Raw genomic sequence first — 222,852 nt, 5'->3', positions numbered from 1 at the left:
TCTGGAAATGCTTGAGGCCACCGGTGTCTGCAACGGGATCGAGAACTATTCGCGCTATCTGACCGGCCGTGCACCGGGCGAGCCGCCCCCGACCCTGTTCGAATTCATCCCCGATAACGCGATTGTCTTTGCCGACGAAAGCCATGTCAGCGTGCCACAAATCGGCGGCATGTACCGGGGCGACTATCGGCGCAAATTCACGCTGGCCGAACACGGGTTCCGCTTGCCCTCCTGCATGGACAACCGACCCCTCAAGTTCGAGGAATGGGACGCCATGCGCCCGCAATCCGTCTTTGTCTCGGCCACACCAGCTAAATGGGAGATCGAACAGACCGGCGGCGTCTTCACCGAACAGGTGATCCGCCCCACCGGCCTGCTGGATCCTGAGGTCGAAATCCGCCCTGTATCCATGCAGGTGGACGATTTGCTGGACGAGGTGCGCAAGGTCACAGCGAACGGTTACCGCACGCTGGTCACGACCCTGACCAAACGTATGGCCGAAGACCTGACCGAATATCTGCATGAACAGGGCATCAAGGTCCGCTACATGCATTCCGACATCGACACGCTGGAACGCATCGAAATCCTGCGCGACCTGCGGTTGGGGGCGTTTGACGTGCTGGTGGGGATTAACCTACTGCGCGAAGGGCTCGACATTCCCGAATGCGGGCTGGTCGCCATTCTGGACGCGGATAAAGAGGGCTTCCTGCGGTCAGAAACCTCACTGGTCCAGACCATCGGCCGCGCCGCGCGGAATGCCGACGGGCGGGTGATCATGTATGCCGACAAAGTCACCGGTTCCATGGAACGCGCCCTGAACGAGACCAACCGCCGCCGCGCCAAACAGCTCGCCTATAACGAGGAACACGGCATCACGCCTGAGACGGTGAAAAAGAATGTCGAGGACGTTCTGGCCGGTCTCTACGAAGGCGATGTCGACATGAACCGCGTCACCGCCACCATCGACAAACCGATGCACGGCGCAAACCTTGAGGCCCATCTGGACGGGTTGCGCGACCAAATGCGCAAAGCCGCCGAGAACCTGGAATTCGAAGAGGCTGCCAACATCCGGGATGAGATCAAACGTCTGGAAGCGGTCGACCTGGCCGTCGCCGACGACCCCATGGCGCGGCAATGGGCAGTCGAGAAAGCCTCGGAAGACGCGGTGAAATCGCGCGGACGCTCAACGGCCGGCAGGCCGGGGCAGCGGGGTGGGAATGTGAAGAGGAGGAAGCGGTAGGTTGACACGCAACTGATGGTTGCATTTTGACTCAAAGCACGAAATCAATCTTCCTAGACAAACGGTTTAGGAATATTTTTTGATTACGCTTTTAATTGTAGCTGGACTGCTCGGAACCATTTCAATCCTAGCAATGATTTGGGTTTGGGTAAGTGTTCTGGCAGGTTGGCGCGAAGCGTCACCAGGCAGAAGCCTTGTAATGCTGTTGTTCCTCCTACTTCTGACGGTTTTCTGGGGGCTTGGAATAGATACGGGTTACGGCATTTTCAGGTTATCAATGTTAATACTTTGGCCGGTATCAATTCTGTATCTATTGAAATTCGCTTTTGCCGCGAAACTTTTCATCTTTTTCTTTGCGGCGTTAATATTGCTGGTTTTGGCTGCCACAGCCGCCGCGATCGTGCCGGGCAAAGTAAAGGTGCCGACCATAGTTGTTGGCGCGATTATTATAGTGATTGGTCCGGTCGCGTTGCAGAATCTGCAAGTGCGGTGGCAAATGACAAGATATGCGAAAGCTGCCGAGCTGCATGTCATAGACCGTTCTTCGTTGTTCAAGTCTATTCGGGAACGCTCTGACGGTTACCAGCCCCCACATGGCGTGGCATGTGACAGCGAAAATTGGCCTTATCTTTGGAGCTATCGGCGTAGAGACTGGATTGCGCTGCCAACTAACACCCGTTACGGCGGCGATACCAAAGAAAGAGTTATGAGTGTTTGTGTCTACAGATAACACTTGCTCCACACTCCACCCTTGCACCCCGCCCCACCCTCCTCCACGTTTGAAATCACAAATTGTGATTCCAAACGGTTGCCATGACGAACCCGAACGCCCTGCCCAGCACGCATGAGGTCCAAAGCGCCATTCACCGGGTGCGCGGCACCCGTGTGGTGCTGGCCGAGGATCTGGCGCAGTTTCTTTTGCAAAGAAAAGGCCGGGAACACCCCGCCCGGTAACTTATCCCTTATCCCAATGGGCAATCACATCGAATCCGACCGGTGAGGGCGGGCCTTCCATGAATTCGGCGAAATGGCCCCACAGTTCGGCCACTTTGGGCGCGTTTGCGTTCGAGGTTGCCTCGCTCTCGACGACTGAGATCACATAGCCCGAACCGTCCTCGTTCATCACGTTGGTAAAGCAGTGCATCCCGGGCATACCCATGATTTCGGATTTCAATGCATTCATCTTCGCCGTCGCCGCCTCCCGCGTGCCGGGCTTCATTTTGTATTGAGTAATTCGCGCAAACATCACTTTCCTCCCTCGTCTGGCGAAATTGCCAAGTGGCGGGCCGGAGCGGCCTCGCCGCGTGCACCCTAGCACGACCGCGCGAAATCTCGCATTGATACGAGGGATTTGTGGGCGTTTTCAACTAGACGCCTGACCGCATCCGGGCGGCTGACACTTCAAGGTTGCAGCCCAGCGCCCGCTGCTTCACTTTTGAAATCACAAATTGTGATTCCAGACGGTTGCCATGACGAACCCGAACACCCTGCCCAGCACACATGAGGTCCAAAGCGCCATTCACCGGGTGCGCGGCACCCGTGTGGTGCTGGCCGAGGATCTGGCACAGTTCTACGGAAAATCCGTCAGCGCTTTCAATCAGGCGGTCTCGCGCAACAAGGACCTGTTCGAGGGCTATCGCTTTCAGCTGACCGATACCGAGGTCGCCGATTTGCAATCACAGAATGTGATTTCAAAACCCAAGGGGCGCGGCGGGCGGCGGGTCAATCCGTGGGTCTATACGGATTACGGTGTGGCCATCGCCTCGGCCCTGTTCAAGGACCCGCGCGCGATCAAGATCACCCGGATGATCACCGAGGCCTTTGTTGATGGTGCAAACGCTCTGGCCGAAACCCCGCGCAGCGTGCCGGAAATTCTGCCGCCCGAGAATGCCCCCGCCCCGCTGCTGCCCAATGGCGAGCAACTGCGCGATCTGGCCGAAAACATCCTCGATTCCGGCCAGCAGAGTCTGGTCGACTACATCGCCAACCCCACCACCAAACGGCAACAGGCCGTAGCGATGATCATGAAGACCCTGGCCGAAACAGCCGGGGAAGAGGTGCGCACCCAACAGGAACGCCTGCGTCTGAGCATCGCCGAGCGGTTGGCAACCGGTGACTACACCGATGATGACGACCGCAAACGACTGCTGGAATTGCTGCACGCGATGAAGGGTTAAACCCCCAGCTCGGCCCGCATCTTCTTGGTCAGCTTGGCCACGACCAGATCATAGGACGTCACGATATGCTCACGCAATGAGGCATCGCTCATGCCGCGTTCTTCATAGACCTGCAACCATTTCATCCCGCGCGATGCCAGATAAGGCGCTGGGCGGATGCCGGGCTCATCGCCCAGCACCTCAAACGCCAGATCGGTTGCCTTGAAGGTGAACGCGTCGCGCCCGTCGTTCCAGCCGCAGATCGCAAAAACCTTGCCACCCACTTTCCACACATCCGCATTGCCCCATTGCACCACGTGGTTGGTGGCTTTGAAGCTGGCGCAGAAGGCGTTGAATTCATTACGGGTCATGGCCCCAACTTTGGCGACAGATCAAAATTATGCAAGCGCCGACGCAGCAATCAGCCGATCACGGCCGCACAAACTTGGCGGTTCCAACCGTTCGTGATGGGCGCGCGCCAGCCTGTTGCGGAACCGTGTCGGAAACCGGGGTGGGCGCGATGGTTTCGCAGGCAACCCCATCGCCATCGGGATCGTTGCGGGGATGATACCCTGGCCCTCCGACCAGAAACGGCCCCGGCACAACCGATTCAACTGCATCACACCCAGCCAGGGCAATCAGATGGATCAGGGCCTCTTCACGTTCAAAGCCGGATGTGCGCAGGTAAACGGCCACAACAATACTCAGTGTCGTCAACGGCAGCATAAGTACCATGATCAGTATCCGAACCGGAGACAAAGCGCGTTTGCGCAAGGCGTCTGCACGTTTCTGGCGCCTCGATACCTTGGGGATTATCGTATCTGTTTCTAGCTTGGGCTTGTCGACTGGCATATCCTTCACCTAACCCGGATTTGTGGCGAAACCGAGGCCCGGGCACAACCGGCAACAAGGCCTCGCACCGGGCAGATGAAGCAGCTATGTTTGGCCCGTTGCAGACATTCCGGGACACATCAGCCATGGCCAAAGCCAACCCCTTTCGTCCGGTCGATGATACGGCCCGCAGTTTGGCTCGCGGCCTGATTGAAGACACAACTTATGGGGCCCTTGCCACCTTGCAACCGGGCAAAGCGGTGCCCTCGGTATCGCGTATCGCTCTGGCAACGGATGCGGACAGCGGGTTGGTGACACTGATCTCGACGCTGGCGGATCACACGCGCGCCCTGCACGCCAATCCGGCCTGCGCGTTGCTGATCGGAGAGCCCGGAGGGACAGGTGATCCCCTGACCCATCCACGTTTGACCCTGCACGCCGAGGCCGGTTTCGTTGCGCGTGATAGTACAGAACATAGCCGCCTGCGCACAAGGTATCTGGCCTTGCGACCCAAAGCGAAGCTCTATGTCGATTTCACCGATTTCGGCTTTGTTCGGTTCAAGATTTCGGAGGCCTTGTTGAATGGCGGCTTTGGCAAGGCCTGGCGCCTTGCCCCTGCCGATCTTGTGCCCGATCAGCGCACCACGTGAACCGCGCAGGCGGCGTGGCGGACCACATGGTTCGCAGTTGAACCCAGAAGAAGATCCTGCATACCCGGCCGATGCGAAGCCATGATGATCAGGTCCGGCTTGTGGGCATCCGCCCAGTCCAGAATGGTACGTCCGGAATGCCCTTCGATAACCACACCCTTTGCGTTGGGTAGCTTCTCCGCAAGTTCATCCAACTCAGTCTGAATCGCCTTGCGGGCTTCGTTCAGGTATTCGGGCGGCATGTAGGAGATCGCATAGTTGGGGATGTGCTCGACCACATGCAACAAAGTTACCTGAGCGTCCGGCGTCGACAGTATCTCGGCCAGTTTGAGGGGGCCGGAGATATCCCGTTCGGCATCGAAAGAAATGGGAACAAGAATGTTATGATACATGAAGCGCACCTCCGTTTTCCTGCATCCACTTTGGGCGGAGCCGGGTGTTAAGGCTTTGATCCAAGTCAGGAACTGCCAAATGTTTCAGCCACGTCATACATCACCGGCTCAAAGCTCTTGCAAAGCTCGTTGATCTTGCGATTGCGGTCGCGCATTTCAGGGGTGCGCAGCATGGCCAGAAAATCCTCGCGGCGTTCCCACTGTGAATAATTGGCAATCCGCGTCTGGGCGTCGTTCACATGCAACCCGGCCGAGATAAATCCCGGCTGCTTCGAGATGAACTCGGCATAGGCGTCGGTCAGCGCCTCCAACAGATCGTGGCAGGTGCCGGGCGTCATTTCAAAGGTGGTGATAACTGTCTGGACGCTCGCGCTCTTGGAAATCTTCGGCATCTGGATTCTCCTTATTGTTTCACAAGCTTAACACAGGAATTGCAAAGGTCTCGTGTTTCCTTTGCAGCCGACGCCTCTTTGCCGGTTCTCAAAAAAATGAACGAATTACTAACCATCCGTTAACCATGCTGGCGGATTCTGCCCGCATGTGCCGGATCGTCCTTCTTTTGTCTCTGCTGCTTGCTGCCGCTCCGGCATTGTCCGGGGCGTGGCTGCGGGAAAAGGGATCGGCATTTACCGCGGCTTCGGTGACCGCCTTCAGGGACCCCGGTGGTGCATATGACTACAAAACAGGGCTATACGCAGAGTTTGGATACAGGCCGAACCTGACAATCGGGCTGGATTTCGAGGAAAACCGCGACCTCTATGGCCACGCGCTTCTGTTTGCCCGGCTTCCCGTGGCCGATTTCGACAAATGGGGGCGTTTTGCGGCCGAGTTCGGGGCGGGTGCCCATCACAGGCACCGGGACGCCAGGGCCATGTACAAGCTGACCCTCTCTTATGGCAAAGGGTTCCAGATCGGTTGGGGGAACGGTTGGGTGGCCGTCGATACCGCTTTGGAATTGCGCACGCATGACGCCTTGTATCGCAAGCTGGATATCACGGCGGGTCTGTCCGGTGACCGGCTACTGAACCCGCTGATACAGATCGAAACAGCCTATACGCCCGACCATTCGCTGTTCTGGAGAGCCCGGCCTTCGGTCATGATCCGAACGAAGAATAGTTCGGCAACGTGGGTGCTGGGGCTTGAGCGCAATGATGCGCGTAGCGATACGGGGCTGAAGTTGGCGATCTGGAATGAGTTCTGAGACAGGCGAACCAGCCGCCCCATGACAGGGCGGCCAGCCTAAAAATCAGCGCTCCATTCGCACGATCACGGAAACCTCTCCGCTCAGAGCTTCGGGCCAGCGCAGGTTGACCGCGTTATTCGATGCGCCCTGCTCCAGCTCTACATATGGGTTAGCGAAGGTCAGCGATCCGAAAACCGTTCTCAATGGCCCCAGAACCGTGATCGCATCACAGCTGCGTGCAAGACCGCCGAACGGTAGCTGCCCCGAGGACTGGACGGTCCAAGCCTGAGATGCGGAACCTTGAGCGTGCCTTATCCGCAAGGGGTTCGAAACTTTCTGGTCTACCCCGTGGAACGTATTGTTCTCAAACGTCACATTCCGGTGTGCATATTTGTTCAGATCGGCATAGGTGGTGTCCACCCGCTCCACCCGGGTAATACTACCGCTTGTTGAGCGGAATTTGTTTCCGGTCACGACCACACCGTTCAGGAAATGCCCCGCACCATAGGGGCGGATAACAATATAAGTGAACCAAGACGCAACTTCGCTGGAGTAGAAGATATTGTCGGTGATGGCCATCGAACTGAACGAGTACCCCGCAGTATACACCGGGTTGGCATCCCTTTCGTTGGTCCACTGGATCGAGCAGTTATCAACATAATTTCCTGAAATGGTCGAGCTGTTATACGTGCCGATCATGACCAAACCGGCGCTGCGAACACCCTGTGGAATACTGTCGCCTTGGAAAAAGTGGTTCCCCAGGATCATATTGTTGGTGCCGCCCAAAATGGCAAAGTGCCGGAACCGCACCGCCCGGTTGTGACGCAATTTGACGTCATTGGCGGTGGAGTTCAGCGCGATCGAAGTGCGATCCTCCACATTGAAGGATTCTTCGGTGGACAGGAACTGGCAATTGTCGATCAGCATGCCCTGACATCCGGTCCCGATCGACGTGATGCCCCGATCCTTGGGGCGGCTGATGAAACAGTTCGTCACGGCAAAAGTACTGCCTGACGGAGCCAGACGGATCGCGCTGCTGCGGCCGTTGCACTGGAACTCAATCTCTTCCATCCCGAACTTGCGCAGCGAGCTAAATCCACTGAAATCCAGCAGGTATTTGAAGGACTGGAAGGTAAAGGTCTGCGTGCCGGCCGCATCATACAGCGGGGCGTTCAGCGTGATCTCACCTGCGCCCTCGTTCTTGGAACGGACATAGATTTCACGCCCGACACCGCTTCCCTGCACCAGCGCACCAACCGGAATATTGGCCACGTTGGCAACATTTACCAAACGGGTGGGATCATTCGGGTTGTAGGTCGCAACCGAGGTGAAAGTCTCGGTATCCCAGGCTGAGCTGCTCTGAACGTCGAACTGGCCATTACGGATTACACGGCGTGTCGAGAACCCGCTTTGCCGGTTTGGTACCGCCGCAGCCATGTCGATGGGTTCGCTGACTGAAATCTTGCGCCCCCCCAGATCAAGCGATTCATGGTCTGAGTTGTTCAGCAATGCCTGAAACGCCTTTTTGAAAGCCAGCGTTTCATTACCAAAAGCGTTTATATAGGTCGGCAAGTCGAAATTCTTGGTCAGCAGCAGCATCTTGTCTTCGGGCATCGATACAGTGCCTTCAAAATCCATCTCAGACGCCATCGACGTGTTCTGCGCCAACAGATAGGTGCCCTCGGGCACGAAAACCGTGCGCCCATTCGCGGCTTGATCCGCTGCCTCGAAGGCCGCCGAGTCATCCGCCACACCGTCACCGACTGCACCGAAATCGCGCACATCGACGAGGCTGATCAGATTACGCAGGAACACGCCGGTGATATCCGTGATCTCGATATCGTCGACCCGGATGACGGCCCCGTTTGCACCATCGATATCCAGCCCGAAATGGCCGTACAGCGCCTGCACACCCCAGGGCATGTCTACACCGGGGCGCTGTCCGGTGCCGACAATTGCGGTAACCTCATGCACCGTGCCATAGCCTGAAAGCTGCGTGGCCGGGCCCTGCTCGGCCACGCCAGTGACCTGCACGTCGCCGGCGCCACCGGCCCAGCCGGCGATGCGCACTTCGGGCAACGGGCCACTGATCGCTTTGACCCGCGCCTTGATCTGCAGATAACAGCCCGGCAGCAGCAGCGTCTGGCCCATATAGCGCAAACGTTGGGTGGCGCTGACCTTCAGGATTTCAAGACAGCCGCCGAAATCCGCATCGGCCGGAACAAACGCGCCGGTGCCCGACCCGTCATAGGTCGGCGAGCCCGGCGTTCCATCGCCGCTGGACCAGACGTTCAAACCGTTTGCGAAAGCAGGCGGCATGAACACGATGCCGTCGGTGATTGCCTTATTCATAGAAATCCCTTTCCCAATCGCGCGAGCGGTGACCCGCTACGCGCATAAACCCAGTGCCCGGGATCGCGCGCCCCGAACGCAAAAGTCTGAGTACCGAATTGGGATTAACTGCCACTCACGCCACCGTGACGGTGGTGTTGCATCAAGTTGCAGGGTCGGAGTTTCCCAGCAACTGAACGCCGTTGATCTTCCAGCCGTTTTCTAGCGGCACCATCTGATAGTCCAGAATGTGCACCCGGCCCTCACCGTCGGTGATCATGACCTTCTGCCACAGTTCTCCCGCGACTTCGCGCAACTCCAGAAAACGCACATCCGCAGGCCGCCATACCATCGGATAGCCACGTCTGACCATCACCCCGAAATTCTCGGGTGTTTGGAACAGTTGCTGAATAGAGGGGCTGGCGAAGGTGAAAGCAGCGGCGAAATCATCCGCTTTGAAGGCCTGTATCTGCGCCGATATATTGGCCTCGATCTCGGCGCTTTGGGCAAATGCGCCCGACGCCAAACCGGCGCTCAGGGATATGGCAAGCAATAAACGACGCATGGGGCTACCTCCTGTTGAAAGGGTAGCCCCACGTGGTTTCAGGTCAAATCAGACCAGCTCTCCGGCCAGCGCCTTGTCGATCAGTGCGATGGTTTCGGGCACGCCATATAACGCGATAAATCCGCCGAAACGCGGGCCTTGAGATGCCCCCAGCAGTACTTCGTACAAAGCCGTGAACCAGCCTCGCATCGGGTCAAACCGCTCACGCCCGACGGAGTAGACCACGGATTGCAGCGCTTCGTCTTCAATCGGACCATCATAAGCCACAAGCGCGGCTTTCAGTTCTTCCAGCGCTTCACGCTCCTGATCGGTCGGCGCGCGGTGCTGGCGGGTTGGTTTGACGAAATCATTGAAGTAACGCACCGCAAACCCCGCCGCCTGATCCAGATCGGGGTGCGTTTCGGCCGTGGCTTCGGGCGCGTAGCGGCGGATGAAGCCCCAAAGCGCCTCTTTGTCCTCGGCCCCGGAAACCGAAGCCAGGTTCAGCAGCATCGCAAATGGCACCATCAGCGTGGATGCAGGAACGTTGCCGCCGTGGATATGCCAGACCGGGTTGTTCAACTGCGCCTTCAGATCCTGTCCCGGATAGGCGCGTAGCTGCTGGTGATATTCGTCATAGGCTTTCGGGATCACATCGAAATGCATCCGCTTGGCCGTCTTGGGCTTCTGGTACATGAAATAAGCCAGCGACTCGGTCGGCGCATAGGTCAGCCATTCGTCGATCGACACTCCATTGCCGGACGATTTCGAGATCTTCTGTCCGTTCTCATCCAGGAACAGCTCGTACGAAAAGTGTTCCGGCGCGCGACCACCCAGTGTACGGCAGATCGCATCATAAATTTTCTCGTTGGTCGCATGTTCCTTGCCGTACATCTCGAAATCGACGCCCAGCGCAGCCCAGCGTGCACCAAAGTCCGGCTTCCACTGCAATTTCACGTTGCCGCCAGTGACAGGAACGGTCCATTCTTTGCCAGCCTCATCGTCAAAGGTGACGGTGTATGTTTCAGCGCAGACCTTTTTCATCGGCACATACATAACCCGCCCACTTTCGGGATGCAGCGGCAGAAAGATCGAATAGGTCTGCTGGCGCTCCTCGCGCAGGCTTTTGAGCATGATCGCCATGATCTCATCATAACGCTCAACCGCGCGTTTGAGGATCTCGTCAAACTGCCCAGACTCGTAGAATTGCTTGGCTGAGTAGAATTCATACTCGAAACCAAAAGTATCGAGGAACCGCCGCAGCATCGCGTTGTTATGCTCACCGAAGCTGTCGTATTCACCAAACGGATCAGGTACCGAGGTCAGCGGGCGCTGCAGATGCTGCTCCAGGATCTCTGGGTTCGGCACATTGCTGGGCACTTTACGCATTCCGTCCAGATCGTCCGAGAAACAGATCAGCTTGGTCGGGATGTCCGACAGCGCCTCGAACGCGCGCTTGACCATCGTAGTGCGCGCGACCTCGCCAAAGGTGCCGATATGCGGCAGGCCCGAGGGGCCATAGCCGGTTTCGAACAGCACGTACCCCTTTTCCGGAGCCGCTTTCTGATAGCGTTTGAGCAACCGACGCGCCTCTTCGAAAGGCCAGGCCTTGGACGACATCGCGGTTTCACGCAGTTCAGACATCAGATTTGCTCCATCGGGAAAAACAGCGCCGGTCGCCGTTTGCAACCGACCGGCCCCTCCTATTGTGCCGGTGCAGCATGAGTCAATAAACTGCAGGGTATTTCCTGAATGGAAGGTCGTTTTACGCGGTCAACTGGTCCAGTTTGGCGGCCCAAATGAAGTCATTCTCGCTAAGACCGCCTATTTCATGAGTGGTCAGTTTGACGTCCACATAGCCCCAGCCAAACGATACATCCGGGTGATGCCCCTGCTGATCGGCCAGCCAAGCGCAAAGATTGGCCAGATAAGTCGCCTTGGCGAACCCTTTGAACTTGTAGTGGCGGCTGAGTTCCTTTGCCTCTGTGTCCAGATTCCAGTCGGACGAAAGTTCCGCCATGTGGGTGTTTGCCTCGTCCCGGGTCAGGGCCGGGACACCTCCGGAACAGGGCACACAGGTTCGGTCCGAAAGGCTGCAGGTTTCTCCTGATGTGGTCATGATCCGTTCACTCCGCTGCGGTTGCTTTTTCCGGGAACTTGTTCGGCAGCAACCCAAGGGATTGTGCCTGCTGCACATCCGCCAGCAGATCGCGCTCGGCGGCGGCGAACAGCTCCTCAGGTGAGTTTAACACGAAATAGCCCATCTGGTGCATGTCGATCCGATAGGGCGTGCGCAGGATAGTCAGGACATCGAACGGATCACGGTCCGGAATGTCGCTTTCGACGGCGTAAACCAGTTCAGTAGGCGAGGACGCAAGCCCGGACCCCAGCGCCTTGATCTCTCCGTCCTGCCGACGCAATCCAAACTCGATCGAGAACCAGTAGAGCCGGATCAGCCAGGAATAATCCTTGTCCCCAGCCTGCACCCCGGCCTTGCCGATGGCATGGCTAAAGGCCGCAAAGCGCGGATCGCTTAGCAAAGGGGTATGGCCAAAAATCTCGTGAAAGATGTCGGGCTCTTCGATGTAATCAAAATCCTCGCGCGAGCGGATGAAGGATGCGGCAGGAAATACCCGGTCTGCCAACATGCCAAAGAACGTTTTGAACCCGATCAGTGCGGGCACCGGCTGCACCCGCCACCCGGTCATGTCCAAAAGGCGTTCCGAGATGTCGGCGCAGGACGGCACACGGGTTTTTGGCAGGTCCAGCCTTTCCAGCCCGGCAAGGTAATCGCGGGCCATGTAGCGCTGCACGTTCTTCTCTTGCGCGGCATAAAGATCGGCCCAAACCTCGTCTTCCTCAGTCGTATAGGCGATATGGCCGCGCGCATCAGCCACCTTGGCGACGTATTTGGTCGATTTTGGCATCACTTTTTCCTCCTTGAGGAAAGTATAGCCGCGCGCCCTGACAATTTTGATTTGGTACAGCGTGATATTCTGGGTATTTTGGAGAATATGTATCGCAAAGGTATCAATTGTGAAACAAACGCTTCAACCCGCTGATATTGCCATCCTGCAGCAGTTGCAGACCGATGGCCGTCTGTCGATGCAGGAACTTGCCGACCGCACCGGCCTTTCCGCCTCGCAATGCTGGCGGCGCGTACGCGACCTAGAGGCGTCGGGCGTGGTCTCGGGCTATATCGCTCAGGTGCGGGCTAAATCTGTGGGGCTGAACGCCATCGCCTATGTACACGTCGCCTTGCGCGACCATCAAGAGGACAGCATCACCGCATTCCTGCGGCTGGTCGAAACCGAACCACAGATCGTCGAATGCGCCTCGATCACCGGCGATCACGACTTCATCCTGAAGGTCTATGCCAAAACGCCCGAAGACCTTGAGCATTTCATCATGCAGCGGCTGCTGAAATCCGGGCTGGTCCGCGATACGCGCAGCAATTTCGTGCTGCGCCAGACCAAAACGCGGGGGCCGTTGCCCATTCTGTGACTCAATGCGGCAAAATCCGTTGAACCTGCGCGCCAGCCCTCCTATCGTGCGAGCGCAGAAAAGACCAATCAGGACGACACCATGACCGAACAAGTACCTCACCCGATGTCCCCACAGGATTGCCTTGTCGCGATCATGGTTGCGGTCTCTGCCTCGGATGAGACCATCCGCACCGCCGAGCTGGTCAAGATCGAAGGCGCAGTCAACATGCTGCCGGTTTTTGCCGAATACGATATCGACCGCACGCGCCGGGTGTCGCAAACCGTGTTTGATCTGTTCGAGCAGGAGGACGGGCTGGACGCCCTGTTCGGCCTGATCCGCGACAACCTGCCCGAGCGGTTGCACGAAACGGCCTACGCGCTGGCCTGTGACGTGGCTGCGGCAGATGGATCACTTGCCGAGACCGAACTGCGCCTGCTGGAAGAAATCAGATACGAACTGAATATCGACCGTCTGCACGCCGCCGCGATCGAGCGTGGCGCGCGAGCGCGCCACACCACCTGATCTCAGCTGCCCGCCAGCATCCCCCAGCGCTCGATCAGCGCGCGCTGTAGTTTGCGCGACCTGTTGTTCCAACTGCGCGCGCCGTCGGGACGCTCGCGCAACGCGCGGGGGATCGTCGCGCGGTGATCAACATCAGCGGTGAAAATGGCAAAGGCCAGTTCCGAGCCATCCGGCGCCGTGATAAAGCCGCCCAACCCAGACACGAAATTCAGCGTCCCGGTCTTGGCATCTACCCTGATCGGATGATCCTTGACTGGTCGCCCCTGACTGTCGGCCAGGGTGAATTTTTTCAGCAACGGCCGTAGCGCCCCGTCCTTTCGGGCCTCAACCAAGGCCGTCACCAGATCTGCGGGCGCGACGCGCGACGCATCGCCGAGCCCCGAGTGATCTACCATTGCGATCCCGCGCACACCGTAGGTTTCAGATGCCCAACGGTTCATCTCCTCAGCTGAATCAGCCAGAATCTGCAACTTGGCACCCCGCGCTTTCGAGGCTGCCATCCCTACCATTTCAGCTGTGATATTGGTCGAGTATTTCAGCATTCCTCGCAGGATACTCTCCAGAGGGTCGCTTTGATGCACCACCAGAACTGAGCCCTGCGGCACCTCGCGTGTGATCTGCACACGGCCCAAAACAATTCCGTTCACCCGCGCCAGAGTGCGAAACACGTCGCCCGCATAAAGCGCCGGTTTGCGCACCGGCAACCATCGCGCACCTCCATTTCCCAGTGCACCGTTAGCCACAGTCCAACGATCCTGCCGGGCGCTTGGCTGGTAGGTGTAGATCGGCAAGCTGCGTTTTTCGACGCGCATTGACGCCATATCCACGGACGGCCTGTACCGCGCCGTGCGGGCGTCCATGGTCACATCATACCCGGTACCGTCGCGCTTCCATTCGAAATGTACGCGGTTGAAATTCAAAGAGATGCCGCTTATGGCCGGGCTGTATCCCAGATGGTCCGGCTGCCCGGGGTCGACGCTAAAGATATAAGGCAGCGCACCGTCATAGACCTTGAACGCGCCCTGCACCTCGGTAATTCCGGCCTCGCGCAGATTGGCCGCCAATGCGGCCAGATCGTCGGTATCCAGAAGGGGGTCTCCGCCGCCCACAAGGATCAGGTCGCCCTTCAGCACGCCATTTTCGATCGGGCCATCGGCCATCAAGGTGGTTTCAAACCGGTATTCGGCCCCCAGAACATCCAGCGCATAAAGCGCCGTCAACGCCTTGGCGACACTGGCAGGGGGCAGACCTTGATCGCCGCCAAATTCTTCAAGCTGCGCACCGGTTTGCACATCGGCGACGGCAAAAGCCACCTCGCCTTTCAGCCTTGCGGATTTGATGAGCCGCTCCGCTCCAGTGGGTAGATCCCCCCGAATCTGAGGCCGCAAAGACTGCGCTGGAGCATCAGCCAGAGCCGAGCCTGAAACGACCGAGGCCCCCAGACCGGCAAGAAAGAAACGACGCGAAAGAAGATCAACCATGGGTCAATTAAAATCCCAGAGATCAAAGGCAAACAACCACTGAATGCGATTATGCGCCCATCTAGGCTATTCAGGCAACACCCCGCCGTCCCACTCACCGCGTGTGCGCAGCTCGGTCGAGCTGACATCGACCATCGGAACATTGACGAAACACCAGGCCGGAGCCTGCGCCCGCCCCAACAGATGCCGTGCCTGTCCGTCAATGCGATAGCTCGCGTAGACCCGAGCGGCCGGAGACATCCGGGCCGAGATCCGATCCCCCGGCCGCGCCACCACACCGACCGGCACGTTATCCATGATCCGGCGCCAGTCTTTCCAGCGATGGAACTGCGCCAGATTGTCGGCACCCATCAGCCAGACGAACTTCACATGTGGGTAAAGACGCTGCAACGCCGCCAAGGTGTCCGCCGTCGCACGTGTTCCGGTCAACGCTTCGATATTCGTCACCTCGACCCTCGGGTGCTGCATAACGGCCTGCGCGGCCCGAAGGCGCCGCTGCAACGGCGCGGGGCCACGTTCCTTCAACGGATTGCCCGGAGACACCAACCACCAAACCCGCTCCAGCCCAAAGGCTTTCATCGCCTCAAGCGTGACATGCACATGGCCGCGATGCGGTGGATCAAAAGACCCACCGAACAGTCCGATGACCTGCCCGGGCCGTGCATATGGAATGGCGCTGCGCAACATCCCTTGCTGATGTTCAGAACTCAAGCGGCTTGTCAATCAACAGGTTGCACAGGATCACCCTGCCTGACCCGACCGGGCTGCACCACTTCGGCACACCAACCGCCATGCCCGCGCACGGCGGAATAGCCGCCCTTGCCCAGCGCCTCCTCCATCCGGCTGCAAGGCGCACAGACCACAGTGAAGCGCAGAATGGCATCCCCCACCTGCACCTCACACCCTTTGAGGCCCGCCAGATTGATCCCCGAAACCACCAGATTGCGCCGCAGGATTTCAGGTGCCACGGGCCCCTGCCCCAGAAAAGAGCCAATCGCCGCCAGATGCTCCTGTTGGATCAGAGTCACGGCGCGCTTGCCCGCGCGGCCTCGATCACCGTCCAACCCGTACTCCGAAACAACAGCCTCTTCAGCAGTCAGCATAGCTTGCCGACGCTCGGGACGCAGGCCGATCCATTCAATTCGCCCCGGCCGCGCCCAACCTGAAATCAGGCTTTTCAATTGCATTCACCAACCTAGCCAACTTTGCAAAAAATAGACCATGCCCCACGAGATCGTTACCTCTAACACCATCCTTCTAAAAGCGCTGAACCAGTACTTTCGAAACTCAGCATCTTGCGGGGCGCTATCGGACCTCGAAGCCGGTACAGGAATGCGAATATGGTCCGCTGGTGAGACAGCTTCGTTAAAAATCTGGGAACGCATACGCACGACATTCGACCAGAACTTTGCCATTCTGAACACACCATAAAAGAACAGACCGACCACAATGAAATCTTTGCTTAAGTCCACAATACTCTCCCAATTTACCAACCTGCACTGCTGTAGAGTATCCGGCGCGATACAGCTTTTCCCTGCACCATAAAGTGATTGTATTCCAATGTCTGCTCACTAAACCATATCCATTGCCCCCACCCCAACCATCCGCTATCACACCGCCCAATCCAATCTCCCCGACCCAGAGGACGCGACATGGCCGCCTATCAATATGTCTACCACATGCAGGGTGTCTCCAAGACCTATCCTGGTGGCAAGAAGTGCTTTGAAAACATCCACCTGAGCTTTCTGCCCGGCGTGAAAATCGGTGTCGTCGGCGTCAACGGCGCGGGTAAATCGACGCTGATGAAAATCATGGCTGGCCTCGACACTGACTTCACCGGTGAGGCATGGGCGGCCGAGGGTGCCAAGGTCGGTTATCTGCCGCAGGAGCCCAAGCTGGATGAATCGCTGACCGTCCGCGAAAACGTCATGCTGGGCGTGGCCGCGAAAAAGGCCAAGGTCGACCGCTTCAACGAAATCGCCATGGAGATCGCCGAGAACTACTCGGACGAGCTCATGGAAGAAATGACCACCCTGCAGGACGCGATCGATGCGGAAAACCTGTGGGACCTCGACAGCCAGATCGACGTCTCGATGGAGGCGCTGCGCTGCCCGCCGGACGATGCCAACATCGCCAACCTGTCGGGTGGTGAGAAGCGCCGCGTGGCGCTCTGCAAGCTGCTGCTGGAAGCGCCCGACATGCTGCTGCTCGACGAACCGACCAACCACCTGGACGCCGAGACCATCGCCTGGCTGCAACAGCACCTGATCGACTACAAAGGCACCATCCTGATCGTCACCCACGACCGTTACTTCCTGGATGACATCACCGGCTGGATCCTCGAGCTCGACCGCGGCCGTGGCATTCCTTACGAGGGCAACTATTCCGCGTGGCTGGAACAAAAGGCCAAACGGCTGGAACAGGAAGCCCGCGAGGACAAGTCCAAGCAGAAAACCCTGCAGCGCGAACTGGAATGGATGCGTCAAGGCCAAAAGGCCCGCCAGGCCAAATCCAAGGCCCGGATCAACGCCTATAACGAATTGGCCGAACAGTCCGAACGCGAGAAGCTGACGCGCGCCCAGATCGTCATCCCCAACGGCCAGCGCCTCGGCGGCAAGGTGATCGAGGTCGAGGGGCTTTCGAAACATATGGGCGACAAACAGCTGATCGAAGGGCTGGACTTCGCCCTGCCCCCCGGCGGCATTGTTGGCGTCATCGGCCCCAACGGCGCCGGTAAATCGACGCTGTTCAAGATGCTGACCGGTCAGGAACAGCCCGACAGTGGCTCCATCACATTGGGCGACACGGTCGAGCTGTCCTATGTCGACCAGTCCCGCGACGACCTCAAGGACAACGACACCGTGTGGGAGGCGATCACCGGCGGCGCAGAGATCATCCAGCTGGGCGACGCGCAGGTCAATTCCCGCGCCTATTGCTCGTCCTTCAACTTCAAGGGCGGTGACCAGCAGAAAAAGGTCTCGCTGCTGTCAGGTGGTGAGCGCAACCGCGTCCACATGGCCCGCCTGCTGAAAGAGGGCGGCAACGTCCTGCTGCTCGACGAACCGACCAACGATCTGGACGTTGAAACCCTTCGCGCGCTGGAAGACGCATTGGTCGACTTCGCCGGTTGCGCCGTGGTCATCTCGCACGACCGCTTCTTCCTCGACCGCATCTGCACGCATATTCTGGCATTCGAGGGCGACGCCCATGTGGAATGGTTCGAGGGCAACTTCGAAGACTATGAAGAAGACAAGAAACGCCGGCTGGGTCCTGATGCTCTGGAGCCCAAGCGCCTCAAGCACAAAAAGTTTGCACGATGATCGACTTTTTTGAAAAGCGCATCGACAAGTGGAAGCGCAGTGTCCGAAAACGGGTTGCTATTCGGCGATTGCAGCGCATTCCGCAAAACGCACCTCAGAACTGTGTTATTGTGGCAAGCAATGGTCGGTCCGGCAGCACGTTGACCTTTCTTGCCCTTGCTGATGCGCTGAAAGAGATCGACCCTATATCGGCAAAGCGGGTGGATTTTGTCGCCCGGTTGAGTGACACGGAGTATTACACTCCGTGTGTGTACAAGACCCACGACTTTCCTCAGCCGCTCGCTACATGGCCCGAGAATACCCGGGTCGTTTTTTGTTTCGGACCCACCAAGGATTCCGCGTTTTCCGTTTATTCCGCAATGGAAAGATTTGGCGCGGACTGGATAGATCAGCACTTTTATCATCTGCACGCTACCGGCACCTTTGATGAGCTGTTCGAACGCGATGTGCTGCAGCAAGCACGGCAGATCAGGGAGTGGGTAACATTTGAAGATGTTCCCGTTCTGTGCGTTCGCTATGACGCGCTTTGGGACCATCAGGATACAATTTCGCGGTTTACCGGGTTGGATTTCACCCCGCCCAAACGGCGCGAGCGGACCCCGAAAGACATTCCGGATGAATTCAAAGCCGACGCCGATCGGCTATATGACCCGATTGATGAAGTGATCGACGAATTGCCAGAGTGTTTTATTGCCTCGGCCCAATATAGCGGCGTTGTAGGTAAACTACCCGTCGCCGACTGAGTGTAGATGATTGGTGGCTCTTTTTGTCGGCGCCCGTTGGGATTTTATCAAAACGCGTATGACCGACGCGACAGCAACTGCCTGAGCGACGACCCCACACGGTCGTTCGCCTTCGGAATTCGCCTGTGTGAGTTTCTTTTGGCCAACTTGGCATCGGTCAAACCTGATTCAATTTGGCGCCGTCCCGGTAAGGGCGGACGCCAAGCAACAAAGGACCAATTTGGTGAGAGTGCTTTTTTCAAAGGGGCTTGTGTTCATATCTAAGCCACGCTGTGGCTCTACATCGGTCCGCAAGTATCTAAAGCGATACCTGTCAAGTAAAGCCGGAGATTTCGCCGTGGATTATGCCCACGACTCCGAGCATTTTCACCCTCACGATACCGCCCCGTATGTCAAAACAACGCTGGCAGACCTGTATCCCGGGCACGCAAGGCTTTCGTATTTCATGACCACGAGAAACCCGGTTGAGTTGCTTTGGTCTTATTACCGGTATTTCAAACCCGATGCCGAGTGCCGCTACAACTTTGCTCCTGATTGGGATGAAACGACGAAGATGGAGTTCGAAGAGTGGGTACAGCATGGCAAAATGGGCATGAAGGATGGGTGGAAGGAACTCGCTCCCAGTTGGATTTCGACGCAGAACCTGTCGCCCCTAAGCCTTGAGGCCCACGCAATCGATCGGGCGGGTGTCAACCATATCGATCACCTGTTTCGGCTTGAAAACGTAAAGGAATTGAACGGCTGGCTTTCTGGCAGGTTACCTAAACGCTGGTATTCGGCGTTTTCACTGCGTGAAAACTCAGTTCCACACATCAACCAGGCGGGCGGTCATACCGAAGGTGATGAAAAGCCCTTCACCCTGTCAGACAAAAGCCTGAATGCTATCCGGTTGATGTTTCCTGCCGAAAGCAAAATGTACAATATTTAGGCTGTCTTTGCCTGTAATTTGGGCGGTCATTCGAAAATCTGTCAGGCGCCCACCAGCAGGCCAGATTCGCCATCCACTTTGGATTTCCGGGGTTTTTTTTGTTTCTTACAGAACAGGACTCCTCCCTTGCCCTGCGCCGTTGCCGATGCCATATCTAAATTGCTAACGTTTTTCTATTTCGACCTACTGTCTCCTTCTACGGCGCTCAGTCTATCGATCCAGACAACGACGCCAGGCTGCCGCAACTCCGTGGGCAGCATTAAACAGGAGACAACGGATATGCCCGCAGGCACCGTAAAATGGTTCAACACCACCAAAGGCTACGGCTTTATCGCACCCGAAGATGGCGGCAAAGACATCTTCGTTCACATCTCGGCCGTGGAACGCTCGGGCCTGACCGGCCTGGCCGACAACCAGAAGGTCACATACGAGCTGCGCGCCGGTCGTGACGGCCGCGAAAGCGCAGACAATATCGTGCTTGCATAAGATATTGGAAGGGCAGAGTATTCTCTGCCCTTTTTCTTTTTCGGGTATCTGTTTGCGCTCGTGATGCGACATGATTGTGTGTCCCCACGACGACATCACAATAGGGTTACTTCTCTCCAGCGATTGACCAGATCGGTTATCCTTCCGACATTAGGGTCAAGATTTATCTGTTGTTTTATAGAGAGCTGCCATGTTCACCCGCCGTACCTTTCTGACCGCGACCGCAGCCGCCAGCCTGGTGCCTGGCGTTGCCGCGGCAAAGAAGAAAGCTGTCGAATACGATCCCACGCCGCAATTTGTGCGCATAAAGAAGCAGTTTCAGCCGGGTCAGTTGCTGGTCGCGCCCCGGTCGTTCTACCTGTATTTCGTGACCGAACCGCGCAAGGCGGTCCGCTATGGCTGCGGGGTAGGCAAAGCCGGTCTGGAGTTCACTGGCACCGCCACCATCGACGTCAAGAAAGAGTGGCCAACCTGGCGCCCGACCGACGAGATGATCGAGCGCGAACCCGTCACTTATGCCCGGTTCAAGGACAATGACTATGTCCAACCTGGCGGCGGCGACAATCCTTTGGGTGCGCGGGCGCTGTACCTGTTCCAGAATGGCGTCGACACCTATTTCCGCATTCACGGTACCACGCAGCCGCAGACCATCGGTCATGCGGTCTCAAATGGCTGTATCCGAATGATGAACGAACACGTTGTCGATCTCTACGAGCGTGTGCCGATCGGGACCGTCGTAACCGTCGTTTGATCACTGCTGGGCAGCAGCGACAAGTTCCAGCACATAAGGGCCGAGGTTATCAACGATCAGGGCAACCCCTTCGGCGTTCGGGTGAATGCCGTCCGGCTGCATATAGAGACGGGCGGTGTCCGGATCGCCCTCGGCGGTCAGCCCGGTGAAAAAGCTTGGGGCGTAGCCGGTTTCATACTGTTCGGCCAGATCAGGATAGATGGCATCAAACGCCAATTTGTAATCTGCCCCGTAATTTCCCGGTGCCTGCATCCCGATTAGCAGCACATCGACATCTGCGACATCCGCCGCTTTGACAATCGTTTCAAGATTGGCGCGCGACACCGCCGGGTCGATCCCCCGCAGCAGATCATTACCACCAAGCGTCACGATCATCCCGTCCACATCCGGCGTCAGCGTCCAATCCGCCCGCGCCGCGCCACCAGCCGTTGTGTCTCCGGACACACCTGCGTTGATAAGGCGCACATCCGCACCCTGCGCCTTAAGCCAGCGGTCCAACTGAGGCACAAATCCGTCCTGTTCGGGCAACCCATAGCCTTGCGTCAGTGAATCCCCTAAAGCAGCAATCACCACCTGCTCGGCTGTGGCCGCAAAGCCGCAGAACGTAAACAGCATCGACATCAAAACCTTGCGCAACATCTGAACCGCTCCATATCCCAATTGACCGTGCCCATCCGGAATGACCCATGACGACACCCGTTCTTTCGCTCCAAAATGCCGCTTTGTCGCTGGATGGCAATGCCGGTCGAGTGAATATCCTGCACGACATTTCCCTGACCGTCGCCCAAGGCGAAACGCTAGGGTTGGTTGGGCCGTCCGGGTCCGGCAAATCCTCACTGCTGATGCTGATGGGCGGGCTGGAGCAGGCGACCGGGGGCGAAATCACTGCTTTGGGCCATGATCTGACAGGAATGGACGAGGATGCGCTTGCCCGGTTCAGGCGTGATGCAATGGGGGTGGTGTTTCAGAACTTTCACCTGATCCCCACCATGACCGCGCTTGAGAATGTGGCCACGCCGCTGGAACTGGCCGGGCATAAGGATGCATTTGCCCGTGCCGCGGCCGAATTGGACGCGGTCGGTCTTTCACATCGGCACGATCACTATCCGGCGCAACTGTCGGGGGGTGAGCAGCAGCGGGTTGCGCTGGCGCGCGCCTCCGCGCCGCGCCCTCAGATCCTGCTGGCGGACGAGCCGACCGGAAATCTGGACGATACCAACGGTGCGGCCATCGTCGAACTGCTGTTCGGTTTGCGTGACAGGCATGGTGCCACGCTGGTTCTGGTCACCCACAGCCACAGTCTGGCGCGCAAATGCGACCGGGTGATCCGGTTGCGGGATGGCACCATCGCGGAAGACACGCAACAAGAGGCCGCGGAATGAGCCTGCGTCTGGCCGGTCGTCTGGCAGGCCGGGAACTGCGCGGCGGCGTGCGCGGCTTTCGCGTGTTTCTGGCTTGTCTGGCGTTGGGAGTGGCTGCCATTGCCGCTATCGGGTCGGTGCGTTCTGCGATCCAGACCGGGCTGGCGCAGGAAGGCGCGGCGCTGTTGGGCGGGGACGCGCAGTTGGAATTCACCTACCGCTTCGCCACAGATGACGAGCGCGCGTGGATGCAACAAGCTGCGACCGAAGTGTCCGAGGTTGTGGATTTCCGCTCGATGGCCGTTGTTCGTCGGGGGGGCGAAACCCAGCGTGCCCTGACGCAGGTGAAAGCCGTGGACGCGGCCTATCCGTTGTTGGGAACAGCAAAACTGGAGCCTGACCAATCGCTTTCCGTCGCATTGGACGGCCAGCAGGGCCTGCCCGGAGCGGTCATGGATCCGGTGCTGATGGACCGGCTGGGCCTGTCCATCGGAGACCGTTTTGCACTTGGCACGCAGGATTTCGTGCTGACGGCAGCATTGATGCATGAACCGGACGGCGCCGCCGACGGCTTTGGATTGGGACCGCGCACTCTGGTCCGGACCCAGGATCTGCAGGCATCCGGCCTGCTGGCGCCGGGGACGTTGTTTGCCACCAAATACCGGCTGAAGCTGCCGCCGGGAACCGACCTCGAAACCCTGTCCGCCGCGGCCAGAAGTAGTTTCGACGGCACCGGAATGCGCTGGACCGATGCCCGCAACGGCGCGCCGGGGATTGCCGAGTTTGTCACGCGTCTCAGCGCCTTTCTGGTTCTGGTCGGCCTGTCCGGTCTAGCTGTTGGCGGCATAGGCGTGTCCGCTGCCGTACGCGCCTATCTGGCGCAAAAGACCGAGACAATTGCAACGCTGCGCACGTTGGGCGCGGATCGCGCGACGATCTTTCAGACATATATGATACAAATAGGGGTATTGTCAGGGCTCGGCATCGCGTTTGGGATTGCTCTGGGGGCGGCTTTACCGCTGCTGCTGGCCCCTCTGATCGAGGCCCGCCTGCCCGTCCCTGCCGTTTTCACGCTCTATCCCCGCCCTCTGGCCGAGGCTGCACTGTACGGAATGCTGACTGCGTTCCTGTTCACCCTCTGGCCCCTCGCCCGAACCGAGGAGGTTCGCGCCGCGACTCTGTTCCGCGACGCGCTATCATCGGCGCGCGCTCTTCCGCGCACTGCCTTCGTGGTCGCAACTGCCTTCGGATTGGCACTGCTGATCGCGTCTGCCGCTTGGTTCAGCGGCTCGATTCGCCTGACGCTCTGGACAAGCGCCGGGCTGGTCGGCGCGCTGCTGCTGCTGTCCTTTTCCGCGCTTGCGATCCGCAAACTGGCGCGCATCAGCACCACAGCCGCCCGTGGCCGACCTGCTCTGCGATGGGCTTTGTCGGCGATCTCGGACCCGCGTGAAGGGGCCGCTTCGGTTGTGCTGTCTCTGGGGCTGGGCCTTTCGGTGCTTGCCGCCGTTGGCCAGATCGACGGGACCCTGCGCAATGCGATCTCGGGTAATCTGCCCGACGTGGCCCCGTCGTATTTCTTTGTCGACATTCAAAAAGACCAGATGCCCGGGTTTAGAGAGCGGCTGGAAACCGACCCCGCCGTCAGCCGCATCGAAAGCGCTCCAATGCTGCGCGGCATCATCACCCAGATCAATGGGCTGCCCGCGCGCGACGTCGCTGGCGATCACTGGGTTCTGGATGGTGATCGGGGCGTGACCTATTCCGCCACACCGCCCAAAAACGCCCGCATCACCGCGGGCGCATGGTGGCCCCAGGATTACTCAGGCATGCCGCAAGTCAGTTTCGCCGCGGAAGAAGCCGAAGAAATGGGTCTGGACCTTGGCGACGAATTGACCGTGAACATTCTGGGCCGCGACATCACCGCCGAAATCACTTCTTTCCGCGAGGTCGATTTTTCGACCGCTGGCATGGGGTTCATCATGTCGATGAGTCCCTCCGCCCTTGCCGGGGCGCCGCACAGTTTCATCGCCACGGTCTATGCCGAAGAACAGGCCGAAGCCGGCATCCTGCGCGATCTGGCGGGCCAGTTTCCTAACATAACCGCAATCCGGGTGCGCGACGCGATTGACCGCGTCTCGAGCCTGCTGACCGGGTTGGCCGCCGCGACTTCTTACGGAGCGGGGATATCCTTGTTGACCGGATTTCTTGTTCTGATCGGGGCCGCCGCCGCAGGAGAAACCGCGCGTCGTTACGAATCCGCGATCCTGAAAACACTGGGCGCGGATCGGCGACGCATATTGATCAGCTTTGCTCTACGCTCAGTCCTGCTGGGTGCAGCGGCCGGGGGCGTTGCCCTGCTGACCGGCATTCTGGGGGGGTGGGCGGTTGCCACCTACATCTTCGACATCAGTTTTTCGGTCATCTGGACCTCAGCGCTGAGCATCGTTCCGGCCGGCATTCTGGTGACCCTTGGCGCGGGGCTAGCCTTTGCCCTGCGCCCTCTGGCCGCACGTCCGGCCCGCATCCTGCGGGCCAGCGACTGATCTCAACGCACGCAGGCGACCGGTTGCAGGATTTGCAGCAACTGGTCGTTGTCGCACACAAGCGCGTCCAGTGTGATTTCGTCCAGCGAAGCATAGAACACCTCGGCCGCGTCCTGCAGCGCAAGCCGCAATCGGCAGGCATCCGTCAGGGGACAGGTGTTGTCGGCATCGGCAAAGCACTCGGCGATTGGCAAGTTTCCTTCGACATGGCGAAACACCGAGCCGATCCGAATCTGATCGGCGGGACGCGCCAAAGACATGCCACCGTTGCGACCACGTTGAGTACTGAGGTAGTTCAGCTGGCTCAATTGGTTGATCACCTGCGCCAGGTGGTTTTCCGATATGTTGCACACATCGGCGATCTCGGCCTTTGTCACCAGCCGATCCTGATGCGCCGCACAATACATCAGCAAGCGCACCGCGATATTTGTCCTTTTGGTAATCCTCATCGAGACCTCCCAAATTTCTAGATGCGATCTTATTGCATGTCCGACAAAAAAGCGGTTTGACATACATCAATCGCTCAAGAAGGACCTGACGGCGCATGGCAGACCCTTATTTCTTTGGCTATGGTAGCCTCGTGAACCTAGCGACGCACGATTTCCCCGACCCACATCCTGCGCGGCTGATGGGGTGGCGACGCGCCTGGCGACACACCGACCTACGCCCAGTAGCCTTTCTGACTGCAATCCCGGACCCTGAGTCCGAGATCGAAGGGATGATCGCCCATGTCCCGAAAAACGACTGGGTGGCGCTGGACGAGCGGGAATGGGCCTATGACCGGGTTCCCGCGACCCAAGCTGTCACACATCCTTTGACCCACGAGGTCGAAATCGCCGTTTACGCGGTACCGCAGGGCCGCCACGCCGTGCCCAGCAATCGTCATCCGCTGCTGCTCAGCTATATCGACGTGGTCGTGCAAGGGTATCTGCGCACCTTTGGTGAGGACGGTGCGGACCGTTTTTTTGCCACCACCGATGGGTGGTACGCGCCGATTCTGAACGACCGGGCTGAACCTCGATACCCGCGCCACCAGCATTTGAAACCGGCCGAGACCGAATTTGTCGATGATCGGCTGCGCCGCATTTCTGCGTCGATTGTCCATACTGCATAGAAAAAAGCGGGGCTGCATATCGGCCCCGCCTTTCGGATATCAGTGCTTTCGCGCTTAGCCGCGTGCCCGGATAACCTGCAGCAACGGCAGCAGGTTCGCCATTTCCGGCCCGCGCTCCATACCCGTCAGCGCCTTACGCAGTGGCATGAACAGGCCTTTGCCCTTGCGACCCGTGGCCTCTTTCACGGCTTTGGTCCAAGTGCCCCAGGTCTCGCCATCGAAAGGCCCTTCGGGCAGCAGAGCCACGGCCTCAGAAATGAACTCACGATCCTCGTCGGCGATCAAAGGCTCTGCCCCGTCACGGCACAGCTCCCACCAACCATTGAGGTCACCCAGAGTGGTGATGTTCTCACGCGCCATCGCCCAGAACGGCGCGGCCAGTTCTGCCGGAACGCCCGCGTCAGCGACCGCATCGGCCACGTCCGCCAGCGGCAGCGACTGCAGATGCTTGGCGGTCAGCGGGAACAAGTCCTGCACGTCAAACTTGGTTGGCGCAGCGCCAAAGCGGTTCACATCAAAGCCTTCGATCAGTTCCGCCATGTCCGAGCGCAATTCTACCGGATCGGACGAACCCAGACGCGCCATCAGGCTCAGCAGCGCCATAGGCTGCACGCCCTGTTCACGCAGATCGCGCAAGGCCAGCGTGCCCAGACGCTTGGACAATGCCTCGCCCTGCGGGCCGGTCAGCAGCGAGTGGTGCGCAAAACGCGGGCAAGTGCCGCCCAGCGCTTCGATGATCTGGATTTGCGTCGCAGTGTTGGTCACATGGTCCGAGCCGCGCACGACATCGGTTACGCCCATCTCGGTGTCGTCCACCACTGACGCGATCGTATACAGAACCTGCCCATCGCCCCGGATAAGCACTGGATCAGACACTGATGCAGCATCAATCGAGATGTCGCCCAGAATACCGTCAGTCCACTCGATCCGCTGGTGATCCAGCTTGAACCGCCAGACGCCATTGCCACGTTCAACCCGTAGGGCCTCTTTCTCGGCATCCGACAGGTTCAATGCAGCGCGGTCATAGACCGGCGGCTTGCCCATGTTCAGCTGTTTCTTGCGTTTCAGGTCCAGCTCCGTCGGCGTTTCAAACGCCTCATAGAAACGGCCCATTTCGCGCAGCTTGTCAGCGGCTTCGGCATAGCGATCCAGACGGTCCGATTGACGCTCGATCCGGTCCCAGTGCAGGCCCAGCCACTCCATATCCTGCTTGATGGCATCGACATATTCTTCTTTCGACCGCTCAGGATCGGTGTCGTCGATACGCAAGATAAACGTGCCGCCCGCTTTGCGAGCGATCAGATAGTTCATCAGGGCGGTACGCAGGTTGCCCACATGGATGTAACCGGTGGGCGACGGGGCAAAACGGGTGGTGGTCATGGAGTTCTCCTGTTGGCGCGGCTCATGTCACAGGATGGGCCAATTGTCCAGCAAGGGCGTTCAGGTCGGCTCCACCGGCCAGTGCCGCTCCAAGTCCTCAAGCCCGGCACGGATCAGCTCGGCCAGGACATCCAGATCGATATCCGCCAGCTTGTTCACGTATAGACAAGATTTACCCAGCTTGTGCTTACCCAGACGGGACAGGATGTCCCCGAAATCCGCATAGCCGGGCATGATGTAAATTGACAGCGCGGACTTGCGCGGGGAAAAGCCGGTGGCAAGGAAGTCGCCCTCGCGCCCGGATTTATAGCGATAGTGATAGCGGCCATAGCCCACAATCGAGGGCCCCCACAAGACGGGCTCGAACCCGGTCGTCTTGCGGAAAAGCCCGTCCAGAACCTTCCCACTTTCGGCCCTGCCGGAAGGTTGCACCCTGGATAGAAAGCTCTCGACACTCTGGTCGGTTGGAACGGTCTTATTCTCAGATCGCGGCATAAACAAAATTTAACACGCATTGTTCATCCACGCAGCCCATATCTCCGGGGTATAAACTGGCAAGAGACTCGCGCCGACCTAACTCACCTACAGGTGTTCTGACAGGGAGAACCACAATGACCATTAAACTCACACGCCGCGCCGCTTTGGGTTCTGCGGCCGCTTTGCCATTTGCCACAGCCGCGGCCCCGCTTTTGGCCGCCGGGAGCGAGACCAAGGCCAATTCATCCATTGCCAAGTCCTTTACACTGGGCGATTTCACCGTCACCACGCTGCTGGATGGAAGCCTGCCGCGTGATGGCGCCCAAGAGATTTTCGGCGGCGGTGCTTCAGATGAGGATTTCGCCAAAGTCTCGGCCGAAAATTTCATCTCCCCGGATGTAGCGCAATTCTTCTTCACGCCGACGCTGGTCAATACCGGGTCCGAGCTGGTGCTGTTCGATACCGGTTTGGGCCAAGGTGGCATTCAGGCTGCACTGGCGGATGCGGGTGTCACTCCGGATCAGATCGACGTTGTTGTCATCACCCACATGCACCCCGACCATATCGGTGGCATGACCACAGATGATGCGCCGACCTTCCCGAACGCGCGTTATGTCACCGCGTCGCCCGAGTATGATTTCTGGGCCGCACAAGAGGCCGGAAACCGGGTCGGTGATCTGGTGGCCGCCAAGGTGACACCGCTGGCCGAGAAAATGACCTTTGTCGAAGACGGCGGCGAAGTTGCGTCGGGCATCACTGCCGTCGCCGCCTATGGGCACACACCCGGTCACACGGTCTATCATCTGGAAAACAACGGTCAGCGGTTGGTGCTGACCGCTGATCTGGCGAACCACTATGTCTGGTCCTTTGCCCACCCGGAATGGGAAGTGCGCTTTGACATGGACAAGGCTGCCGCTACCGCCTCGCGGCGCAATGTGCTGGGAATGCTGGCCGCCGACAAGGTACCGATGATCGGCTATCACATGCCCTTCCCTGCAGCCGGGTTCGTCGAAAGCCGAGGTGACGGGTTCCGCTTTGTGCCGGTCAGCTACCAGATGATGGGCTAGGCCCTCAGTACCCAGGATCCGGTCGCACCTTTGAGCCATCTGAAAAGCGGGAGAGGCGGAAGGCGGCCGGATCGACGCATGGCGTCGTTTCGGCGACCAGATCGGCCATCAGGCGGCCTGCTGCCGGGCCGATGCCAAACCCATGGCCCGAAAACCCGGTTGCGATGAACATTCCCGGCATCTGATCAACCCCCGAGATCACCGGCACCGCGTCCGGCGTAACATCAATAAGGCCCGCCCAGCTTTGTACAAGCTCGGCCTGTTCCAGCATCGGGAAACCTCTGCGCGCCGCTGCCCAAGCCTGTCGCAGCGTTTTGGGCGAAGGTTCGGGATCCAGCACGCGGCAATGTTCGAACGGGGTGACATCCGTGGGTAGCCAGGTCTGGTCCTGGCTTGCTTCGATGCTCCAGCGCTTTGACAGTCGAAACCGCAGCGATCTCCATTCCTGTGCGAATGCGGGTAAGAACTGCCGCGCCAGCCGAAAACTGTCAGGTACAATGTCCACCGTGTTTTCATGGCCCGAGGCGATGGAATAACCCCCGTCTGACCGTTTACGCATGGCAAAATCATCGGACCAAAGCGCCGCTTCCGGTCCATCAGCTGGAGAGGTCCGCAGGACCGTATTCAAAACCTTCAATTGCGGTAGTTCAATCCCCGCATTCCCCGCAAACAGACGCGACCAGGCACCACCGGCCAGAACCACGAAGTCACAGGCCACGCGGCCACGCTCGGTGAATACTCCGGTGATACGACCACTCCCGGCATCGACGCTGCGGACGGCACAATTGGTCGTCAGAACAGCGCCGCGATCCCGCGCTGCCTCGGCAATTGCTGGTGCAGCCTGTTGTGGTTCGGCCCGGCCGTCCTGTGGCATGTAAAGGGCGCAATCGTAGGAAGTCTGATTGCCCGGCAGCAGGGCGTGCAACTCGGCCCCCGAAACCAGCCGCGCGCCGGTTTGCAGCCCGTCCACGTGACGCAGCCACCGTTCCAGATTGCCGCTGTCGCGTTTGCCCGAAGCACCAAACAGAATGCCCGCGCGGGTATAGCCGGTTTCCCGCCCGATGCGCTGATCCAGCCCTTGCCATAGATGCAGCGATTCGATCATCAACGGAATCTCCCGCGGGTCGCGCAACCCCAGACGGACCCATCCCCAATTGCGAGAGCTTTGCTCGCCCGCAATCTGCCCCTTTTCGCACAACAGTACCGAGGCGCCTCGTTCAGCCAACTCCAGCGCAGTCGATGCTCCGATAATGCCGCCGCCAATGACAACGACATCCACGGTTTTGGGCAGGTGCAGATCGGGTTCAACGGGGGTTGGTTTGGGGCCGGGCATCAACCGCTCTTACTTCATGGCTCGGGTCGCAATGAAGGCGTGATGCAGGCGCTCAGGCAACATGTCTTCTGCTGCGGGACCTATGTTTTTTGACAGCTGTGGCGAACACGCCAACAGGCGCGAGAAAGCTCGCACCGTCCTGTTTCAAATCGCTTGGAGTTTACGCTGCGCCGCTCAGTTCAGCCCATTTCTGACGCAAGGTTGCCGCAAGGCCAGAATCGCGAGGTTCCACTTCTTCGTCTATTTCCGCCTGTTCGGGCAGGACCGGGAAGATCGCGTTGAGTTTAGTCGCTCCCACTACGGGCTCGGGGTCTTCGCTTTCTTCTTCGCGAAGAAGATCAGCAATCGCCGAGTCCAGCTTGGCCTCGTCCAGAACCCGTGCTTCGGATTCCATCGACTTATACCTTAACGGCGGGTGAAGCGGCTTGTCATATCCCTTATACATAATAGCACCAAATCGTTAACCCAGACATTCAACACGCGTGCGCCACAGTTCCATACATCGAATTGAGGTCACACCGCCCCATGTGGGGCATCAATTAAGCCAAAATGTGGCAAAAAAATGTCTCAGTTTCAAGCAGTCAGTTCCCTGAGAGCTTGAAAAATCAGAGAGTTATCTACTATTCGGAAACAATAACAAAACAACCTGGCGTAATGGGTCTGATATCGAAACGCCGTTTTGACCCAGCTTCACGATTCCCCTTCGGCTCAGTCCCGATCCCGCCAGCGGTTCACAATCGGGTAACGGCGATCCAACCAGAATGCCCGGCTGGTCAGGCGCGTTCCGGGGGCGGACTGAAAGCGCTTGTATTCGCTGATATAAATCAGGTGCTCAACCCGCCGCGCGTCTACCTCGTTGAAACCGGCGGCCACGCAATCAGCGATCGAGCCCTCCTGATCGACCAGAATATCCAGAATCGCATCCAGAATCGGGTAATCGGGCAGGCTGTCGCTGTCCTTTTGATCTTCGCGCAGTTCGGCGCTGGGGGGTTTGTCAATGACCGAGGGGCGGATCACCTCGCCCGCCGGGCCCATCATCCAGTCGCGGTGATTGGTGTTGCGCCAGCGGCAGGTCTCGAACACACGCGTTTTGTACAGGTCCTTGATCGGGTTGTAGCCACCGTTCATGTCGCCGTAGATCGTGGCATAGCCCACCGCGACCTCGGATTTGTTGCCGGTGGTCAGCAACATCTCGCCAAATTTGTTCGAGATCGCCATCAGCAACAAACCGCGCAGGCGGGATTGGATGTTTTCTTCTGTCAAATCTTCATCATGACCGGCAAACAGCGGGGCCAGAGTATCTGTCACTGCCGCCCGACTGTCCGAGATCGGCACGTAGTCGTAGTGCACGCCAAGTGCTTTGGCCACGGCCTCGGCATCGTCCAATGAAGCCTGACTGGTATATTCCGAAGGCAGCATCACGCAGCGAACATTCTCGGCCCCGATAGCATCCACGGCAATAGAAGCGACCAGAGCGGAATCGACGCCGCCCGACAGACCCAGCAGAACCTTTTTGAACCCGGTCTTGCCCATGTAGTCGCGCAGGGACTGCACCATGGCGCGATAGTCCTGCTCCCATTCATCGGGCTGCGGCACGATCTCGGCCGGTACGATGCGCCAGCCATCATCGCCGCGCTCCAAGTCGATATGGGTCACGGTCTCATCGAAAACCGGCATCCGGAACGCCAGTTCTCCACCTGGGTTCAGGCCGAAAGTGGCCCCGTCAAAAACCTGATCGTCCTGCCCGCCCACCATGTTGAGGTAGATCACCGGCAGACCGGTCTCGACTACGCGGGCCACCATATGATTCAGGCGTATATCGTACTTGTTGCGAAAATAGGGCGATCCGTTGGGGATCAGCAAAAACTCGGCCCCGGTTTCCTCAAGCGTTTCGGCCACATCAGGGTGCCAACTATCTTCGCAGATCGGGCTACCGATACGTGTATTTCCGACTGCGTAAGGCCCGCCCAGCGGGCCAGAGTCGTACAGGCGCACCTCATCGAACACCGTTTCATTGGGCAGATGATGCTTCAGCACCTTGCTGCCGATCCGACCGCCCTTGAGGATCAGATAGGCATTAAACAGGCTGCTATCTTCAACCCACGGCCCGCCAATCGCCACCGCCGGGCCGTCGGCGCATTGTGCGGCCAGTTCTTCGACAGCCACCATCGCCGCCCGGTGAAAGGCGGGCTTCATCACCAGATCCTGCGTGTTGTAGCCGGTGATAAACATTTCGGGGAAAGCCACCAGGTCGGCCCCGGCATCGCGCGCCTGCTTCCACGCGGCTAACGCCTTGGCGGCATTGCCTTCGATATCCCCTACGATCGGGTTGAGTTGCGCCAGAGTGATGCGGAAACGGTCGGCCATGCTGCCCTCTTGCCCTCGTCGGTCTTATTGCCATTTAGCAGATCATTGCGCGAGTGAAAGGCAAATGCGGCAAAACCCGTTGCTCTGCCCCCGCGCGTGCCGTAGTTTTGCGCAAAAGATGAAAACCGGACAGGCAGGACCGATCATGAACGCTTTCCGCATTTCTATTGCCGCATCCGCGATGGCCCTGATCGCTGCGGGTGCCGCCGCACAGAACGGTCAGGTGATCACAACGGATGATGAGGTCGGGGGCGTCTACGAGGGTACCTTTGAAAACGGCCTGCGTCACGGCACCGGCACCTACCGCCTGCCCAACGGGTTCGAATACAGCGGCGAATGGGTTGAGGGCGAAATTAAGGGAATGGGCATCGCCCGCTATGTCAACGGCTCGGTCTTTGAGGGGATGTTCGCCAAGGGCCAACCCGAAGGAAGTGGCAAGATCACCTATGCTGATGGTGGCAGCTACGAGGGCGAATGGGCAAACGGTGCGATCAATGGCACGGGTGTAGCCGTCTACGCCAATGGCGTGCGCTATGAGGGCGGCTTCCAGAACGCCCGGCATCACGGTAAAGGCGTACTGAGCGACCCGGGCGGCTACAGTTACGATGGCGATTGGGTGGATGGCGTCAAACTGGGCAAAGGCAAGGTGACTTATGCCAATGGCGGTATCTACGAAGGTGACATCCGCAACGGTCAGCGCCACGGCCAGGGCAGCCTGACCCTGCCCGACGGGATGACCTATGCCGGCGATTGGGCCGAGGATCGCATCACCGGCACCGGGCGCATGTCTTTTGTCAACGGGGACGTCTACGAGGGCGAGTTGGTCGAAGGCCGACGGCAAGGCAAGGGCAAGATGACCTATGCCAAAGGCGATGTCTACGAAGGCGACTATTCCAACGACCTGCGGCATGGTCAGGGAACCTATACCGGCACGGATGGGTTCCTCTATACCGGTGAGTGGACCGACGGCCTGCTTGAGGGGGTGGGCGAACTGACCTACCCGGACGGCTCGGTCCATGTCGGGGATTTCAAGGCCGATCTGGCCGAGGGCAAGGGCCTTATCACCTACCCGGACGGTTCGACCTACGAGGGGGATTGGATCGCCGGGGTAATCGAAGGCGAAGGTGTGTCGACCTATCCTAACGGTACCGTCTACAGGGGCCAGTTTCGAAACGCCAAGAACCATGGCAAAGGCATTCTGACCATGGCCGACGGCTCCAGCTATGAAGGAGACTGGGTGGACGGCTTGCGGCAAGGCAAGGGCATGTCCACCTACCCGGATGGCACGGTCTATTCCGGAGAGTTTCTGACCGGCAAACGCCACGGGCAGGGCGAGATCATCATGGCAAACGGGTTCACCTATTCGGGTCAATGGACCGAAGGCAAAATTACCGGAGAGGGGATCGCAACCTATCCCAACGGTGATGTCTACGAGGGCAATTTCGTGGACGCGAAACGCCATGGCGCCGGCACCGTACGCTATGCCAACGGCGAAACGGAAACCGGCGTTTGGGACAACGGCGCACTGGCGACGGCTGATGATACTGCTCCCGAAGCGGCTCCCGAGACGCCCCCGTCAAACCCGGACGGCTGAAGCAATACCGCTACCATGGCACCGGTTTTCCCGCCCAGTCGAAGAACCCGCCGGTATCGGTCGGGGTCAATCGTGCCATCACGTCCAATAAATTCGACGCGGCCTCGTCCGGGGCAACAGCAGGATATCGGCCGAGGTATTTCCGGGTGACGTCCGTTTTGACAGTACCGGGATGCAGCGCGACACAGATCGCCTGTTTGTGGGTGCGGGCCAGTTCGATTGCTGCCGTGTGAACAATCTGATTCACCGCCGCCTTTGCCGCCCGATAGCTAATCCAACCACCCAGCCGGTTATCCCCGATCGAACCCACACGAGCCGAAAGCACGGCAAAAACCGCGCGGCGGTCGCGGGGCAACAGACGTGCCGCGTGACTGAGGACCAGAGCCGGGCCCACGGCATTCAGCGCAAACTGATCCATCATTGCCTGCCCAGATACAGCGCGGACGGTCTTTTCCGGTGCCGTGCCGTTGATCTCCAATGCCCCGGACGCAACAAGGATCAGGTCGAACACTCCGGGGATCGCGCCCAGCACGCGATGCACGCCATCAGGGTTCGTCAAATCAAACCCGTCGGCTGAGCGTGACAAGCCCTTCACAGCCACCCCCTGCCCGCTCAGGCGCTGACAGACTGCCTGTCCGATGTCTCCTGATGCGCCAATGATCAGTGCTTTTTCCATGGCGAACCACCTAGCCGCCTGTCTGCGCGGATCAATGCGGCGCGGAAAAGAAACCGCTCAACTGCAGTTACGTCGCAAAATGGTCTTTTCATTCCGGGACGGCTCTGTATAACCTCGTTCCCATGATCAACCGCGCAGATATCCTTGTTGCCGACACCGCCATTCGCGGTGCGTCTCTGCGCGGCCTACTGATCCTAATCCGCCTCTGAGCGTGCCATCCGGCGCGCCCGCTCAGAGGAGGACGCCCGCGCGCCATAGGCTTTAGGACAGAAGAAGAAAGAGAATCCCATGACCAACGTGACCGACCAAGACCGCGTCTTGATCTTCGATACCACTTTGCGCGACGGCGAGCAGAGCCCCGGCGCCACCATGACCCACGCCGAAAAGCTCGAGATTGCCGAGTTGCTGGACGAAATGGGTGTCGACATCATCGAAGCCGGTTTCCCCATCGCCTCGGAAGGTGACTTCAAGGCGGTTTCGGAAATCGCTCAACGATCCAAAAACAGTCGCATCTGCGGTCTGGCCCGCGCCAATTTCGCCGATATCGACCGCTGCTGGGAGGCCGTGAAGCACGCCGGGAAGAATCGGATTCACACCTTCATCGGCACCTCTCCGCTGCACCGCGCGATTCCGAACCTGACCCAGGACGAGATGGCCGAGAAGATCCACGAGACCGTCAGCCACGCGCGCAATTTGTGCGAAAACGTGCAATGGTCGCCGATGGATGCGACTCGAACGGAATGGGATTACCTGTGCCGTGTAATCGAAATTGCGATCAAAGCCGGTGCGACCACGATCAACATTCCTGACACCGTTGGCTATACCGCTCCGGTGGAAAGCGCGGACTTGATCAAGCGCCTGATCGAGACGGTGCCCGGTGCCGATGAGGTGGTTTTTGCCACCCACTGCCACAATGACCTTGGTATGGCGACCGCAAACTCTCTGGCGGCAGTCGCAGGCGGTGCGCGTCAGATCGAGTGCACCATCAACGGTCTGGGCGAACGTGCGGGCAACACAGCGTTGGAAGAGGTCGTGATGGCTCTGCGAACCCGCAACGACATCATGCCGTGGAACACCGGCATCGACACGACAAAGATCATGCATATCTCGCGCCGGGTGGCGACAGTCTCGGGCTTCAACGTGCAGTTCAACAAGGCCATCGTCGGCAAGAACGCTTTTGCCCATGAAAGCGGCATCCATCAGGACGGCATGCTGAAGAACCGCGAAAACTTCGAAATCATGCGCCCCGAGGATATTGGCCTTTCGGGCACGTCTTTGCCGTTGGGCAAGCACTCGGGCCGCGCGGCGTTGCGCGACAAGCTCGAGACACTGGGCTACGAGGTCGGGGACAACCAGCTCAAGGATATCTTTGTTCGGTTCAAGGATCTGGCCGACCGCAAGAAAGAGGTATTCGACGACGACCTCATCGCGTTGATGTCGCTGGACGATGACGAAAGCAACGACCACCTGCAACTGGTATCGATGAAGGTCACCTGCGGCACCGGTGGTCAGGCGGAATCGACCGTCGAACTGGAAGTAGACGGCAAGGACGTCATCGCAACCGAACACGGCGACGGGCCGGTGGATGCGACGTTCAAGGCGATCCGCGTGATCTATCCGAACACCGCCCGGCTTCAGCTCTATCAGGTGCACGCGGTGACCGAAGGCACCGATGCGCAGGCCACGGTTTCGGTGCGCCTGGAAGAAGACGGCATGATCGCCACCGGTCAATCCGCCAACACCGATACGGTGGTGGCCTCGGCCAAGGCATATATCCACGCCCTGAACCGCCTGAAGGTGCGCCGCGAGAAAACCGGTCCCGGTGCCGACGCGCGTGAGATCAGCTACAAAGACCTGACCTAAAACGACGGGAAGAGGCTCCCGCACCCGCACCGGCCCGACTTCGCCGACCTTCTTGGGTTTTGGGCCCGGCAGCGCGCCGCAGGCGCGCTGCCGGGCCCAACTCGGTTGGCTGCATCTTTGATGCGGGCAAGCGAGGCGGGAGCCTTTCACCGTCTTCGAAGACTATGTTTTGAACTCTTTGAACAGCGCCGTCAGGCGAGCCATTTCATCCTCAAGCCCATAGGGCGCATTGATGATGAACATACCCGACCCCACCATGCGATGCCCCTCGCGCACAGGGTCGAACCTGACTTCGTGGCAGAAGGTTTTCGGCAAGTTCTGAGATTTCAGGGCGGAAATCATTGCACCATGTCGATTATCCGCCAGAATCGGATACCACAGAGCGATTACGCCCACGTTCCATTTCCGATGCAATTTGCCGATGATACCTGGCAAACGGTCGTATTCAGATTTCACCTCGTAGCTCGGGTCGATCAGCATCGCTCCACGCCGTGGTGTCGGGGGCAGCAAGGATTGCGCCAACTCGTACCCGTCCTGCCGATACACCTTGGCCCCATAAGATGACATCGCCATGGCCAGCGCGGAATGTTCCTGCGGGTGCAGCTCGGCAAAATGCAGGCTGTCCTGATCTCTCAGCAAATTGGCGGCGATCAGTGGCGATCCGGGGTAGGCCTCAGCCCCATGCCTTTTCTGAACAGCGCGGATCGCCTGTTCCAGCGGATGTTCCGCGTCAAACCACTTGGCCTGCTGGACGCGCCGGATGCCGGCCTCGGCCTCGCCCGTGCGCACCGCCTCTGCCGCATCCAGCTTGTACAAACCCCGGCCCGAATGGGTTTCCAGGTAGGTCAGCGGTTTGTCTTTACGGGTCAGATACTCCAGCAAAATTGCCAATAAAGCGTGCTTTTGCACATCAGCCAGATTCCCAGCGTGGTAAATGTGTTGATAAGAGAGCATGTTGCCTTCTAAAGTCCCTCTCAATAAGGCGGAAAGGTGCTGATTATCGCGGAATCAGCCCTTTTACCGGGCGTGCTGGCACCCTATAAGTCATCCGTCCCGGAACCGTCGAGTCGCGGGCAGTAGAAAAACCGACATACAGGATCAGGGGAAACATGGGGATCTTTGGCAATCTGGGCGGCCTGTTCACAGCGGACATGGCTATCGACCTTGGGACGGCAAACACCCTGGTGTATGTCAAGGGGCGTGGCGTGATCCTGTCTGAGCCATCCGTGGTGGCCTACCACGTCAAGGACGGCGTGAAAAAAGTTCTGGCCGTTGGCGAAGACGCCAAGCTGATGCTGGGCCGAACCCCCGGTTCGATCGAAGCGATCCGCCCAATGCGTGAAGGTGTGATTGCCGATTTCGACACGGCCGAAGAGATGATCAAGCATTTCATCCGCAAGGTGCATAAACGCTCGACCTTTTCGAAACCCAAAATCATCGTCTGCGTTCCCCATGGCGCAACCCCGGTCGAGAAACGTGCGATCCGTCAATCGGTTCTGTCCGCTGGCGCCCGTCGCGCGGGTCTTATTGCTGAACCTATCGCTGCGGCCATTGGCGCAGGGATGCCAATCACCGATCCGACCGGGAACATGGTCGTCGATATCGGCGGCGGCACCACCGAGGTTGCGGTTCTGTCGCTGGGCGACATCGTATATGCCCGCTCGGTCCGCGTTGGTGGCGACCGGATGGACGAGGCCATCATCTCATACCTGCGTCGTCAGCAGAACTTGCTGGTGGGCGAATCGACTGCTGAACGCATCAAGACCACCATCGGCACCGCGCGTATGCCCGACGATGGCCGTGGTCAGTCGATGCATATCCGTGGCCGCGACCTGCTGAACGGTGTGCCGAAGGAAATCGAGATCAGCCAGGCCCAGGTGGCCGAGGCGCTGTCTGAACCTGTCCAGCAGATTTGCGAGGCGGTGATGACCGCGCTGGAAACCACTCCGCCCGATCTGGCTGCGGATATCGTGGACCGGGGCGTGATGCTGACTGGCGGCGGTGCGCTGCTGGGCGATCTGGATCTGGCGCTGCGCGAACAGACCGGTCTGGCCGTGTCGATTGCCGACGAAAGCCTGAACTGTGTGGCTTTGGGCACCGGCAAGGCCTTGGAATACGAAAAACAACTGCGCCACGCGATTGACTACGAAAGCTAAGGCGCGCACCCTTTGCAATTAGGGTAAACTCGGCACGAGCAGCACGGGAAGGAGTCCTGTGGCAAAAGACCGATCACAGCGCGATGAATACACCACCCCCCTGCGCCGCTTGCTGTTGGGGATCGTGGTGCTGTGCCTGCTGGGGATCTTTCTGGTCTGGCGTATCGACAGCCCGCGGGTGGAACGGTTCCGCGCCCAGGTCGTCGACCGGGTCGTGCCGTCGATGGAATGGGCCATGGTACCGGTCACCGCTGTGGTCAACCTGGCCCGCGATTTCCAAAGCTATCAACGCCTGAGCGAACAGAACCAGGAATTACGCAGCGAGTTGCGCCTGATGCGGGCCTGGAAAGAGGCCGCGCTGCAGCTTGAGCAGGAAAACGCCCGGCTGCTGGATCTGAACAACGTTCGGCTCGATCCGCGCTTGACCTATATCACCGGGGTCGTGATGGCCGACAGCGGCTCTCCGTTCCGGCAGTCAGTTCTGCTGAATGTCGGCGAGCGGGACGGCATCACCGATGGCTGGGCCACGATGGACGGAATCGGCGTGGTCGGACGGATCTCGGGTGTGGGCCCGGACACGGCGCGGGTGATCCTGATGACAGATGCCTCCAGCGCGATCCCGGCGACCATTCAACCTTCGGGCCAGACCGCCCTGATCACGGGTGACAATACTCCGGCCCCCGCCGTCGAGTTTCTTGAAAACCGCGAACTGGTCCGCCCTGGCGACCGCGTCGTGACCTCGGGCGATGGCGGAGTGTTTCCGGCCGGGTTGCTAATCGGACAGATCACGGCCGATCCCGGAGGCCGTCTGCGGGTGCGTCTGTCGGCGGATTTCGAACGGCTCGAATTCTTGCGGGTGCTACGATATCAATCGGCGCCTACCATTCGGGACCCGGGCAGCATCGTTGGCCCCACACAGCCTGAAGCAGCTCTGCCGCCGGTGGAGGTTGGCGATGGATAGTCAGACTTCACAGCTTTGGTCCAAGCGTGTCCTGTACCTGTTTCTGGCCGCGCTGATCCTGTTTTTGCACCTGTTGCCTCTGGATACAAAACCGAACCGCTGGCCGTTTCCGGACTTGTTGATTGCCCTGACCTTCGCCTGGGTGCTTCGGCGGCCTGAATTCGTGCCGATCTTGCTGGTCGCAATCGTGATGCTGATGGCGGATCTGTTGCTGCAACGTCCGCCCGGCCTGCTGGCGGCGCTGGTGGTTCTGGGGGCCGCTTATCTGCACTCGGCCGCGTTTGGCTTGCGGGACTCGGGATTTGTCGGCGAATGGTCAACCGTTGCCGTGGTAATCACAGCTGTTTTTACGCTGAACCGCGTCATTCTTGCTATTCTGTCAGTGCAACAGGCAGCATTGGGGCCGGTGGTGATCCAAGTGGTTCTGACAATTGCAGTTTATCCTCTGATCGTTCTGCTCAGCCAGAACGGATTCGGTGTGCGGCGAAAATCCACGGCTGAAACCGGCGCATTGGGAGCGCGCGCATGAAGCAACGCAAACCCAAAGCCCAAGGCCTTGCCTATAAACGCCTGCCGCGCAGAGCGCTGGTTTTGGGTGGATTGCAAGCCGTCTTTATCGGCGGGCTAGCCGCCCGGATGCGATTCATGCAGGTGGATCAGGCCGACGAATACCGCCTGCTGGCCGAAGAAAACCGGATCAATATCCGCCTGATCCCACCGACCCGAGGCCGAATCTATGACCGGAACGGAGAGATTATCAGCCAGAACTCGCCATCGTACCGGATCGTCATGGTGCGCGAGGATGCGGGCGATGTGGACGAGGTGATCGCCAAACTGTCCCAGTTGATCCCCCTGACCGAGGACGAGATCGACCGGGCCAAGACCGAAATGCACCGCTCGGCCCCGTTTCTGCCGGTGACACTGGCCGATCAGGTCACATGGGAAGATATCTCGAAGGTTGCCGTCAACGCCCCTGCGCTGCCCGGCGTGATCCCCGAAGTCGGGCAGACCCGGCAATATCCCCGATATGAAGATTTCGCCCATGTGGTCGGCTATGTCGGCCCGGTCAGTGACTATGACCTGAGCCAGATCGAAGACCCCGAACCCGTGTTGCGCATTCCCCGGTTCCAGATCGGCAAGGTCGGGCTGGAAGCCAAACAGGAAATCACCCTGCGCGGCAAGGCCGGGGCCAAACGGGTCGAGGTTAACGCCACCGGTCGCGTTATGCGCGAATTGGACCGTCAGGAAGGTACCGCCGGGGCGGATCTGCAACTTTCGGTGGACGCCAACCTGCAACAATACGCGCAGGCGCGGCTGGCCGGTGAAAGCGCCGCTGCCGTGGTGATCGACTGTGAAAGCGGCGATATCCGCGCCATCAGTTCGGCGCCAAGTTTCGATCCGAACCTTTTCGTGCGCGGCATCTCGGTCGCCGATTACCGGGCATTGACCCAAGACAATTATCGCCCTCTGTCGAACAAGACGGTGCAGGGTACCTACCCCCCGGGGTCGACCTTCAAGATGATCACTGCCATGGCCGCGCTTGAAGCCGGTGTGATCGGGCCCTCGAACACCGTTTACTGCCCCGGCCACCTGAAGGTGGGCAGCCGCCGCTTCCACTGCTGGAAACGGGGAGGGCATGGAACAGTTGACCTGGAAACCTCGCTGAAACGCAGTTGCGATGTTTATTACTACGACGTGGCGCTGCGGGTGGGAATCGACAGAATCTCGGACATGGCGCGCACCTTCGGATTGGGCGTAAAGCACGATATCCCGATGTCTGCCGTAGCCGCGGGGCTGGCGCCGAACCAGGAATGGAAACAGCGTGTGCACGGGCAGGACTGGTTGGTGGGTGACACCGCGAATGCCTCGATCGGTCAGGGTTTCATGCTGGCCTCGCCATTGCAACTGGCGGTGATGACGGCGCGTATTGCGACTGGTCGCGCGGTGAAGCCAAGGCTGGTGCGCTCGGTGAACGGGATTGAACAGCCCTCGGGCGCGGGGGAACCTTTAGCGGTGAACCGCAACAATCTGGAGCAAGTGCGTCAGGCGATGTTCTCGGTCTCGAACGACCGGCGCGGCACTGCCTATCGCAGCCGCATCATCGCGGATGAGTTCCGCATGGCGGGCAAGACCGGCACCAGTCAGGTGCGCAACATCACCAAAGCCGAACGTGCCGCGGGAGTGATCCGCAACGAAGACCTGCCGTGGGAACGCCGAGACCACGCGCTGTTCGTTAGCTTTGCGCCGTATGACAATCCGAAATACGCCGTGGCCGTCGTGGTGGAACATGGCGGCGGTGGCTCGAAAGCGGCTGCCCCGGTGGCCCGCGATATCATGTTGCAGGCGCTCTACAACGGAACGCCCCCGCTCGAGGCTTATCCGACCGCCGATCGGGACGGCATCAAGGAACAGCAAAAACGGCTGGAAGGCGACCGTCGCCCCAAAGCGCGCCCGTCCGAAAAGGACCGCGCATGAGCTATCTTGAGTACGCCGTCAAATCCACGCCCTCGGGGTTCCGCAAATTCCTGTACATGAACTGGGCGCTGACCCTGCTCTTGATCAGCGTGGCCAGCACCGGGTTCCTGATGCTGTATTCCGTGGCGGGTGGATCGTGGACCCCATGGGCCGAACCGCAAATGGAACGCTTTGGGCTGGGTCTGGCCGTCATGTTCATCATCGCACTGGTTCCCATCTGGTTCTGGCGCAACATGTCAGTGCTCGCCTATATCGTATCGATCCTTCTGCTTATCTATGTGGAACTGTTTGGTACGGTCGGCATGGGCGCCCAGCGCTGGATCGACCTGAAATTCATGCGGCTGCAACCCTCGGAACTAATGAAAGTGACGCTGGTGATGCTGCTGGCGGCCTATTACGACTGGTTGCCCTCGCACAGGACCTCGCGGCCTGTCTGGGTGATCATCCCGGTCCTGCTGATCCTGATCCCGACCTTTCTGGTGCTGCGCCAGCCTGACCTTGGCACTTCGATCCTGCTGTTGGCGGCGGGCGGCGGGCTGATGTTCCTGGCCGGGGTACACTGGGCGTATTTCGCAGCCGTCATCGCGGCGGTGGTGGGCCTGATTGCCACGGTATTCAACAGCCGAGGGACCGACTGGCAGCTACTCAAAGATTACCAGTTCCGCCGGATCGACACCTTCCTCGACCCCTCGACCGATCCGTTGGGGGCGGGGTATCATATCACCCAATCCAAGATCGCACTGGGATCGGGAGGCTGGAACGGGCGCGGGTTCATGCAGGGCACCCAATCCCGTCTGAACTTCCTGCCCGAGAAACACACCGATTTCATTTTCACTACTTTGGCCGAGGAGTTCGGTTTTGTCGGGGGCATCACCCTGCTGACCCTCTATGGCCTGATACTGGTCTTCTGTCTGGTTACCGCGCTTTCAACCAAGGACCGGTTCTCGTCTCTGGTGACGCTGGGCATCGCGTTGAACTTCTTCCTGTTCTTTGCCGTCAACATGTCGATGGTGATGGGCCTGGCCCCGGTTGTGGGTGTGCCGCTGCCGATGGTCAGCTATGGCGGCTCAGCAATGCTGGTTCTGATGGCCGCCTTCGGCATCGTCCAAAGCGCCCATATTCACCGCCCCCGCTGATCTGAAAGGCCTGCTATGCCCGTGAACATCCTGTTTTCCGCGCGCCCTGCCCTGTGGCCTGTTTACGAACCGCTGCTGACCAAGTACCTGACACAGGCCGGGCTGGATTTTCGCCTGAGCACCGAGTTGGAGCCGGATCAGGTCGACTATGTGGTCTATGCCCCGAACGGCGGGCTGTTGGATTTCACCCCCTACACGCGGCTGAGGGCCGTACTCAGCCTCTGGGCCGGGGTTGAGAAGATCGCGGACAACGACACCCTGACCGTCCCGCTGGCACGGATGGTGGACCATGGCCTGACGCAGGGCATGACCGAATGGGTGGTGGGCCACGTGCTGCGCTATCACCTTGGGATGGATCAGCACATCACTGTTCAGGACGGCGTCTGGACACCTGACGCACCGCCATTGGCCACCGAACGCCGGGTTTGCATTCTGGGTCTTGGAGCGTTGGGCGAGGCTGCGGCCCGCGCGTTGGCCGCGCTGAATTTTGACGTCACCGGTTGGAGCCGTTCCGCCAAGGACATTCCCGGCGTCACCTGTTTGCATGGCGAAGACGGGTTGCGCACCGCCCTGTCACAGGCCGAAATCGTTGTCCTGCTGTTGCCGGACACACCGGCCACCACAAACACTCTGAACGCCGAAACACTGGCCCTGCTGCCCAAAGGCGCACACATCATCAATCCCGGCCGAGGGCCGCTGATCGACGACGATGCACTGCTTGAGGCTCTGAATTCGGGTCGGGTCGGCCACGCAACGCTGGACGTGTTCCGAGTCGAGCCTTTGCCAGAAGACCACCCCTATTGGGCGCACCCGAATGTGACGGTGACACCGCATATCGCATCGGAAACGCGGCCCGTGACGGCAGCGCAGGTGATTTGCGAAAACATCCGGCGGGGTGAGGAAGGCGAACCCTTCCTGCACCTCGTGGATCGTGATTTGGGCTACTAGGCGGCGATCAAGCCACGTCCTTTCAGCAGGGCTTCAACCCCCGGCAGGCGTCCGCGGAAGGCCAGGTAAAGGTCCTCGGCCTCGCGCGAACCGCCGGTGGACAGGATGTTGTCCTCCAACGCCTTGGCGCGTTCAGGGTCAAAAGCCCCACCCGCCTCTTCAAACGCGGCAAAGGCGTCGGCGTCCATCACCTCGGACCACATGTAGCTGTAATAGCCCGAGCTATATCCGTCGCCTGCAAAAACATGCGCGAAATGGGGCGTGGCGTGGCGCATCCCGATGGCCTGCGGCATCCCGATCCCGGCCAGCACCTCAGCTTGTTTTGCCATCGGATCGGCTGGGGCTGCACCATCATGGAACGCCAGATCAACCAAAGCCGAGGCGACATATTCCACCGTCTGGAACCCCTGATCGAAATTGGCGGCCTTCAGCACTTTCTCCAGCATGTCCTGCGGCATCGGCTCGCCGGTTTCGGCATGGGTTGCAAACTCGGCCAGAACCTCGGGCACCTCCAGCCAGTGCTCGTAAAGCTGGCTGGGCAATTCGACGAAATCCCGCGCAACTGACGTGCCCGATATGCTTTCATAGGTCACATTCGACAGCATCTGGTGCAGAGCGTGCCCGAATTCGTGGAACAGCGTGCGCGCATCGTCATAGGACAGCAACGCCGGGTCCCCCTTTGCGAAGTTGCAGACATTGATCACGACCGGCGCCTGCACCTTGGGGAACTTGGCCTGCGACCGCATCGCACTGCACCACGCACCCGAGCGTTTCGATCCCCGCGCAAAGTAATCACCGATGAACACCGCGATATGCTGTCCGTTGCGCGTGACTTCCCATGCCCGGCAATCGGGGTGATAGAGCGGCACGTCCAGCCGTGCAAACTCCAACCCAAACAGACGATTGGCGCAGGCAAAGGACGCTTCGATCATACGGTCCAACTGCAAGTAGGGTTTCAGCGCAGCCTCATCCAGATCATGCTCGGCCTTGCGGCGTTTCTCTGCATAGTAACGCCAGTCCCATGCTGCCAGCGGACCATTGACGCCGTCTTCCTGCATCATCTGTGTCAGGGTTTCGGCGTCCGCATCAGCGCGGGTCTTGGCCGGCTCCCACACCTGCATCAGCAGGTCTCGGACCTTGTCCGGTGTGCGAGCCATTTCCGTTTCCAGCTTGAAGGCCGCGAAGTTGTCATAGCCCAGCAGCTTGGCCCGTTCCTCGCGCAGCTGAAGAATTTCGGCTGCAATTTCACGGTTGTCGGTCTCACCCCCATTGCCCCCCCGCGCGGTCCAGGCGCGATAGGACTTTTCCCTCAGGTCACGGCGGGGCGAGAATTGCAGGAACGGTACGATCAGGGACCGGGACAGGGTTACCACCGGTCCCGCCGCGCCCTTTTCCTGCCCCGCGGCACGGGCGGCATCCACCACGAAACCCGGCAGACCTTCCAGATCACCCTCTGACAGGTCCATGAACCAATCGCGTTCATCAGCCAGCAGATTTTGAGTAAAGGAGGTCCCCAGCGAGGCCAGGCGCGCCTTGATCTCTTGCATCCGGGCGTCCTTATCGCCCTCAAGCGCCGCACCGGACCGTACGAACCCCCGATGGGTCAGCATCAGAACCCGCGCCTGCTCGTCGGTCAGGTTCAGTTCGTCCTTGCGCGCCCACAGATCGGCCACGCGCTGAAACAGCGCCTTGTTCGACGAAATCCCCGAGAAATGGGCCGCCAGCTTGGGTGAGAATTCACGCTGCAACTTCTCGCGCGCCGGGTTGCTGTCCGCCCCGGCGACGGTGAAGAACACCGACAGAACCTTGTCCATTTCCTCACCCGCGGCTTCGAGAGCCTCGATCGTGTTGGCAAAGGTGGGGGTGTCCGGGTTACCCGCAATCGCGTCGATCTGAGCGTTATGGGCCTGCATCGCCTTATCCAGAGCGGGAGCGAAATCGTCATCCGCAATTTCGGCAAATGGTGCGATTTCAAACGGTGTGGTCCAGTCGGACAGGATCGGATTGGTCATGCGTGTCTCCTTTGACCACAGAGTTAGGAACGGCAGGCCGGATGATCCAGAGCGGGGTTACGCCCCCGAGCCACATATCGGACAATCGGCACGGCGCGACAGAATGATCTTGCGGCTTTCGCCATAAAGCGCGTCATATATCAGCATCTCGCCGCGCAGGGCCTGCCCGGCCCCGGTGATCACCTTGATCGCCTCAACGGCCATCATCGAACCGACCACGCCGGGCAAGGGGCCAATCACACCCGCCTCGGCGCAGGAGGGCGCCAAGCCGGGGGCCGGTGCCTCGGGGAAAATGCACTGATAGCAGGGCGCACCACTGGCGGGGTCAAAGACACTCAGTTGTCCTTCCCATTGCGACAGGGCGCCCGAGATCAGAGGCTTGCCCAACGCAGCCGCCGTACGATTGGTCAGATAGCGGGTGTCGAAATTGTCGGTGCCATCTAGGATCAGATCGAAATCGGCAAACAGGTCTGCGGCGATCTCATCGGTCAGACGGCGATGATAGGGCAAAACGGTGACATTGGGATTCTGTGCCTGCATCGCCTGCTGCGCCGAGAACACCTTGGGCATCCCGATATCTGCGTCGCGGTGGATCACTTGCCGTTGCAGGTTGGCGTTCTCGACCACATCATCATCGATCACACCGATAGTACCGACACCAGCCGCCGCCAGATATTGCAGGGCAGGTGCGCCGAGCCCCCCGGCGCCGATGACCAGCACGCGGGCCTTTTTCATTTTCTTCTGACCGGGCCCGCCCAGCTCTCGCAAAACGATGTGGCGGGCATAGCGTTCCAGTTCGGTTTCAGAAAACTGATCGGATGGCATAACGGGCTCCTTGGCTGCGGCAGGGGCTGCGCGGTTTCTCAGCGCTTTCAGCACCCTTCCGTAAACCAGAACCAGAATGGCCGCGCCACCCAAGATCAGCCACAGCGCCGCAGAGCCGCCAGTCGCCTCACGCAACGGATTACCATCTGGCAGAACCAGCTGGGCTGTAATCACGCCCAGCAGCAGAACCCCGACCGAGGTCATGCGAGCCGCCCTGGACACTCCGGCCAGATAGCCGATCCCCCAGAGACCCGCAGCCAGAATCAGGACCAGCAGCATCAGCCGCGCCCGGTCGAGCCGAAGCCACCTGCGCCGCGCGCCGTGTCGCTGAGTGCTTCCACCGGCTCGAATGCGGCCTGCACCACTGGGGCGACGATCAGTTGGGCAATGCGCTCACCATGGGTGACTTCGAACGTCTCTTGCCCGGCGTTCAGGACGATTACGCCTAGCGGGCCGCGATAGTCACTGTCGATCGTGCCGGGAGTGTTAGGCAGGGTAATGCCGTGTTTCAGCGCCAAGCCGGAGCGGGGACGCACCTGAACTTCAAATCCCTGCGGGATTTCAATACGCAGCCCCGTCGGCACCAAGGCGCGCTGACCGGGTTCCAGCGTGATCGAGGCCCCGTCCGGCAGATTCGCCCGCACATCCGCCCCGGCTGCCCCGGAGGTTTCATAAGATGGCAGCGGGACTGACGGATCAGACCCTTCCTCTCGGATCACACGAATAGCAACCATCACTGCTCCTTTGGTTTAGCTGGTCAACGCGTCGGCGATCTTTCGTGCCAGACGCTTGGCCACTTCATCCTTGCCCATGCGCGGCCATTCCTCGGCGCCGTCGTCTGAAATCAGGATCACCGCATTCTCGGACCCGCCCATGATCCCCGTCGCCGGGCTGACATCATTGGCTACGATCCAGTCACAACCCTTGCGCCCCCGTTTGGCGGTGGCGTGTTCGACCACATTGTCGGTTTCAGCCGCGAACCCAACGACCAGCGCTGGGCGGCCTGCGTCCATATGCGAGACACGCTTCAGGATGTCCGGATTTTCGGCAAACTCCAGCACGGGTAGCCCGTCGCGGCTTTTCTTCAATTTCTTGTCCGAGGCACTGGAAACGCGCCAATCTGCAACCGCTGCTGCAAACACGCCCGCGTCCACGGGCAATGCAGCATCCACCGCGTCAGACATCTGCTGGGCCGTTTCCACGGGCACGACCTGCACTCCATCTGGCGGCGGTACATCTGCGGGACCCGTCACAAACACCACTTCGGCCCCCAGCGCGGCCAACGCCCGGGCCACCGCTGCGCCCTGCGCCCCCGAGGAACGATTAGCGATGTAACGCACCGGATCGATGGGTTCATGCGTCGGACCCGAGGTTACAAGCACGCGTTTGCCGTTCAGCGGGCCGTCACCCAGCTCCGTCTCGATCGCCGCGACGATCTCCAGCGGTTCCGACATACGGCCAGGGCCGAATTCGCCGCAAGCCATGTCGCCCTCGTTCGGGCCGACAAAACGGACGCCATCCGCTTGCAGTTGTTTCAAGTTGCGCTGCGTGGCGGGATGATCCCACATCCGCACATTCATCGCTGGTGCACAAAGAACCGGCGTATCGGTCGCCATCAGCAGGGTCGAGGCCAGGTCATTGGCCAGCCCCCCGGCCATCTTCGCCATCAAATCAGCAGTCGCCGGGGCCACAACGATCAGATCAGCCGAACGGGACAATTGAATATGCCCCATCTCGGCCTCATCCGTCAGGTCGAACAGGTCGCGATAGACTTTCTCTCCAGCCAAGGCAGACACCGACAGAGGCGTCACGAATTCCTCGGCCGCACGGGTCAGCACGGGTTTCACAGACGCGCCACGTTCCCTCAGGCGCCGGATCAGATCCAGCGACTTATAAGCCGCGATCCCGCCACCGATGATCAGCAGAATGCGTTTCGATGCCAGCATGTTGTGCCCTTCTCGTCCCGGTCGGCCCAGACATTAGGCAAGCGGGCCGGACAGTTCCAGCGGTTAATTGGATGTTTGAAACGCCAAGCAAGGGTCTTCGCGCTCAACACTTGGGCTATCGATCACGGCATCGAATTCCCCATTCACCAACCCGTCCTCGGACTGGCCCAGCACGAACACTTTCAATCCAGGGCGCATTCGAGACAGAAAGGTCGGAATGCCCCGGTCCTTGCGAGCGTGGCCGTTGCCCGTAATCACCGCGACCGGTCCGCCGGTCTCATCCGTCGCGCGCAGGATGGCACGGGTCAACACCGCATCGCGCAGCCTTTGAATGGCGACCAACTGCGGCAAAGCGCTTTCCGGGATCGCATTGCAATGAGCGGCCAGTTGATCGGCCTCTCGCGCGGCCTGTTCGTCAGCCGGTAGCGGAACGGTCAGACCAAACCGCGCCGCATCCGCCCCCAAGGCCGTGGCTGCGCCCCGCTCCATCGCCGCACGGGCGGCTGTACGCGGGACCATTGCGCCATAAACCGGCGCGTCCGAGGCCTGAAACACCGGGTAATACATGCTGAGCGGCGGCCAGCCGGATTCGATCCACTTTAGAATACGCGCGAGCTCCTCGGGGTCGGATACAGCCTTGTCCGCAAGGCGCTGCGCGCCTTCCTCGGTCACCATTTCCCATACAACGGCTGATGGGTTTATGGCCTTCAACGCCTCGGCCTGAACAACGTGGTGCTGAGGGTTGTCGTGAACCTCACCCAGAATCACCACGTCCGCTTCAGTCATCGCGGCCAGAACATCATACGGTATCAGATTTTCGGCATGGCCAGGTCGGGCCATAACCACAAGTGCACAAAGCAGAATCGCAAGCTGTCTCATGCGATGAAGTGTTGCACCTCACGCGATTGAGCTTCAAGGTTCTTGCGCATTTTCACGAAGGCCGCGGCCTCAAGCTGACGTACACGTTCCTTGGACAGGCCAAGCTCCTGCCCCAGACTTTCCAGCGTACGGGACGGTTCACGCAGCTTGCGTTCGCGCACGATAAAGCGTTCGCGATCGTTCAGTGCCTGCATGGCCATCACCAGCCATTCGCGCAGCTGTTCGGTGTCATGGTTATTCTCGACCATCTCGGCGGCCTGAGCACGTTCATCTTCCAGCGCGTCGATCCACTCGCGCCCGTCCTCATCAGCCGACTGCACCGCGTTCAGCGAGAAATCGGACCCGGACAACCGGCCCTCCATCATCTCGACGTCGCGCAGAGGGACGCCGATCTCGGCGGCGATCATCTGATGCAACTGGTGGCGGTCCAAATCCATCCCCTCGGTCGCAGCTTCGCGCTCAAGGCGCGCCTGAACCCGGCGCATGTTGAAGAACAGGGATTTCTGAGACGAGGTCGATCCGGTTCGCACCATCGACCAATTGCGCATCACGTAATCCTGAATGCTGGCCTTGATCCACCAGACAGCATAGGTCGAAAAGCGCACACCGCGGTCAGGGTCGAACTTGTCGGCGGCTTTCATCAGGCCCAAACCGGCTTCCTGGATCAGATCGTTCATCGGCGCGCCATAGCGTTTAAACTTGGCCGCCATGGAAATCGCCAACCGCATATAGGCCGTGATCAGCCGGTGCAGCGCCTGTTCGTCGCGATCATCACGCCACGCATAGGCCAGTTTCAGTTCGGTCTCCGCGTCCAGCAGTTCGGCCTTCATCGCTTGCCGGGACATCGAAAAATCGTTCGCATTGTCCAGTGCCATGGAAATCTCCCCTTTTCACAGGCGCGGGCCGGACTTGCCTTGCCGACCTAGGGTCGATACGCAGAACAAAACCGGGTGGATCACATGAAAGGTAATTATAGTGTATCCGGATTTAACCTTTGTGTTGGGCGGAGCGGCCTCGGGAAAGTCGGTATTTGCCGAACAACTTGTTGTTTCATCAGGGAAAAACCGGATCTATCTCGCAACATCACAAGTGTTTGATGACGAGATGCGCGATAAGATCCGACGCCACATTGCCCAGCGGGGCGAAGGTTGGGCGACCGTGGAAGCGCCATTCGATCTGGGCCCCGTTCTGGCCGAGCTAACCCCAGACCATGTCTGTTTGATCGACTGTGCCACGATGTGGCTGACCAACCATCTGCTGGCCGAAAACGACTTGGATCGGGTACAAACGGATCTGTTGCAGGCGCTGAAATCCTGCCGCGCTACAGTTGTCATCGTCTCGAACGAGGTCGGCCATGGCATCGTCCCCGACAACACCCTGTCCCGCCGGTTCCGCGAGGCTCAGGGTCGGTTGAATATCGCGCTGGCGGCACATGCCGATCTGGCGGTGCAGGTCACCGCTGGGCTGCCTCTGGTGCTGAAAGGGCAATTGCCGTGACTCGGCTGCATCTTGTCCGCCATGGGCCGACCCATGCGAAAACCATGGTTGGCTGGTCCGACCTGCCTGCGGACCTCAGCGATCAGGCGGCAATCGCGCGGCTGCATGATCACCTTCCGGTCGAGGCTCTGGTGATCTCGTCTGACCTGTCCCGCGCCGCGGACACCGCCTCGGCCATTCAGGGCACCCGCCAGCGCCTACCGCATCACCGTGACCTGCGGGAGATTCATTTCGGCACGTGGGAACTGCGCAGTTTCAAGGAAATCGAGGCCGAAGACCCCGACCTCACCTTCGCTTATTGGGACAACCCCGGCGACGTGCGTCCGCCCAAAGGCGAAAGCTGGAATGAGGTTCGGACCCGCGTGGATGCCGTAATCGATCGGCTGATCACCGACCACACCGGGCGCGATCTGATCATCGTGGCCCATTTCGGCGTGATCTTGACGCAAGTGCAGCGCGCGCTTGGGATTGATGCGCAAGAGACGTTCAGCCACCGGATCGACAACCTCTCGGTCACTGAAATCACCCATTTTGGCGACCGCTGGTCGGTTGGGCGGATCAATCACCTCCCGTGATTACACCCCGCACAAATCACTGATTTACGGAATGGTCCTGCTGCGCCATCGTAGCGGCATGACCTATGATTTGTTTATCGGAGACCGTCTGTTTTCCAGCTGGTCCATGCGCGGCTGGCTGATGCTGGAAAAGTTCGGCCTGCCCTATCGAAGCCACATGATCGGCCTCTATTCCGGCACCATGGTCGAGGATATGAAACCGCTGGCCCCGGCGCGCCTTGTGCCCGCCCTGCGCCTGCCTGACGGTACGGTCGTTGGTGAAAGCCTCGCGATGGCCGAGACATTGGCCGAACGGCATCCCGAGGCCGGGTTGTGGCCCGCGGCCCCCTCCGCCCGCGCAACCGCACGGTGGCTCTGCGCCGAGATGGTGGCCGGGTTCAACGCCTTGCGCGGGGAATGCCCGATGCAGTTGATGCACTGCTGGCAGGGGTTTGTCCCGTCGCCTGAGGCAGTGAGTGATCTGGAGCGGGTCGAAACCTTGTGGTCCCACGCCCGCACAGTGTCCGGTGCCAAGACTGGGCCTTTGTTCGGAAACTATTCTCTGGCCGACGTCTTCTATACTCCGGTGGCTGCGCGGATCATCGGGTATGGCCTGCCGGTCTCCGAGGCGAGCAGAGACTATTGCTTGGGCCTGTTGTCTGACCCCGCAACACGGCAATGGCGCGCCATGGGACGGACCGTAAGCTATGAGCCGTTCCCATACGACCTGAACCTGTCGACGCAGGCCTGGCCTGTCGGAGCGAGTACTGACGCGCAGGCCATGGATAACGGACCATCTCTCAACGAGTTTTGCCCCTATTCCGGCAAAGTGGTCACGCATTTTCTGGAGTTGAACGGGCAGCGTTGGGGCTTCTGTAACCGCTTCTGCCGCGACAAAACCGTCGCAGATCCGGGGGCTTGGCCAAAATTCACCGCAATGACGGACGCCGTTAACGATTCTTAAACCGCGATCATGGCAGCAACGACTTGTTAACCAAAAAGGTCGTTCATGGTCGCTCGCTCTCATACCGTCGCTTTCCAAGGGGTCGATGCCCGCCCGGTCGAGGTGCAATGCGCCGTCTCACCTGGGCTGCCCGCCTTTTCCATCGTCGGCCTGCCAGATAAGGCCGTGTCCGAGGCCCGCGACCGTATCCGCAGCGCGCTAAGCTCAATGGCCATCGCGCTGCCGTCGAAACGGATCACCATCAACCTGTCCCCTGCCGACCTGCCGAAAGAGGGCAGTCACTTCGACCTGCCCATTGCCGTGGCCTTGCTGTCCGCACTGGAGATCATACCGCCCGATGCCGCCGAAGGCGCGGTTTCTTTGGGTGAGTTATCTCTGGACGGCTCGCTGGTGCCTGTCGTAGGCGCCCTGCCCGCCGCCATGACCGCCGCCGCCGAGGATCGCACGTTGCTGTGCCCACGCGCGTCCAGCGCTGAGGCCGCGTGGGTAGATGCCACGCAAGTGATCGGTGCCGGTTCATTGGGAGAAGTGGTGCGCCATTTCTCGGGCCAGTCACCTTTGCCAGCCGCCCAACCCGGAGAAGTAAACCTTGCGCCCAGCCCCCGCGATCTGCGCGATGTGAAAGGACAGGAACGGGCCAAACGCGCGTTAGAGATCGCTGCCGCCGGGCGCCACCACCTGATAATGATCGGTACGCCTGGGTCGGGTAAATCCATGTTGGCCGCGCGTTTGCCTGGTATCCTGCCACCACTAACCCCGACCGAAGCATTGGAAACCTCAATGATCCAATCCCTGTGCGGGTTGTTGGATGAAGGCGGCATCAGCCGCACCCGCCCGTTTCGCGAGCCGCACCACACAGCCTCGATGGCCGCTATCGTCGGGGGCGGCAAAGGGGCGAAACCGGGGGAAATCTCACTCGCTCATAATGGCGTTCTGTTCATGGACGAATTCCCCGAATTCCCGCGTACCGTCCTGGAAACCCTTCGACAACCGATTGAAACAGGTGAGGTCATGGTCGCCCGCGCCAATGCTCATGTGAAATATCCTTGCCGGTTCATGTTGGTGGCTGCCGCCAACCCGTGCAAATGCGGATACCTGACCGACCCGGCCCGCGCCTGTTCGCGCGCGCCTGTGTGTGGCGAAGATTATCTGGGGCGGATTTCCGGCCCGTTGATGGACCGGTTCGATCTGCGGATCGAGGTGCCTCCGGTGGGGTTCACCGATCTCGACCTGCCACCATCTGGCGACAGCTCGGCCATCGTTGCCGCACGGGTCGATGCCGCGCGTGCCATTCAGGCGGAGCGGTTCCGCGAGACAGCGGGAACCCGCCAGAACGCAGATGTAGAGGGTAACGTGCTGGAGGAAATCGCCTCCCCTGATGCCGAAGGCAAAGAACTATTGCTGAAAGCGGCCGAACGGTTCGGCCTATCCGCCCGCGCATTTCACCGCATCCTGCGCGTGGCGCGCACGATCGCCGATCTGGATGGCGAATCGAATGTCCGTCGCCCCCACGTCGCCGAGGCGCTGAGCTTTCGCATCAGTGCCAAGGTCGCGTCTTAAAGCTTGGCCTCGATCGCCTGCCAGATCTTTTCGGCGATGTTCACGCCGTCAAACCGCTCAAGCTCCTGAATACCTGTCGGCGAGGTCACGTTGATCTCGGTCAGGTAGTCGCCGATCACGTCAATCCCGACAAAGACCTGCCCTTTTTCTTTCAGCAGAGGGCCAATCGCGGCGCAAATTTCAAGATCCCGTTCAGACAGGCCGATCTTTTCCGGCCTGCCGCCGACATGCATGTTCGAGCGTGTTTCACCCTTGGCTGGCACACGGTTGATCGCGCCGACAGGCTCTCCATCAACCAGGATCACCCGTTTGTCGCCATTGCTGACATCAGGCAGAAATTTCTGAACAATCAGCGGCTCGCGCGAGAACCCGGTGAACAATTCGTGCAGCGAGGTCAGATTGCGGTCATTCGCATCCAGCCGGAACACGCCCGCACCGCCATTGCCATAAAGCGGCTTGAGGATGACATCGCCATGCTTTTCCTTGAACGCCTTGATGGTCTGAAGGTCGCGCGCAATCGTGGTCGGCGGTGTCAGGTCGGGAAAATCCAAAACCAGCAGTTTTTCGGGGTAGTTACGCACCCAGAACGGATCATTGATCACCAGCGCCTGACCTTTCAGGCGATCCAGCAGGTGGGTCGACGTGATGTAGTGCATGTCGAACGGCGGGTCCTGACGCAGCCAGATCACGTCGAAATCTGCCAGATCAACCTCACGTTCCGGACCGAGCTCAGCCGGGTTACCTGCCACGCGCTGAACGGTCATGTCATGACCGCGCGCGGTGATCCGCCCTTGCTGATAGGCCAGCTGGTCGGGCCCGTAGAAAAACAGCGTGTGCCCGCGCGCCTGTGCCTCTTCGGCCAGACGGAATGAGCTGTCTGCATTGATATCCACGGCCCCGATCGGGTCCATCTGAAAGGCGATTTTCATGGCGTGTCCCTCAATTTTACGCCCGATACATGGCCCAGCGGGGCCATGGGTTCAATGGGGATCAGGCCTGACCAAAGGCGTTTTCGATGATTTGAACAGCCCCCGAGGCGTCCACCAACGCGGCGTCGAACCGGGCATTGGTCAGTTGCCCGCCCGGTTCAGTTTCCAGAAACTGAGCGGCCGAGGCGAAAATCCGGTCCATCTGGCGGCGGTTGATCCTGGCTGCAGCCATCTCAAAACTGCTGCTTTTCTTGACTTCGATGAAAACGACGCCCTCTGCGTTGCGGGCGATCAGGTCGATCTCACCCCCAGCGCTTCGCCAACGACGATACGCGATTGAAAACCCGCGCCGCTCATAGTCGGATGCAACCTGCTGCTCTGCCGCCTGTCCGGCGTGATAGGAAACCGAACTTCGAACGGATCGCGCGGTCATGTCATCCCTTTCCCAGTTTCAGGGCCTTCTGGTAAATCGGACGCCGCGGCAGCTTGTACATTTCAGACACCAGATCCGCCGCGTCCCGAACCGAATGGGTCTCCAGAGCCCGTTTCAGAGCCTCTTCTACGTCGGAATCGTTAACAGTTTCCGAATGTCCGCGATCCACAAGCAGGACGATCTCACCTTTGATCGTTTGCCCTTGCAGGTCTGCCGCCAATTCACCCAAAGACCCGCGCCGAACCTCTTCGAACTTCTTGGTCAGTTCGCGGCACATAGCGGCGGGGCGGTTTTCCCCCAACACCTCGGCCAGATCTGAAAGGCAGGCCGCGACGCGTTTCGGCGACTCGTAGAACACCAGCGTTCCGGGAACGTCGCGCAGCGCTTCGATACGCGATCGGCGGGCACCAGAGGCGTTGGGCAGAAACCCGGCAAAAAAGAACGCATCCGTCGGCAAACCTGCCAAAGTCAGAGCCATCAAAGCTGCCGACGGCCCCGGCGCACAGGTCACCACATGACCGGCCTCGGCCGCCTGCCGCCCCAGATCATATCCTGGGTCGGCGATCAGCGGCATTCCGGCCTCGGACGCGTATGCGACTGATTTTCCTTCGCTCAGAGCGTCCAAGATTTTTCCGCGAGCGCCCGCGCCGCTGTGGTCGTGATAGGCCAGAATGCGCCGTCCACCCAAGGGAACACCGTGAATTTCCATCAACCGGCGCAGGCTGCGGGTATCCTCAGCCGCGATCATATCGGCCGAGGCCAGCACATCCAGCGCTCTGAGCGTGATATCGCGTGCCGTACCGATTGGAGTGGCAACAAAATACAGGCCGGCGCCCAATCTGACTTTTTGGAAATTCAAAGCTGGACCCTCACAGCGTGACGTTTATTATCGCGGCGTAATAGATAGGTGGCACCCCAAGCCGCCGGGACAGGGAGTTTTCATTCAGATGTTTACCGTTTGCAAGCCCGTTCGCAAGCTGGCGCGCACCGCCGCGGTTCTGGCAACTGCCGCCTTTCTGGCCGCCTGTGACGTCAGCACCATTGGCGGCGGGCCATCAATCAACACATCCGAACCTGTCCCTGTCGCCCTGCTGGTACCCGCCGGATCGGGTCAGTCTGGCGACGCAGCACTGGCGCGCAGCCTTGAAAACGCAGCCCGTCTGGCGATGGCCGACCTGCAGAACGTCAAAATCGATCTGCGTGTCTATGACACCCGTGGCAGCTCGAACACAGCCGCAGAGGTTGCGCAGCGCGCGGTCGCCGACGGAGCCAAGATCATTCTGGGGCCGGTCTATGCGCAGGCGGCGAATTCCGCTGGCCTGGCGGTGCTGAGCAATAACGTCAATGTGCTTTCCTTCTCAAACAACACAAGCATTGCCGGCGGCAACGTGTTCGTCCTTGGTCCAACCTTTGACAACACGGCCAATCGGCTGGTCAGCTTCGCCGGGTCGCAGGGCAAGAACACTATGGTCATCGTCCACAGCAACGATCCCGCAGGCCAGCTGGGCCAAAGCGCCATTGCCAATGCTCTCGGCAGCAGCCGCGTAAATAATGCCGGTTCGGTCGGCTACGACCGGTCACAGCAGGGTGTCATCAGCGCGGTGCCAAATGTCAAAGCCACAGTGGACGCGTCGGGCGCTGATTCCCTATTTCTGACAGCAACGACAGCTGGCGCTCTGCCGCTTTTCACTCAATTGCTGCCCGAAGCGGGTGTTTCCCAGGCAAATACACAGTTTATCGGCCTGACACGCTGGGATATCCCTCCGCAGACACTGGACTTGCCCGGCGTACAAGGCGGTTGGTTCGCATTGCCTGACCCGTCCAAGGCGCAGGCGTTTCGCCAGCGGTACAACAACACTTACGGCGAAGCCCCTCACCCGATCAGCGGTCTGGCCTATGACGGCATCGCGGCCATTGCTGCGCTGGTCAGCCAGGGTAAATCCAACGCACTGACCACGTCGGCATTGACACAGAACGCCGGTTTCCAGGGCGTTGGCGGCATCTTCCGCCTGCGCCCGAACGGTACGAATGAACGCGGTCTGGCTGTCGCCACGATCCAGAATAAACAGGTAGTAGTGATTGACCCTGCCCCACAAAGCTTCACAGGCGCCGGTTTCTGATCGACCGGGCCTGACGCTGCCCACCAAGGGTGAGCTGATTTGCCCCGCCGATGAAATATTCGACAGCGCCGCCGTCATGGCGCAGCTGTCGGAAGCCTTCGAGAAGACCTCGGACAATGCCGCCCGCAGGAATGAGACCGTGCGTATTCTGCGTGACGCTCAGAAAGCCGGGCGCCAGGCCATTGCTGATGCCTTTGCCAAACGCCCTTTTGATGCGCGGCGGCTGACCCATTCCTATACCTATCTGACCGACGGCCTCGTCTGCACCGCCATGAAGGTTGCAAGCGAGGACCTGCATCCGCTGGCCACGCCGACGCAGGGGGAAAAGATCGCCGTGATGGCGGTCGGTGGTTACGGGCGCGGAGAGATGGCACCATCGTCCGATGTCGACCTGCTGTTTCTGACCCCCTACAAGATCACCGCCTGGGCCGAGAGCGTGATTGAATCCATGCTCTATATCCTTTGGGATCTGCGACTAAAGGTCGGGCATTCCTCGCGCACTATCAAAGATTGCCTGCGGTTGGGCGCGGAGGATTTCACCATCCGTACTGCCATGCTGGAACAGCGTTATCTGGCCGGGGAAAAGGAACTTGGGGTTGAACTGGAAACCCGTCTGAAGTCCGACCTGTTCAAGGGCAGCGAGCGACAATTCATCGAAGCCAAGCTGCAGGAACGCGACGAGCGCCATCTGAAACAGGGCCAGCGTTACGTGGTTGAGCCCAATGTCAAAGAGGGCAAGGGAGGGCTGCGCGATCTTCAATCCCTCTATTGGATCGCGAAATACATTTATGGTGTTCAGGATGTGGCCGAACTGGTGCCCTTGGGCCTGTTCACACCGGATGAGTTTGAAACTTTCGTAAAGGCCGAAGATTTCCTCTGGGCGGTGCGCTCTCACTTGCATCTGGTCACCGGTCGCGCAACGGAGCAGTTGACCTTTGACATGCAGGTCGAGGTTGCCGCCCGCATGGGGTACGAGGATCGCGCCGGACGCCGCGGCGTCGAAGTCTTCATGCAGCGCTATTTCCGCGAAGCCACGCGGGTGGGTGAGCTGACGCGCATCTTCCTGACCAAGCTGGAAGCGACCCATGTGAAGAGCGCGCCGTTGCTGGAGCGTATCTTTCGCCGCCGTCCCCGTGTGAAGGCGGGCTATACCGTCGTGCATGGTCGTCTGGACGTAGCCGATCCCGAGACGTTTCTGGCTGACAAGTTGAATCTGCTGCGCCTGTTCGAAGAGGGCCTGCGGACGGGCATGTTGATCCACCCGGATGCGATGCGTTTGGTCAGCGCCAACCTGAACCTGATCGACGAAGAGATGCGCGAAAACAAGGAAGCGCGGCGTATCTTCCTTGATCTGATGCTAAAACACGGCAACCCCGAACGCGCCTTGCGGCGGATGAACGAACTGGGCGTCCTCTCGGCCTTCCTGCCTGAGTTCGAGCACATCGTGGCGATGATGCAGTTCAATATGTATCACAGCTATACGGTCGATGAACATACGATCCAGTGCATCGTCAACCTGAACCAAATCGAACGCGGAGAGTTGGTGGAATCCCTGCCTCTGGCTTCGTCGATCCTGAAGGGCGGGGTCAATCGCAAGGTTCTGTATGTCGCTTTGCTACTACATGACATCGCCAAAGGACGACCTGAGGATCACTCGATCCTTGGCGCGCAGATCGCCCGCAAGGTTGCGCCCCGGCTGGGTTTGAACAAGGCGGATTCGGAAACCGTAGAATGGCTGGTGCGTTATCACCTGCTGATGTCGGACATGGCGCAGAAACGCGACATCTCGGACCCGCGCACGGTGCGCGATTTCGCCAAGGCGGTGAAGACGGTCAAGCGGTTGGACCTGCTGACGGTATTGACGGTCTGCGATATTCGCGGCGTCGGACCGAATACATGGAACAACTGGAAGGCCACCCTGCTGCGCGCCCTGCACGCCGAAACCAAGCGCGCGCTGGAAACCGGGATGGAAGACCTCAACCGCGCCAATCGCGGCACCGAGGCCAAGAAGGCCCTGCGCGCTGAACTGGTTGAATGGTCCAAAGCCGACCTCAAGGCAGAGACCGGGCGGCATTATCCGCCGTATTGGCAGGGTCTGAACCTGTCGACTCATGTAGAATTTGCCGAGATGCTGCGGTCACTGGAACACAGCGGCAACCCCGGTGAGATGGAAATTCGTCTGCATCCCGACGAAGACCGCGACGCTACCCGCGCCTGTTTTGCGATGGGTGACCATCCTGGAATCTTTGCGCGAATCGCCGGGGCTCTGGCGCTGGTCGGGGCGAATGTTGTGGACGCGCGCAGCTATACCACCAAGGACGGCTACGTAACCGATGCGTTCTGGATTCAGGATGCCGAGGGCCATCCGTTCGAAGACAGCCGCCTGCCGCGCCTGACCCAGATGATCCACAAGACGCTGAAAGGCGAGGTTGTTGCCCGCGACGCGCTGAAATCGCGCGACAAGATCAAGAAACGCGAGCGCGCATTCAACGTGCCGACCCATGTCACCTTCGACAATGACGGGTCCGAGATTTACACCATTATCGAGGTCGACACCCGCGACCGTCCCGGCCTGCTGTACGACCTGACGCGCACGCTGGCTGACGCCAATGTCTATATCGCCAACGCGGTGATCGCGACCTATGGCGAGCAGGTAGTGGACACGTTTTACGTCAAGGACATGTTCGGGCTGAAATACCATTCGGAAAGCAAGCAGCGCACGCTTGAGGGCAAGCTGCGCAAAGCCATCACCGAAGGCGCCGAGCGCGCGGCCTCATGAAGCAGATCCGGCTGTTTTCAGGCCTGTTTACGGTCGGCTTCTGGACGCTGGCCAGCCGGGTTCTGGGGTTCCTGCGGGAAATCCTGCTGACCGCCTTTATCGGGCCGGGTCCGGTGATGGATGCCTTTGTCGCCGCCTTCCGCCTGCCCAACATGTTCCGCCGTTTCTTTGCCGAGGGCGCGTTCAACGCGGCCTTTGTGCCGATGTTTTCAAAACGGCTGGAGGGGGATGAAAACGCCGAAGGATTTGCGCAGGACGCGTTCAACCTGCTGGCTGTGTCCGTTCTGGCTCTGGTCGGGCTGGCAATGGTGTTCATGCCCGCTTTGGTCTGGATCACTGCCGAGGGATTCCTCGGGGATGAACGGTTCGATCTGGCGGTGGACTACGGGTATGTGGTTTTCCCTTACATCCTGTTCATGTCGCTGGCAGCGCTGTTTTCCGGTGTTCTGAATGCCACCGGACGCTTTGCCGCCGCCGCCGCCGCGCCAGTTCTGCTGAACATCTTTGCCTGTGCAGCCCTTATCACCTCAGCGGCGATGGGCGGCGAGGTGATACGATGGCTGATCTCCGTCATCCCGCTGGCCGGCATCGCGCAACTGGCGCTGGTCTGGATCGCCACCGAACGAGCGGGCATTCGCATTCGCCTGGGCTTGCCTAAACTCAGCCCCGAAATGCGCCGTATGGTTCGAATTGCCGTCCCCGCAGCGCTCGCCATGGGCGTCACGCAGGTCAATCTGGTGGTGGGGCAGCTTGTGGCCTCGAAAACTGAAAAGGCGGTTAGCTGGCTGTTTGCGGCGGACCGGCTGTATCAATTGCCTCTGGGCGTCGTGGGCATTGCCGTCGGTATCGTCCTGCTGCCCGATCTGTCGCGGCGCCTGCGGGCAGGAGACAAGGACGGCGCACGCAACGCCTTTTCCCGCGCTGGCGAATTCACCCTGCTACTGACCATCCCCTCGACCGTGGCCTTTGTTGTTCTGCCCAACCCAATCGTCTCGGTCCTGTTCGAGCGCGGTCAGTTCAGCGCCGAGGACACAACGGCCACAGCGCTGGCGGTGGCCGTCTATGGCATCGGACTGCCCGCCTTCATGCTGCAAAAGCTGCTGCAACCTCTTTTTTTCGCGCGCGAGGATACGCGGAGTCCGTTCCACTATGCCATCTTCGCAATGATCGTGAATGCCGGTCTCGCCTTCGGTCTTTATCCGCTGGTCGGCTGGATCGCACCCGCGATTGCGGCCTCGGCTGCGGGTTGGGCCATGGTCGGTCTACTGATCCTCGGCGCACGACGCATGGGCGAAGAGGCGCGGTTCGATGATCGGTTCAAACACCGGGCATGGCGCATCGTGGCAGCGTCATTGGGGATGGGCGTTGTGCTTTACGCCGCCATCCACCTGTTCGGCTGGACCTTCGACCTGCCCGGATGGCGGTATCTGGCGTTGATTGTCCTGATCAAAGTTGCAGCCGCTTCCTATTTCTTCCTCGGCCACCTGTTCGGCGCCTTTGAAGTATCCGAGTTCAAAAAGGCTCTGCGCCGGTCGTGATCAGTCGCGGCGAATGCGCCGAACGATCCGCGCCCAACCGCCCGGGGCCAGAAAGAAAGAAAGTCCAAAGCCTGTAGCAAACCCGCCCAGATCAGCCACCCAATCCGAGGTGCCACCGAAGAGCAGACCAAGCACCAGTTGGATACCCATCAATGCCGCGATCAGGCCAAAGGCCCGGTGTTGGTTTTCCCCGACCAGTGACAGCTTGCGCCACAGCAACCATGTGAACGCGCCGATCAAGCCGTAAACCGGCGGGAATCCTCCGACCAAAGGATAGCTAGGGTCCAGCAGCAGCGCATAGGCCAGCGCTCCGCCGACACCAGACAACACAAATACCACCAGCATCTGGAACCCGCCAAAGACCTCGGCCACCATCTTGCCCACCGCCAGCAGAAAGACACAGACAAAGACAGCCTGAGTGAAGCTGCCCGAAACGAACGGGTAGGTTACGAAACGAACAACATGTTCGAACGGCCAGCGCCCGTTCTCAACCATCCAGTCGAAGATATCGGGCGAAAACGAATAGCTCTGCAACGCATCCAGCCGCCATCCCACCGCCGACGGACCGCCGATCAGCCCGCGTGTTCCCAGGGTAAAGGCCAGTTCCACCCCCATTATGAACAGCACCAACGCCACCACCACGGGCGGCAGGGGGTTCACGGCGGGTGTAAAATTCTCACTGCTCATTGGGCTGGCCTTTCGCGGCGGTTGACGTCCCTTGGCCTCATGGGTAAGCGACGGAGGCTTATTTTTCCAGACGGGAGTTCCCTTCGATGACCGAAACCAAGTTCACGCCGCGCGTGTTTTCCGGCATCCAGCCATCGGGAAACCTGCACCTAGGCAACTATCTGGGTGCGCTGAAGCGGTTCGTGGATATGCAGGGGCCTGAGTTCGAGACCATCTATTGCATGGTCGACCTGCACGCGATCACTGTCTGGCAAGACCCGGCCCGTTTGCGTGAAAAGACGCGCGAGGTCTGTGCGGGCTTCATCGCTGCCGGCCTGGACCCCGAAAAATCAATCCTGTTCAACCAAAGCCAGGTGGCCGAGCACACGCAACTGGCCTGGATTTTCAACTGCGTCGCCCGCATGGGCTGGATGCAGCGGATGACGCAGTTCAAGGACAAGGCCGGCAAGAACGCGCAGAACGCCTCGCTTGGACTGTTTGCCTATCCGGCTCTGATGGCGGCGGACATTCTGACCTATCACGCAACGCATGTGCCGGTCGGTGAGGACCAGAAACAGCATCTGGAGTTGACCCGCGACATCGCGATCAAGTTCAACCATGACTATGGTGTCGATTTCTTCCCAGTGACCGAGCCGGTGATCGGTGGCCCGGCGCCGCGGGTGATGAACCTGCGCGACGGCACCCGCAAGATGTCATCCTCGGATCCGTCCGACATGACCCGCATCAACATGACCGACGATGCCGACGCCATCGCCAAGAAAATCCGCAAGGCCAAGACCGACCCGGACGCCCTCCCCTCGGAACTCGACGGCCTGTCGGAACGTCCCGAGGCACGCAATCTGGTGAACATCTTTGCCGCGCTCAGCGACCAGACAGCCGAACAGGTTCTGGCCGAGGTGGGTGGCAAACAGTTCGGTGAGTTCAAGCCGATGCTGGCCGACCTGGCGGTCTCGAAACTGGCGCCGATCTCGACAGAAATGGCCCGCCTGATGGGCGAAGAGGCTGAGATCGACCAGATTCTGGCCAAAGGTGCAGAAAAGGCGCGGGCGATTGCAGCCCCGATCCTGCAGCAGACCTACGAAATCGTGGGCATGGTCGGCGCAAAACAGCGCTGATTGCTCTGGACGTTACCTCAGCGCCTTCCTAGGTTTGCCGCAAAGCTTGGGAGGGCGTAATGGCAGTCGGCAAGAACATCCGCACCTATTTCGAAGGTCAGTGGCATGACGGGAACGCCCCGATCATGCGGGCCGCAGATCATGGCTCATGGCTGGGATCGTCGGTCTTTGACGGCGCGCGTTACTTCGAAGGCATGGCCCCGGACCTTGAGGCGCATTGCGACCGCGTGAACCGATCCGCCGAGGCGCTGATGCTGACGCCCTCGGTGACGACCGAACAAATGGTCGAGATCGTCCGCGAGGGGCTGGAAGCTTTCGGCCCGGAATCCGCCGTTTACATCCGCCCGATGTATTGGGGCATCGACGGCGACGCGACCGCCATCGTTCCGCTGGAAAACAGCACCGGCTTTGCAATCTGTCTGGAAGAGATTCCAATGGCCCCCGAAACCGCCGCGGCCACGCTGGGGTACACGCGGTTCCGCCGTCCGGTGCTGGAATCCTCGGTCGTGAACGCCAAGGCCGGGTGCCTTTACCCAAATAACGCGCGGATGCTGCAAGACGTACGCTCCAAAGGGTTTTCCAACGCGCTGGTTGCCGACGCTTTGGGCCATGTGGCCGAGACCGCAACCGCCAATATCTTCATGGTCAGGGATGGTGAAGTGTTCACCCCCACCCCCAACGGTACCTTTCTGGCCGGGATCACCCGCGCCCGCCATATCGCAAACCTGCGCGCCGACGGCGTAATCGTGCACGAAGCCATTCTCAGCTTTGATGATTTCCACAAGGCAGATGAGGTTTTCATGACAGGAAACATGAGCAAGATCACTCCGGTCACTGCGATTGAAGACACGCAGTATCAGGTCGGCCCCATAGCCCGCCGCGCGCGAGAGATGTATTGGGACTGGGCGGCAAGCACGCGCTAGGCTCTGGTTGCCAGCACGCATCTGGTCGGGCATGATCGGCCGAAATGAATGAGGACACTCCATGCGCAAATTTCTGGTCGTTCTGGATGACAGCCGCGAATGCCTGAACGCAATGCGCTTTGCCGCCATGCGTGCGGCCCATACCGGCGGCGGTGTGACGATCCTGTCGGTCATCCCGCCGGATGAATTCAACCACTGGATCGGCGTGGCCGAAGTCATGCGCGAAGAAGCGCGCGAGCGTATTCACGCCCATTACGAGGTGTTCGCCAAGTGGATGCGCGACAAGCAGGGCGTGGATCCGGAACTGGCGATCCGCGAAGGTGACCCGGTTGCGCAGATCATCGAACACGTCCAGTCAGACCCCGAGATCGGGGTGCTTGTTCTGGGCGCGGGTGTCGAAAAGAAGGGCCCTGGCCCGCTGGTGACGCAGCTGACCAAAAACTCAGGCAGTCTGCCGATCCCTATCACTATTGTTCCCGGCGATCTGAGCAAGGAAAAGCTGGAAGAAATCACCTAAGGCCCGCTCATGCCCCGCAACATCCAGTTCTGGTTCGAATTCGCCTCGACCTATTCCTATCTGAGCGCGGTTCGGATCGAGGATTTGGCGGCCCAGCACGGGATCTCGGTCGAATGGCACCCGTTCCTGCTCGGCCCTATTTTTGCAGCGCAAGGCTGGGACAATTCCCCGTTCAACATTTACCCGGCCAAAGGGCGCTATATGTGGCGTGATATGGAACGGTTGTCGGCTCGGCGCGGCCTACGGTTCACACGGCCTGATCCCTTTCCGCAGAATGGCCTTAAGGCCGCGCGGCTTGTGTTGTCGATCGACGCCCAACCCCAAAGGGCCGCGTTTGTTCGTGCCGTTTATGCTGCGGAATTTGTCGATGGCCTGAACATCTCGGACGACGATGTGCTGGTTGATTGCCTGTCACAGGCCAGCCTGCCTGCGGAAACGCTGACCCGCTGTCACGACCCGGACATCAAGGCTGCCTTGATTGAACAAACGAAAACGGCTCAGACCAACGGGATTTTCGGAGCCCCCAGTTTTCTGGTGGGGGATGAGCTGTTCTGGGGCGATGACCGGCTGGATGAGGCCATGCAACTAGCCACTGAAATTTAGAATGGTTCCAAATCTTGACTTCCCCGGCGCGGGCCCGCATATCAGTCACAACTGAAACGGAGCCGTGACATGTTCATCCAGACCGAATCCACGCCGAACCCTGCAACGCTGAAATTTCTGCCGGGCCAGATCGTTCTGGAGGCCGGAACCGCAGACTTTCCCACGGCGGAGGCCGGGGAGAGATCGCCCCTGGCCAAGCGCATTTTCGCAGTCAGTGGTGTGACCGGCGTATTCTTGGGCAATGACTTCGTAACCGTGACTAAATCTGACGACGTTCAGTGGGATCACATCAAACCCGCCATTCTGGGCGCCGTGATGGAGCATTTCCAATCCGGTCAGCCGGTTCTGGGCTCGGACGCACAGGCCGCTTCGGGCCACGCCGAACACACCGGTGAGGACGCAGAGATCGTCAATCAGATCAAAGACCTGCTGGACAGTCGCGTGCGCCCGGCGGTGGCTCAGGATGGTGGGGACATCACCTTCCACGGGTTCGACCGGGGCGTGGTCTACCTGCACATGCAGGGTGCTTGCGCAGGCTGCCCTTCCTCGACCCTGACATTGAAAATGGGGATCGAGAACCTGCTGCGCCACTATATCCCAGAGGTGACCGAGGTGCGCCCCGTTGCCGTCTGATCCGCTGATTCTGGCGTTTGACACATCGGCCGCGCATTGCGCGGCCGCTTTGTTGCGGGGTGACAGCATCCTCGTGTCACGCACCGAAACCATGTCACGCGGTCAGGCCGAGCGGTTGATGCCCCTGCTGGAGGAAGTTCTGGCCGAAGCGGGCTGCTCGTGGCGCGACCTGACGGCCATCGGTGTTGGGATTGGGCCGGGGAATTTCACCGGCATCCGTATCTCGGTCTCTGCCGCACGGGGGTTGGCGCTGGGGCTTGGCATCCCGGCCGTGGGCGTTTCGGGCTTCGATGCACTAACTGAGGTCGGAGACGGGCTGCCCGCAATCCGCGCCCCGCGCGAACAGGTCTATGTCGCGCTGCCCGGGCAAGACCCGGCCCTGATGGCGCAGGATCACGCAGAATCACTCGGGGCCCTGATCCTGAACGACGACGCGGACGCGCAGGTGCGGGCTATCGCCCAGCTGGCGGCACGAAACTGGCAGCGCGTTACGACGCCCCCAGCCCCGCTTTACGTACGGCCTGCGGATGCGGCCCCGTCGAAAGACACGCCCCCGGTTTTGCTGGACGGATGACCCCGCAGGACCTGGCCCATACCCACGCCGCGGCCTTTACCCAATCGCGCCCCTGGACGGATCGGGAATTCGCCGATCTGTTGGATAACCGGTTTACCCATACTGTTGGTAATGCTGTATCTTTTGCTTTGTTCCAGGTCATCGCGGATGAAGCAGAATTGCTGACGATTGCCACCCATCCCAGCCGTCAACGGCAGGGTCTGGCATTGAAGTCCATGCAGGCATGGCACGCGACGGCCCGAAATCTGGGCGCAACCCGCGCCTTTCTGGACGTTGCGGCAGACAACGACCCTGCTATCGCCTTGTACAAGCGGTGCGGATACACGCCCTGTGGACTGCGCAAGGGCTATTATCTGCGCGAAAAAACAGGAAAAATCGACGCGATCGTCATGGAATGCAACCTTGTTTGAAGCCCAAGGCTGCTTTTTTTCGACCATCCGGTCAAAAATCAGTTGACCGGACCGGTTGCAAACGCCCTTAATTCCCGCCATCACAACAGTTATGCTCGCTCACAGTGGGTAAACGGGACTATCTTGGCCCCAACCGACAATAACAAACGGGAGTATGAAATGACCCTGATGAAATCCTTGATGGGCGCTGCCGCCGCCGTCGCGTTGACTGCTGGCGCGGCTTTGGCCGAACCGGCCCTGATCTTTGACCTTGGCGGTAAATTCGACAAGTCGTTCAACGAGGCCGCGCATAACGGTGCGTCACGTTGGGCCGAAGAAACCGGCGGCACCTACCGTGAGATCGAACTGCAGTCCGAAGCCCAGCGAGAGCAGGCCCTGCGCCGCTTTGCCGAAGCCGGTCTGAGCCCGATCATCACCATGGGTTTCGCAATGGCCGATCCGCTCAGCACGGTTGTCGGCGACTATCCCGACACGAAATTTGTCGTGGTCGACGTGAACTGGTTGGACGCACCGAACCTGCGTCAGGTTGGCTTTGCCGAGCATGAAGGCTCTTATCTTGTCGGCATGATGGCCGCCATGGCCTCGGAATCCGGCACAATCGGATTCATCGGCGGTATGGATGTCCCGCTGATCCGCCATTTCGGCTGCGGCTATGCGCAAGGTGCCAAGGCTGTGAACCCGGATATCAACGTGGTTGCAAACATGACCGGCACCACTCCGGCCGCATGGAATGACCCGGTGAAAGGGTCCGAGTTGACCAAAGCGCAGATCAGCCAAGGTGCTGACGTAGTCTATGCTGCCGCTGGCGGCACGGGCGTTGGTGTTCTGCAAACCGCAGCCGACGAAGGCATCCTGTCGATCGGCGTGGACAGCAACCAGAACCACCTGCACCCGGGCAAGGTTCTGACCTCGATGCTGAAACGCGTTGACGTCGCCGTTTACGACGCGATGAATGCAGGTGATGATCTGGAAACCGGCGTGTTTGCCATGGGTCTGGCCGAAGAAGGTGTTGGCGTAGCGATAGACGACAACAACGCCGCGCTGGTTTCGGACGAGATGAAAGCAGCCGTTGAAAAAGCCCGTCAGGACATCATCGACGGTAACGTGAGTGTTGTCAGCTATTACGAGAACGATAGCTGCCCGGCACTGCAGTTTTGATATCGGGCGGGGCGGGGGTGACCTCCGCCTCGCATCCACTCTGCTGCGCGGCCCGCGCGGCCCTTCGGCAATCTGAGGACAAGACATGACCGTCCCCGCCATTGAGCTCAAAGGGATTTCCAAAGCCTTTGGGCCGGTTCAGGCCAACAAAGACATTTCCATCAGCGTCGCCCCCGGCACGATCCACGGGATCATCGGTGAAAACGGTGCCGGCAAATCCACGCTGATGAGCATTCTCTACGGCTTCTACAAAGCCGACAAAGGTGAGATCTGGATCAACGGCACCAAGACCGACATCCCTGACAGTCAGGCGGCGATTGCCGCGGGCATCGGGATGGTATTCCAGCACTTCAAACTGGTCGAGAATTTTACCGTTCTGGAGAACATCGTTCTGGGCGCCGAAGACGGTGGGTTGTTGGCCCCGTCTCTGGCCAAGGCCCGCAAAGAGCTGAAAGAACTGGAAGAAGAATACGAGCTGTTCGTCGACCCCGACAAACGCATCGACGAGATCGGCGTGGGGATGCAGCAGCGGGTCGAGATCCTGAAGGCGTTGTACCGCAAGGCCGAGATTCTGATCCTCGACGAACCCACCGGCGTGCTGACCCCGGCCGAGGCGGATCAGCTGTTCCGCATCCTCGACCGGCTGCGGGCCGAAGGTAAAACGATCATCGTGATCACGCATAAACTGCGTGAGATCATGGAAAACACCGACACTGTTTCGGTCATGCGGCGCGGCCAGATGACCGCAACGGTAAAAACCGCTGAGACCAGCCCCGAAGAACTGGCCGAGTTGATGGTGGGCCGCAAGGTCTTGCTTCAGGTCGACAAGGTACCTGCAAAACCGGGCAAACCCATTCTGGAAGTCGAAAATCTGCGCGTCTTCGATTCAGCAAGTGTCGAGCGGGTCAAGGGCATCGATCTGACCGTGCGGGCCGGGGAAATTGTCGGCATTGCCGGTGTCGCGGGGAACGGTCAATCCGAACTGCTCGAAGTTCTGGGCGGAATGCGCCCCGGCCAGGGTTCGATCAAGCTGAACGGTGCGCCGCTGGCCCTTACCGGACATGGATCTGATGGGCAGGCCCGACGCGCGCAACACATCGCACACGTCCCCGAGGACCGCCAGCGCGAAGGCCTGATCATGGACTTCCACGCGTGGGAGAACGTGGCTTTCGGCTATCACCGCGACCCGGCTTACAAACGTGGCGTCTTCATGGACAATGCCGCCCTGCGTGCCGATACCGAAGCCAAGATCGAGAAATTCGACGTGCGCCCGCCTAATGGCTGGCTGACCGCCAAAAGTTTCTCGGGTGGGAACCAGCAGAAAATTGTCGTCGCGCGCGAGATTGAGCGGAACCCCGACCTGTTGCTGGTCGGCCAGCCCACCCGCGGCGTGGATATCGGCGCGATCGAGTTCATTCACAAACAGATCGTCGCCCTGCGCGATCAGGGCAAAGCGATCCTGCTGGTCTCGGTCGAGCTTGAGGAGATCTTCTCGCTGTCCGACCGGATCGCGGTGATGTTTGACGGACATATCATGGGCGAGCGTCTGCCTCATGAGACGGATGAAAAAGAACTGGGCCTGTTGATGGCCGGTGTTGCGGGAGAGGCGGCGTAACATGGAAAAAATGCCCAAATGGGCCGATGTCGTCCTGATCCCCCTGATCAGCCTGATACTGGCCACGATCCTTTCAGCGCTGGTTATCCTCGCCATCGGCGAAAACCCGGTCGAGGCGGTGAACCTGATGGTCACCGGCGCGTTGGGGTCAACATATGGCTGGGGCTATACGCTCTATTACGCGACCAACTTCATGTTCACGGGGCTGGCGGTGGCCGTGGCTTTCCACGCCCGGTTGTTCAATATCGGTGGCGAAGGTCAGGCGATGCTGGGCGGGCTTGGTGTTGCCATGGCCTGCTTGTACATCCCGTGGCCGCATTGGAGCATTGCCTTGCTGGGCGCCGGGCTTGCTGCGGCCCTGTTTGGTGCAGCTTGGGCCGCGATCCCAGCCTATCTGCAAGCCAAGCGCGGCAGTCATATCGTGATCACCACGATCATGTTCAACTTCATCGCCGCCGCCTTCCTGAACTACATGCTGGTCAACGTGATGCGCCCGCAGGGCTCGCAAGACCCCGCGACGGCACGCTTTCCCGAAGCCGTGCATCTGCCGACTTTCCAGTCGATGTTCTCGACCGCTGAAAACATTGTCTTCCGCGGTGCCCCTGCGAATATCTCTTTCTTCGTAGCTGTTCTGGCCTGTATCGTTGTCTGGGCGCTGATCTGGCGCACGCGACTGGGCTATGAAATCCGTGCTTACGGCCATTCCGAAACCGGAGCCGTCTATGCAGGCATTTCACCCGTTCGCATCACCATTGTGGCGATGCTGATCTCGGGCGCGCTGGCCGGTTTGATGGCAATCAACAACGTCATGGGCGAGGCGGAACGATTGGTTCTGAACTCCACCGAAGGCGCAGGTTTTATCGGCATCGCCGTGGCGCTGATGGGGCGGTCACATCCCTTCGGCGTGTTCCTGGCCGCGCTTCTGTTCGGGTTCTTGTACCAAGGTGGCGCCGAGCTGGCCTTGTGGACGTCGATCCCGCGTGAGCTGATCGTGGTCATTCAGGCGCTGGTGATCCTGTTCACCGGAGCGTTGGACAACATGGTCAGGATGCCGCTTGAAAAGCTGTTCCTGAGCCTTCGGAAGGAGGCAAAGTGATGGAGTTCTTCGTTACACTCATCCAGGTTCTCGATTCAACGATCCGCCTGGCCACGCCGCTACTGCTTGCCTGTCTGGCCGGGTTGTATTCCGAACGTGCGGGCATTTTCGACATCGGTCTTGAAGGCAAGATGCTGATGTCGGCTTTCTTCTCGGCAGCAATTGCCGCTGTGACTGGGTCGGTTTGGCTGGGCCTGCTGGCAGGTATCGCATCCTCACTGGTTCTGTCCGGATTGCATGGGCTGGCCTCGATCACCTTCAGGGGCAATCAGTTGATTTCGGGTGTTGCGATCAACTTCCTTGCATCTGGCCTTACCGTGTTGATCGCACAAAGTTGGTTCAAGCAGGGCGGGCGTACGCCTTCTCTCTTCGGCGGAGCTCGATTCGAATCCGCAGAGTTCCCTTATGCAATCGGTCCCGAAGATGCTGAACTGACTGGGCAACCGGTTTCTGAACTGATGTCTGACGCCAATTCAGTTCACATGGTGTACTCCGAGTTGTTATCCGGCCATTCCATCTTGGTCTATGTGGCGTTTCTTATGGTGCCGCTGACGTGGTGGATTCTGTACCGGACCCGGTTCGGGCTGCGGCTACGTGCGGTTGGTGAAAACCCGGCGGCAGTGGATACCGCCGGTGTCTCAGTCGTCGGCCTGCGTTTTGCTGCCGTCGCCATCTGCGGCGTGCTGTGCGGGATCGCTGGGGCCTATCTTGCCACAGCCCTGCAGGCCGGGTTTGTCAAAGAAATGACCGCTGGACGTGGGTTCATCGCTCTGGCCGCGCTGATCTTCGCGAAATGGCGACCATGGCATGCGATGGGGGCCTGTCTTCTGTTCGGTCTGCTGCAGGCGATCGCGCTGCGGTTCCAGAACATCGATCTGGGCGGGGTGGTCATTCCAGTGCAGGTCATGGACGCTCTGCCCTATATCCTGACCGTGGTCATTCTGGCCGGGTTCGTCGGCAAAGCCGTTCCGCCGCGCGCCGGGGGCGAGCCTTATGTGAAAGAGCGCTGACAGGTCCAGTTCCGAACTCCTGTCGGTCCAGTTCGCCGCAGTGCCGCATGCAGAGTTGATTTTGCATGCGGCAACCGCTTTAAAAGGGTATGAGTGTGTTTCCTGTGATAGCCGAGATCGGACTTTCCCATATCAGGGTGTCGGAAACACAAGAACGCCCGCTTTTCGGGCCTGTTCGCATTCTTCAGCCAAATCGGAGTACCGGGTGCCTGCCCAGACGTTCGATATTCGCCATGTGGCAGTGGGGTTTGTCCCCGACGCGCCGCATAAACGCCTCATCCAAATGGTTTGAGACTGTCCGAGTCACCCAATGCGGCACGGCCGACCTCATCCGGTAATTCCAAATGCAGATTTACCTTCCAATCGCCGAAGTCTCCGTCAATGCCTTCCTGCTTTTGGGGCTGGGTGGGATGGTCGGTGTCCTGTCTGGCATGTTCGGCGTGGGCGGCGGGTTCCTGATGACGCCGCTATTGTTCTTCATCGGCATCCCCCCTGCCGTCGCCGTCGCGACTGAAGCCAACCAGATCGTCGCTTCTTCCTTTTCCGGTGTGTTAGCGCATTTCCGACGCAAGACAGTGGACCTGAAAATGGGCACAGTCCTGTTAACCGGAGGATTAATAGGCGCCGCCCTCGGGGTGGTGGTGTTCAACTACCTCAAGAGCCTGGGCCAGGTCGATCTGCTGGTCACCCTTTGTTACGTCGTCTTCCTCGGCGTAGTTGGCAGCCTGATGTTCATCGAAAGCCTGCGTGCGCTGCGCAAGGCGAAAAAGGGCGGCGGAGCCCCTGTGAAACGACGACAGCGTGGTTGGGTCCATGCGATGCCGTTCAAGATGCGCTTTCGCACATCGGGCCTCTATATCTCGGTCATCCCCCCGGTGATGGTCGGGCTGTGCGTCGGCGTTCTGTCGGCGATCATGGGGGTCGGCGGCGGCTTTATCATGGTACCTGCGATGATCTATCTGCTGGGGATGCCCACCAAGGTCGTGGTCGGTACTTCGCTGTTTCAGATCATCTTCGTGACGGCCTTCACCACCATGCTGCACGCCACCACGAACTATACGGTCGATATCGTTCTGGCGGTTTTGCTGTTGGTCGGAGGTGTCGTCGGGGCGCAGATCGGCACGGTGATCGGCGCGCGAATGCCGGCCGAGCAGCTGCGGGTTCTTCTGGCGGCTTTGGTTCTGGTGGTCTGTGGCAAGCTAGCGCTGGACCTGCTGATTGAACCATCCGAGCTTTACTCGCTTGGCAGCGAAGGGGGCCACTGATCATGCTGAAACGCCTGATTGCCCTGCTGATCCTGTGCTGCACCCCTGCCCTTGCAGTTGATGAGCAGGTTGTTCTGGGTCTCAGCCAGGATCGCGTCGCCATCACCGCGACCTTTGACGGCTCGGAAATCCTGATCTTTGGCGCCGTCAAACGGGAAACCCCCATTCCACCCGGTCCGCCGCTTGAAGTGATCGTGGCCGTGGCCGGGCCGTCCAGTCCGGTGATGGTCCGACGCAAGGACCGCAAACTGGGGATTTGGGTCAATACCGACAGCGTTCTGGTCGACCTCGCGCCCAGCTTTTACGCGGTTGCCACCAGCGGGTTGCTGGAAGATATCCTCTCGGATACCGAGGATCTGCGCTACCGCATCTCAATCGAGCGGGCTATCCGCTCGGTCGGGGCGGCGATGCATATCCGCGGCGCGCAGTCATTCGCTGACGCCGTGGTGCGCATCCGCGAGGATGAGGGGCTGTATTCGATCCGTGAAAAAACCGTGGCGGTGGACGAACAGACCCTGTTCCGTACCTCGATCGCAATGCCCGCCGACCTGACCGAGGGCGACTACAAGGCGCGTATCTTCCTGACCCGCGGCAAAGAAGTCGTCTCGCAGTTTGAGACCACAATCGATGTGCGCAAGGTGGGGTTGGAGAGGTTCCTCTACAACCTGTCCCGCCAGCAACCGGTCTGGTACGGGCTGATGTCGCTGGTCATCGCGATTGCGGCCGGTTGGGGCGCGTCCACCGCGTTCCGACTGTTGCGCGAGAATTAAAGCCTACCCGCGACCGATATAGGGCATCGTCGTGGCCATTACGGTCATGAACTGCACATTGGCCTCGGGCGGCAGGCTGGCCATATGCAGCACCGAGCGCGCGGCGTCCCCGACGGCCATGGTCGGGTCGGGCTGCTGTCCGGCCTCGACGGCTGCATCCACCAACCCCTGCACCATCTGTGTGCGGGCATTGCCGATATCGATCTGACCACAGGCAATCCCGAACGGTCGCCCATCCAGAGACAGGCTGCGGGTCAGGCCGGTGATGGCGTGTTTCGTGGCCGAATAATGCACCGAGTTTGGACGCGGCACATAAGCAGCAATCGAGCCGTTATTGATGATGCGCCCGCCTTGCGGCGACTGGTGGCGCATGATCCGAAACGCCTCGCGCGCGCTCAGGAACATGCCGTTCAGGTTGACGTTGACGCTTTGATACCAGTCCTCCAGCGCGATTTCGTCAATGGTGCCACCGGACGCAAAAATACCGGCATTGTTGAACAGCACGTCGAGACGACCAGTCTTGTCCTGAAAGGTTTTAAACGCGGCCTGAACCGCATCCGCGTTGGTCACATCCGCAATCAAAGGGATGGCGTTATCGCGGCCCGTGGCCATCTGGTGCAGCTTGTCCGCACTGCGCGCCAGAAGACCAACCGTCCACCTCTCGGCCAGAAACAATTCCGCCGTGGCGCGCCCGATGCCCGAGCTTGCGCCGGTTACGATGATGGTGCTCATGTCTCTTCGGCCTCCAGTGTCAGCGATGCCGCCGGAACGGCGCGCAGGTCGTCCACGCGCAGCGGATGGGTGGGTTTGGCCAGACGGTTCCGCACCACCCATATCAGACGCTCCTGTGCGCGGGTGATCGCCACATAGGCCAAGCGCTTCCACAGCGGTTGCCCGGCCTCGGTCCGGCCCATGCGCGCAGCGGCGTAAATATCAGGCGCAAAGACCTGAACCGTGTCCCACTGTGAGCCCTGCGCCTTATGAATGGTCACCGCCGCGCCATGCAGAAAGGTCGCGCCCATGCGCGCGGCGAAGGGGATGAAGGGCTCTTCCTCATCCGGTTTCTCAATCTTGACGATGGAGGCGGCGCTGACCTGCGGGTCTTCAGCCCCCATCACGTGCAGGCGCGAGAATCCCGGCTTGCGCCCCGGCCCCAGATAGATCACCTGAGCGCCCTTGATCAGCCCGCGCGCCTCAAGGTCCAGACGTTTCTTGCGGTGCTTCAGCGGCAGCTCGATGCCGTCGCAGATCAGCGGCTCGCCCTCCAGCAACTCGGTATCCGGCGCGCCGTGGACGTGCCGGAACGCCTGGATCAGACGAATACGAGTGGCGTTACGCCAGACCAGCACTGGGCTGCGGGCCATCAGGTCGACCTCGACCCGCTGCCCCCAGATCACTCGGTCATCCTGACGAGCGGTCTGTTCGACCAGTCTTTCGAAATCCTCAAACCCCATCTGCGGATCGGCCAGCGCGTGGGCAAGGTCTAGAATCGGGTTGTCCGCCTCTTGCCGGTGAACCCGGTGCAGGATTTGTTTGCGTGGTTCCGGTAGGGCCTCAAACACCATGCTGCCGGATTGATTGACCGGCGCCAGCTGTGCCGGGTCGCCAAACAGCAGCAGGGTTGGAAAGATCTCCTGCAGGTCCTCGAACTGCCGGTCATCCAGCATCGAGGCTTCGTCCACAAACCCGATATCCAACGGTTCATCCCGACGTTTCCAGCCGGTGATGAAATCCGACCCGCGCAAACCCGCGGCAGCCAACGCACCGGGGATGGACTTGTTGTTCTGATAAAAGGTGGCGGCGCGGTCCAGCGCCTCATCGGTCAGCCCCTCAATCTCAGGGCGTTCGTCATTGCCCGCCAGCCATTCAGCGATGCGCTCATATTCCGGGTCATAAACCGGCGTGTAGAGTATGCGGTGAATCGTCGTCGCGGGAACACCACGCAAGCGTAACACGCTGGCCGCCTTGTTAGTGGGCGCCAGAATCGCCAGGCTGCGCTTTTCCTTCGCCTTGCGGCTCTCGAAATCGCCCGAGACGATCTGCACTCCGGTTTCGGCCAGCGCCTTGTACAGTTCGGCCAGCAACAGGGTTTTACCCGACCCCGCCTTGCCGATCACCGCCATGACACCGGATTTCCCCGCTCCCGGCAGCTTCAGCAGAGCGTCATCATCCAGGTCAACACCGGCCGATCGCAGCATCTCGGCGATGCTGTCATAGGCGGCGGCCTGGTCTTCGGAAAAGGTAACGGGGGGCATAGACATGGCGCGACCCTACAGGGACGCGCCAGCTATCACCAGAGAGGGATTAAGGATTTCGCGCGGTCAGGCCGACAGGGCGAACCGGTGCTGTCGGCCGGTGCCAAAAGCGGTCTTGAACCACAGGCGGGACAGCTCGCGAGGGATACCTGCACGTTCTGCGACACGGTTGCAATCCGCGGCGGAATACGGCCAAAGCCCGACTGAAATCTGGTCACGCCCCTTCCCTTCGGTGCCGAGAACAATGGGCGAAGATCCGATCAGCCGGTAAATCCGGATCATCCGTGCATCGAAAACGCCCGCAATATGGGTCAGACCGAACCCTTCCATCATTTCACCACCGCTGAGCATGATCGCACCCGCCGTATGCGGGCTGGCTGTTCGGGACAGGCAAAACCGGGTCACCTCCCAGATCAGAGGGCTGTGGATCGGTTTGCCCCCGGTCAGGTGGCCAAAGACCTCATTCACCATTACAGGTCCGGTCGTAGGCAGAACACGCATGGACCCACCGTGGCGGCCATCCTCTTCTTCCCAGATGACGTACAAAGGGTTCAAGTCGTCATACTGATCCCGCTCCTCTCCTTTATCGTTGACCTGGACGTCCCAGCCCAGCCGGGTCTTGAACTGATCCGCGCGGTCTCGGAACATTCCGTCGGCCAGGTCCGGAAACTTGTGAAGCTCGTCAGCAAACAGATAACGCAACATGACTTTTTTCCCCTTGTCGTCCTGTGCAGGAACGAAGGGGGTACAAAGTCACGGTTAATTTCCCGTTTGTGGGGCGTGCACCTGTTAAACCACTATTAATCCCCGGCTCAGCGCCGTGGCGATGGCGTGGGTGGTGTTCTGCGCCCCAAGCTTGGCGCGGGCGCTTTCGATGTAAACACGCAGCGTATGCTCAGAAATTGACAGCGAATGGGCTACCTGAGCACGGCTGTAGCCCAGCGCCAGCAGGGTCATCGCGTCCACCTCTCGCGGTGACAGGCCACGGGACGAGTCGGGCTGACGGTCACTTTCGAATTCCAGTGCTTTGCGGTTGAAGTAATGCGCGATCAAAATCAACTCGCGGCCATGACGGTCGATGAATCCTTTCCAGGTTTCATCACTGCAGGAATGGTTCACCGTGAACAGGGCAAATTGCCCTTTCGGCCCGCGGATCGGGATCGAATATCCCTGATTGCCGACGCCGTGGCTTTGCGCGTCCATCAAGAAGGCCTTGGCCACCTTGCCGGACCAGTCCAGGGTTTTCCAATCGACCGGATGAAACCGCTGAAAGCAGCCCAGAATGACAGGGTCTATGCGGTGATAGTTCTTTTTCAGATATCGCTCAGCCCAGGCATCGGGATAGGTCGTATAGCCGTACTGATCCCCGGCGCCATCGACCCAATGGTAAATGAGATGTTCGACCTTCAGCCTGTCACGCAATCGGATGGCGACATTGCTTAACTCATCAAGCGTGCTGGTGTTTTCCAAGTCCTCCAGGACCTGGCTCATATCGAGTTTTGTTCCCATCCGCGGGCGTCCGTACCTCAGCCTTCATGGACGCGATCTCGGCTGCGGCAACCAGCTTAGTGTCGTCCAGTTGCTCGGCCAGCGCGATCAAACCATTCTCAACAGCGAAGGCGTTGAGGTCCGACAACACGTCCAGTATCCACTCATTGTGCGCCATCAGGGTCGCTCCGAAACGGTTAACGAAGGGTTAACACAACCATAGCATGTGTGGTGTTTTTTAGCCTATTCACTGGTTTCTACTCCCCAAAAAAAGCGAAGCTAGAATCGCTAACTCACTGAAAAGAATAAACCTATTCAAAAAATGGCGGCGCCCGCGAACCGATAAGTCGATTCGCGGGCGCCAGAGATTTATTTGCGTGCGATTCAACCGCGAGCGTCCAGAACCTCTTCCAGAGTGCGCATTCCGGTCTGCGGCGCCTGAACCAGGACCGACATGTTGCCCGGCTTATGCTCGTTGCGCAGCATCTTCATGTGCGCCTCGGGCAGATCATTCCAGGTGAACACTTCCGACATGCAGGGGTCCAGACGGCGCTCGACCATCAGCTGGTTGGCTGCCGCGGCCTGTTTCAGATGCGCAAAGTGCGATCCTTGCAGGCGCTTCTGGTGCATCCACATGTAGCGGACGTCGAATGTCAGGTTATAGCCGGTGGTACCGGCACAGATCACAACCATGCCGCCCTTTTTCACCACGAAGGTCGAGACCGGAAAAGTGCTTTCACCCGGGTGTTCGAACACCATGTCCACGTTCACACCTTTGCCGGTGATATCCCAGATGGCTTTGCCGAACTTACGAGCCTCTTTGAACCACTCAGCATATTCCGGTGTGTTCACCGTCGGCAGTTGGCCCCAACAGTTGAAGTCCTTGCGGTTCAGAACGCCTTTGGCACCCAGCCCCATGACGAAATCGCGCTTGCTTTCATCCGAGATCACACCGATCGCATTTGCGCCTGCAGTGTTGATCAACTGGATCGCGTAGGAGCCCAGACCGCCCGAAGCGCCCCAAACCAGAACATTCTGGCCCGGCTTCAGATCGTGCGGCTCGTGACCGAACAGCATCCGGTAGGCAGTTGCCAGCGTCAACGTGTAGCAGGCGCTTTCTTCCCAGGTCAGGTGCTTGGGACGCGGCATCAGCTGCTGAGCCTGAACGTTGGTGAACTGCGCAAACGATCCGTCCGGCGTCTCATAACCCCAGATCCGCTGGCTGTCCGAATACATCGGGTCACCGCCGTTGCAGTGTTCGTCGTCTCCATCGTCCTGATTGCAATGGATGACGACCTCGTCGCCGACTTTCCAGCGGGTCACTTTCGAACCCACCGCCCAGACGATGCCCGACGCATCCGAACCAGCAATGTGATATGGAGCCTTGTGTCCGTCAAACGGCGAGATCGGCTTGCCCAGCGAAGCCCAGACGCCGTTGTAGTTCACACCTGCAGCCATCACCAGCACCAGCACCTCGTGGCTGTCCAGTTCGGGAACGTCCACCACTTCCTGCACCATCGCGGTGTCCGGCTCGCCGTGGCGTTCTTTGCGGATCGCCCATGCGTACATTTTTTTGGGCACAAACCCCATCGGAGGGATTTCACCCATCTCATAGAGGTCTTTTTCCGGCGCGTCGTAAGACGCGATACCGCTGTCGGTGTCCAGAGCCATGTTGGCCTCCTTTATTCCAAATCATTGCCGCGATGCAGAATCGCGCGCTCTAAACGATGAGATATTGGTCAGAGAGAAATATTGCAACATATTTTGAGTGTATTTTGTAATTTTATGACCCAGCAGGTGCAGAAACTTCTTTTGCGGATGCAGCAAAAGCTGTTTTCGCGTCCAATGGCGCTGAAGCCGCGTAGTAGTCTAGCAGGTCAACCCTTTGACCTGAAACGGATATTTTCCCGTACTCACGTTTAAGAATGCGGCGATCGACTAATTGTTGGATCGCAGCCTCGATTTCCGCGCGCTCCAACGGCGTGGAGAAACCGTTACGACGCATTAGCCGGTCGATCAGTTGCACTGCGTCAACTTCGGAGATCTCGCCCATCTCGCGCGTAAGCCAGCACACCGCAGGCCCCGGAACCAGAGGAATCGCCGCCCCGATACCTGCCATAAGATCACGGGCCAGGTCCGTCATCAGGTTGGTTTCATGTTCCGCGCGGAACGCTTGAAGAGAGACCGGTCGCCCGTACCGAACCGAGGCCACGCCGAATCGCTGATAGCGCCCGATCATCCGCCGCCCGATCTGCTTGAGTATCCACCACGTGATCACCCCGATCCGGGCGCGAAACCGGCGTTCGTTGCCCAGGGCGGCCTTGGTCAGAATCGTATCCTCGAGCACCCGGTCATAGTTCAGGGCAACCGGCACAAACACAACGTCGCGCCCTTCGGGCACCGTTGCGTCAATGATGTATTTCAGCAACCCGAGCTTTGGTCGCCCAAGCGCACCGGTCAGGCTGAGACCACCCTCGGGAAACATCGCCTGCGTTACTCCGGCCTCAGTCGCGTGGCGCACGTAACAGGCCAACACTTGCCGATACAACTCACTGCCCGATTTACGACGAATAAAGTAAGCGCCCATCGCCCGGATCAGCCGGCTGAGCGGCCAGACCCGCGCCCATTCGCCTACGGCATAGGACAAGGCCGATTGTGGCGCCGCCAGATAGGTGACCAGCACATAATCCATATTGCTGCGGTGGTTCATGACGAATACAACCGTTGCATCGGGGTCGATGTCACTGATTGCCTTCTCATCCACATAGCTGAGCCGGACATTATAGAAGGCATTGCTCAGCATGCGCGCCAGGCGGATGGCGATGCTAAAATAGGCCACCGCGGAAAAGGACGGAACGATCTCGCGGGCATAGCGGCGGGCCGTTTCAAAGGCCACGGCCTCGGGAACACGTTCCTCGCGTGCAAAATTCTGAACCGCCTGCCCGACCTGCGGGTCATAGATCAGTCGCTGAATCATGTCGTGCCGATGCGCCAGCTTGAACGGTTGAATCGGTCGCTGCAGGCGTTTGTTCAGGCGTTTGACCGCCCGCTCAAGCCGGCGGCGAAAAAACCAGCGCACCGAAGGAAACAAGAAGTGCGAGGCCAGAGTGACCGCGGCAAATACCAGGATCAGCAAAAACAGCCAAAGCGGAAGTTCCACGGTCTGAGTCATAGGCGCACCCTGCCACCAAACTGGGACACCTACAATCTGAAGAACCAAGTATGCCGCGACGCAGCGAATTGACATATCCCGAAAATTGCGCTTTAGAACGCTTGAACGTAATTTTCTTGCCCACGCAAAGCACGAGGCCCCATTATGACGCAGACGCAGAAAGATCGCCCCTGGCTCATCCGAACCTATGCCGGTCATTCCACCGCCAAGGCGTCGAACGCGCTGTATCGTGGCAACCTAGCCAAGGGTCAGACGGGTCTGTCTGTAGCCTTCGATCTGCCGACTCAGACCGGGTATGACAGCGACCATACTTTGGCTCGCGGAGAGGTGGGCAAAGTGGGCGTTCCCATCAGCCATCTGGGCGACATGCGGGTTCTTTTCGATCAGATTCCGCTGGAGCAGATGAACACCTCGATGACGATCAACGCCACGGCCCCTTGGCTGCTGGCGCTGTACATCGCTGTGGCCGAGGAACAAGGCGCGGATGTCGCGAAACTGCAGGGCACCGTTCAGAACGACCTGATCAAGGAATACCTGAGCCGTGGTACCTATGTTTGCCCACCAAAACCGTCGCTGAAGATGATCGCGGATGTAGCCGAGTACTGCTATACCAACGTGCCCAAATGGAACCCGATGAACGTGTGTTCCTATCACCTGCAAGAGGCAGGTGCGACGCCCGAGCAGGAGCTGGCTTACGCGCTGGCCACCGCCATCGCCGTACTGGACGAGTTGCGCCCCCGCGTCCCGGCAGAGGATTTCCCGGCGCTTTGCGGCCGGATTTCGTTCTTCGTGAACGCCGGTATCCGCTTTGTCACCGAGATGTGCAAGATGCGCGCTTTTGTTGATCTGTGGGATGAGATTCTGAAGGACCGCTACGGCGTCGAAGACCCTAAATTCCGCCGCTTCCGCTATGGGGTGCAGGTGAACTCGCTGGGCCTGACCGAGCAGCAGCCGGAAAACAACGTCTACCGCATCCTGATCGAGATGCTGGCCGTGACCCTGTCGAAAAAGGCGCGCGCCCGCGCAGTGCAGCTGCCCGCATGGAACGAGGCGCTTGGCCTGCCGCGCCCTTGGGATCAGCAATGGTCGATGCGGATGCAGCAGATTCTGGCCTACGAGACAGACCTGCTGGAATACGGCGACCTGTTTGACGGCAACCCGGCAGTGGATGCCAAAGTCGAAGAGTTGAAAGCCGGCGCGCGGGCCGAATTGGCCAACCTGGATTCGATGGGTGGTGCGGTTGCTTCGATCGAATACATGAAATCGCGTTTGGTCGATTCGAATGCGGAACGTCTGAACCGGATCGAACGCAATGAAACCGTTGTTGTCGGCGTGAACAAATGGACCGAGGGTGAGCCCTCGCCGCTGCAAACTGAAGATGGCGGCATCATGGTCGTCGATCCGGCCGTGGAACAGGAACAGATTGCACGGCTGAACGAGTGGCGGTCCGAACGTGACGACGCGGCCGTTTTGGCGGCTCTGTCCGCGTTGCGCGAAGCGGCGCAGACCGGGGCCAATGTCATGGAGCCGTCGATTGCCGCCGCAAAGGCCGGCGTCACCACCGGCGAATGGGCCGAGGAAATGCGCAAGGTCTACGGCACCTATCGCGGCCCGACCGGCGTGTCCGGTTCCGTGTCGAACAAGACCGAAGGTCTGGACGACCTGCGCGCCGCCGTTGATGCGGTCAGCGACAAATTGGGGCGCCGACTGAAATTTCTGGTCGGGAAACCGGGTCTGGACGGCCACTCCAACGGCGCCGAACAGATCGCCTTTCGTGCCCGCGATTGCGGTATGGATATCAGCTATGAGGGTATCCGCCTGACACCCGAGGAAATCATCGCCGCCGCGATCGAGGACAAGGCCCACGTAATTGGCCTGTCGATCCTGTCCGGCAGCCATATCCCGCTTGTGCAAGACGTCATGACGCGCCTGCGCGAGGCCGGTTTGGACGGTGTTCCCGTGATCGTCGGGGGGATCATTCCCGATGACGATGCTGCAAAACTCACGGCAATGGGTGTGTCCAAGATCTATACGCCCAAGAATTTCGAGCTAAATGCAATTATGGGCGATATTGTGACTCTGGTCGATCCGCAGAACATTGCGGCCCAGTAACGGCCGCGATTTTGTTTTTATCTCCAAATCCATTGCCTTTAAGTAAGGGATGGATAAAACCCCGATTTCAACTTACGGTAGGCTATTACGCCTATTCGTGGTGTATTTCGAAATGGAGAAAGAAATGGCGATCAGCCTTGAGAAAATGTCACGCAAAGAACTGCTGGAATTGCGTGATCAGGTGGAAACTGCCCTAAAAAGCGCGGAAAAGCGCGAGCGTATTGCGGCGCTGAAAGCCGCAGAAAAAGCCGCCGCTGAATTTGGGTTCTCTCTTTCGGAACTCTCAGCAGGCGCAGCAAAGTCGACCAAAAGCCCAAAATCCAACGCGAAATACAAAAACCCTGCCAACCCTGACCAGACGTGGTCCGGTCGCGGACGCAAACCGCAATGGGTTCACGATGCACTGAATGCCGGCGCTGATATTTCGGATTTGGAAATCTGACGGGAATTGGATCAGAGATGACAATTCATATTGGTGCCGAAAAAGGTGAAATCGCTGAAACCGTTTTAATGCCCGGCGATCCGTATCGGGCGAAATGGGCCGCAGAGTCGTTTTTGCAGGATGCAAAACTCGTTAATAACGTGCGCGGCATGCTGGGTTATACCGGTACCTGGAAAGGGAACCCGGTTACAATTCAAGGCAGCGGGATGGGAATGCCGTCCCTGTCGATCTATGCCAATGAACTGATCCACGATTATGGTGCCAAAACTTTGATCCGGATCGGTTCGTGCGGCGGGATGCAGGACAGCGTCAAAATCCGCGATGTGATCCTGGCGATGACATCGACCACCCTCAGCACGCCATCGCGCGGCATCCTGAAAGAGTTGAACTTTGCGCCCTGCGCCGATTGGGGCTTGCTGCAGGCTGCAGCCAAAGCTGCCGAAGCCAAAGGCACACCCACCCATGTTGGCGGGATTTATTCTTCCGATGTCTTCTATGACGAACGCCCCGATCTGAACGAACAGATGGTGCGGCACGGCATCCTGGGTGTCGAGATGGAAGCCGCCGAGCTGTACATTCTGGCCGCACGCCACAACTGCCGGGCGCTTGCCGTCCTGACCGTGTCCGATCATCTTCTGACGGGTGAGGCTCTGCCCTCGTCGGAACGCGAAAGCAGCTTCGGCGAAATGGTTGAGATTGCCCTGCAGGCGGCTTTTCCGGACACTGCATAAACAAAAAACAGGGCGCGACATCGCCCTGTTGTTTTACTGTTTGCCCTGCAGGCAGTCTGTCGGGGCGTTTTCCCCGTCTTGCCGCGCCCCACAATAGGCGCAAATCCAGACACCTTCTTTTCGGTGCTGCCGCCATCGGCAATCGCGTGTCAGAGAGGAGGTCCGTGACCGCCAGACGAAGTAGGCGAACACGCCAGCGGCCAGTAAAAGCAAAAGAATGGGCATGCTTATGCATTGCCCAATCTCTGCGTGAATTCAAGCGTCAGGCGGCGTTCGCGTATTCGAACAGCTCTGGTTCGTGCTGCTCTTGAGACACGAGCGCAGGTTCAGGAGTGTAGTAGGCCCAGGCCTGTTCCAACAAAGCCAGAGCTTCGGCTGCTTTGGTGTTTTCTGCTTTTTGTTCTTGCATCGGAGCGATCCCGTTTCGGTTCCATCACTCCTCCCTGCAGGCAGGATAGACCTGAACAGAACGGTTTGCATTGCATAGTATTGCAATCTCGCCATGCACTCGCCGCAATGCAGCAAGTGCTGACTATTAGGCGTCGCTTAAACTCCGCGATCGATCATCATCTTCTTGATCTCGGCAATTGCCTTGGCCGGGTTCAGACCTTTCGGGCAGGTTTTGGCGCAGTTCATGATCGTGTGGCAGCGATACAGTTTGAACGGATCTTCCAGCTCATCCAGACGCTCTCCTGTGGCCTCATCGCGGCTATCGATGATCCAGCGATAGGCGTGCAGCAGTGCGGCCGGCCCAAGATAACGGTCGCCGTTCCACCAGTAGCTCGGGCACGAGGTCGAGCAGCTGGCGCACATCACGCATTCATAGAGACCGTCCAGTTTCTTGCGGTCTTCGATAGACTGCTTCCACTCTTTCGCGGGACGGTTTGTCTTGGTTTCCAACCACGGCATGATCGAGGCGTGCTGGGCGTAGAAATGCGTCAAGTCGGGGATCAGGTCCTTGACCACCGGCATATGCGGCAGCGGGTAGATTTTCACGTCGCCCTTGATCTCATCCATGCCATAGATACAGGCCAGCGTGTTGATGCCGTCGATATTCATCGCGCAGGACCCGCAGATGCCCTCGCGGCAGGACCGGCGGAAAGTCAGCGTCGGGTCGATCTCATTCTTGATCTTGATCAGCGCGTCCAGAACCATCGGGCCGCAGCTGTCCATATCAACGAAATAAGTGTCGAGCTGCGGGTTTTTGCCGTCTTCCGGGTTCCAGCGGTAAATCTGGAACTTCCGAACATTGGTCGCGCCTTCCGGCTTGGGCCAGGTTTTGCCCGTCGTGATGCGCGAATTCTTGGGGAGGGTCAGTTGTACCATTAGTTCCTCTCCTTAGAACGTCCGCGCCTTGGGCGCGATTTTCTTGAGGCTGATGCCGCCTTCGTCTTCGGTGGTCAGCGGATCAACGATGACCGGGCGATAGCTGAGGTCTACCTTGTTGCCCTCAACGCGCGACACGGTGTGGACACGCCAGTTCTCGTCATCACGCTCGGTGAAGTCCTCATGTGCGTGCGCACCACGGGACTCCTTACGAGCCTCGGCACCGACGATGGTGGCCAGAGCGCTCGGCATCAGGTTGGTCAGTTCCAGCGTTTCCATCAGGTCACTGTTCCAGACCAGAGAGCGGTCGGTGACTTTCAAGTCGTCCATCTTGGCGGCGATTGCCGTCATCTTCTCAACACCCTCGGCCATGGTCTTGGCGGTCCGGAACACGGCCGCGTCTTCTTGCATGGTCCGCTGCATCTCAAGCCGCAGATCGGCGGTCGGGATTGCACCGTTGGCGTTGCGAACCGCGTCGAACCGGTCAAACGCCTTGTCCACCGAAGCCTGGTTCAGAACTGGGTTCGGTGCCTTGGCGTCAACAACCTCACCCGCCCGGATCGCGGCCGCGCGGCCGAACACCACAAGGTCGATCAGCGAGTTCGAACCCAGACGGTTCGCGCCGTGGACCGAGGCACACCCGGCCTCACCCACAGCCATCAGGCCTGGTACGACGCCGGTTGGGTTATCAGCGGTGGGATTCAGTACCTCACCCCAATAGTTGGTCGGAATACCGCCCATGTTATAGTGCACGGTCGGCAGAACCGGGATTGGTTCCTTGGTGACGTCGACACCGGCAAAAACGCGCGCCGATTCCGAAATCCCGGGCAGACGTTCGGCCAGTGCCTCAGCGGGCAGGTGGCTGAGGTTCAGGTGGATGTGATCGCCATTGTCGCCATGTCCACGACCTTCGCGGATTTCCATGGTCATCGAGCGCGAGACATAGTCGCGGGGCGCGAGGTCCTTGTACTGGGGCGCATAACGCTCCATGAACCGCTCGCCTTCCGAGTTCGTCAGGTATCCACCCTCGCCGCGTGCGCCCTCAGTGATCAGGCAACCAGAGCCGTAGATGCCGGTCGGGTGAAACTGAACGAATTCCATATCCTGGAGCGCCAGACCTGCGCGGGCCACCATCCCGCCACCGTCACCGGTGCAGGTATGGGCCGAGGTCGCGCTGAAATAGGCCCGGCCATAACCACCGGTCGCCAGTACAACCATCTTGGCGTTGAAAACATGCATCGTGCCATCGTCGAGCTTCCAGCAGACAACACCCTGACATTGCCCATCCTCGGACATGATCAGGTCGATGGCGAAATACTCGATGTAGAACTCGGCATTGTTTTTCAGTGATTGACCGTACAGCGTGTGCAGGATCGCGTGGCCAGTCCGGTCAGCGGCGGCACAGGTTCGCTGCACGGCGGGACCTTCGCCAAATTCTGTGGTGTGGCCACCAAAGGGACGCTGATAGATTTTGCCTTCTTCAGTCCGGCTGAAGGGCACGCCATAGTGCTCCAGCTCGTAAACCGCCTTGGGTGCCTCACGCGCGAGATACTCCATCGCGTCGGTATCGCCCAGCCAGTCCGAGCCCTTAACGGTGTCATACATGTGCCACTGCCAGTGGTCCGGGCCCATGTTGGAAAGCGATGCGGCGATACCACCCTGCGCCGCAACCGTGTGCGAGCGGGTCGGGAAAACCTTGGTGACACAAGCCGTACGCAGGCCTTGTTCCGCCATGCCCAACGTCGCCCGCAGACCTGCACCACCAGCGCCTACGACAACGACGTCGTATTCGTGGGTTTCATATTCATATGCTGCTGTCATTGTTCTTGTTCCTTACCGCGCATCATCACAGGGCCAGCTTGACCAGGGCAAACAGCCCGGCCGCCATCAGCGTGTAACCCAGGGCCCACATTGCAGCGAGAGAGACTTTCTCCATGACGCCGTGCACATAGTCCTCAATCGCTTCCTGCGCCTCGTACATCAGTTGCAGCAGCCCCACGATCAGCGTGAGCGCCGTGACAAGAGCCGGGAACGGACGGCTGAAATAGGTCACGACTTCTTCGTGGGTTCCGCCAATGCCAGCGCCGAAGGTGAAGATGAAGATCGGCACCAATACGGTCAGGATCATCGCCCGAACCATTGTCCGCCAATGAGTGAGTGTGCCGGATTTCCCTGCGCCCAGACCCTGCGCGCGCTTGCGGTCAGTCAGATATCGCATGTGCCGTCTCCTTAAACCACAAGCACGGTGATCAGGGTCAGGACGGTCGCACCAACGAACATGCCCAGCCCCAGTTTCTCGGCGGTCTCGATGTCAAGGCAATAGCCGAAATCCCAGAGCACGTGCCGCAGGCGGCCCAGAGTGTGATACCACAACCCCCAAGTCGCAGCCGTCAGGATGAGGTCGCCGAACCAGCTGCGTAGAAACCCGTCGATCCCCGCAAATGCGCTTTCCGACGTCGACGCGGCCAGCAGCCACCAGACAACCAGAATTGCAACGGCGAACACCCCGATCCCGGTCAAACGAACCATGATCGAAGACAGAGACGTCATCTGGGGGCGATATATCATAATATGTGGCGAGAGCGGGCGGTTGCCCCGATTGACATCGGCCATGTCGGCTCCTCTTTCGTTGGCTACCAGTCGTTTTACTCGTTTTTGCCAATCTGTCACGTGCTGCGTGCGCAAAAACAGGTAAAATGGGGACAAAACCGCAGATTTCGGGAAATTGTGATCACACAAAATAATACTGTGATCACAAAACTTATACAGTCAAATCAATGTTAGCGTCCCAAGGTTGCGATCATTGTGATCACGAATCTGTAGCACTCACTTTAAAGCGGCGGATTGCTGCGTCACTTCGCGTAAAAGCTTTTTCCGGATCCGTTCGGGATAGTCAGCAAAACCGGAGGCCGAGACGACAAACGCCCCTTCGCCAACAATGACGTTTTCAAAGAAATAGGCGGTCAGGTCGGGCTCGCTTTCCTCGATTGCGATTGCGTTGACCGTGACCCCCCGATTGCGTAACACGCCGTGCAACTCGGTCGGCTCGACCCCTTCGTTGGACACTCCGTCGCCCGAAATGTCGATCAGATGCCGCGTGCACTCGGACACGTCGTCAAAGCTGGATAGCGTCATCTCAAGCGCCTCACCTATTGCGGTCGAAAAATTGCGCCAGACCCGGGGGTCGGCAGCCACCTGATCGGCAAACCGTTCGAGCGTGTCGAAACTGTCGATCCGGGTCCACGGGATCGTCACCTTCTGGCGCGATGCTCCGGTCCACTGCACCAGCATCAACTGCGCTTGCCCGCGAACCAGCGCCTCGGACACGAGGGGGTCACGCAAACCTGCGGCCAGCCCGTCCATCTGAATGCGGTATTCGCTTGTATCGACCGACCCGGACACATCCACCGCCAAAGCCAGCGCAAGATCGCAGGCCAGCGCGGGCGGGGTCAGGAACAGGCAGGCAGCTAGTGAGCGGAACAGGACCATGACCGCAGCCTAGCATGAATGTCGCAGGCTGCGATCAAATGAATGTGGGGCGACCTCAGATAGGCATCAGCGCCCAATAGTCCAGATCTAGCAGCACCTCGGGCTTGTACCGCCCATCTTCACCCTTCAGTTCGAACGGCGCACCACCCTTGGTGGCGACCAGTCGCAGTCGGATGGCGCCCACACCAGGCACACCGGTTTCGGCCTTGTCCAGAACCTCGGACCAAGCCTTGATCGTGTCGCCCGAGAAGCACGGGTTGGCATGTGCGCCACCATTCAGACCAACGATCATCTGCGCATTGGCCAGACCGTTGAACGACAGCGCCCGCGCCATCGAGATCACATGCCCGCCATAGATCAACCGACCATCCGGGCGGAAGGTCAGGTCAAAATGCACTTTGGCCGTGTTTTGCCACAGGCGGGTGGCCAACATGTGCTCGGCCTCTTCGACGGTCACACCATCAACGTGGTCGATGGTTTCACCGATCTCGTAATCGCCCCAGCGATGGGCTTCCCCGGATTGAACAAAATCATAGTTCAAAAAATCGAGTCCCTCAGGCACAACCAGATCGCCCGGCTCCAGCGCCTTTTTCAGGTCCGGCACCACTGCTTCGGGCGCGGGGGCGTCGATATTCGCTTTGCGCACCATCACCCAGCGCACGTATTCGATCACAACTTCGTCGCGCTGGTTCAGGCCGCGTGTGCGCACCCAGACCACGCCGGTCTTGCCGTTTGAGTTCTGCTTGACCCCGATCACTTCAGACTCGGATCGCAGCGTATCACCGGAATAGACCGGCTTCAGCCAGCGGCCCTCGGCATAACCCAGATTGGCAACCGCGTTCAGCGAGATATCGGGAACGGTCTTGCCAAACACAACGTGGAACGCCGCCAGATCGTCAATCGGGCTTTGCGGCAGGCCACTGGCCCGGGCGAACTCGTCCGAGGAATAAAGCGCATGTCGCGCGGGGTAGAGCGCGTGATACAACGCCCGTTCACCGTCGGTTACGGTGCGCGGCACTGCGTGGTGCAGCACCTGCCCAACGGAGTAGTCCTCGAAAAAGCGGCCCGGATTGGTTTTTGCCATTATTGCTGTCCCAGTTTCATTTCGGCAGAATAGTCGGCCTTGACTTCTTTGGTCACGGCCTGCGCACAACGCATGACGCTGTTGGCGGCGTCATAGGCATAAGAGGGGTCGCCATATAGTTCCCACCCTTTTGCCAGCGCATCCGACACCTTGTGGCAGAAGGCGGAAGTGTCTTCTTCGGTCAACAGACGATAGAGTTTTGCCAATTTGTCTGCTCCTTATGACGGGAACGGCGATGGGCCGACCAGTCCGTGAATGTAACCGATGATCCCGAACAGCACGATCGAAGCCACAAAGAACATCGCGTCCTTGCCGTAGGTGCCGGGCTCCGCCGGGGTCCACTCGGGTTCGGCGCGGTTGATCACGACCACTTCAACCATGGCCCATAGAAACAGACCACCGAACAGGATAATCGAGGCCAGATCGCCATTCACAAGCAAATGTGCAAAGGCCCAGGCACGGAAACCGGCCAGCATCGGGTGGCGCATCTTGTTCAGCAGGCGCCCTTTCTGACCAGCGGGGCTCATCATGTAGATAGCAATCAGCACCAGTAGGTTGTTTATGTGGATCATGAAGGACGGCGGCGACCAGACATGGATGAAGTCGGTCATGCGATAGCCGAAGATCATCAGCAATATCGCTACGACCAGCGCCAGCGCCACTGCGCCTTTGCCACCATTGCCCATGGCCGCGCGCTGCGCCGGCATCACGCGCTTGAACAGATGGGCGGCCCACCAAAGCGCCACCCCAAGAATCAGAAGAACAAAGCCCATGCTGGCTTACCCCGCTTGCAAAGCTGAAATCGCCTCCGCTTTTGCCAGAATTTCGCGGGCAGTTACAACATGCAGGTTTTCAACGATTTTGCCATCGACGACAGCAACACCCTGCCCTTGCGACTCAACCTCTTCAAAAGCCGCAATCTGGCGGCGGGCCAGGTCGATTTCGGTATCCGACGGGGCATAGGCCGCATTGGTGATATCCACCTGTGCAGGATGGATCAGGGTTTTGCCGTCAAAACCCATGTCACGGCCCTGTTCGCATTCGGCGGCCAGACCCTCGCCATCCTTGAAGGCATTATAGACACCGTCGACAATGATCAGACCCTCAGCCTTTGCAGCCAGCAAGCACAGACCCAGAGAGGTCATCATCGGCAGGCGATCCGGGCGGAAACGAGTCTGCAACTCCTTGGCCAAGTCGTTGGTGCCCATGACGAACCCGGCCATCAATGGGTGCGCCGCGATTTCGGCAGCGTTCAGCATGCCGCGCGGAGTCTCCATCATCGCCCAGATCGGCATGTCGCCAGTAATCGCAGCCAACGCTTCCACATCAGCGGCAGAATTCACCTTTGGCAGCAGCACCACATCAGCATCCATCTCACGCACCGCTTCGGCATCGGCGCGACCCCATTTGGTGTCCAACCCGTTGATGCGGACGATCTTGACCCGCGAGCCGTAGCCCCCGGCCGCCAAGGCAGTTTTGAGTGTTTCGCGGGCGTTTGCCTTTTCATCTGCCGAAACTGCATCTTCGAGGTCAAATATGATCGCATCCACCGGCAAGTTACGCGCCTTATCCAGCGCCCGGTCACGCGAGCCGGGAATATACAGAACGGAACGATAGGGGCGCTGACGGGGGTCCATTGGCCTCTCCCTTTGAAAGATTGTTGCGCGGAATGGGCCATTTTTTGCCGGAAAGTTCAAGAGGAAAATTGCCGCAACGCAGCATACGTGACGCAACGCGCGGAGTTTTAACCAGATTTCTGCGCCCCACCCGCACCCTGATTGCAGATGGAATCAAAAGGGGTGAGTGATGAAAAAGACGCTTTTCAAAATGACGATGGGCCTTGGGCTCATGGTCCTGGCCGCGCAACAGGTTCAGGCCCGCACCTGCGCCCCGCGCGAAGACGTGGTGAAACGGCTGGTCGGGGCCTATGGCGAGACACGCCGCGGCATCGGCATTGCACGGCAGGGTGCGATGATGGAGGTCTATGCCTCGGATCAGACCGGAAGCTGGACCATAACGGTGACACTGCCGGATGGAATGACTTGCCTGATCGCGACCGGCCAAGCCTATGAGCAGATGGCCGAGGCGCTGCCCCGCAACGTCTAGGTCAGCGCGTCCCAGATCAGTTTGCTGCCGGTAATAGTCAGCAGTACATACGCTATGCCAAAGAACAGGCGCTCGGACAGCATGAAATGAGCCCGGACGCCCAGCCACGCACCTAGGATTGCAAATGGGGTCAGCAGAAGATCCGCCAACGCCGTGTGCCAGGTAAACAGGCCCAAATAGGCGTAGGGGATGAACTTCGCGCCGTTGATGACCCAAAAGACCAATACGGTCGAGGCCTGGAACTCGGTTTTCGACAGGCGCTGAGACAGCAGATAGACGGCGGCGGGTGGACCGCCTGCGTGACTGACAAAACTGGTGAAGCCCGCGACCAGACCCGCGAACAACCCGGCGGGGGCAGGCAGGCGATTGGCAAAACCGCGGATCAGACCTTTGCTTTGCGCCATGTGCCAGATCACGAAACCGACCGAAATCCCGCCAATCAGCAGGCGCAGCAGGTCGTCATTTGTTGCACGATAAAGCCATGCACCCAGTGCGACACCCGGTACGGCACCCAATATCAGCAGCCGTGAATCCGGCCAGTTCCAACGTTTCCAGTACGGTCCCAGAGTGGTCACATCGATCACCATCAGTATCGGCAACATCAGCGCCAACGCCTGCCCGGGCGTGAGGATCAGGGCCAGAATCGACGACGACGCAAAGGCCACGCCCGAGCCGAACCCACCCTTCGAGATACCGGCAAAGATCACCGCCGGGATTGCCACAGCAAAAAACATCAGGTTCAATTCGAACATGCGGCATCCCGGAAATAGGCTTGTCTAACAGGCCGTTTAGCGCAATCACCAAGTACAGTGCAAACAGTATGCGGTTGTATGCCACGCTGCATAACCCTTGCGCGAAAACCATTTACCGACTAGCACAACCGCGATTTCAAAACCGACCGGAGATATTCCAAATGGCCAGACCCAAGATCGCGCTGATCGGCGCAGGTCAGATCGGCGGCACGCTCGCCCACCTCGCAGCAATGAAGGAACTTGGTGACGTCGTCCTGTTCGACATCGCCGAAGGCATCCCGGAAGGCAAAGCGCTGGACATCGCTGAGTCCGGTCCTTCGGAAGGGTTCGACGCCAAATTGAAAGGCACCCAGTCCTACGAAGACATCGCAGGCGCAGACGTCTGCATCGTGACCGCCGGTGTGCCGCGCAAGCCGGGCATGAGCCGCGACGACCTGCTGGGCATCAACCTGAAGGTCATGAAATCGGTCGGTGAAGGCATCGCCGCCAACGCGCCTGACGCGTTTGTCATCTGCATCACCAACCCGCTGGACGCGATGGTCTGGGCTCTGCGCGAATTCTCGGGCCTGCCGCACAACAAGGTCTGCGGTATGGCGGGCGTTCTGGACTCGGGCCGTTTCGCTCATTTCCTGTCGGAAGAATTTAACGTGTCGATGCGCGACGTGACCGCATTCGTTTTGGGCGGCCACGGCGACACCATGGTGCCGTCGGTTCGTTACTCAACCGTCGCCGGTATCCCGCTGCCTGATCTTGTCGAGATGGGCTGGACAACACAAGAGAAGCTGGACGCGATCGTGCAGCGCACCCGTGACGGCGGCGCCGAGATCGTCGGCCTGCTGAAAACCGGTTCGGCCTTCTATGCGCCTGCAACTTCGGCAATCGAAATGGCCGAAGCCTATCTGAAAGACCAGAAGCGCGTTCTGCCCTGCGCCGCCTATTGCAACGGCGAACTGGGCGTTGAAGGCATGTATGTGGGCGTGCCCACCGTGATCGGCGCGGGCGGCATCGAGCGTGTCGTCGACATCAAGCTGAACGAAGAAGAGCAGGCCGGTTTCGACAACTCGGTCAACGCCGTGAAGGGCCTGATCGAAGCGTGCAAGGGCATCGACAGCTCGCTGGCTTGACGATACACGCATTGATCGTAAGGTTAAACGCGTCGGGGCAACTCGGCGCGTTTTTCTATTACAGGCCATATACTTATGAAGAAACTGCTTTTGATCGCCCTGTTGGGCATCGCCACTGGCACTGCCGCCCAAACGACCCTACCGACATTGACGCAACGTCTGGAAACAGCCCACGAAGGGTCGTTCGAGCGCGGAACGCTTGAGACGCTGCGCGCAGTGGAAGTTCTGCTGCAGACCCAATACCAATATGGGATAGGTCGTGGGTTTGGCCGGGTTTTTGGAATGGGACGCGGCGGATTCGCCAACCCCGAGCCGGAAAGCCGTACACCGTCAACCTTTGCCGAGATGATTCAGGCCTTCGCCGCAAACCTCGATTTGGCCCGTGGGACACTGGCGCAGACGAACCCCGAGACAGCAAAACCGTTCGAGCTGGTGGTGACCGATCTGTGGCTCGACATCAACCGCAACGGGTCCTTGGACGAAGGTGAGAGTGTTTCGAACCTGTTGGTTCAATTTGCTGTGCCCCGCACTGCGCGTCCCGACAAAGGTGAGGCCGTCGCGCCCATCACCGTACGCTTCGACGGGGCCGATCATGCATGGCTGACGGCGTATACCTACATGCTGTCGGGCGTGGCCGAGGGCATTCTGGCCTTTGACCCTTCACCCATTTTTGCCGACTTGCTATTTGCCGAGGCCATGTTGGCGGATGCGCCAACAATTCCCAACACCTATGTTGTTGATGCGATCGTTCTAAAGATCGCGGCATTGGAAGTTGAACGGAATGATCTGCGGACACTCCAGGTTCAACAGAGGGAAGCGCTTGAACAGTTGCGCGAGCGGCAGCGTGAATTGGATGAGCAAATCAGAGCGCTGCCCGAAGGAGAAGAGCGGACCGAATTGGAACTGCAGCGGGAAGACGTATCGGAGCAAACCAGCATTGTTTTTGATGCGCGCCAAAGAGCCATGCGACAACATGGACTGATACGCCGAGAGATCCGAGCGCATGAGAGCAAGCTTCCAGCGGAAGTATTTGCCGATGACTCCAATGAACTCAGCTTCCACAACATAGAACGGCAGATGAATCGTATAGTTCGCGATTCAATACCGGACGAAACACGCAACGCAGTTTACGCGTTGATCAAAGCACTGGACTCCGAACCCGACCCCGTAAGAATTGCACGCGCGAGGGATCACTGGCTGAACATGCTGGCGCAAAACCACATATTCTGGGATGCGTTGGCGCGTGAAACGGATAATGACCGCGAGTGGATTGCGAACCCGAACCAAAAAAGTGCATTGGGCATAACACTGGACGACCAAACGATTCGGGCCTGGAAGAGCGTTCTGGACGACGCGCAGGCCGTTTTGGAAGGCCGCCTTCTGGCCCCGCATCCGTTCTTGCCCGCAGAGTACGGGATAGACGTCTCGGCCTGGTTCGACGATCCTGCACCGATTGATCTACTATCCTGGCTTCACGGACGGGCCGCCATACCTTATGCCGCCAAGGGCCCCAAGATAACCAATGCAAACTGGCTGGCTTTCCAGCGGATGACACAAGGTAACGCCGGAAGTTTCGCGCTTTATTTCAACTGACGCGCTGCCCGCCCCGGGATTTCGTCAATTAGATTCGAATCGATAAAAAAGTTTTGTGATCACACCCCAAAAAACTGTGATCACAAAAGTGAAAAATCTCCACTAAAAACTGCTTTGGCATAAAAAAACCCTTTATAGATGCCCCCTAGGCACCTCTATAACGGTGTAATCGTAGTCAGACGGGACAGTTTCGATGAACATTCACGAATATCAGGCCAAAGCTCTTCTTCGCAGCTATGGCGCTCCGGTCTCCGAAGGTCGCGCAGTTCTGCGCGCCGAGGAAGCCAAAACCGCAGCCGGTGAACTGGATGGCCCCCTGTGGGTTGTCAAAGCACAGATCCACGCGGGTGGCCGCGGCAAGGGTTCTTTCAAAGAGGCCGACGCCGGTGAAAAGGGCGGTGTCCGTCTGACCAAGTCGGTAGAAGAAGCCGCCGAAGAAGCCAAGAAGATGCTGGGCCGCACACTGGTCACCCATCAGACCGGCCCGGCAGGCAAGCAGGTCAACCGCATCTATATCGAGGCCGGTTCCGGCATTGAACGCGAACTGTATCTGGCTCTGCTGGTGGATCGCCAGACCAGCCGCATCTCGTTCGTCTGTTCCACCGAAGGCGGCATGGACATCGAAGAGGTGGCGGCCGCCACGCCCGAGAAAATCCTGTCCTTCTCGGTCGACCCTGCCACCGGCTATCAGCCCTATCATGGCCGTCGCATCGCCTTCTCGCTGGGTCTGGAAGGCGCGCAGGTCAAGCAATGCGTCAAGCTGATGGGTCAGCTCTATAACGCCTTCGTCGAGAAGGACATGGAGATGCTGGAGATCAACCCGCTGATCATCTCGGACAAGGGCGATCTGAAAGTGCTTGACGCCAAGGTCGGCTTTGACGGAAACGCGGTTTACCGCCACCCCGACATCGCCGAACTGCGCGACACGACCGAGGAAGATCCCAAGGAACTGGAAGCCTCCAAGTACGACCTGAACTACATCGCGCTGGATGGTGAGATCGGGTGCATGGTGAACGGTGCCGGTCTGGCGATGGCCACCATGGACATCATCAAGCTGTACGGTGCCGAGCCTGCCAACTTCCTCGACGTGGGCGGCGGTGCCACCAAAGAGAAAGTGACCGAGGCGTTCAAGATCATCACCTCGGACCCGCAGGTCAAAGGCATTCTGGTCAACATCTTCGGCGGCATCATGCGCTGTGACGTCATCGCCGAGGGCGTTGTCGCCGCGGTGAAAGAGGTTGGCCTGCAAGTTCCGCTGGTCGTGCGTCTGGAAGGCACGAATGTCGAGAAAGGCAAAGAGATCATCAACACCTCTGGCCTAGACGTGATCGCGGCGGACAACCTGAAAGACGGTGCCGAGAAGATCGTGAAGGCGGTTAAGGGTTAAGCTGTGAAGTTTAGTTCAAAAGCTGTTGCGTTGGCGTGTGCCGTGGCCTTGTCAGGTTGCGGTGCGCCCTCAACGGATAGATTTGCTGCGAAGTCTTTTGCATTCTCAGAGACAAACCAACCTGTTCAGGTGTTCTCCGAGGCTTGCCTAAAAACGCTTCCGAATTTCGACACGTTCTCAACCGCGGTTCAAAAACAAGGTTTGAAGCCTACGACTCCAATGGCTGGCAACCCCGCATTCATGGCCCCGGGCGAGAAGTTGTTGGCTACAAGTGTGATCGAAGAAGGTGACAAGTCGACATGCGCCGTAGTCTTTCTTGGTGCCGATAACAGTAAGGAAATCGGGGATCTCTTTCTTCAGGAGGCTTCAAAACGAACCGGAGGTGAACCCCAGGATCATCTTCCCAGAGGCCAGTATAACTACGTGTACCAACTCAAAAATGGGAGCGTATTGGTCTACGAGGCTAAAAAAAAGCGCGATCACGTTCGCCATTTTGTCTTCGTGACAAAACCAGTCTCCCGAAAGGAAGTTGCAAGTTACGTCTACAACTGACGCCTAAGTGAATAGCGGGGCTGTCTCTGCTTTCAGAAACGAGTTTCAGCAGATTCTTTCTGCTTAAAAAAAAGGAGAACGCCAAATGGCAGTCCTCATCGACGAAAATACCAAAGTGATCTGTCAGGGCTTTACCGGCTCGCAGGGCACATTCCACTCTGAACAGGCCATCGCCTATGGCACCAAGATGGTCGGCGGCGTGACCCCCGGCAAAGGCGGGATGACCCATCTTGATCTGCCCGTGTTCAACTCGGTCCACGAGGCCAAGCATGTAACCGAAGCCAACGCCTCGGTGATTTATGTTCCGCCGCCCTTCGCGGCTGACTCGATCCTCGAAGCCATTGATGCCGAGATGGAAGTGATCGTCTGCATCACCGAAGGCATCCCGGTTCTGGACATGATGAAAGTGAAGCGCGCGCTGGAAGGCAGCAAATCGCGCCTGATCGGCCCGAACTGCCCCGGTGTCATCACGCCCGACGCCTGCAAGATCGGCATCATGCCCGGCCACATCCACAAGCGCGGCAGCGTGGGTGTTGTGTCCCGTTCGGGCACCCTGACCTATGAGGCCGTCAAACAGACCACCGATGTGGGTCTGGGCCAGTCCACCTGTGTGGGCATCGGCGGCGACCCGATCAAAGGCACCGAGCATATCGACGTGCTGGAATGGTTCCTGGCCGATGACGAGACCGAGTCGATCATCATGATCGGTGAGATCGGTGGCTCGGCCGAGGAAGAAGCCGCGCAGTTCCTGGCGGATGAGGCCAAGAAGGGCCGCAAAAAGCCGACCGCCGGTTTCATTGCAGGCCGCACGGCCCCTCCGGGCCGCCGCATGGGCCACGCAGGCGCGATTGTCGCCGGCGGCAAGGGCGGTGCCGAAGACAAGATCGAAGCCATGCGCTCAGCTGGTATCGTCGTGGCCGAAAGCCCGGCGCAGCTGGGTGAGGCTGTGCTGGAAGCGATTGGGTAAGCGCGATGGCGCACCAAGGCATACGCTACACGAGGCGGGGAGAGAAATCTCCTCGCTTTAAGCATGTCTTGGCCCTTGTATTTGGCGGCCTGCTTTCGATGTGTGCAGGTGTTGCAAGCGCATCCCCTGAGTTCACAAAGCCAACACAGGACATAATTGACCTCTGTACTTGGTCGTCTAAGAGTCGCGCGTCGATTGCTCAAGAATTCACCGAACGCGGATGGAAAAAGTTCCGTGCGCCCTATCCCGAAGCACTTGCTTCGCTTTTGGCCGATGGCGGACTCTTCCGTGCCCTAATTGATGAGAGATACAACTTTTTCGGTCTGGATACAGAAACTGGCATTATTCCCGACATGATTGAGCATCTGGACACCATATCCGATGTCTCACAGCGCGGTGTCTATGATGCGTTCTGGTGGGATGGAGACACCCGCGCGTTTTTGATGATCCATGACAAGGGCGGGAATAGAAAACTTGGCGAAGACCTTGGATGCCGCTTCTTTAGTTCTTCTTTGCAAGATGCAACATTGGTTTCTGATGCAGTTTATCAATACCCGGGTGACGAGCACAAAGTATCTCTTGGTCCGGCTCGAACTGTGAGTGCGACGACGATTGGAGACGAGCTACACAAACCGCTTTCTGGTGCTGCTAGTGTTCTTGTGAAGCTGGGCGTTTTTGTTGATCGCCCGATTCTGGAACCTCAAGTAGGCATGGGGCCTGCGAGAGTGCAGTTTTTTTGGTTTGAACGTTCCGAATTCGAAGAGCAATATTCGAGAAAACCCAATGCGGCATTGGCATTAGAAATCTCTCGGCGAAATGAGGAAGCCAAGCCATGACCTTCTCTGACGCCATCCGCACCTGCTTCTCCAAGTTCTTCACCTTCTCGGGTCGCGCCTCGCGGCCCGAATACTGGTTCTTTTTCCTGTTCATCGTGATCTGGAACATTATCGCCGGGATCATCGACTGGCAGTTCTTCACTCAGGTCGCCACGACGCAGACCGATGAAGTCAAACAAGTCACCGCCACGTCCTCTGCGCCCGTGCAGAGCATCGTCGGCCTGGTCGTCTTTTTCCCGCATCTGGCCGCCGCGTGGCGGCGGATGCATGATACCGGGCGCAGCGGGCTTTACGCTCTGTTGCCGATCCTGCTGATCGTCGGGGCCGCTGGTGTTCTGATCTTTGGCATCGGCCTTGCGTCCAGCTTCCAGCATGGCGGCAACCTGGACATCCTGTTCACCCGCGCCACTTTGCTGGTCGTCCTTCCGACACTTTTCGTTCTGTTTGTGTCGCCCCTCCTGGTGCTGTGGTGGCTGACCCGCCCGTCTCAACCAGGCACCAACCAATACGGTCCCAACCCATATGAGGTAGCCCAATGACCGAACATACGCCCAATTCCGCGTTCCACGCCTCGAGCTTTATGCAGGGGCACAATGCCGAGTATCTGGAGCAGCTTTATGCCCAGTACACCAAGAACCCCGGTGCGGTAGATGCCGCTTGGGCCGAGTTCTTCAAGGCCATGGGTGACGCTTCTCCGGACGTTCAGAAAGAGGCCGAAGGGCCGTCCTGGGCGCGCACCGACTGGCCGCCGATGCCAGCAGATGATCTGACCGGCGCGCTGACTGGTGAATGGGCCGAGATCGACGCCAAAGCCGCTGGCAAGAAGATCAAGGACAAGGCTGCGGACAAGGGCGTTGAGGTCAGCGAAGACCAGATCAAACGTGCGGTTCTGGACAGCTTGCGGGCGCTGATGCTGATCCGAGCCTATCGGATCCGGGGCCATCTGGCCGCCAATCTGGACCCGCTGGGGATGCGCGCCGCCAGCACACACCCCGAGCTGGACCCCAAGACCTATGGCTTTACCGAAGCCGACATGGACCGGCCGATCTTTATCGACAACGTGCTGGGCTTACAGATGGCCAGTATGCGCCAGATCGTCGAGATCGTGAAGCGGACCTATTGCGGCACGTTTGCGCTGCAATACATGCATATCTCGGATCCCGAACAGGCCGCATGGCTGAAAGAGCGGATCGAAGGCTATGGCAAGGAAATCGCCTTCACCAAGGAAGGCCGCAAGGCGATCCTGAACAAGATGGTCGAGGCCGAAGGTTTCGAGAAGTTCCTGCACGTCAAATATATGGGCACCAAGCGGTTCGGTCTGGACGGCGGTGAAGCGCTGATCCCCGCGATGGAGCAGATCATCAAGCGGGGCGGCGCCCTGGGGATCAAGGACATCGTCATCGGGATGCCACACCGGGGCCGTTTGAACATCCTCGCCAATGTGATGAGCAAGCCCTATCGCGCGATCTTCAACGAATTCCAGGGTGGCAGCTTCAAGCCCGAGGATGTGGACGGGTCAGGCGACGTAAAATACCACCTTGGCGCGTCCAGCGACCGCGAATTTGACGGCAATAGCGTGCACCTATCTCTGACTGCGAACCCCTCGCACCTTGAGGCGGTGAACCCGGTGGTTCTGGGCAAGGTCCGCGCCAAGCAGGATCAGCTGAACGACACTGACCGTACCGCGGTGATGGGCATCCTGCTGCATGGCGACGCGGCCTTTGCCGGCCAAGGTGTTGTGGCCGAAGGCTTCGGCCTGTCGGGTTTGCGCGGTCACAAGACCGGCGGCACCATGCATATCGTGGTCAACAACCAGATCGGCTTCACCACCGCGCCGCACTTCTCGCGCTCCAGCCCGTATCCGACCGATATCGCGCTGATGGTCGAGGCGCCGATCTTCCACGTGAACGGCGACGACCCCGAGGCCGTGGTCCACGCCGCCAAGGTAGCGACCGAGTTCCGCCAGAAATTCCACAAGGACGTGGTCATCGACATCTTCTGCTATCGCCGGTTCGGTCACAACGAGGGCGACGAGCCCATGTTCACCAACCCGATCATGTACAAGAAGATCAAGACCCATAAGACCACGCTGTCGCTGTACACCGAACGTCTGGTCAAGGATGGCCTGATTCCGGAAGGTGAGATCGAGGACATGAAAGCCGCCTTCCAAGCGCATCTGAACGATGAGTTCGAGGCCGGCAAGGACTACAAGCCCAACAAGGCCGACTGGCTGGACGGGCGCTGGTCGCATCTGGACAAGAACAAAGAAGAATACGTGCGCGGCGAAACCGCGATCACGCCTGACACTCTGGCCGAGATCGGCAAGGCTCTGACGCACGCGCCTGAGGACGTTGCCTTGCACAAGACTGTGGGTCGTCTGCTGGATCACAAGAAACAGATGTTCGACAACGGAAAGGGCTTTGACTGGGCGACCGGTGAAGCGCTGGCCTTTGGCTCTTTGCTGACCGAAGGCTTCCCGGTTCGCCTGTCCGGTCAGGACGCGACACGCGGCACGTTCAGCCAACGCCACTCGGGCTTTGTGCACCAGGAAAACGAAGAGCGGTATTACCCGCTGAACAACATCCGTACCGGTCAGTCGAAATACGACGTGATCGACTCGATGCTGTCGGAATACGCGGTTCTGGGCTTCGAATACGGCTATTCGCTGGCAGAACCCAACGCGCTGACCCTGTGGGAAGCACAGTTTGGTGATTTCGCCAACGGCGCGCAGATCATGTTCGACCAGTTCATCAGCTCGGGCGAAAGCAAATGGCTGCGGATGTCCGGCCTAGTGACTCTGCTGCCGCACGGTTTCGAAGGGCAGGGCCCCGAGCATAGTTCGGCGCGTCTGGAACGTTTCCTGCAAATGTGCGGTCAGGACAACTGGATCGTGGCGAACTGTACTACGCCCGCGAACTATTTCCACATCCTGCGCCGGCAGTTGCACCGGACCTTCCGCAAGCCGTTGATCCTGGTGACGCCGAAATCGCTGCTGCGTCACAAGCTGGCGGTCAGCACCGCCGAAGAGTTCACCACCGGCTCCAGCTTTCACCGGGTGCTGTGGGACGATGCGCAGCAGGGCAACTCCGAGACTAAGCTGGTCAAGGACAACAAGATCAAACGTGTCGTGATGTGTTCCGGCAAGGTCTATTACGACCTGCTGGAAGAGCGTGACGCACGCGGCATTGACGATGTCTACCTGATGCGGATCGAACAGTACTACCCGTTCCCGGCGCATTCGCTGATTAACGAGCTTGAGCGCTTCAAGGGGGCCGAGATCATCTGGTGTCAGGAAGAACCCAAGAACCAAGGTGCCTGGACATTTATCGAACCCAATATCGAATGGGTTCTGACCCGTATTAAGGCCAAACATACCCGGCCCCGCTATGTCGGTCGCGCAACTTCGGCCTCGCCCGCCACGGGTCTGGCCAGCCAACACAAAGCCCAACAAGAGGCGCTCGTGAACGAAGCGCTGAGCATCGAAGGAAAGTAAACGATGACCATTGAAGTTCGTGTTCCCACGCTTGGCGAATCCGTCACCGAAGCCACGGTTGCGACGTGGTTCAAGAAACCCGGTGATGCCGTAGCCGTGGATGAGATGCTCTGTGAGCTTGAAACCGACAAGGTGACCGTCGAAGTGCCTTCGCCCACGGCGGGTGTGATGGGCGAGATCGTAGCTGCCGAGGGTGAAACCGTTGGCGTCGATGCCCTGCTAGCAACAATCGCTGCAGGTGAAGGCGCCGCCCCGGCCCCTGCACCAACTGCGACCCCCGCAGCCGAGGCCGCCCCGGCCGCTGGTGCAGGCAGCGTCGACGTCATGGTTCCTACCTTGGGCGAGTCGGTTACCGAGGCCACCGTATCCACCTGGTTCAAACAGGTTGGCGATGCCGTCGCGCAGGACGAAATGCTTTGTGAGTTGGAAACCGACAAGGTCTCGGTCGAGGTCCCTTCCCCGACCGCTGGCGTTCTGGCGGAAATCGTGGCCCCCGAAGGCACCACCGTGGACGCGTCGGCCAAGCTGGCGGTGATCTCGGGTGAAGGTACCGTTGCAGCCCCTGCCGCTGTTCCGGCCGCTGCCGGCGCCCCAGCGACGGTGGCCACGGGCATGGACGTGGCCAATGCGCCCTCGGCCGAAAAAGCGATGGCCGAAGCCGGTCTGTCCGCCGATCAGGTCTCCGGCACCGGTCGCGATGGCCGCATTATGAAAGAGGACGTAGCCCGCGCCGTGGCAACCGCAGCCGCACCGGCTCCTGCTGCGGCCCCGGCCCCTGCGCCTGCACCACGCGCGCCAGTAGCGGCCGAGGATGCATCTCGCGAGGAACGCGTGCGCATGACTCGCCTGCGCCAGACCATCGCAAAGCGCCTGAAGGACGCGCAAAACACCGCTGCGATCCTGACCACCTTCAACGAGGTGGACATGACCGAGGTGATGGCTCTGCGCAACCAATACAAGGACCAGTTCGAGAAGAAGCACGGCGTGCGTCTGGGCTTTATGTCTTTCTTCACCAAGGCCTGCTGCCATGCTCTGAAGGAAGTGCCCGAGGTGAACGCCGAGATCGATGGCACCGACATCGTTTACAAGAACTTCGTGCACATGGGGGTTGCCGCCGGTACGCCTCAAGGTCTGGTTGTTCCAGTCATCCGTGACGCCGACAGCATGTCCTTTGCCGCGATCGAAAAAGCCATCGCCGAAAAGGGCAAGCGCGCCCGTGACGGTAAGCTTTCGATGGCCGAAATGCAGGGCGGCACCTTCACCATCTCGAACGGTGGTGTCTACGGCTCTCTGATGTCGTCGCCGATCCTGAACCCCCCGCAGTCGGGTATTCTGGGCATGCACAAGATCCAAGACCGTCCGATGGTCATCAACGGTGAGATCAAGATCCGCCCGATGATGTATCTGGCTCTGTCCTACGATCACCGGATCGTTGATGGCAAAGGCGCCGTGACCTTCCTTGTACGTGTAAAAGAGGCGCTGGAAGATCCGCGCCGCCTGCTGATGGATCTGTAATTATGGCAACTCATGTATTGTGGCAGGCCGATGTGGCCGATTTCGATGCCTGGTTGAAAGTGTTCCGCGAAGACAAACCTATGCGCAAGGCCGCGGGTATTCGCGACCTGCACGTCTGGCGCGACCCGGACCAACGCGACCATGCCATCGCCATGTTCGAGGTCACGAACCTGGACAAGGCCCGTGCCTTTTTCGGTTCGGAAGAGCTGGCGATGCACCACGAACGGGGCGGCATTGCACATATCACGATCAAGCTGCTGGAACCGGTTTGAAGAAAACACCGCATGAACCGGCCATGCTGGATCATGCAGCCACCGGTCCATCCGGTCGACTTAGGAGAGTATAATGGCAAACTATGACGTCATCGTAATCGGCGCCGGCCCCGGCGGCTATGTCTGCGCCATCCGCTGCGCCCAGCTGGGTCTGAAAACCGCCGTTGTCGAAGGGCGTGAAACCCTGGGCGGGACCTGTCTGAACGTGGGCTGTATCCCGTCCAAGGCTCTGCTGCACGCCTCTCATCAATTACATGAGGCCGAGCATAACTTTGCCAAGATGGGCCTGAAGGGCAAAAGCCCCTCGGTCGACTGGAAACAGATGCAGGCATACAAGGAAGAAACCATCGAGGGCAACACCAAGGGCATCGAGTTCCTGTTCAAGAAGAACAAGATCGACTGGCTCAAGGGTTGGGGATCGATCCCAGCGGCCGGTCAGGTGAAGGTGGGCGATGAGGTCCACTCGGCCAAGAACATCATCATCGCGTCCGGGTCCGAGCCAGCCTCGCTGCCGGGCGTTGAGGTCGATGAAAAGGTCGTCGTGACCTCGACCGGTGCGTTGTCACTGGGCAAGATCCCGAAAAAGATGGTCGTGATCGGCGCGGGTGTTATCGGTCTGGAGCTGGGGTCCGTCTATCAGCGTCTGGGGGCCGAGGTCACCGTGATCGAGTTCCTCGACGTAGTCACTCCGGGCATGGACCCTGAGGTGCAGAAGACCTTCCAGCGCATACTCAAGAAGCAGGGCCTGAAATTCGTGATGGGCGCAGCGGTGCAAAAAACCGAAGCCACCAAGACCAAGGCCAAGGTTACCTACAAGCTGCGCAAGGATGACAGCGAGCACGTGATCGACGCCGACACCGTTCTGGTCGCGACCGGGCGCAAGCCGTTCTCGGACGGTCTTGGGCTTGAGGCTCTGGGCGTTGAGATGACCCCGCACGGTCAGATCAAAGTTGGTGCAGACTGGCAGACCAACGTTCCGGGCATCTATGCCATCGGCGACGTGACCGAAGGCCCGATGCTGGCACATAAGGCCGAGGATGAAGGTATGGCTGCCGCCGAGCAAGTCGCGGGCAAGCATGGTCATGTCAATTATGGCGTCATCCCGGGCGTGATCTACACTTGGCCCGAAGTGGCGAACGTGGGCGAAACCGAAGAGACGCTCAAGGCCGCGGGCCGCGCCTACAAGGTCGGCAAGTTCATGTTCATGGGCAATGGCCGCGCCAAGGCGAACTTTGCCGCCGATGGCTTCGTCAAGATTCTGGCCGACAAGGAAACCGATCGCATTCTGGGTTGCCACATCATCGGTCCGGCCGCGGGTGACCTGATTCATGAGGTTTGCGTCGCGATGGAATTCGGTGCCTCGGCCGAGGATCTGGCCCTGACCTGCCACGCCCACCCGACCTATTCGGAAGCGGTGCGTGAGGCCGCACTGGCCTGTGGCGATGGTCCGATCCACAGCTGATAGATTTACGATAGAACTCCTTAAAGGCGGGCCAAAAAGCCCGCCTTTTTCTTGCCGCTGCGCCGCCTTACTTTTGCTACCGCATAGGTTGATCACTCGATTGTGATTGCCGGGAAGAGCCGGCAGAACTGATTGAAACGAAACATTTATCGAGGCGGAAATGCGGTTTGCACTTCTTTGCGCGGTGGCGCTGTTATTCACCATGTTCTCTGGTCAGGACGCGCACGCGGCCCGCGGCGGCGGCGTCTGGGGCACGGCCGAACAGATGAGCCTTGTTGCTGAAACCGATGTCACGGACAATTCTGGTCAACAGCTGGCCCTGTGCCATTTGACCAAAAAGACTCACATCATGTTCGCGGGCGTGTGGCGCAATTCGATCGGCTATGTCATGGCTCCGAACAAATGCGACAGCGACAGTTACTACTCGGTCAACGCCGAACAGTTGGCGATGGGCAAAGTGGTGGGGACTTACCCTGCGGACCTGCCGGATCAACCCTCGATGTCAATCGCCGACATGATCTCGGGGTTTTGGGGTCTGGGTATCGTCGCGGTGTTTCTGATCGTTGCCGGATTGAAATCTGCTTTTCAGGCCAAGCGCAAGGCACAGAGGTATGCAGAGATGGGCGATGTGCATCCGGCGGCCCTGCGGGCGATGGATGCAATGTGCCACGCGGCAAAGGCGGATGGTACGCTGGACCCATCTGAGATTGCATTGATGGCCGATATTGCCAAGCAAATGACCGGTGAGACCTTTGACGAGGTCCGCATCCGCCGCATGTTCGACATGGCCGAGGCCAAGCCGACCGAGGCACAGTTTGCCGCTTTTGGCACCGGCTTGACCTCGGATCAGAAACGCATGGTTCTGAAGGCCACGCTGATGATCGCAGCCGCAGACGGCAATATGGATGAGGATGAGGCCCTTTTCGTCCAGAAACTGGCACGCGGGCTGGGGATCAATGTGGACGAATTCATGACGATGTTTCAGGCCGCGAACGCCAACCCGGCGTGATTTACCACATGGTCTTTGCGGCGCGTGCCCCCCACTCGGAATCGTAACGCGCGCCGCCTTCTTCCCCTTCGCTCACCTCAGCCAGAATCTCTCCCATGGTGGGGAGGTCGGCACTTTCGTCACCCGCGTTCCATGTCCGCGCCCGCATCATTGCGCGGGCGCATTGGGTGTAGATCTCGGTGATTTCGATAACTACGACGGTCGCGGGTTGCTTACCGTTCTTCTCGAAGTGGGCGCGCAAGGCCACGTCCGCCGTTAACCGCGCCTGTCCGTTTACCCGAACCACATTGTTCGACCCAGGCACAAGGAACATCAGCGCCACACGCGGGTCGCGCACGATATTGCGCAGGGAATCCAGACGGTTGTTGCCGCGCCAGTCCGGCAGGGCCAGCGTCTTTGGACCAAGTTCCAACACCACCGGGCCATCGTCCCCGCGCGGGCTGCCATCGGTGCCTTCAGGGCCAACCGTACTCAGGATGCACAGCCGCGAGGCCATGATCCACTTGCGGTACAGCGGCGTCAGGCTATGCGCCACCTTGCGCAGCGAGGGCGCTGCGGGCGTACCGTACAGCCCTTCGAGCGTTTCGATATCTTCAATGAACTCCATCCGGGTCAAACCCCACTTCTTTCATCAATGCATCAGAGCGCGTTTCGATCACTTCTTCCAGCCGTTGCAGGAAATCCTTGCGGCCAACGCCTGGTTCAATCGGATCGAGAAAATCGACAATCGCCAGCCCGGGTTTGCGCAGAACGCCCGTGCGCGGCCAGAAAACGCCGGCGTTGGTTGCCACCGGAACGCAGGGAAACCCCAGGCCTTCGTACAGAACCGCCGTGCCCACCTTGTAGGGACGATGCACCCCCGGCGCGACGCGGGTGCCCTGCGGGTAGATGACCAACTGGCCGGGTTCGTTGAATTCCTTGGACACGTCCTTGACCATCTTGGCCACGGCCGCACCCTTCTTGCCGCGATCGACCGGGATACAGCCAAGGCGCCGGGCATACATGCCGATGATCGGTGTCCAGAGCAGTTCCCTTTTCATGATGAACTTGCCGTGGGGCACCGCGTCGAAGATTATGATGATGTCGAGAAAGGACTGATGCTTGGCGCCTACCACGACCTCACCCTTGGGCACGGCCCCGCGGACCTCGGTGCGGATGCCGACCATCCAGCGGGCCAGCCACATGGTTGTGCGGGCATAGGTCTTGCAGGCCCGCAGCGCGCCACTTTTGGCAAACAGAGCATAAGGGGCGAAGACAACGCCCAGGATCAGCATCCAAGTGTAGATCACGATCATGAAGATCAGCGAACGGGTCCATTGAAACGCTGTGGCCATCACGAAAGCTCCTTCAATTTACGGCTGGCGGCAGTCCAGGTGGCCAGAAAGGCGACAGTGGCACCTAACACCGGGATCAGTGCCGGCAGTATCCAGCCTGCGCCCTGAAAGCCCAGACCGGTCAGAAAACCGCCCTCATCCGAGGCTTCGGGCAGCAGCAGCACGCCGGTCATGCCCAGAAGGACGCCCACAACCGCGCCAAAAAACGCGCGGTAGGTAAAGCGCCGGACAAAGGCGCGGGCAATGAAACGGTCGCGGGCACCGACCAGGCGCAGCACCTCGATGATCTGGGCGTTGGCCGCCAGCGACGCATTTGCCGCCAGCGTGATCATCGCGGCCGTCGCCCCACCGATCAGCAGGATCGAGACCCAGCCCAGCCGCCGCAGCGACATTGCCGCATCCACCAGCGGCTTGCGCCAGCGGGTGTGGTCGTCCAGTACGGCGCCCGGCACTTCGGCCCCCAATCGCAGACGCAGGCCGGTTGCATCCAGACCGGGCTCTCCTTCGATGATTTCGATCAGTTGCGGTATCGGCAAGGTGTCCAGCGGCAGGTCGGGGCCGAACCATGGCGATAGCAGAGCGGCCTGCTCCTCGGTCGTCAGCGCCCGGGCCGAAGCAACACCAGGTGTCTGGCTCAGCACAGTCAGGGCGGCCTCGGTCTGGGCCGCCAGTTGGTCGGCTGGGGCGTTGATGCGCAGGGTCGCGGCCCCGGCCAGTTCACTCGCCCAGCGATCCGCCAGTCGCCCCGAGGCCAGCGACAGCGCCAGCGCAAACACCGCCAGAAACGCCATCGCGCCCGACACGAACAGAGTTAGATGCGCGGTATAGCCGGTGGGCGGCACGACCCGGTCGGCACGCGCGTCCCGTTGCAACAGGTTTCGGATCATCCCCTTGCTCATAGATCTGCCCCCGCAAGCTGGACCTGACGTTGCGAGATTCGCAGCACACGCGCCTGCACCTGACTTTTGGCGGCTCGGATCAGGCTCAGGTCATGGGTGGCAATCAGCACGGTCTTGCCCATCTTGTTCAGCTCGACCAGCAGGCGCAGCAGGCGTTGCGACATCTCCCAGTCCACGTTGCCGGTGGGTTCATCCGCCAGCACCACATCCGGCGACAGGATCACCGCACGGGCCAGCGCGGCGCGCTGACGTTCACCCCCTGACAGCTCCGGCGGGTGCGCATCCAGCCGGGTGCCCAGACCGACCCAAGACAGCAATTCGCTCAGGTCTTCTCGCTTCGCGGTCTCGGCCTGCCCGGATACCATCAATGGCAAGGCCACATTCTCTGCCACCGTCATGTGATCCAGAAACCGGCAGTCCTGATGCACGACACCGATCCGACGTCGCAATAGGGCCATCTGGTCCCGATCCAGCCGGGCGACATCCTGCTCCAACGCGCTCAGCCGCCCGGATGTGGGCAGCAACGCGCCATAGCACAGCTTGAGCAACGTGGTCTTTCCCGCGCCCGACGGGCCGGTCAAAAAGTGAAACGACCCTGGTTGCAGCTGCAGCGACACGTCGCTCAGCAGTTCGCCTCCACCATAGGTGTAGCTGACATTTTCCAGCTCGATCACAGAGGCCCCCATTCTAGTTGCCGCCCTTCTTGCCCGAGCGCGGTTGTGGTTTCAATGCCTGCACCGGGTCGAATTGGTGACACTTGTGCCGCGAAACCGAAAACACCCTTTGCGGTCGTGTCTTAACGGAATAACATCCCTGAAAAAACTATTATCAGGTCGAGGTTCCGACCAGGAGGCAGTATGCGTCTTACGTGTCCGAATTGCAGCGCCCAGTACGAGGTGCCAGACGAGGTCATTCCTGAAGAAGGCCGCGACGTGCAATGCTCGAATTGCGAGAACACCTGGTTTCAGGCCAAGTACCCGGACCAGCCCGCCCCTGTGGCGGTCGAGTCTGTAGTCGAGGAGACACCTGCCGAGGCAGAGCCAGCGCCGGCAGAGCAAGAGCCAGCGCCGGCAGAGGAAGTAGCTGCATCTGCCACCGAGGTAAAGGTGGCGCCCAAGCCCGAACCCGTGCCGGAACCCGAGGCTGCGCCGGAACCTGAAAAACCTGCGGCGAACGGGAATATCGATCCTGCGGTAGCCAGTATCCTCAAGGAAGAAGCAGCCCGCGAGGCTGATCTGCGCGCTCAGGAAGGCGGCAGCCTCGAGACCCAACCCGATCTGGCACTGGACGCCCCTCCCGAGCCCGAACCCGAGACGGAACGCGCCGTCAAGGAGTTGACGGCCACCGAGACCGCGGAAGATGCAGGGCAGAAGGACGCGCTGCCGGATGTCGAGGCGATCAATTCCAGCCTGCGAAGCGATGACACCGCGGGGACAGAGGACACCGCGCAGCGCAAATCCGGTGGGTTCATGCGCGGTTTTGCAGCGATCCTGATTGTCGGAATTGTGCTGATCCTGATCTATGGCAATGCGCAGAAAATCAGCCAGGCCGTTCCGCAGGCCGATCCCATCCTTGAACCCTATGTGACGATGGTGGATCAGGCACGGCTGTGGCTTGAGATGCAGACCTCGGGTACGGCACAGAACTGATCCGGTTGCAGGACAGCGTCAGAAACGCTCCAGCAGCCGCTTAAGGTATTCCAACTCGATCTGAGGACGGTCCGTTTCGCCGGTACGGCGGCGGATTTCGTCCAGTAATTCGCGGGCGCGGCGATAGACATCTTCGCCCTGCAGCATGTTGTCATCGGTCGAGATCGACCCGTTCGTACCCGGGTTGCGGCCCAAAGGATCGCGGTTGTTGGCCTGCATATCGCCCTCCTGCGAGCCTTGGCCGGGTTGGTTCTGCTGGTTCTGGGCCAAAGCCTCGCCCAGCGACCGCATCCCTTCGCGCAGGGCTTCCATCGCCTCGGACTGGCGGTCAATGGCCTCTGCCAGATCGTCGCTGCGCAGGGCCTCTTCGGCCTCATCCATGGCGCGGCCAGCGCGGCCCAGCGCATCACGTGCAGCCTCGCCCTCGGGCGTTCCCGCGCCGGGCAGGCTTTGTTGTTGACGGCCCAGTTCATCCCGCAAGGCCTGCTGGCGATCGGCCAGCGATCCCTCACCCTGTTGGCTACCGCCCTGTTGATCCGAGCCGCGACCGCCCTGGCCTTCATGGCTCTGCCCCCGGCCCTGACCACCGCTGCGGCCTTCGTTGCCTTCGCTTTCACCGGCCTGCGCACCGGGGTTGAACTGTTCCTGCAGATCGCGGAAGGCCTGATCGCTCAGCCCCTGCTGTTCACGTAGTGTCTCAGCCAACCCCTCCATGGCCTGCTGGCCTTCGGATTGCTGGCCCTGACCCTGACCTTGGGTGACGCGCATGTTTTCCATCATCTGCTGGAACTCTTCCAGCGCCTGTTGCGCCTCGGCCATGCGGCCCTGTTCCATCAGTTCCTGAATGCGGTCCATCATCCGCTGCAGATCATCCTGCGTCATCTGCAGGGTTTCACCGTTCTGGCCTTGCTGGTTTTCGTCGAACTCTCCGTTTTCCTGCGCCAGACGCTGCAACTGGCGCATGTAATCCTGCGTCGCTTCGCGCAGCTCTTGCATCAGTTCTGCGATCTCCTCGTCCGAGGCGCCGTTCTTCATCGCCTCGGACAAGCGTTCCTGCGCCCGGCGCATCCGCTCCAGCGCATCGGCAAGCGTGCCCTCTTCAATGATAACCGCCAGATCCCACAAGGCCTGCGCGATCTCTTCCTGCTGCTTGGGCTTCAGATCGTATCTGGTAAATGCCTCCAGCCGCCGCAGGGTGACACGCAAACGCAGATAAGCGGTGTCCGAGCGAAAGAGCCCCTCGGGCAGATGCGAAACCGCCCGCAGCAGCTGGGCAACCCGCGGCGCGTTGTCCCGCGACCACAGCAGATCGCGGCGCTGTTCGATCACCGCTGCTGCCAGCGGATCAAAGAACCGCCGCGCGGGCAATTTGGTCCTATAGGGTTCGGACTGACTATCCTGATCCGCTGCATCGCGTGCCGTCAGGGTGATTGTCACCGGCAAATGCGCCCAGGGGTGCTGTGAGAAATCCTCGATCAGGTCCTCGGTGAAATCAGCCCTATCACCGGTGATCGGCATCGGCAGTTCCACCTCGATCGCCTCGCGCGCCTCGGGTGATGTGGTGAGGCCATAGCGGCGATCCACTGCAGCAAGATCCAGCCTGATCGTTGCGCTGCCGGACACCACGCCATAATCGTCACTGGCAGCAAAGGGCAGCTTCATCTGTCCGCCCGCCTCGGCCTCGGCCACGTCCGCGACACCAATGCTGGGCGCGATATCCTGAACCACATCCAGTGCCCAGTCACGCCCGGACGGCCCTGCGATCTTTAGCTGACCTGAGCGTTCGGCCACAAATTCCTGCTCTGGCTCGGCTGCGTCCTGTGTACCCAAGGGCGTGGTTGTTTCCGTCAGGCTATGCGCGCCAACTTCTCCGTAAAATCGCAAGGTGATGCGGCTGCCCTGCGGGATCGACAGCGTCGGATCGGTCTGGTCGGCCAGATAGAGCGTCGGAAGGCCTGTATAGCGTGGCGGCTCGACCCACCCTTCCCAACTTGGCCCCTGCCCGGCAATCGCCGCGCCCGGCGCCATCTCAGCCACCGAACCGATGCGCCAAAACGACCCAAAAAGACCCGCGATCACCAGCGCCAACAAGGCAGAATACCGCAATGCATAAGGATCGCGGTCGGCCAGCCGCAGGTCTGGTTTGACCGGCTCGGCCTGCGCTGCCCGTTGCGCCATCCGCGTCTGATGCGCGTGCCACAGCGCCACTGAATCCAAATCCGTCGCCCCGATGGCCTGATCATCCATCAGTGCCTGAATCGGACGTCCCGGCAGAGCGGCATCCAGCCGCATCAGCGCTTCGGCCTGTGATGGCACATGGAATCGCCTTGCGCCCAGGACTAGCGCAGCAAGCAGCCCCAACAGGGCCAATGCGCCGACAATCCAAACGATTTCCACGCCCACAAGATCCTGCAGCCCAAGCATCAAAGCCGCCAAAACCGCCATGCAAATCGTGAAAAACGGCCAAAACGCGCGCAAAACCTGCTCGGCCAGCATCCCTGCGTGCGTCAGCCACAGGGACAGTCTCGGGATCGGCAGGTTCGGTCTTGCGGTCAAGGCGGGCCTCCTGAACGGGCCCGCGCGGTCATCGCGTCAAAGCCACGAGGGTATGGTATCGCGGTTTATGATTTCGTCAAAGCTTGGCCGTTCACGAATAACTGCAAATTGATCCCCATGCACCAGAACCTCGGGGATCAGGGGCCGGGTGTTGTATTCGCTTGCCATCACGGCGCCATAAGCCCCGGCACTGCGGAAGGCGACCAGGTCACCGGGCGCAAGCGGTGGCATGTTGCGCTGTTTGGCGAAGGTGTCACCGGTTTCGCAGACCGGGCCGACGATGTCATAGGGCTGTTGCTCGACGCCCGGTTCGGGCTCCTGAACAGCGACTATATCGTGATGCGCCTCGTACATCGCGGGACGGATCAGGTCATTCATGGCACCGTCGAGGATCAGGAAATCGCGGCCTTCGCCGGATTTTACATAGATCACCTTGCTGACCATCAGACCCGCATTGCCTGCGATCAGACGGCCGGGCTCAATCTCGATCTCACAACCCAGATGGCTCAGCGTTTTCTTGATCAGCACGCCATATTCCACCGGCAGCGGCGGCGCTTCATTGGCACGGGTGTAGGGAATGCCCAGCCCCCCGCCCAGATCAAGGCGGCGAATGTTGTGGCCCTCGGCGCGCAGTTGTTCGGTCAGCTCGGCAACCTTGGTATAGGCCAGCTCGAACGGCTCCAGCTCGGTCAGTTGCGAGCCGATATGGACATCGATGCCGATCACCTCCAAACCCGAAAGGGTGGCGGCATGGGCATAAACCTCGGATGCGCGGGCAATCGGGATGCCGAACTTGTTTTCCGACTTGCCTGTGGCGATCTTGGCGTGAGTCTTGGCGTCCACGTCCGGGTTTACCCGAACGGTGATCGGCGCAACAACGCCCAGCTCCAACGCAACGGCGTTGATCACCTCCATCTCGGGCTCGGACTCTACGTTAAACTGACGGATACCGCCGGTCAGTGCCGTGCGGATCTCATCCACTGTTTTGCCAACGCCCGAGAACACAATTTTATCACCCGGAACACCCGCCGCCTTGGCGCGCAGGTATTCCCCGCCCGAGACCACATCCATACCCGCGCCCGCCTGCGCCAGCGTCTTCAGGATCGCCTGGTTGCTGGCGGCTTTCATCGCATAGCAGACAAGGTGCTCGGTGCCCTCCAGCGCATCATCGAACAGCTGGAAATGCCGCAGCAGCGTCGCGGTCGAGTAGACATAGAAGGGGGTTCCGACCGCGGCTGCGATTTCGGAGATCGGGACATCCTCGGCGTAAAGCGCGCCGTCGCGGTAGAGAAAGTGATCCATGACTGCGCGCTTAGACCAAAACCGCCCGTCGGATCAATGGATTCGACTCGCGCGGGATCATTGCATCAGTTGGTTGTCGACACACCAACCCGCGCGTAGCCCGAGACCGAAACGCCGGAGCGACCCGAATTCGCCTCGGGCTCGGGACGGGGGGTGTACGAGGGATCGCAGGCCGCAAGAACGGCGAGGGACAGGATCAGACCAAAAAATTTCATATTGTCATCTTAGTCCAGGAATTTCGGCACCAGGCCAAACTCATCGGCAAACATGGGTGTCACGCAAATTAAAAGCAACTGACGCAGAGGATTAAATGCCCAGATAAACGCCCAACCCACCGCGTCGCAGGCCAACACCGCCACCGACATGGGTGCCGCTGCTGCCAACGCCTACATTAGCGCTCATAGTGGGTTGAATCGGCTCACCATCGGCACCGCAGGCGGCCAGTGCAAACCCGGCCGCAATCAGCAAGACAACACGTAGAATATGCATCATAACAGCGCCTTCCACCGCTTGACCTGGGCACGCACCTGATCCGGTGCGGTGCCACCATAGGACTGACGCGAGTTTACCGAATTTTGGACGGTAAGGACAGAAAAGACGTCGTCGGTGATATCCGCATGGACTGACTGCATGTCCTCCAGCGTCAGATCAGGCAAGTCGCAACCCTTGCTCTCGGCCATGGCCACCAGCGATCCGGTGACGTGGTGCGCGTCGCGGAACGGCAGACCCGGCACCCGCACCAGCCAGTCGGCCAGATCGGTGGCAGTCGAGAAACCCGAGCCCGCCGCGGCGGCCAGGCTGTCACGGTTGGCGGTCATGTCCTTGACCATGCCCTCCATCGCGGCCAGCGCCAGCATCCAGTTGTCGGCAGCATCAAAAACCTGTTCCTTGTCTTCCTGCATGTCTTTGGAATAGGCCAGCGGCAGGCCTTTCATCACCATCATCAGCGCGGTGTTGGCTCCAAAGATGCGCCCGACCTTGGCGCGGATCAGCTCCGCCGCGTCAGGGTTCTTTTTCTGCGGCATGATTGACGAGCCGGTCGAAAACCGATCCGACAGGGTCACAAACCGGAACTGGGCCGAGGACCAGATCACCAGCTCCTCAGCAAAGCGCGACAGGTGCACTGCGCAGATCGAAGCGGTCGACAGGAACTCCAGCGCGAAATCGCGATCACTGACGGCGTCCAGCGAGTTGGCGGCGGGGCGGTCGAACCCCAACGACTCGGCCGTCATGTGGCGGTCTATGGGGAAGGATGTCCCGGCCAGCGCAGCAGCGCCCAAAGGGGATTCGTTCATCCGGGCGCGTGCATCGCGGACGCGGCTCAGGTCGCGACCGAACATCTCGACATAGGCCATCATGTGATGGCCCCATGTCACCGGCTGCGCGGTTTGCAGATGGGTAAAGCCCGGCATGACCCAATCGGCGCCTGCTTCGGCCTGCGCCAAAAGCGCGCGGATCAGGGCCAGCAGGCCGGTTTCGGCCGCGTCCAGTTGGTCACGCACCCACAGTTTGAAATCGGTCGCAACCTGGTCATTCCGCGACCGACCCGTGTGCAAACGGCCTGCGGGCTCTCCGATAACCTCTTTCAGACGTGCTTCGACGTTCATGTGGATGTCTTCCAGCGCGGTCGAGAACTGAAATTCTCCGTTCTGAATTTCTGACAAAACGGTGAGCAGCCCTTCCCGAATAGCCTGCGCATCACTATCAGTTATAACGCCTGTCGCCGCCAGCATAGCGGCATGGGCACGCGAGCCTGCAATGTCCTGGGCTGCCATCCGCTGATCGAACCCGATCGAGGCGTTAATCGCCTCCATGATCGCGTCTGGACCGGCGGCAAAGCGGCCGCCCCACATCTGGTTCGAGGATTGATCGGTCATGTAAGAAAACCCGGAGTTGATATGCGCCTATTTCGTCTGATCCCCCTTTATATGGCCCTTGCGCTGGGTGCAAACGCGGCATTGGCCACGGATGCGGAAACTCTGGGCCCGCTGCGCGACGGTACGCTGAAACGGCTGATCCTGCATAAGGAACCCAAACCCCACGAGCTGGTCGAATTCCAGCTTGAAGATGACGGCGGCACCGCAACGCTTGAGGATTACAAGGGCAAATACGTTCTGCTGAACTTCTGGGCCACATGGTGCGCGCCGTGCCGCAAGGAAATGCCGCAGATCGCCGAGTTGCAGGCAGAGTTCGGCGGCGACAAATTCGAGGTCCTGACGCTGGCCACCGGGCGCAACTCGCCCGCGGGCATCAAGAAGTTTTTCGAAGAGAATGGCATCGAAAACCTGCCACGCCATCAGGACACAGGTTCGGCCGTGGCGCGGGAGTTTGGCGTGATCGCCCTGCCGATCACGGTGATCCTCGATCCCGACGGCAATGAGATCGCCCGGCTGATCGGGGACGCCGAATGGAATTCGGACAGCGCAAAAGCGATTATTTCAACGCTGGTGGGCGCTGAAAGCTAAGGAATACGCCATTCCCACTAATCTGTGCTAGACTGAAACCGGCCCCGGTGGGCCGGTTTTTTCGTTTGTTACCTTTTGGAAGGGAGGCGACAATGAAACCCGTAGTACTGTTGATAGGTCGCTTGCCAAATGTCATCGGCGACGTGGCGCGGCAATTGGATCACATGCCGATCCAATGGCTGGGTGCGCATGATCAGGATGAGGTCCGGCGGCAACTGGATGCCGAACCCCGGATTGTCTGCGCCATTATGGGCGCCGGTCTGGATGACAAGATACGCGGCGAGATGGTCGGCATCATCGCTGCACGCAGACCGGATATCTGCATTCATCTCAAGGATCGGGCATCCGGCCCCGACGGTCTGGTGCCCTTTGTTAAGCGTGTCGTGCAGCACGAAATCCTCGACACGCTCGAGGCAGGCTGACGCCACGCAACCTTTGACAGCATCCTGACCGCTCTGCACTCTGCGGGCGGGAGGATGGAATGCCGCTTGAAATACTGCTGGTTCTGGTTGTCGGAGGCATCGTCGGTGTGACGGTGCTGCTGCATTTGGCCGGACGGTCGCGGGTGCGCGAACTGACGCCCAAGACCGCGCGCTCGGAATGGCTGCGCCATGCGCCTGACGATGTGATCATCGACATCACCCTTGCACATGACAAACACGCGGCTCTGATCCGGACCGAGACCGGCAACGGGCTGCTGTGGTCCTTCGGCGCCGATACCGTGGCGCGTCATCTGCTGGATTTTGACTGGCTGGATCACCCCGACGGGTTCGAGATCCAGTTCCACGAATTCGGCACGCCCAAAGTGATAATCCACCTTGACGAATTCGAACGCCCCCACTGGGAGCATCTGATGGACCCCGCATGACCGACCAAGTTACTTTCCCCGACGCCGTGCAATGGGCGGTGCCGTTTTTCATCGCCGCCATACTGGCCGAGTTCCTGTGGATCGCCATCAAGGGCAAAGGCGGTCGGTACGAAACACGGGATGCGGTGACCTCGCTGGTGATGGGGGCGGGCAACATCGCCTCGGGCTTTTTGCTGGGGTTCATCGCCTATGGGTTTTTTATGTGGTTGTGGCAAATCACGCCGCTGAACCTGGGAACCTCGATCCCGGTGATTATCCTGTGCTTTGTGCTGGACGACCTGCGGTACTACTGGGTGCATCGTTTTGGCCACCGCATCCGCTGGGTTTGGGCCAGCCACGTAAACCACCACAGCTCGCAACACTACAACCTGACCACCGCATTGCGGCAGACATGGACCTATACGTTCACCTTCATGATGGTCGTGCGCGCGCCCCTGATCCTGCTGGGCTTCCACCCGGCAATGGTCCTGTTCTGCGGCGGCTTGAACCTGATCTACCAATTCTGGATTCACACCGAAGCCATCGGCAAGATGCCCCGCTGGTTCGAGGCGGTAATGAACACTCCCAGCCACCACCGTGCGCATCATGGCCGCAATGCGCGCTATCTGGATTGCAACTATGCAGGTGTGTTCATCATCTGGGACAAGATGTTCGGCACCTTCGTGCCCGAACAGACGCACGACCGTGTCGATTACGGGCTGGTCCACAATATCGGCACATTCAACCCCCTGCGCGTGGCCTTCCACGAATGGGTCAGCATCTGGCGCGACGCGACCCAATCGGGGCTGACCCTGCGCGAGCGTCTGGCCTATTGCTTTGCACCGCCGGGTTATAGCCACGATGGCAGCCGCGACAGTTCAGAGCAGATCAAAGCCAAGCACCTTGCCCGGCACCCGGAAGATCGCGGCACGCCCGGTTTCGAGCATTTCGAGGCCAAAGCGCTCAATACGCGGGCAAAACAGGCTTAAATTCGCCGACCCGGTGCCCCCTTGCCTTGAAAGCGGGAATTCACATTCCATATTCAGCGGATGTGACCCGTATCGAGTAGCCGGAGGCCGAAATGCCCAGATTGACAACTTTTTCAACCGTTCTTGGTCTGGTCGGGCTGGTTCTGGCAATGATGTCGGCACTGGCGGGAGGCGCGCCCAGCATCATTGCGCTGGGATTTGCCATGCTGGCACTGGGCTTCATGGGTGCCGTGATCGGCGCGGCAGCCACCTTGGGCCGCGTTTGGGAAACGGTGCGCTGAACCGCATCAATTTCGCGCCCCTTAACCGCAGATTCATAGTTTTGCTCTGAAATCAATTCCCAAGCGGCGACGTTATGGGAATGGCAAGACTATGCGGGGAAAAGATCAGGCAGATGTGCCCGAGGGTGCCGAAAGCCCTCTGAACGCGGCTGTTACATCCCGCGACACCTCCACGGTTCAGATGGCGACCGAGGCGGTAAAGCACAAACAATGCAAACTGGCCTTTCAACCCGTAATGCAAGCTCATCCCCCGTTTGGCGTGGCCTTTTACGAAGGGTTTATCCGGGTGCTGGATGAGACCGGGCGGGTCATTCCCGCGCGGGATTTCATGCCTCAGCTGGAAAACACCCCCATCGGGCGGGATCTGGATTGCGTTGCGCTGGAAATGGGGCTGCGGACGCTGGCCGGGAACCCCGATATCCGCTTGTCCATCAACATGTCGGCCCGCTCGATCGGATATGCGCGGTACTCGCGGGTACTGGAGCGGTTCCTGAAAAAAGACGCCAATATCGGTGAACGACTTATTCTGGAAATCTCGGAAAGCTCGGCGATGACAGTGCCGGAACTGGTGATTGATTTCATGGACCGGCTGCAACCGCGCGGCGTGGCCTTTGCACTGGACGATTTCGGTGCCAGCAATTTCAGCTTCCGCCATTTCCGCGAGTTTCTGTTCGACGCCGCCAAGATTGACGGGCAGTTCATACGTGGCATCAGCAACAACCCCGACAATCAGGCGCTGGTCCGCGCTCTGGTCGCTGTGGCACGGGAATTCGAAATCCTGGTGACGGCCGAATCGGTTGAAACCAAGGCAGACGCGGAATTTCTTGTCGCCAATGGCGTGGACTGTTTGCAGGGTTTTTTATTCGGCACCCCCACCGTCTCGGCCCCGTGGAAAGACCAAAAAGCCCAGCAAACCGGCAGTTAGACACGCAAGAACTGCCGTTAGGGCACCCTGAGACAAGGTGACCGTTGCTGCATTTGCAGCATTGCGCTATGCCATGTTCAGTTGGAGCGGGGGATCAGGAGGCGCTCTGGTTCACAGGGGCTTTGCCTTTGCGATCCGCGCCGTTACGGTTCCCACAGGACCTTGATGGTAAAGGATTGTCTATATGACCAACGTAGTAATCGCATCCGCAGCACGCACCGGTGTCGGCAGTTTTGGCGGCTCATTTGCAAACACACCCGCACATGATCTGGGTGCCGCCGTTCTCGAGGCTGTCGTCGAACGCGCCGGTGTCGAAAAGGGTGAGGTCAGCGAAACCATCATGGGCCAGGTGCTGACAGCCGCGCAGGGTCAGAACCCGGCGCGTCAGGCGCATATCAATGCCGGTCTGCCGCAGGAAAGCGCGGCCTGGGGCATCAACCAGGTTTGCGGCTCGGGCCTGCGTGCCGTCGCTCTGGGCGCTCAGCACATTCAGCTGGGCGATGCCGAGATCGTTGCCGCCGGCGGTCAGGAGAACATGACCCTCTCGCCCCATGCCGCTGCTCTGCGCGCCGGTCACAAGATGGGCGACATGAAGTATATCGACACGATGATCCGCGACGGCCTGTGGGACGCCTTCAACGGCTATCACATGGGTCAAACCGCCGAGAACGTCGCCGAGAAATGGCAGATCAGCCGCGACACGCAGGATGAATTTGCCGTCGCTTCGCAGAACAAGGCCGAAGCCGCGCAGAAGGCTGGCAAGTTTGCGGATGAAATCACGCCCTTCACCATCAAGACCCGCAAGGGCGACATCGTGATGGACAGCGACGAATACATCCGCCACGGCGCCACCATGGAAGCCATGGCAAAACTGCGCCCGGCCTTCACCAAGGATGGCTCGGTCACCGCAGCCAACGCCTCGGGCCTGAATGACGGCGCGGCAGCGACCCTGCTGATGTCGGCCGAAAACGCCGAGAAGCGCGGCATCGAACCTCTGGCCCGCATCGCATCCTACGCAACTGCCGGTCTGGACCCGTCGATCATGGGCGTCGGCCCGATCTATGCCTCGCGCAAGGCACTGGAGAAAGCGGGCTGGTCGGTTGACGATCTGGATCTGGTCGAAGCCAACGAAGCCTTTGCCGCGCAGGCCTGCGCCGTGAACAAGGACATGGGTTGGGACCCGTCAATCGTGAACGTCAACGGCGGCGCGATTGCCATCGGCCACCCGATCGGCGCCTCGGGTTGCCGCGTCCTGAACACGCTGTTGTTCGAAATGAAACGCCGTGATGCGAAGAAGGGTCTGGCAACTCTCTGCATCGGCGGCGGCATGGGTGTCGCCCTCTGTGTGGAGCGTGACTAAGTGTTTTGACAATTAGACATAAAGGGGCGTCCGTCGGGCGCCCTTTTTGTTACAATTACCCCTTACCCGACAGATGCGACAATATCGCCGGAAAGAAAGACGAAATCGAACGCGAAACGATATTGCGCAACAATCTCTCTCAGAGTAACAGAATTACCAAGCAGACTAAATTGGAGGAATCCTCAATGGCACGTACAGCACTCGTAACCGGCGGCTCCCGCGGCATCGGCGCAGCAATTTCCAAGGCGCTCAAGGCCGAAGGGTATAACGTTGCAGCCACCTATGCCGGGAACGACGAAGCGGCGGCAAAATTCACCGAGGAAACCGGCATCGCCACCTACAAGTGGAACGTGGCCGATTATGGCGAATCCAAAGCGGGTATCGAAAAGGTTGAGGCCGAGGTTGGCCCAATCGACATCGTAGTCGCCAACGCGGGCATCACCCGTGATGCTCCTTTCCACAAGATGACCCCCGATCAGTGGAAAGACGTGATCGACACCAACCTGACCGGCGTGTTCAACACTGTCCACCCCGTCTGGCCCGGTATGCGCGAGCGTAAGTTTGGCCGCGTGATCGTCATCAGCTCGATCAACGGTCAAAAAGGGCAGTTCGCTCAGGTAAACTACGCCGCGACCAAGGCGGGCGATCTGGGCATCGTGAAGTCGCTGGCGCAGGAAGGTGCGCGCGCGGGGATCACCGCCAACGCGATCTGCCCCGGTTACATCGCGACCGAGATGGTCATGGCGGTTCCGGAAAAAGTTCGTGAATCCATCATCGGCCAGATTCCGGCCGGACGTCTGGGTGAGCCCGAAGAAATCGCCCGATGCGTGGCTTTCCTGGCATCCGACGAATCTCAATTCATCAACGGCTCGACTATTTCGGCCAACGGTGCGCAGTTCTTCGTCTGATCCGACCATCCAGCAAGAAATCGGGCCGGTCCATATGGACCGGCCCTTTTGTATCCCGTAAGAACGCGCGCGCTGCGCTCAGCGGGAACCGAACAACCAGTTCAGCACTTCATTGATGACACGGGCCCGTTCCTGATGGGCGCGCCGAAAAGCGCGGGCGGCGGCGGGATTCGTAGTCGCTTCGATCATGGCGATTTCCTTTTTTCAGAACAGTTCATTTGACTTGATCCCAATATGAAGCCTACAAAAATAGCCGACAAACGAGCTTTATAACCGTCTCAGTTAAGTAAATCTTATCCGAATGAGTGACTATCTACCCCCTCTTACCGCCTTACGCGCCTTTGATGCAGCTGCGCGGCACATGTCTTTTGCCAAGGCCGCAGAAGAGCTGCACGTCACGCCCGCCGCTCTGTCCTTTCAGATCAAATCGCTGGAAGAGCATCTGGGTCGCCCCTTGTTTCACCGCCTGAATCGCGCAGTGGAACTGACCGAGGCGGGGCGCACCTTGGCCCCCGGAGCGGCCGAAGGGTTCGCCACTCTGCAGGCCGCGTGGCAGACGACCAGACGGCAAGGCAACGACACCAGCCTGACGGTGACCGCAGGCCCAGCCCTGACGGCCAAGTGGCTGGCACCACGGCTCTATGACTTTGCGCGGACGCATCCTGAGATTGACCTGAAGTTTTCGGCCACCCTGCGGATCATGGATCTGGAACGTGATGATGTGGATGTGGCCATTCGCTTCGGCTATGGCCCGGATGAGGGGTTGTACTCGGTTCCCGTTCGCAAGGAATGGCTGACCCCGGTCATGACCCCGGAACTGGCCGAGCGCTATCCAACCCCCGAGAGCCTGAAGGACGCTCCGTTGATCCATGACGACTCGATTGCGTTCCTCAGGCCACGCTGCGACTGGCCAACATGGTTCCGGGCTGTGGGGATCGATTTCACACCCGAACATGGAGCGAGATTCTCGAACGCCGATCACGCGATTGATGCCGCTGTTGCGGGGGTTGGCGTGGTGCTGGGCCGCCGCGCCATGATCCTGAAGGACATGACCGAGGGGCGACTGGTTGCCCCCTTCAAAGTTGCCATCGAGACTCGCGGACGATTCCGATTTCTGTGCCTGCCCGGTGCCGAAAACCGGCCCCAGATCGCGGCCTTTCGGGATTGGTTCGTTGCCGAGATCGAGAAAACCGCGCATATCTCGAACGAATTCAAGATCATTCCGGTGGAAGATGTCCCTGCCCCATGACCAGAACACGCGCAACAGCCATCGGGTTTATCGCCGTTTTGCTGTGGGCCTTGCTGGCCTTGTTCACCGTCGGATCATCTCCGACCCCGCCCTTGCTGCTGAACGCCATCTGCTTTTCGGTTGGAGGTACTCTGGGCCTGATCTGGACATGGGCCAGCGGCGGGTTGCGCCAGTTGCGCGCTGTACCGTGGACGACATACCTGTTCGGCACCATCGGGCTGTTCGGGTACCACGCACTGTATTTCTCGGCCCTGCGTATGGCCCCCGCAGCCGAGGCCGGATTGATTGCCTATCTCTGGCCATTGCTGATCGTGCTGTTTTCCGGGCTGCTGCCGGGTGAGCATCTGCGCATCGGGCATTTAATCGGTGCCTGCCTTGGTTTTACCGGCGCTGCTGTGATCATTGCGGGGGGCGGCAGTATGGGGTTTCAGTCCGATCACCTGCCCGGCTATGGGCTGGCGCTGCTATGCGCGCTGACATGGTCAGGCTATTCGGTCCTGTCACGCCGTTTGGGGGATACGCCAACCAGTTCTGTTGCCGTGTTCTGCATGATCACAGCCATCGCCTCGGGCCTGTTGCATCTGGCCATTGAGGAGACCGTCTGGCCAAGCACCGTCATCGGCTGGGCCTCGGTTGCAGCACTAGGGCTGGGGCCGGTTGGGCTGGCGTTCTATGTGTGGGATATCGGGGTCAAGCAGGGCGACATTCAGATGCTGGGCACGGCGTCCTACGCGGCACCCCTGTTGTCTACGCTGGCTTTGGTTGTGGCCGGGATCGCCGCCCCGTCCTGGGGTTTGGCGATCGCGGCCGTGTTCATCACTGGTGGCGCGGCGATTGCCGCGCGGGCCAGTATAAGACGCTAGTTCGACAGTCGCTCGATCTCTTCCTTAAGCCTAAGCTTCTGCTTTTTAAGCTGAGCAATATGGAGATCGTCGATGCCAGGCGAGCGTTGGGCTTGTTCAACTTCAAGACCGAGAGATTCGTGTTTTTTCTTCAGTTCGGTCAGGTGTGCGCTCACGCTCATGGCGATACTCCTCTGTTGGTGTCTGAGTTTCACGTAAGAAGTTGACCACATCGTTTCCACCCTGTCACGCTGCATACGCACAGATTCTGTCACAAATCCGACAAATTCGGCTGGTTACTGCCTATCGGTCGAAAATGCCGCAGATCGCGGCCCCGTCGCGTAGCACGGCAGAGACCTGAGTCGTATAGCTTTCACCGTCTTTTTCGTGCCGGTCGCCCGCGTGTAAAATCAGTGGTGCGTGTAGCCGAAATGCTGCCCGCCCTCCCTTTCTGGCCCGTAAAATCACCAATTCGGCAGCGCGACCGGTACGGGCGGCCAGGGGCAGCACCTCGACCGACCCCAGAAGCCCTGCACAAGCTGCCAGCATGTCGGGTAAACGGTCGGACTTTTGGATCATATGCAGGTACCCGCGCGGTGCGAGGCGTTTGGCGGCAACGTCGAACCAATCGGCCAAAGGAGTCTCTTCCCCCAAAGCCACGCTACGCCCTTTATCCGCGGCACGGCTATGCGCCCCGGCGCGGTAATAGGGCGGATTGGCAATCACGTGGTCGAACTGTCTCTGTTTCAAGTCGGCAGGAAGAGCACTTAGGTCTGCTTCGATCACTTCCAGCGACGCACCGTTTTCCACCGCGTTTCGGCGCGCCAGGTCGGCATAGGGCGCTTGCAGCTCCACCCCGACACCTTGCAGCCCCGACACACGGGCCAACAGGCACAGGATTGCAGCCCCGGCCCCGCAGCCCAGTTCCAGCACGGTGTGACCACGTGTCGCCGGAACCGACGCCGCCAACAGCACCGGATCCACCCCGGCGCGATAGCCGGAACGCGGTTGCCACAGGCGCACACGCCCGTTTAAAAAGTCGTTACAAGTCAAATCACTATTGGGGAACAGGTTCATCGTCCCAACGGTATCTCGTTGTCGCGCATCACTCTTTCAGCGCGGTTCAGGTCATCCGCACGCACCATCAGGCGGCGCGGGAAGATTCCGATGCCGCCCTCGAGGATGCTCATATTTACGTCCATCTGAAAGCAGTCTATATCCTCGCCCTCAAGAAGGGCCGAAGCAAAGGCTAGGATCGTTGGATCGGTGCTGCGCAAAAGTTCTTTCATGGGACGGATGTAAGGGCAAGGTACGCTGAAAGTCGAGCCTTGTATCAGGAGTGTGATGGAAATCGACACGATCACGAAACCGCATGAACGGCTGGCGGAAATTCTGGCTGGTGAAATGGGCGCAGTCAACGAGCTGATCCGCACGCGCATGGCCTCGGAACATGCGCCGCGCATTCCCGAAGTGACCGCACATCTGGTCGAGGCCGGTGGTAAGCGCCTGCGCCCGATGCTTACGCTGGCGACGGCCCGCCTGTTTGGTTACCCGGGCGACCACCATGTGCGGCTGGCGGCGACGGTCGAATTCATCCACACCGCCACACTGCTGCATGACGACGTGGTGGATGAAAGTGCCCAACGGCGTGGGCGACCCACGGCGAACCTGCTGTGGGACAATAAATCCAGCGTTCTGGTCGGCGATTACCTATTTTCCCGCAGCTTCCAATTGATGGTTGAGACCGGATCGCTGCGGGTCCTGGACATTCTGGCCAATGCCTCGGCCACGATCGCCGAGGGCGAAGTGCTGCAAATGACAGCCGCCTCCGATCTGGGCACGGATGAGGCAATTTACCTGCAGGTCGTGCGCGGCAAGACGGCCGCCCTGTTCTCGGCCGCGACAGAGGTAGGCGGCGTCATCGCCGGAGCATCCGAGGAACAGGTCAAGGCGTTGTATGACTATGGCGACGCGTTGGGTATTGCCTTCCAGATCGCGGATGATCTGCTGGATTATCAGGGCGATAGTAAGGCCACAGGCAAGAACGTCGGTGACGACTTCCGTGAGCGGAAACTGACCCTGCCGGTAATCAAGGCCGTGGCGCAAGCAACCCCCGAGGAACACGCCTTTTGGGAACGCACCATTGGCCGGGGCCGTCAGGAAGATGGCGATCTTGATCACGCATTGAGCCTGATGGGTAAATACGGCACTCTGGACGCTACCCGCGCGGATGCGTTCGGATGGGCCGCCAAAGCCAAGGCTTCGCTGGACGCCCTGCCCGATCACGAGATCCGCACCCTGCTGCGCGATCTGGCCGACTACGTGGTCTCGCGCCTCAATTAAGCTGCGTCGCGCGGCACCACCAATTAGGATGGGCCGCACCGATCTCATAAGCCGCAAAATGCGCGTCTTTCATCGTTGGATACAAAGCGAAACAGGTCGAGCCTGAGCCCGACATGCGGGCCAGAAGAGCTTGTTTGGTCTCCGCCAGTTCCTCAAGCACACGTGCCACATCCGGGGCCAGCCCCGTGGTGGGCGGCTCAAGATCATTGCGCTGATCCCGCAACCACGCAGCACAGACCTCAGGCGTGTCGAATGATGGGATCATGCCTGGCATGGACGAGTTGTCACAATTGTCCAAAGCCGAGAACACTGCGCCTGTGGGCACTTCGACGCCGGGATTCACCAGCAGGGCGGGCAATGGGGGCAATGTGATCGGATTCAAATGCTCGCCAATACCGCGCATCCGCACGCCGGAAGCCAACATGCAGACAGGAACGTCCGCACCCAAAGACAATGCTACGTCTGCCGAGACGGTCGCTCCTTGATCCGCGATCATTTTCAGCGTCGCCGCAGCGTCCGATGACCCGCCTCCGATCCCACCGCCATGGGGCAGCACCTTTTTCAAATCGATATGCCCGGTCCAGCCCGCGGCCTCGGCGGCTTTCCAGACCAGATTGCGGTTGTCCGCGGGCACGCCCACCGCGTGTTCACCGGTGACCGTCATTGACAATTCGGAGCCCGGTGTGAACGCCAGCATGTCGCCGACGTCTGCAAAGACCACCAGAGAATCCAGCAGGTGATAGCCGTCCGCCCGTTGGCCGGTCACATGCAGGGTAAGGTTGATCTTGGCTGGCGCGAAGGCCTTAATTGCCATTGGCGACCTTCAGCGGTTCGGCCCCCTCTTCGGCCAGAACCGCGTCTAGCCCAATTTCCAGTTTGCGGCGGATGCGCTCGGGGTCGGCCTCGCCATCCGTATCTGACGGGTCGATGAAGGACAGGGCGCGGCTCCATTGGAATTCGGCTTCACGCCCACGGCCGACGGCCCAGTAAACGTCACCCAGATGGTCATTCACTACTGGGTCAACCGGCATCAGTTCGACCGCTCGCTCCATATGCTCGACCGCCTCGTCATAGCGGCCCAGACGAAACAGGACCCAGCCCAGACTGTCGACGATATAGCCACTGTCAGGTCGTGCGGCGACGGCGCGTTCGATCATATCAAGCGCCTCATCCAGCTTTTCCTGCCGTTCAACCAGCGAGTACCCCAGATAATTCAGCACCTGAGGTTGGTCCGGATTCAGTTCTAATGCACGGCGGAAATCGCCCTCGGCTTGATCCCAGTTCTTCAGCCGCTCGTGCGAGATACCACGGGCATAATGCAAGAACCAGTTGCCGCCCGAGGCGCCCTCGGTCAGCTCGATTGCCCTGTCATAGGATGCGACGGCTGCCGCGTATTCCTCTTGCTGGCGCTGCAGATCGGCCAGCGCCACATGCACGCTGGGCAGGTCCGGGCTCTGGCTGGCGAGCGTCTGCAGCACTTCGGCCGCAGCATCTTTCTTGCCCCACCGGCTGAGCACTTCGGCCCGTCCCAGTTCGGCGGCGTGGTAATCGCTGCTGCTGGGCGGAACTTTGCGATAAGCGTCCACCGCCAGATCATATTGCTCCAGCCCGTCCAGCAACTCGGCGCTGAGCAGGATTGCGTCCACGTGGCCGGGCCGTAGAAACGCGGCGATGCGCACGTAAAGCAAAACGTAGTTCTCGGCAGCCTCATTGCTCAGCGCGGCGCCCACGGAAAAGAACACTTCAGCCATGCCATCCTGTGCTGATTGCGCATGGGTGAACGGCAGCGTTTCACCGGCACTCAGTCGTGAGGCATAGCCTTCGATGGACGGGTCGCTGCCAGCGGCAAAAACCTCTGCTAAAAATTGCAGCGCCTCATCGTGGCGATCCAGTTGCGAAAGAACCTCGGCCCGGGCCAGGGCCGCGCGGCGTGAAAAGCGAGACACAGCACCGTTATGCGCCGTGAATACCTCTTCTGCGCCTTCGAAATCACCCGCCGACGCCAGTGCCAACGCTTTGTGGTACAGCGCAAAGTCCCGCAGCCCGTCCTGCGTGGCAACCTCATCGAATTGCTCCAAAGCGCGGGTCATGGCGCCCTGCCCCATATAGGCCCAGCCCTTCATCAGACCATCAACCAGAGGCCCCACGCCCTGTGTTTCATGATCCAGAGCCAATAGGTCGTCCAGTTTGCCCTCGGCCACCAGGTTGGCAGTAATCACCATCCGCGCCGCCTGGCTGGGCAGGCCCATATCCTCGATGGCCTGTGCAACCGGAAGCGCGCGCTGCACTTCGCCCAAGGACAAGCGCGCGACGACAACGCTTTCCAACAACGTCGCATTTTCGGGATCGGCCTGCAGGGCCCGGGCATAGTATTTCTCGGCCGCGGTATAGTCGTTCTCGTAAATCGCCTGACGGCCGGCCAGATAAGCGCCAGACCCCGTATCCGCTTGAACCGGAAAAACAAAAGACGAGGTGAACAGCACAGCCAGCGCTGCGCGACGAACCAGAGAAACCACCACAATCCTGCCTTGCTATTCTTGTCTGCGCAACAAGCTAGGGCTTTGGTAGGCAAGAGGCAATGGCAGAGCCTTCACGACCCTGCCAGTGCCCGGATTTTCGCTTACATGTTGGGATAGTTCGGGCCATCCCCTCCCTGCGGCGTGGTCCAGGTAATATTCTGGCTGGGGTCCTTGATGTCACAGGTTTTGCAATGCACGCAGTTCTGGAAGTTGATGACGAATCTCGAGCCGTTCTCATCTTCGACCATCTCGTACACACCCGCCGGGCAATAGCGCTGCGCCGGTTCGTCGAACTTGGGCAGGTTGACCTTCACCGGGATGTCCGGATCGGTCAGTTTCAGATGGCAGGGCTGGCTTTCCTCATGGTTGGTCATCGCAAACGAGACGTTGGTCAGACGGTCGAAGGACAGCGTACCATCGGGTTTGGGATAGTCGATGGGCTGGTGCTTGCTGGCCTCTTCGGTCGATTGCGCGTCGTTCTTGCCGTGGCCCAGCGTGCCCAGCAGCGAGAAGCCCAGTGTGTTGGTCCACATGTCCATGCCGCCCAGCACCAGCGAGGCAGTCAGGCCGTATTTCGACCAAAGCGGCTTGACGTTGCGCACCTTTTTGAGGTCGCTACCAATGGGGCCATCGTGCACGTCGGCCTCATAGGCAGTCAGTTCATCACCCGAACGATCGGCTTTGATAGCGTCATATGCGGCTTCAGCAGCTGCCTTGCCCGACAGCATGGCGTTGTGGTTGCCCTTGATGCGTGGCACGTTGACCATGCCCGCCGAGCAGCCTAGCAGCGCCACGCCGGGGGCGACCAGTTTAGGCATCGACTGATAGCCACCTTCGGTGATTGCACGGGCACCGTAAGCCACGCGCTTGCCGCCTTTCAGCAGCTCAGCCACCATCGGGTGATGCTTGAAGCGCTGGAATTCCATGTAGGGATACAGGTGCGGGTTCTTGTAGTTCAGGTGAACCACGAAACCGACATAGACCTGATTGTTTTCAAGGTGATAGATAAACGATCCACCACCCGCGTTGCTGCCCAGAGGCCAGCCCATGGTATGCGTGACCGTGCCTTCCTTGTGCTTGGCCGGGTCGACCTCCCAAATCTCTTTCATACCGACGCCGTATTTCTGCGGTTCTTTGCCCGCAGACAGGTCGTACTTGGCGATGACTTCTTTTGACAGCGAACCACGGACACCTTCTGACAGGAAGACGTACTTGCCGTGCAGTTCCATGCCCGGCTCGGTGCCCGGACCGTAGGATCCGTCTGGTTCCAGACCGAACACACCGGCCACCACGCCTTTGACCTCGCCATTGTCGCCATAGACCAGTTCGGAACAGGCCATGCCGGGGAAGATTTCCACGCCCAGCTCTTCGGCCTGTTCGGCCATCCAGCGGCAGACATTACCCATCGAGACGATGTAGTTGCCGTGGTTATTCATCAGCGGCGGCATAGGGAAGTTGGGGATGCGGATTTTACCCGCCTCACCCAGCATATAGAAATTGTCTTCGTGCACCGGCACGTTCAGCGGCGCACCTTTTTCCTTCCAGTCCGGGATCAGAGCGTCCAACCCGCAGGGGTCCAGAACCGCGCCCGACAGGATATGCGCGCCCACTTCCGAACCCTTTTCCAGAACAACAACGTTCAGGTCGGCATCCAGCTGTTTCAGACGGATGGCCGCCGACAGGCCCGCGGGGCCTGCACCCACGATCACCACATCGTATTCCATCGCTTCGCGTTCAATCTCGGCCATCGCGGGCTCCTTAGCTAACTTTCCGAATTGGCGCTTTCACTGCGTGGTCTGCGCAATATTGTTTCACGGCTGATTACATGGTCTGAAAGACCTTGGTCAATCAAAACACGGCGTAACATTGCTGCAATGCGGCAGTTATGCCTCGGGAGCGTCCCCCATGAGGTATCTGGGACCGCTACCATGGGATTTGGCGCGGTCATCGGGATTATAAAGGGCGCATTTCGGCAAGCTCAGGCAACCACACCCGATACAGCCGTCCAGATTGTCGCGCAACCGCATCAGGGTATCGATTCGCTGGTCCAGATGAGACCGCAGGCCGATACTGATCTTTTGCCAGTCTTTCGGTGTCGGCGTACGGTTTCCGGGCAGGCCAGACAGTACCTCGCGAATCTCGGGCAGGGTCAGTCCGAATTGCTGGGCGATCATGACAAAGCTCAGCCGTCGGATATCGGCACGCTGATACCGCCGCTGACCGCCTGCGTTGCGCCAGGGCGAGATCAGCCCCTTCGCCTCGTAATAACGAATGGCGGAAACCGCCAATCCGGTGCGCTTTGCCAATGCGCCGATCGCCAAGCCTTCGGATACCGCCATTTCGCCCTCGCAAAATATCTTGACCTAAAGTTAGGTTTAGAAATTACTGTGAGTCGGGACAAGCCTCAATTCGCAAAGGAGATCCCATGATGGCGACGCTTGAACATACCAATTTCACCGTCCGCGACCCGCAGGCTTCAGCCGCGTGGATGCATAAGGTGTTCGGCTGGAAAACCCGCTGGGAAGGTCCGGCCATCGCGGGCGGATACACCGTGCATGTGGGCAGCAAGCATACCTATCTGGCGCTCTATGCGCCCAGTGATCCGAAACCTTCGGGCGAAAGCAGCTATGACATCGTTGGCGGCCTGAACCATGTGGGCGTGCTGGTCGAAGACATTGACGCCACCGAACAGAAAGTGATCGACGCAGGGTTCACCCCCAAATCCCACGCCGATTACGAACCGGGCCGACGGTTCTACTTCAATGACGACAATGACATCGAATTCGAAGTGATTAGCTACGATTAAGGTATTCCGGGAAACCCCTGACAGATTCTTCATCGCCAATGTCCCGCGAGCGCGAAACGCAGCAGGGTGTTGGCGATTCAGACTTTTCCCGCACACCATAGGCCGTAATCCGCGCGTCGCGCGACCAAGCCCCCTTGCAATTCACGCCTCATTTAGGTCAGGTATTTGACGACCCATCAAATCGCCCCGACGCTTGTCTCATGCGGCGGGGCGCATCACTTTTTGCGTGGACGACAATAGTATGGAAAAGATTCCCATGACGCCTGCGGGCAATGCCGCGCTCGAGGCAGAGCTGAAAAAACTGAAATCCGTTGAGCGCCCCGCGATCATCGAAGCCATCGCCACAGCGCGCGAACTGGGCGACCTGAAGGAAAACGCTGAGTATCACTCGGCGCGCGAGAAGCAGGGCTTTATCGAAGGTCGCATCAAAGAGCTGGAAGGCATCCTGTCGCTGGCCGATGTGATCGACCCCGCCAAACTGTCTGGTGCGATCAAATTTGGCGCCAGGGTCACGCTGGTCGATGAGGACACCGACGAGGAAAAGACGTGGAAGATCGTGGGTGAGTACGAGGCCAATATCGAAAACGGTTTGCTCAACATCAAGTCGCCCATCGCCCGCGCCCTGATCGGCAAGGACGAAGGTGACAGTGTCGAGGTTCGCACCCCCGGCGGCGTGCGGTCTTACGAAATTCTGAGTATCGAGTACGCCTGACCGGAGCGTCCCAATGTCCGAGCCCTCACCTGAGCAGGAACCCGAGCGACCGACCTCGCTGGGCATCTACGACAAGCCTTCGCGCCCGGTGGTGACCGAGATCGAGATCGCGGCCATCGTGCTCAGCGTGATCTGGCTGGTGGTTTCGGTGGTATTTCTGGTGCTGCCCGGCAAGACGCAGGGCGGTGGGTTCGTCGTGACCCTGCTGGCGGTGTTCATGCCGGTGGCGATGATCTGGGTTGCCGCCACCGCGATGCGGGCCAGCCGTGTGATGCGCGAGGAAAGCGAACGTCTGCAAACGGCGATCGACGCAATTCGGCAGACCTATGTCATACAGCAACAGCGTGCGGCCAGTTCTTATGAACCGGCAGTCAGAAAGAAACTGGAAGAAATCGCCCAAGCGGCAAAAAAAACTGAAAGCGCTCTGGCGACGTTCTCGACCAAACGCACGGAACCTGCGCGAACGGCGGCATCCAACAGCACTGGCGACCAGACAACGCTGGAACTGGGCACGCAGGCCGGAGATATCGCGCCGCCACTCAGCACCGATGTCTTCATCCGCGCGCTGAACTTCCCCGAAACGCAGGACGATACCGAGGGGTTCAACGCCCTACGTCTGGCGTTGAAGGACCGCAAAACCGCGCAGCTGGTGCAGGCCTCGCAAGACGTGCTGACCCTGCTTAGCCAGGAAGGCATCTATATGGATGATCTGCGTCCCGACATGGCCCGGCCCGAGGTCTGGCGGCAGTTCGCGCAAGGCGCGCGCGGGCGTTCGGTGGCCGCATTGGGCGGCATCCGCGACCGGTCCTCGCTGGCGCTGACAGCGGCACGGATGAAACAGGACCCGATCTTTCGCGACGCCGCGCATCATTTCCTGCGCCGCTTCGATCACATGATCGTGACCTTCGAGCCCGAGGCCAGCGATGCCGACCTGACCGCCCTTGGCGAAACCCGCACGGCACGGGCCTTCATGCTGTTGGGGCGTGTGGCCGGGACGTTTGACTAAGGCGCGGTAACCGCCCAGCTCATGCGCGTGGCGCTGTTGAAGCCGAACAAGAACTGGAAAGGTCCGGTCTCTTCATTGCTGACGGCACTGAAGCCCTCGCGTTCGTACAAGGCCTTTGCGCGCGGGTTGGTATCAATTACGTCCAGCTGCACCACTGACATACCCGATTTGCGAGCCTCATCCTTGATCGCAGAGAGCAGCGCGGTTCCGACCCCCTGTCCGCGCGCCTTTGCAGCGACAAAGATACCGTCCATTTGAAACACGCCGGGTTGTAAATCGCGCTCCAGAACGCTCAGCGCCAGACCGCGCCATGTGCCGCCAAACCAGCCATAAATCTTTGCCATATCGGACAGGCTGCCTTCGACCAGCCCACCGTCCTTGGTCTTGAAACCGGCCAACCCCAGCATCTGGTTTGAACTGTCCCGCACGACAAGAGCAAATTGCGGGTTTATGACAAGTTCTATGAAGGCCAGACCCTTTTTATCCGGCCCCATGACCTTGTGCAGCTTGGCTGAAAAAGCCTGCCAGAACAGGGCGGCGGCCGTTGCCCGTTCCGTCTCAGAGAAGCCCTGCTCTACTCTGAATGTCACAACCCAAAGCTCCCGTAGGGAATGAACCGGACCATATCGCCGGGCTTGATATGGCGCGCGCCGTCCTCGATCTCGACCAGCCCCTCGGCCCAGCTGAGCCCGCTGATCCGGCCCGACCCTTCCGAGGCGAACACTTCGGCCTGGCCATCGCGGACGCGGGCGCGCAGATATTCGCGGCGACCCGGTTTCTTGCGTTTCTCGAACGCGGCGGGCAGATCGAAGCCTTGCGGATCCTGCCAGCCTTCACCCGCCATCAGGCCCAGTGCGGGGCGGGCAAAGATCAGCGTGCAGACCATGGCCGCCACCGGATTGCCAGGCAAGCCGAACACTGGTGTTCCGTCCCACATCCCCAACGCCAGAGGCCGTCCGGGTTTCAGCGCGATCCGCCATTCCTGCATTGCACCCGCCTGCCGCAACAGGGCCGAGACGTGATCTTCGTCCCCCGCCGACGCCCCGCCGCTGGTCAGGATCACGTCCGCCTGCTTTGCCGCCCGATTCAGGCGGTCGCGCAAGGCATCGCGGTCGTCTTCAACACGCCCCATATCCACGGGCTGAAACCCCATGCGGGCGATCAGCGACAACAGCATCGGGCGGTTGGCGTCGAATACTTGGCCCGGACCGGCGGGTTCTCCGGGTTCGACCAATTCGTCCCCTGTGGACAAAACGGCCACCCGCAGTGTTTCACGGACGCGCACCTCGGCAAGACCCGTCGCGGAAAGCAAGGCCAGATCGGCGGGTGTCAACCTGCGTCCGGCGGGCAGGACCGGATCGCCCTCGGCCACATCCTCGCCTGCGCGGCGCGTGTTGGCGCCGTATTTCAATGGGCCGTGAAAGGCGATGTGGCCCTCTTTAACGGTTACGTCTTCCTCCAGAATGACCGTATCCACACCCGCAGGCAGGGCCGCGCCGGTCAGCACGCGCAGCGCATGGCCGTCGGGTACCGTGCCGTCAAACGGAATGCCCGCCGCTGCACGCCCCGGATGCAAGGGCATCACCTGCGGCCCCTCGGGCGCGGCACCGGTGAAACCATAGCCGTCCACCGCCGTATTCGGCAGCGGCGGGTTTGAGCGTTTGGCAATGACGCCTTCGGCCAGAATGTGTCCCGTTGCCTGCTCCAGCGGCAGGGTTTCGGCACACTTCACCACCGTCAACCGCTTGCGCAGCAGACCGAGCGCGTCGTCTACCGGGGTCCAGTTCACACCGGCGGGCAACGCAAAACAATCGTTGCGCAGGGGCGGCGGTGCGATGTTCGGTTTGGTCATAATCCGACCTCCTGCAGGATGAAATCCGCGATTGCGGCGGTGTCATCCAGATCGAAGACAGGGCAATCCGCGGTCAGCGGCGTATCACTGGCCACAGCGCGGATGGTTGCGTTTTCCGGTGCCATCAACGGATTTCCAGCCTCGGCCCGAAATGCCTCGACCTTGGGATGGCCTTCGCGTTTGAATCCCTCGATCAGCACCAGATCAACAGGTGACAAGCGCGCCAGCAGCTCGGCCAGAGACAGCTCGGGCGCGCCACGCAACTCCTGCATGATGGCGATGCGCTGGCCCGAGGCCAGCAGCACCTCGGACGCGCCGGCGGCACGGTGGCGATAACTGTCGGTGCCTGGCTGATCGACATCAACCCTGTGATGGGCGTGTTTGACCGTCGAAACCGAGAAGCCGCGCCCGGTGATCTCAGTCACCAGCCGCTCCATCAGCCCGGTTTTTCCCGCGTTTTTCCAACCGGTGACGCCGTAGACTCTCATGCCTGCTCCAGCAGCTTTTCCGCCCGTGCCAAATCGTCGGGCGTGTTGACGTTGAAGAAGGGATCGAACGGGTCGGCCGGAAACAGCGCCTCGCGCCCGCCATGTTTGTCGGTCCACAGCACGACTTTGCGCAGCCCGTCGTTCAACGCATCGCGCAGATCATCGCGTTGCGCCACCGGCCAGAGCCCAAATGTCGGGTGCCGGTTGATGCGTTTGCCCCCGCCTGATTTCAGCGCCTCATCGCCGGTGCGTGGTGTGGTCGCCAGAACCAGCGGATGCGCCTGACCCTCGGCGGCCTGCGTCAGGCGGGCCACCAGATCACGCGGAAAGAACGGCGTGTCAGCGGCGGCGGTGACGATACTGTCCGCCCCCTGCTCTGCCGCCCAATCCAGCCCCGCCAGAACGCCCGCCAGAGGGCCTGCGAACCCTTCAATCGTGTCCGGCAGAACGGGCAGGTTCAGGTCGGCGAACCGTTCGGGATCGCCATTGGCGTTTAGTGCGATGTCCTCCACCTGCGGGGCCAGTCGGTCAATGACATGAGACAGCAGGCTTTGTTCGCCAATCTGCAACAGGCCCTTGTCGCCACCGCCCATTCGGGTCGCAAGACCGCCTGCGAGGATAACGCCGAGAGGTTTAGTCATGTTGTACCCTCAATTACAGGCCATTTCTTGAATTTCTCAAGCGGAAGAAAAACCAAAGTCCCAATGCAGAGGCCGAACAGAATGTACCATATACCTGTAGACACCCCTGTAAATTCGGCCAGAACACGGCTTAGGCGAAAATAGGCAGGTAGAAAAACGACCACGGCACCGACAACAAAAAAGGCGCAAAAGTAACGCCGAAATCTGCGCGCCGATTTGTGTGTCTCTTCAGATAGCTCCGAAGAGTTGGGCAAACCGTGAAGTAAAACCCGTTGAAGGGCGACGTTCTGCTGCTGGACCAACAGCCCCCAAGACTGCCATCCCTGTTTGAAAGAGCTACGAAATCCCCATGCGCTGATATAAGTACTTGGCGTCCAGCCCAGTTTATCAAGGTAGGCTTGATCGAGTTTTGCCATTCCCTCAATGACTGCCCGTTTACTTCTTTCGTAGCTTCTGAATGCAACAAACATCAGCACTATGGCTGGCGCGACTAATATGAGCACGAGGAGATAAGCTGCGAAAATCATCCCGCGCTCTTTCGTCTGTGTTTCTTGTCCTCGATCGCCACCGTTGCCGGGTCCACGTCGCGCAGCAGGCGGTCCTCGCCCGACAGGCACACGAACCGTTGCCCGCGCATGCGGCCGATCAGGGTCAGGCCGACCTCGCGGGCGATCTCGACGCCCCAGGCTGTGAAGCCCGAGCGGGACGCCAGCACCGGGATGCCCATCATTGCTGTCTTGATCACCATTTCCGAGGTCAGACGCCCGGTGGTGTAGAGGATCTTGTCACCCGCCGCCTCGCCCTCGGACAGCATCCAGCCGGCGATCTTGTCGACCGCGTTGTGGCGGCCAACGTCTTCCATATAAACCAGCGTGCGATTCTCGCGGCACAAGACCGTGCCGTGGATCGCCCCGGCCTCAAGATAGAGCGAAGGGGTGCGATTGATCTTGGCGGCCAGGTCATACAGCCACGAGGTGCGTACCTGAACCTGCGGCAGACGGACGTCCTCCAAACCTTCCATCATGTCGCCGAAAACCGTGCCAACGGCGCAGCCGCTGGTGCGGGTCTTTTTCTTCAGCTTGTCCTCATAGGACGTCTGTCGGGCGGTGCGAACGATGACGGTTTCCAGATCGTCATCGTAATCAACGCGTGTGATTTCATCATCAGCCAGCAACATGCCCTGATTGCGCAGGAACCCCAGCGCCAGATACTCCGGGTAATCGCCGATAGTCATTGCCGTCACTATTTCCTGCGCGTTGAGGAAAATCGTCAGCGGGCGTTCTTCGACCACCGAGATCTGGCTGATCTCGCCATTCTGGTCGACGCCTTCAACCGCACGGGTCAGGCGGGCCGCGCCCGGGTCGGGGGCGATGATGTAGTCCGAGACATCCAGTTCTGTGGCCAATTGCAACCCTTTCCCAAGACCGTTAGTGCTGCGGGCAACACCATAGGATTTAGCCATGGCAGACACCACATCCAAGTCATACTTTTGGAAGGGTTTTCGCGACGGGTCACCGTTCATCTTTGTCGCAATCCCCTTCGGTACCCTGTTCGGTGTTTTTGCCACAGAAGCCGGTCTGGATATCGTGCAGACCATGATGCTCACCTCAACCGTCTTTGCCGGGGCTGCGCAATTCGCCGCCCTGCAATTGTTGCAGGACCAGACCCCCACGGCCATCATTCTGATCTCGGCGCTGGCGGTGAACCTGCGGATGGCAATGTACTCCGCCTCACTGACGCCGTTTCTGGGCGCCGCCCCGCTATGGCAGAGGGCCTGCGCGGCCTATCTGACGGTCGATCAGTCCTATGCCTGCTCAATCGTGCAGTTCGAGAAAGAACCGAGGATGACCGTCCCCCAACGCATGGCCTATTTCGTGGGTTCTGTCACTCCGATTACACCGCTTTGGATTCTGGCAACTTATCTGGGCGCGGTGCTGGGGACGCGCATTCCCGAAAGCTGGGCGCTGGACTTCGCCCTGCCAATTACCTTTCTGGCCATGATCGGCCCGATGATGAGGACCCTGCCCCACGTGATCGCCGCGTTGGTTGCCATTGCCGTTTCATTGCTGACGGTGGCCCTTCCGTACAATCTGGGCCTTTTGATCGCAGGTTGTGCCGGGATGATCGCAGGCGCACAGGCTGAACTGGTCACAGAACGCCGAAAGACCGAGACATGAATCAAGTCGATGCCGTGACAATCTGGACCATTATCATAGGTCTGGCAGTGGGCAGCTACGCCCTGCGTTTTGTCTTCATCGGTCTGGTCGGAGACCGCCCGATGCCACCTTGGCTGCTGCGTCACCTGCGCTATACCGCCGTAGCCATCCTGCCAGCGCTGATCGCGCCGCTGGTGGTATGGCCAACCGCAACCGAAGGACAGCCGGACGCGCCGCGCATGGCCGCGGCGGCGGTCGCTTTGGTTGTCGGGCTGATTACCAAGAACGTGCTGGCGGCCATATTCACTGGTGCCGGAACCCTCTACGGGCTACTGTATCTACTGGGTTAGGGCTGCGTCCTGCTGGTTCAGAACGGCATTGTTCGCCGCCAGCCCCTTTTGCAGATCGGCGTCGTCATTCTCGCGGTATTCACTGGTGGCAACCCCCGGAATCTCTCCGAATTGTTCGGACAGTTTGACCGGGTAGAAGGTGGTGCTGATCTGTTCAAAACCCGGCACCTGCTGCAACAGCTGAGATGTCGAGTTGGCGCAGTACGCGCTGGACACCGGCCCCATCTGCTTGGCCAGTTGCAGGGCGATCTCGGCCTGCTGCGGGGTAACCTCGATGGTTTGAATCCGCGCAAAATGCGTCTCGCGCGCATGGCTGCTGCGATAGGCGCGCTCGACGTTTGGAGTGATACCGTAAAGCACGTCATTCTTTATCGGCACCACATCCGCGCGAAACGAACCTGCGGGGTCAAAGATCACTCTCTCACTGCCGCTGATCATCAATGACGTATGTGCACCCGAACCGGTCCGGGTATTGATCATCGTATAAAGGGTCAGCGTCGAGGGGCCGGGGTCACGGTAGGACCGTGCCACGACTTCCGACTGATCTGCCTGTGGGCGCTGCGAACCGGTGCAGCCAGCAACGGTTGCTGCCAAAAGGCAGGCAAGCAAAATCCTGATCACGGTGAACCCCGTTCCGGATTAAGAGGCGAAGACCGCCAGGAACAGGCAGAGGAACGCGATGGCAACCACGCACCAAGTGGTGGCCTTGATGAAGCCGTGGAAGGTTTTTTCTTGGACTTTGATGTCCATTTCGCCGTGCTTGTATTCAGCCATTGTTCAGAGATTCCCAGTTCGCGTGTTTAAGATGTTGGATAATCTAAAATCCGGGGCCTGTCACCACGTCATTCGCGCGCAGTGGGCGTAGGCAGGAACACTGAACAGCCTGGATACCCGAAACCCCAGCGCCAGGGCAGGCCGGAACAGGGCCCACCGCCCAACCGCACCGCCGCATGCATCGCCTCTGCCGTTATGGAATGCGCCGTGCGAATCTGGTCAGGCGTCATGTCATACCGTTCGGCGTAGGCGTCGGCGTTGTCTTTTCCGTGCCGTTTGACGCAAGCACGCAGCGCATCATCCGCTAACAGGCGCGCGTCATAGCTGCCCTCGGCCTGCGTCGCCCCACCCGCATTGTGATAGGCGCGGTCATGGGTCACGCAGCAGTATTCCCATGGAGGGTGTTTTTCGTAGAGGGCGCGGAACTTGGGAAAGGTTTCGGCCACAAAGCGCCAACTGGCCGACAGGCCGCCGGAACAGCCGTCGGTTTCGAACGGTGTTGGTTCCGCGTCCCCGAGCTGTGCGATCAGGGCACGGTGAGCCGGCAGCTCGATGTTGCGCATGAAGTCCTGCGCCGCAGCGGGGGCCGCCATCAGCGCGAGGGCCACGCCCAGATTACGGGCTTTCATCGCGCATCGCTTGTGTGTCGACGGACATGCCGAAGGTGGTCGCCAACCACAGCAGCAGCCGCTCGACCGGGCCCATTTCGGCGCGCACCCGCAGTACCTCGTTGGCCATCGCAGGGCGGTCGGTGATCAGCCCGTCCACTCCCATCGAGGCCATAGCCGACATTTGCAACGGGTCGTTGACCGTCCAGACATAGATATCCTTGCCCGCCGCATGAACCGAGCGCACCAGCCCCGGCGTCGCCATCGCGGCGTTGACGGCGATGAAGTCACCTTCCAGCCCGGTCAAATCGCCCACCGCCGTTGCCGCCAAAACCCCGGCCCGCCAGTCTGGGCGCAGCTCCTTCATCTTCTGCACCGCAGGGTATTTCAGAGACATGGTGGCAATGTCGTCCTGCATCTCCAGCTCTTCGACAATTGCCGCCACGCGGTTTTCCAGATCAACGTCGTGGCCATAGTATTTCAGTTCGATAATGACCTTGGACTTGCCCTTTGCGGCCTCAAGAACCTCACGCAGGGTCGGGGTGCGTTCCTCGGCGTATTCGGGGCCGAACCAGCTCCCGATATCGATCTGGGCGATGTCGTCCATCGTGGCGTCCCAGACCTTGAGGTTCACGCCTGCCAGTTTCATGAAGTCACTGTCATGGGCAACGATGACCATGTCATCCGAAGATTCCTGCACGTCGATTTCTACCCAATCGGCCCCGTCTTCGATTGCCTTCAATACCGAGGCCATGGTGTTCTCGGGTCGCAGGGCGGCAGCGCCGCGGTGGCCGATCACCTCGGCCCGGTCCGGGGCCTGTATGCGTTCCAGCAGGTGTTGCCCGAACCACAATCCGATCAGCACGGCCACCGCCGCGGCGCCGAGGGCAGCAAACAAAGGGATACGAAAACTACCAGGTTCGGGATGCGGCGGTTCCTCGGTCCTGATCTCAAAGAACCCGTCCAGCAGCACCGCCAGCGCACCCAATGCCGTTGCCGCCAGCACAAGGCCCGCCAAAGACCAGATACCGGCCACCATCAGGCTGTAGATCAGCGCCAGCCGCAGATGGCTGGCCCCATGCAGCGGCACGAGAGCAAATAACAACCCCGCCACCCAGGCGATTAGACCGGCAATGATCACGCGCAGGATCAGCCAGATCGCCAGCTCGATCTTGAGGCGACCGCGCTTGCCCTCCATCCGGGTGGCGCTGACGTTGAACGCATGGGCCGGGTGAACGCCTTCGAAAAGGACCAGATGCAGGCCCAGCGCCCATGCCGACAACCGGCGGATCAGCACCCAGGCCATGACCAGAACCACGGCCCCGATCAAAACCACCGCAATCCAGAAGGACGGCGGGTGGAAGGTCAGATAGTAGTTGATGTCATATTCGGTCAGCGTCCACCACGCGATCATGGCCGCGACGACCGCAAAAGGCAGGATCAGTACCAAAACCCGCAGTAAAAAGCGCACCGCAAAACCGAACAGCGCCGGCAGCCGCGACAGGATCAGACCGATCGCGGAACTGCCCGCGCGCCACGGGTCGAATTCGCCCATCCGCAACGATCCGGCCATGACCGAGAACACGAACACCTCGGCCAGCAGAAACAGGCTGAGCACGGCAATCGCCGCGACAAAGCCGACGGGAGACAGGATGAAGGCAGCGATGGCCTGATCCGTCAGCGCGGTCTGGTTCGACAGCGACACGGCCAGATTGACGGTGATGGCCACGCCCGGCGCAATCAGGGCGACCAGCAACAGGCGCACCGCGATATAGATCGGCACAAAGACGCGACGGCGTGCCCATGCGCCTTTGTAGGCACTTGTAACGGCTGAGAAATTGGACACGCGTCACCCCCTTGAATAGTGCACTCATTCAAGGCTGCGCAGACGTGAATTGCAAGTCAGGCTGTCAGCTTTCTTCCAAATCCTTTGCCAACCGGAAGCCAATGCGGTTGGCGGGCTTGTCCTCGACCGATTTGGGCAAAGCGCGCAACATCACGTTCAGCTGGCTGACATGCTGCACCAATTGAGTCCGCGCCCCGGTCGCGTCCGAGCCGTAGAAGGTGATGATATCGGGATCGAAATAGCCCATGCCTTCGATCCGCATGACCCCCGCATCGCCGCCGGTAAAGCCCATGGCGACCTCTTGATCGCCATCCAGCGTCTGCTCAAAATTCTGAATATAGAGGATCAGCCGCTCATAGGCCCATTGTGCTGGGCTTTTGGTGGCGACGGGTTTTTGCAGTTGGCCGGGCAGGTCCTTGGCGCCGGATTTCGCATTCGGGTTGGCATGAACCTCATAGCATCGGGGCAAAGCCGCCGCTTCTGCCGCCTCGGCCGATGTTTCTATCTGGTCCTGCATGCCGTTACCCTTCGCGCTGAAACTCCCAGGCCCCGTCCGCGCGCCGCGTCCGGGTCACGGTTCCAATGTGGTAAAGATGGTTCAGATGTGCAACCGCCTCGACCAGCGCAAGCCCGTATTCGCCCGCGCCAATCTGACGTTTGAACAGGGGAACAAAACACTCGGCCGCGGTTTTCGGTGAATCCAGGTAGCCCTGCAAGCGATCCAACGCGCCGTGGTGATTGTCGATCAGCTGCCGCATCCGCAGCGGTAGGCCGGTGAAGGGCAGCTTGTGCCCACCCAGCGCCAGATGATCGGGACGCGCCAGCCCTTGTAGCCGCTCGCAGGCCTCCAGCCATTCGGCCACCGGGTCGGCCATCGGTTCGGTGACGTAAACGCCCAAATTGGGGCTGATTGAGCTGAGGATCTGATCACCGGTGATCACCAGATTGTCATCGCGGCTCCAGAAGGTGGCGTGTTCTGGAGCGTGGCCATTGCCCATATGCGCGTCCCAGTCGCGCCCGCCCATTCGGATGACGCTGCCCTGTTTGATGCGGGTGTAACCCAACGGCATCGGATAGACCGTGTCGCAGAAATTGAATGGGCGCTCGGTCATCCGTTTAGCTAGAAAGTCGGCCTCCATACCGGCGCTGCGGTAATAGTCCAGTGTTTCTTGCGGCCAGGTTTCCTGCACATCCAGTTGTAGCATCCGCGCGAACAGCCAGGCGGTGCGGGTTGTGACCAGTTCGGCACCGTGCTCGGACTGGAACCAGCCCGCATTGCCGACGTGATCTGGGTGGTGATGCGTGACCACCACACGGGTCACAGGCTTGCCACCCAGCGGCCCGGCCATGAGTGTTTCCCAGACCCGGCGGGTCTTGTTCGAGGAAATCCCCGTGTCGATCACCGTCCAGCCATCGCCGTCATCCAGAGCGTAGATGTTGACGTGATCCAGCGCCATGGGCAGTGGCAGGCGCATCCACAACACACCTTCGGCAACTTCGACCGCCTCACCCGGAGCTGGAGGCTCGGGCCAGGGGTATCGGATCGCCAAAGGAGTGTCCCCGTCCATTATACCGCCAACTCCTCGGCGCTGAGGGAATAAAGGTCCCCGGCCCCGTTCTGTACCTGCGCCAGCAGACCGGCATATTCCGGCAGCAGCGCGTTGATGTAGTACCGTGCCAGTTTGAAGCGCGGGCCGTTGGGTTCGGCTAATGCGGCCTTGAGGTGGTAATGTGCGCCCAGAACGCGAGCGAAGGCGTGCAGATAGGGCACGGCACCGGCAAAACGGGTATTCATGTCGGACTGCGCCACGATCCATTCGGTGGTTTCGCGCAGGCTTTCGGTCGCCTCCCACACCGGGCCAGCCAGATTGGACATAGTGGCGCGAGCCTCTTCGGCGTGATCCTCTATTTCATCCAGCAAGCGCGAGGCCGCCTCGCCGCCGTCCATCATCTTGCGCGCGACAAGGTCCATAGCCTGAATGCCATTGGTGCCCTCGTAGATCGCGGTGACGCGAACATCGCGGTAGTACTGCGCCGCACCGGTTTCTTCGATAAAGCCCATGCCGCCATGCACCTGCACGCCGGTCTCGGACACACGCATCCCGGTCTCGGTGCCGAAAGCCTTGCAGATCGGTGTCAGCAGCGCGGCCCGCGCGCTCCACTCGGCATCCCCAGTAGCGTTACCCATGTCGATCGCGGCCGCATTGGCCAGCATGATCGCCCGTGCGGCAAAGGTGTCGGCGCGCATGCTCATCAGCATCCGGCGTACATCCGCGTGATCGATGATCGTGCCCGAGGGTGTCTTGCCCTGTTTGCGCTCCAACGCATAGGCCAGCGCGTGCTGATAGGCCCCTTCGGCGGCCCCCACGCCCTGTCCGCCTACACCCAAACGCGCGTTGTTCATCATGGTGAACATCGCGGCCATGCCGCCATGTTCCTTGCCCACAAGCCAGCCCTTGGCACCGTCATATTGCATCACGCAGGTCGGCGAGCCGTGCAGACCCATCTTATGTTCGACCGAGACGACTTTCAGAGCATTCGCCGCGCCGGGATTGCCGCTTTCGTCGGGCAGATACTTGGGCACCAAGAACAGAGAGATCCCTTTTGTGCCCGGTACCCCGTCGGGCAGACGCGCCAGCACCAGATGGCAGACATTCTCGGTAAAGTCGTTGTCACCCCACGAGATGAAGATTTTCTGACCCGTCACCGAATAGGTGCCGTCGCCATTCGCCTCGGCCTTCGACGACAAAGCGCCCACATCCGACCCGGCCTGTGCCTCGGTCAGGTTCATGGTACCGGCCCATTCGCCCGACATCATCTTGGGCAGGTACAGCGCCTTCAGCTCATCACTTGCATGATGTTCCAGCGCCTCGATCTGGCCTTGGGTCATCAGCGGTGCCAGTTGAAGCGACAGGCAGGCGGCCGACATCATTTCGTTCACCGCTGTGGTCAGAGTCATCGGCAGGCCCATACCGCCATGCTCGGGATCACCGCTCATCCCGATCCAGCCGCCTTCGGCGATTGCCTTCCAGCCGTCGGCATATCCGGGTGAGGTCCGCAGCACACCGTTTTCCAGCCGCGCGGGCTCCAGATCACCGGGGCGCTGAAGTGGGGCCATCACCTCTTCGCACATCTTGCCGGCCTCGGTCAGGATCGCACCGACGACATCCTCGCTGGCTTCCGAGAACTTCTCGGTCGCGGCAATCTGATCGAACCCGACCACGTGGCGGAAAAGCAGTTCATAGTCGGAAATAGGTGCGCGGTATGGCATGAGTTCCCTCGGAGCTAACTGTATGGTTTTTCGCGGGTGGGGTTGGAAATTGCAATGCCCACCTTTATGCATCCTTGATCAATTCGATTACCTAGCCAGCCAGATGGTACAAGCAATCAAAACGCGGCGTCACCAGATATGATCCCTAACGGCACATTGGACTTGTCCGCCGATCCGGGCGGAATTGCACAGGCGGCCGACTTGCTGCGGCAGGGCCTGCTGGTCGCATTCGCGACCGAGACCGTATATGGGCTGGGCGGCGACGCCCGCAATGGCGAGGCCGTGGCCAGCATTTACGCAGCTAAGGGGCGGCCCAGCTTCAACCCCCTGATCGCGCATGTGGCCTCGGTCGAAGCGGCACAGCGGTATGTTGAATGGTCCGGCCAGGCCGAGGCTTTGGCCGCCGCCTTCTGGCCCGGCCCGCTGACGATGGTTCTGCCGCTGCGCGACGGGCACGGGATTTCTCCGCTGGTCACCGCGGGGCTGGATACGCTGGCGGTGCGGGTGCCCGCCCATGGCACCGCACGGTCGCTGCTGGCGGCGTTCGACGGGCCGGTCGCGGCCCCTTCGGCTAACCCTTCCGGCCAGATCAGCCCCACAACCGCCGACCATGTGCGCGCCGGGCTGGACGGGCGCATTGCGGCGATTCTGGATGATGGCCCCTGCGGTGTCGGGCTGGAATCCACTATCGTCGGACTGGCCGGAGAGCCTTCGCTGCTGCGCCCGGGTGGCGTCGCGTTGGAACAGGTCGAATCCGTTTTGAATGCGCGCCTACACATCCATCAGACCGGAGACCTGCTGACCGCGCCAGGCCAGTTGCAGTCACACTACGCACCAGACGCTCCGGTGCGGTTGAATGCAATAAACCCGCGAGGCGATGAGGTGTTTCTGGGGTTCGGCTCTGTTTCTTGCGATCTGAACCTGTCGGAAAAGGGCAGCTTGACCGAAGCCGCCGCCAATCTGTTCTCGGCCCTGCATACGCTGAACGCCACGGGTCGCCCGATTGCGGTGTCACCGATCCCGGATCAGGGTCTGGGCGCCGCCATCAACGACCGCCTGCGCCGCGCTGCTGCGCCGCGCGACAGCTGATCAGGCGCGCCCGGCGCTGGCCGACAGGGTCAGCGGGTCAACGCCCAGCGTCGCCAATGCGGCTCCCCATTTCTCATCATCGGGCACATCGAACACCAGTTTGGAGGTTGCTTCGGTGGTCAGCCAGCCATTCATGGCAATCTCATCCTCCAACTGGCCGGGACCCCAGCCGGAATAACCTAACGCCAGTGTCGAATTCAGAGGCCCACGGCCCGAGGCGAGGTCCTCAAGCACATCCAGCGTCGCGGTCATGCTGAAATCGTCTGAAATCTGCATCGAATGCAGGTTGGCCTCGTAATCCGAGCTGTGCAGAACAAAACCGCGCGACATCTCTACGGGGCCTCCGAAATGCACCAGACGCTCGCCGACAATCGGAATTCGGCAGGCGATATTCAACTGCTCCAGCAAAGCTTTGATCCGCAAGTCCGAGGGTTTGTTGATGATCAGACCCATCGCCCCGTCTTCGCCATGGCTACAAATGTAAACTACCGAATGATCGAAGCGCGGATCACCCATGCCAGGCATCGCAATCAACAGTTTTCCGGTCAGGTCCATGGATTTACATCTCTTGCTTCGTCCCCCTTCAACAATGGCCCCGGTGCATGGGGATTGGCAAGGGAAGAGGCCACATTTCGCCAGATTTCATCCGGGTGACCGGAACGTGACTTGGAATCCCGGCCCAGACCACGCATTTATGGGGTATGAAGCGTTTTCTGAAGCCAACCGCGGCCGTCCTGACCGCCTGTTTCGCCCTGACCGCCCCTGCGCAGGCGCAGGATGTGGACGGAGTTGTGCAACTGGATGTGCTGGACGGCGGGCGCACCGCCAACGGCACTTATCTGGGCGCGTTGCGGCTGACACTGAAGGACGGCTGGAAGACCTATTGGCGCGCACCCGGCGATGCCGGTATCCCGCCGCAGTTTGACTGGCGCGGCTCGCGGAATGTAGGCGATGTGTCGATCACCTGGCCCGCGCCTGAGGTGTTCGTGCAGAACGGCCTGCAATCCATCGGCTATGCCAATCAACTGGTGTTGCCGGTCGAAATCACACCCAAGGACCCCGCCAAACCCGTGCGGCTGCGCGGTGATATGGATCTGGGCGTCTGCAAGGATGTCTGCATCCCCGAGCGGCTGGATTTCGACCATACGCTGAACGCCGATGCCGGTCGCAACCCCGCCATCGCTGCCGCGCTGGCCCAGCGCCCCTATTCCGCGAAAGAGGCGCGAGTGACCGCCGCCAGCTGCCATCTGACGCCAACCTCGGACGGGATGCAGATCGAAGCGCGCGTAAAAATGCCCTCGGCCGGAGGGCGCGAGATAGCCGTGATCGAGCCGGGCAACCCGGCACTCTGGGCTTCACAGCCGGAAACCACGCGGCAGGGCGATACTCTAGTTGCGACGTCTGAAGTGATCAGCGCCTCGGGTGGACCCTTTGCGCTGGACCGGTCTGAGATACGGATCACGGTTCTGGGGACCAACCACGCGGTGGACATTCAGGGCTGCAGCGCGGGCTGAACCATGGAAAAAACGCCAAAGATTGGCGCGCTGGCCGTTGTCGTGCATGAGGCACGTGTGCTGCTGGTGCAGCGCAGCAAGCAACCCGATGCCGGGCTCTGGGGGTTTCCCGGCGGGCACGTGGAGTGGGGCGAAACTGTAATGCAAGCCGCGCAGCGGGAGCTACACGAGGAAACCTCGATTATAGCCGAGCCGCTGCACTACCTCGACAACCTGGACTTGTTACGCCACGACGCGCAGGGCTTGGTGCAGTCGCATTACCTGTTGGTCGGGGTCGCCTGTCAGTATCGCTCGGGTAGGCCGCTGGCCGGGGATGACGCACTGGACGCCCGCTGGTTTCCGATCGATCAGATACGACGGGGCGATCTGCCGATGAGCGACCGCGTCACAAACCTGCTGGAAACCGCTCTGCTTCGGTCTTAAGCAGCCCGTCCCCTGAGGCGCACGTAGAGCAAACCCGACAACACGACACTCAGGACAAGGATCGGCACGGCACCGGCAACGAAAGCCCCCAGCCCCATTTGCAGGGCGGCAACACCTTCGTCTCCTGGGTAGAGGCCCGAAAGAAACCCAACGGGAGAACCCGCGACCGCAGGCCAGACCATTGTCACACCGAACCAGACAAACAGCGCCAGCCCGGTGGCTGTCACCGCGCCCTGCACCACCCTGTCCGGTGCCCGCAGCGCCCGGCGCATTGCAGTCATCGGACGCGACAGGTCGTTCAGAATGGCCAACAACGCGGGCACCAGAAGCAGCACCAGCAACATCCCGAATCCCAGCCCATAGACCAGCGTGATTACCGAGGGTTTGAGGAATTGCGCCTGTTGCGAGCCCTCATAGAGCAGCGGCGTCAGCCCCAGAACCGTGGTCAGCGTCGTCAGCATAACCGGGCGCAACCGATCCGCCGTACCCTCGACAATCGACGGCACCAGACCGCGGTCCTGCTGATAGGCGTCAATGGTTGTCACCAGAACAATCGAGTCGTTGATGATGATCCCGGTCATCCCCAACAGACCGATTACGGTAAACATGCTCAGCGGTACGTCCCAGATGTAATGTCCCCAGATCGCGCCCACCAACCCGAACGGGATGATCGCCATCACAACCACCGGCCGCGTCCAGCTGGCAAAGACCCAGGCCAGCACCAGATAGATCCCGGTCAGACAGAGGATCAGGCCGGTGCGCGCCTCGGTCAGGAATTCATCCTCCTGCTCGCTCAGGCCTGCCATCTGCCATTCTACCTGCTGTTCGGCGGCGATATTGGGCAAAATCTCTTCGCTCAGGGCTCGGGCGATTTCTGCCGCGCGGGTCGGGTCGTCCTCGGAAATATCGCCGATCACCGAAATCACTCGCAGGCCGTTTTCGCGCCGCACGGATGAAAAGCCCGACTTGCGCTCTACCGAGACGATATCGGCCAGCGGCACGTAAACGCCGTCCGGCGTGCGCATCAGCGTGCGTTCCAGGAAATCGGCGGTCAGCTCGCCCTCGGGCAGTTCCACGCGGATCTCGGCGCTGCGCGGGCCGTCGGGGAAAGTTGCGGCCTCGATCCCGTTCAACCGGTCGCGCAATACGCGGCCCAGCGTTTCGATGCGAAAGCCCAGCGCCTGCCCCCTGGCGGTCAGGTCCAGAATGAAGTCTTCCTTGTCATAGGCCAGATTGTCTTCCAGCGCCGAAACCTCGGGGTATTTCGACAACTCGGCCTGCAGGTCCTCGGACGCCGCCTTGAGCGTGTTCACATCAGCCCCATAGAACTGAACATCAATTGCATCTCCGCCCGGGCCGGATCGCCAGCCGCGGAAGGTCAGCAGTTCCACTTTGGGATGGCGCGGCACAAAGTCCTGTAGCTCGCCCACGAACTCAAAGCTGGAATAGGGGCGTAGGTCCGAGTCGATCAGTTCGATCGAAATCCCACCCAGCAGGTCCCGTTCCTTGCCATCCGCAGCACTCAGGTTGAACCATCCGGCATTACCGCCGACCTCGGCCAGAATATAGTCGATGGGATTTCGTCCGTGACGCTCTTCGTAGATCTTGCCCAGTTCTTCAGTGGCGCGCTGCATCTGGTGCATCATTTCCAGCGTATCTTCGCGGGTAGCACCCTCGACCATGATAAAATTGCCGGTGACCGAGCCGCGCTCGGGCGCGTTGAAGAACCGCCAGTTCACGTCACCCTTGATGAACAGGGCAAGCTGGCTGGCCAGGATCACCACCATCGCCGCCACAACCACGTAGCGTGCCCAGACGACCCAGGCGATCAGCGGCCGGAACAGGTGATCGCGCACCCAGCGGAAGCCGCGATTGACGACGCGGTTGGGCCAGTCATACCAGTGTTGCTTGGCCGAATGCGCAATCGCATGGGCCATGTGGTTCGGCAGGATCAGAAAACATTCGATCAGCGAGGCAATCAGCACCGCGATCACGGTAAACGGGATGTCGCCGATCAACTCTCCGAACCGGCCACCGATGGCGGTCAGACCGAAAAACGCGATCACTGTTGTCAGGGTGGCGGCAAAGACCGGCATCGCCATGCGCCGCGCGGCGCGTTCGGCGGCCACCATGGGGGCCTCACCCAACCGGCGCGCGCGAAAATCAGCGTGTTCGCCTACAACGATAGCGTCATCCACCACGATACCCAGCGTGATGATCAGCCCGAACAGTGAGATCATGTTGATCGACAGCCCGCCGATATACATGAAGGCAATCGCCGCAGACATCGCCACCGGAATACCCGCCGCGACCCAAAAGGCAATTCGCGCGTTCAGGAACAGGAACAGCAGACAGACCACAAGGCCCAGCCCCACCAGCCCATTATCGACCAAAATGTCCAGACGTTCGGTGATGGCCTGCGCGCGGGTGCGGATCAACTCGATGGTCACGCCTTCGGGCAGGCTGGCCTGCAACTCGGCCACCACGTCCTCGACCGTGTGCTGAATCTTGATGGCATCGCCCAGATTAGACCGGTCAACCCGCACTGACATGGCCGGATTTTCGCCAACAAAGTAACTGCGGACGCGATTGACGCCTTCAACCCGGATCTCCGCCACATCGCCCACAAAAAGCTTGGACCCATCGGCAAAGTTGCGCAGCGCGATGCCCTCGATCTCTTCTGGGGTGCGCTTTTCGGTGCCGGTACGGATTCGGGCATTGGCCCCGGTAACATCGCCCGCCGGGTTGGCCATCGCCTCAGCCGCAATGGCTTGTGCGATTTCCGAGAGGGTGACGTCATTGGCAATCAGCTGCACTGTCGGCACTTCGACGACTACGCGGGGGGCGGCAATGCCCCGGATGGTCGTGCGGGTCACGCCGACCGCAAACAGGCGGTTGATCATTTCGTCGGTGAACTTGGCCAGCTGGTCCGGATCAACCGGGCCGGTCACCACCACATCGGTGACCCGATCCCGCCACGCCCCGCGCTTGATCGAGGGCTCCTCGGCATCATCAGGCAGGTTGGTCACCCCATCAATGGCAGTACGAACCTCGTCCACGGCGCGCGACATGTCCCAATTGGGCTCGAACTCCAGCCGGATATTGGCCTGCCCCTCGCGCGAGGTCGAGCTCGTGCTTGCCACCCCTTCAACCGCCAACAGGGCCGGTTCAAGTAACTGAACGATGCCGTTATCCACATCCTCGGGGCCAGCGCCTTCCCAGTCGATATCCACGTCCACACGTTCGAGGATCACGTCCGGGAAAAACTGCGCCCGCATCGACGGGATCGCTGCAGCGCCAAGAACCAGCATCACCAGCAACAGCAGGTTGGCTACCGTCCGGTGGCGCGTGAAATAGCTGAGGATACCGCCCGCCGTACCGGGGATTTCGCGCATCATGGCGCCTAGCCCCCTGCCCGGTTCTCGATGCTGCGCACCAGAGATGCTGGAACCTTGGGCGCGCTGAGCTGGCTCAAGGCGCTGGCTTTGGCCTCATTCGACATCTGATCGCTGGCTTCGACCTGCGCCACCAGTTGAGCGCGGAGTTCGTCGGAAAGTTCGACCATGCCCGGATCGACTCCGGCATTGGCCTCATCCCGCAGCGGACGTACACGAACCCCGCCGCCCAACAGAGGAGTTCGACCTATAACAACTTCGCGCCCGACCAGACCCTGCCCGCGCAACAGAACCTCGTCGCCCTGCCGACGGATCAACTGCACCGGCAGCGCCTCGAGCCGGTCATCGGGGCCGAGAACCAGTACCGTTCCCGTCGCATCCAGAACCGATGACGGCAGCCGCACCACATTGTCCAGCGGCTGCTCCTCGACCGTTACGGTGACGAAATCGCCGGGCTTGAACCCCGGCGCGTCCTCCAGCCTTGCATAGATCAGCCGCCCGGTCTGCCCTTCGCCCGCCGAACCGCTGTCGCGGTTGATGCGGCCATGGGCAATCAGATCGGTGCCCGTCACCTCCAGCGAAACCGAGACCGGCGCGTTGATCAGGCCGCCCTCTGCGTCCAGCAGACGCACGAACTGTGCGGTCGAGACGCGAAACGCCACCTCAAGCGCGGTTGGATCGACCAGTTCCGCCAGCTTTTCATTGGCCGAAACCAGTCGCCCTTCGACCAGGGTCACATCAGTCAACGTGCCGGCAAACCGCGCGCGAACGGTCATGTCGTCCAGATCGCGTTCGGCGGCTTCCAGTGCAATGCGGGCCCGGGCCAGCAAGGTGGTCGCCTGATCGACCCGCGATTCCGCCTGCGCCAGAGATATGCGGCGCGCCAGAACCGATTGCTGTGCCGCAGCCTCGGCCAATTCCGCTTCTTCCACGGCGGCAGGCGTTCCGACCCCACGGCCCTGCAGATCTTTCTGGCGCTGCAGGGCACGTCCGCGCAGATCCGCCTGTGCCTCGGCCGAATTCAATTCGTCCTGCGCCAACAGCAAAGAGCGTTCGGCGTCGCGTTCCTCGAATTGGGCATCCAGCAGGTCGGATTTGGCGCGATCCAGCGCCGACTGTGCGTCAGCTGGGTCAAGCTCCACCAGAACCTCACCCGCGGTGACAACGCCGCCATCCTCGAAATCTTCGGCCAGAAATACCACACGCCCGCCAAGCGCCGCGCGCAATTCCAGACGGCGGCGGCTTTGCACTTCGCCGAAGGCTTCGAGATAGGGGGTGACGGTTTCAAGTTCCGCTGGCCGCACGCTGACGGCAAAGATGCGTTCGCGCGGTTCGGGCGGTTCACTATCGCGATTCAGCGCATCCTGCACAGCACCGGTTATCAGTTGCGCCGCAATAAACAGCAGGGCCAGCGTCAGAAACGCCAGAAAGACACCTACAAGGCTTTGCCTCAGAAATCGCATCAATCACTCACCCCGGTCGCATCAGGCTGCCACGTGCAAAAGGTAGCCGGGCACAGAAAAATGCCAAGCCACAAAGCGGTTACGAACAATTAAACGTGCAACCAGTCTACTTCCGTCGCAGATGTTCGTCCAATCGCGGCATTATTTCCACGAAATTGCAGGGACGGTGGCGGTAGTCGAACTGTTTTTCCAGAATCCCGTCCCAGGCGTCCTTGCAAGCACCGGGACTGCCGGGCAATGCGAACAGGTAGGTGCCACCCGCCACGCCGCCCGTAGCGCGGGATTGCACGGAGGATGTACCGATCTTTTCCATTGAAATGATGGTGAAAACGGTGCCGAACGCCTCGATTTCCTTTTCGTAGACGTCGCGATGCGCCTCAACCGACACGTCGCGGCCCGTCAGGCCGGTGCCCCCGGTCGAGATCACCACGTCAATCTCGGGATCACCAACCCATAGCCGCAGTTGGGCTGCGATCTCGCCTCGTTCATCCCGGATGATCTTGCGGTCGGCCACCGAGTGGCCAGCGCGCTCGATCCGGTCAACCAGCGTCTGACCCGAGCGGTCCTCGTCCAGCGACCGTGTGTCCGACACGGTCAGAACGGCGATCCGAACCGGAATGAATTCCATGCTTTCATCAATGCGCGACATATGGCGTCAGGCCCTTTCCATGATGGCAAGCCGGACGGCAAGGGCGGTGAATATCCCCCCCGTCACCCAGCCCATGATACGAGAGGCGCGCGGGTTCGAGATCAGAACCTTGCCCGCGCCACCGGCAAAAATACCCACCAGCCCGTTAACCACAAACCCGCCCAGCGCGATGATCGCGCCGAAGATCAGGAATTGCGGCAGGATCGGGCCGGTCGCGGGGTTCACGAATTGCGGGATGAAGGCCAGTACAAACAGGATGACCTTGGGGTTGGTCAGATTTACCAACATCCCGTCACGAAAGGCATAGCTTGCGGGTTTCGCGGGCGCATCACCGGATACCGCCCCATTCCGGATCACACCCCACGCCAAATACAGCAGGTAGGCCACACCCATCCAGCGGATGACATCAAACAACCACGGCAAGCTGTTCACCGCAGCACCCAACCCCAGCCCGGCCAGCAGCACGTGAACCATCAGCCCCAGCGATATACCCGCGCTGGCAACCAACGCCGGTCGGGCACCGGACCGCAGACCCTGACCGAAGCAGAACATCATGTCTGCGCCGGGGGTGAAATTCAGCGCCAAAGCTGCTGGGATGAACGCCAGCAGAGTGACCGTTTCTATCATAAGGCGACCTCGAACCAATTTACCTTGGGTCCCAGATTGGCAATCTGTGTACGGCCTATGCTGCCGCGATATCCCCAGCTGTCATGGATGTGGCCGCACAACGCGTATTGCGGTTGCAGGCGCTCCACCGCATCGCGCACGGCCACGGACCCGACCGCTTCGCCCTGTGATGTGACATCACCATAACCCTTGGGCGGGGAATGCGCGATCAGAATATCCGCTCCATCACAGCGATCCAGTAACTCGGTGGCTTCTGCATCGGTCAGGTCGCAGGACCAGTCGCCAAACGGCGTGACCGGCACGCCGTAGCCCAGCCCGAACAGGCGCAGCCCGTCCAAGGTCATGCCGGTGCCGTGCAGCACATGGCCGCCTTCGGGCGCGGCGTCTGCCAATTCCTGTGCGCTTTCCGCATTGCCGGGCACCATGACAAACGGCGCAGAGATGCCGGCCAGCATCGCCATCGCCTCCTTCAGCCCTTGCCGCATGTTGCAGAAATCTCCGGCCCCGATCACCAGATCTGCCTCGGCACTGGCCTCGACAACCTCGGCCGCGCGGTTGCGCGCCATGTGCAGGTCTGAGAAGGCCAGAACGCGCATTACTTGCCCTCCAGCCGTGCCTTGAGCTCCAGCAGATCGGCCCAGGCGTGGCGTTTCATCTGCGGTTGGCGCAGCAGATAGGCCGGGTGGAACATCGGGATGACCGGCAGGTCCAGCGCCTGATCCCATTGCCCGCGCAGCCTTGTGATCCCACGTTTGCCCAGCACCGCCTGACAACTGATATTGCCCATGATCACCAGAACCTCGGGCTTGGCCAGTGCCACGTGGCGTTCGAGAAAGGGCTTCATCATCCCGATCTCTTCGGGTTTGGGGTCTCGATTCTGCGGCGGTCGCCACGGCAGGACATTGGTGATATAAACATTCTGGCCGCGATCCAGATCAATCGCCGCCAGCATCCGGTCCAGCAATTGTCCGGCACGGCCCACGAATGGCTTGCCCTCGCGGTCTTCCTCGCGGCCCGGAGCCTCGCCGATGATCATCACCCGCGCACCCGGCGTGCCGTCGGCGAACACCAACTGACGCGCACCGCGTTTCAGTTCGCAATGATCGAACCCATCCATCGCCGCCCGCAACTGATCCAGCGACCCGGCACTTTGGGCGGTGGCCTTTGCCACCGCAAAAGGGTCCACCTTTTTCGGCATTTCGGACGTGGCCTGCACCGCAGCAGGTTTCCTGGCCCTGGGCGCAGTATCAGGCAGCGCATAGCGATCCACCGGCGCATCACCGATCGCATCCGTTGCGCCCAGTTCGATCTGCCAGTCCAGCAGCGCCCGCGCAGTATGATAGTCCAAAGCCGATTCCATACCCCTCAATCTAACCAGCTTTTGAACGAGGGAAAGCGAATAGGCCTTGATCGGACCGTTCATCGCACCGACGATTGCGGCATTCATGATGGTTCTGTTGCGATTCCTTTTGATTTCCCTGCTGCTGATCCCGCTCAGCGGCCCATCCTTTGCGCAACTGTTCGACCGCAACGGCCAATGTCACCCCGGGCAGTTTCAATGCGGTACCCGATGCTGTTCCGGTGGTCAAAGATGCAGCTTTGACGGCCACTGCATCCCGTTGGGTGGCACCTATTGCGGCGGCGGCCGCACCTGCGGACCATTCGAACGCTGCGTGGCCGGCGGTACCCGCTGCGCCCCGGCGGGGGCGAACAAATGCACCTCGCGCCTCGATTGCCCGGGTGGAACCACATGTAATGCACGAGGCGAATGCGAACGGATCGGACCCGGAAATGAGACGGAGACCGACACGCAGCGTCTGAAAACCATCTGCGACGACGGCTTGACCTGCACCGGGGGCACATCCTGCCTGCCGGGTGGCGGATGCTCGCGTCCCGGTTGGTTCTTGTGCGAAGAAACCGACTCTCAATGCCGCCCTGGGTTCAAGTGCTCCGAGCATCAGGGCTGTGTCCCGGTCAAGGCGGTCGATTGCGGCTATGGCAAATGGTGCAAACCCGGCGAACAGTGTCTACCCGAGGGTGGATGCGAGAAACTGCCCGAAGGGTCTGATCCTTAGGTTGCCCTCGCGCGCGCGGCTTCTTATAAGCGGCTCGATTGTCGGACAGGAGCCCGCCCATGCGTTTCGCCCATCGTCACCTTCTTGGCATCGAGCATCTGTCACAATCCGATATCACCGCCATCCTCGATCTGGCCGAGAAGTATGTCGACATGAACCGCCAGTCGACCAAGCATTCCGACGTGCTGTCGGGGCTGACACAGATCAACATGTTCTTCGAAAATTCGACCCGCACGCAGGCCAGTTTCGAACTGGCGGGCAAGCGGCTGGGTGCGGATGTGATGAACATGGCGATGCAGGCGAGCTCAATCAAAAAGGGCGAGACCCTGATCGACACCGCGATGACGCTGAACGCGATGCACCCCGATCTTCTGGTGGTCCGGCATCCGCATTCCGGCGCGGTCGACCTGCTGGCGCAGAAAGTGAACTGCGCCGTACTGAACGCAGGCGACGGGCGGCACGAACACCCGACGCAAGCCCTGCTGGATGCGCTGACCATTCTCCGCGCCAAAGGGCGCCTGCACCGGCTGAACATCGCGATCTGCGGAGACGTTGCCCATTCCCGCGTCGCACGGTCAAACCTGATCCTGCTGGGCAAGATGGAAAACCGTATTCGTCTGATCGGCCCGCCAACACTGGTTCCCAGCCAATTCTCCGAGTTCGGTGCCGAGGTTTACGATGACATGAACCAAGGCCTGAAGGACGTCGACGTTGTCATGATGCTGCGCCTTCAGAAAGAGCGGATGGATGGCGGCTTTATCCCCTCGGAACGTGAATACTATCACCGCTATGGTCTGGACGCCGCCAAGCTGGCACTGGCCAAGCCCGACGCCATCGTCATGCACCCCGGCCCGATGAACCGCGGGGTTGAAATCGACGGCACGCTGGCCGATGACATCAACCGCTCGGTCATTCAGGAACAGGTTGAAATGGGCGTAGCCGTCCGCATGGCCGCGATGGAACTTCTGGCCCGCAATCAGCGAGACGCCGCATGAGCGATCTGACTGTCGCCCCCCATGAACGCGGCGTGATCCGCCTGTTCACGCTGGATATGCGCTCGGAAGAGGCGAAGTTCCTGCGCGAACCCGGTGCAGCCGATCAGGTTCTGGGTGTGGCCGGGCTTGACCCGAAACAGATCGACGTCTTTCCGGTCTCGGACCTCGAAGACCTTGGGCTTTTTGGCTATCTGAACGAGGGCTGCGGCGTCTCGGCCGATCAACTGGACCGCGCCGCGCTGGAGGCCATCGAAGGCTGGGTCATGGTCGTGCGCAGCGCCGCCTTTGGCGACCGCGCGGCAACGCTGACGCCGGACCCGAGGCTGCATCTGGCCGGTCTTTATACTGAAGAGGCCACCAACTGGATCGGCGGCCCAATTGAGACCAAAAGCGCCAGGCCGTTCTCGGCGCCTCAATCCGCGCCGCAGGATGGCAGACCGCACCGCGTCGGTTCCGCCGTTCTGGCGCTGGTGATCCTGCTGGCTATCGGAGGTGCCCTGTGGCTGATCCTGTGACCTTCTCACCAGACAAAGGCGCCTATATCCGCACCAACGCATGGCTGGCCGCCTTCGCGATGGCGGGCGCGATGATCATCCTCTGGCTGATCGGCAACCCCTATCCCTGGACCGGCGCGCCGGCGGGTCTTGCCGCCATCGGCATTCGCGCGTGGTATCTGGCCTCCGAAGAGCTGGTCACCACGTGGGAGATGTCCGACACCACCCTCACCGGCCCCGGTCCGCGCAAAGTGGCGCTGAATCAGATCGAAGCGATCAATGTATTGGGCAGCTTTGTCCAGATCGTCACCAAGGGCGGCGACAAGCACCTGATCAAATACCAGGCGGACCCCGCCGCCACCAAAGCCGCGATTGAAAGGGCAATCGAATGAAGCCAAGAGATGAGTGGGACAACATATTAGATCCCGGTGAGCGGATCGTTTGGCAAGGTCGTCCAGACGCAAAACTCGCATTGAGCCCTTTCAACATGTTTGAAACTGTCTTCGGTGTGTTCTTTGCAGGCTTCGCCTTGTTTTGGATGACTCAAGCCGCAAAGAGCGGAGGCACCTTCTGGACGTTCGGGATAATCCACTTTTTCGCAGGTGTCGGCATTATCCTTCATGCGCTTTTTTGGAACTCTTTTAAGCGCGCCCGCACATGGTATTCACTAAGCAACAGGCGCGCATTCATTGGAACCAATTTACCTTTGCTGGGTAAGAAATTGGCGTCTTATCCGATTGATGAAAGCACGCCCCTTCAATTGGTAGACGGGTCGCCGGCAAGCGTTTTCTTTGCCTCTGAAACACAGACCCGGCACCGTACCACACGGACAGTTCAAATTGGCTTTGAACGCATACAGGACGGAAAGACTGTTTATCGCAGGCTCAGGGATATCCAGTTGAGCGACTCAGGGGGGAAGTAGAAAACATGAACTCTTTGATGTTTACCAACGCCCGCCTGATTGACCCGGAAACGGGCACCGACAGCATCGGCTGGCTTAGGGTCACGGACGGCCGGATTGCGGCGCGCAGCGAGGGTGATGCCCCGGGACAGGGGGCTCAGATCGTCGATTGCGCCGGGCACTGTCTTGCGCCGGGGATCGTCGATATCGGCGTCAAGGTCTGCGAACCCGGTGAGCGGCACAAGGAGAGCTATAAATCCGCCGGGCTGGCGGCAGCGGCGGGTGGTGTCACAACCATTGTCACTCGACCCGATACGCTGCCTGCGGTAGACACGCCGGAAACGCTGGAATTTGCCACCCGCCGCGCGCAGGCGGACGCTCCGGTCAATGTGCTGCCCATGGCCGCCCTGACCAAAACCCGCGACGGGCGTGAGATGACCGAGATCGGGTTTCTCCAAGATGCCGGGGCTGTCGCCTTTACCGATTGCGATCACGTCATCACCAATACCAAGGTGTTTTCCCGCGCGCTGACCTATGCAAAATCCTGCGGCGCGCTGGTCATCGCCCACCCGCAGGACCCCGGCCTAAGCGCAGGCGCAGCGGCTACCAGTGGCAAATTCGCCGCCCTGCGGGGACTACCCGCCGTGTCACCGATGGCCGAACGGATGGGGCTGGACCGCGATATCGCCCTGCTTGAGATGACAGGGGCAAAATACCACGCCGATCAGATCACCACCGCCCGCGCCCTGCCCGCGCTGGAGCGCGCCAAGCGCAATGGGCTGGACATCACCGCTGGCACCTCGATCCACCATCTGACGCTGAACGAGCTGGACGTGGCCGATTACCGGACCTTCTTCAAGGTCAAGCCGCCGCTGCGATCCGAAGACGATCGACAAGCGGTGATCGAAGCGGTGCGAACCGGGCTGATCGACATTATCAGTTCCATGCACACACCGCAGGACGAGGAAAGCAAACGCCTGCCGTTTGAAGAGGCCGCCTCGGGCGCGGTGGCGCTGGAAACGCTGCTGCCTGCCGCACTGCGCCTGTATCACTCGGATCAGTTGGACCTGCCGACCCTGTTCCGCGCCATGGCGCTAAACCCGGCAAAACGGCTGGGGTTGGACTCGGGGCGCCTGACCCAGGGCGCACCCGCAGATCTGGTGTTGTTCGATCCGGAAGTGCCTTTTGTACTTGACCGTTTCTCGTTGAAATCGAAATCGCAGAACACACCGTTTGACGGCCAGCGGATGCAAGGTAAGGTCACCGCAACTTATGTAGCAGGCCAAGAAGTTTACCGGAGACCCTAATGCCCCCATTTGACGCGACGACGACCCAGCTGATCCTCTGGGCCGTGATTGGGTATCTGATGGGCTCGGTCCCTTATGGCATGGTTATCGCCAAGGTCATGGGCTTGGGCAATCTGCGCAACATCGGGTCGGGCAATATCGGTGCCACCAATGTCCTGCGCACCGGAAACAAGACCGCCGCGGCGCTGACCGTCATCTTTGACGCTGGAAAAGGTGCGGTGGCCGTACTGCTGGCGCGCGCGCTGGCCGGAGAGGACGCCGCCCAGATCGCCGCCCTAACCGCGTTTCTGGGTCATTGCTTCCCGGTCTGGTTGGGGTTCAAAGGCGGTAAGGGCGTGGCTACCTTCCTGGGCCTCTGGCTGGCGCTGGACTGGCGCGTGGGAGTGGCCTGCTGTCTGAGCTGGCTGGTTGCGGCCGCGATCTGGCGGATTTCCTCGCTGGGCGCTTTGGTTGCCGCGGCCATGTCGACCATCTGGGTGTTGCTGCTGACGGATGGTTCGACCTTTTTCCTGGGCATCGTCCTGACCCTGTTGGTCTTTTGGCGCCATAGCGCAAACCTGGCGCGGATCAGGGCCGGGACTGAACCCAAAATCGGTCAGTCTTGATCGCCCCGGACGCATTTCTGTCCGCATTTTTCGCCATCCCGCTCGGCTCGTCCACCGGGCACTGCCAAGGCAGGCGGTATATCGTCAGCCGATTGGAACTGGCCGGTGGAAAATCCCACAAGCTTGTCGCGCATCAATTGGGCGGCGGCGACTACATCAGCCTGAACCTTTATCTGACCAACACCAGCGGCACATTGCTGCGGCCCTGCGAAATGCCAGCTGAAAAGGTCCTTGCCTTCGTGGTTGCGTTCGAACCCGACACCTGAGGCGGACATGCGCGAAATTGAACATCGCCCCTTCGTCGACGCACATTCACAATTGATTGTTTTGAACGTGATGGGGCGATTGCCCACTTCGGTTGCGTGACGGCCAATTTCCGGTCGCACGGACAAAAATCCCAAGGGGTGTCCTGGCGTAATTTCAGCGCCGCCGGATCGCCCGTTTCACGAAAGGTGAAAACAATGAACAAGATCAAATCCATCATTGGCGGCGTCGCGCTGTCCGTTGCAATCGCAAGCTCGGCTCTGGCCGCAGGCGTTGAACTGAACGCAAGCTCGACCGGTCTGGCGTTGCAGGGTTACGACCCGGTAGCCTATTTTACTGACGGTGAACCGACCAAGGGCGATTACCGCATCACCGCGCTGCACAATGATGCGCTGTATCGCTTTGCCAATGAAGAAAACAAAGCCACATTCGAAGAAAACCCCGAAGCCTACCTGCCGGCCTATGGTGGTTACTGCGCATTCGGTGCCGCGATGGGCTTCAAGTTCGACGGTGACCCGACCTATTGGAAGATCGTCGACAACAAGCTGTACCTGAACCTGTCGCAGGACATTCAGGAACGCTGGGAAGGCGACATTCCCGGCTTTATCGAGAAAGCCAGCACGAATTGGGAAACCATAGCTGAAAAAACTCCGGCAGAACTGCAGCAATAACCCGCTGACGGAAAAAGTCAGATCGGCGGCGGATCACTCTGCCGCCGATTGTCGTTTGAAACAGCCCTTTTGCGGACCTACATTTAAAGGAAAGAACGTGCCCGGTTTCAACGGGCCGATGCCGCCGCAGATTGTGAACGTGGCGCATCTTTTGGGTCGGAATGCTTGAACGAACTGTGATCCGGTCGTCAAACCGGACCGTAGTAATCAATACAGTCGAACAGGCAGCGTGGATTTGCTGCAAGCCATTTCCGATGAAAGGATACAACATGAAAGGTAAGTTTCTTCTCGCCTCAGTGATCGCGGTCTTTTCCGCAGGTGCAGCCGCAGCGCAGTCCTCGGGCAATTGGACCGGTTTCTACGGCGGCTTGCAGCTGGGTTACGCCGATATCGACACCAATGTTTCGGGCGTGGACGGCGACGGTGTGATCGGCGGCATCATCCTTGGCTATGACTACGACCTGAGCGATTGGGTTGTCGGTCTTGGTTTTGACTATGATTGGACCGGTATCGGGCTTGCCCCCGGCGTCAAGGTCGAGGATGTCTGGCGTATCAAGGCGCGCGCGGGCTACAAGGTGACGTCCACCGGATTGCTGTACGGCGTCGGCGGCTTTGCCGAAGCCGGAACCGACAATCTTGGCAGCGAAGACGGCTGGTTCATCGGAGCTGGCTACGAACAGATTGTCGCCCCGAATATCAGCGTGGGTGGCGAGATCCTCTATCACGAATTCGACAATTTCGACCGCACCGGCATCGACGTGGACGCAACCACCGTTCAGGTGCGCGCATCCTATCGGTTCTGATCGGGCGACAGATAAGCCATAGAACCCGGCCCCGGAGGGCCGGGTTCTATGTGTCAGGGTTCCAGAACCGTACTGCCGGTGGTCTGCCGGGCCTCGAGCGCGCGGTGGGCGTCAGCGACCTGATCCAGCGGAAAACGCTGATCGATATGGACTTTGACCTCTCCGCCTTCGACCTTTCCGAACAGACGCCGGGCCATCGCCTGACAGACAGTATGATCGGAAATATGAGTGAACAGCGTCGGCCGGGTGACCTTGAGCGAACCCTTCTTGGCCAGAATCCCGATATCCATCAGCGGTACCGGCCCCGACGCATTGCCAAATGAGATCATCATTCCCAACGGCTTCAGACTGTCCAACGATCCGTTGAAGGTATCCGCCCCGATCGAGTCCATCACCACATCCACGCCTTTACCACTGGTGATCTCGGCCACGCGTTCGGCAAAGTTCTCTTTTCGGTAGTTGATGCAATGGGCGGCCCCGTTGAACTGCGCCAGGCTGCATTTTTCATCCGTGCCAGCCGTGCCGATCAGGGTGATCCCTTCGGATTTAGCCCATTGGCAGGCAATCAGGCCGACGCCCCCAGCCGCGGCGTGAAACAGCACGGTATCACCACGTTTCAGCGGCGTGGTGCGGTGAAAAAGGTATTCCACCGTCATCCCCTTGAGCATCATTGCCGCCGCCGCATCAAAGGATATCCCGTCAGGCAAGGGACAGACCTGCGCTGCAGGCATCACCCGCGCATCGGAATAGGCACCCGCGGGCGCGGCGGCATACGCGGCACGCTGGCCGGGTTCCAGATGAGTCACGCCCTCGCCGACGGCCTCGATCACGCCTGCAGCCTCCATGCCCAAAGCGTGCGGCAGGTCCATCGGGTACAGACCCGTGCGCTGATAGACATCGATGAAATTCAACCCACAGGCATGGTGGCGGATGCGCACCTCTCCGGGTCCGGGATCGCCCAGCGGCCTGTCTTCGATCTTCAGAACTTCGGGGCCGCCGTGTTCGTGAATGACGACGGTTCTTGCCGTTTGCTGCATGCTGACCTCCTGTTACCTGAAGCCAAGCTAACACGCCTGTAAATAAGGGCAATCGGCACGAATCCGCGCCACGCAACCGCAACGCGAAAAAATGTGCTATACTGGCGCTCAGGCGTTGCCGGCTGGTCCGGCCAAGGGCAACCGATGCCGGAACCACCCTGCTGCGCGGATACGCAAAGGGAGGGGAAAGACGATGGCCAAGACAATTGGAAATCCGATCAGCTGGACGGCTCGGAACATCGGCGCGACCGGCGATCATATTGCAGAAAGCGTGAACCGCATTGGCAGCGCCGATACAAAGCACCTGCCAAAGGTACAAACCCTGACGATGCAGGACCTGCGGGCCTGTCTGCGGGCAGGTTACAACGATTTTCTGGAAACACGGGCCGATGCCATATTCATTGTGCTGATCTACCCCATCGCAGGGCTGCTGATGTTCGGGTTCGGCCTGAACCGCAACATGGTGCCGCTGCTGGCGCCGCTGATCCTTGGGTTTGCACTGATTGGCCCGATCGCCGCTGTTGGCCTGTATGAAATCAGCCGCAAACGCGAACAGGAGGGCGAGGTGCACTGGCTGGACGCGTTCGCAGTGTTCCAGTCGCCGTCCTTCGGGGCAATCCTGATGTTAGGATTCTATCTGGTCATGTGGATGCTGATCTGGCTGATGGTCGCGCAGAGCATCTATGTCCACACACTCGGTCCCGACTTGCCCACATCCCTCGGCGCCTTTGTCACGCAGGTCTTCACTACGGGCGCTGGCTGGACGATGATCATCTTCGGCAACGCGGTCGGTTTCCTGTTCGCTCTTGTCGCGCTGGCCATAAGCGTGGTCAGCTTTCCGCTGTTGCTGGATCGCAAGGTAGGGCTGCCGGTGGCGGTCGTGACCTCCGTCCGGGTGCTGCGGCACAATCCCGGAGTCATTCTGGCATGGGGTTTCATCGTCGCTGCCCTGTTGGTTCTTGGCGCGATCCCGATGATGTTGGGGCTGATCGTGGTGATGCCGGTTCTGGGTCACGCCACGTGGCACCTGTATCGCCGCGCGGTGACCTGATGGACGGCGCGCGGGACAAGCCCGCGCTGCCCGGTTAACCGGCGACCATCAGGACGATCTTGCCGATATGGCCCGAGCTTTCCATCCGCGCATGCGCCGCTGACGCCTCTGCCAGAGCGAACTCGCTGTCCAAAACGGGGGCAACCTTCCCGGCCTCCAACAACGGCCAGACCGCTTCACGCAGTTCCTGAGCTATTTTCGCCTTGGCCAGATCGCTTTGCGGGCGCAGGGTGCTGCCAGTCAGGGTCAGGCGCTTGACCATCATCAGGGCAAAGTTCAGTTCAACCTTCGGACCCTGCAAAAAGGCGATCTGCACCAAGCGTCCATCCTCGGCCAGCGTTTTGACATTGCGCGGGATATAATCGCCGCCCACCATATCAAGGATCAGGTTCGCGCCGCCTTCTGCCCGCATGACCCCGACGAAATCCTCATCCCGGTAATTGATCGCCCGCTCAGCACCCAGGTTGATGCAGGCCTCGCATTTCTCATCCGATCCGGCGGTGGCAAAGACCCGGGCCCCAAACGCATGGGCCAGCTGGATCGCCGTGGTACCGATCCCGCTTGAACCGCCATGCACCAGAAACCGCTCACCGGCCTTCAGCCCGCCGCGCATGAAAACGTTGGACCAGACGGTGAAGAAGGTCTCGGGCAGACAGGCGGCCTCTTTCATTCCCATTCCCGTCGGAACCGGCAGGCAATGCGCGGCAGGTGTGGCCACGTATTCGGCATAGCCGCCACCGGGCAGCAGCGCGCAAACCTGATCGCCGACCGAAAGCCCCTCGACCCCTGAGCCTACGGCAACCACTTCGCCTGACGCTTCAAGCCCCGGCAGATCACTGGCGCCCGGAGGCGGATCATAGGCCCCGGCCCGCTGCAACGCATCGGGGCGATTCACCCCTGCATAAGCAACCTTGAGGACCACTTGGCCGTTTTGCGGCTCGGGGATCGGGCGTTCGGTCAATTGCAGAACATCCGGGCCGCCGGGCTGCGAAATTTCTACGGCGCGCATCGTCTGGGTCATGGGCAAATCCTCCTTTGCCCAATGCCTAGCAGGCAATTTCCGGAAGGCCCAGATGCTTACTTGCGCGGGTTCAGCATCCCGGGCAGATCAGCGCGCATTTTCATCGGTGGCTTCACCTGGCTGGCGAACCAGTTCGGCACCGCAAGGAACGGCTTGAACAGCGGATTGTCGTTCACCTGCGCCTTGAGCTTTTCGAACTGCATGACGTTGTCGATGCGGCGGTCCAGAAACTCCCACGTTCTTTGATGATCCGGAGAATCATCGCCCAGCCAGAACAACAGGGTCGAGGAATACACCCCCGACAAGGTCGCGCGCTTGGTGTACCAGTTCACATCGTCCGAGGTATCGCCCAGCGTGTCCCAGATCAGATCGCAGGTCTGCCACAGCGCCTTGGCCCCGTCCGTCGCATGGGTCGGCAGGGAAAACAGCGTCATGCCCCGGCGCACCAGTTCCTTGTCGGGCACAGCCTCAAGCCGGAACCGGACGCCGGCGGCCACGCGGTCGCGGAACTTCATCTCGCTCAGGTCCGTGGATTTCAGGCGTTCCACCATGGCCGCATCGCCCCGCGCGTGGAACGCCAGCGCCAGATCGACCGCACCACGGGGGCAGATCGCCCGGGCCAAACCGTCATCCAGATCGCAATCGTTGATCGCGGCGCGAAAGCTGGCCTCGGACCAGCCATCAAACGGCACATGGATCAGAATCGCGTCCAAAAGCTGTTGTTTTGCATCTTCATAGGTAACGGTCATGGCGGTTCTCCGGTTCTCGGGGCCAGTACTAGACAAGATACATCGGCTTTGCTATACGGCCAACTCCTGCAATTTCCTTGCAACTCTATCTAGAAAGGTGGTGACAACCACATGCAGGTTAGTGTTCGCGACAATAACGTCGATCAGGCGCTTCGTGCCCTGAAGAAAAAGCTGCAGCGCGAAGGCGTGTTCCGTGAAATGAAGCTGAAGCAACATTTCGAGAAACCGTCCGAGAAAAAAGCGCGCGAGAAAGCTGAAGCGATCCGCCGTGCCCGGAAACTGGCACGCAAGAAAGCCCAGCGCGAAGGTCTGCTCTAAGAGCTGCCTGAGTCTCGTCCAGCTTTGGATGACACTATTTGACGACCCCCGAGGCCCCGCCCGGGGGTTTGTCGTTTCTATACAATCATTTCGCTGGTCGAACCCGGCACGCAATAAAGACGCGGCTTGTATTCAGCGCGTCCACAACTTGGCCACATTCGCCTAGAATAGAAACTGAAATGCTTAGCGCATCATTCGTTGGCCAGTTTTCAATGATTATTCCCCGATGACGGCCAATATAAAGTCAGAGTGCTTTCCGTCATGGTACTCGCCTGCGCGGCAGGCCTTTTTCAGTTCAATCCTGTGAATGGTGGAACCGACAACCCTGTTTTGACGGCTTGCATCGACGCCAGGGACAAGCCGACCAGAATTGAAACCTGCACCAAAGCCTTGGAATTGGATGACCTGCACGACCGCGAGCGGGGTGATGCCGCGTTTTACCTTGCACGGGCAGTCGCCTATGATGACGCGGAACGGGCCAGGGCAAATGGCTATCTCGACAGCATCGACGGCGCGTTTGAGGACATCGAAACGGTATTCGAGATGGGCGATAACTCAGCTTGGGCTTGGTACTGGCGGGGCCGGTTGCACGAGGAAATCGACAACCGAAAAGCGGCCTTTGCCGATTTCCACGAATCTCTGACGATCAAGCCACATTACTGTCGGTCTATCTGGGCAATGAAAATGTGGAGCAATACGCTTTTGGAAATGGTCGAGTCCCAACCTTTGCCAGCGCGCGACATCGTTGATGACATCCTTGCCGAGCGCCCCGAAAACCTCAGACTTCTGCATCTCAGAGTCCGGGCGAGCACACACGCCGAGGAATTTGAAACCGCCCTGCAGGATATCAACCGGCTGATTGAAGTCGAAGACTATCCTGATTCGTCGATCTACGTTCGTGCAAGCGTGTACAAGGCGCTCGGGCAAAACGATCTGGCGCTGGCGGATTTGAACATGCTGATTAACAAAGAAGATACGCGCATGGAATTCCTTCGCCAGTCGACTCAGGAAATCGAAGAACTGGTAAAGGCTGGGAAGCGATGTCTCACAAAAGATATGGTTTCAAGGGACTTGGACCTGATGGTGCTGTACAGATTTGCGCTGAAGCAAAAGATGATCATTCATGCTGAGGCTAGCGATTGGACGTCGACCTTGGCAACTCTGGACCTGATGATCAAGGACGATCCTGACGACGTCGATCATTTGCGAAAACGGGGTATCGTTTTGGAAGAGCTTGGGCGCCCGAGCGATGCTCGAGCAATGCTCTAGCAGCTTATGACCAGGCCATTCGATTGATCGAAACCGAAGAAGGCGACAGATCAAATTCGGAAAATGGCTATGCGGACACGTATGACTATCGCGCTTCGCTTCATCAGTCGCATCATCGGGCGGACCAAGCACGGTTGGATTTCGACAGGGCTCTCAAATTGGGTGACAGTGCGTTTGTCGAAGCTTTTCAACTCAGAATGCAGGAAGCCGGTCATTACAAAGGCCCGTTAAACGGTACCTATGACGGGGCGACCAAAGACGCGATGCACCTTTGCGCCTCAGATATTCGCTGCATCGATCCCGATGTGTAGGGCAATCATCCCAACACGCATCAGCGCCGCCACAAACCACATCAAATCATCCCAACTACCTCAGCAGGTTTAAAACGACCGTTTTGGTCGGTTGGTTCTTGCCATTTGCCACTGTCGCAATTGCGGTAATCTGCCGAGCCACATTAAACCGGTTTGGACCGGCATGTTGCAGCGCAGCGAATCTCGTTCCGGTAGCACGGCCCTGCCGGATTTCGCCTGAATCTCCACCTCCTCTGTCCGTCCGTTCGGTGCCCGCTGTAACTGGCCCGGTCTGAACAGACGACCACACAAACGGAGGCTACCATGTCTACTGCAAGTACATTCGAGCAAGAAATGCTGGCGCTGATTAATGATGAGCGCACATCCCGCGGGCTGAACCCGCTGAAGCTGGAAACCCGTCTGAATGACTCGGCCGAGGATCACAGCACCTGGATGCTGAACGCCGATACATTCAGCCACACCGGATCGAACGGTTCCAGCGCGACCGAGCGGATGCGGGACGCCGGGTTCGACTTTTCCGGCAACTGGAGGTCGGGTGAAAACATCGCCTGGCAATCGGAACGCGGCGCCGAGGGTATCAGTGACGATGTCGAACAACTGCACCAGAGCCTGATGAACAGCTCCGGCCACCGCGCCAATATTCTGAACCCTGACTACGAATATATCGGTATCGGTATCGAGGAAGGCGACTATAACGGTTGGGACGCCGTCATGGTGACCCAGAACTTTGCCACCACCGATGGCACCGTCGTGCTGGACAACGGCGCTGCGCCGACCCCGCCGGTTGAAGAGCCTGTTGCGGAAGAGCCCGTGGCGGAAGAGCCCGACACGGACGTTACCGAGACTGAAGAGCCGGCAGACGAAACGCCCGACACCGACGTCACCGAAACCGAGGAACCGGAAGACGAAACGCCCGACACCGATGTCACCGAGACCGAGGAACCGGAAGACGAAACGCCCGACACCGATGTCACCGAAACCGAGGAACCGGAAGGCGAAACGCCCGACACCGATGTCACTGAAGCCCCGGCGAGCGATTGCTTTGACGTGGAAGAGTTCCTTGCGGCGATCGAAGGTTTCGTCAACGACCTTCTGGTTCTGGTCGATGACTTCAGGCTGAACGATTCGCCGGCCACCGATACAGCGGCGGTTGAGGATGACTTCAGGCTGACCTCGGACATGTGTGATGACGCTCCGGCCGAAACCGATGTCACGCCGGACATGGGCGCGGACATGCAGGACGATTTCTTCACCTTCATCTCCATCGACAATTTCTGCATGATGGACTTCGCCTAACCTCAGAAACGGCCTGTGGGGCACCTGTTTGGTGCCCCGTTCCGATACGCAGAGGTATTCTGCGCGATTTTTTGCACAAATGAGGCAAAACCGGCGGTGACAATTCGCTCAGAAGGCCGGGGCGTCCAGTTTGCGACCTTATCCCGCCAAAGTCTCGCCATTAATGTCCCGCCAAAATAACGCAATCCACTGGAGGCAGAATCATGTCAACCGCTAGCGATCTAGAACGGCAGATGCTTGCATTGATCAATGCAGAGCGCGCGCGGGCGGGGCTGGCCCCCGTCCAGCTTGAACTCAACCTGAACGAGGCCGCCGAAGACCACAGTCAATGGATGTTGAACACCAATCGGTTCGACCATACTGGTGTCGGTGGTTCGCAACCTTGGGACCGGATGGAAGATGCCGGGTTCAATTTCGCGGGCAACTGGCGCGCAACCGAAAACATCGCCTGGCAGAGCGTTCGCGGCGAGCCTGGCCTGTCCGACGACGTTGTGAACCTGCACAACAGCCTGATGAACAGCCCGGGCCACAAGGCGAACATCCTTGACCCGAACGTCACCCTGGTTGGGATCGGCATCGAGGTCGGCAATTTCAGCGGCTACAACGCGATCATCGTGACACAGAACTTTGCCCGGACCACAGGCACGGTTCAACTGGATACAGGTGGCTCGACACCCGCACCCACGCCCGTCCCCGCGCCTGCACCCGCACCAGTTGAGCCGGGTCCTGAATATGTAAACGCCGGCACAATCGGAGACAGCGGGGATAACTGGTTCGCCCTGAAACTCGACCAGGCCGGGGCACTGGAAGGACGCGGCGGTAACGACACGCTTACCGGCGCAAACGGCGGCGATTTTCTTCACGGCGGTACGGGCAATGACACGTTGATCGGCTATGGCGGCAACGACGCCCTCATCGGCGGTCAGGGAACGGACCTTCTGAGAGGCGCGGACGGAAACGACTTTATCCAGGGCAGCCGGGGCAACGACAGGCTGCATGGCGGTAACGGCAATGACCTCATGCTGGGCGGCACCGAAAACGACCGGCTGCAATCCGGCAACGGCAATGACGTCTTGCGGGGTGAACGTGGCGAAGATGACCTTTTTGGCGGAGCGGGAAAGGACATTCTGTACGGTGGCCGCGACGACGACAACCTGACCGGCGGGTCCGGTTCAGACCTGTTCGTGTTCACCACCGGGAAGGACACCGTTTTGGACTTCTCCAGCGACGATTACATAGACCTCAGAGGCCCGGCCTCGATCACCGGGTACAGCGATCTGATGAACAATCACGTTTCGCAGTCCGGCAGCGACGTAGTCATCGACGACGGCAACGGCAACAGCCTGATTCTGGCGAACACGCAGGTGTCAGACCTGGCACAGGAGTATTTCCTGTTCTGATGTTCCCGACAGTCCAATCTGAAAACGCCCCCGGTTTCTGGGGCGTTTTTTCGTGATCAATAGATTTTGGGTACGTGCAACTCATCCGGCAGGACGCGGCGTTCGTACTCCGGGTTGTAGCGCCTGTCTGGCAGATTGACCTTTTCCTGCGGCACATCGGTGTAGGGAACTTTGGTCAGCAGATGCTCGATACAGTTCAGGCGTTCGCGTTTCTTGTCATTTCCTTCGACAATGTACCACGGTGCCTCGGGGATATTGGTGCGGAACAACATGTCCTCTTTGGCCTTGGTATAGGCCTCCCAGCGGATGCGGGATTCCAGATCCATCGGTGACAGTTTCCACTGTTTCATCGGGTCGTGGATACGCATGAGGAATCGCAGCTGCTGTTCTTCATCGGTGATCGAGAACCAGTATTTCAGCAGGATTATACCGGACCGCACCAGCATCCGTTCGAATTCGGGAACGTCCTGAAAGAACTGCTCAACCTGATCTTCGCTGGCAAAACCCATCACCCGCTCGACCCCGGCGCGGTTGTACCAGGAGCGGTCGAACAGAACGATCTCGCCCGCCGCAGGCAGGTGCGGAACGTAGCGCTGGAAATACCACTGACTCTGCTCGCGCCGGCTGGGCGCAGGCAGGGCGACAACGCGGGCAACCCGCGGGTTCAGGCGCTGGGTAATCCGCTTGATTACCCCCCCTTTGCCGGCACTGTCCCGGCCTTCGAACAGGATGCAAACCTTGGCCCCGGTATGCTGTACCCAGTCCTGAACCTTGATCAGTTCGGCCTGTAGGCGCAGCAGGTTGCGGAAGTAGACCTTGCGGTCCAACATGTTGGGGTGCTGGTCCTTGTAGATCTTTCGGATTTCCATCGAGAGCATAGGCTCGCTGAATTCAATCTCAAAATCTTCGTCCAGCGTGTCTTCCAACTCGGCTTCCAGCCAGTCTTTGGGGGCGTATTCGTTTTCGTAAGCCAAGGTCACATCCTTATCGTCTATCGGGTCCGGACCGTACAGGGCGTGTGTAACCGCCTGATGTCATCAGAGAAATTGATGAAACCCTCGCCAAGTATGCGCTGCGGACGCTGATACATGCAACGCAGGCGGGCGTTCGGCCTTTCCCTATTTGAACCCGCAAGCGACGGGACACAAGCGTCAGAATTGCCGCATTGCCAACGGGTTGGCATAAAACTGCCGTTTACGCCCTTGCCACGGACCACAATCCAACGGCAAAAACGGCCTGTCAAAGCATGAGACGACCGTGGCGCAATTTCTGTCCCTTCTGCCCGCTATTTGGCCCTGGTTCATCCTGATTGCCGCGCAAACAAGCGCCGTGTCGGGTCGACAGGGACTGGGCCTGACCCTGCTGGCCTTGCTCGGCTGCATCGCGCTGGCGCTTGGTCTGGTCACACCACTGGCGGTGGGGGTTGCGGGCCTTGGGATGCTGAGCGCGGCGGGGCTGCGGCTGCTTTACGGGCCTGTGGCTTTGGCCGGGCATCTGGCACTGATCCTGTGGTGCCTTGGGTTGGGGGCCCATCTGTTTCCCGGGTTTCACAACCTGCTGGTGCTGGACCGGGTACAGGCCGGGCCAGACAGTACCGACTTCACCATGTACCTGAATCTGGACAAGCCGCTGGTATTGTTTGCCGTTCTGCTGGCGTGGCCCGGAATGATCCAAGGTGCGAAACCGACCAAAGCCAAACCGCTGGTGGGTGGCCTGCTGCTGCTGCCTGCGCTTTTCCTGTTGGGGCTCACCACAGGCGCGGTCCGGCTGGAGGTCGGCCTGCCCCATTGGTGGATGGTTTTCGCGTTGTCGAACCTGTTTCTGACCTGCCTGACGGAAGAGGCCTTTTTCCGCGGCTATTTGCAATCGCTCCTCATCTCGAAAACCGGGACCACCTTGGGTATTGCAGTTGCCAGCCTGCTGTTCGGTCTGGTCCACGCGAGCGGAGGGCTGGCGCTGGTGGCGTTCGCATCGATCCTCGGGGCGGCCTGCGGGTTGGGCTACCATGCAACCGGGCGGCTCTGGGTTCCGGTTTTGATGCATTTCGGGTTTAACGCCCTGCATCTGACCCTGTTCACCTATCCCGGCCCGGTCTGATCGTCACACCGGCAGGGCGGTGGTCTTGAAGACTGTGCGCAATGCGAATGAGCTTTGCATCTGCGCCACCCCTGGCAAGCGCGACAGGTATTGGCGGTGGATGCGGGCAAAATCCTCGGTGTTTTCGGCGACGACCTTCAGAATGTAATCCGCCGTGCCCGCCATCAGATGACATTCAAGCACATCGGGAATGCGTGCCACGGCCTTTTCGAACGCGTCCAGAAGCTCTTCGGCCTGCCCCTGCAAGGTGATTTCGACAAACACCGTTGTCGGCACATTCATCTTGCGCGCATCCAGCAGTGCCACGTAATTGCGGATATACCCGTCCGCCTCCAGCCTCTGCACCCGTCGATGACAGGCCGACGGAGACAGATTCACCTGCTCGGACAGTTCAGCATTCGACATACGACCGTCACGCTGAAGGGCCGCCAAAATCTTTCTATCCGTCGTATCCAGGCTCATCGGCGCAAGTCCATTGCAAGTTTCCGTTAGAATACCGAAGATTCTCCCGAAAAAAACCCCAATCGCGGGCAGAGTTTCACAGAAATTGCGCTCCGAAACGCCCATTATTTATGCAGTTTATGAATGGAGGAGCGAGAAATGAAGATCGGTTGCCCCAAGGAAATCAAACCACAGGAATTTCGCGTCGGCATAACGCCCAACGCGGCGCAAGAGGCCGTCGCACGCGGCCACGAAGTTGTAATCGAGACCGGTGCCGGAATCGGTTCGGGATTTGACAACGACTCCTACATCGCCGCTGGCGCCCAGATCCTGGACACCGCAGAAGAGGTGTTTGCCACCGCCGACATGATCGTCAAGGTCAAGGAACCACAAGCGGTCGAGCGCAAGATGCTGCGCGAAGGTCAACTGTTGTTCACCTATCTGCATCTGGCACCGGACCCGGATCAGACCCATGATCTGTTGGAATCGGGTTGTACCGCAATCGCATATGAAACCGTGACCGACTCCAAAGGTGGCCTGCCGCTGCTGGCGCCGATGTCCGAAGTTGCGGGCCGTCTGGCACCGCAGGTCGGATCGTGGACTCTGCAAAAAGCCAATGGCGGCCGTGGTGTTCTGATGGGCGGCGTTCCGGGTGTTGGTCCGGCCAAAGTCATCGTGATCGGCGGCGGTGTCGTTGGTACTCACGCAGCCAAGATTGCCGCCGGGATGGGTGCAGATGTCACCGTTCTGGACCGCTCGCTGCCGCGCCTGCGCTATCTGGATGATGTTTTCGGTGGTACTTTCAAGAACCAATACTCGACAGCCGGCGCAACCGCCGAACTGATCCAGGATGCCGACCTGGTCATCGGCGCGGTTCTGATCCCGGGTGCTGCTGCTCCGAAGCTGATCAGCCGCGAACAACTGTCGACCATGAAACCCGGCGCGGCTCTGGTGGACGTGGCCATCGACCAAGGTGGCTGCTTTGAGACGTCGAAAGCCACCACTCACGCAGACCCGATCTACGACGTAGACGGCATCATGCACTACTGCGTCGCCAACATGCCCGGCGCGGTTGCCCGTACGTCCACCATCGCACTGGGCAACGCGACCATGCCGTTCATGTTGTCGCTGGCAGGCAAGGGCTGGAAACAGGCCTGCAAGGACGATGAGCACCTGTTGGCAGGTCTGAACGTCCACGCAGGTAAGTTGACCTACGAAGCTGTCGGCACTGCCCTCAACATCGACGTTGTCGATCCTACAACTCTACTAAACTAAGAGCACTCCTGCCTCTGAAAGCGTCCTTTTCCAAAGGGCGCTTTACAGACTTGGGCTGGGCGACGTGCCAAACGTGCAGCGCCCGGCCCAACTGGAGGAGGGCATTTCAATGCCCGATCGACGAGCGGAAGGCTTACGCCTCTTTGTGGATCTCCACCGAATGCGGATACGGGATCGAAACGCCCTTGGCATCGAACGCCTCTTTCACCGCCTTGGTGACTTCGAATTTCACATCCCAGTAATCCGCTGCGGCACACCACAGGCGCGCGGTCAGATCGACCGAGCTGTCGCCCAAGTTGGTCACCCGCACCCAGGGCTCAGGATCGCTGTGAATCCGCTCGTCTGCCTTGGCGACATCCAGAATGATCTTCATCGCCTCGTCCGCGCTGTCGCCATAGTCGATGCCAAACACCAGATCGACACGCCGCGTGTCATGCGCCGAGTAGTTGGTGATGATCGAACCCCAGCTTTGCCCGTTGGGCACGATGATCTGCACATTGTCCGGCGTCACCAGTTCGGTGGTGAACAGGTTCAGGTCCTTCACCGTTCCCGCAGTGCCGCCAATATCAACATATTGGCCCAACTTGTACGGGCGGAAAACCACCAGCATGACACCAGCCGCCAAATCGCTGAGTGTCCCCTGAAGCGCCAGACCAATTGCCAGCGACGCGGCACCCAGAATGGCAACAATGCTGGTGGCCTCGATCCCGAAAATCCCCAGAACGGCGACCAGAACCATCGCAAGGATGACCCATTTGACCAGACTGGCGACGAAATTGCCCAAGGTCGGGTCAATCTGCGGCGTCGCGTTGATCCGCCGACGCACCATTCCTGCAATCGCACCTGCCACGATCCAGCCTAGGATCAGAACGATCAGCGCTTTGACCGCGTTCATGATCAGCGGGGCAAACGCACCCACCTGTGTTACGACCTCATCCACGCGACTCTCCTTTCAACAGTCGGAAACCCGCGTCTGTCGCGCGGGATTCGCCAAAGTTTTAGCAAAAACAGCGGTTGGGTCTAGGTGCCAGTTTCCCCGGTTTTCCCCGTTATTGACCGACGAACGTCCACCAGTTGACGGGGCCAACAAGACGGCTGCAGATCGCACGGGCTGAGCACAGCCCTTGTTGCTGGCTGCTTAGCCCGGCAGCCTCCCGGTCAGAACGTAGCGCAACACCTCAACAACCTGAGAGGGCCGCTCGGCCACGGCCAGCGCAGCGGCGTCAACCTCTTTCAGCGCGTGCTGGTGGTCGGGGCCGTGTAGCACGATCAATGACTTGCCCAGCGCCGCCGCATAGCCCGCGTCAAAGGCTGCGTTCCACTGTTTGTACTTCTCGCCAAACCGGACAACGACCACATCGGCATCCGCAATACCCTTGCGGGTGCGGATCGCATTGACCATCGCGCCCTTGTGGTCGTGCCAGTACTTGTTTGGTTCGGCCCCCAGAATGGCAACACCGCAATCATCACTGGCGTCATGATCGGTGACGGGGCTGTTGAAGGTGATGTCCAATCCCTGTGCTCCGTCGATGATCTGTTCGCGCCAGTCAGTATGGATTTCGCCAGAGAGGTAAACGTTCAATCCCATGGGTGTCTCCTTAAACCTTTTGCGGCGACCCTAGTGCTATTGCTGCGACAACCCAAGAGAGGGATCGGGCAAAGGGAGTGGTTTTTCCCCTGCACCCGCAGGAGCTGAAAGGTCGTTGACCACTCTCGCAAATTCGACGACGTGCGAGTAAAGCAATGATTTTAAACAGTTTCCGACGACCACGGTTCGACCAGAGAAGAAACGGTTGGGACAGAAGAGGCAAGAATATGAGCAAGTTCTTGGACAGGTTCGATCGCGCCGGGCTGACGAAGAAAACTCAGGTACGGGACAAGCGTAGCCGTCAGCAAAACCGCGATATGGAAGATATGGCCCATATGCTGGGCGCCGCAGTCGCGCAGAAGATCAAAGCCGAACAGAAAGCAGCGACGAATGAGGAGCTTCGGGAAGAGATATTCAGACTTCAATAAGAAGTCTTGGACTTGAGATACAGCATCTACAAAAGAGAATGCCATCGCCTGGCGGACGAAGCCCAAACTCACTACTTAATGTTGTTGCGGGATCAAATCTGCCAAGATAACAGAACCAACAACCCAGCACGTCTACCAGCTTACAAAGACCCTGACACATTGCGCATTCCGTCGGGTGATCGCAAAGGGGAAGCAATGTCGCCAGCGGATCACGCTTACATCGATGCGTTCGCCAAAAAGTTTGTCGAGCGCTTCGCGAAAAAGTGGATCCACATTGATAGCTGGAAAGACTTTCTGCACGAAAATATCTCGTACTGAACAGGCGTCTACAAAACTAAAAAGGGGCTCCGATTTAGGAGGCCCTTTTTCTTGGAATGGTCATACAACCAGTCGGCTTAACCGCGCAGAACCCCGCCGGTGGCCTTGGTGACCTTGGCGATGATTTTCTCGGCCACCGCTTCGATGTCTTTTTCCTTCAGCGTCGCATCCGTCGGCTGCAGGCGCACAGTGATGGCCAGAGATTTCTTGCCCTCACCCAGGCTACCGCCGATGAATTCGTCAAAGACGCGCACACCCTCGATCAGTGCCTTGTCGGCTCCGGCTGCGGCGTTCACCAGTGTCAGCGCTTCGACACCTTCATCGACGACGAAGGCAAAGTCACGCTCGACCGCTTGCAGGTCACGCAGTTCCAACGCCGCCCGGGTCGCACCGGATTTCCGGGGCAGAGGCACCTCGTCCGGCCAGATGGTGAAGGCCATTGCCGGGCCTTTGATATCCATCGCCTGCAGGATACGCGGGTGCAGTTCACCGAACACGCCCAACACCTTTTTTGGGCCCAGACAAATCCTACCGTGACGGCCCGGATGCCACCAGGCATCACCTTCGCGCAGGATCTGCACCTTGGCGGGCGCACCGATAGCGGCCAGCACGGCCTCGGCATCGGCCTTGGCGTCGAAAACATCGACCGGGCGCGAGGCGCCATGCACGTCCTTGGGACCGTTGCGGCCAACCAGCAGGCCGGTGATTTGGGTTTTCTGGTCGCCGGGCTCTCCATCGTGGAAGACGGGGCCGACCTCGAACAGCGCCACGTCAGCATAGCCGCGCGCCTGATTGCGGGCGGCAGCCTGCAGCAGGCCGGGCAGCAGATCAGGGCGCATATGGCTCATCTCGGACGAGATAGGGTTTTCCAGCTGAGTCGCCGCGTCCCCACCACCGAACAGCGCCGCCGAGGCCTGATCGATGAACGTATAGGACACACATTCGTTGTACCCCAGCGCCGCACAGGTGCGCCGTGCCATGGATTGACGGCGCTGCGTCGGGGTCATCACCGGTTTCGGGATACCCTCGGAAATACGCGGCAGAGGTTTACCCTGCAGCTTGGTCAGCGAGGCAATCCGCGCGACCTCTTCCACCAGATCGGCCTCGCCCATGATATCGGGGCGCCAGCTGGGGACATGGGCCATCTCACCTTCCAGACGGAAACCCAGACGGGTCAGGGTCTGGCGCTGCTCGCTCTCGGGGATGTCCATACCGACCAGAGACTGAACCCGCTCGGCATCCAGCTTATAAGCGCGCGCGTGGTTCGGGGCTTTGCCGGCCTCGACCACCTTAGACACCTCGCCACCGCAGATATCCAGGATCATCTGTGTCGCCTGCTCCAACCCTTCCAGGGTGTATTCAGGGTCCACACCGCGCTCGAACCGGTACCGCGCGTCCGAGTTGATCTTCAGCGCACGACCGGTCAGCGCGATCTGCACATGATCCCAGAACGCGCTTTCGAGGAACACGTTCACCGTGTCCTCGGTACAACCGGTTTTCTCGCCGCCCATGATACCGGCGATGGATTCCGGGCTCTTGTCATCCGAAATCACCATCATGCCGGGCTGCAGGGTGTATTCTTTCTCATCCAGCGCTACCAGCGTCTCGCCTCCCTTGGCACGGTGAACGCGCAGGTTGCCCTGCACCTTGTCCGCATCAAAGACGTGCAGTGGGCGGTTCTGGTCGAAGGTCATGTAGTTGGTGATATCCACCAAAGCCGAGATCGGACGCAGACCGATTGCCTTCAGCTGATCCTGCAGCCATTGCGGGCTGGGGCCGTTCTTGACGCCCTTGATCAGACGACCGGTGAAATGCGGCGCCCCGTCCAGAGTATCCTCGTCGATGGTCACCTTTATCGGGCTTTCGAAATCGCCCGGCACCGGCACATAGTCACGCTCTTTCAGCGTACCCACACCCCGCGCCGCCAGATCGCGTGCGATGCCCGTCACGCCCAGCGCATCGGGGCGGTTCGGCGTGATCGCGATCTCGATCATCGGATCGACCTTGGACGGGTCATTCTCGGCCAGCCAGTCGATGAACTTGTCACCCACCTCGCCCGAGGGCAGCTCGATAATGCCGTCATGCTCGTCCGACAGCTCCAGCTCGCGTTCCGAGGCCATCATGCCAAAGCTCTCGACGCCACGGATCTTGCCGACGCTGATGGTCAAGTCCAGACCGGGGATATACATGCCCGGTTTGCAAACCACGACGGTGATGCCCTCACGCGCGTTGGGTGCACCGCAGATGATCTGCAGCTCACCTTCATCCGTGACCACCTTGCAGACGCGCAGCTTGTCGGCGTCGGGGTGTTTCTCGGCATGTTTCACATAGCCCAGCGTAAAGCCTGCCAGCCGGTCCGCCGGGTTCACAATCTCTTCGACCTCAAGCCCGAGATCGGTCAGCGCTTCGGCGATCTCATCAACCGAGGCGTCAGTGTCGAGGTGGTCTTTCAGCCAGGACAGAGTGAATTTCATTGCACGGGGCCTTTTTTGGCAAACATCCAGTCGGCACAGGCAATGGCAAAGATTGCGCCGGGGTGCAAGCGCTGCGCGTCACGGATAGGTGGGGGTGCGGCCCAAAAGCTCGTCCAATTGCCAGCCGATCCAGCCATGGGGGATGAAATGCCCGCCGGGATGGGTGTCCAGCACCACCTGCCCCTGCGCGCAATCGGTCCATTCCACACGGCTGAGCGTCAGGAACGGTTTCACGCTCCAATCCCCGCGCGGGGTGGCGCCGTTGCAGTTGTACTTCTCGCGCCATAGCGTCACCGGATAGGTCGTGTCACCACCCGCGCCATAGGGGAAATCCATCACCGTATCGCTAAGACCGTGCACATGGCGCACCTCGCGCGGGGCTTCGGGGCAGGCTTCGGTCTGGCGGATGCTGCCCGCAACGGCCAACAGCGCCGCCGTGTCATTGCCGGACTGGCAGACATAGCGCCACGCCATCGCGCCGCCGAAGGAATAACCCGAGACATAGATGCGGTCCGGGTCAATCGGATAGCGTCTTGCCACATCCTCTAACACCCGATCAGCAAAGGGCACGTCGCCAGTCTCCGACGACCAGAAATCCCAGCTTTTGCCCAGCCCGTTCGGGGCCACAAGCAACACGCCACGCAGTTTCGTGGCCCCGGCAATGCGTTCATGGTTCACCACTACCGTCCCCTGCCGCGACCAACCATGGAAATGCAGCAACACCGGCAGAGGCGTTTCGCCATCCCACCCGTCCGGTTCCAGCACATGATACGAGCGGTCACCAATCCGACAAGCGGCATCGCCATGACACTTCTGCGCGGCCAGCGCCGGAGAGGCTATCAGCATCAGAAAGAAAATCAGTCGGTACATCATAGTCCGGAGCCTACCGACCCCACGCTCGCTGTCACTTAACAACCCCGTGGGGGCGTGTAACAAGCCGCGCGATCGCCAGACCGCGGGATGGTGATCCTCGGGTAGTGGTGGGCAGTTTATGTTGGCCAAACCCGTGTATCGTTCAAACGTTGTGCCGACGGAGACAAATCGCCAGCCCGTCCGGGCGGTCTGGCGATGGCGCGGTGGCCTGTCGGCCTTTGCTCCGCGCTGCTAATTCGACCGTTTTTTCGCGAACTCATCAATGAACTTCTTAGCCAAGGCTTTTTGATCCTCGGTTTCTTTACTCGGATTCAGCTTCTTAGAAACGCCTAAGAGCGCCGCCCACATTCCCGGAACTAACGCTACTGCCACGATCAGCAAGACCCACGCAAAGGACGATCCGAACAAACGGATTACCGGAAACTGGAGAACGTTTGCCGCAACAATTATTCCGATCAGCCATAGAAATGGAGCCTTGGCCACGCGAAGGTGCCACCAATCGATGTAACGAGCCAGATAAAAAACCAGCGGATACACTTACCGGCTCAAACCACCATGCAGGTTCGGCATATCCAGCGCTGCAAACCCGTAATGGCGCAGCCAACGTAAGTCAGAATCAAAGAACGCCCGCAGATCCGGGATGCCGTATTTCAGCATCGCCAGACGGTCGATGCCGATGCCAAAGGCAAAGCCCTGATAAACTTCCGGATCAATCCCACCGGCGGCGATCACCTTGGGGTGGACCATGCCCGAGCCCAGAATCTCCATCCAGTCGTCGCCCTCGCCGATCTTCAGCTGACCGTTGTCCCAGGAACAGCGGATATCGACCTCGGCCGACGGCTCGGTGAAGGGGAAGTGCGAGGCGCGGAAGCGCAGTTCGACATCGTCGACCTCGAAGAACGCCTTCACGAACTCTTCCAGAACCCATTTCAGGTTCGCCATCGAGATGTCCTTGTCGATGGCCAGACCTTCGACCTGATGGAACATCGGCGTGTGGGTCTGGTCATAGTCGGCGCGGTAGACGCCGCCGGGACAAATGACGCGGATCGGCGCGCCCTGTTTCTCCATCGAGCGAATCTGCACCGGCGAGGTATGGGTGCGCAGCACATGCGGCGGGCGATTGTCGCCCTCGGCGCGGTGCATGTAGAACGTATCCATCTCGGCCCGCGCAGGATGGTGGCCGGGGATGTTCAGGGCGTCGAAATTGTACCAGTCGTCTTCGATCCGCGGCCCTTCGGCCACCGAGAAGCCCAGTTCGGCAAAGATCGCGGTCAGTTCCTCGGTCGCCTGGCTGATCGGGTGGATCGAGCCCTGACGGTGCGCGCGGGTCGGCAGGGTGACGTCCAGCCATTCGGTGCGCAGACGCTCATCCAGCGCGGCATCGGCCAGAGCGGCTTTCTTGGCGGACAGGGCCGAATTGATCTCATCCTTCAGGGCGTTCAGCGCGGGGCCTGCGACCTGACGCTCTTCGGGGGTCATTTTGCCCAGCTCGCGCATCTTCAGCGCGACCTCGCCTTTTTTGCCCACGGCAGCGACGCGGATCGCCTCAAGCGCGTTTTCGTCGCCGGCCTCGGCGATTTGGCCCAGATATTTTGCCTTAAGATCGTCCATGACGCCCTCTGAATTTGGTCGGGAACCTGCTATCGGGCCAGCCCCGCGAATGCAAGCCGGACTGAACGGATCAGTAGCTGTATTCCGGGAACACCCGTGTCAGATCGCCATTCCAGTCGCCATTGTAGTGTTCCAGCAACTCATCGGCCGGAACCTTGCCGGTCTCAAGGCTGTCTTTCAGCGCGTTCAGAAAATGCGTTTCATCGGGCACCAGACCGCCTGCACCGGGGAAGGCGCGGGATTTCAGACCAGCCTCAGAGATCGCAACCACCTCGCGCGCCAGGTCGTGCATGTTGATTTTGCCGACCTGAGCTTGCAGCCCGTCTTTGGCAGCCTCAATGCGCAAGGCTTCACGGGTTTCGGCATCCCAGCCTTTGACCAGATCCCATGCCGCATCCAGCGCGCTTTGGTCATAGGTCAGGCCAACCCAGAATGCGGGTAGCGCACAAAGACGACGCCACGGGCCCCCGTCGGCCCCGCGCATCTCCATGAATTTCTTGATCCGCGCTTCCGGGAAGGCAGTGGTAAGATGATCGGCCCAATCGGACAGGGTCGGCGTCTCACCCGGCAGCGCGGGCAGTTTGCCCTGCAGAAAGTCGCGGAAGGACATGCCCAGCGCGTCGACATATTGGCCATCGCGATAGACGAAGTACATCGGCACATCGAGCGCGTATTGCACGTAGCGCTCGAACCCGAAGCCCTCTTCGAACACGAAGGGCAGCATCCCGGTGCGCGCATCGTCCAGATGCCGCCAGATATAGCTGCGCCAGCTTTTCTGGCCGTTGACCTTGCCTTCAAAGAAAGGAGAATTTGCAAACAGCGCCGTCGCCACCGGCTGCAGGGCCAGCGCCACGCGCAGTTTCTGCACCATGTCGGCCTCGGATCCGAAGTCGATATTGACCTGCACCGTACAGGTGCGCCGCATCATGGCGCGGCCCATGGTGCCAACTTTCTCCATGTAGTCGTTCATCAGCCGATAACGCCCTTTGGGCATCAATGGCATCTCGTCATGGGTCCAGATCGGAGCGGCACCCAGACCGATGAAACCAACGCCGATCTCGTCGGCGATGTCCTTCACCTCGCGCAGGTGGGTATTCACCTCATCGCAGGTCTCGTGGATCGTCTCCAGCGGAGCCCCCGACAGTTCCAGCGCGCCACCGGGTTCGAGGCTGACGTTGGCGCCGTCCTTTTCCAGACCGATCAGTTTGTCGCTTTCGCGCACTTCGGCCCAGCCATGACGGTCCCGCAGACCTTCAAGGACGGCAACAATGGATCGCGTTCCTTCAAACGGCAGCGGTTTCAGGGTGTCCTTGCAATAGCCGAACTTCTCGTGCTCGGTCCCGATGCGCCAATCCTGCTTGGGCTTGCAGCCCGATTCCAGGTATTCGGCCAGTTGCTCATGACGTTCGATCGGCCCGCCGCCGGATTGGGGGATGGACATGAATTGCGCTCCGATCCTGATGTGTCTGTTTAGTTGGTCAGTCGTGGGGGCAAACCGCGTCAGTGTCAATGCAGCCTAAGGTGGGCAGGACGGGATGGTGTGCGTTCCCAAATCACTACCGGATGCGCCGCCCCGCTGTTCAGTTCGGCCAGCATTTGTTCGGTTTTCAACCCCGGCAGGGCCGAGAAAACATCGAACAGCGCCTCGGCCCCTTCGGCATTCACAGGAATGTGAAGCACTGGCTGACCCGGCTGTTCCAGCACCCAATGCGCCGGAGACGCGGTCGGGTCCAGCGCCAGCCGTACGATTTCCCGCGCGGCAACCATGCCGCCGTCCAGCGGGCCAAGATATATGATCTGGCCTTCGTCGATGGTCACCACACCGGGGCCGCCGACGCCCGTACGAAAACGGGCACGCTGAATTCCGATCACGGCCAGCGCCACCGATACTGCCACCAGCACCCAACCCAGCCATCCTAGCAGCCCGCCGGGGCCGCTGATCCAGCTGAGACCGACCAGCAGCACTAGCCCCGCCGCCAGCACTTCGCGCCAGCGCCACAGGGTCAGTTTGGCTTCGGGTCGGATGAAACTCATGCCGGGTCCTCGGGGTTGGTGAACAGGATCAGAGAAAACTGCCCTGCGGGTTTGAAGCCAATACCCATATAGGCACGCGCCGCGGAATCAGAAGCCGCGAACAGAACCGCGCGGGACGCCCCGCCGTTGCGGGCCTCAACCAGATGCAGCGCGACGGCCAGCCGGGCATAGCCGCGCCCGCGTTGGTTGGGAGGGGTATAGACCCCTCCGATCTGCACGACCTCGGGCAGGCGGGCATTGAACCCGGTCATTGCGACGGGTCGGTCATCGATCTGCAGAACCCGGTGCGAGTCGCGCTCCGCATAGGTCGCAATGTCTTTTTTCGCCTGCACCTGCGCGCGCCCTGTGGTAAAGTCCATTGCCTCGACCAGGTAGCTTTCACGCCAGGCTTCGGGAATGGAACGATCAACATCACTGAGCGGCACCAACTTCGCTCCGGTTGTGTACGGCAGGACAAGGTCGCTCAGTTGCAGGGTAAAGCCGGGCTCATCGCTGTTCAGGGTGGCGGGACGGTTTTTCCAGCCTGCGAGTTGCATGATTCGGCGCGCCTGCGTCGCCTCGGATGCCACTCCGAACAGTTTGTGACCCCGGATCAGATCGATTGCCCCAGCAAGGTCCTGGTCCGAACAATCGGGGCATTGCGCCATCACCATGCCTTCGTTGGTGACGGAGAATACAGCGCGCGGACCATCCCCCAGCACCCACATTTCCACCGAGCGCGGGTCATCGCCGCGCAGGCCGAAATCACGCAGGTTGGCCAAGGGGAACATTGAGGTCTGGATGTGCTGCGACAGGAATATGTCGATCTTTGGTACGTCTGCATCCGTCGCCAACCGCCACGTCACGACCAATCCCCCAGCGCCTGCTGCCACATTGTCAGCGATGCCACCGCCGCCGTGTCTGCCCGCAGAATGCGCGGGCCAAGGCTGACCACATGGGCATAGGGCAAATCGGTCAGACGCGCGCGCTCACGATCCGAGAAACCGCCCTCGGGGCCGATCAGAATCGCCCAGGGCAGACCCTTTTCGTTAGCCGCCAGACGCAGGGCCGAGCCGACCTCGGCCTCGTTGCAGAACATCAGCTGTCGGCCTTCGGGCCACACGTCCAGAACGCGGTCCAACCGTTGCAGATCAGCAACCTCGGGCACGAACGTCCCGCCGCATTGCTCGGCGGCCTCGACGGCATGGGCCTGTAGACGGTCCTGACGAATGCGTTCGGAATTGGTGAACTCGGTCTGCACCGGCAGGATACGCGCCGCGCCCATTTCCGCCGCCTTTTCGACGATGAAATCGGTACGCGCCTTTTTGATCGGCGCGAACAGGAACCACAGGTCGGGCGGCAGTTGCAAAGGTCTGGTCTGTTCCACGCAGGTCAAAACTCCGCCGCGCTTGCCGACCTCGGCCACCTCGGCCAGCCACTCTCCGTCCTTGCCGTTGAACAGGGCCACCTGCCCCCCCACGGTCAGACGCATGACGCCGAACAGGTAATGGGCCTGCTCGCGCGTCAAATCTACCGATTGCCCCTGACCCAGAGGGTGCTCTACATACAGTCTGATCTTTGCACTCATGAGACGTTACATATGCAAGGCAACGCCCCAACACCAGACGGTCAGGTCGCAGATGCGGTATCCGGCAACTGGGTCGACACACACGCACCCGCTTTCGCCCGCCCCTACCTGCGCCTCAGCCGCGCGGACCGGCCCATCGGCACGTGGCTGCTGCTGATTCCCTGCTGGTGGGGTCTGGCGCTGGCGATCCTCAGCGATGGCAATCCACGGTGGGAGGATCTGTGGGTCGCAATCGGTTGTGCCATCGGCGCCTTCCTGATGCGCGGCGCGGGCTGCACCTGGAACGACATCACAGACCGCAAATTCGACGGTCAGGTCGAGCGCACACGATCACGCCCGATTCCCTCTGGTCAGGTCAGCGTGCGTCAGGCGGTGCTCTGGATGGGCCTGCAATGCCTGCTGGCACTGGGGATACTGCTGAGCTTCAACCAGGCCGCTATTGCAATGGGCGTGCTGTCTCTGTTGCCGGTGACAATCTACCCCTATGCCAAGCGGTTCACGTGGTGGCCGCAGGTGTTTTTGGGGCTGGCCTTCAACTGGGGCATCTTGCTGGCTTGGGCGGCGCATACGGGCACGGTCGGCCTGCCCGCGATCACGCTCTATCTGGCGGGCATCGCCTGGACGCTGTTTTATGACACGATCTATGCCCATCAGGACGCCGAAGATGACGAACTGATCGGCATCAAGTCGACCGCCCGGCTGTTTGGCACCGACACTGCGCGCTGGCTGAAATACTTTCTTGTGGCCACGGTCTTTCTGATGGGGCTGGCGATCATCGACGGGGTGTTGGCACAGGCCTCGGTACTGGCGCTGGCCGTTGCCTTGGGTGGACCCTGGGCGATGGGCTGGCACATGTCGTGGCAGCTGCGCGGTCTGGATATCGAAGACAACGCGAAACTGCTGCAATTGTTCCGTGCCAACCGGGATACCGGCCTTATTCCGCTGATCTTCCTCTGCGTCGCGCTGTTGCTCTGATTGCACCTTGGCGCGGGGCTAGGTAAGAGTTCGCACATTCGCTTGAGGAGTCGATAACCCGCACATGCGTTTGCCCTATTTCTTTGCCGTAGGTCTTATCTTCCTCGCGTCGGCGGGCTTGTGCCTGCTGGCCGCCAGTTTTGCGGTAACCAAGGTCGAAGAATCCTCAGAATTTGCCGTGCGCCGGGCGCTGGACCTGAAAGGGCATGACTGGGCCGAGGTGCATTCAGACGGTTTGCGCGTGGTGCTGACGGGGACTGCCACGGACGAGGCCACACGCTTCAACGCGCTGACCGCGGCGGGAACCGAGGTCGATACCTCGCGGGTAATCGACGAAATGCAGGTGGCCCCGACAACAGAACTGGCCGCCCCCCGGTTCTCTGCCGAGATCCTGCGCAATGACAGCGGCATTTCGGTGATCGGCCTGATCCCTGCCAGCGAGGACCGCGAGGCGTTGATGGAGCGGTTAAGCAATCTGGACGGTGGCGCTCCGGTTTCGGACCTGATGGAAACCGCCGACTATCCCAAGCCCAAAGGGTGGGATGCCGCGATCACCTATGCCGTCGACGCGTTAACGCGCCTGCCGCGCGCCAAAATCTCGGCCAGCCCAGGGTTGGTCAAAATCACCGCAATTGCCGACAGCCAGCGGGAAAAGGAAAAGCTGGAACAGGATCTGACCCGCACCGCACCGCCAAGCTTGCGGATCGGACTGTCGATCTCGGCCCCGCGCCCGGTGATCACACCCTTTACCCTGCGCTTTCTGATCGACGCGAATGGCGGCCAGTTCGATGCCTGCTCGGCCCAGGACGAAAAGGCCCGCGACGCGATCATCACCGCCGCACAACAGGCGGGTATGACCGGCCCCTATAGTTGCACAATTGGGCTGGGCGTGCCGTCGCCTCGCTGGTCCGAAGCCGCAGTGCTGAGTATCAACGCGCTGGCCGAGTTGGGCGGCGGTTCTGTGACCATGTCGGATGCGGATATCACACTGGCTGCAGCAGAAGGCACCGAAGCCGGGGCGTTCGACCGCGTGGTGGGCGAGCTTGAGAACGCCCTGCCCCCGGTCTTTGCCCTACACGCCATTCTGCCCCCCCTCGATACCGAAGGTGAGGAAGGCCCGCCTGAATTCAATGCCACGCGCAGCCCCGAAGGGTTGGTGCAGATGCGCGGACGTCTGGGCGACGAGACACAGCGCGACATGGTAGACAGCTATGCCCGCGCCGCCTTTGGCTCGGAAATGGTCTACACCGCGACCCGCATTGCCCCGGACAGTTTGCCGATGGGCTGGCCGGTTCGTATTCTGACCGGGCTGGAAGCGCTGGCACAGTTGCACAACGGTGCTTTGACGATCACGCCGGATAATCTGGTCCTGAACGGCATCAGCCACGACCCAGATACGAAAGCGCAGATAGCGGGTCTGCTGTCAGAAAAGTTAGGTGACGCGCAGGAATTCACCCTGTCGATCACTTATCAGGAACCGCCCGAGCCCGAGGACAAACTGCCCGACCCCGAGGTGTGTGAAGAGCGCATCGCCGAGGTTCAGGCCGGCACCAAGATCGCCTTCGAGCCGGGCTCGGCCACCGTCGCCGCCGACTCGCGCGATACGGTGAACCAGATTGCCGACATCCTGCGCAAATGCGGCCCCATCCGGTTGGAGATTCAGGGCCATACCGACAGCCAGGGCCGCGAGGAAATGAACCAACAGCTCAGCCAGGCGCGGGCACAATCCATCCTGAACGAGCTGCGCGGGCGCCGCGTGCCCACTGCCAGCTATACCGCCATGGGCTATGGGGAATCGCAACCAATCGCCGACAACGACACAGAAGATGGCCGCGAGGAAAACCGCCGGATCGAGTTCCGCCTGATCCGCCCAGAGCCGGTGGAAAACACGGAAACCGGTCTGGACGCGATCGAGGCGGAAACGATCGAGGCCGAACAGACGGACAGCACCGCCTCAGACGCGGATGCAGGGGACCAGTAAAGTGAACAGAATCGAATTTATCATCGCCACCGCCATCATCCTGTTCGCGGCCTTCTGCATGGGCTGGTTCGCCAACTGGCTGGCGCACCGCCTGTCCCGCGTCCGCCAAAGCGATGTGGCCGATCTGGACCGCATGAGCCAGGAGTTGCACGAGGCCGAAGAAACCCGCGATCAGGCGATCACTTACCTGCAACAGCGCGAGGCTGAACTGACCAACCAACTGACCCAGACCGAGGCCGAACTGGCCGCCGCCATGGACGGCCTGCGGGCCGCCCGACAAGAGGCCGAAGAAATGCGCGGCCGCTTAAACAACGCGGATTAAACCCTACCAGCGGGTCAGCGCATCCTCGTCTTCTTCCTTCGCGGCAACCCATTCTTCACCGGTTTTGGTGATTTCCTTCTTCCAGAACGGCGCACGGGATTTCAGGTAGTCCATCAGGTACTCTGCTGCCTCGAACGCGTCCTTGCGATGCCGGGCGGCCGTGGCAACCATCATGATCCGATCCCCCGGCGCCAGTCGCCCGTGGCGGTGGATCACCAGCACATCACCCAGAGACCAGCGTGATCGCGCCTCTTCGGCGATCTTTGCAAGGGCGCGTTCGGTCATGCCGGGGTAATGCTCGATCTCCATCACATCCAGATCGCCCGAGGCCAGATCACGCACGACACCGGTAAAGGTCACAATCGCCCCGTTGGCTGCGTTGCCCGACGCAAATGCGTTGGCTTCAGCCCCCAGATCGAACGCTTCTTCCTGAACCGCAATACGCATCCTAGCCACCGGTCATCGGCGGAAAAAACGCGACCTCGCGCACGCCTGCCAGCGAGGCGTCAAAATCCGAAAGCTCCTGATCCAGTGCGACCCGCAGCGCAGACAGATCGGCGAAGGCCGCCGCATACCGGTCTTCGCGCGCGCTGAGTTCGACCACCAGATCAGAGACCGTTGCGGCCTGTGTTTCGACCTTTTCTTTCGGCAGGCCGATGCGTTCGCGCACCCAGGCGAAATACAGCACGTCCATCGGTTAGCTCTCCTTCAAATGGGGCATGGCTTTACGTAGGTAGTCATAGCCGGTGATCAATGTCAGTGTGGCGGCAATCCACAGCAGCCACAAACCGATACGGCCGGACCAGAACATCCCTTCCAGATGCCAGCGGATGTGGTTCAGGTCCTCGACTTGTCCGGTCAGAACCTGATCCATCGTCACGGCGTCCATACCGAAGGTGGCCATGACGAAATTATGCTCGAAGATACCTTGCGAGAACAGAACCGCAATGGCGACCATCTGCGCAGTCGTCTTCCACTTGGCCAGCTTGGTCACCTTCAGCGTGCCCGCCGTATCGCCCAGGTATTCACGCAGGCCCGAGACAAACACCTCGCGGAACAGGATCACGGTGGCGGGCAGCACCAGCCATGGTGTCCAGTGCTCGGTCGAATAACCCACAAGGATCATCAGCGCGATCACCACCATCGCCTTGTCAGCAATCGGATCCATCATTGCGCCGATCTTGGTTTCCTGTTTCCACGTGCGGGCCAGGTAGCCATCGAACCAGTCGGTGATCGCCGCTGTCATGAACAGGATCAGCGCGAACCAGTCTGCGTAAGGGCGGCTGAAATATAGAAACATCACGGCCAGACCGGGAGCTGCAAGAAGGCGCAGCACTGTCAGAATATTGGGCAGGTTCCACTTCATGGTTCGACACTACATTGCCGGTTCGGGACAGAAAAGACGGGCAGGCAAAAAACTGACCCGATCACAGGCGGTTGCAGGGCTAAAAGGCAAAGGGTCGCAACCGGGAACTCTCAGTCAGATACAGCTTGGCGCACGGCGTCTTTGCAGTCAGATTGGCGGACGGTTCAGGAGCAAAGGCACGTCGTGACTGCACATATTCAAACCGACCCCCGATCCAACCTGATCGGCAGCGCGTGGATGATCGCCGGAATGGCGTTGTTCGCGCTGGAGGATGCGCTGTTGAAGGGTGCATCCGCGGCCCTTCCTATCTGGCAAATCCTGCTGCTGTTCGGTGCGGGCGGGTCGGTGATCTTTGCGGTTACAGCCGTGCTGCGCGGAACATCATTGTTTCACCCCGATGTGTTATCGCGCCCCATGAAAGTGCGAGTGCTGTTCGAAATCCTCGGGCGGCTGTTCTATGTACTGGCCATCACGCTGACGCCTTTGTCCGCGGCCACGGTGATCCTGCAGGCCACTCCGCTGGTCGTGGTCGCAGGGGCCGCGTTGTTCTTTGGCGAAACTGTCGGCTGGCGCCGGTGGAGCGCCATTCTGATCGGCCTCATCGGTGTGGTTGTGATCATCCAGCCGACCGGTAACAGTTTCTCGGCCCTCTCCATCCTTGCGGTGCTGGGCATGCTGGGCTTTGCCGGGCGTGATCTGGCCAGCCGTGCCGCGCCGGCAACGCTGGGGACCGAGGTGCTGGGCTTCTACGGCTTTCTTTGCATCATCGTCGCCGGGCTGGCCTATCGGTTCTGGGAGGGTGTACCGATGGCACCGCTGGACCTGCACACCAGCCTGCATGTGGGCGGCGCGATTCTGATGGGCACGGCAGCTTACTCCGCGCTGATGAAAGCCATGCGGACGGGTGAAGTCTCGGCTGTCACGCCCTTCCGCTATTCCCGCCTGCTGTTCGGTGTCGGCTTGGGCGTGGTCATGTTTGGTGAGCAACTGGATCAGACTATGTGGATTGGCAGCGCGCTGATCGTGGCCTCGGGGCTTTATATCCTGTGGCGCGGACGAAAGACCTAGCCCTTGTCGTGAAAGAAGTCATAGACCTTCTGCGCCAACCCGGCCGAAATCCCGTCGACCGCCTTCAAATCTGCCAAGTTCGCGCGGCTTACCGCCTTAGCGCTGCCAAAATGCGCCAATAGCGCCCGTTTCCGTGCAGCCCCCACTCCGGGGATTTCGTCCAAAGGCGTTGCGCCCACAGCCTTGGCCCGTTTGGCGCGGTGGGTACCAATGGCAAAGCGGTGCGCCTCATCTCGCAGGCGCTGGACGAAGTACAAGACCGGGTCATTGCGTTTAAGCGCGAAGGGTCGCTGACCGATGCGATGGAACTCTTCCTTGCCATGGTCGCGGTCTACGCCCTTGGCAACCCCGACCATCGGAATATCCTCAACCCCATGGGCCTGCATGATCTCATGCACCGCACTAACCTGCCCGGCCCCGCCGTCAATCAGCAGAAGGTCGGGCCACATGCCCTTGTCACGATCCGGATCTTCTTTCTGCAGACGGGTAAAGCGGCGGGTCAGAACCTCTTTCATCATGCCGAAGTCATCGCCCGGGGTCAGATCATCACCACGGATATTGAACTTGCGATAGGCGTTCTTCATGAACCCCTCGGGGCCCGCGACGATCATGCCGCCCACCGCATTTGTGCCCTGAATGTGGCTGTTATCGTAGACCTCGATCCGGCTCGGCGGGTTATCCAGATCAAACGCCTCGGCCACACCGCGCAGCAGCTTGGCCTGCGTCGCGCTTTCTGACATGCGGCGGGCCAGAGACTCACGCGCATTGCGCAGGGCTCCGGCAACCAGTTCCTGTTTCTCGCCGCGTTGAGGAACAAGGATTTCCACCTTGCGGTCCGCCTTTTCAGACAGAGCCTCCTGCATCAGGTCGGCGTTTTCGATCCCATCCGACAGGATCAACTGCCGCGGCGGTTCCTTGTTGTCGTAGAACTGGCCGAGGAACGCTTCCATCACCTCAGCCGGGGACACATCCGCCCCGACCCGGGGGTAGAAATCCTTGTTCCCCCAATTCTGGTTAGCGCGGATAAAGAACACCTGAACGCACGCCTGCCCGCTATCCATATAGAGCCCAATTATGTCCGCCTCGGCTACGCCGCGCGGGTTGATACCCTGAGAGGTCTGTACCTGGGTCAGCGCCCGGATACGGTCTCGCAGACCGGCGGCGCGTTCGAACTCCATCGCCTCGGACGCGGCCATCATCTGCTCGGCCAGCTCTTCCTGCACTTTGGTCGAGCGGCCCGACAGGAAACGTTCGGCATCCTTGACGCTCTCACGGTAATCCACCTCCGAGATCAGTCCGACACACGGCCCCGAACAGCGCTTGATCTGATAGAGCAGACAGGGCCGCGTACGGCTGTCGAACATGGAATCTGAGCAATTGCGCAGCAGGAACGCCTTTTGCAGCTGGTTCAGGGTCCGGTTCACCGCGCCGGCACTGGCGAAGGGACCGAAATAAGCGCCTTTCTCTTTCTTTGCACCACGATGCTTTTTGATCTGCGGAAAGGCGTGTTCCTTGGCGACCAAAATATTGGGAAAGCTTTTATCGTCCCGCAACAGCACATTGTATTTGGGTTTGAGCTGCTTGATCAAGTTCTGCTCAAGCAGCAGCGCCTCGGTCTCGGTCCGCGTGGTCAGGAACATCATCGAAGCGGTCGAAGCGATCATCTTTTCGATCCGCCCCGAATGACCCGGGCGCGTATAGTTCGACACCCGCGCCTTCAGATTCCGCGCCTTTCCCACGTACAGAACCCGGCTGTCGGCATCCAGCATCCGGTACACACCGGGCGAGCTGTCCAGCGTTTTCACATAGCGCTGGATACAAGCATAGCCGGTGGGCTGAATGTCCGGATTCGATTCGTCCTGGGTCGTCATGGGCCTGAGATATGATTCCCTGACCGCGGCTGCAATCTTGAGGGCCGCAGATCAAGAGAAAACAAATCCACGGTTTCTGTGGATAACTGCGCAGATAAGTTTCCGGGGACGGCGAATTTCCCTTGTTTACTTGCGGATTTCCCAATTTGCACAAAAAATAGGCACATGTGTAACTTATTGTTTTTATGTTATATTATTTTGTGCACAAGGCAAGTACATGAAAAACAAGACATTTTTGTAACGAGCAGGTAACAGGAATGCGAGCGGTGCAAAACTTGCAACAGAATTACCTATTCTACCCCCAGAACATCCGGCGTTTGCCAGCCCAGATGCTGCCCGCCATCCACGCATAAAAGCTGTCCGGTAACGGCATGTGCATCCAGAAAATACCCCAAGGCAGCCGTGATATCCGCGGCGTTCGCCCCGCGCTCCAGCACCGTGTTGGCACGCTGTGCCTTAAAGTGATCTGCGGATTGCCGATGCCCCTGAATCGTCGGTCCGGGGCCGATGGCGTTGACGCGGATCGCAGGGGTCAGCGCCTGAGCGGCGGTGCGGGTCAGCGCCCACAGGCCCATCTTGGCGATGGTATAGGACATGAACTCGGGCGTTAGCTTGCGTACCCGCATATCGACCATGTTCACTATCAGCCCGGTGGCGACGGGTTCGCCCGCCTCATCCGTGTCTGGCGTCAGCCCCTGTTCTGCCACCGCCTGCGTCAGCACAAAGGGTGCGCGCAGATTGCTGTCCATATGCCGGTCCCAGCTTTGCCGGGTGGCCGTGCTGATATTGTCGTATTCAAAGATCGAGGCATTGTTGACCAGACAGGTGATCGGTCCGCCCAGCGCCTCGGCCGCACGGGGCAGCAGCGCGCTGACCTGTGCCTCGTCTAGTAGATCGGCCTGCAAAGCCACCGCCTTACGGCCTAGGGCCTGAACTTCGGCTACCGTTTCCTGCGCGGGCTGTTCCGAAGTGGCGAAATGCACGGCAACGTCATAGCCGCGACGCGCAAGATACAGGGCCATGGCCCGGCCAAGACGAATTCCGGCACCGGTCACTAACGCTCGGGTCATGGACGTTTCCTCTTGATCTAATCACACCAGCAACACGACGACGTAGACTGCATATAGCAGGGTCAACACGAAACCCCAGGTGCGTGTGATGTCCTGTTTGAAAAACACGAACGGGGCCAGCAGCAGAGAGGCACCCAGCATGACCCACAGGTCGAACCGCAGGAATTCCGGATCAACAGGAATCGGTCCAACCAGCGTGGCAATCCCGACAATGGCCAGCAGGTTGAACATGTTCGACCCGATCACATTGCCCAGCGCCACATCCGCCTGCCGCCGTAGCGCCGCCATCACTGTTGTCGCCAGTTCCGGCAGAGATGTCCCGACCGCAACCAGCGTCAAGCCAATCACCGTTTCGCTTACGCCGTAGGTGAGGGCGATGACCGTGGCATATTCGACCAACAGATGCGCCCCCATCGGCAGGCCAATCAGGCCCAGCACCAGATATATCGAAATCTTCCAGTAGGCCATGTTGGGGTCGGCCTCTTCCAGACCGTCCAGATCTTCATCTTCGGCGCAGGCCTGACCACAGGCTTTGCGGTGCGCATGCGCCTCGCGGAAGGCGTTCCACAGAACCAGACCCAATGCCGCGAGCAGGATCGCCCCACTGACCAGAGTGAACACACCGCAAAAGGCCAGACCGATGAACAGCACCGAAGCCAACAGCATGAAAACATAGTTCCTGCGGCTGTTGCATTCGCTGGTGTGCAGTGTCGACAGCAAGGCCGGCACACCCAAAACCAAGAGGATATTCGCCGTATTCGACCCGACCACGTTACCAAGGGCGATCCCCGGCGCGTTTTCCTTGATCGCGCTGATGGCGATCAAAAGCTCGGGCGCCGAGGTGCCAAAGGCCACGATCGTCAGGCTGACGATCAGCGCGGGCACGCCAAGACGCAGGCTCAGGTTCACTGCACCGCGCACCAGTGCGTCACCCGCCAGCAACAGGATCAACAATCCAAGGCCGGATAACAGCCATGCCGTCATGTACGGCCTCCTTTTTCGCAGGCGCAGGGGCCTTTGCCGATCCTGAACCGTCTGCAGCGCGGGCATCTTGAGGATTGCAACCTTTTCTGCCCCGGAAAGCGCAGCTTGCCGAACATCGCCAATACACCCATGGCAATCAGAAACAGGGTGACAATCTTGATAATCACGTCACAAACCGAAACGCGCGTAGGCAGCACGCTCCTCAAGCCCGGCGATGGCGTCCTGCGCCAGCGAGGTGCCGAACCGCGACCAGATCGGTTTGCGCAGCCCATAGCGGCGAAACTTGACCTTGTCGCCAAAGCGTTCCTGCATCTTCGGTTTCAGATGCGCGATGCCATCGATCAAGCCCAGTTCCTGCGCCCGCCGTGCCAGCCAGATTTCCCCGGTGAACAGGTCCTGACTTTCGTCCAGCTTGCTGCCACGGCGGGTTTTAACATGGGTGATGAAATTCTCGTGGATGTCGGCCAACAGGGTTTCCAGCCGCGCGACATCCTCTTTCTTTTCCGGCGCAAACGGGTCGAGCATGGATTTCGACTGCCCCGCCGTATGCACACGTCGCTCGATTCCCTGCCGTTTCAGCAGGACATGGGCACCAAAGCCGGACGAAATCACCCCGATTGACCCCAATACCGAACTGTCATCGGCATAAATCTCGTCCGCCGCAGCAGCCAACCAGTAACCACCCGAGGCCGCCACATCCTCGACAAACGCGATGACGGGGACATTCAGTTCATCGGACAGACGCCGGATTCGCGCGCCAATCAACGAGCTTTGCACCGGCGAGCCACCGGGCGAGTTGATCTCTAGCGCGACAGTAGCGGGTTTGCCCTTACGAAAGGCTTTCTCGAGTACCGGGGCCAGCGCGGTGTCGGACATCGACCCACGCCCGGCCATCCCGATGGCACCGGACAGGCGCACAACGGCCACGCAGGGTTGCTTTTTGAGAAACGGCAGGCTGAGTTTCATGGATGCCGATGTAGAGTGCACCCATCCGGTAAACAAGGGACCGCTTGGCCGATAGACGTGACGTGAACACATTTCCCGGGACCGGTGGGCAAAAATGCAACGCCCGATACAACCTAGCTGCGAATGCGCCAGCCGGTTTTGAAGATCCACCAGATAATGCCCAGACACAGGCCGGTAAACGCGACAATAGCCAACAAGCTGAACCCGATCGGCACATCCGCCAGCCCATAGAATGACCACCGGAACCCCGAGATCAGATAGACCACCGGATTGAACAGGGTAATGGTCTGCCACAGCGGCGGCAGCATAGAGATGGAATAGAACGTGCCCCCCAGAAAGATCAGCGGTGTCACTACAAGTTGCGGTACCAGCGACATCTGTTCAAAGTTGCTGGCCCAGATGCCGATGATGAATCCCAGCAGCGAAAAGCTGAGGCAAGACAGGATCAGAAAAGCCGCCATTGCAAACGGGTGTTCGATGCGTAAATCCACAAAGAATGAGGCTGTTACGAGGATGACCAACCCCACGAACAACGACTTGGTCGCCGCAGCCCCAACATAGCCGATTACAATCTCGATAAAGTTCACGGGCGCTGACAGCAGCTCGTAAATCGTGCCCAGGAACTTGGGAAAGTATATTCCGAAGGACGCGTTGGAGATCGCCAACATGACCACCGACAGCATGATCAGCCCCGGCACGATGAACGCGCCATAGGAAACGCCCTCGACTTCTTGAATACGGCTGCCTATGGCGGTGCCGAAAACCACGAAATACAGCGAGGTCGACAGGACCGGCGACAGAAAGCTCTGCGCCAGAGTGCGAAAGAACCGGGCCATTTCAAAGCGGTAGATTGCGGCGATGGCGGACCAGTTCATGCGGGCTCTCCGGACACCAGATTGACGAATATCTCTTCCAGACTCGACTGGCGGGTTTGCACATCGCGCAACACCAGCCCCGCCTGCGCCACGTCATTCAACAAGGTGGTGATGCCGGTACGGTCCGCATGGGTATCGTAGGTATAGACCAGCGCATCACCATTGCCGTTCAGCGCCAGGTTATGCGCCGCCAAACTGTCCGGGATGGTCTGGATCGGCTCGGTCAGCATCACCTCAAGCTGCTTTTTACCCATCTGCGACATCAACATTTCTTTTTCCTGCACAAGCAGAAGTTCACCCTTGTCAATGACGCCGACACGGTCGGCGATGGCTTCGGCCTCTTCGATATAATGGGTCGTCAGGATGATGGTTACGCCGGCCCGTTTCAATTCGGCGACGATCTCCCACATATCCTTGCGCAACTCGACATCTACTCCGGCGGTGGGTTCATCCAGAAACAGCACCCGCGGCTCGTGCGACAGCGCCTTGGCGATCAGAACCCGGCGTTTCATACCTCCGGACAGCTCCTTGATCGCGTTCTTGCGCTTGTCCCACAGGGACAGCTTGCGCAGAATGTCTTCGATCTTGGCATCATCGCGGCCCAGACCGAACAGGCCTCGCGACAGGCGCACCGTGTTCCAGACCTTCTCGAAAGGCTCCAGCGCAATCTCCTGCGGCACCAGACCGATCATCCGACGTGCGGCGCGGAAATCCGTCTGTATATCGTGACCGCCCACCGTCACCTTGCCCGACGTCGGTGTGGTGATGCCGCAGATGGTCGAGATCAGTGTCGTCTTCCCCGCCCCGTTGGGCCCGAGCAGCGCCAGGATTTCCCCCTGCTCGATATCCAGCGAGACACCTTTCAACGCCTCGAACCCATCGGCATAGGATTTGCGCAGATCCTTAATGGAAAGAATGGCTGTCATGCATGTTCCCTGTTCTGGGGCGACCCTACCCCGCCCGCCCAGCGCAGAACAGGCCAATTTCGCACAGGACCCTGCGCTTTTTTGCGGGTGGTTAACGCACCGCCTCAACCGTCTTGGGCCTTGCAATTCGGCAGCGATCCCGAAACCCTGCGGCGAAACGGAGGGGCGCGATGCTGAACGGTATTCGAATAATTGAAATCGAGGGGCTGGGCCCCGCTCCCTTTGCAGCAATGCTGCTGGCGGATATGGGCGCGGATGTGATTACCATTCACCGCAAAGGGCAGGCCGTAACACCAGGAATGCCTGAGCGTTCGATTCTGGATCGCGGCAAACGATCGATTGATCTGAACCTGAAAAACGAGAGCGATCTGCAGGTTGCCAAACGCCTGATCACCTCGGCCGATGCGCTTATCGAAGGCTTCCGTCCGGGCGTGATGGAAAAACTTGGCCTCGGCCCCGCCACATTCCATGAGCTGAACCCCAAACTGGTCTACGGCCGGATGACCGGCTGGGGTCAGAAAAGCCCCTTGTCAAATACGGCCGGTCATGACCTGAACTATATCGCCTTGTCCGGAGCGCTCTGGTACGGCTCCGCCCCTGGCCAACCACCACAAACCCCGGCCACACTTGTCGGTGACATTGGCGGCGGTGCCATGTATCTGGTCGCGGGCCTTCTGGCCGGACTGCTGAACGCGCAGACAACCGGCACAGGCACGGTGGTCGATGCCGCCATTTACGATGGCTCGGCCCATATGATGAACCTGCTGATGAGTTTGGGCCAATCCGGCAATCTGTCCGAGACGCGCGGCCAAAGCCTGCTGGACGGCCCACACTGGAGCCGTACCTACACCTGCGCCGATGGCGGCTTCGTGACGGTCCAATGCCTTGAACCCAAGTTCTACGCCCTGTTTCTGCAAAAGCTGGGACTGTCGGACGATCCTGAGTTCCAACAGCAGTACGATCCCGCGACCTGGCCTGCACTCACCCAACGCCTAACCGAAGTCTTCGCCAGCAAACCCCGGGATCATTGGGCAGACCTGTTCGAAGGCACTGATGCCTGCGTCGCACCAGTCCTCAGCCCAACCGAAGCAATGGGCCATCCGATGAATATCGCGCGCCAGGCGTGGCACGCACCCGACGGCGCCCTGCAAGCCGCCGCCGCCCCCAGATTCTCTACATTCGAATGGCAGCCCAAACCCAGCCCCACGCGCGGAGAACACCGCAAGGACATTCTGAACGAGTTGAACGCGCAGCAAACGCCCGTTTCTTCATCTGGCTGAAAACAAACCGGAGGATGAATCGGCTATAGGCCAGGAAGGGGGTGGCCCCCTTAGCTTTTTACCGGCCGCGCACCGCGTCGATCATCAGTTGTACGTTTTCCGGATTCGCATCCGGCGTGATCCCGTGACCGAGGTTGAAAATATGAGGCCCCTTCGAGAACGCCTCGACGATCCGGCGCGTCTCATCCACCAGCGCCTGGCCTCCGGTCACCATATGCGACGAGGCCAGATTGCCCTGCACGCAACCATCGACCTGCACATGTTCGGCTGCCCATTCCGGCGATACCGAGTTGTCCAGCGCCACACAATCCACTCCGGTCGCGTTGGCGAATCCAACATACCCATCGCCAGCCTCACGCGGGAAACCGATCACCGGGATACCGGGATGGCGCTCCTTGATGGCCTGCGTAATCACGCGGCACGGCTCAACCGCGTATTTCCGGAACGCCTCACCCTTCAGGGACCCTGCCCAACTGTCAAAGATCTTGACCACCTCGGCCCCTGCCTCGATCTGCGCCGAAAGGTATTCGATCGTCGCCAGCGTGATCCGCTCCAACAGCGCTTCAAACAGGGCGGTGTTTTCCTCGCGCAGCGCATGGGCCGGACCCTGATCCGGCGTGCCACGTCCGGCGATCATATAGGTGGCCACCGTCCATGGCGCGCCCGCAAACCCGATCAGAGTCGTCTCGGACGGCAATTCCCGCGACAGGATGCGGACAGTTTCATACACCGGTGACAGGGTCTCGTGGATGTCCTCAACCGGTTTCAAAGCATCAAATTCCGATTGCTGCGTGATGGTCGACAGACGCGGGCCTTCCCCGGTGACGAACCACAGATCCGCGCCCAGTGCCTGCGGCACCAGCAGGATGTCGGCAAACAGGATCGCCGCGTCGAACCCGTAGCGTCGGATCGGCTGCAGGGTCACCTCGGCCGCCAGTTCCGGGTTGTAGCACAGTGAAAGGAAATCCCCCGCCTGCGCACGTGTCGCCCGGTACTCCGGCAGATACCGCCCGGCCTGACGCATCATCCAGATCGGCGGTACATCCTGTACCTCGCCCGCCAGCGCCCGCAGCAGTGTCTTTGTCTCGGCCATCTTTGCCCCCAATCATCCGGTTTGTCGCAACGGGTCTGCCTTCGGCGGCAATTTGTCAAGCCATGCCCCCATTGTCAGGGCAATGTGACGCGACTAAAGCTGTGCGCATGACACTGAACCTGCCCACACCCGCCTCACCGCTCAAGATCGGCACCCGTGGCTCGCCCCTGGCGCTGGCACAAGCCTATGAAACCCGGCAACGGCTGGGCACGGCATTCGACCTGCCGGAAGAGGCATTCGAAATCGTGGTGATCAAGACCACCGGTGACAACCGCGCCATGATCGACGCGGATCGCCCGCTGAAAGAGATCGGTAACAAGGGACTGTTCACCAAGGAAATAGAAGAGGCGATGTTGCGGGGCGACATCGACATCGCGGTGCATTCCACCAAGGACATGCCGGTGGAACAGCCCGAGGGTTTGGTGCTGGACACCTTCCTGCCGCGCGAAGATGTGCGCGATGCGTTCATCTCACCCAGCCTGAGCTCGATCCACGACCTGTCACAGGGCGCGGTGGTCGGCACGTCGTCGCTGCGCCGCCGGGCGCAACTGCTGAACCGGCGGCCCGACCTGAATGTGGTCGAGTTCCGCGGCAACGTGCAAACCCGGCTGAAAAAGCTGGCCGACGGCGTGGCCGACTGTACTTTTCTGGCCATGGCCGGCATCCGCCGCCTGAACATGGACGAGGTTCCAGCCACCGCCATCGCGCCCGAGGACATGCTGCCTGCCATCGCGCAGGGCACGATCGGCATCGAGCGTCGCAGCGACGATTCCCGCGCTGCGGGTATGCTTGAGGCAATCCATCACGTCGAAACCGGCAAGCGCCTCGCTGCCGAACGTGCCCTGCTGGCCGCGCTGGATGGCTCGTGCGAAACCCCGATCGCCGGGCTGGCTGAAATGCAGGGCAACCAGCTGCGCCTACGCGGTGAAGTGCTGCGTCCTGACGGGTCCGAGTCGATCTCGGAAGACATCACCGGCGCGGTTGCCGACGGTGCCGAAATGGGCCGCGCAATGGCACATTCACTGTTAAAAAAAGCTGGTCCAGGCTTCTTCGACTGGAGAAATTGAAAAAAATTTGAGTAATGTGAATTACTTCACTGTAGGTTGCATCCCGATCTGGCATTAAGGTGTCACACCGATGAGATGAAGGAACAATCTCGATAAAGTCGAAAGTTTTTTCAGTTTTTTCGCTTAAGTGGTATTCGAGGGGGCGAGACTGTACCAAATCACTGATCGGTTAGGGCCGCTGTCATATTTCGACAGCGGCCCAATTCTTTTTGTATCGAACGTCAGGAAGCGCTGATAGCTTCTACCGCCTTTTCAACAGCCGCACGGGTCTGATCCAGATCAGCCTTGGTTACAGCCAATGACGGGTAAAGCTTGCCGGGGGATTTGAATATACCGTGCGCACGCAACGTATCGTTGTAAACGACATTCCGGCGCGGGTCGTCATGTTTGGCACTGCGGTAATCCCGGCAGGCTGCATTTGTAAAATAGATATCGAACAGCGTTTCATCGCCGACGACGCGATGGGGAATACCCGCTTTGTTCAGAGCATCCACTTGTATCTGTTGCAACGCGACCCCGGTTGCGCGCAACTGGTCAAAGGTGCCTTCACGCCGCAAAATCTCCATCGTCTTAAGACCCGCGACTGAGGCGACAGGGTTCCCGGACAAGGTACCCAACTGCATCAGCCACCCCTCTTCGCCAACCTGCGCCTTGTCGAAGTGCTTCATAATCTCCGCACTTGCGCCCAGCGCGGCCAGAGGAAAGCCACCGCCAATGATTTTGCCCAGCGTGCAGATATCTGGCGTAACCCCATATCGTTCCTGCGCGCCGCCATAGGCCAGCCGGAATCCGGTGACGATCTCATCGAAAATCAGCAAGACGTTGTACTTGTCGCACAGATCGCGCAGACCCTGCAGGTATCCGGGCAGGGGCGGGACGATCCGTTGCAGCGGCTCGACCATAATCGCGGCGATGTCGTCATGCTCGCCCAGCAAGGCCGCGACGGCCTCAAGATCGTTAAAGGGCGCGATTAGCATCTGCTCGGCCACGCTGTCTGGAATACCGGCACTGTCCGGCACCGCCTGCGGGAAATTGACCCGTCGGCTGGGGGCTAGGCTCATCTGCGCCTCGGCGCTCATACCGTGGTAGCCGCCCTCGAATTTCAGGATCTTGTTGCGTCCGGTATAGGCGCGGGCCAAACGGATGGCGTACATATCCGCCTCACCGCCCGAAGCGACAAAACGCACCTGTTCGCAGCAGGGCACGGCCTCGACGATGGCCGCAGCCAGTTCGATGCCTTTGGAGTTGTTGGCAAAGAAGGTCATGCCCTTGGGCAGTTGCTCCAGCACGGCCTCCATCACCTCGGGGTGGCCATGGCCCAGCAGCATGGGCCCGGAGCCGATCAGATAGTCGATGTACTCAGTGCCATCCTCATCCCAGACCCGGCTGCCTTGGCCACGGGCGATGATGATACCGGGGTCGAAATTGCCAAATCCCCCGGCAGGCAGAACCTTATTCGCGCGGGTGATCCATTCGGATTGAGTATTGATCTTCAGCATCTCACACGATCTCCAATATCGGGGAACCAAGGATTTCGGGGTCTGGCACAACACCTAACCCCGGACCTTCGGGCGGGGCAATTCGGCCATCTTCACGGTTTGGTGCGTTGGGGCAGACGCGCGGGGCCACATAAGACGACAGGTCGCAGGTGTTCAGCAACGAACCGTGCGGGGTCGAAGCTGCAAAGTGCAACGAAGCGGCGGTGACGATATCCGACCCCCAGGTGCATTCGGCGCAAATCTCGGCCCCCAGATGCACCGTCAGGTCCCGTGCCCGGCGCATCGCCGACAATCCACCGAACTTGGACAGTTTCAGCGCCACCGCATCCATGCAGCCCAGTTCATGCGCGCGCAGCAGCGAGGCCAGATCATGGGCGTTCTCGTCGATCTTCATTGGCAAGCCGGTGGCCTGCCGGACGGCCGCGCAATCTTCCAGCGTCTTGCAGGGCTGTTCAAGCATCACATCCAGATGTGCCACAGCGCGACCCGTCCGCGTGGCCTGCAGGCGCGACGCGCCGCAGTTCCAATCGCCATAGACCAACGGCCCCGGCCCCACGGCCTCACGCACTTTGATCAGGCGTTCGGCATCGGCCTGCCAGTCACCTTCCACGCCCAGCTTGACCTGAAACTGCCGGATGCCGGTCTGATAAGCGGTCAGGGCGATGCGGGCCATCTCATCCGGGGCGATGCAGGTGATCGAATGGTAAAGCGGCATGTCCTTGCGCGTCCGTCCACCCAACAGTGCATAGACCGGCTGGCCGGTGGCCTGCCCGAACAAATCCCACAGGGCGATATCAACGATAGACTTGGCGTAGGCGTGACCCTGTAGGAACCCGTCCAGTTTGCGCATGGGCGCGTCGACACCAAACGGTGAAATGCCCAGGATTTCAGGCCCCATATCGGTGATTGCACCCGGCACACCCTCCGCATAGGCGGGCAGGTAGTGCGGAATCGGGCAGACCTCGCCCCATCCCTTCAGGCCGGTATCCGTTTCGAGACGCAGTATATGAGAAGTCACGGTTGCGCAGGTCTTGCCGTCGGCCATGTGATAGGTCTCATGGCTGGTCAGGTCGATTGACCAGAGCGTTATTTTGCTGATCTTCATTGATATACTCCAATCGGACCGCTCAACGCATCTTCGTCCGGATGCACGCCCAGGCCCGGCGTCTCCGGCAGATGCAAGTGGCCGTCGATGTTGCGGGGGCCGCGACCGCCTGCGATATCGACAGTGATCATGTCCTGACAGGCCCAAACGGCGAGGCAATTGTCATCCGGGATGGTAGCGGCCAGATGCAACGCCTCGGCATCGGCAAGAACCGAGCCTCCGGTCGCCATCACGAACATGTCGATACCATGCGCCAGCGCGATATCCCGCATTCGAGCGGCCTTGGTCAGACCACCCACACGGTTCAGTTTGATCCCGAAGATCTCGGCCAGCCCGTTGCGGGCAACACGAGCGGCGTCCTGCAGGGTGACGAGGCTTTCATCCACCGACACGGGCGAGGCATGACGGCCCGAGATCGCGGCGACGTCGTCCAGTGTCTCTCCGGGTTGTTCGAACATCACGTTCAAGTCCTCGCAGGCGCTCATAACCCGCAGGGCCTGTTGTCGGGTCCAGCCACGGTTAACGTCATAGAGGATGATCTCTCCCGGTTGCCGGGTGCTTTCCACATCGCGGACGCGGGCAATATCGCGTTCCACGTTGCCGCCGATTTTCACTGAATGCGCAATGTAGCCACGGCTGCGATAGCGTTCCAGGACCTCGCGGGTTTCTTCGATGGTCTTGGCGCCGACCGAGGAGGCAATCGGGCGCGGCGTGCGTGACCCGCCCCCCATCAGATCTGCAATCGGCAGGCCCGCTGCCTGACCGGCGATATCCCAGCAGGCCATATCGATCGGGCTTTTGGCATAAAGGTGTCCAGGCAATGCCATATCCATTGCGCGCTCCACCTCAAGAACCTTGCGCGGATCGAGACCAAGGATGACCGGCGCCATCGTTTCAATCCCGGCGCGGATACCCGGCCCGTGCGCAGGCACATAGGTATTGCCCCAGGGGGTGCCCTCGCCCCAGCCGGTCAGACCGGTGTCGGTTTCGATCTTCACCAGCGTCGCGTCGAGCGTTTCGAACTTCAGCCGTCCACCGGACAGCCAATAGGGATGCTCCAGCGGCAAATCGACCTGGTAAACAGTGATGGTCTTGATCTTCATAGGGCATACTCCGCCACTGGCGCGCCGAGGCTTTCGAAATCGGGGGTCACGCCCAGCCCGGGCGTATCAGAGGCATAGAGCCTGCCATCCCGCGCAACTGGCCCGCCGATTCCAGTGGATCGGGTGTTATAATTCATCAGGTCGGTGGTGTTCTGCAGGAAATCTTCGGGGGTTGATGCCGCGAAATGCGCGACGACCGACGTGGTGATCTCTCCGCCCCATGTATCTTCGCTGACCACCGGAATGCGGTTCTCTACCAGATAGTCCCGCACCCGCCGCGCCTTGCTGAGGCCGCCGAGGTTCGAGATTTTCAGACAGCAGACTTCGGCCCCACGATCGGCGACAATCCGTTGGGCCATATGTATGCCGGTGACGCATTCGTCCAGCTTCATCGGCTGCTCGGCGACACGCCTCACCTGTTGGCATTCCTCATAGGTGCGGCAGGGCTGTTCCAGAATGAAGTCCAGATCGCGCGTTGCCCGCGCCACCCGGATTGCGTTGTCCACGCGCCAGCCTTGATTGGCATCGGCCATCGCTTTTTCACCCGGTTGCAACAAAGGCACGGTGGCGCGAATGCGGTCAATATCAGTAACCCAGTCGCCACCGACCTTAATCTGGAACTGGCGATAGCCCTGTTTGCGGCAGGCGTTCATCTCGGCCACCGTCTCATCCACCGCCTTCTGCGGTGCCACCCGGTACATCGGGGCACCATCGGTCAGTTTGCCACCCAGCAACATCCAAACAGGCTGATCGCAGGCCTGCCCCAGAATGTCCCAGCAGGCTGCGTCGAACGGAGCCTTGGCGTATCCGTGCCCCTGCACCAGGTGGTCCATCAACCGTTCGATGCGCGCCACCTGCCGGGGATCCTCGCCCAACAGCGAGGGCGCCACCAGCCGTGCCAACGCCGCCACGCCCTCGGAATGGGCAACCATGTAGTTCTCGCCACAAGGCGTGAACTCGCCACAACCTTGGAGCCCGGCATCGGTGTCGACAACAACGACCGAAGCGATGGCCGTTTCAATCGCATTGCCCGCACCCCAGACATAGGCTCCGCCTACATAAGGTAGATCAGTCTGGTAGATGCGGATGCGGTTGATCTTCATGCGGCATCCATCCGAGGCAGATCGCCCATGCCTTCACCCCGCCAGAGGACAAAGGTCAGGATCGGTTGGTCGGTCGTAGTCATCGCGTGGCTTTGCCAGCTGTCATGATGGCGTGTCTGGTTCGGCCCGACAAAGCTGTCATTGCCCGCGACTCGGAACACAGCCCCGCCTGCCAGCGTCAGGTACAGTTCCTCGGCCTGATGGCTGTGCCAGTCATAGTGCAGGCCCGCCCCCCAGTAGGCCACGTAGCCCCGCAACTGGGTCGAGTGAAAATGGCCGGTCGGGCCGAACAGTTCGTAATACCCATAGCGATTAAGGAAATCTGCACCGACTTCATCCTCGGTATAGGTCAGTTTCCAATGGGCCAGATGCGCGGTGGCCTTGATCGCGTCGGACAAGGCTTTGGTAGTTTCGCTGCCGCCTGCATCGAAATTGTGCACCATATCGACTGCGGGAATACGGCACGACTGTAGTTGGGTTGCGGTCAGGTCCGTGGGCCATGGCCCGAACGCTGAAAGATCGGGATGCGCCTGATGCAGCTGCCGTGCGGCCTCTAATACGTCGTCCAGAGTCATGGGATCACCACAATATTCCCGGTGTGCTGTTTCGCGATGAAAGCAGCTTGCGCCTCGCGCAGCTCCTCCAGCGGATAGGTTGCGGCGAGGGCAGGTTTGATCTCACCGGCCTCGATGTATTTCACGAGGTTCCGCATGACCTGCGGGTCGATCACGGTCGAGCCGGTGAAAGTCAGGTCGCGCAGGTAAAAGGTGCGCAGGTCGAAATTCACCATCGGCCCGGCAATAGCGCCGGAACAGGTATAGCGCCCGCCGCGTTCCAGAATGTCGATCAGTTTCGGCCAGTACGGCCCACCCACCACATCGGCCACCACGGTGATCTCTTCACCGCCCAGTTTCGCGCGCAGGTTTTCGGGCGCGCGCGGCAGGATCACGTCCGGCCCCAGTTCCGCCACATCCGCGTGTTTTGCTTCGGACGCCATCGCGATCACCCGCGCGCCACGCCGTTTGGCCAGTTGCACCAGCGCGCCGCCGACACCGCCCGAGGCTCCGGGGATCAGAACCGTGTCGGCGTTGGTCACGTTGGCGCGGGTCAGCATCCCTTCGGCGGTGGAGTAGGAACAGGAGAAGGTAGCCAGTTCCGCGTCCGACAGGTCCGAGGTGATCGGCACCGCGTTTGCGGCCAGCGTCGTGGCGTATTCGGCGAACCCTCCGTCCCGTTCCGAGCCAAAATACCCGGTCTTGTCCATGTTGCCGGGGTCCCCCGGATCGCGCAGCCAGCCATCAGTGATGACACGTTCGCCGATACGTCCGCTGTCCACGCCCTCTCCCACGGCCACGATTTCACCGCAGATATCGGCCCCTTGAATGCGGGGGAACGTGATTGGCGCGCCGCCCCATGTGGGGTCATCTTCTCCAACCTTGTCAAACGCGCCACCGGTCGTCGCGTCGGTGACAGTCTTGGAATACCAGCCCGAGCGCGTGTTCACGTCGGTGTTGTTCAGACCACAGGCGGCGACCTTGATCAGCACCTCTCCGGGCGCGGGGCTGGGGCGCAGCCAGTCTTTGTGCAGCACCATCTGATCCAGACCGCCATGGCCCATCGTGACCATGGCTTTCATCGTATTGGGCAGGGTCATCACATGGTCTCCAATGCCGCGTCGGTGCGCGGTAGCAGGCTTTGTGGATCATAGGCCGCCTCAGCCAGCACGCAGGCCGCGCGGGGTGTGCCATGGATCACGACCTGCAGGGCGGTTCCGGGCGTTGCCGCCTCGGGCTTGATATAGGCAAAGGCGAGGATTTTGCCGACCGTATGCCCGTAGACCACCGAAGCGGTAGATCCTACGACACGGCCGTCCAGCATCACCGCTTCGCCACCATGGCCGTCGATCTCGCCATCCGGTTCGATCTCCAGATAGGCGCAGATCCACGGCAGGTCGGTGTTCAGCGTTTTATCCTTGCCCAGATAGTCCTTGTCAGTGCGGGCAAAGCGCAGCACGTCAGCCTCGGCCAGAGTGACCTCGTTGGTCAACTCGCCCGCACCTTTGAAGCCCTTCTCCATCCGCATCACGTTCATCGCAAAGCTGCCATAGTCGGTGATGCCGAGCGGCTCACCCGCTGCCCAAAGCGCGTTGTAGACATCGAGGCAGGCGGCGTTGGGCATGTGCAGTTCCCAGCCCAATTCACCGGCATAGGACATCCGGAAGGCCCAGACGTTGTGACCTGCGATGGTGATCTCTTGCGCCGAGAGCCAGCGGAACCCGGCATTGGTCAGATCGGCATCGGTGCAGCGGGCCAATACATCTCGCGAGCGGGGGCCGTTCAGCGACAGGGCTGACCAATCCGCCGACAGAGCCGTGATCTGAACGTCCTCACCCACGCGCTGATGCGCCAGATGATCCAGCAGGCGCTGTTCGAAGAAGGCTGCGCAGACCAGATAGAACCGATCTTCGGCCATGCGGACGATCGTTGTCTCCAACTCGATCCGCCCACGCCGGTTCAGCATGTGCGTCAGCGTGATCGAGCCGACCTTCTGCGGCATCCGGTTGGCGGTCAACCGGTCCAGCAGGGCATAGGCGTCCGGTCCCGAAACCTCGACCTTGGTGAAAGCGGTAACGTCCATGATGCCGACGCTCTCACGCACTGCTTTGACCTCCGCTGCGACCATGTCGTCGGCGGGCGTCCGGCGGAAGGAATAGTGGTCGCGCTGCTCAACACCGTCGCGCGCGAACCAACGGGGGCGCTCAAAGCCGTAAACTTCCTCATGCACCGCGCCCTTAGATTGCAGAAGGTCGTACAGCGGCGACGGCTTGATTGGACGTCCCTCCAGACGATTGAAATGCGGAAACGGGATTTCGTGGCGCAGGCAGTAATCTTCCTCGGCCTTGATCACCTGCCAGTCCTTTGTGGCGTAGTTGCCAAACCGGCGCGGATCGAATTCCCTCATCGAGATGTCGGCGGCCCCGTGAACCATCCAGCGCGCCAGTTCGCGGGTCAGGCCCGGCCCCCAGCCTATGCCGATCTGCGTGCCGCAGCAGCACCAGTAATTCCGCACGCCGGGCGCTGGTCCGATCAGAGGGTTGCCATCCGGCGGGTGCGAGATCGCCCCATGCACGTCGCGCTGAATGCCCAGCTCGGCAAAGATCGGCATCCGGTTCAGGCTTTCCTCAAGCCACGGCATAACCCGGTCGTAGTCCGCGTCAAACAGCCAGTTTTCGTATTCCCACGGGCAATGATCATGCCAGACCGAGTTCGGGTTCTCTTTCTCATAAATCCCGATCAGGCCGCGCTGCTGCTCCATCCGGATATAGCCCGAGACCTTGCGGTCATCGCGGATCACCGGCAGTTCCTTGTCGAGGTTTTGGAACTCAGGCACCGGCTCGGTCACGAAGTAATGGTGGGTCATCGAGGTCATCGGCAGTTGCAGCCCCGACCACTCACCCATTTGCCGCGCATAGGTGCCGCCCGCATTCACTACATGCTCGCAGATGATGGTGCCCATTTCGGTCTCGACCACCCACTCGCCATTCTCGGCCTGCGTGATGTTTGTCGCCCGGCAGCTGCGGAAGATACGCACGCCCTTCTGACGTGCGCCAGCAGCCATCGCCATGGTGACGTTGGTCGGGTCCACGTGGCCGTCATCCGGCGTATGCAGCGCACCCAATACGCCTTCGAGATTGTAGAACGGGTGCAGCTCGGCCACCCTTGATGGCCCGACAAGTTCGATATTGAAGCCCAGCGACCTGCCCACCGACAGCGTGTGGCGCAGCCAGTCCATCTCATCCTCGGTATAGGCCAGACGGAACGAGCCGCAGCCATGCCATGTTACCGGCTGGCCGGTTTCGGCCTCCAGCTGACCGGAATAGAGACCAATGTTGTAGTCCACGCATTTGCCCAGCCCGAAGCTTGAGGTCGAATGCGTGATCTGCCCAGCCGCGTGCCATGTACTGCCGCTGGTCAGCTCGGCCTTTTCCAGCAGGACAGTGTCATCGCCCCACCCTTCATGCGCCAGATGATAGGCCAGACCGACCCCCATGACACCACCTCCGACGATGACCACACGGGCGTAGGTGGGCAGATTCTTCTCGGACATGATTTTTCCTCTTCCCGAGTCGCGTTTCTGCTCGACAGGCTAATTCCACAAATGTACCATCGTCAATCATGAATGACACAAATGTATCATCAACCGTACTCGATCGTCTCAGCCAGGAGTGGGACGCCCTCACCCCCGAGGCCCAGAAAGCTGCGCGTTACGTGCTGGAAAACCCAAGCGACGTTGGGGTCTCGACCGTGCGCGAGATCGCCGAAGCGGCGAAAGTGAAGCCCAACACCTTTGTCCGCATGGCGCGCCAGGTCGGCTTCGATGGGTACGAGGATTTCCGCGCCCCCTTCCGCGATGCGATTCGCAAGGGCAGCGTGTCGTTTCCCGACCGCGCCCGCTGGTTGCAGGACATTGGCAAGTCGGGGGAACTGGGCGGGCTCTATGCCGATATGGTCGGTGCCGCGATCCGCAACATTGAGGAAACCTTTGCCGGAATCGACGCCGCCAGTCTGAAATCCGCCGCCGAAGATATCTGGAATTGCCGCCAGATTTTCACGCTGGGTGTTGGTGTCAACAATGCCAACGCACGCAATTTCACCTATCTGGCCTCGACCGGGATGAAGCAGTTCCACGCCATCCCCCGTCCTGGCTCGACTCCGGTCGATGATCTGGCCTGGGCCGATGAGCAGGACGTGCTGATCGCGATCACCTGCCGCCCCTACCGGACCGAGGTGATCGAGGCGATCAAACTGGCCCGCCTGCAGGGTCTGACTGTTGTCGGCATTTCGGACAGCCCGGCCAGCCCGGTCATCCTGAACGCGCAGCACGGCTTTGTCGTTGCCGCCGACACACCGCAATTCTTCCCGTCCTCCGTCTCGACCATCGCGTTGCTGGAAACGCTGCTGTCCTTCGTGATTGCGGTTTCCAGTGACGAAATCGTCGAACGGGTGGAGCGGTTTCACCAACGCAGACACCAACTTGGCCTCTACGCGGAGGAGCCCGAATGAACGCACCCCTGACCCATTCACTGGACGCGCGCTATTACACCGATCCTGCGGTTTTTCGGCAGGAAATGCAGGGGCTTCTGTCCCAAACGTGGCAATTCGCGGGCCATGTGGCGCAGGTGCGGGAAACCGGCGACTACTTCGCGTTTGAGATCGCCGGGCAGAGCCTGTTCTGCATTCGCGGCCGCGACGGAGAAATCCGCACCTTCTACAACGTCTGCCAGCACCGCGCGCATGAGATGGTCACTGGTGCAGGCAACACCCGCGTCGTCGTCTGCCCCTACCACGCCTGGACCTACGAGTTGTACGGCCAGTTGCGCGCCGGCCCGAACATCAAATCTGTTCCCGGCTTCGACCGCAGCGCGATATGCCTGACCTCGGTCCGCACCGAAGTGTTCAACGGCTTCATCTTCGTCAACCTCGACGATGATGCAGCCCCGATGGACGAATGGTACCCCGGCGTGCGCGAGGAAATCGGTGCCTTTGTTCCGCATATCAATGATTTGGAACCGCTTGAATGGGTCGAGATCCCGGAAAACTGCAACTGGAAGGTCAGTATCGAGAACTACTCGGAATGCTACCACTGCCCGACCAACCACCCGACCTTTGCCGAAGGCGTGGTCAAGCCCGAGACCTATGACATCCAGCCTGACGCCAGCGGCGGATATGTCCTCCGCCATACGACCGAGTGTCAGAGCCTCGACAAGATGACCTACCCGGTCGACCTGTCGATACCCCATGCGGGCGACTATCAGTCTTGGTTCCTGTGGCCGATGTTCTCTTTCCAGTGCTACCCGGGCAATGTGTTGAACACCTATCACTGGCGTGCCAGCGACTCCGATCACTGCACTGTCTGGCGCGGCTGGTTCACCGAAGGCGGGTCTGAGAGCGCCGTGATCCGGCAATTGGCCGTGCAGGATCGCGAGACCACGGTCGAGGAAGACATCCGCCTTGTCGAATCCGTCCACCGCGGCCTCAAATCCCGAGGCTACCGCCCCGGCCCGCTGGTGCTGGACCCCGGTTGCGGGGTGATGTCGGAGCATTCGATCGCTAGGCTGCAGCAATGGATGCGAGAGGCGGTAGACTAATGATCTTGGCGATCCGCCCATGCTGATGCCCGAAGAGTGGAGCCCGGAACACAAGCTGTTCCCGCATCAGGTCGGCTTCACCTGCCCGCCATTCGATTTTGACGCGGCACCGTCGGATTTCCTGCGCATGTGCCCTGAAACGGTCGGGGTGCATGGGTGGATGCTGCATGTGCCGGACTATGTGCACGGGCTGGACCAGCGAAAGCAGAATTTTGGGATGCTTGACGATTTCGTCCACTGCATGTCCCGCAACGGTGTCGATGTCTGCGGGCAGATCGGTTCCAATTGGGTCCATGCCTGCGGGCTGGGGGTTGAGGGCGTCCGTCAGCATTGCGCGGATCTGTCCGACAAATTCGGCACGCAGTTTCACATGGCCGGTTACGCCATGGTCGAAGCGTTGCGAGAAATGAATGTCGAAAAGGTCGCGCTGAACGCGGCCTATCACTGGCCGGAATGGTGGCAAGGCACGGTGGGTTTCCTGCGTGAGGCCGGGTTCGACGTGCTCTATGCCGGCAATTTTCACGATCAGGGGTGGTTCGCCAGTCAGGAAGAAGTAAACAGCTATCGCTGGGTCTTTGACAGTGACTTGGCGCTCAAGAGTTTCGAATACGTCGCCGAGCAGGCACCGCACGCCGATGCGATTCTTATCAACGGGATGTGCAATTTCCGAACTGGCCCGAACGGTTTGCCACAGCGCCCGCTGCATCTGGCGGATAGGCTGGAAACGGCCCTTGGCAAGCCGGTGATCGGCCACGACATCGCACTCTATTGGCGCATATTCAAATCGCTTGGCCTGTCGCCGGAAACGCCGCATGGCCAGCTTTTGAAACGGCTCTAGCCCGGAGGTCCCAGACAGATGCACAAAATCCTCGCGCTTTGGGCGGTGCCCCGGTCCACTTCTACGGCCTTTGAATGGATGATGCGGCAACGTGGCGATCTGGATTGTCTGCACGAGCCTTTCGGTGAGGCCTGGTATCAGGGCGAAGACCCGCTGTGGCACCGTTTCAAGACGGGTGATTTGACAACGCCCGGCCTGACATTGGACAGTGTATGGCAGGACATTCAGGCGCGTGCCCACAAGGGGCCGGTCTTCCTCAAGGACTTTCCGCATTACATCAATCACATGTGGGATGCAGAGTTCCTGTCCCATTTCAACCATGCCTTCCTGATCCGCGATCCGGCGAAAACCATCACTTCGATGTACAAACGCTGGCCCGACTTCGCCGAGGGTGAGGTCGGCTTTCCCGAACAACGCGCCCTGTTCGACTTGTTGACGGCGTTGAACGGCACCCCGCCGCCAGTGATCGACAGCGACGACCTGCTGGAAGACCCGCACACCATGACGCAAAGGTTCTGCGACGCCGTGGGCATTCCTTTCATCGAAGACGCTCTGAGTTGGGAGGCCGGCGGCGACCCTTCGGCCCACAGTTGGTGGGATGGGGGATCTTTCCACGCCAACCTTGCGAACTCGACCGGTCTTGCGCCGCAGACCCGCAAGTATGTTGAAATCGACGTCGCGCCGGACCGGGTGAAACAGGTGCATCGCCGGATGAAACCGCATTATGATCACCTCTACAAACACCGCCTGACGCGCTGAAGCACCGGAGACCTCACATGGCAGATATTTTCGACGAAGACCTTTTCCTCAAAGGGTTGGAACAACGCAAAGGCACCCTAGGCGCGGAATACGTGGAAAAGAACCTCGCGGCTGCGGATGATTTCACCCGTCCGTTTCAAGAGGCGATGACCGCCTGGTGCTGGGGCTTTGGCTGGGGAGACGACGTGATAGACGCAAAAACCCGGTCAATGATGAACCTTGCGATGATTGGCGCACTGGGAAAGATGCACGAGTGGGAGATCCACTGCAAAGGTGCTCTGAACAACGGCGTCACCAAAGAAGAGATTCGCGCCATCATCCACGTGGTCGGCATCTACTGCGGCGTGCCTCAGGCGCTGGAGTGCTTTCGGGTTGCGCGGCGGGTTTTGGAGAACGCGTGACTGCGCCCGTCTTCTGCGGGCAATCCTGAAAACCAGAAAGCCTGATTGCGTGTACTTGCCCACACCTCTGTCGTTCCAGTCAGGTAGCAGGATAGCCTATCTGTACCCATCACCGGCGGGCAAGAACACTCACTTCAGCTCTCTCAAAACACGGAACCCCGACACACTTGTTCGGGTGTCTTCCGACCCGCTGCCCCGTCCTGCAACACGTGAGTGATCCATGCCCGCCGGATACGCCCCACCCCTTGTTACGCGTCTTTCACAGTTTGGTTCGCTGGCCTTTTCCAAGTAGAAGCTGGACATCTCCCACCCCTCATAAGTGTCTGTCCAGCAGGACATTGTTCTTTCCACGACATTGCCGCACATGTGCCGCAGACTCGAAGCATTGGCTGCATCAAGCGTGTCTACCGGCACAGGTTTCCCGCGCGAGACAAGGTCTGGGAATTCTTCGCCCAACATGATCTCGGTCGAGATGCCCAGAAAGCTCACCTGATCGGTTGTCACCTCTTCGCCCTAGGCAAAAGGAGTTTGTGTTCCGGCGCGGGCAGTGTATTCCCATTCAGCTTCGGTTGGCAGGCGATGAACATCCGCCCCCACCTTGCTGTTCAACCAATCTGTGTACAAAGCCGCGTCCAGGTTAGAGACAGTGATGACCGGGTTTTTCCCAATGACTTTCGCGCGCTGCAATTTTGGTAACCGAATGAAATCCTCAGGCTCGTACCCACCGCACCCGCCATCACTCACACAGGCCATCCATTCATCGTAAGTGACTTCGTTGCGTCCCATTGCGACAGGCAAGTCAATCTTGACAGAGTGAACCGGTCCCTCATGAAACGCTATGTAAGGATCATCCGGGGTGACAAGTATCCAGTTTCCAGCGTCATCAAATTTGGCATTCTGCTTGGATTCACCCGGAGGACCACCCATTTACATAAGTTATCCGTCGTCAGGTGTATTTGGACAGATGACAACCTGATCTGTTCCAGTCCCTTCCAGCCGACCGCACATCCTACCCCCTTGCCCGATCCAGCCAATCGGCGCACAATAAAGGCTCACACACACTTGCGCCCTAGTTGCGCACCGCCACACGTTTCGCGACCGGGACGCCTTCGATGATACGGAGGGCTAAATGACCATTGCGACTCGTCTGAAACATCATCTGGATGCCCAAGGGCTTCCGTTTGACATCGTTCCCCATCCCTATGCCGCGACCGCCGCCGAATGCGCCGAAGCGGCGCATGTCCCCGGTGACCACCTCGCCAAATCGGTTTTGATCCACATGGAGGAAGGACCTCTGCTTGCTGTTCTGCCCAGCAATCACCGGGTCGACCTCACCGCGCTGCAATCGATGATGAACCGGCGTCTTGGCTTGGCGCCGGAATCCGAAATGGATGGTCTGTTCGATGATTGCGCGCTGGGCGCGGTGCCGCCTGTGGGCGAAGCCTATGATTTGCCGACTGTTGTCGACGACAGCCTGACCGGGCTGGACAAAATCTGGTTCGAGGCAGGGGACCACAAAACCCTGGTCGAGATGCGCGGCAAGGATTTCGACACGTTAATGAAAGATGCGCCTCATGGGGCATTCTGCTGTATGCACTAAGAACCCGGTGCATTCTGGCAAGCCGGTACCGGGCCAACCCAGTAAATGGTGATGACCCCCTTGACCAAAACCACATCGGAGTACTTCATTGAGAAAGAAGTACTCCGTATTTCGACGGGACCTATGGGGGGTCCTGGAAAGACCAAATAAACAGGGGGATGCGAGCTGGCTGGATGCAGGCAAGGGCTCTGCTGAAGCAGCAAGCAAGACAATCAATAATGTCCGATATCGCGGTCTGGCTGGAAAACCACGGTTTGTCCAAATACGCCAGAGCCTTTGAAGAACACGAAATCGAACTCGGTGATCTGACAGAGTTGACCGACGAAGACCTTGTCACGATCGGGCTTCCTCTGGGTCCGAGACGGCGTTTCATGAAAGCCGTTCGTGCCAGCGCGGACGGGGGACATCGCCCGCAAAACACCGCACTCGGCCCCGCCATCGTGGCGGAGCGCCGACAACTGACCGTCATGTTTATCGATCTGGTCGGGTCCACCGAAATCGCCCAGCGTGTCGATCCGGAAGACCTGGCCGAAGTCCTGCGGCTGTTCAAAGAAACATGTGCAGCGTCCGTTGCCGCCTTTGATGGTCACATCGCAAGCTATTACGGCGACGGGATCATGGTCTTTTTCGGATTTCCCCATGCCCACGAAGATGATCCTGAACGCGCGGTTCGTGCGGGCCTGCGGATCATTAAGGAAATCCCGGACATCCGGACCCATGCGAAACTGAATGTCCGAATTGGGATCGCGACCGGCCTCGTAGTCGTCGGTGATTTGCGTGGCGAAAAGATGTTTGAGGATGGAACAGCAATGGGCGAGACGCCTAATCTGGCCGCGCGTCTTCAGACAATGGCAGATCCTGGCACGATGATTATCGCACCCAGCACGCATCAGTTGGCGGGTGACGCTTTCGAGTATGTTTTGCGCGGCGCATTCAAGCTCAAGGGTTTTGCAAAAGAGGTCGAAGCCTGGCAAGTGACCGGAGCGCGAGAAACTGTCAGTCGCTTCATGGCCCTGGACGATGTGTTGCTGAAGCCTTTGGTTGGTCGCGCGGCTGAATATGAGATCCTGAACGAAAAGTGGAAACTGGCCAGTGGTGGTCAAGGTCAGATGGTGCTGGTGTCGGGTGAACCGGGAATTGGCAAGTCTAGGCTGGTTGAAGAACTGCGTCAAAATACTTCGGGCGTGCCGCATTCTCAAATTCGATACCAGTGTTCACCCTATCATTTCGCGAGTGCGTTTTACCCTGTCATTCGCCAATTCGAGGGTGCCGCAAAACTACGGTCTGACGAGTCCAACGAAGCAAAGCTCAAGAAGATTTCCTCGGTTCTGGGTGATCCACCCAGCGGTGTATTGAAGTTGGCAGCATCACTTCTCTCTGTTCCATTCGAAGAGCAATTGGGACCTTTGGATTTGACACCGCAGCAAATCATGGATCAGACGCTGAAGATGTTGCTGGAAAAGCTGACATCTCTGGCTTCGGAAAAACCGGTGCTTCTCTTGTTTGAGGACGCGCATTGGGTTGATCCGACAACCAAGTTGCTGGTGGACCAGATCGTGGATCGGATCAAAGACCTTCCTGTGCTGGTGGTGATGACATTCAGGCCCGAATTCGATCCGGGCTGGGCGCTACAATCGAGCCTTACAAAAGTTGTTTTGCGGCAACTGGATTTCCACCAGGTCAAAAGCATTGTGGATGAAGTTGCTCAAGGTCACACAATCTCCGATGAAATGTACGAATTGATTGCCGCCAGATCAGATGGTGTACCGCTTTACGTCGAAGAGGTGACGAAAGATCTTCTTGAATCAGGCGCTTTGACCAAGGGCCACGTATCTCATCCAATGGGTGCATCTTCTTCGGCAAGCCCGGTGCCCAGCACATTGCACGATGCGCTCATGGCACGTCTCGACCGACTGAGTTCGGCCAAGGAAGTGGCTCAGATCGGGGCGGTAATCGGACCTCAGTTTTCCTATCCGTTGATCGCCGAAGTCTCCCGCTTTGGCGAAAAGGCGCTGCGTTCTAGTTTGGAGCTTTTGGCAGACGCGGGCATTGTTACAACGGCCGCATCGGATGGTTTGGAAATCTTCAGCTATCGTCATGCCCTTATTCGTGACACTGCCTACAACAGTCTTTTGAAAAGCGAGCGACGTGTCCTGCACGCGCGCGTCGCCGAGACGCTCAATCAAGACGCACTTCACATAGGGGATGCCAGTCCGGAAATTCTGGCGCATCACTACACGATGGCCGGAATGGGCAAAGAGGCCATCGACTGCCGTTACCTCGCAGGTCAGCACGCGGTTAAGCGTTCAGCGAACATCGAGGCAAACACACAGCTCTCTCTGGCAATCGAGCAGTTGCGTGAGCAAAGCCAGAGCGACGAACGGGACCAAAAAGAAATTGAGATACAGGTTCTCAGAGCGGGTGTTCTGCGATCAACGGCCGGGATAGCCGCAGATGAGACCGGTTCTGTTTATGAACGAATACGAGACCTGTGTGAACGCATCGAAGAAACAGGGCACTTGTTCCCGGTTTTGAACGGTTTGTATTCGTTTCATTTGGTGCGTGCTGAATATGATCTGGCCAGGAATGTTGCCGGACAATTGCTGAAGCTGGCGAAGACGACCGCTGAAACGCAACATCAGATGGTGGCTCATCGTGCAATGGGGGCAGTGCTGTTTCACATCGGTGAACTGGGTCCAGCTTACGAACACTTGAAACGGGCACTCGAGCTCTACAGCCCGAAGCGGGATGGACATCTGGCTTTTATTTATGGGTCGGACCATGCAGCGATCACCTCGTGTTTCTTGAGCTTGGCCGTTTGGATGCGCGGAGCCCCGGACAAAGCACTGGAAATCCAAATGCAAGCGGTTGCCGCCGCTCGAGAGCTTGAGCATGCACACAGTATCGCACAATCACTTACCTACCTGTGCATGCTTCATCTTCTGCGCCGGGAACCCGAACAGGTAGTTGAGGTTGTGGACCAACTTGAGGAACTGGCTGCAAGGCATTCCTTTACGTTCATGTCCGTGACTGCAACTCTCTGGCGTAGTTGGGTGAATGCCTATGTCTCGCCCGACCCGGCAACGATCCGTGTATTACGAAGTGCGGCAGAAGCTTGGTGGAACAGCGGAGCGGGGAACTACAAGCCGTTTTTCCTTACCTTGATTGCCGAACTTACTCTTGAAACAGGTGATCGGGAAGGCGCCAGGGGTTTTCTGACCGAAGCTCGCAAGCACCAAAGCCTTACAAACGAGGGGTGGGCACAAGCCGAAACGGACCGGGTCTACGCGCTGGCGCGTTCCGGGGTCGCACCCGCCGAAGCAGAGTTTCGTGAAGCTTTGAAGACTGCGCGGCGACAGCAAGCAAAAATGTTCGAACTTCGAACTGCGGTAGACTACTTTAGACAGTGCAGAAAACGCGCGTCGGCGCCTGCCGCGATTTCCGATCTAAGTGCGGCCTTGCGGAAAGTTATAGGTGGAGAGCATACGATCGACGTGAATAATGCCCGTGTAATCCTCGAAGAATCGAAAACCAGTTAAGTGTATGATCTTGGTTTCTGCGTTGAGATAATCCGTAAACGTTGCATCCGATCACCTTAATTGCACCTCATAAGGCTTTTCTGAGCAGTTATTGATGCCTCAAAAAGGATACAGGCATCATGAACTCTCAAGCTTTGGGTGAACTCGCAAGTGACCAGAAAATCGCAAAAGTCTTCCATGCCCACAGCCAACTTGATGCAGCCGAAGCTGTCCAACTCCCTTAGCAATGACAACAAAGGGCTCCTCGCGCCTCTTGCGGGGATTGGGTTAAGTCGAACGAATTTCAGAGTATCGGCCGGCGTTTTCGGCATGATGCACCAAACGGATTATCGTTGCTATCAAGTTGCGATGCGGTAAGTTTGACTGCATAGCTTCCCCATGACTATTGACCGTACAGCTTTTCTTGTTCGCACCCACAAATTCAACTGGCACGTTCAGGAATTGTTGAGTGACCTAAAGAAACACATGTCCAAGAACGTTTTCGTTGTTTGCGATGAAAGCGCGGGCAGTGTCGATATTCTCGATACGCCCAAGATTTCACTTTCTCCTACAGTGATCAGCGATTGGAAGTTTGCCCGGCACGAAAGGAACTGGGGATGGTTTTGTGGCGACTACTGCTACTATGCGGCAGCAGAAAAAGCTGGCGACTTTGACTTCTTTTGTTTGATTGAGACGGATGTTTATCTTGGACGCAAAGGATTTCAAGCGGTCAAGTCAGTTCTGCAAGGAAATGAAGATGCTGTTTTGGCCGCTGATCTTCGACGGTTTGAAGAACCGCCTCGGTTCTCAAAAGATCTTGCTGAGATTGGCGAAAACCCAAACTACGGATGCATTTTTCCGTTTACTCGCGTAAAAAAGGGTTTGATCGAAGACATGTTCAAGCTGAGAAAACGGGTTCAAAACCACCATACGTCGCTACGGGTTAACGACGAAGCGATTTTGGCCACCACCGCATATGCAACTGGTGCAAGCTGCACGAACCTGTATGATTTCGAACGGGTTTTTGACAGAAATTGCTTTGCAACCAATCCCCCGCATTTGTATGAGGCCGTCCGGAACTTCCAAGACAGTGAACGCATTTTTCACCCGGTGGCGACAGTGGCCACTGTGTTTGATCGGATATCGAGTGGAAACAAGAATTACTCGACACACAGGCTTAGACGCGTAATGCGCGAAGCCCCAGATCACGTTGGCAGAGCTTTGGTTAGGGGGCCAGATGCAACGCTTACGCTTTTTCGCACCCGTTTGCTTCCACAGTGCTTCCAGAGAGATTGGCGTAACGCAAAAAGCCTCACGTGATGCGAGGCTAAGTGTTTGATATCTGACTGGAATTATTGGTTGCGGGAGCAGGATTTGAACCTGCGACCTTCAGGTTATGAGCCTGACGAGCTACCGGGCTGCTCCATCCCGCGACACTTAGCGTTG

233 protein-coding genes, 1 tRNA gene and 2 pseudogenes (1 of these 236 only partly in view) are annotated in these 222,852 nt (G+C 59.7%); 115 read left to right on the top strand and 121 right to left on the bottom strand.

Features of this window, described 5'->3' with window-relative positions; genetic code table 11:
- The 3 genes from uvrB to ACR0IK_RS13605 form a co-directional block, all read left to right on the top strand.
- Positions 1-1,240: the 3' portion of an excinuclease ABC subunit UvrB gene (uvrB, locus tag ACR0IK_RS13615; protein ID WP_480641859.1), read on the top strand. It extends 947 nt beyond the left edge of the window; only the last 1,240 of its 2,187 coding nucleotides appear in the window; its start codon lies off the left edge, out of view; its stop codon occupies positions 1,238-1,240.
- Between the two features lie 79 nt (positions 1,241-1,319).
- Positions 1,320-1,970, top strand: a complete 651-nt coding sequence (locus ACR0IK_RS13610; protein ID WP_480641858.1) for a hypothetical protein — start codon at positions 1,320-1,322, stop codon at positions 1,968-1,970.
- An 83-nt stretch (positions 1,971-2,053) separates the two neighbouring features.
- The gene (locus tag ACR0IK_RS13605) at positions 2,054-2,194 is read left to right on the top strand and encodes a hypothetical protein (RefSeq protein ID WP_480641857.1); all 141 of its coding nucleotides are present in this window, start codon (positions 2,054-2,056) and stop codon (positions 2,192-2,194) included.
- Position 2,195: 1 nt separating this feature from the next.
- Here the strand turns inward: ACR0IK_RS13605 and ACR0IK_RS13600 are convergent, their stop codons facing one another.
- On the bottom strand, positions 2,196-2,486 hold the full coding sequence (locus ACR0IK_RS13600; protein WP_480641856.1) for a hypothetical protein: 291 nt from the start codon (positions 2,484-2,486) through the stop codon (positions 2,196-2,198).
- A gap of 223 nt (positions 2,487-2,709) precedes the next feature.
- Between ACR0IK_RS13600 and ACR0IK_RS13595 the strand changes: the two genes are divergently transcribed.
- Positions 2,710-3,417, top strand: coding sequence for an ORF6N domain-containing protein (locus ACR0IK_RS13595; protein ID WP_480596447.1), 708 nt, complete (start codon positions 2,710-2,712; stop codon positions 3,415-3,417).
- Here the strand turns inward: ACR0IK_RS13595 and ACR0IK_RS13590 are convergent.
- Together ACR0IK_RS13590 and ACR0IK_RS13585 are read right to left on the bottom strand one after the other, a co-directional pair.
- The gene (locus ACR0IK_RS13590; protein WP_480641855.1) at positions 3,414-3,767 is read right to left on the bottom strand and encodes an MmcQ/YjbR family DNA-binding protein; all 354 of its coding nucleotides are present in this window, start codon (positions 3,765-3,767) and stop codon (positions 3,414-3,416) included. The genes ACR0IK_RS13595 and ACR0IK_RS13590 overlap by 4 nt on opposite strands.
- Before the next feature lie 58 nt (positions 3,768-3,825).
- The gene (locus ACR0IK_RS13585) at positions 3,826-4,248 is read right to left on the bottom strand and encodes an excalibur calcium-binding domain-containing protein (RefSeq protein ID WP_480641854.1); all 423 of its coding nucleotides are present in this window, start codon (positions 4,246-4,248) and stop codon (positions 3,826-3,828) included.
- Positions 4,249-4,373: 125 nt separating this feature from the next.
- On the opposite strand from ACR0IK_RS13585, the gene ACR0IK_RS13580 reads away from it, so the two are divergent.
- Positions 4,374-4,877, top strand: coding sequence for a HugZ family pyridoxamine 5'-phosphate oxidase (locus ACR0IK_RS13580; protein WP_480596440.1), 504 nt, complete (start codon positions 4,374-4,376; stop codon positions 4,875-4,877).
- Here the strand turns inward: ACR0IK_RS13580 and ACR0IK_RS13575 are convergent.
- Together ACR0IK_RS13575 and ACR0IK_RS13570 are read right to left on the bottom strand one after the other, a co-directional pair.
- Positions 4,862-5,269: a universal stress protein gene (locus ACR0IK_RS13575; RefSeq protein WP_480596438.1), complete on the bottom strand. Its 408-nt coding sequence runs from the start codon at positions 5,267-5,269 to the stop codon at positions 4,862-4,864. The genes ACR0IK_RS13580 and ACR0IK_RS13575 overlap by 16 nt on opposite strands.
- Positions 5,270-5,334: 65 nt before the next feature.
- Positions 5,335-5,661, bottom strand: a complete 327-nt coding sequence (locus tag ACR0IK_RS13570) for an antibiotic biosynthesis monooxygenase family protein (RefSeq protein WP_170402482.1) — start codon at positions 5,659-5,661, stop codon at positions 5,335-5,337.
- 146 nt (positions 5,662-5,807) lie between these two features.
- On the opposite strand from ACR0IK_RS13570, the gene ACR0IK_RS13565 reads away from it, so the two are divergent.
- The gene (locus ACR0IK_RS13565) at positions 5,808-6,470 is read left to right on the top strand and encodes a hypothetical protein (RefSeq protein ID WP_480641853.1); all 663 of its coding nucleotides are present in this window, start codon (positions 5,808-5,810) and stop codon (positions 6,468-6,470) included.
- A 45-nt stretch (positions 6,471-6,515) separates the two neighbouring features.
- On the opposite strand, the gene ACR0IK_RS13560 is transcribed toward ACR0IK_RS13565, so the two are convergent.
- The 5 genes from ACR0IK_RS13560 to phhA form a co-directional block, all read right to left on the bottom strand.
- Positions 6,516-8,804: a glycosyl hydrolase family 28-related protein gene (locus tag ACR0IK_RS13560; protein WP_480641852.1), complete on the bottom strand. Its 2,289-nt coding sequence runs from the start codon at positions 8,802-8,804 to the stop codon at positions 6,516-6,518.
- A gap of 142 nt (positions 8,805-8,946) precedes the next feature.
- The gene (locus tag ACR0IK_RS13555) at positions 8,947-9,348 is read right to left on the bottom strand and encodes a DUF4864 domain-containing protein (protein WP_480641851.1); all 402 of its coding nucleotides are present in this window, start codon (positions 9,346-9,348) and stop codon (positions 8,947-8,949) included.
- Between the two features lie 48 nt (positions 9,349-9,396).
- The gene (locus ACR0IK_RS13550) at positions 9,397-10,971 is read right to left on the bottom strand and encodes a lysine--tRNA ligase (protein ID WP_480641850.1); all 1,575 of its coding nucleotides are present in this window, start codon (positions 10,969-10,971) and stop codon (positions 9,397-9,399) included.
- A 121-nt stretch (positions 10,972-11,092) separates the two neighbouring features.
- Complete coding sequence (locus ACR0IK_RS13545) at positions 11,093-11,446, bottom strand: 4a-hydroxytetrahydrobiopterin dehydratase (protein ID WP_480641849.1); 354 nt, start codon at positions 11,444-11,446, stop codon at positions 11,093-11,095.
- A gap of 7 nt (positions 11,447-11,453) precedes the next feature.
- Positions 11,454-12,254, bottom strand: a complete 801-nt coding sequence (gene phhA / locus ACR0IK_RS13540; RefSeq protein ID WP_480596423.1) for a phenylalanine 4-monooxygenase — start codon at positions 12,252-12,254, stop codon at positions 11,454-11,456.
- Positions 12,255-12,363: 109 nt separating this feature from the next.
- Here phhA and ACR0IK_RS13535 point away from each other — a divergent pair, with 109 nt between their 5' ends.
- The gene (locus tag ACR0IK_RS13535) at positions 12,364-12,831 is read left to right on the top strand and encodes an Lrp/AsnC family transcriptional regulator (protein WP_480596421.1); all 468 of its coding nucleotides are present in this window, start codon (positions 12,364-12,366) and stop codon (positions 12,829-12,831) included.
- Positions 12,832-12,912: 81 nt separating this feature from the next.
- A complete protein-coding gene (locus ACR0IK_RS13530; protein WP_170327101.1) occupies positions 12,913-13,335 on the top strand; it encodes a tellurite resistance TerB family protein in 423 nt (140 codons plus the stop codon).
- A 2-nt stretch (positions 13,336-13,337) separates the two neighbouring features.
- Here ACR0IK_RS13530 and dacB read toward each other — a convergent pair whose 3' ends face one another.
- The 4 genes from dacB to ACR0IK_RS13510 all read right to left on the bottom strand — a co-directional run bounded on the left by dacB (position 13,338) and on the right by ACR0IK_RS13510 (position 16,288).
- Positions 13,338-14,816 carry a D-alanyl-D-alanine carboxypeptidase/D-alanyl-D-alanine endopeptidase gene (gene dacB / locus ACR0IK_RS13525; RefSeq protein ID WP_480596418.1) on the bottom strand — a complete coding sequence of 493 codons (1,479 nt, stop codon included), beginning with the start codon at positions 14,814-14,816 and terminating at the stop codon, positions 13,338-13,340.
- A 66-nt stretch (positions 14,817-14,882) separates the two neighbouring features.
- On the bottom strand, positions 14,883-15,503 hold the full coding sequence (locus tag ACR0IK_RS13520) for a nicotinate-nucleotide adenylyltransferase (protein WP_480641879.1): 621 nt from the start codon (positions 15,501-15,503) through the stop codon (positions 14,883-14,885).
- A 32-nt stretch (positions 15,504-15,535) separates the two neighbouring features.
- A complete protein-coding gene (locus tag ACR0IK_RS13515) occupies positions 15,536-16,003 on the bottom strand; it encodes an MOSC domain-containing protein (protein WP_480641848.1) in 468 nt (155 codons plus the stop codon).
- Positions 16,004-16,288 (bottom strand): hypothetical protein, encoded by a 285-nt coding sequence (locus ACR0IK_RS13510; RefSeq protein WP_480641847.1) that lies wholly within the window; start codon positions 16,286-16,288, stop codon positions 16,004-16,006. It lies immediately after the preceding gene.
- 180 nt (positions 16,289-16,468) lie between these two features.
- Here ACR0IK_RS13510 and ettA point away from each other — a divergent pair, with 180 nt between their 5' ends.
- From ettA to ACR0IK_RS13485, 5 genes are all read left to right on the top strand, one after another.
- On the top strand, positions 16,469-18,136 hold the full coding sequence (gene ettA, locus ACR0IK_RS13505; RefSeq protein ID WP_480641846.1) for an energy-dependent translational throttle protein EttA: 1,668 nt from the start codon (positions 16,469-16,471) through the stop codon (positions 18,134-18,136).
- Complete coding sequence (locus ACR0IK_RS13500) at positions 18,133-18,879, top strand: hypothetical protein (RefSeq protein WP_480596412.1); 747 nt, start codon at positions 18,133-18,135, stop codon at positions 18,877-18,879. Before ettA ends, ACR0IK_RS13500 begins: the two co-directional genes overlap by 4 nt.
- Positions 18,880-19,216: 337 nt before the next feature.
- Complete coding sequence (locus tag ACR0IK_RS13495; protein ID WP_480641845.1) at positions 19,217-19,807, top strand: hypothetical protein; 591 nt, start codon at positions 19,217-19,219, stop codon at positions 19,805-19,807.
- Positions 19,808-20,086: 279 nt separating this feature from the next.
- Positions 20,087-20,293, top strand: a complete 207-nt coding sequence (locus ACR0IK_RS13490) for a cold-shock protein (protein WP_170327110.1) — start codon at positions 20,087-20,089, stop codon at positions 20,291-20,293.
- Positions 20,294-20,483: 190 nt separating this feature from the next.
- Positions 20,484-21,044, top strand: coding sequence for a L,D-transpeptidase (locus ACR0IK_RS13485; protein ID WP_480641844.1), 561 nt, complete (start codon positions 20,484-20,486; stop codon positions 21,042-21,044).
- Here the strand turns inward: ACR0IK_RS13485 and ACR0IK_RS13480 are convergent, their stop codons facing one another.
- Complete coding sequence (locus tag ACR0IK_RS13480; RefSeq protein WP_480596406.1) at positions 21,045-21,683, bottom strand: arylesterase; 639 nt, start codon at positions 21,681-21,683, stop codon at positions 21,045-21,047.
- Between the two features lie 47 nt (positions 21,684-21,730).
- On the opposite strand from ACR0IK_RS13480, the gene ACR0IK_RS13475 reads away from it, so the two are divergent.
- The gene (locus ACR0IK_RS13475) at positions 21,731-22,426 is read left to right on the top strand and encodes an ABC transporter ATP-binding protein (RefSeq protein ID WP_480596404.1); all 696 of its coding nucleotides are present in this window, start codon (positions 21,731-21,733) and stop codon (positions 22,424-22,426) included.
- Positions 22,423-24,951, top strand: coding sequence for an ABC transporter permease (locus tag ACR0IK_RS13470; protein ID WP_480641843.1), 2,529 nt, complete (start codon positions 22,423-22,425; stop codon positions 24,949-24,951). The genes ACR0IK_RS13475 and ACR0IK_RS13470 overlap by 4 nt, the downstream gene beginning before the upstream one ends.
- A 2-nt stretch (positions 24,952-24,953) precedes the next feature.
- Here the strand turns inward: ACR0IK_RS13470 and ACR0IK_RS13465 are convergent, their stop codons facing one another.
- Complete coding sequence (locus ACR0IK_RS13465; RefSeq protein WP_480596400.1) at positions 24,954-25,400, bottom strand: RrF2 family transcriptional regulator; 447 nt, start codon at positions 25,398-25,400, stop codon at positions 24,954-24,956.
- 95 nt (positions 25,401-25,495) lie between these two features.
- On the opposite strand from ACR0IK_RS13465, the gene ACR0IK_RS13460 reads away from it, so the two are divergent.
- Positions 25,496-26,065: a gamma-glutamylcyclotransferase family protein gene (locus ACR0IK_RS13460; protein WP_480596398.1), complete on the top strand. Its 570-nt coding sequence runs from the start codon at positions 25,496-25,498 to the stop codon at positions 26,063-26,065.
- Positions 26,066-26,119: 54 nt separating this feature from the next.
- Here the strand turns inward: ACR0IK_RS13460 and gltX are convergent, their stop codons facing one another.
- Both gltX and ACR0IK_RS13450 read right to left on the bottom strand, forming a co-directional pair.
- The gene (gltX, locus tag ACR0IK_RS13455; protein WP_480641842.1) at positions 26,120-27,445 is read right to left on the bottom strand and encodes a glutamate--tRNA ligase; all 1,326 of its coding nucleotides are present in this window, start codon (positions 27,443-27,445) and stop codon (positions 26,120-26,122) included.
- A gap of 60 nt (positions 27,446-27,505) precedes the next feature.
- The gene (locus ACR0IK_RS13450) at positions 27,506-27,940 is read right to left on the bottom strand and encodes a DUF1801 domain-containing protein (protein ID WP_480641841.1); all 435 of its coding nucleotides are present in this window, start codon (positions 27,938-27,940) and stop codon (positions 27,506-27,508) included.
- A gap of 116 nt (positions 27,941-28,056) precedes the next feature.
- Here ACR0IK_RS13450 and ACR0IK_RS13445 point away from each other — a divergent pair, with 116 nt between their 5' ends.
- Positions 28,057-28,989: an MBL fold metallo-hydrolase gene (locus ACR0IK_RS13445; protein ID WP_480641840.1), complete on the top strand. Its 933-nt coding sequence runs from the start codon at positions 28,057-28,059 to the stop codon at positions 28,987-28,989.
- Between the two features lie 4 nt (positions 28,990-28,993).
- Here the strand turns inward: ACR0IK_RS13445 and ACR0IK_RS13440 are convergent, their stop codons facing one another.
- The 3 genes from ACR0IK_RS13440 to ACR0IK_RS13430 form a co-directional block, all read right to left on the bottom strand.
- Positions 28,994-30,322, bottom strand: coding sequence for an NAD(P)/FAD-dependent oxidoreductase (locus ACR0IK_RS13440; RefSeq protein WP_480641839.1), 1,329 nt, complete (start codon positions 30,320-30,322; stop codon positions 28,994-28,996).
- A gap of 160 nt (positions 30,323-30,482) precedes the next feature.
- The gene (locus ACR0IK_RS13435) at positions 30,483-30,716 is read right to left on the bottom strand and encodes a hypothetical protein (protein ID WP_480596387.1); all 234 of its coding nucleotides are present in this window, start codon (positions 30,714-30,716) and stop codon (positions 30,483-30,485) included.
- A gap of 314 nt (positions 30,717-31,030) precedes the next feature.
- Positions 31,031-32,689: an NAD+ synthase gene (locus ACR0IK_RS13430; protein ID WP_480641838.1), complete on the bottom strand. Its 1,659-nt coding sequence runs from the start codon at positions 32,687-32,689 to the stop codon at positions 31,031-31,033.
- Positions 32,690-32,834: 145 nt separating this feature from the next.
- Here ACR0IK_RS13430 and ACR0IK_RS13425 point away from each other — a divergent pair, with 145 nt between their 5' ends.
- Positions 32,835-34,283, top strand: a complete 1,449-nt coding sequence (locus ACR0IK_RS13425) for an MORN repeat-containing protein (protein WP_480641837.1) — start codon at positions 32,835-32,837, stop codon at positions 34,281-34,283.
- A 10-nt stretch (positions 34,284-34,293) separates the two neighbouring features.
- Here ACR0IK_RS13425 and ACR0IK_RS13420 read toward each other — a convergent pair whose 3' ends face one another.
- Positions 34,294-34,959, bottom strand: coding sequence for an SDR family NAD(P)-dependent oxidoreductase (locus tag ACR0IK_RS13420; protein ID WP_480641836.1), 666 nt, complete (start codon positions 34,957-34,959; stop codon positions 34,294-34,296).
- Positions 34,960-35,247: 288 nt separating this feature from the next.
- Here ACR0IK_RS13420 and ACR0IK_RS13415 point away from each other — a divergent pair, with 288 nt between their 5' ends.
- Positions 35,248-36,822, top strand: a complete 1,575-nt coding sequence (locus ACR0IK_RS13415) for a 2-isopropylmalate synthase (protein WP_480596377.1) — start codon at positions 35,248-35,250, stop codon at positions 36,820-36,822.
- 162 nt (positions 36,823-36,984) lie between these two features.
- Here the strand turns inward: ACR0IK_RS13415 and ACR0IK_RS13410 are convergent, their stop codons facing one another.
- Positions 36,985-37,776, bottom strand: coding sequence for a 23S rRNA (adenine(2030)-N(6))-methyltransferase RlmJ (locus ACR0IK_RS13410; protein WP_480641835.1), 792 nt, complete (start codon positions 37,774-37,776; stop codon positions 36,985-36,987).
- Positions 37,777-37,931: 155 nt separating this feature from the next.
- On the opposite strand from ACR0IK_RS13410, the gene ACR0IK_RS13405 reads away from it, so the two are divergent.
- Genes ACR0IK_RS13405 through ACR0IK_RS13380 form a run of 6 tightly spaced genes read left to right on the top strand, consistent with a single transcriptional unit; the run spans position 37,932 to position 44,498 of the window.
- Positions 37,932-38,978 (top strand): rod shape-determining protein, encoded by a 1,047-nt coding sequence (locus ACR0IK_RS13405; protein WP_039523195.1) that lies wholly within the window; start codon positions 37,932-37,934, stop codon positions 38,976-38,978.
- A 58-nt stretch (positions 38,979-39,036) separates the two neighbouring features.
- Positions 39,037-39,939: a rod shape-determining protein MreC gene (gene mreC, locus ACR0IK_RS13400; RefSeq protein ID WP_480592943.1), complete on the top strand. Its 903-nt coding sequence runs from the start codon at positions 39,037-39,039 to the stop codon at positions 39,937-39,939.
- A complete protein-coding gene (locus ACR0IK_RS13395) occupies positions 39,932-40,468 on the top strand; it encodes a rod shape-determining protein MreD (RefSeq protein WP_480592941.1) in 537 nt (178 codons plus the stop codon). Before mreC ends, ACR0IK_RS13395 begins: the two co-directional genes overlap by 8 nt.
- Complete coding sequence (gene mrdA, locus ACR0IK_RS13390; protein WP_480641834.1) at positions 40,465-42,414, top strand: penicillin-binding protein 2; 1,950 nt, start codon at positions 40,465-40,467, stop codon at positions 42,412-42,414. Before ACR0IK_RS13395 ends, mrdA begins: the two co-directional genes overlap by 4 nt.
- Positions 42,411-43,550 carry a rod shape-determining protein RodA gene (rodA, locus tag ACR0IK_RS13385; protein ID WP_480592936.1) on the top strand — a complete coding sequence of 380 codons (1,140 nt, stop codon included), beginning with the start codon at positions 42,411-42,413 and terminating at the stop codon, positions 43,548-43,550. Before mrdA ends, rodA begins: the two co-directional genes overlap by 4 nt.
- A gap of 15 nt (positions 43,551-43,565) precedes the next feature.
- On the top strand, positions 43,566-44,498 hold the full coding sequence (locus ACR0IK_RS13380) for a 2-hydroxyacid dehydrogenase (protein WP_480641833.1): 933 nt from the start codon (positions 43,566-43,568) through the stop codon (positions 44,496-44,498).
- Here the strand turns inward: ACR0IK_RS13380 and ACR0IK_RS13375 are convergent.
- The 6 genes from ACR0IK_RS13375 to ACR0IK_RS13350 all read right to left on the bottom strand — a co-directional run bounded on the left by ACR0IK_RS13375 (position 44,495) and on the right by ACR0IK_RS13350 (position 51,035).
- Complete coding sequence (locus tag ACR0IK_RS13375) at positions 44,495-46,510, bottom strand: M3 family metallopeptidase (RefSeq protein WP_480641832.1); 2,016 nt, start codon at positions 46,508-46,510, stop codon at positions 44,495-44,497. The two genes, ACR0IK_RS13380 and ACR0IK_RS13375, sit on opposite strands and share 4 nt — an antisense overlap.
- A 57-nt stretch (positions 46,511-46,567) precedes the next feature.
- A complete protein-coding gene (locus ACR0IK_RS13370) occupies positions 46,568-47,614 on the bottom strand; it encodes a HesA/MoeB/ThiF family protein (RefSeq protein ID WP_480592930.1) in 1,047 nt (348 codons plus the stop codon).
- Positions 47,614-48,069: a dUTP diphosphatase gene (gene dut / locus ACR0IK_RS13365; protein ID WP_480641831.1), complete on the bottom strand. Its 456-nt coding sequence runs from the start codon at positions 48,067-48,069 to the stop codon at positions 47,614-47,616. Before dut ends, ACR0IK_RS13370 begins: the two co-directional genes overlap by 1 nt.
- A 15-nt stretch (positions 48,070-48,084) precedes the next feature.
- Complete coding sequence (coaBC, locus tag ACR0IK_RS13360) at positions 48,085-49,281, bottom strand: bifunctional phosphopantothenoylcysteine decarboxylase/phosphopantothenate--cysteine ligase CoaBC (RefSeq protein WP_480641830.1); 1,197 nt, start codon at positions 49,279-49,281, stop codon at positions 48,085-48,087.
- Positions 49,282-49,344: 63 nt separating this feature from the next.
- A complete protein-coding gene (locus tag ACR0IK_RS13355; protein WP_480641829.1) occupies positions 49,345-50,160 on the bottom strand; it encodes a ChaN family lipoprotein in 816 nt (271 codons plus the stop codon).
- The gene (locus ACR0IK_RS13350) at positions 50,157-51,035 is read right to left on the bottom strand and encodes an RNA polymerase factor sigma-32 (protein WP_480592920.1); all 879 of its coding nucleotides are present in this window, start codon (positions 51,033-51,035) and stop codon (positions 50,157-50,159) included. The genes ACR0IK_RS13355 and ACR0IK_RS13350 overlap by 4 nt, the downstream gene beginning before the upstream one ends.
- 100 nt (positions 51,036-51,135) lie before the next feature.
- Here ACR0IK_RS13350 and cobU point away from each other — a divergent pair, with 100 nt between their 5' ends.
- Genes cobU through ACR0IK_RS13330 form a run of 4 tightly spaced genes read left to right on the top strand, consistent with a single transcriptional unit; the run spans position 51,136 to position 54,735 of the window.
- On the top strand, positions 51,136-51,657 hold the full coding sequence (gene cobU, locus ACR0IK_RS13345; protein WP_480641828.1) for a bifunctional adenosylcobinamide kinase/adenosylcobinamide-phosphate guanylyltransferase: 522 nt from the start codon (positions 51,136-51,138) through the stop codon (positions 51,655-51,657).
- Complete coding sequence (locus ACR0IK_RS13340) at positions 51,654-52,232, top strand: histidine phosphatase family protein (protein ID WP_480641827.1); 579 nt, start codon at positions 51,654-51,656, stop codon at positions 52,230-52,232. Before cobU ends, ACR0IK_RS13340 begins: the two co-directional genes overlap by 4 nt.
- A 58-nt stretch (positions 52,233-52,290) precedes the next feature.
- Positions 52,291-53,175, top strand: a complete 885-nt coding sequence (locus ACR0IK_RS13335; RefSeq protein ID WP_480641878.1) for a glutathione S-transferase — start codon at positions 52,291-52,293, stop codon at positions 53,173-53,175.
- Between the two features lie 45 nt (positions 53,176-53,220).
- Complete coding sequence (locus ACR0IK_RS13330; RefSeq protein WP_480641826.1) at positions 53,221-54,735, top strand: YifB family Mg chelatase-like AAA ATPase; 1,515 nt, start codon at positions 53,221-53,223, stop codon at positions 54,733-54,735.
- Here ACR0IK_RS13330 and gshB read toward each other — a convergent pair.
- The 3 genes from gshB to rsmI all read right to left on the bottom strand — a co-directional run bounded on the left by gshB (position 54,732) and on the right by rsmI (position 56,956).
- Positions 54,732-55,664 carry a glutathione synthase gene (gene gshB, locus ACR0IK_RS13325; RefSeq protein WP_480592912.1) on the bottom strand — a complete coding sequence of 311 codons (933 nt, stop codon included), beginning with the start codon at positions 55,662-55,664 and terminating at the stop codon, positions 54,732-54,734. The genes ACR0IK_RS13330 and gshB overlap by 4 nt on opposite strands.
- 61 nt (positions 55,665-55,725) lie before the next feature.
- Positions 55,726-56,097, bottom strand: a complete 372-nt coding sequence (locus ACR0IK_RS13320) for a YraN family protein (RefSeq protein WP_480641825.1) — start codon at positions 56,095-56,097, stop codon at positions 55,726-55,728.
- 1 nt (position 56,098) lies between these two features.
- On the bottom strand, positions 56,099-56,956 hold the full coding sequence (rsmI, locus tag ACR0IK_RS13315) for a 16S rRNA (cytidine(1402)-2'-O)-methyltransferase (protein WP_480641824.1): 858 nt from the start codon (positions 56,954-56,956) through the stop codon (positions 56,099-56,101).
- Between the two features lie 88 nt (positions 56,957-57,044).
- On the opposite strand from rsmI, the gene ACR0IK_RS13310 reads away from it, so the two are divergent.
- Genes ACR0IK_RS13310 through murJ form a run of 3 tightly spaced genes read left to right on the top strand, consistent with a single transcriptional unit; the run spans position 57,045 to position 62,534 of the window.
- Positions 57,045-58,217, top strand: coding sequence for a penicillin-binding protein activator (locus tag ACR0IK_RS13310; RefSeq protein ID WP_480641823.1), 1,173 nt, complete (start codon positions 57,045-57,047; stop codon positions 58,215-58,217).
- Complete coding sequence (locus ACR0IK_RS13305) at positions 58,177-60,996, top strand: [protein-PII] uridylyltransferase (protein ID WP_480641822.1); 2,820 nt, start codon at positions 58,177-58,179, stop codon at positions 60,994-60,996. The genes ACR0IK_RS13310 and ACR0IK_RS13305 overlap by 41 nt, the downstream gene beginning before the upstream one ends.
- Entirely contained in the window at positions 60,993-62,534 is a 1,542-nt protein-coding gene (gene murJ / locus ACR0IK_RS13300) for a murein biosynthesis integral membrane protein MurJ (protein ID WP_480641821.1), read from the top strand. The genes ACR0IK_RS13305 and murJ overlap by 4 nt, the downstream gene beginning before the upstream one ends.
- On the opposite strand, the gene ACR0IK_RS13295 is transcribed toward murJ, so the two are convergent.
- Positions 62,535-63,221 (bottom strand): rhomboid family intramembrane serine protease, encoded by a 687-nt coding sequence (locus ACR0IK_RS13295; RefSeq protein ID WP_480641820.1) that lies wholly within the window; start codon positions 63,219-63,221, stop codon positions 62,535-62,537.
- Between the two features lie 86 nt (positions 63,222-63,307).
- On the opposite strand from ACR0IK_RS13295, the gene trpS reads away from it, so the two are divergent.
- The 13 genes from trpS (at position 63,308) to ACR0IK_RS13230 (ending at position 74,910) form a co-directional block, all read left to right on the top strand.
- Positions 63,308-64,336, top strand: coding sequence for a tryptophan--tRNA ligase (trpS, locus tag ACR0IK_RS13290; RefSeq protein ID WP_480641819.1), 1,029 nt, complete (start codon positions 63,308-63,310; stop codon positions 64,334-64,336).
- Positions 64,337-64,395: 59 nt separating this feature from the next.
- The gene (locus ACR0IK_RS13285) at positions 64,396-65,259 is read left to right on the top strand and encodes a branched-chain amino acid aminotransferase (protein ID WP_480592896.1); all 864 of its coding nucleotides are present in this window, start codon (positions 64,396-64,398) and stop codon (positions 65,257-65,259) included.
- 61 nt (positions 65,260-65,320) lie between these two features.
- Entirely contained in the window at positions 65,321-65,776 is a 456-nt protein-coding gene (locus ACR0IK_RS13280) for a universal stress protein (RefSeq protein ID WP_480592894.1), read from the top strand.
- A 9-nt stretch (positions 65,777-65,785) separates the two neighbouring features.
- Entirely contained in the window at positions 65,786-66,379 is a 594-nt protein-coding gene (locus tag ACR0IK_RS13275; RefSeq protein ID WP_480592892.1) for a DsbA family protein, read from the top strand.
- A gap of 69 nt (positions 66,380-66,448) precedes the next feature.
- Positions 66,449-67,012, top strand: a complete 564-nt coding sequence (locus ACR0IK_RS13270) for a NifU family protein (RefSeq protein ID WP_480592889.1) — start codon at positions 66,449-66,451, stop codon at positions 67,010-67,012.
- Complete coding sequence (gene tsaB / locus ACR0IK_RS13265) at positions 67,002-67,586, top strand: tRNA (adenosine(37)-N6)-threonylcarbamoyltransferase complex dimerization subunit type 1 TsaB (protein ID WP_480641818.1); 585 nt, start codon at positions 67,002-67,004, stop codon at positions 67,584-67,586. The genes ACR0IK_RS13270 and tsaB overlap by 11 nt, the downstream gene beginning before the upstream one ends.
- Positions 67,583-67,996 (top strand): GNAT family N-acetyltransferase, encoded by a 414-nt coding sequence (locus ACR0IK_RS13260; RefSeq protein ID WP_480641817.1) that lies wholly within the window; start codon positions 67,583-67,585, stop codon positions 67,994-67,996. The genes tsaB and ACR0IK_RS13260 overlap by 4 nt, the downstream gene beginning before the upstream one ends.
- A gap of 159 nt (positions 67,997-68,155) precedes the next feature.
- Complete coding sequence (locus ACR0IK_RS13255; protein WP_480592883.1) at positions 68,156-69,154, top strand: BMP family lipoprotein; 999 nt, start codon at positions 68,156-68,158, stop codon at positions 69,152-69,154.
- Positions 69,155-69,239: 85 nt separating this feature from the next.
- Positions 69,240-70,769 carry an ABC transporter ATP-binding protein gene (locus ACR0IK_RS13250; RefSeq protein WP_480641816.1) on the top strand — a complete coding sequence of 510 codons (1,530 nt, stop codon included), beginning with the start codon at positions 69,240-69,242 and terminating at the stop codon, positions 70,767-70,769.
- A gap of 1 nt (position 70,770) precedes the next feature.
- Positions 70,771-71,865, top strand: coding sequence for an ABC transporter permease (locus ACR0IK_RS13245; protein WP_480641815.1), 1,095 nt, complete (start codon positions 70,771-70,773; stop codon positions 71,863-71,865).
- A complete protein-coding gene (locus ACR0IK_RS13240; protein ID WP_480592877.1) occupies positions 71,865-72,875 on the top strand; it encodes an ABC transporter permease in 1,011 nt (336 codons plus the stop codon). The genes ACR0IK_RS13245 and ACR0IK_RS13240 overlap by 1 nt, the downstream gene beginning before the upstream one ends.
- A 344-nt stretch (positions 72,876-73,219) precedes the next feature.
- Positions 73,220-74,140 (top strand): sulfite exporter TauE/SafE family protein, encoded by a 921-nt coding sequence (locus ACR0IK_RS13235; RefSeq protein ID WP_480592875.1) that lies wholly within the window; start codon positions 73,220-73,222, stop codon positions 74,138-74,140.
- A 2-nt stretch (positions 74,141-74,142) separates the two neighbouring features.
- Positions 74,143-74,910: a TIGR02186 family protein gene (locus tag ACR0IK_RS13230; RefSeq protein ID WP_480592873.1), complete on the top strand. Its 768-nt coding sequence runs from the start codon at positions 74,143-74,145 to the stop codon at positions 74,908-74,910.
- 3 nt (positions 74,911-74,913) lie between these two features.
- On the opposite strand, the gene ACR0IK_RS13225 is transcribed toward ACR0IK_RS13230, so the two are convergent.
- The 7 genes from ACR0IK_RS13225 to ACR0IK_RS13195 all read right to left on the bottom strand — a co-directional run bounded on the left by ACR0IK_RS13225 (position 74,914) and on the right by ACR0IK_RS13195 (position 81,825).
- Positions 74,914-75,642 (bottom strand): SDR family oxidoreductase, encoded by a 729-nt coding sequence (locus tag ACR0IK_RS13225; protein ID WP_480641814.1) that lies wholly within the window; start codon positions 75,640-75,642, stop codon positions 74,914-74,916.
- A complete protein-coding gene (locus tag ACR0IK_RS13220; RefSeq protein ID WP_480641813.1) occupies positions 75,639-77,171 on the bottom strand; it encodes an ATP-dependent DNA helicase in 1,533 nt (510 codons plus the stop codon). The genes ACR0IK_RS13225 and ACR0IK_RS13220 overlap by 4 nt, the downstream gene beginning before the upstream one ends.
- Before the next feature lie 60 nt (positions 77,172-77,231).
- Positions 77,232-77,870, bottom strand: a complete 639-nt coding sequence (locus ACR0IK_RS13215) for an acyl-homoserine-lactone synthase (RefSeq protein ID WP_480592867.1) — start codon at positions 77,868-77,870, stop codon at positions 77,232-77,234.
- A gap of 84 nt (positions 77,871-77,954) precedes the next feature.
- Entirely contained in the window at positions 77,955-78,674 is a 720-nt protein-coding gene (locus ACR0IK_RS13210; protein WP_480641812.1) for a helix-turn-helix transcriptional regulator, read from the bottom strand.
- On the bottom strand, positions 78,613-78,831 hold the full coding sequence (locus ACR0IK_RS13205) for a hypothetical protein (RefSeq protein ID WP_480592863.1): 219 nt from the start codon (positions 78,829-78,831) through the stop codon (positions 78,613-78,615). Before ACR0IK_RS13205 ends, ACR0IK_RS13210 begins: the two co-directional genes overlap by 62 nt.
- 206 nt (positions 78,832-79,037) lie before the next feature.
- Positions 79,038-80,324 (bottom strand): crotonyl-CoA carboxylase/reductase, encoded by a 1,287-nt coding sequence (gene ccrA / locus ACR0IK_RS13200; RefSeq protein ID WP_480592861.1) that lies wholly within the window; start codon positions 80,322-80,324, stop codon positions 79,038-79,040.
- 112 nt (positions 80,325-80,436) lie between these two features.
- Positions 80,437-81,825 (bottom strand): 1-acyl-sn-glycerol-3-phosphate acyltransferase, encoded by a 1,389-nt coding sequence (locus ACR0IK_RS13195; RefSeq protein WP_480641811.1) that lies wholly within the window; start codon positions 81,823-81,825, stop codon positions 80,437-80,439.
- A 144-nt stretch (positions 81,826-81,969) separates the two neighbouring features.
- On the opposite strand from ACR0IK_RS13195, the gene ACR0IK_RS13190 reads away from it, so the two are divergent.
- The 3 genes from ACR0IK_RS13190 (at position 81,970) to deoD (ending at position 85,110) form a co-directional block, all read left to right on the top strand.
- The gene (locus ACR0IK_RS13190; RefSeq protein ID WP_480592857.1) at positions 81,970-83,937 is read left to right on the top strand and encodes a methylmalonyl-CoA mutase family protein; all 1,968 of its coding nucleotides are present in this window, start codon (positions 81,970-81,972) and stop codon (positions 83,935-83,937) included.
- Between the two features lie 124 nt (positions 83,938-84,061).
- Positions 84,062-84,379, top strand: coding sequence for an H-NS histone family protein (locus ACR0IK_RS13185; protein ID WP_480592855.1), 318 nt, complete (start codon positions 84,062-84,064; stop codon positions 84,377-84,379).
- Between the two features lie 17 nt (positions 84,380-84,396).
- Positions 84,397-85,110: a purine-nucleoside phosphorylase gene (deoD, locus tag ACR0IK_RS13180; protein ID WP_480641810.1), complete on the top strand. Its 714-nt coding sequence runs from the start codon at positions 84,397-84,399 to the stop codon at positions 85,108-85,110.
- Between the two features lie 262 nt (positions 85,111-85,372).
- Here the strand turns inward: deoD and ACR0IK_RS13175 are convergent, their stop codons facing one another.
- From ACR0IK_RS13175 to ACR0IK_RS13130, 10 genes are all read right to left on the bottom strand, one after another.
- A complete protein-coding gene (locus ACR0IK_RS13175) occupies positions 85,373-85,519 on the bottom strand; it encodes a hypothetical protein (RefSeq protein ID WP_480592851.1) in 147 nt (48 codons plus the stop codon).
- A 137-nt stretch (positions 85,520-85,656) separates the two neighbouring features.
- Entirely contained in the window at positions 85,657-86,436 is a 780-nt protein-coding gene (locus ACR0IK_RS13170) for a succinate dehydrogenase iron-sulfur subunit (RefSeq protein ID WP_421597218.1), read from the bottom strand.
- Between the two features lie 12 nt (positions 86,437-86,448).
- Entirely contained in the window at positions 86,449-88,257 is a 1,809-nt protein-coding gene (gene sdhA, locus ACR0IK_RS13165) for a succinate dehydrogenase flavoprotein subunit (protein ID WP_480592847.1), read from the bottom strand.
- Between the two features lie 25 nt (positions 88,258-88,282).
- Positions 88,283-88,654 carry a succinate dehydrogenase, hydrophobic membrane anchor protein gene (locus ACR0IK_RS13160; RefSeq protein ID WP_480641809.1) on the bottom strand — a complete coding sequence of 124 codons (372 nt, stop codon included), beginning with the start codon at positions 88,652-88,654 and terminating at the stop codon, positions 88,283-88,285.
- Between the two features lie 11 nt (positions 88,655-88,665).
- On the bottom strand, positions 88,666-89,049 hold the full coding sequence (gene sdhC, locus ACR0IK_RS13155; protein ID WP_480592843.1) for a succinate dehydrogenase, cytochrome b556 subunit: 384 nt from the start codon (positions 89,047-89,049) through the stop codon (positions 88,666-88,668).
- Between the two features lie 213 nt (positions 89,050-89,262).
- A complete protein-coding gene (locus ACR0IK_RS13150; protein ID WP_480641808.1) occupies positions 89,263-89,925 on the bottom strand; it encodes a DUF1194 domain-containing protein in 663 nt (220 codons plus the stop codon).
- Positions 89,926-89,980: 55 nt separating this feature from the next.
- Positions 89,981-91,009: a MaoC family dehydratase gene (locus tag ACR0IK_RS13145; protein ID WP_480592838.1), complete on the bottom strand. Its 1,029-nt coding sequence runs from the start codon at positions 91,007-91,009 to the stop codon at positions 89,981-89,983.
- Positions 91,009-91,215: a DUF1737 domain-containing protein gene (locus tag ACR0IK_RS13140; protein ID WP_480592836.1), complete on the bottom strand. Its 207-nt coding sequence runs from the start codon at positions 91,213-91,215 to the stop codon at positions 91,009-91,011. The genes ACR0IK_RS13145 and ACR0IK_RS13140 overlap by 1 nt, the downstream gene beginning before the upstream one ends.
- A gap of 12 nt (positions 91,216-91,227) precedes the next feature.
- Positions 91,228-91,782: an NnrU family protein gene (locus tag ACR0IK_RS13135; RefSeq protein ID WP_480641807.1), complete on the bottom strand. Its 555-nt coding sequence runs from the start codon at positions 91,780-91,782 to the stop codon at positions 91,228-91,230.
- A gap of 6 nt (positions 91,783-91,788) precedes the next feature.
- Entirely contained in the window at positions 91,789-92,646 is an 858-nt protein-coding gene (locus tag ACR0IK_RS13130; RefSeq protein ID WP_480592833.1) for an HpcH/HpaI aldolase/citrate lyase family protein, read from the bottom strand.
- A 169-nt stretch (positions 92,647-92,815) separates the two neighbouring features.
- Between ACR0IK_RS13130 and ACR0IK_RS13125 the strand changes: the two genes are divergently transcribed.
- Positions 92,816-93,115, top strand: a complete 300-nt coding sequence (locus ACR0IK_RS13125) for a hypothetical protein (protein WP_480641806.1) — start codon at positions 92,816-92,818, stop codon at positions 93,113-93,115.
- Here ACR0IK_RS13125 and ACR0IK_RS13120 read toward each other — a convergent pair.
- Positions 93,112-93,867: a sulfite exporter TauE/SafE family protein gene (locus ACR0IK_RS13120; RefSeq protein ID WP_480641805.1), complete on the bottom strand. Its 756-nt coding sequence runs from the start codon at positions 93,865-93,867 to the stop codon at positions 93,112-93,114. The two genes, ACR0IK_RS13125 and ACR0IK_RS13120, sit on opposite strands and share 4 nt — an antisense overlap.
- A gap of 161 nt (positions 93,868-94,028) precedes the next feature.
- On the opposite strand from ACR0IK_RS13120, the gene mdh reads away from it, so the two are divergent.
- The 12 genes from mdh to ACR0IK_RS13060 all read left to right on the top strand — a co-directional run bounded on the left by mdh (position 94,029) and on the right by ACR0IK_RS13060 (position 108,077).
- Positions 94,029-94,991 (top strand): malate dehydrogenase, encoded by a 963-nt coding sequence (gene mdh / locus ACR0IK_RS13115; RefSeq protein ID WP_480592827.1) that lies wholly within the window; start codon positions 94,029-94,031, stop codon positions 94,989-94,991.
- A gap of 75 nt (positions 94,992-95,066) precedes the next feature.
- A complete protein-coding gene (locus tag ACR0IK_RS13110; protein WP_480641804.1) occupies positions 95,067-96,584 on the top strand; it encodes a hypothetical protein in 1,518 nt (505 codons plus the stop codon).
- A 193-nt stretch (positions 96,585-96,777) separates the two neighbouring features.
- Complete coding sequence (gene sucC, locus ACR0IK_RS13105; RefSeq protein WP_170402721.1) at positions 96,778-97,971, top strand: ADP-forming succinate--CoA ligase subunit beta; 1,194 nt, start codon at positions 96,778-96,780, stop codon at positions 97,969-97,971.
- Between the two features lie 3 nt (positions 97,972-97,974).
- Positions 97,975-98,523 (top strand): hypothetical protein, encoded by a 549-nt coding sequence (locus ACR0IK_RS13100; RefSeq protein WP_480641803.1) that lies wholly within the window; start codon positions 97,975-97,977, stop codon positions 98,521-98,523.
- A gap of 85 nt (positions 98,524-98,608) precedes the next feature.
- Complete coding sequence (gene sucD / locus ACR0IK_RS13095; protein ID WP_058278790.1) at positions 98,609-99,490, top strand: succinate--CoA ligase subunit alpha; 882 nt, start codon at positions 98,609-98,611, stop codon at positions 99,488-99,490.
- 5 nt (positions 99,491-99,495) lie between these two features.
- Positions 99,496-100,326 carry a hypothetical protein gene (locus ACR0IK_RS13090; protein ID WP_480641802.1) on the top strand — a complete coding sequence of 277 codons (831 nt, stop codon included), beginning with the start codon at positions 99,496-99,498 and terminating at the stop codon, positions 100,324-100,326.
- Positions 100,323-100,865 carry a DUF805 domain-containing protein gene (locus tag ACR0IK_RS13085; protein ID WP_480641801.1) on the top strand — a complete coding sequence of 181 codons (543 nt, stop codon included), beginning with the start codon at positions 100,323-100,325 and terminating at the stop codon, positions 100,863-100,865. The genes ACR0IK_RS13090 and ACR0IK_RS13085 overlap by 4 nt, the downstream gene beginning before the upstream one ends.
- Complete coding sequence (locus tag ACR0IK_RS13080; RefSeq protein ID WP_480641800.1) at positions 100,862-103,819, top strand: 2-oxoglutarate dehydrogenase E1 component; 2,958 nt, start codon at positions 100,862-100,864, stop codon at positions 103,817-103,819. The genes ACR0IK_RS13085 and ACR0IK_RS13080 overlap by 4 nt, the downstream gene beginning before the upstream one ends.
- Positions 103,820-103,822: 3 nt before the next feature.
- Entirely contained in the window at positions 103,823-105,334 is a 1,512-nt protein-coding gene (gene odhB / locus ACR0IK_RS13075) for a 2-oxoglutarate dehydrogenase complex dihydrolipoyllysine-residue succinyltransferase (protein ID WP_480641799.1), read from the top strand.
- Positions 105,335-105,336: 2 nt separating this feature from the next.
- Entirely contained in the window at positions 105,337-105,606 is a 270-nt protein-coding gene (locus ACR0IK_RS13070; protein WP_170327189.1) for a hypothetical protein, read from the top strand.
- A 73-nt stretch (positions 105,607-105,679) separates the two neighbouring features.
- On the top strand, positions 105,680-107,068 hold the full coding sequence (gene lpdA, locus ACR0IK_RS13065; RefSeq protein WP_480641798.1) for a dihydrolipoyl dehydrogenase: 1,389 nt from the start codon (positions 105,680-105,682) through the stop codon (positions 107,066-107,068).
- A gap of 160 nt (positions 107,069-107,228) precedes the next feature.
- Positions 107,229-108,077 (top strand): tellurite resistance TerB family protein, encoded by an 849-nt coding sequence (locus ACR0IK_RS13060; RefSeq protein WP_480641797.1) that lies wholly within the window; start codon positions 107,229-107,231, stop codon positions 108,075-108,077.
- A 1-nt stretch (position 108,078) separates the two neighbouring features.
- Here ACR0IK_RS13060 and ACR0IK_RS13055 read toward each other — a convergent pair whose 3' ends face one another.
- Genes ACR0IK_RS13055 through ACR0IK_RS13040 form a run of 4 tightly spaced genes read right to left on the bottom strand, consistent with a single transcriptional unit; the run spans position 108,079 to position 110,984 of the window.
- Entirely contained in the window at positions 108,079-108,684 is a 606-nt protein-coding gene (locus ACR0IK_RS13055; RefSeq protein WP_480641796.1) for a pyridoxamine 5'-phosphate oxidase family protein, read from the bottom strand.
- Positions 108,671-109,411: a lysophospholipid acyltransferase family protein gene (locus tag ACR0IK_RS13050; protein WP_480641795.1), complete on the bottom strand. Its 741-nt coding sequence runs from the start codon at positions 109,409-109,411 to the stop codon at positions 108,671-108,673. The genes ACR0IK_RS13055 and ACR0IK_RS13050 overlap by 14 nt, the downstream gene beginning before the upstream one ends.
- On the bottom strand, positions 109,411-110,310 hold the full coding sequence (locus ACR0IK_RS13045; protein ID WP_480641794.1) for a cell division protein FtsX: 900 nt from the start codon (positions 110,308-110,310) through the stop codon (positions 109,411-109,413). Before ACR0IK_RS13045 ends, ACR0IK_RS13050 begins: the two co-directional genes overlap by 1 nt.
- Complete coding sequence (locus ACR0IK_RS13040) at positions 110,307-110,984, bottom strand: cell division ATP-binding protein FtsE (protein WP_480592805.1); 678 nt, start codon at positions 110,982-110,984, stop codon at positions 110,307-110,309. Before ACR0IK_RS13040 ends, ACR0IK_RS13045 begins: the two co-directional genes overlap by 4 nt.
- A 183-nt stretch (positions 110,985-111,167) precedes the next feature.
- Between ACR0IK_RS13040 and ACR0IK_RS13035 the strand changes: the two genes are divergently transcribed.
- Positions 111,168-111,959, top strand: coding sequence for a zinc-ribbon domain-containing protein (locus ACR0IK_RS13035; RefSeq protein ID WP_480641793.1), 792 nt, complete (start codon positions 111,168-111,170; stop codon positions 111,957-111,959).
- Between the two features lie 18 nt (positions 111,960-111,977).
- On the opposite strand, the gene ACR0IK_RS13030 is transcribed toward ACR0IK_RS13035, so the two are convergent.
- The 5 genes from ACR0IK_RS13030 to argH form a co-directional block, all read right to left on the bottom strand.
- Positions 111,978-114,515, bottom strand: coding sequence for a TIGR02302 family protein (locus ACR0IK_RS13030; RefSeq protein WP_480592801.1), 2,538 nt, complete (start codon positions 114,513-114,515; stop codon positions 111,978-111,980).
- 36 nt (positions 114,516-114,551) lie between these two features.
- A complete protein-coding gene (gene lysA / locus ACR0IK_RS13025; RefSeq protein WP_480641792.1) occupies positions 114,552-115,817 on the bottom strand; it encodes a diaminopimelate decarboxylase in 1,266 nt (421 codons plus the stop codon).
- A 65-nt stretch (positions 115,818-115,882) separates the two neighbouring features.
- Positions 115,883-116,032: a hypothetical protein gene (locus ACR0IK_RS13020; protein ID WP_480592797.1), complete on the bottom strand. Its 150-nt coding sequence runs from the start codon at positions 116,030-116,032 to the stop codon at positions 115,883-115,885.
- A 91-nt stretch (positions 116,033-116,123) separates the two neighbouring features.
- The gene (locus ACR0IK_RS13015) at positions 116,124-116,309 is read right to left on the bottom strand and encodes an argininosuccinate lyase (protein ID WP_480592795.1); all 186 of its coding nucleotides are present in this window, start codon (positions 116,307-116,309) and stop codon (positions 116,124-116,126) included.
- A complete protein-coding gene (gene argH, locus ACR0IK_RS13010; protein ID WP_480592794.1) occupies positions 116,306-117,694 on the bottom strand; it encodes an argininosuccinate lyase in 1,389 nt (462 codons plus the stop codon). Before argH ends, ACR0IK_RS13015 begins: the two co-directional genes overlap by 4 nt.
- Positions 117,695-117,715: 21 nt before the next feature.
- Between argH and ACR0IK_RS13005 the strand changes: the two genes are divergently transcribed.
- The 10 genes from ACR0IK_RS13005 (at position 117,716) to yddG (ending at position 125,704) form a co-directional block, all read left to right on the top strand.
- Positions 117,716-118,282, top strand: coding sequence for a TlpA disulfide reductase family protein (locus ACR0IK_RS13005; RefSeq protein ID WP_480592792.1), 567 nt, complete (start codon positions 117,716-117,718; stop codon positions 118,280-118,282).
- Positions 118,283-118,374: 92 nt separating this feature from the next.
- Positions 118,375-118,704, top strand: coding sequence for a hypothetical protein (locus ACR0IK_RS13000; RefSeq protein WP_480592790.1), 330 nt, complete (start codon positions 118,375-118,377; stop codon positions 118,702-118,704).
- Positions 118,705-118,763: 59 nt separating this feature from the next.
- Positions 118,764-119,150, top strand: coding sequence for a hypothetical protein (locus ACR0IK_RS12995; RefSeq protein WP_480641791.1), 387 nt, complete (start codon positions 118,764-118,766; stop codon positions 119,148-119,150).
- Complete coding sequence (locus ACR0IK_RS12990) at positions 119,147-120,118, top strand: sterol desaturase family protein (RefSeq protein WP_480592786.1); 972 nt, start codon at positions 119,147-119,149, stop codon at positions 120,116-120,118. The genes ACR0IK_RS12995 and ACR0IK_RS12990 overlap by 4 nt, the downstream gene beginning before the upstream one ends.
- A gap of 92 nt (positions 120,119-120,210) precedes the next feature.
- Positions 120,211-120,399, top strand: a complete 189-nt coding sequence (locus ACR0IK_RS12985) for a hypothetical protein (protein WP_480641790.1) — start codon at positions 120,211-120,213, stop codon at positions 120,397-120,399.
- A gap of 91 nt (positions 120,400-120,490) precedes the next feature.
- Positions 120,491-121,324: an EAL domain-containing protein gene (locus tag ACR0IK_RS12980; RefSeq protein ID WP_480641789.1), complete on the top strand. Its 834-nt coding sequence runs from the start codon at positions 120,491-120,493 to the stop codon at positions 121,322-121,324.
- A 184-nt stretch (positions 121,325-121,508) separates the two neighbouring features.
- The gene (locus ACR0IK_RS12975) at positions 121,509-122,684 is read left to right on the top strand and encodes an acetyl-CoA C-acetyltransferase (RefSeq protein WP_480592780.1); all 1,176 of its coding nucleotides are present in this window, start codon (positions 121,509-121,511) and stop codon (positions 122,682-122,684) included.
- A 185-nt stretch (positions 122,685-122,869) separates the two neighbouring features.
- Complete coding sequence (gene phbB / locus ACR0IK_RS12970) at positions 122,870-123,592, top strand: acetoacetyl-CoA reductase (RefSeq protein WP_480592778.1); 723 nt, start codon at positions 122,870-122,872, stop codon at positions 123,590-123,592.
- 301 nt (positions 123,593-123,893) lie between these two features.
- On the top strand, positions 123,894-124,841 hold the full coding sequence (locus tag ACR0IK_RS12965) for a transcriptional regulator GcvA (RefSeq protein WP_480641788.1): 948 nt from the start codon (positions 123,894-123,896) through the stop codon (positions 124,839-124,841).
- Complete coding sequence (gene yddG / locus ACR0IK_RS12960) at positions 124,838-125,704, top strand: aromatic amino acid exporter YddG (RefSeq protein ID WP_480592775.1); 867 nt, start codon at positions 124,838-124,840, stop codon at positions 125,702-125,704. The genes ACR0IK_RS12965 and yddG overlap by 4 nt, the downstream gene beginning before the upstream one ends.
- Here the strand turns inward: yddG and ACR0IK_RS12955 are convergent.
- The 3 genes from ACR0IK_RS12955 to ACR0IK_RS12945 all read right to left on the bottom strand — a co-directional run bounded on the left by ACR0IK_RS12955 (position 125,701) and on the right by ACR0IK_RS12945 (position 126,972).
- Positions 125,701-125,865, bottom strand: coding sequence for a YdcH family protein (locus ACR0IK_RS12955; protein WP_170327212.1), 165 nt, complete (start codon positions 125,863-125,865; stop codon positions 125,701-125,703). The two genes, yddG and ACR0IK_RS12955, sit on opposite strands and share 4 nt — an antisense overlap.
- 121 nt (positions 125,866-125,986) lie before the next feature.
- Positions 125,987-126,760: a tRNA1(Val) (adenine(37)-N6)-methyltransferase gene (locus tag ACR0IK_RS12950; protein ID WP_480641787.1), complete on the bottom strand. Its 774-nt coding sequence runs from the start codon at positions 126,758-126,760 to the stop codon at positions 125,987-125,989.
- The gene (locus ACR0IK_RS12945) at positions 126,757-126,972 is read right to left on the bottom strand and encodes a putative signal transducing protein (RefSeq protein WP_480592771.1); all 216 of its coding nucleotides are present in this window, start codon (positions 126,970-126,972) and stop codon (positions 126,757-126,759) included. Before ACR0IK_RS12945 ends, ACR0IK_RS12950 begins: the two co-directional genes overlap by 4 nt.
- 55 nt (positions 126,973-127,027) lie before the next feature.
- Between ACR0IK_RS12945 and ACR0IK_RS12940 the strand changes: the two genes are divergently transcribed.
- On the top strand, positions 127,028-128,026 hold the full coding sequence (locus tag ACR0IK_RS12940) for a polyprenyl synthetase family protein (protein ID WP_480641786.1): 999 nt from the start codon (positions 127,028-127,030) through the stop codon (positions 128,024-128,026).
- Here ACR0IK_RS12940 and ACR0IK_RS12935 read toward each other — a convergent pair.
- The 4 genes from ACR0IK_RS12935 to soxR form a co-directional block, all read right to left on the bottom strand.
- On the bottom strand, positions 128,019-128,840 hold the full coding sequence (locus ACR0IK_RS12935) for a 4-(cytidine 5'-diphospho)-2-C-methyl-D-erythritol kinase (protein ID WP_480641785.1): 822 nt from the start codon (positions 128,838-128,840) through the stop codon (positions 128,019-128,021). The genes ACR0IK_RS12940 and ACR0IK_RS12935 overlap by 8 nt on opposite strands.
- Complete coding sequence (locus ACR0IK_RS12930) at positions 128,830-130,542, bottom strand: tetratricopeptide repeat protein (RefSeq protein WP_480592765.1); 1,713 nt, start codon at positions 130,540-130,542, stop codon at positions 128,830-128,832. The genes ACR0IK_RS12935 and ACR0IK_RS12930 overlap by 11 nt, the downstream gene beginning before the upstream one ends.
- A gap of 104 nt (positions 130,543-130,646) precedes the next feature.
- Positions 130,647-132,293, bottom strand: a complete 1,647-nt coding sequence (locus ACR0IK_RS12925; protein ID WP_480592763.1) for an electron transfer flavoprotein-ubiquinone oxidoreductase — start codon at positions 132,291-132,293, stop codon at positions 130,647-130,649.
- 135 nt (positions 132,294-132,428) lie between these two features.
- On the bottom strand, positions 132,429-132,884 hold the full coding sequence (soxR, locus tag ACR0IK_RS12920) for a redox-sensitive transcriptional activator SoxR (RefSeq protein ID WP_480641784.1): 456 nt from the start codon (positions 132,882-132,884) through the stop codon (positions 132,429-132,431).
- A gap of 86 nt (positions 132,885-132,970) precedes the next feature.
- Between soxR and ACR0IK_RS12915 the strand changes: the two genes are divergently transcribed.
- The 3 genes from ACR0IK_RS12915 to ACR0IK_RS12905 all read left to right on the top strand — a co-directional run bounded on the left by ACR0IK_RS12915 (position 132,971) and on the right by ACR0IK_RS12905 (position 135,069).
- Positions 132,971-133,351: a VOC family protein gene (locus tag ACR0IK_RS12915; RefSeq protein WP_480592757.1), complete on the top strand. Its 381-nt coding sequence runs from the start codon at positions 132,971-132,973 to the stop codon at positions 133,349-133,351.
- A gap of 241 nt (positions 133,352-133,592) precedes the next feature.
- On the top strand, positions 133,593-134,063 hold the full coding sequence (greA, locus tag ACR0IK_RS12910) for a transcription elongation factor GreA (protein WP_480592753.1): 471 nt from the start codon (positions 133,593-133,595) through the stop codon (positions 134,061-134,063).
- A gap of 13 nt (positions 134,064-134,076) precedes the next feature.
- The gene (locus ACR0IK_RS12905) at positions 134,077-135,069 is read left to right on the top strand and encodes a hypothetical protein (protein ID WP_480641783.1); all 993 of its coding nucleotides are present in this window, start codon (positions 134,077-134,079) and stop codon (positions 135,067-135,069) included.
- Here ACR0IK_RS12905 and ACR0IK_RS12900 read toward each other — a convergent pair.
- From ACR0IK_RS12900 to ACR0IK_RS12875, 6 genes are read right to left on the bottom strand one after another with little or no spacing between them, the layout of a single operon-like run.
- Positions 135,066-135,659: a GNAT family N-acetyltransferase gene (locus tag ACR0IK_RS12900; RefSeq protein WP_480641782.1), complete on the bottom strand. Its 594-nt coding sequence runs from the start codon at positions 135,657-135,659 to the stop codon at positions 135,066-135,068. The two genes, ACR0IK_RS12905 and ACR0IK_RS12900, sit on opposite strands and share 4 nt — an antisense overlap.
- Positions 135,656-136,921 (bottom strand): molybdopterin-binding protein, encoded by a 1,266-nt coding sequence (locus ACR0IK_RS12895; RefSeq protein ID WP_480641781.1) that lies wholly within the window; start codon positions 136,919-136,921, stop codon positions 135,656-135,658. Before ACR0IK_RS12895 ends, ACR0IK_RS12900 begins: the two co-directional genes overlap by 4 nt.
- Positions 136,918-137,409, bottom strand: a complete 492-nt coding sequence (gene mobB / locus ACR0IK_RS12890; protein WP_480592744.1) for a molybdopterin-guanine dinucleotide biosynthesis protein B — start codon at positions 137,407-137,409, stop codon at positions 136,918-136,920. Before mobB ends, ACR0IK_RS12895 begins: the two co-directional genes overlap by 4 nt.
- Complete coding sequence (gene mobA, locus ACR0IK_RS12885; RefSeq protein ID WP_480641780.1) at positions 137,406-138,050, bottom strand: molybdenum cofactor guanylyltransferase MobA; 645 nt, start codon at positions 138,048-138,050, stop codon at positions 137,406-137,408. Before mobA ends, mobB begins: the two co-directional genes overlap by 4 nt.
- On the bottom strand, positions 138,047-138,577 hold the full coding sequence (locus ACR0IK_RS12880) for a hypothetical protein (RefSeq protein ID WP_480641779.1): 531 nt from the start codon (positions 138,575-138,577) through the stop codon (positions 138,047-138,049). The genes mobA and ACR0IK_RS12880 overlap by 4 nt, the downstream gene beginning before the upstream one ends.
- Positions 138,574-139,512 (bottom strand): formate dehydrogenase accessory sulfurtransferase FdhD, encoded by a 939-nt coding sequence (locus ACR0IK_RS12875; protein WP_480641778.1) that lies wholly within the window; start codon positions 139,510-139,512, stop codon positions 138,574-138,576. Before ACR0IK_RS12875 ends, ACR0IK_RS12880 begins: the two co-directional genes overlap by 4 nt.
- Between ACR0IK_RS12875 and ACR0IK_RS12870 the strand changes: the two genes are divergently transcribed.
- Both ACR0IK_RS12870 and ACR0IK_RS12865 read left to right on the top strand, forming a co-directional pair.
- A complete protein-coding gene (locus ACR0IK_RS12870; protein ID WP_480592736.1) occupies positions 139,511-140,227 on the top strand; it encodes an AzlC family ABC transporter permease in 717 nt (238 codons plus the stop codon). The two genes, ACR0IK_RS12875 and ACR0IK_RS12870, sit on opposite strands and share 2 nt — an antisense overlap.
- Positions 140,224-140,556, top strand: a complete 333-nt coding sequence (locus ACR0IK_RS12865) for an AzlD domain-containing protein (protein ID WP_480592734.1) — start codon at positions 140,224-140,226, stop codon at positions 140,554-140,556. Before ACR0IK_RS12870 ends, ACR0IK_RS12865 begins: the two co-directional genes overlap by 4 nt.
- Here ACR0IK_RS12865 and ACR0IK_RS12860 read toward each other — a convergent pair.
- The 7 genes from ACR0IK_RS12860 to ACR0IK_RS12830 all read right to left on the bottom strand — a co-directional run bounded on the left by ACR0IK_RS12860 (position 140,545) and on the right by ACR0IK_RS12830 (position 147,055).
- Complete coding sequence (locus tag ACR0IK_RS12860; protein WP_480592731.1) at positions 140,545-141,177, bottom strand: hypothetical protein; 633 nt, start codon at positions 141,175-141,177, stop codon at positions 140,545-140,547. The two genes, ACR0IK_RS12865 and ACR0IK_RS12860, sit on opposite strands and share 12 nt — an antisense overlap.
- An 18-nt stretch (positions 141,178-141,195) precedes the next feature.
- Positions 141,196-141,330, bottom strand: coding sequence for an aa3-type cytochrome c oxidase subunit IV (locus ACR0IK_RS12855; protein WP_480592729.1), 135 nt, complete (start codon positions 141,328-141,330; stop codon positions 141,196-141,198).
- 68 nt (positions 141,331-141,398) lie between these two features.
- Complete coding sequence (locus tag ACR0IK_RS12850) at positions 141,399-141,959, bottom strand: hypothetical protein (RefSeq protein ID WP_480641777.1); 561 nt, start codon at positions 141,957-141,959, stop codon at positions 141,399-141,401.
- Positions 141,946-143,784, bottom strand: a complete 1,839-nt coding sequence (locus tag ACR0IK_RS12845) for a glycerophosphodiester phosphodiesterase family protein (protein WP_480641776.1) — start codon at positions 143,782-143,784, stop codon at positions 141,946-141,948. Before ACR0IK_RS12845 ends, ACR0IK_RS12850 begins: the two co-directional genes overlap by 14 nt.
- A 64-nt stretch (positions 143,785-143,848) precedes the next feature.
- Positions 143,849-144,301, bottom strand: coding sequence for a DUF6173 family protein (locus ACR0IK_RS12840; RefSeq protein ID WP_480592722.1), 453 nt, complete (start codon positions 144,299-144,301; stop codon positions 143,849-143,851).
- Positions 144,302-144,305: 4 nt separating this feature from the next.
- Positions 144,306-145,352: an MBL fold metallo-hydrolase gene (locus ACR0IK_RS12835; RefSeq protein WP_480641775.1), complete on the bottom strand. Its 1,047-nt coding sequence runs from the start codon at positions 145,350-145,352 to the stop codon at positions 144,306-144,308.
- Entirely contained in the window at positions 145,352-147,055 is a 1,704-nt protein-coding gene (locus tag ACR0IK_RS12830; protein ID WP_480641774.1) for an acyl-CoA dehydrogenase family protein, read from the bottom strand. The genes ACR0IK_RS12835 and ACR0IK_RS12830 overlap by 1 nt, the downstream gene beginning before the upstream one ends.
- 138 nt (positions 147,056-147,193) lie before the next feature.
- Here ACR0IK_RS12830 and ACR0IK_RS12825 point away from each other — a divergent pair, with 138 nt between their 5' ends.
- Positions 147,194-148,144 carry an L-threonylcarbamoyladenylate synthase gene (locus ACR0IK_RS12825; RefSeq protein ID WP_480592714.1) on the top strand — a complete coding sequence of 317 codons (951 nt, stop codon included), beginning with the start codon at positions 147,194-147,196 and terminating at the stop codon, positions 148,142-148,144.
- On the opposite strand, the gene ACR0IK_RS12820 is transcribed toward ACR0IK_RS12825, so the two are convergent.
- Complete coding sequence (locus tag ACR0IK_RS12820; RefSeq protein ID WP_480592711.1) at positions 148,145-148,699, bottom strand: YqgE/AlgH family protein; 555 nt, start codon at positions 148,697-148,699, stop codon at positions 148,145-148,147. It lies immediately after the preceding gene.
- Positions 148,700-148,845: 146 nt separating this feature from the next.
- On the opposite strand from ACR0IK_RS12820, the gene ACR0IK_RS12815 reads away from it, so the two are divergent.
- Together ACR0IK_RS12815 and ACR0IK_RS12810 are read left to right on the top strand one after the other, a co-directional pair.
- Positions 148,846-149,658 carry a protein-disulfide reductase DsbD domain-containing protein gene (locus tag ACR0IK_RS12815; protein ID WP_480641773.1) on the top strand — a complete coding sequence of 271 codons (813 nt, stop codon included), beginning with the start codon at positions 148,846-148,848 and terminating at the stop codon, positions 149,656-149,658.
- A gap of 3 nt (positions 149,659-149,661) precedes the next feature.
- Positions 149,662-150,081 (top strand): NUDIX hydrolase, encoded by a 420-nt coding sequence (locus ACR0IK_RS12810; RefSeq protein WP_480641772.1) that lies wholly within the window; start codon positions 149,662-149,664, stop codon positions 150,079-150,081.
- Here the strand turns inward: ACR0IK_RS12810 and ACR0IK_RS12805 are convergent.
- The 6 genes from ACR0IK_RS12805 to ACR0IK_RS12780 all read right to left on the bottom strand — a co-directional run bounded on the left by ACR0IK_RS12805 (position 150,078) and on the right by ACR0IK_RS12780 (position 157,575).
- Entirely contained in the window at positions 150,078-153,479 is a 3,402-nt protein-coding gene (locus tag ACR0IK_RS12805; protein WP_480641771.1) for an efflux RND transporter permease subunit, read from the bottom strand. The genes ACR0IK_RS12810 and ACR0IK_RS12805 overlap by 4 nt on opposite strands.
- A gap of 5 nt (positions 153,480-153,484) precedes the next feature.
- Positions 153,485-154,939, bottom strand: coding sequence for an efflux RND transporter periplasmic adaptor subunit (locus ACR0IK_RS12800; RefSeq protein ID WP_480641770.1), 1,455 nt, complete (start codon positions 154,937-154,939; stop codon positions 153,485-153,487).
- Positions 154,940-155,045: 106 nt separating this feature from the next.
- Positions 155,046-155,588: a molybdenum cofactor biosynthesis protein B gene (gene moaB, locus ACR0IK_RS12795; RefSeq protein WP_480592701.1), complete on the bottom strand. Its 543-nt coding sequence runs from the start codon at positions 155,586-155,588 to the stop codon at positions 155,046-155,048.
- A 6-nt stretch (positions 155,589-155,594) separates the two neighbouring features.
- Positions 155,595-156,215: a LysE family translocator gene (locus ACR0IK_RS12790; protein ID WP_480592699.1), complete on the bottom strand. Its 621-nt coding sequence runs from the start codon at positions 156,213-156,215 to the stop codon at positions 155,595-155,597.
- Positions 156,212-156,811 (bottom strand): metallophosphoesterase family protein, encoded by a 600-nt coding sequence (locus ACR0IK_RS12785; RefSeq protein ID WP_480592697.1) that lies wholly within the window; start codon positions 156,809-156,811, stop codon positions 156,212-156,214. Before ACR0IK_RS12785 ends, ACR0IK_RS12790 begins: the two co-directional genes overlap by 4 nt.
- Positions 156,811-157,575, bottom strand: a complete 765-nt coding sequence (locus tag ACR0IK_RS12780) for a uracil-DNA glycosylase (RefSeq protein ID WP_480641876.1) — start codon at positions 157,573-157,575, stop codon at positions 156,811-156,813. Before ACR0IK_RS12780 ends, ACR0IK_RS12785 begins: the two co-directional genes overlap by 1 nt.
- Positions 157,576-157,663: 88 nt before the next feature.
- Here ACR0IK_RS12780 and ACR0IK_RS12775 point away from each other — a divergent pair, with 88 nt between their 5' ends.
- From ACR0IK_RS12775 to ACR0IK_RS12730, 10 genes are all read left to right on the top strand, one after another.
- Complete coding sequence (locus ACR0IK_RS12775) at positions 157,664-158,290, top strand: scavenger receptor class F, member 2 (RefSeq protein ID WP_480641875.1); 627 nt, start codon at positions 157,664-157,666, stop codon at positions 158,288-158,290.
- A gap of 59 nt (positions 158,291-158,349) precedes the next feature.
- Positions 158,350-159,285: an aspartate carbamoyltransferase catalytic subunit gene (locus ACR0IK_RS12770; RefSeq protein ID WP_480641769.1), complete on the top strand. Its 936-nt coding sequence runs from the start codon at positions 158,350-158,352 to the stop codon at positions 159,283-159,285.
- A complete protein-coding gene (locus ACR0IK_RS12765; RefSeq protein ID WP_480641768.1) occupies positions 159,282-159,800 on the top strand; it encodes a hypothetical protein in 519 nt (172 codons plus the stop codon). The genes ACR0IK_RS12770 and ACR0IK_RS12765 overlap by 4 nt, the downstream gene beginning before the upstream one ends.
- The gene (locus tag ACR0IK_RS12760; RefSeq protein ID WP_480641767.1) at positions 159,785-160,171 is read left to right on the top strand and encodes a hypothetical protein; all 387 of its coding nucleotides are present in this window, start codon (positions 159,785-159,787) and stop codon (positions 160,169-160,171) included. The genes ACR0IK_RS12765 and ACR0IK_RS12760 overlap by 16 nt, the downstream gene beginning before the upstream one ends.
- Entirely contained in the window at positions 160,168-160,701 is a 534-nt protein-coding gene (locus ACR0IK_RS12755) for an aspartate carbamoyltransferase catalytic subunit (protein ID WP_480641766.1), read from the top strand. The genes ACR0IK_RS12760 and ACR0IK_RS12755 overlap by 4 nt, the downstream gene beginning before the upstream one ends.
- A gap of 5 nt (positions 160,702-160,706) precedes the next feature.
- Positions 160,707-161,987 (top strand): dihydroorotase, encoded by a 1,281-nt coding sequence (pyrC, locus tag ACR0IK_RS12750; protein ID WP_480641765.1) that lies wholly within the window; start codon positions 160,707-160,709, stop codon positions 161,985-161,987.
- Positions 161,987-162,592: a glycerol-3-phosphate 1-O-acyltransferase PlsY gene (gene plsY, locus ACR0IK_RS12745; protein WP_480592684.1), complete on the top strand. Its 606-nt coding sequence runs from the start codon at positions 161,987-161,989 to the stop codon at positions 162,590-162,592. Before pyrC ends, plsY begins: the two co-directional genes overlap by 1 nt.
- Positions 162,589-162,858, top strand: a complete 270-nt coding sequence (locus tag ACR0IK_RS12740; protein WP_480641764.1) for a hypothetical protein — start codon at positions 162,589-162,591, stop codon at positions 162,856-162,858. The genes plsY and ACR0IK_RS12740 overlap by 4 nt, the downstream gene beginning before the upstream one ends.
- A 195-nt stretch (positions 162,859-163,053) precedes the next feature.
- Entirely contained in the window at positions 163,054-163,527 is a 474-nt protein-coding gene (locus ACR0IK_RS12735) for a YHS domain-containing (seleno)protein (protein ID WP_480641763.1), read from the top strand.
- A 269-nt stretch (positions 163,528-163,796) separates the two neighbouring features.
- Complete coding sequence (locus ACR0IK_RS12730) at positions 163,797-164,330, top strand: outer membrane protein (RefSeq protein WP_480641762.1); 534 nt, start codon at positions 163,797-163,799, stop codon at positions 164,328-164,330.
- Positions 164,331-164,383: 53 nt separating this feature from the next.
- On the opposite strand, the gene ACR0IK_RS12725 is transcribed toward ACR0IK_RS12730, so the two are convergent.
- The gene (locus tag ACR0IK_RS12725; RefSeq protein WP_480592677.1) at positions 164,384-165,367 is read right to left on the bottom strand and encodes a quinone oxidoreductase family protein; all 984 of its coding nucleotides are present in this window, start codon (positions 165,365-165,367) and stop codon (positions 164,384-164,386) included.
- A 193-nt stretch (positions 165,368-165,560) separates the two neighbouring features.
- On the opposite strand from ACR0IK_RS12725, the gene ACR0IK_RS12720 reads away from it, so the two are divergent.
- The gene (locus ACR0IK_RS12720; RefSeq protein ID WP_480592675.1) at positions 165,561-166,418 is read left to right on the top strand and encodes a DUF2189 domain-containing protein; all 858 of its coding nucleotides are present in this window, start codon (positions 165,561-165,563) and stop codon (positions 166,416-166,418) included.
- A 34-nt stretch (positions 166,419-166,452) separates the two neighbouring features.
- Here ACR0IK_RS12720 and ACR0IK_RS12715 read toward each other — a convergent pair whose 3' ends face one another.
- Both ACR0IK_RS12715 and ACR0IK_RS12710 read right to left on the bottom strand, forming a co-directional pair.
- Positions 166,453-167,439, bottom strand: coding sequence for an NAD(P)H-quinone oxidoreductase (locus ACR0IK_RS12715; protein WP_480641761.1), 987 nt, complete (start codon positions 167,437-167,439; stop codon positions 166,453-166,455).
- A 56-nt stretch (positions 167,440-167,495) separates the two neighbouring features.
- The gene (locus ACR0IK_RS12710) at positions 167,496-168,188 is read right to left on the bottom strand and encodes a COQ9 family protein (RefSeq protein ID WP_480641760.1); all 693 of its coding nucleotides are present in this window, start codon (positions 168,186-168,188) and stop codon (positions 167,496-167,498) included.
- 111 nt (positions 168,189-168,299) lie between these two features.
- Here ACR0IK_RS12710 and rpsU point away from each other — a divergent pair, with 111 nt between their 5' ends.
- From rpsU to ACR0IK_RS12685, 5 genes are all read left to right on the top strand, one after another.
- Positions 168,300-168,506: a 30S ribosomal protein S21 gene (gene rpsU / locus ACR0IK_RS12705; protein WP_005614280.1), complete on the top strand. Its 207-nt coding sequence runs from the start codon at positions 168,300-168,302 to the stop codon at positions 168,504-168,506.
- A 261-nt stretch (positions 168,507-168,767) separates the two neighbouring features.
- Positions 168,768-169,775, top strand: a complete 1,008-nt coding sequence (locus ACR0IK_RS12700) for a tetratricopeptide repeat protein (protein ID WP_480641759.1) — start codon at positions 168,768-168,770, stop codon at positions 169,773-169,775.
- 23 nt (positions 169,776-169,798) lie between these two features.
- Positions 169,799-170,086 carry a hypothetical protein gene (locus ACR0IK_RS12695; RefSeq protein ID WP_480641758.1) on the top strand — a complete coding sequence of 96 codons (288 nt, stop codon included), beginning with the start codon at positions 169,799-169,801 and terminating at the stop codon, positions 170,084-170,086.
- Between the two features lie 303 nt (positions 170,087-170,389).
- Positions 170,390-171,382 carry a CAP domain-containing protein gene (locus tag ACR0IK_RS12690; RefSeq protein ID WP_480641757.1) on the top strand — a complete coding sequence of 331 codons (993 nt, stop codon included), beginning with the start codon at positions 170,390-170,392 and terminating at the stop codon, positions 171,380-171,382.
- Between the two features lie 203 nt (positions 171,383-171,585).
- A complete protein-coding gene (locus ACR0IK_RS12685) occupies positions 171,586-172,782 on the top strand; it encodes a CAP domain-containing protein (protein ID WP_480592665.1) in 1,197 nt (398 codons plus the stop codon).
- A gap of 56 nt (positions 172,783-172,838) precedes the next feature.
- Here ACR0IK_RS12685 and ppk2 read toward each other — a convergent pair whose 3' ends face one another.
- Positions 172,839-173,756: a polyphosphate kinase 2 gene (gene ppk2 / locus ACR0IK_RS12680; RefSeq protein ID WP_480592663.1), complete on the bottom strand. Its 918-nt coding sequence runs from the start codon at positions 173,754-173,756 to the stop codon at positions 172,839-172,841.
- Positions 173,757-174,039: 283 nt separating this feature from the next.
- On the opposite strand from ppk2, the gene ACR0IK_RS12675 reads away from it, so the two are divergent.
- The gene (locus ACR0IK_RS12675; protein ID WP_480641756.1) at positions 174,040-174,879 is read left to right on the top strand and encodes a CPBP family intramembrane glutamic endopeptidase; all 840 of its coding nucleotides are present in this window, start codon (positions 174,040-174,042) and stop codon (positions 174,877-174,879) included.
- Positions 174,880-174,882: 3 nt separating this feature from the next.
- On the opposite strand, the gene ACR0IK_RS12670 is transcribed toward ACR0IK_RS12675, so the two are convergent.
- On the bottom strand, positions 174,883-175,341 hold the full coding sequence (locus ACR0IK_RS12670; RefSeq protein ID WP_480429839.1) for an Lrp/AsnC family transcriptional regulator: 459 nt from the start codon (positions 175,339-175,341) through the stop codon (positions 174,883-174,885).
- 138 nt (positions 175,342-175,479) lie between these two features.
- On the opposite strand from ACR0IK_RS12670, the gene ald reads away from it, so the two are divergent.
- Positions 175,480-176,595, top strand: a complete 1,116-nt coding sequence (ald, locus tag ACR0IK_RS12665; RefSeq protein ID WP_480641755.1) for an alanine dehydrogenase — start codon at positions 175,480-175,482, stop codon at positions 176,593-176,595.
- A 133-nt stretch (positions 176,596-176,728) separates the two neighbouring features.
- Here the strand turns inward: ald and ACR0IK_RS12660 are convergent, their stop codons facing one another.
- The gene (locus ACR0IK_RS12660; protein WP_480641754.1) at positions 176,729-177,535 is read right to left on the bottom strand and encodes a mechanosensitive ion channel family protein; all 807 of its coding nucleotides are present in this window, start codon (positions 177,533-177,535) and stop codon (positions 176,729-176,731) included.
- Between the two features lie 198 nt (positions 177,536-177,733).
- Positions 177,734-178,183, bottom strand: a complete 450-nt coding sequence (locus tag ACR0IK_RS12655) for a YtoQ family protein (protein WP_480641753.1) — start codon at positions 178,181-178,183, stop codon at positions 177,734-177,736.
- A gap of 227 nt (positions 178,184-178,410) precedes the next feature.
- Between ACR0IK_RS12655 and ACR0IK_RS12650 the strand changes: the two genes are divergently transcribed.
- Together ACR0IK_RS12650 and ACR0IK_RS12645 are read left to right on the top strand one after the other, a co-directional pair.
- Positions 178,411-178,611, top strand: a complete 201-nt coding sequence (locus tag ACR0IK_RS12650; RefSeq protein WP_480641752.1) for a hypothetical protein — start codon at positions 178,411-178,413, stop codon at positions 178,609-178,611.
- A gap of 12 nt (positions 178,612-178,623) precedes the next feature.
- Complete coding sequence (locus ACR0IK_RS12645) at positions 178,624-178,929, top strand: hypothetical protein (protein WP_480641751.1); 306 nt, start codon at positions 178,624-178,626, stop codon at positions 178,927-178,929.
- Between the two features lie 77 nt (positions 178,930-179,006).
- Here the strand turns inward: ACR0IK_RS12645 and pheT are convergent, their stop codons facing one another.
- The 8 genes from pheT to ACR0IK_RS12605 form a co-directional block, all read right to left on the bottom strand.
- Complete coding sequence (gene pheT, locus ACR0IK_RS12640) at positions 179,007-181,403, bottom strand: phenylalanine--tRNA ligase subunit beta (protein WP_480641750.1); 2,397 nt, start codon at positions 181,401-181,403, stop codon at positions 179,007-179,009.
- 78 nt (positions 181,404-181,481) lie between these two features.
- Complete coding sequence (locus tag ACR0IK_RS12635) at positions 181,482-182,276, bottom strand: CE1 family esterase (protein ID WP_480641749.1); 795 nt, start codon at positions 182,274-182,276, stop codon at positions 181,482-181,484.
- A gap of 231 nt (positions 182,277-182,507) precedes the next feature.
- Positions 182,508-182,813 carry a hypothetical protein gene (locus tag ACR0IK_RS12630; RefSeq protein ID WP_480641748.1) on the bottom strand — a complete coding sequence of 102 codons (306 nt, stop codon included), beginning with the start codon at positions 182,811-182,813 and terminating at the stop codon, positions 182,508-182,510.
- Positions 182,814-183,887, bottom strand: a complete 1,074-nt coding sequence (pheS, locus tag ACR0IK_RS12625) for a phenylalanine--tRNA ligase subunit alpha (RefSeq protein ID WP_480641747.1) — start codon at positions 183,885-183,887, stop codon at positions 182,814-182,816. It abuts the gene before it with no gap.
- A 70-nt stretch (positions 183,888-183,957) separates the two neighbouring features.
- A complete protein-coding gene (locus ACR0IK_RS12620; protein ID WP_480641746.1) occupies positions 183,958-185,328 on the bottom strand; it encodes a glutamate--cysteine ligase in 1,371 nt (456 codons plus the stop codon).
- A gap of 65 nt (positions 185,329-185,393) precedes the next feature.
- The gene (locus ACR0IK_RS12615; RefSeq protein ID WP_480641745.1) at positions 185,394-185,921 is read right to left on the bottom strand and encodes a hypothetical protein; all 528 of its coding nucleotides are present in this window, start codon (positions 185,919-185,921) and stop codon (positions 185,394-185,396) included.
- A complete protein-coding gene (locus ACR0IK_RS12610; RefSeq protein WP_480641744.1) occupies positions 185,918-186,766 on the bottom strand; it encodes a GNAT family N-acetyltransferase in 849 nt (282 codons plus the stop codon). The genes ACR0IK_RS12615 and ACR0IK_RS12610 overlap by 4 nt, the downstream gene beginning before the upstream one ends.
- Positions 186,763-187,488, bottom strand: a complete 726-nt coding sequence (locus ACR0IK_RS12605; RefSeq protein WP_480641743.1) for a 16S rRNA (uracil(1498)-N(3))-methyltransferase — start codon at positions 187,486-187,488, stop codon at positions 186,763-186,765. The genes ACR0IK_RS12610 and ACR0IK_RS12605 overlap by 4 nt, the downstream gene beginning before the upstream one ends.
- Positions 187,489-187,500: 12 nt before the next feature.
- On the opposite strand from ACR0IK_RS12605, the gene ubiA reads away from it, so the two are divergent.
- The 3 genes from ubiA to ACR0IK_RS12590 all read left to right on the top strand — a co-directional run bounded on the left by ubiA (position 187,501) and on the right by ACR0IK_RS12590 (position 190,766).
- On the top strand, positions 187,501-188,463 hold the full coding sequence (gene ubiA / locus ACR0IK_RS12600; protein ID WP_480641742.1) for a 4-hydroxybenzoate octaprenyltransferase: 963 nt from the start codon (positions 187,501-187,503) through the stop codon (positions 188,461-188,463).
- Positions 188,464-188,527: 64 nt separating this feature from the next.
- Positions 188,528-190,444 (top strand): OmpA family protein, encoded by a 1,917-nt coding sequence (locus tag ACR0IK_RS12595; protein WP_480641741.1) that lies wholly within the window; start codon positions 188,528-188,530, stop codon positions 190,442-190,444.
- A gap of 1 nt (position 190,445) precedes the next feature.
- Positions 190,446-190,766, top strand: coding sequence for a hypothetical protein (locus ACR0IK_RS12590; protein WP_480592626.1), 321 nt, complete (start codon positions 190,446-190,448; stop codon positions 190,764-190,766).
- Positions 190,767-190,769: 3 nt separating this feature from the next.
- Here the strand turns inward: ACR0IK_RS12590 and ACR0IK_RS12585 are convergent, their stop codons facing one another.
- From ACR0IK_RS12585 to pgsA, 3 genes are read right to left on the bottom strand one after another with little or no spacing between them, the layout of a single operon-like run.
- A complete protein-coding gene (locus tag ACR0IK_RS12585) occupies positions 190,770-191,213 on the bottom strand; it encodes a molybdenum cofactor biosynthesis protein MoaE (protein ID WP_480592624.1) in 444 nt (147 codons plus the stop codon).
- A 1-nt stretch (position 191,214) separates the two neighbouring features.
- Positions 191,215-191,460: a molybdopterin converting factor subunit 1 gene (gene moaD / locus ACR0IK_RS12580; RefSeq protein WP_421597323.1), complete on the bottom strand. Its 246-nt coding sequence runs from the start codon at positions 191,458-191,460 to the stop codon at positions 191,215-191,217.
- A gap of 3 nt (positions 191,461-191,463) precedes the next feature.
- The gene (gene pgsA / locus ACR0IK_RS12575; RefSeq protein ID WP_480641740.1) at positions 191,464-192,132 is read right to left on the bottom strand and encodes a CDP-diacylglycerol--glycerol-3-phosphate 3-phosphatidyltransferase; all 669 of its coding nucleotides are present in this window, start codon (positions 192,130-192,132) and stop codon (positions 191,464-191,466) included.
- A gap of 183 nt (positions 192,133-192,315) precedes the next feature.
- Between pgsA and ACR0IK_RS12570 the strand changes: the two genes are divergently transcribed.
- Positions 192,316-193,200, top strand: a complete 885-nt coding sequence (locus ACR0IK_RS12570; RefSeq protein ID WP_480592619.1) for a DMT family transporter — start codon at positions 192,316-192,318, stop codon at positions 193,198-193,200.
- On the opposite strand, the gene uvrC is transcribed toward ACR0IK_RS12570, so the two are convergent.
- From uvrC to ACR0IK_RS12540, 6 genes and pseudogenes are all read right to left on the bottom strand, one after another.
- Positions 193,197-195,071, bottom strand: a complete 1,875-nt coding sequence (gene uvrC / locus ACR0IK_RS12565) for an excinuclease ABC subunit UvrC (protein ID WP_480592617.1) — start codon at positions 195,069-195,071, stop codon at positions 193,197-193,199. The genes ACR0IK_RS12570 and uvrC overlap by 4 nt on opposite strands.
- Positions 195,072-195,361: 290 nt before the next feature.
- Positions 195,362-196,147 (bottom strand): annotated as a pseudogene (locus tag ACR0IK_RS12560) (SDR family oxidoreductase); the annotation flags it as partial.
- Between the two features lie 15 nt (positions 196,148-196,162).
- Positions 196,163-197,125: a calcium/sodium antiporter gene (locus ACR0IK_RS12555; RefSeq protein ID WP_480592612.1), complete on the bottom strand. Its 963-nt coding sequence runs from the start codon at positions 197,123-197,125 to the stop codon at positions 196,163-196,165.
- Between the two features lie 168 nt (positions 197,126-197,293).
- The gene (locus ACR0IK_RS12550; protein WP_480641874.1) at positions 197,294-198,091 is read right to left on the bottom strand and encodes a S49 family peptidase; all 798 of its coding nucleotides are present in this window, start codon (positions 198,089-198,091) and stop codon (positions 197,294-197,296) included.
- 113 nt (positions 198,092-198,204) lie between these two features.
- Positions 198,205-198,966, bottom strand: a complete 762-nt coding sequence (locus ACR0IK_RS12545; protein ID WP_475207878.1) for an ABC transporter permease — start codon at positions 198,964-198,966, stop codon at positions 198,205-198,207.
- On the bottom strand, positions 198,963-199,892 hold the full coding sequence (locus ACR0IK_RS12540; RefSeq protein WP_480592608.1) for an ABC transporter ATP-binding protein: 930 nt from the start codon (positions 199,890-199,892) through the stop codon (positions 198,963-198,965). Before ACR0IK_RS12540 ends, ACR0IK_RS12545 begins: the two co-directional genes overlap by 4 nt.
- A 170-nt stretch (positions 199,893-200,062) precedes the next feature.
- Between ACR0IK_RS12540 and ACR0IK_RS12535 the strand changes: the two genes are divergently transcribed.
- Positions 200,063-201,172: a CaiB/BaiF CoA transferase family protein gene (locus ACR0IK_RS12535; RefSeq protein WP_480641739.1), complete on the top strand. Its 1,110-nt coding sequence runs from the start codon at positions 200,063-200,065 to the stop codon at positions 201,170-201,172.
- 58 nt (positions 201,173-201,230) lie between these two features.
- Here the strand turns inward: ACR0IK_RS12535 and hemE are convergent, their stop codons facing one another.
- Positions 201,231-202,265 carry a uroporphyrinogen decarboxylase gene (gene hemE, locus ACR0IK_RS12530; RefSeq protein WP_480592604.1) on the bottom strand — a complete coding sequence of 345 codons (1,035 nt, stop codon included), beginning with the start codon at positions 202,263-202,265 and terminating at the stop codon, positions 201,231-201,233.
- 107 nt (positions 202,266-202,372) lie between these two features.
- On the opposite strand from hemE, the gene hemC reads away from it, so the two are divergent.
- A complete protein-coding gene (gene hemC / locus ACR0IK_RS12525) occupies positions 202,373-203,332 on the top strand; it encodes a hydroxymethylbilane synthase (RefSeq protein WP_480592602.1) in 960 nt (319 codons plus the stop codon).
- Positions 203,333-203,553: 221 nt separating this feature from the next.
- Here hemC and ACR0IK_RS12520 read toward each other — a convergent pair whose 3' ends face one another.
- Genes ACR0IK_RS12520 through ACR0IK_RS12490 form a run of 7 tightly spaced genes read right to left on the bottom strand, consistent with a single transcriptional unit; the run spans position 203,554 to position 212,249 of the window.
- Positions 203,554-204,831, bottom strand: coding sequence for an aspartate aminotransferase family protein (locus tag ACR0IK_RS12520; RefSeq protein WP_480641738.1), 1,278 nt, complete (start codon positions 204,829-204,831; stop codon positions 203,554-203,556).
- A gap of 1 nt (position 204,832) precedes the next feature.
- Positions 204,833-205,936: a mandelate racemase/muconate lactonizing enzyme family protein gene (locus ACR0IK_RS12515; protein ID WP_480641737.1), complete on the bottom strand. Its 1,104-nt coding sequence runs from the start codon at positions 205,934-205,936 to the stop codon at positions 204,833-204,835.
- Entirely contained in the window at positions 205,933-207,039 is a 1,107-nt protein-coding gene (locus ACR0IK_RS12510; protein ID WP_480641736.1) for a mandelate racemase/muconate lactonizing enzyme family protein, read from the bottom strand. Before ACR0IK_RS12510 ends, ACR0IK_RS12515 begins: the two co-directional genes overlap by 4 nt.
- A complete protein-coding gene (locus ACR0IK_RS12505) occupies positions 207,036-208,142 on the bottom strand; it encodes a mandelate racemase/muconate lactonizing enzyme family protein (protein WP_480641735.1) in 1,107 nt (368 codons plus the stop codon). Before ACR0IK_RS12505 ends, ACR0IK_RS12510 begins: the two co-directional genes overlap by 4 nt.
- Positions 208,139-208,717, bottom strand: a complete 579-nt coding sequence (locus tag ACR0IK_RS12500; RefSeq protein WP_480641734.1) for a dimethylsulfonioproprionate lyase family protein — start codon at positions 208,715-208,717, stop codon at positions 208,139-208,141. Before ACR0IK_RS12500 ends, ACR0IK_RS12505 begins: the two co-directional genes overlap by 4 nt.
- Positions 208,714-209,796 (bottom strand): alcohol dehydrogenase family protein, encoded by a 1,083-nt coding sequence (locus tag ACR0IK_RS12495; RefSeq protein ID WP_480641733.1) that lies wholly within the window; start codon positions 209,794-209,796, stop codon positions 208,714-208,716. Before ACR0IK_RS12495 ends, ACR0IK_RS12500 begins: the two co-directional genes overlap by 4 nt.
- Entirely contained in the window at positions 209,796-212,249 is a 2,454-nt protein-coding gene (locus tag ACR0IK_RS12490; RefSeq protein ID WP_480641732.1) for an FAD-dependent oxidoreductase, read from the bottom strand. Before ACR0IK_RS12490 ends, ACR0IK_RS12495 begins: the two co-directional genes overlap by 1 nt.
- Before the next feature lie 68 nt (positions 212,250-212,317).
- Here ACR0IK_RS12490 and ACR0IK_RS12485 point away from each other — a divergent pair, with 68 nt between their 5' ends.
- From ACR0IK_RS12485 to ACR0IK_RS12465, 5 genes are read left to right on the top strand one after another with little or no spacing between them, the layout of a single operon-like run.
- Positions 212,318-213,205 (top strand): MurR/RpiR family transcriptional regulator, encoded by an 888-nt coding sequence (locus ACR0IK_RS12485; protein WP_480592586.1) that lies wholly within the window; start codon positions 212,318-212,320, stop codon positions 213,203-213,205.
- Complete coding sequence (locus tag ACR0IK_RS12480) at positions 213,202-214,290, top strand: aromatic ring-hydroxylating oxygenase subunit alpha (RefSeq protein WP_480641731.1); 1,089 nt, start codon at positions 213,202-213,204, stop codon at positions 214,288-214,290. Before ACR0IK_RS12485 ends, ACR0IK_RS12480 begins: the two co-directional genes overlap by 4 nt.
- Before the next feature lie 19 nt (positions 214,291-214,309).
- Positions 214,310-215,128: an aspartate racemase/maleate isomerase family protein gene (locus ACR0IK_RS12475; RefSeq protein WP_480641730.1), complete on the top strand. Its 819-nt coding sequence runs from the start codon at positions 214,310-214,312 to the stop codon at positions 215,126-215,128.
- A gap of 18 nt (positions 215,129-215,146) precedes the next feature.
- Positions 215,147-215,887, top strand: a complete 741-nt coding sequence (locus ACR0IK_RS12470) for a sulfotransferase-like domain-containing protein (protein ID WP_480641729.1) — start codon at positions 215,147-215,149, stop codon at positions 215,885-215,887.
- A gap of 17 nt (positions 215,888-215,904) precedes the next feature.
- Positions 215,905-216,288 carry a carboxymuconolactone decarboxylase family protein gene (locus ACR0IK_RS12465; RefSeq protein ID WP_480641728.1) on the top strand — a complete coding sequence of 128 codons (384 nt, stop codon included), beginning with the start codon at positions 215,905-215,907 and terminating at the stop codon, positions 216,286-216,288.
- 129 nt (positions 216,289-216,417) lie between these two features.
- Here the strand turns inward: ACR0IK_RS12465 and ACR0IK_RS12460 are convergent.
- A pseudogene (locus ACR0IK_RS12460) lies at positions 216,418-217,215 on the bottom strand (formylglycine-generating enzyme family protein).
- A gap of 202 nt (positions 217,216-217,417) precedes the next feature.
- Between ACR0IK_RS12460 and ACR0IK_RS12455 the strand changes: the two are divergent.
- The 3 genes from ACR0IK_RS12455 (at position 217,418) to ACR0IK_RS12445 (ending at position 222,726) form a co-directional block, all read left to right on the top strand.
- A complete protein-coding gene (locus tag ACR0IK_RS12455) occupies positions 217,418-217,888 on the top strand; it encodes an aminoacyl-tRNA deacylase (protein WP_480592576.1) in 471 nt (156 codons plus the stop codon).
- Positions 217,889-218,046: 158 nt separating this feature from the next.
- Positions 218,047-221,427, top strand: a complete 3,381-nt coding sequence (locus ACR0IK_RS12450; RefSeq protein ID WP_480641727.1) for an ATP-binding protein — start codon at positions 218,047-218,049, stop codon at positions 221,425-221,427.
- Positions 221,428-221,805: 378 nt separating this feature from the next.
- Complete coding sequence (locus ACR0IK_RS12445) at positions 221,806-222,726, top strand: hypothetical protein (protein WP_480641726.1); 921 nt, start codon at positions 221,806-221,808, stop codon at positions 222,724-222,726.
- Positions 222,727-222,762: 36 nt separating this feature from the next.
- On the opposite strand, the gene ACR0IK_RS12440 is transcribed toward ACR0IK_RS12445, so the two are convergent.
- Positions 222,763-222,839, bottom strand: a tRNA-Met gene (locus ACR0IK_RS12440).
- Positions 222,840-222,852: the final 13 nt, after the last annotated feature.

Source organism: Ruegeria sp. BF7 (assembly GCF_056538605.1).
This window is presented reverse-complemented; position numbering and strand designations above follow the sequence as displayed.

Bases quoted from the DNA above. Each gene is read 5' to 3' on its own strand.
- ACR0IK_RS13475 (WP_480596404.1), top strand. From the start codon at position 21,731: ATGACGACACCCGTTCTTTCGCTCCAAAATGCCGCTTTGTCGCTGGAT.
- ACR0IK_RS12980 (WP_480641789.1), top strand. From the start codon at position 120,491: ATGCGGGGAAAAGATCAGGCAGATGTGCCCGAGGGTGCCGAAAGCCCT.
- ACR0IK_RS12520 (WP_480641738.1), bottom strand. From the start codon at position 204,831: ATGCTGAAGATCAATACTCAATCCGAATGGATCACCCGCGCGAATAAG.
- ACR0IK_RS12690 (WP_480641757.1), top strand. From the start codon at position 170,390: ATGTCTACTGCAAGTACATTCGAGCAAGAAATGCTGGCGCTGATTAAT.
- ACR0IK_RS13240 (WP_480592877.1), top strand. From the start codon at position 71,865: ATGGAGTTCTTCGTTACACTCATCCAGGTTCTCGATTCAACGATCCGC.
- moaD (WP_421597323.1), bottom strand. From the start codon at position 191,460: ATGGACGTGCTGTATTTCGCCTGGGTGCGCGAACGCATCGGCCTGCCG.
- ACR0IK_RS13530 (WP_170327101.1), top strand. From the start codon at position 12,913: ATGACCGAACAAGTACCTCACCCGATGTCCCCACAGGATTGCCTTGTC.
- ACR0IK_RS12825 (WP_480592714.1), top strand. From the start codon at position 147,194: ATGATCCCTAACGGCACATTGGACTTGTCCGCCGATCCGGGCGGAATT.
- ACR0IK_RS13280 (WP_480592894.1), top strand. From the start codon at position 65,321: ATGCGCAAATTTCTGGTCGTTCTGGATGACAGCCGCGAATGCCTGAAC.
- ACR0IK_RS12450 (WP_480641727.1), top strand. From the start codon at position 218,047: ATGCGAGCTGGCTGGATGCAGGCAAGGGCTCTGCTGAAGCAGCAAGCA.
- ACR0IK_RS13605 (WP_480641857.1), top strand. From the start codon at position 2,054: ATGACGAACCCGAACGCCCTGCCCAGCACGCATGAGGTCCAAAGCGCC.
- plsY (WP_480592684.1), top strand. From the start codon at position 161,987: ATGCCCCCATTTGACGCGACGACGACCCAGCTGATCCTCTGGGCCGTG.
- ACR0IK_RS12995 (WP_480641791.1), top strand. From the start codon at position 118,764: ATGCCGCTTGAAATACTGCTGGTTCTGGTTGTCGGAGGCATCGTCGGT.
- trpS (WP_480641819.1), top strand. From the start codon at position 63,308: ATGACCGAAACCAAGTTCACGCCGCGCGTGTTTTCCGGCATCCAGCCA.
- ACR0IK_RS13490 (WP_170327110.1), top strand. From the start codon at position 20,087: ATGCCCGCAGGCACCGTAAAATGGTTCAACACCACCAAAGGCTACGGC.
- ACR0IK_RS12950 (WP_480641787.1), bottom strand. From the start codon at position 126,760: ATGAACCTGTTCCCCAATAGTGATTTGACTTGTAACGACTTTTTAAAC.
- ACR0IK_RS12805 (WP_480641771.1), bottom strand. From the start codon at position 153,479: ATGATGCGCGAAATCCCCGGTACGGCGGGCGGTATCCTCAGCTATTTC.
- ACR0IK_RS12790 (WP_480592699.1), bottom strand. From the start codon at position 156,215: ATGATAGAAACGGTCACTCTGCTGGCGTTCATCCCAGCAGCTTTGGCG.
- ACR0IK_RS13210 (WP_480641812.1), bottom strand. From the start codon at position 78,674: ATGGGAACAAAACTCGATATGAGCCAGGTCCTGGAGGACTTGGAAAAC.
- ACR0IK_RS13270 (WP_480592889.1), top strand. From the start codon at position 66,449: ATGTTCATCCAGACCGAATCCACGCCGAACCCTGCAACGCTGAAATTT.
- ACR0IK_RS13015 (WP_480592795.1), bottom strand. From the start codon at position 116,309: ATGATGCATATTCTACGTGTTGTCTTGCTGATTGCGGCCGGGTTTGCA.
- ACR0IK_RS13460 (WP_480596398.1), top strand. From the start codon at position 25,496: ATGGCAGACCCTTATTTCTTTGGCTATGGTAGCCTCGTGAACCTAGCG.
- ACR0IK_RS13245 (WP_480641815.1), top strand. From the start codon at position 70,771: ATGGAAAAAATGCCCAAATGGGCCGATGTCGTCCTGATCCCCCTGATC.
- ACR0IK_RS12935 (WP_480641785.1), bottom strand. From the start codon at position 128,840: ATGGCAATTAAGGCCTTCGCGCCAGCCAAGATCAACCTTACCCTGCAT.
- ACR0IK_RS12585 (WP_480592624.1), bottom strand. From the start codon at position 191,213: ATGCGTATTGCGGTTCAGGAAGAAGCGTTCGATCTGGGGGCTGAAGCC.
- ACR0IK_RS12810 (WP_480641772.1), top strand. From the start codon at position 149,662: ATGGAAAAAACGCCAAAGATTGGCGCGCTGGCCGTTGTCGTGCATGAG.
- ACR0IK_RS13335 (WP_480641878.1), top strand. From the start codon at position 52,291: ATGACCTATGATTTGTTTATCGGAGACCGTCTGTTTTCCAGCTGGTCC.
- ACR0IK_RS13560 (WP_480641852.1), bottom strand. From the start codon at position 8,804: ATGAATAAGGCAATCACCGACGGCATCGTGTTCATGCCGCCTGCTTTC.
- ACR0IK_RS13600 (WP_480641856.1), bottom strand. From the start codon at position 2,486: ATGTTTGCGCGAATTACTCAATACAAAATGAAGCCCGGCACGCGGGAG.
- ACR0IK_RS12865 (WP_480592734.1), top strand. From the start codon at position 140,224: ATGAATCAAGTCGATGCCGTGACAATCTGGACCATTATCATAGGTCTG.
- mdh (WP_480592827.1), top strand. From the start codon at position 94,029: ATGGCCAGACCCAAGATCGCGCTGATCGGCGCAGGTCAGATCGGCGGC.
- ACR0IK_RS12540 (WP_480592608.1), bottom strand. From the start codon at position 199,892: ATGACAGCCATTCTTTCCATTAAGGATCTGCGCAAATCCTATGCCGAT.
- ACR0IK_RS12870 (WP_480592736.1), top strand. From the start codon at position 139,511: ATGGCAGACACCACATCCAAGTCATACTTTTGGAAGGGTTTTCGCGAC.
- argH (WP_480592794.1), bottom strand. From the start codon at position 117,694: ATGACCGATCAATCCTCGAACCAGATGTGGGGCGGCCGCTTTGCCGCC.
- ACR0IK_RS13275 (WP_480592892.1), top strand. From the start codon at position 65,786: ATGCCCCGCAACATCCAGTTCTGGTTCGAATTCGCCTCGACCTATTCC.
- ACR0IK_RS13590 (WP_480641855.1), bottom strand. From the start codon at position 3,767: ATGACCCGTAATGAATTCAACGCCTTCTGCGCCAGCTTCAAAGCCACC.
- ACR0IK_RS13220 (WP_480641813.1), bottom strand. From the start codon at position 77,171: ATGTCTATGCCCCCCGTTACCTTTTCCGAAGACCAGGCCGCCGCCTAT.
- ACR0IK_RS12800 (WP_480641770.1), bottom strand. From the start codon at position 154,939: ATGCGATTTCTGAGGCAAAGCCTTGTAGGTGTCTTTCTGGCGTTTCTG.
- ACR0IK_RS13235 (WP_480592875.1), top strand. From the start codon at position 73,220: ATGCAGATTTACCTTCCAATCGCCGAAGTCTCCGTCAATGCCTTCCTG.
- hemE (WP_480592604.1), bottom strand. From the start codon at position 202,265: ATGGCCGAGACAAAGACACTGCTGCGGGCGCTGGCGGGCGAGGTACAG.
- ACR0IK_RS12955 (WP_170327212.1), bottom strand. From the start codon at position 125,865: ATGAGCGTGAGCGCACACCTGACCGAACTGAAGAAAAAACACGAATCT.
- ACR0IK_RS13190 (WP_480592857.1), top strand. From the start codon at position 81,970: ATGACGCAGACGCAGAAAGATCGCCCCTGGCTCATCCGAACCTATGCC.
- ACR0IK_RS13435 (WP_480596387.1), bottom strand. From the start codon at position 30,716: ATGGAATCCGAAGCACGGGTTCTGGACGAGGCCAAGCTGGACTCGGCG.
- moaB (WP_480592701.1), bottom strand. From the start codon at position 155,588: ATGTCGCGCATTGATGAAAGCATGGAATTCATTCCGGTTCGGATCGCC.
- greA (WP_480592753.1), top strand. From the start codon at position 133,593: ATGGAAAAGATTCCCATGACGCCTGCGGGCAATGCCGCGCTCGAGGCA.
- ACR0IK_RS12915 (WP_480592757.1), top strand. From the start codon at position 132,971: ATGATGGCGACGCTTGAACATACCAATTTCACCGTCCGCGACCCGCAG.
- ACR0IK_RS13170 (WP_421597218.1), bottom strand. From the start codon at position 86,436: ATGGTACAACTGACCCTCCCCAAGAATTCGCGCATCACGACGGGCAAA.
- ACR0IK_RS13255 (WP_480592883.1), top strand. From the start codon at position 68,156: ATGACCCTGATGAAATCCTTGATGGGCGCTGCCGCCGCCGTCGCGTTG.
- ccrA (WP_480592861.1), bottom strand. From the start codon at position 80,324: ATGGCTCTGGACACCGACAGCGGTATCGCGTCTTACGACGCGCCGGAA.
- ACR0IK_RS13045 (WP_480641794.1), bottom strand. From the start codon at position 110,310: ATGAGCAAGGGGATGATCCGAAACCTGTTGCAACGGGACGCGCGTGCC.
- ACR0IK_RS12465 (WP_480641728.1), top strand. From the start codon at position 215,905: ATGGCAGATATTTTCGACGAAGACCTTTTCCTCAAAGGGTTGGAACAA.
- ACR0IK_RS13440 (WP_480641839.1), bottom strand. From the start codon at position 30,322: ATGCCCGGCCCCAAACCAACCCCCGTTGAACCCGATCTGCACCTGCCC.
- ACR0IK_RS13090 (WP_480641802.1), top strand. From the start codon at position 99,496: ATGGCGCACCAAGGCATACGCTACACGAGGCGGGGAGAGAAATCTCCT.
- ACR0IK_RS13035 (WP_480641793.1), top strand. From the start codon at position 111,168: ATGCGTCTTACGTGTCCGAATTGCAGCGCCCAGTACGAGGTGCCAGAC.
- ACR0IK_RS13470 (WP_480641843.1), top strand. From the start codon at position 22,423: ATGAGCCTGCGTCTGGCCGGTCGTCTGGCAGGCCGGGAACTGCGCGGC.
- ACR0IK_RS13445 (WP_480641840.1), top strand. From the start codon at position 28,057: ATGACCATTAAACTCACACGCCGCGCCGCTTTGGGTTCTGCGGCCGCT.
- ACR0IK_RS13550 (WP_480641850.1), bottom strand. From the start codon at position 10,971: ATGTCTGAACTGCGTGAAACCGCGATGTCGTCCAAGGCCTGGCCTTTC.
- ACR0IK_RS13405 (WP_039523195.1), top strand. From the start codon at position 37,932: ATGGGGATCTTTGGCAATCTGGGCGGCCTGTTCACAGCGGACATGGCT.
- ACR0IK_RS12500 (WP_480641734.1), bottom strand. From the start codon at position 208,717: ATGACTCTGGACGACGTATTAGAGGCCGCACGGCAGCTGCATCAGGCG.
- ACR0IK_RS12775 (WP_480641875.1), top strand. From the start codon at position 157,664: ATGGTTCTGTTGCGATTCCTTTTGATTTCCCTGCTGCTGATCCCGCTC.
- ACR0IK_RS12510 (WP_480641736.1), bottom strand. From the start codon at position 207,039: ATGAAGATCAAGACCATCACTGTTTACCAGGTCGATTTGCCGCTGGAG.
- ACR0IK_RS13420 (WP_480641836.1), bottom strand. From the start codon at position 34,959: ATGGAAAAAGCACTGATCATTGGCGCATCAGGAGACATCGGACAGGCA.
- ACR0IK_RS13465 (WP_480596400.1), bottom strand. From the start codon at position 25,400: ATGAGGATTACCAAAAGGACAAATATCGCGGTGCGCTTGCTGATGTAT.
- ACR0IK_RS12445 (WP_480641726.1), top strand. From the start codon at position 221,806: ATGACTATTGACCGTACAGCTTTTCTTGTTCGCACCCACAAATTCAAC.
- ACR0IK_RS12715 (WP_480641761.1), bottom strand. From the start codon at position 167,439: ATGACCCAGACGATGCGCGCCGTAGAAATTTCGCAGCCCGGCGGCCCG.
- ACR0IK_RS13500 (WP_480596412.1), top strand. From the start codon at position 18,133: ATGATCGACTTTTTTGAAAAGCGCATCGACAAGTGGAAGCGCAGTGTC.
- ACR0IK_RS12490 (WP_480641732.1), bottom strand. From the start codon at position 212,249: ATGTCCGAGAAGAATCTGCCCACCTACGCCCGTGTGGTCATCGTCGGA.
- ACR0IK_RS12770 (WP_480641769.1), top strand. From the start codon at position 158,350: ATGCGTTTCGCCCATCGTCACCTTCTTGGCATCGAGCATCTGTCACAA.
- ACR0IK_RS12550 (WP_480641874.1), bottom strand. From the start codon at position 198,091: ATGAAACTCAGCCTGCCGTTTCTCAAAAAGCAACCCTGCGTGGCCGTT.
- ACR0IK_RS13480 (WP_480596406.1), bottom strand. From the start codon at position 21,683: ATGTTGCGCAAGGTTTTGATGTCGATGCTGTTTACGTTCTGCGGCTTT.
- ACR0IK_RS12480 (WP_480641731.1), top strand. From the start codon at position 213,202: ATGAACGCACCCCTGACCCATTCACTGGACGCGCGCTATTACACCGAT.
- ACR0IK_RS13150 (WP_480641808.1), bottom strand. From the start codon at position 89,925: ATGGTCCTGTTCCGCTCACTAGCTGCCTGCCTGTTCCTGACCCCGCCC.
- ACR0IK_RS12925 (WP_480592763.1), bottom strand. From the start codon at position 132,293: ATGGCCGAGATTGAACGCGAAGCGATGGAATACGATGTGGTGATCGTG.
- ACR0IK_RS13410 (WP_480641835.1), bottom strand. From the start codon at position 37,776: ATGCTCTCTTATCAACACATTTACCACGCTGGGAATCTGGCTGATGTG.
- ACR0IK_RS13230 (WP_480592873.1), top strand. From the start codon at position 74,143: ATGCTGAAACGCCTGATTGCCCTGCTGATCCTGTGCTGCACCCCTGCC.
- ACR0IK_RS13060 (WP_480641797.1), top strand. From the start codon at position 107,229: ATGCGGTTTGCACTTCTTTGCGCGGTGGCGCTGTTATTCACCATGTTC.
- ACR0IK_RS12515 (WP_480641737.1), bottom strand. From the start codon at position 205,936: ATGAAGATCAGCAAAATAACGCTCTGGTCAATCGACCTGACCAGCCAT.
- ACR0IK_RS13425 (WP_480641837.1), top strand. From the start codon at position 32,835: ATGAACGCTTTCCGCATTTCTATTGCCGCATCCGCGATGGCCCTGATC.
- ACR0IK_RS12545 (WP_475207878.1), bottom strand. From the start codon at position 198,966: ATGAACTGGTCCGCCATCGCCGCAATCTACCGCTTTGAAATGGCCCGG.
- ACR0IK_RS12735 (WP_480641763.1), top strand. From the start codon at position 163,054: ATGAACAAGATCAAATCCATCATTGGCGGCGTCGCGCTGTCCGTTGCA.
- ettA (WP_480641846.1), top strand. From the start codon at position 16,469: ATGGCCGCCTATCAATATGTCTACCACATGCAGGGTGTCTCCAAGACC.
- ACR0IK_RS13450 (WP_480641841.1), bottom strand. From the start codon at position 27,940: ATGCCGCGATCTGAGAATAAGACCGTTCCAACCGACCAGAGTGTCGAG.
- ACR0IK_RS13250 (WP_480641816.1), top strand. From the start codon at position 69,240: ATGACCGTCCCCGCCATTGAGCTCAAAGGGATTTCCAAAGCCTTTGGG.
- sdhC (WP_480592843.1), bottom strand. From the start codon at position 89,049: ATGGCCGATGTCAATCGGGGCAACCGCCCGCTCTCGCCACATATTATG.
- ACR0IK_RS12905 (WP_480641783.1), top strand. From the start codon at position 134,077: ATGTCCGAGCCCTCACCTGAGCAGGAACCCGAGCGACCGACCTCGCTG.
- ACR0IK_RS12495 (WP_480641733.1), bottom strand. From the start codon at position 209,796: ATGACCCTGCCCAATACGATGAAAGCCATGGTCACGATGGGCCATGGC.
- ACR0IK_RS12605 (WP_480641743.1), bottom strand. From the start codon at position 187,488: ATGAGTGCAAAGATCAGACTGTATGTAGAGCACCCTCTGGGTCAGGGG.
- ACR0IK_RS13050 (WP_480641795.1), bottom strand. From the start codon at position 109,411: ATGGCCACAGCGTTTCAATGGACCCGTTCGCTGATCTTCATGATCGTG.
- ACR0IK_RS13395 (WP_480592941.1), top strand. From the start codon at position 39,932: ATGGATAGTCAGACTTCACAGCTTTGGTCCAAGCGTGTCCTGTACCTG.
- ACR0IK_RS12765 (WP_480641768.1), top strand. From the start codon at position 159,282: ATGAGCGATCTGACTGTCGCCCCCCATGAACGCGGCGTGATCCGCCTG.
- ACR0IK_RS13370 (WP_480592930.1), bottom strand. From the start codon at position 47,614: ATGCTGCTGGTCCTGATTCTGGCTGCGGGTCTCTGGGGGATCGGCTAT.
- ACR0IK_RS12830 (WP_480641774.1), bottom strand. From the start codon at position 147,055: ATGCCATACCGCGCACCTATTTCCGACTATGAACTGCTTTTCCGCCAC.
- hemC (WP_480592602.1), top strand. From the start codon at position 202,373: ATGACACTGAACCTGCCCACACCCGCCTCACCGCTCAAGATCGGCACC.
- ACR0IK_RS13120 (WP_480641805.1), bottom strand. From the start codon at position 93,867: ATGTTCGAATTGAACCTGATGTTTTTTGCTGTGGCAATCCCGGCGGTG.
- ACR0IK_RS12940 (WP_480641786.1), top strand. From the start codon at position 127,028: ATGGAAATCGACACGATCACGAAACCGCATGAACGGCTGGCGGAAATT.
- uvrC (WP_480592617.1), bottom strand. From the start codon at position 195,071: ATGACGACCCAGGACGAATCGAATCCGGACATTCAGCCCACCGGCTAT.
- ACR0IK_RS12615 (WP_480641745.1), bottom strand. From the start codon at position 185,921: ATGAGTTTCATCCGACCCGAAGCCAAACTGACCCTGTGGCGCTGGCGC.
- ACR0IK_RS13580 (WP_480596440.1), top strand. From the start codon at position 4,374: ATGGCCAAAGCCAACCCCTTTCGTCCGGTCGATGATACGGCCCGCAGT.
- ACR0IK_RS13545 (WP_480641849.1), bottom strand. From the start codon at position 11,446: ATGACCACATCAGGAGAAACCTGCAGCCTTTCGGACCGAACCTGTGTG.
- ACR0IK_RS12485 (WP_480592586.1), top strand. From the start codon at position 212,318: ATGAATGACACAAATGTATCATCAACCGTACTCGATCGTCTCAGCCAG.
- odhB (WP_480641799.1), top strand. From the start codon at position 103,823: ATGACCATTGAAGTTCGTGTTCCCACGCTTGGCGAATCCGTCACCGAA.
- ACR0IK_RS13110 (WP_480641804.1), top strand. From the start codon at position 95,067: ATGAAGAAACTGCTTTTGATCGCCCTGTTGGGCATCGCCACTGGCACT.
- pheT (WP_480641750.1), bottom strand. From the start codon at position 181,403: ATGAAATTCACTCTGTCCTGGCTGAAAGACCACCTCGACACTGACGCC.
- sucC (WP_170402721.1), top strand. From the start codon at position 96,778: ATGAACATTCACGAATATCAGGCCAAAGCTCTTCTTCGCAGCTATGGC.
- ACR0IK_RS13520 (WP_480641879.1), bottom strand. From the start codon at position 15,503: ATGTTGCGCAGCGCCATTCCATATGCACGGCCCGGGCAGGTCATCGGA.
- mrdA (WP_480641834.1), top strand. From the start codon at position 40,465: ATGAAGCAACGCAAACCCAAAGCCCAAGGCCTTGCCTATAAACGCCTG.
- ACR0IK_RS13295 (WP_480641820.1), bottom strand. From the start codon at position 63,221: ATGAGCAGTGAGAATTTTACACCCGCCGTGAACCCCCTGCCGCCCGTG.
- ACR0IK_RS12855 (WP_480592729.1), bottom strand. From the start codon at position 141,330: ATGGCTGAATACAAGCACGGCGAAATGGACATCAAAGTCCAAGAAAAA.
- rpsU (WP_005614280.1), top strand. From the start codon at position 168,300: ATGCAGGTTAGTGTTCGCGACAATAACGTCGATCAGGCGCTTCGTGCC.
- ACR0IK_RS13135 (WP_480641807.1), bottom strand. From the start codon at position 91,782: ATGGGCTTTGTTCTTCTGATTCTTGGGGTGGCGCTTTGGTGGGCCGCC.
- phbB (WP_480592778.1), top strand. From the start codon at position 122,870: ATGGCACGTACAGCACTCGTAACCGGCGGCTCCCGCGGCATCGGCGCA.
- ACR0IK_RS13555 (WP_480641851.1), bottom strand. From the start codon at position 9,348: ATGCGTCGTTTATTGCTTGCCATATCCCTGAGCGCCGGTTTGGCGTCG.
- ACR0IK_RS12535 (WP_480641739.1), top strand. From the start codon at position 200,063: ATGCTGAACGGTATTCGAATAATTGAAATCGAGGGGCTGGGCCCCGCT.
- ACR0IK_RS13145 (WP_480592838.1), bottom strand. From the start codon at position 91,009: ATGGCAAAAACCAATCCGGGCCGCTTTTTCGAGGACTACTCCGTTGGG.
- ACR0IK_RS13020 (WP_480592797.1), bottom strand. From the start codon at position 116,032: ATGAAATTTTTTGGTCTGATCCTGTCCCTCGCCGTTCTTGCGGCCTGC.
- ACR0IK_RS13430 (WP_480641838.1), bottom strand. From the start codon at position 32,689: ATGGCCGACCGTTTCCGCATCACTCTGGCGCAACTCAACCCGATCGTA.
- ACR0IK_RS13080 (WP_480641800.1), top strand. From the start codon at position 100,862: ATGACCGAACATACGCCCAATTCCGCGTTCCACGCCTCGAGCTTTATG.
- ACR0IK_RS13585 (WP_480641854.1), bottom strand. From the start codon at position 4,248: ATGCCAGTCGACAAGCCCAAGCTAGAAACAGATACGATAATCCCCAAG.
- ACR0IK_RS12780 (WP_480641876.1), bottom strand. From the start codon at position 157,575: ATGGAATCGGCTTTGGACTATCATACTGCGCGGGCGCTGCTGGACTGG.
- ACR0IK_RS12785 (WP_480592697.1), bottom strand. From the start codon at position 156,811: ATGCGCGTTCTGGCCTTCTCAGACCTGCACATGGCGCGCAACCGCGCG.
- ACR0IK_RS13085 (WP_480641801.1), top strand. From the start codon at position 100,323: ATGACCTTCTCTGACGCCATCCGCACCTGCTTCTCCAAGTTCTTCACC.
- ACR0IK_RS12650 (WP_480641752.1), top strand. From the start codon at position 178,411: ATGAGCAAGTTCTTGGACAGGTTCGATCGCGCCGGGCTGACGAAGAAA.
- ACR0IK_RS13380 (WP_480641833.1), top strand. From the start codon at position 43,566: ATGCCCGTGAACATCCTGTTTTCCGCGCGCCCTGCCCTGTGGCCTGTT.
- ACR0IK_RS13215 (WP_480592867.1), bottom strand. From the start codon at position 77,870: ATGTTGCGTTATCTGTTTGCTGACGAGCTTCACAAGTTTCCGGACCTG.
- gshB (WP_480592912.1), bottom strand. From the start codon at position 55,664: ATGAAAATCGCCTTTCAGATGGACCCGATCGGGGCCGTGGATATCAAT.
- ACR0IK_RS12875 (WP_480641778.1), bottom strand. From the start codon at position 139,512: ATGGCTAAATCCTATGGTGTTGCCCGCAGCACTAACGGTCTTGGGAAA.
- ACR0IK_RS12720 (WP_480592675.1), top strand. From the start codon at position 165,561: ATGGCCAAGACAATTGGAAATCCGATCAGCTGGACGGCTCGGAACATC.
- ACR0IK_RS13350 (WP_480592920.1), bottom strand. From the start codon at position 51,035: ATGGCACTGGACAATGCGAACGATTTTTCGATGTCCCGGCAAGCGATG.
- ACR0IK_RS12755 (WP_480641766.1), top strand. From the start codon at position 160,168: ATGAAGCCAAGAGATGAGTGGGACAACATATTAGATCCCGGTGAGCGG.
- ACR0IK_RS12895 (WP_480641781.1), bottom strand. From the start codon at position 136,921: ATGACCAAACCGAACATCGCACCGCCGCCCCTGCGCAACGATTGTTTT.
- ACR0IK_RS13355 (WP_480641829.1), bottom strand. From the start codon at position 50,160: ATGAGACAGCTTGCGATTCTGCTTTGTGCACTTGTGGTTATGGCCCGA.
- lpdA (WP_480641798.1), top strand. From the start codon at position 105,680: ATGGCAAACTATGACGTCATCGTAATCGGCGCCGGCCCCGGCGGCTAT.
- ACR0IK_RS12710 (WP_480641760.1), bottom strand. From the start codon at position 168,188: ATGACCGTTACCTATGAAGATGCAAAACAACAGCTTTTGGACGCGATT.
- ACR0IK_RS13185 (WP_480592855.1), top strand. From the start codon at position 84,062: ATGGCGATCAGCCTTGAGAAAATGTCACGCAAAGAACTGCTGGAATTG.
- ACR0IK_RS12840 (WP_480592722.1), bottom strand. From the start codon at position 144,301: ATGCAGGACCAGATAGAAACATCGGCCGAGGCGGCAGAAGCGGCGGCT.
- sucD (WP_058278790.1), top strand. From the start codon at position 98,609: ATGGCAGTCCTCATCGACGAAAATACCAAAGTGATCTGTCAGGGCTTT.
- ACR0IK_RS12620 (WP_480641746.1), bottom strand. From the start codon at position 185,328: ATGTCCATCCCCCAATCCGGCGGCGGGCCGATCGAACGTCATGAGCAA.
- yddG (WP_480592775.1), top strand. From the start codon at position 124,838: ATGACCAGAACACGCGCAACAGCCATCGGGTTTATCGCCGTTTTGCTG.
- gltX (WP_480641842.1), bottom strand. From the start codon at position 27,445: ATGACCACCACCCGTTTTGCCCCGTCGCCCACCGGTTACATCCATGTG.
- ald (WP_480641755.1), top strand. From the start codon at position 175,480: ATGAAGATCGGTTGCCCCAAGGAAATCAAACCACAGGAATTTCGCGTC.
- soxR (WP_480641784.1), bottom strand. From the start codon at position 132,884: ATGGCGGTATCCGAAGGCTTGGCGATCGGCGCATTGGCAAAGCGCACC.
- ACR0IK_RS12455 (WP_480592576.1), top strand. From the start codon at position 217,418: ATGACCATTGCGACTCGTCTGAAACATCATCTGGATGCCCAAGGGCTT.
- ACR0IK_RS12965 (WP_480641788.1), top strand. From the start codon at position 123,894: ATGAGTGACTATCTACCCCCTCTTACCGCCTTACGCGCCTTTGATGCA.
- dut (WP_480641831.1), bottom strand. From the start codon at position 48,069: ATGGTTGCTATTCGTGTGATCCGAGAGGAAGGGTCTGATCCGTCAGTC.
- ACR0IK_RS13160 (WP_480641809.1), bottom strand. From the start codon at position 88,654: ATGCGATATCTGACTGACCGCAAGCGCGCGCAGGGTCTGGGCGCAGGG.
- murJ (WP_480641821.1), top strand. From the start codon at position 60,993: ATGAAGCAGATCCGGCTGTTTTCAGGCCTGTTTACGGTCGGCTTCTGG.
- ACR0IK_RS12635 (WP_480641749.1), bottom strand. From the start codon at position 182,276: ATGATGTACCGACTGATTTTCTTTCTGATGCTGATAGCCTCTCCGGCG.
- ACR0IK_RS12850 (WP_480641777.1), bottom strand. From the start codon at position 141,959: ATGAAAGCCCGTAATCTGGGCGTGGCCCTCGCGCTGATGGCGGCCCCC.
- ACR0IK_RS13310 (WP_480641823.1), top strand. From the start codon at position 57,045: ATGTTTACCGTTTGCAAGCCCGTTCGCAAGCTGGCGCGCACCGCCGCG.
- ACR0IK_RS13000 (WP_480592790.1), top strand. From the start codon at position 118,375: ATGAAACCCGTAGTACTGTTGATAGGTCGCTTGCCAAATGTCATCGGC.
- ACR0IK_RS13375 (WP_480641832.1), bottom strand. From the start codon at position 46,510: ATGACCAATCCGATCCTGTCCGACTGGACCACACCGTTTGAAATCGCA.
- ACR0IK_RS12725 (WP_480592677.1), bottom strand. From the start codon at position 165,367: ATGCAGCAAACGGCAAGAACCGTCGTCATTCACGAACACGGCGGCCCC.
- ACR0IK_RS12470 (WP_480641729.1), top strand. From the start codon at position 215,147: ATGCACAAAATCCTCGCGCTTTGGGCGGTGCCCCGGTCCACTTCTACG.
- ACR0IK_RS13285 (WP_480592896.1), top strand. From the start codon at position 64,396: ATGGCAGTCGGCAAGAACATCCGCACCTATTTCGAAGGTCAGTGGCAT.
- lysA (WP_480641792.1), bottom strand. From the start codon at position 115,817: ATGGATCACTTTCTCTACCGCGACGGCGCGCTTTACGCCGAGGATGTC.
- ubiA (WP_480641742.1), top strand. From the start codon at position 187,501: ATGCAAGGCAACGCCCCAACACCAGACGGTCAGGTCGCAGATGCGGTA.
- ACR0IK_RS12975 (WP_480592780.1), top strand. From the start codon at position 121,509: ATGACCAACGTAGTAATCGCATCCGCAGCACGCACCGGTGTCGGCAGT.
- ACR0IK_RS12555 (WP_480592612.1), bottom strand. From the start codon at position 197,125: ATGACGGCATGGCTGTTATCCGGCCTTGGATTGTTGATCCTGTTGCTG.
- ACR0IK_RS13485 (WP_480641844.1), top strand. From the start codon at position 20,484: ATGTTCACCCGCCGTACCTTTCTGACCGCGACCGCAGCCGCCAGCCTG.
- pheS (WP_480641747.1), bottom strand. From the start codon at position 183,887: ATGGACGATCTTAAGGCAAAATATCTGGGCCAAATCGCCGAGGCCGGC.
- ACR0IK_RS12595 (WP_480641741.1), top strand. From the start codon at position 188,528: ATGCGTTTGCCCTATTTCTTTGCCGTAGGTCTTATCTTCCTCGCGTCG.
- ACR0IK_RS12505 (WP_480641735.1), bottom strand. From the start codon at position 208,142: ATGAAGATCAACCGCATCCGCATCTACCAGACTGATCTACCTTATGTA.
- ACR0IK_RS13565 (WP_480641853.1), top strand. From the start codon at position 5,808: ATGTGCCGGATCGTCCTTCTTTTGTCTCTGCTGCTTGCTGCCGCTCCG.
- ACR0IK_RS12475 (WP_480641730.1), top strand. From the start codon at position 214,310: ATGCTGATGCCCGAAGAGTGGAGCCCGGAACACAAGCTGTTCCCGCAT.
- mobA (WP_480641780.1), bottom strand. From the start codon at position 138,050: ATGACTAAACCTCTCGGCGTTATCCTCGCAGGCGGTCTTGCGACCCGA.
- ACR0IK_RS12685 (WP_480592665.1), top strand. From the start codon at position 171,586: ATGTCAACCGCTAGCGATCTAGAACGGCAGATGCTTGCATTGATCAAT.
- mobB (WP_480592744.1), bottom strand. From the start codon at position 137,409: ATGAGAGTCTACGGCGTCACCGGTTGGAAAAACGCGGGAAAAACCGGG.
- ACR0IK_RS12880 (WP_480641779.1), bottom strand. From the start codon at position 138,577: ATGATTTTCGCAGCTTATCTCCTCGTGCTCATATTAGTCGCGCCAGCC.
- ACR0IK_RS13515 (WP_480641848.1), bottom strand. From the start codon at position 16,003: ATGCAATTGAAAAGCCTGATTTCAGGTTGGGCGCGGCCGGGGCGAATT.
- ACR0IK_RS13415 (WP_480596377.1), top strand. From the start codon at position 35,248: ATGACCAACGTGACCGACCAAGACCGCGTCTTGATCTTCGATACCACT.
- ACR0IK_RS13195 (WP_480641811.1), bottom strand. From the start codon at position 81,825: ATGACTCAGACCGTGGAACTTCCGCTTTGGCTGTTTTTGCTGATCCTG.
- ACR0IK_RS13175 (WP_480592851.1), bottom strand. From the start codon at position 85,519: ATGCAAGAACAAAAAGCAGAAAACACCAAAGCAGCCGAAGCTCTGGCT.
- ACR0IK_RS12815 (WP_480641773.1), top strand. From the start codon at position 148,846: ATGAAGCGTTTTCTGAAGCCAACCGCGGCCGTCCTGACCGCCTGTTTC.
- ACR0IK_RS12835 (WP_480641775.1), bottom strand. From the start codon at position 145,352: ATGGACGGGGACACTCCTTTGGCGATCCGATACCCCTGGCCCGAGCCT.
- ACR0IK_RS12990 (WP_480592786.1), top strand. From the start codon at position 119,147: ATGACCGACCAAGTTACTTTCCCCGACGCCGTGCAATGGGCGGTGCCG.
- phhA (WP_480596423.1), bottom strand. From the start codon at position 12,254: ATGCCAAAATCGACCAAATACGTCGCCAAGGTGGCTGATGCGCGCGGC.
- ACR0IK_RS12985 (WP_480641790.1), top strand. From the start codon at position 120,211: ATGCCCAGATTGACAACTTTTTCAACCGTTCTTGGTCTGGTCGGGCTG.
- sdhA (WP_480592847.1), bottom strand. From the start codon at position 88,257: ATGACAGCAGCATATGAATATGAAACCCACGAATACGACGTCGTTGTC.
- pyrC (WP_480641765.1), top strand. From the start codon at position 160,707: ATGAACTCTTTGATGTTTACCAACGCCCGCCTGATTGACCCGGAAACG.
- ACR0IK_RS12700 (WP_480641759.1), top strand. From the start codon at position 168,768: ATGGTACTCGCCTGCGCGGCAGGCCTTTTTCAGTTCAATCCTGTGAAT.
- ACR0IK_RS12655 (WP_480641753.1), bottom strand. From the start codon at position 178,183: ATGGGATTGAACGTTTACCTCTCTGGCGAAATCCATACTGACTGGCGC.
- ACR0IK_RS13225 (WP_480641814.1), bottom strand. From the start codon at position 75,642: ATGAGCACCATCATCGTAACCGGCGCAAGCTCGGGCATCGGGCGCGCC.
- ACR0IK_RS12670 (WP_480429839.1), bottom strand. From the start codon at position 175,341: ATGAGCCTGGATACGACGGATAGAAAGATTTTGGCGGCCCTTCAGCGT.
- ACR0IK_RS13125 (WP_480641806.1), top strand. From the start codon at position 92,816: ATGAAAAAGACGCTTTTCAAAATGACGATGGGCCTTGGGCTCATGGTC.
- ACR0IK_RS13570 (WP_170402482.1), bottom strand. From the start codon at position 5,661: ATGCCGAAGATTTCCAAGAGCGCGAGCGTCCAGACAGTTATCACCACC.
- rodA (WP_480592936.1), top strand. From the start codon at position 42,411: ATGAGCTATCTTGAGTACGCCGTCAAATCCACGCCCTCGGGGTTCCGC.
- ACR0IK_RS13320 (WP_480641825.1), bottom strand. From the start codon at position 56,097: ATGACCGCGCGATCCGTTCGAAGTTCGGTTTCCTATCACGCCGGACAG.
- coaBC (WP_480641830.1), bottom strand. From the start codon at position 49,281: ATGCTGGCATCGAAACGCATTCTGCTGATCATCGGTGGCGGGATCGCG.
- ACR0IK_RS12730 (WP_480641762.1), top strand. From the start codon at position 163,797: ATGAAAGGTAAGTTTCTTCTCGCCTCAGTGATCGCGGTCTTTTCCGCA.
- ACR0IK_RS13575 (WP_480596438.1), bottom strand. From the start codon at position 5,269: ATGTATCATAACATTCTTGTTCCCATTTCTTTCGATGCCGAACGGGAT.
- ACR0IK_RS13070 (WP_170327189.1), top strand. From the start codon at position 105,337: ATGGCAACTCATGTATTGTGGCAGGCCGATGTGGCCGATTTCGATGCC.
- ACR0IK_RS12945 (WP_480592771.1), bottom strand. From the start codon at position 126,972: ATGAAAGAACTTTTGCGCAGCACCGATCCAACGATCCTAGCCTTTGCT.
- ACR0IK_RS13130 (WP_480592833.1), bottom strand. From the start codon at position 92,646: ATGGACCCCCGTCAGCGCCCCTATCGTTCCGTTCTGTATATTCCCGGC.
- ACR0IK_RS12820 (WP_480592711.1), bottom strand. From the start codon at position 148,699: ATGGACCTGACCGGAAAACTGTTGATTGCGATGCCTGGCATGGGTGAT.
- ACR0IK_RS13330 (WP_480641826.1), top strand. From the start codon at position 53,221: ATGGTCGCTCGCTCTCATACCGTCGCTTTCCAAGGGGTCGATGCCCGC.
- dacB (WP_480596418.1), bottom strand. From the start codon at position 14,816: ATGGTTGATCTTCTTTCGCGTCGTTTCTTTCTTGCCGGTCTGGGGGCC.
- ACR0IK_RS13595 (WP_480596447.1), top strand. From the start codon at position 2,710: ATGACGAACCCGAACACCCTGCCCAGCACACATGAGGTCCAAAGCGCC.
- ACR0IK_RS13205 (WP_480592863.1), bottom strand. From the start codon at position 78,831: ATGGCGCACAATGAGTGGATACTGGACGTGTTGTCGGACCTCAACGCC.
- ACR0IK_RS13005 (WP_480592792.1), top strand. From the start codon at position 117,716: ATGCGCCTATTTCGTCTGATCCCCCTTTATATGGCCCTTGCGCTGGGT.
- deoD (WP_480641810.1), top strand. From the start codon at position 84,397: ATGACAATTCATATTGGTGCCGAAAAAGGTGAAATCGCTGAAACCGTT.
- pgsA (WP_480641740.1), bottom strand. From the start codon at position 192,132: ATGAAGTGGAACCTGCCCAATATTCTGACAGTGCTGCGCCTTCTTGCA.
- ACR0IK_RS13055 (WP_480641796.1), bottom strand. From the start codon at position 108,684: ATGGAGTTCATTGAAGATATCGAAACGCTCGAAGGGCTGTACGGTACG.
- ACR0IK_RS13260 (WP_480641817.1), top strand. From the start codon at position 67,583: ATGACCCCGCAGGACCTGGCCCATACCCACGCCGCGGCCTTTACCCAA.